General features: G+C 69.9%; 187 protein-coding genes, 13 pseudogenes and 1 riboswitch (2 of these 201 cut by a window edge). Of the genes and pseudogenes, 91 read left to right on the top strand and 109 right to left on the bottom strand.

All coding sequences use genetic code 11. The annotated features are described in order from the left end of the window. From OG504_RS13770 to OG504_RS13740, 7 genes are all read right to left on the bottom strand, one after another. A protein-coding gene (locus OG504_RS13770) for a GAF domain-containing protein (RefSeq protein WP_405990089.1) crosses the window boundary here: on the bottom strand, window positions 1-458 show its 5' portion. It extends 829 nt beyond the left edge of the window; 458 of the gene's 1,287 nt are visible here — the first part of the coding sequence; it begins with the start codon at window positions 456-458; the stop codon falls past the left edge of the window. Between the two features lie 242 nt (window positions 459-700). Beyond that, window positions 701-2,335 carry an acyl-CoA dehydrogenase family protein gene (locus OG504_RS13765; protein WP_405990088.1) on the bottom strand — a complete coding sequence of 545 codons (1,635 nt, stop codon included), beginning with the start codon at window positions 2,333-2,335 and terminating at the stop codon, window positions 701-703. A gap of 91 nt (window positions 2,336-2,426) precedes the next feature. Beyond that, window positions 2,427-3,401 carry a 2,3-diaminopropionate biosynthesis protein SbnA gene (gene sbnA / locus OG504_RS13760; protein WP_405990087.1) on the bottom strand — a complete coding sequence of 325 codons (975 nt, stop codon included), beginning with the start codon at window positions 3,399-3,401 and terminating at the stop codon, window positions 2,427-2,429. Window positions 3,402-3,433: 32 nt separating this feature from the next. Beyond that, window positions 3,434-4,462, bottom strand: coding sequence for a 2,3-diaminopropionate biosynthesis protein SbnB (gene sbnB, locus OG504_RS13755; RefSeq protein WP_405990086.1), 1,029 nt, complete (start codon window positions 4,460-4,462; stop codon window positions 3,434-3,436). Next, complete coding sequence (locus OG504_RS13750) at window positions 4,459-5,463, bottom strand: TauD/TfdA family dioxygenase (protein WP_405990085.1); 1,005 nt, start codon at window positions 5,461-5,463, stop codon at window positions 4,459-4,461. Before OG504_RS13750 ends, sbnB begins: the two co-directional genes overlap by 4 nt. A 55-nt stretch (window positions 5,464-5,518) precedes the next feature. Next, window positions 5,519-7,606, bottom strand: a complete 2,088-nt coding sequence (locus OG504_RS13745; RefSeq protein WP_405990084.1) for a non-ribosomal peptide synthetase — start codon at window positions 7,604-7,606, stop codon at window positions 5,519-5,521. 43 nt (window positions 7,607-7,649) lie between these two features. Beyond that, the gene (locus OG504_RS13740) at window positions 7,650-10,103 is read right to left on the bottom strand and encodes a Pls/PosA family non-ribosomal peptide synthetase (RefSeq protein ID WP_405990083.1); all 2,454 of its coding nucleotides are present in this window, start codon (window positions 10,101-10,103) and stop codon (window positions 7,650-7,652) included. 526 nt (window positions 10,104-10,629) lie between these two features. Between OG504_RS13740 and OG504_RS13735 the strand changes: the two genes are divergently transcribed. Beyond that, a complete protein-coding gene (locus OG504_RS13735; RefSeq protein ID WP_405990082.1) occupies window positions 10,630-11,802 on the top strand; it encodes a YihY/virulence factor BrkB family protein in 1,173 nt (390 codons plus the stop codon). An 83-nt stretch (window positions 11,803-11,885) separates the two neighbouring features. On the opposite strand, the gene OG504_RS13730 is transcribed toward OG504_RS13735, so the two are convergent. Continuing rightward, the gene (locus OG504_RS13730) at window positions 11,886-12,728 is read right to left on the bottom strand and encodes an NmrA family transcriptional regulator (RefSeq protein WP_405990081.1); all 843 of its coding nucleotides are present in this window, start codon (window positions 12,726-12,728) and stop codon (window positions 11,886-11,888) included. A gap of 81 nt (window positions 12,729-12,809) precedes the next feature. Here OG504_RS13730 and OG504_RS13725 point away from each other — a divergent pair, with 81 nt between their 5' ends. After that, entirely contained in the window at window positions 12,810-13,763 is a 954-nt protein-coding gene (locus OG504_RS13725) for an AraC family transcriptional regulator (RefSeq protein ID WP_405990080.1), read from the top strand. Between the two features lie 10 nt (window positions 13,764-13,773). Next, entirely contained in the window at window positions 13,774-14,601 is an 828-nt protein-coding gene (locus tag OG504_RS13720; protein ID WP_405990079.1) for a helix-turn-helix domain-containing protein, read from the top strand. On the opposite strand, the pseudogene OG504_RS13715 reads toward OG504_RS13720, so the two are convergent. Continuing rightward, window positions 14,496-14,891, bottom strand: a pseudogene (locus OG504_RS13715) (VOC family protein); the annotation flags it as partial. The gene OG504_RS13720 and the pseudogene OG504_RS13715 sit on opposite strands and share 106 nt — an antisense overlap. Window positions 14,892-14,982: 91 nt before the next feature. Continuing rightward, window positions 14,983-15,618 carry a VOC family protein gene (locus OG504_RS13710; RefSeq protein ID WP_405990078.1) on the bottom strand — a complete coding sequence of 212 codons (636 nt, stop codon included), beginning with the start codon at window positions 15,616-15,618 and terminating at the stop codon, window positions 14,983-14,985. Window positions 15,619-15,703: 85 nt separating this feature from the next. On the opposite strand from OG504_RS13710, the gene OG504_RS13705 reads away from it, so the two are divergent. The 6 genes and pseudogenes from OG504_RS13705 to OG504_RS13680 all read left to right on the top strand — a co-directional run bounded on the left by OG504_RS13705 (window position 15,704) and on the right by OG504_RS13680 (window position 21,529). After that, window positions 15,704-16,339: a hypothetical protein gene (locus OG504_RS13705; RefSeq protein ID WP_405990077.1), complete on the top strand. Its 636-nt coding sequence runs from the start codon at window positions 15,704-15,706 to the stop codon at window positions 16,337-16,339. A gap of 88 nt (window positions 16,340-16,427) precedes the next feature. Continuing rightward, on the top strand, window positions 16,428-17,081 hold the full coding sequence (locus tag OG504_RS13700; protein ID WP_405990076.1) for a ThuA domain-containing protein: 654 nt from the start codon (window positions 16,428-16,430) through the stop codon (window positions 17,079-17,081). 183 nt (window positions 17,082-17,264) lie between these two features. Then, window positions 17,265-18,122: a 2-amino-3,7-dideoxy-D-threo-hept-6-ulosonate synthase gene (locus OG504_RS13695; RefSeq protein ID WP_405990075.1), complete on the top strand. Its 858-nt coding sequence runs from the start codon at window positions 17,265-17,267 to the stop codon at window positions 18,120-18,122. Then, window positions 18,103-19,210: pseudogene (locus tag OG504_RS13690) on the top strand (3-dehydroquinate synthase II family protein). The gene OG504_RS13695 and the pseudogene OG504_RS13690 overlap by 20 nt, the downstream one beginning before the upstream one ends. 7 nt (window positions 19,211-19,217) lie before the next feature. Beyond that, window positions 19,218-20,033 carry an arylamine N-acetyltransferase gene (locus OG504_RS13685; RefSeq protein ID WP_405990074.1) on the top strand — a complete coding sequence of 272 codons (816 nt, stop codon included), beginning with the start codon at window positions 19,218-19,220 and terminating at the stop codon, window positions 20,031-20,033. A 2-nt stretch (window positions 20,034-20,035) separates the two neighbouring features. Continuing rightward, the gene (locus tag OG504_RS13680) at window positions 20,036-21,529 is read left to right on the top strand and encodes a class I adenylate-forming enzyme family protein (protein WP_405990073.1); all 1,494 of its coding nucleotides are present in this window, start codon (window positions 20,036-20,038) and stop codon (window positions 21,527-21,529) included. 74 nt (window positions 21,530-21,603) lie between these two features. Here the strand turns inward: OG504_RS13680 and OG504_RS13675 are convergent, their stop codons facing one another. The 8 genes from OG504_RS13675 to OG504_RS13640 form a co-directional block, all read right to left on the bottom strand. Beyond that, a complete protein-coding gene (locus OG504_RS13675; protein WP_405990072.1) occupies window positions 21,604-22,047 on the bottom strand; it encodes a hypothetical protein in 444 nt (147 codons plus the stop codon). A gap of 38 nt (window positions 22,048-22,085) precedes the next feature. Beyond that, a complete protein-coding gene (locus OG504_RS13670) occupies window positions 22,086-23,150 on the bottom strand; it encodes a LacI family DNA-binding transcriptional regulator (protein ID WP_405990071.1) in 1,065 nt (354 codons plus the stop codon). A 180-nt stretch (window positions 23,151-23,330) separates the two neighbouring features. Continuing rightward, window positions 23,331-24,926 (bottom strand): family 43 glycosylhydrolase, encoded by a 1,596-nt coding sequence (locus OG504_RS13665; protein WP_405990070.1) that lies wholly within the window; start codon window positions 24,924-24,926, stop codon window positions 23,331-23,333. Then, the gene (locus OG504_RS13660; protein WP_033281546.1) at window positions 24,923-25,828 is read right to left on the bottom strand and encodes a carbohydrate ABC transporter permease; all 906 of its coding nucleotides are present in this window, start codon (window positions 25,826-25,828) and stop codon (window positions 24,923-24,925) included. Before OG504_RS13660 ends, OG504_RS13665 begins: the two co-directional genes overlap by 4 nt. Next, window positions 25,828-26,712, bottom strand: coding sequence for a carbohydrate ABC transporter permease (locus tag OG504_RS13655; RefSeq protein ID WP_405990069.1), 885 nt, complete (start codon window positions 26,710-26,712; stop codon window positions 25,828-25,830). The genes OG504_RS13660 and OG504_RS13655 overlap by 1 nt, the downstream gene beginning before the upstream one ends. Window positions 26,713-26,722: 10 nt before the next feature. After that, window positions 26,723-28,054, bottom strand: coding sequence for an ABC transporter substrate-binding protein (locus OG504_RS13650; RefSeq protein WP_405990068.1), 1,332 nt, complete (start codon window positions 28,052-28,054; stop codon window positions 26,723-26,725). Window positions 28,055-28,231: 177 nt separating this feature from the next. Next, window positions 28,232-29,323 (bottom strand): LacI family DNA-binding transcriptional regulator, encoded by a 1,092-nt coding sequence (locus OG504_RS13645; RefSeq protein ID WP_405990067.1) that lies wholly within the window; start codon window positions 29,321-29,323, stop codon window positions 28,232-28,234. 120 nt (window positions 29,324-29,443) lie between these two features. Next, on the bottom strand, window positions 29,444-30,457 hold the full coding sequence (locus OG504_RS13640; protein ID WP_405990066.1) for a hydroxyacid dehydrogenase: 1,014 nt from the start codon (window positions 30,455-30,457) through the stop codon (window positions 29,444-29,446). Window positions 30,458-30,729: 272 nt separating this feature from the next. Here OG504_RS13640 and OG504_RS13635 point away from each other — a divergent pair, with 272 nt between their 5' ends. Both OG504_RS13635 and OG504_RS13630 read left to right on the top strand, forming a co-directional pair. Then, complete coding sequence (locus OG504_RS13635; protein WP_405990065.1) at window positions 30,730-32,340, top strand: carboxylesterase/lipase family protein; 1,611 nt, start codon at window positions 30,730-30,732, stop codon at window positions 32,338-32,340. Window positions 32,341-32,528: 188 nt separating this feature from the next. Next, window positions 32,529-33,584 carry a LacI family DNA-binding transcriptional regulator gene (locus OG504_RS13630; protein WP_405990064.1) on the top strand — a complete coding sequence of 352 codons (1,056 nt, stop codon included), beginning with the start codon at window positions 32,529-32,531 and terminating at the stop codon, window positions 33,582-33,584. Here the strand turns inward: OG504_RS13630 and mmuM are convergent. Beyond that, window positions 33,574-34,497 (bottom strand): homocysteine S-methyltransferase, encoded by a 924-nt coding sequence (gene mmuM, locus OG504_RS13625; RefSeq protein ID WP_405990063.1) that lies wholly within the window; start codon window positions 34,495-34,497, stop codon window positions 33,574-33,576. The genes OG504_RS13630 and mmuM overlap by 11 nt on opposite strands. 113 nt (window positions 34,498-34,610) lie before the next feature. Between mmuM and OG504_RS13620 the strand changes: the two genes are divergently transcribed. Further along, window positions 34,611-35,726, top strand: a complete 1,116-nt coding sequence (locus tag OG504_RS13620; RefSeq protein WP_405990062.1) for an aminoglycoside phosphotransferase — start codon at window positions 34,611-34,613, stop codon at window positions 35,724-35,726. A gap of 102 nt (window positions 35,727-35,828) precedes the next feature. Here the strand turns inward: OG504_RS13620 and OG504_RS13615 are convergent, their stop codons facing one another. Beyond that, window positions 35,829-37,937: an autotransporter gene (locus tag OG504_RS13615; protein ID WP_405990061.1), complete on the bottom strand. Its 2,109-nt coding sequence runs from the start codon at window positions 37,935-37,937 to the stop codon at window positions 35,829-35,831. A 189-nt stretch (window positions 37,938-38,126) separates the two neighbouring features. Here OG504_RS13615 and OG504_RS13610 point away from each other — a divergent pair, with 189 nt between their 5' ends. Beyond that, complete coding sequence (locus tag OG504_RS13610; RefSeq protein ID WP_405990060.1) at window positions 38,127-39,539, top strand: RICIN domain-containing protein; 1,413 nt, start codon at window positions 38,127-38,129, stop codon at window positions 39,537-39,539. An 8-nt stretch (window positions 39,540-39,547) separates the two neighbouring features. On the opposite strand, the gene OG504_RS13605 is transcribed toward OG504_RS13610, so the two are convergent. Both OG504_RS13605 and OG504_RS13600 read right to left on the bottom strand, forming a co-directional pair. Further along, complete coding sequence (locus OG504_RS13605; RefSeq protein ID WP_405990059.1) at window positions 39,548-40,621, bottom strand: pectinesterase family protein; 1,074 nt, start codon at window positions 40,619-40,621, stop codon at window positions 39,548-39,550. Window positions 40,622-40,660: 39 nt separating this feature from the next. After that, window positions 40,661-42,340 carry a rhamnogalacturonan lyase B N-terminal domain-containing protein gene (locus tag OG504_RS13600; protein WP_405990058.1) on the bottom strand — a complete coding sequence of 560 codons (1,680 nt, stop codon included), beginning with the start codon at window positions 42,338-42,340 and terminating at the stop codon, window positions 40,661-40,663. A gap of 186 nt (window positions 42,341-42,526) precedes the next feature. On the opposite strand from OG504_RS13600, the gene OG504_RS13595 reads away from it, so the two are divergent. Beyond that, window positions 42,527-43,570: a rhamnogalacturonan acetylesterase gene (locus OG504_RS13595; RefSeq protein WP_405990057.1), complete on the top strand. Its 1,044-nt coding sequence runs from the start codon at window positions 42,527-42,529 to the stop codon at window positions 43,568-43,570. A gap of 84 nt (window positions 43,571-43,654) precedes the next feature. Continuing rightward, window positions 43,655-45,361 (top strand): DUF2264 domain-containing protein, encoded by a 1,707-nt coding sequence (locus tag OG504_RS13590; protein WP_405990056.1) that lies wholly within the window; start codon window positions 43,655-43,657, stop codon window positions 45,359-45,361. Here OG504_RS13590 and OG504_RS13585 read toward each other — a convergent pair. Next, the gene (locus OG504_RS13585; protein WP_405990055.1) at window positions 45,306-46,865 is read right to left on the bottom strand and encodes a hypothetical protein; all 1,560 of its coding nucleotides are present in this window, start codon (window positions 46,863-46,865) and stop codon (window positions 45,306-45,308) included. The genes OG504_RS13590 and OG504_RS13585 overlap by 56 nt on opposite strands. 215 nt (window positions 46,866-47,080) lie before the next feature. On the opposite strand from OG504_RS13585, the gene OG504_RS13580 reads away from it, so the two are divergent. Continuing rightward, entirely contained in the window at window positions 47,081-47,503 is a 423-nt protein-coding gene (locus OG504_RS13580; protein ID WP_405996328.1) for an NUDIX hydrolase, read from the top strand. Here OG504_RS13580 and OG504_RS13575 read toward each other — a convergent pair. From OG504_RS13575 to OG504_RS13565, 3 genes and pseudogenes are all read right to left on the bottom strand, one after another. Next, window positions 47,490-48,216 (bottom strand): annotated as a pseudogene (locus OG504_RS13575) (hypothetical protein). The gene OG504_RS13580 and the pseudogene OG504_RS13575 overlap by 14 nt on opposite strands. A 22-nt stretch (window positions 48,217-48,238) precedes the next feature. After that, window positions 48,239-49,576 carry a hypothetical protein gene (locus OG504_RS13570; RefSeq protein WP_405990054.1) on the bottom strand — a complete coding sequence of 446 codons (1,338 nt, stop codon included), beginning with the start codon at window positions 49,574-49,576 and terminating at the stop codon, window positions 48,239-48,241. Window positions 49,577-49,767: 191 nt separating this feature from the next. After that, entirely contained in the window at window positions 49,768-50,349 is a 582-nt protein-coding gene (locus OG504_RS13565; protein WP_405990053.1) for a TetR-like C-terminal domain-containing protein, read from the bottom strand. Between the two features lie 123 nt (window positions 50,350-50,472). Here OG504_RS13565 and OG504_RS13560 point away from each other — a divergent pair, with 123 nt between their 5' ends. From OG504_RS13560 to OG504_RS13545, 4 genes are all read left to right on the top strand, one after another. Further along, the gene (locus OG504_RS13560) at window positions 50,473-51,768 is read left to right on the top strand and encodes a YhgE/Pip domain-containing protein (RefSeq protein ID WP_405990052.1); all 1,296 of its coding nucleotides are present in this window, start codon (window positions 50,473-50,475) and stop codon (window positions 51,766-51,768) included. A 74-nt stretch (window positions 51,769-51,842) separates the two neighbouring features. Next, window positions 51,843-52,454, top strand: a complete 612-nt coding sequence (locus OG504_RS13555) for an ArsR/SmtB family transcription factor (RefSeq protein ID WP_405990051.1) — start codon at window positions 51,843-51,845, stop codon at window positions 52,452-52,454. Next, window positions 52,451-53,755 carry an MFS transporter gene (locus tag OG504_RS13550; protein ID WP_405990050.1) on the top strand — a complete coding sequence of 435 codons (1,305 nt, stop codon included), beginning with the start codon at window positions 52,451-52,453 and terminating at the stop codon, window positions 53,753-53,755. The genes OG504_RS13555 and OG504_RS13550 overlap by 4 nt, the downstream gene beginning before the upstream one ends. 12 nt (window positions 53,756-53,767) lie before the next feature. Next, the gene (locus OG504_RS13545) at window positions 53,768-54,115 is read left to right on the top strand and encodes a hypothetical protein (RefSeq protein WP_405990049.1); all 348 of its coding nucleotides are present in this window, start codon (window positions 53,768-53,770) and stop codon (window positions 54,113-54,115) included. 90 nt (window positions 54,116-54,205) lie between these two features. Here the strand turns inward: OG504_RS13545 and OG504_RS13540 are convergent, their stop codons facing one another. The 13 genes from OG504_RS13540 to OG504_RS13480 all read right to left on the bottom strand — a co-directional run bounded on the left by OG504_RS13540 (window position 54,206) and on the right by OG504_RS13480 (window position 69,821). Then, window positions 54,206-55,006: an ABC transporter permease gene (locus tag OG504_RS13540; protein ID WP_405990048.1), complete on the bottom strand. Its 801-nt coding sequence runs from the start codon at window positions 55,004-55,006 to the stop codon at window positions 54,206-54,208. A 5-nt stretch (window positions 55,007-55,011) separates the two neighbouring features. Further along, on the bottom strand, window positions 55,012-55,815 hold the full coding sequence (locus OG504_RS13535; RefSeq protein WP_405990047.1) for an ABC transporter permease: 804 nt from the start codon (window positions 55,813-55,815) through the stop codon (window positions 55,012-55,014). A 1-nt stretch (window position 55,816) separates the two neighbouring features. Beyond that, window positions 55,817-56,827, bottom strand: a complete 1,011-nt coding sequence (locus tag OG504_RS13530) for an ATP-binding cassette domain-containing protein (RefSeq protein ID WP_405990046.1) — start codon at window positions 56,825-56,827, stop codon at window positions 55,817-55,819. 34 nt (window positions 56,828-56,861) lie between these two features. Beyond that, window positions 56,862-58,046: an MFS transporter gene (locus tag OG504_RS13525; RefSeq protein WP_405990045.1), complete on the bottom strand. Its 1,185-nt coding sequence runs from the start codon at window positions 58,044-58,046 to the stop codon at window positions 56,862-56,864. After that, window positions 58,043-60,934: a glycoside hydrolase family 2 TIM barrel-domain containing protein gene (locus OG504_RS13520; RefSeq protein WP_405990044.1), complete on the bottom strand. Its 2,892-nt coding sequence runs from the start codon at window positions 60,932-60,934 to the stop codon at window positions 58,043-58,045. The genes OG504_RS13525 and OG504_RS13520 overlap by 4 nt, the downstream gene beginning before the upstream one ends. 27 nt (window positions 60,935-60,961) lie before the next feature. Beyond that, a complete protein-coding gene (locus tag OG504_RS13515; RefSeq protein WP_405990043.1) occupies window positions 60,962-61,834 on the bottom strand; it encodes a carbohydrate ABC transporter permease in 873 nt (290 codons plus the stop codon). Next, entirely contained in the window at window positions 61,831-62,796 is a 966-nt protein-coding gene (locus OG504_RS13510) for a carbohydrate ABC transporter permease (protein ID WP_405990042.1), read from the bottom strand. Before OG504_RS13510 ends, OG504_RS13515 begins: the two co-directional genes overlap by 4 nt. A gap of 17 nt (window positions 62,797-62,813) precedes the next feature. Beyond that, window positions 62,814-64,079 (bottom strand): ABC transporter substrate-binding protein, encoded by a 1,266-nt coding sequence (locus OG504_RS13505; protein ID WP_405990041.1) that lies wholly within the window; start codon window positions 64,077-64,079, stop codon window positions 62,814-62,816. Between the two features lie 225 nt (window positions 64,080-64,304). Then, window positions 64,305-66,176 carry a glycoside hydrolase gene (locus OG504_RS13500; protein WP_405990040.1) on the bottom strand — a complete coding sequence of 624 codons (1,872 nt, stop codon included), beginning with the start codon at window positions 66,174-66,176 and terminating at the stop codon, window positions 64,305-64,307. 105 nt (window positions 66,177-66,281) lie between these two features. After that, window positions 66,282-67,538: an ROK family transcriptional regulator gene (locus tag OG504_RS13495; RefSeq protein WP_405990039.1), complete on the bottom strand. Its 1,257-nt coding sequence runs from the start codon at window positions 67,536-67,538 to the stop codon at window positions 66,282-66,284. Between the two features lie 128 nt (window positions 67,539-67,666). After that, window positions 67,667-68,911, bottom strand: coding sequence for an FAD-binding protein (locus tag OG504_RS13490; RefSeq protein WP_405990038.1), 1,245 nt, complete (start codon window positions 68,909-68,911; stop codon window positions 67,667-67,669). After that, window positions 68,908-69,234, bottom strand: coding sequence for a hypothetical protein (locus OG504_RS13485; protein ID WP_405990037.1), 327 nt, complete (start codon window positions 69,232-69,234; stop codon window positions 68,908-68,910). Before OG504_RS13485 ends, OG504_RS13490 begins: the two co-directional genes overlap by 4 nt. Window positions 69,235-69,239: 5 nt before the next feature. Beyond that, on the bottom strand, window positions 69,240-69,821 hold the full coding sequence (locus OG504_RS13480) for a TetR/AcrR family transcriptional regulator (RefSeq protein WP_405990036.1): 582 nt from the start codon (window positions 69,819-69,821) through the stop codon (window positions 69,240-69,242). A 127-nt stretch (window positions 69,822-69,948) separates the two neighbouring features. Between OG504_RS13480 and OG504_RS13475 the strand changes: the two genes are divergently transcribed. The 3 genes from OG504_RS13475 (at window position 69,949) to OG504_RS13465 (ending at window position 74,236) form a co-directional block, all read left to right on the top strand. Continuing rightward, window positions 69,949-70,608: a pyridoxamine 5'-phosphate oxidase family protein gene (locus OG504_RS13475; protein WP_405990035.1), complete on the top strand. Its 660-nt coding sequence runs from the start codon at window positions 69,949-69,951 to the stop codon at window positions 70,606-70,608. A 567-nt stretch (window positions 70,609-71,175) separates the two neighbouring features. Next, window positions 71,176-72,504, top strand: a complete 1,329-nt coding sequence (locus OG504_RS13470) for a radical SAM protein (RefSeq protein ID WP_405990034.1) — start codon at window positions 71,176-71,178, stop codon at window positions 72,502-72,504. Between the two features lie 214 nt (window positions 72,505-72,718). Beyond that, window positions 72,719-74,236 carry a cellulose-binding domain-containing protein gene (locus tag OG504_RS13465; protein ID WP_405990033.1) on the top strand — a complete coding sequence of 506 codons (1,518 nt, stop codon included), beginning with the start codon at window positions 72,719-72,721 and terminating at the stop codon, window positions 74,234-74,236. Window positions 74,237-74,320: 84 nt separating this feature from the next. Here OG504_RS13465 and OG504_RS13460 read toward each other — a convergent pair whose 3' ends face one another. The 3 genes from OG504_RS13460 to OG504_RS13450 form a co-directional block, all read right to left on the bottom strand. After that, complete coding sequence (locus OG504_RS13460; RefSeq protein ID WP_405990032.1) at window positions 74,321-76,456, bottom strand: DUF4157 domain-containing protein; 2,136 nt, start codon at window positions 76,454-76,456, stop codon at window positions 74,321-74,323. Window positions 76,457-76,667: 211 nt separating this feature from the next. Further along, the gene (locus OG504_RS13455; RefSeq protein WP_405990031.1) at window positions 76,668-77,891 is read right to left on the bottom strand and encodes a hypothetical protein; all 1,224 of its coding nucleotides are present in this window, start codon (window positions 77,889-77,891) and stop codon (window positions 76,668-76,670) included. Between the two features lie 236 nt (window positions 77,892-78,127). Continuing rightward, a complete protein-coding gene (locus OG504_RS13450; RefSeq protein WP_405990030.1) occupies window positions 78,128-78,667 on the bottom strand; it encodes a winged helix-turn-helix transcriptional regulator in 540 nt (179 codons plus the stop codon). Window positions 78,668-78,778: 111 nt separating this feature from the next. Between OG504_RS13450 and OG504_RS13445 the strand changes: the two genes are divergently transcribed. The 3 genes from OG504_RS13445 (at window position 78,779) to OG504_RS13435 (ending at window position 81,705) form a co-directional block, all read left to right on the top strand. After that, window positions 78,779-79,084: a putative quinol monooxygenase gene (locus OG504_RS13445; RefSeq protein WP_405990029.1), complete on the top strand. Its 306-nt coding sequence runs from the start codon at window positions 78,779-78,781 to the stop codon at window positions 79,082-79,084. A gap of 50 nt (window positions 79,085-79,134) precedes the next feature. Continuing rightward, window positions 79,135-79,902 carry an SDR family oxidoreductase gene (locus OG504_RS13440; protein ID WP_405990028.1) on the top strand — a complete coding sequence of 256 codons (768 nt, stop codon included), beginning with the start codon at window positions 79,135-79,137 and terminating at the stop codon, window positions 79,900-79,902. Between the two features lie 171 nt (window positions 79,903-80,073). Further along, window positions 80,074-81,705 carry a hypothetical protein gene (locus OG504_RS13435; protein ID WP_405990027.1) on the top strand — a complete coding sequence of 544 codons (1,632 nt, stop codon included), beginning with the start codon at window positions 80,074-80,076 and terminating at the stop codon, window positions 81,703-81,705. 128 nt (window positions 81,706-81,833) lie between these two features. On the opposite strand, the gene OG504_RS13430 is transcribed toward OG504_RS13435, so the two are convergent. The 6 genes from OG504_RS13430 to OG504_RS13405 all read right to left on the bottom strand — a co-directional run bounded on the left by OG504_RS13430 (window position 81,834) and on the right by OG504_RS13405 (window position 91,462). Next, entirely contained in the window at window positions 81,834-83,204 is a 1,371-nt protein-coding gene (locus OG504_RS13430; RefSeq protein ID WP_405990026.1) for a hypothetical protein, read from the bottom strand. A gap of 113 nt (window positions 83,205-83,317) precedes the next feature. Beyond that, window positions 83,318-84,331 carry a hypothetical protein gene (locus OG504_RS13425; RefSeq protein ID WP_405990025.1) on the bottom strand — a complete coding sequence of 338 codons (1,014 nt, stop codon included), beginning with the start codon at window positions 84,329-84,331 and terminating at the stop codon, window positions 83,318-83,320. A gap of 63 nt (window positions 84,332-84,394) precedes the next feature. Further along, the gene (locus OG504_RS13420) at window positions 84,395-85,327 is read right to left on the bottom strand and encodes a MinD/ParA family protein (protein WP_405990024.1); all 933 of its coding nucleotides are present in this window, start codon (window positions 85,325-85,327) and stop codon (window positions 84,395-84,397) included. Window positions 85,328-85,381: 54 nt separating this feature from the next. Continuing rightward, on the bottom strand, window positions 85,382-89,371 hold the full coding sequence (fxsT, locus tag OG504_RS13415) for an FxSxx-COOH system tetratricopeptide repeat protein (protein ID WP_405990023.1): 3,990 nt from the start codon (window positions 89,369-89,371) through the stop codon (window positions 85,382-85,384). Between the two features lie 22 nt (window positions 89,372-89,393). Next, window positions 89,394-90,164, bottom strand: coding sequence for a hypothetical protein (locus tag OG504_RS13410; RefSeq protein ID WP_405990022.1), 771 nt, complete (start codon window positions 90,162-90,164; stop codon window positions 89,394-89,396). 50 nt (window positions 90,165-90,214) lie between these two features. Then, a complete protein-coding gene (locus OG504_RS13405) occupies window positions 90,215-91,462 on the bottom strand; it encodes an FxsB family cyclophane-forming radical SAM/SPASM peptide maturase (RefSeq protein WP_405990021.1) in 1,248 nt (415 codons plus the stop codon). Between the two features lie 518 nt (window positions 91,463-91,980). Here OG504_RS13405 and OG504_RS13400 point away from each other — a divergent pair. Genes OG504_RS13400 through OG504_RS13390 form a run of 3 tightly spaced genes read left to right on the top strand, consistent with a single transcriptional unit; the run spans window position 91,981 to window position 95,186 of the window. Next, window positions 91,981-93,105 (top strand): TIR domain-containing protein, encoded by a 1,125-nt coding sequence (locus OG504_RS13400; protein ID WP_405990020.1) that lies wholly within the window; start codon window positions 91,981-91,983, stop codon window positions 93,103-93,105. Beyond that, window positions 93,102-94,181, top strand: a complete 1,080-nt coding sequence (locus OG504_RS13395) for a hypothetical protein (protein WP_405990019.1) — start codon at window positions 93,102-93,104, stop codon at window positions 94,179-94,181. Before OG504_RS13400 ends, OG504_RS13395 begins: the two co-directional genes overlap by 4 nt. Window positions 94,182-94,211: 30 nt before the next feature. Continuing rightward, window positions 94,212-95,186: a TIR domain-containing protein gene (locus tag OG504_RS13390; protein ID WP_405990018.1), complete on the top strand. Its 975-nt coding sequence runs from the start codon at window positions 94,212-94,214 to the stop codon at window positions 95,184-95,186. A gap of 246 nt (window positions 95,187-95,432) precedes the next feature. On the opposite strand, the gene OG504_RS13385 is transcribed toward OG504_RS13390, so the two are convergent. Then, the gene (locus OG504_RS13385) at window positions 95,433-95,792 is read right to left on the bottom strand and encodes a hypothetical protein (protein WP_405990017.1); all 360 of its coding nucleotides are present in this window, start codon (window positions 95,790-95,792) and stop codon (window positions 95,433-95,435) included. Between the two features lie 573 nt (window positions 95,793-96,365). On the opposite strand from OG504_RS13385, the gene OG504_RS13380 reads away from it, so the two are divergent. Then, on the top strand, window positions 96,366-99,467 hold the full coding sequence (locus OG504_RS13380) for an NACHT domain-containing protein (RefSeq protein WP_405990016.1): 3,102 nt from the start codon (window positions 96,366-96,368) through the stop codon (window positions 99,465-99,467). Between the two features lie 129 nt (window positions 99,468-99,596). Here OG504_RS13380 and OG504_RS13375 read toward each other — a convergent pair. Further along, a pseudogene (locus OG504_RS13375) lies at window positions 99,597-100,831 on the bottom strand (IS256 family transposase); the annotation flags it as partial. A 493-nt stretch (window positions 100,832-101,324) separates the two neighbouring features. Here OG504_RS13375 and OG504_RS13370 point away from each other — a divergent pair. The 3 genes from OG504_RS13370 (at window position 101,325) to OG504_RS13360 (ending at window position 112,023) form a co-directional block, all read left to right on the top strand. Next, a complete protein-coding gene (locus tag OG504_RS13370; RefSeq protein WP_405996327.1) occupies window positions 101,325-104,921 on the top strand; it encodes a LamG-like jellyroll fold domain-containing protein in 3,597 nt (1,198 codons plus the stop codon). 291 nt (window positions 104,922-105,212) lie between these two features. Then, on the top strand, window positions 105,213-111,704 hold the full coding sequence (locus tag OG504_RS13365) for an RHS repeat-associated core domain-containing protein (RefSeq protein WP_405990015.1): 6,492 nt from the start codon (window positions 105,213-105,215) through the stop codon (window positions 111,702-111,704). Window positions 111,705-111,723: 19 nt separating this feature from the next. Then, the gene (locus tag OG504_RS13360; RefSeq protein ID WP_405990014.1) at window positions 111,724-112,023 is read left to right on the top strand and encodes a hypothetical protein; all 300 of its coding nucleotides are present in this window, start codon (window positions 111,724-111,726) and stop codon (window positions 112,021-112,023) included. An 84-nt stretch (window positions 112,024-112,107) separates the two neighbouring features. Here OG504_RS13360 and OG504_RS13355 read toward each other — a convergent pair. After that, window positions 112,108-112,203 (bottom strand): annotated as a pseudogene (locus OG504_RS13355) (IS5/IS1182 family transposase); the annotation flags it as partial. Window positions 112,204-112,865: 662 nt separating this feature from the next. Here OG504_RS13355 and rsgA point away from each other — a divergent pair. The 3 genes from rsgA to OG504_RS13340 all read left to right on the top strand — a co-directional run bounded on the left by rsgA (window position 112,866) and on the right by OG504_RS13340 (window position 116,119). Beyond that, window positions 112,866-113,957 (top strand): ribosome small subunit-dependent GTPase A, encoded by a 1,092-nt coding sequence (rsgA, locus tag OG504_RS13350; RefSeq protein WP_405990013.1) that lies wholly within the window; start codon window positions 112,866-112,868, stop codon window positions 113,955-113,957. A 264-nt stretch (window positions 113,958-114,221) separates the two neighbouring features. Beyond that, window positions 114,222-115,637, top strand: coding sequence for a DNA-3-methyladenine glycosylase 2 family protein (locus OG504_RS13345; protein WP_405996326.1), 1,416 nt, complete (start codon window positions 114,222-114,224; stop codon window positions 115,635-115,637). After that, a complete protein-coding gene (locus OG504_RS13340) occupies window positions 115,634-116,119 on the top strand; it encodes a methylated-DNA--[protein]-cysteine S-methyltransferase (protein ID WP_405990012.1) in 486 nt (161 codons plus the stop codon). Before OG504_RS13345 ends, OG504_RS13340 begins: the two co-directional genes overlap by 4 nt. 1 nt (window position 116,120) lies before the next feature. Here OG504_RS13340 and OG504_RS13335 read toward each other — a convergent pair whose 3' ends face one another. Continuing rightward, window positions 116,121-116,495, bottom strand: coding sequence for a PPOX class F420-dependent oxidoreductase (locus tag OG504_RS13335; protein ID WP_405990011.1), 375 nt, complete (start codon window positions 116,493-116,495; stop codon window positions 116,121-116,123). A gap of 178 nt (window positions 116,496-116,673) precedes the next feature. Between OG504_RS13335 and OG504_RS13330 the strand changes: the two genes are divergently transcribed. Continuing rightward, window positions 116,674-117,882 (top strand): SGNH/GDSL hydrolase family protein, encoded by a 1,209-nt coding sequence (locus OG504_RS13330; protein WP_405990010.1) that lies wholly within the window; start codon window positions 116,674-116,676, stop codon window positions 117,880-117,882. Between the two features lie 3 nt (window positions 117,883-117,885). Here OG504_RS13330 and OG504_RS13325 read toward each other — a convergent pair whose 3' ends face one another. Further along, window positions 117,886-118,368 carry a DUF456 domain-containing protein gene (locus OG504_RS13325; RefSeq protein ID WP_405990009.1) on the bottom strand — a complete coding sequence of 161 codons (483 nt, stop codon included), beginning with the start codon at window positions 118,366-118,368 and terminating at the stop codon, window positions 117,886-117,888. 36 nt (window positions 118,369-118,404) lie between these two features. Beyond that, window positions 118,405-119,385: a helix-turn-helix domain-containing protein gene (locus tag OG504_RS13320; protein WP_405990008.1), complete on the bottom strand. Its 981-nt coding sequence runs from the start codon at window positions 119,383-119,385 to the stop codon at window positions 118,405-118,407. Window positions 119,386-121,833: 2,448 nt separating this feature from the next. On the opposite strand from OG504_RS13320, the gene OG504_RS13315 reads away from it, so the two are divergent. Beyond that, the gene (locus OG504_RS13315) at window positions 121,834-122,646 is read left to right on the top strand and encodes a protein phosphatase 2C domain-containing protein (protein ID WP_405990007.1); all 813 of its coding nucleotides are present in this window, start codon (window positions 121,834-121,836) and stop codon (window positions 122,644-122,646) included. Window positions 122,647-122,719: 73 nt separating this feature from the next. Beyond that, window positions 122,720-124,462, top strand: coding sequence for a pyruvate dehydrogenase (locus OG504_RS13310; RefSeq protein WP_327400389.1), 1,743 nt, complete (start codon window positions 122,720-122,722; stop codon window positions 124,460-124,462). On the opposite strand, the gene OG504_RS13305 is transcribed toward OG504_RS13310, so the two are convergent. After that, window positions 124,459-125,634 carry a helix-turn-helix domain-containing protein gene (locus OG504_RS13305; protein WP_405990006.1) on the bottom strand — a complete coding sequence of 392 codons (1,176 nt, stop codon included), beginning with the start codon at window positions 125,632-125,634 and terminating at the stop codon, window positions 124,459-124,461. The genes OG504_RS13310 and OG504_RS13305 overlap by 4 nt on opposite strands. A 147-nt stretch (window positions 125,635-125,781) precedes the next feature. Here OG504_RS13305 and OG504_RS13300 point away from each other — a divergent pair, with 147 nt between their 5' ends. Further along, complete coding sequence (locus tag OG504_RS13300; RefSeq protein ID WP_405990005.1) at window positions 125,782-126,252, top strand: hypothetical protein; 471 nt, start codon at window positions 125,782-125,784, stop codon at window positions 126,250-126,252. Between the two features lie 475 nt (window positions 126,253-126,727). Next, entirely contained in the window at window positions 126,728-127,180 is a 453-nt protein-coding gene (locus OG504_RS13295) for an ATP-binding protein (protein WP_405990004.1), read from the top strand. An 85-nt stretch (window positions 127,181-127,265) separates the two neighbouring features. Here the strand turns inward: OG504_RS13295 and OG504_RS13290 are convergent, their stop codons facing one another. After that, entirely contained in the window at window positions 127,266-128,306 is a 1,041-nt protein-coding gene (locus OG504_RS13290; RefSeq protein ID WP_329260319.1) for a DUF2637 domain-containing protein, read from the bottom strand. Between the two features lie 303 nt (window positions 128,307-128,609). Beyond that, window positions 128,610-129,458 carry a (2Fe-2S)-binding protein gene (locus tag OG504_RS13285; RefSeq protein ID WP_405990003.1) on the bottom strand — a complete coding sequence of 283 codons (849 nt, stop codon included), beginning with the start codon at window positions 129,456-129,458 and terminating at the stop codon, window positions 128,610-128,612. Between the two features lie 157 nt (window positions 129,459-129,615). Between OG504_RS13285 and OG504_RS13280 the strand changes: the two genes are divergently transcribed. Both OG504_RS13280 and OG504_RS13275 read left to right on the top strand, forming a co-directional pair. Beyond that, window positions 129,616-130,422 carry a GntR family transcriptional regulator gene (locus tag OG504_RS13280; RefSeq protein WP_405990002.1) on the top strand — a complete coding sequence of 269 codons (807 nt, stop codon included), beginning with the start codon at window positions 129,616-129,618 and terminating at the stop codon, window positions 130,420-130,422. Window positions 130,423-130,550: 128 nt separating this feature from the next. After that, on the top strand, window positions 130,551-130,808 hold the full coding sequence (locus OG504_RS13275; protein WP_405990001.1) for a hypothetical protein: 258 nt from the start codon (window positions 130,551-130,553) through the stop codon (window positions 130,806-130,808). 1 nt (window position 130,809) lies between these two features. Here OG504_RS13275 and OG504_RS13270 read toward each other — a convergent pair whose 3' ends face one another. Together OG504_RS13270 and OG504_RS13265 are read right to left on the bottom strand one after the other, a co-directional pair. Further along, the gene (locus tag OG504_RS13270; protein ID WP_405990000.1) at window positions 130,810-131,592 is read right to left on the bottom strand and encodes a hypothetical protein; all 783 of its coding nucleotides are present in this window, start codon (window positions 131,590-131,592) and stop codon (window positions 130,810-130,812) included. Between the two features lie 114 nt (window positions 131,593-131,706). Next, window positions 131,707-133,380, bottom strand: a complete 1,674-nt coding sequence (locus OG504_RS13265) for a PucR family transcriptional regulator (protein WP_405989999.1) — start codon at window positions 133,378-133,380, stop codon at window positions 131,707-131,709. 302 nt (window positions 133,381-133,682) lie between these two features. Here OG504_RS13265 and OG504_RS13260 point away from each other — a divergent pair, with 302 nt between their 5' ends. The 5 genes from OG504_RS13260 (at window position 133,683) to OG504_RS13240 (ending at window position 140,379) form a co-directional block, all read left to right on the top strand. Further along, window positions 133,683-134,573, top strand: coding sequence for an FAD binding domain-containing protein (locus OG504_RS13260; protein WP_405989998.1), 891 nt, complete (start codon window positions 133,683-133,685; stop codon window positions 134,571-134,573). Next, entirely contained in the window at window positions 134,573-135,166 is a 594-nt protein-coding gene (locus OG504_RS13255; RefSeq protein ID WP_405989997.1) for a (2Fe-2S)-binding protein, read from the top strand. The genes OG504_RS13260 and OG504_RS13255 overlap by 1 nt, the downstream gene beginning before the upstream one ends. 1 nt (window position 135,167) lies before the next feature. Further along, window positions 135,168-137,564 (top strand): xanthine dehydrogenase family protein molybdopterin-binding subunit, encoded by a 2,397-nt coding sequence (locus OG504_RS13250; RefSeq protein ID WP_405989996.1) that lies wholly within the window; start codon window positions 135,168-135,170, stop codon window positions 137,562-137,564. 155 nt (window positions 137,565-137,719) lie between these two features. Then, a complete protein-coding gene (locus OG504_RS13245; protein WP_405989995.1) occupies window positions 137,720-139,180 on the top strand; it encodes an NCS2 family permease in 1,461 nt (486 codons plus the stop codon). Window positions 139,181-139,227: 47 nt separating this feature from the next. Further along, window positions 139,228-140,379, top strand: coding sequence for an XdhC family protein (locus OG504_RS13240; protein WP_405989994.1), 1,152 nt, complete (start codon window positions 139,228-139,230; stop codon window positions 140,377-140,379). A 10-nt stretch (window positions 140,380-140,389) separates the two neighbouring features. Here OG504_RS13240 and OG504_RS13235 read toward each other — a convergent pair whose 3' ends face one another. Further along, on the bottom strand, window positions 140,390-142,552 hold the full coding sequence (locus OG504_RS13235) for a protein kinase domain-containing protein (protein WP_405989993.1): 2,163 nt from the start codon (window positions 142,550-142,552) through the stop codon (window positions 140,390-140,392). A 162-nt stretch (window positions 142,553-142,714) separates the two neighbouring features. Here OG504_RS13235 and OG504_RS13230 point away from each other — a divergent pair, with 162 nt between their 5' ends. Next, a complete protein-coding gene (locus OG504_RS13230; RefSeq protein ID WP_405989992.1) occupies window positions 142,715-143,356 on the top strand; it encodes a LysE family translocator in 642 nt (213 codons plus the stop codon). Window positions 143,357-143,550: 194 nt separating this feature from the next. On the opposite strand, the gene OG504_RS13225 is transcribed toward OG504_RS13230, so the two are convergent. After that, the gene (locus OG504_RS13225; RefSeq protein ID WP_405989991.1) at window positions 143,551-143,991 is read right to left on the bottom strand and encodes an SRPBCC family protein; all 441 of its coding nucleotides are present in this window, start codon (window positions 143,989-143,991) and stop codon (window positions 143,551-143,553) included. Window positions 143,992-144,193: 202 nt separating this feature from the next. On the opposite strand from OG504_RS13225, the gene OG504_RS13220 reads away from it, so the two are divergent. Both OG504_RS13220 and OG504_RS13215 read left to right on the top strand, forming a co-directional pair. Further along, on the top strand, window positions 144,194-145,204 hold the full coding sequence (locus OG504_RS13220; RefSeq protein ID WP_405996325.1) for a DUF2278 family protein: 1,011 nt from the start codon (window positions 144,194-144,196) through the stop codon (window positions 145,202-145,204). Window positions 145,205-145,304: 100 nt separating this feature from the next. Next, window positions 145,305-146,537: a cytochrome P450 gene (locus tag OG504_RS13215; protein ID WP_405989990.1), complete on the top strand. Its 1,233-nt coding sequence runs from the start codon at window positions 145,305-145,307 to the stop codon at window positions 146,535-146,537. A gap of 1 nt (window position 146,538) precedes the next feature. On the opposite strand, the gene OG504_RS13210 is transcribed toward OG504_RS13215, so the two are convergent. The 9 genes from OG504_RS13210 to OG504_RS13170 all read right to left on the bottom strand — a co-directional run bounded on the left by OG504_RS13210 (window position 146,539) and on the right by OG504_RS13170 (window position 158,471). Next, complete coding sequence (locus OG504_RS13210) at window positions 146,539-147,273, bottom strand: polysaccharide deacetylase family protein (RefSeq protein WP_405989989.1); 735 nt, start codon at window positions 147,271-147,273, stop codon at window positions 146,539-146,541. Window positions 147,274-147,432: 159 nt separating this feature from the next. Continuing rightward, window positions 147,433-148,017 carry a histidine phosphatase family protein gene (locus OG504_RS13205; RefSeq protein WP_405996324.1) on the bottom strand — a complete coding sequence of 195 codons (585 nt, stop codon included), beginning with the start codon at window positions 148,015-148,017 and terminating at the stop codon, window positions 147,433-147,435. Between the two features lie 105 nt (window positions 148,018-148,122). Further along, window positions 148,123-150,441, bottom strand: coding sequence for a 5-methyltetrahydropteroyltriglutamate--homocysteine S-methyltransferase (gene metE, locus OG504_RS13200; RefSeq protein ID WP_405989988.1), 2,319 nt, complete (start codon window positions 150,439-150,441; stop codon window positions 148,123-148,125). Window positions 150,442-150,578: 137 nt separating this feature from the next. After that, window positions 150,579-150,804, bottom strand: a riboswitch (cobalamin riboswitch). A gap of 74 nt (window positions 150,805-150,878) precedes the next feature. Then, window positions 150,879-151,871, bottom strand: coding sequence for a methylmalonyl Co-A mutase-associated GTPase MeaB (gene meaB, locus OG504_RS13195; protein ID WP_405989987.1), 993 nt, complete (start codon window positions 151,869-151,871; stop codon window positions 150,879-150,881). After that, on the bottom strand, window positions 151,868-154,057 hold the full coding sequence (gene scpA, locus OG504_RS13190; protein WP_405989986.1) for a methylmalonyl-CoA mutase: 2,190 nt from the start codon (window positions 154,055-154,057) through the stop codon (window positions 151,868-151,870). Before scpA ends, meaB begins: the two co-directional genes overlap by 4 nt. Next, window positions 154,057-155,862, bottom strand: coding sequence for a methylmalonyl-CoA mutase family protein (locus OG504_RS13185; RefSeq protein ID WP_405989985.1), 1,806 nt, complete (start codon window positions 155,860-155,862; stop codon window positions 154,057-154,059). The genes scpA and OG504_RS13185 overlap by 1 nt, the downstream gene beginning before the upstream one ends. A 115-nt stretch (window positions 155,863-155,977) precedes the next feature. Then, entirely contained in the window at window positions 155,978-157,315 is a 1,338-nt protein-coding gene (lysA, locus tag OG504_RS13180) for a diaminopimelate decarboxylase (RefSeq protein ID WP_405989984.1), read from the bottom strand. A gap of 12 nt (window positions 157,316-157,327) precedes the next feature. Then, window positions 157,328-157,774, bottom strand: coding sequence for an SAV_915 family protein (locus OG504_RS13175; protein ID WP_405989983.1), 447 nt, complete (start codon window positions 157,772-157,774; stop codon window positions 157,328-157,330). A 163-nt stretch (window positions 157,775-157,937) separates the two neighbouring features. Continuing rightward, window positions 157,938-158,471 (bottom strand): universal stress protein, encoded by a 534-nt coding sequence (locus OG504_RS13170; protein ID WP_405989982.1) that lies wholly within the window; start codon window positions 158,469-158,471, stop codon window positions 157,938-157,940. 346 nt (window positions 158,472-158,817) lie between these two features. On the opposite strand from OG504_RS13170, the gene OG504_RS13165 reads away from it, so the two are divergent. Next, window positions 158,818-160,425, top strand: coding sequence for a purple acid phosphatase family protein (locus OG504_RS13165; RefSeq protein ID WP_405989981.1), 1,608 nt, complete (start codon window positions 158,818-158,820; stop codon window positions 160,423-160,425). Here the strand turns inward: OG504_RS13165 and OG504_RS13160 are convergent. Continuing rightward, window positions 160,388-162,010: a PucR family transcriptional regulator gene (locus OG504_RS13160; RefSeq protein WP_405989980.1), complete on the bottom strand. Its 1,623-nt coding sequence runs from the start codon at window positions 162,008-162,010 to the stop codon at window positions 160,388-160,390. The two genes, OG504_RS13165 and OG504_RS13160, sit on opposite strands and share 38 nt — an antisense overlap. Before the next feature lie 208 nt (window positions 162,011-162,218). On the opposite strand from OG504_RS13160, the gene OG504_RS13155 reads away from it, so the two are divergent. After that, window positions 162,219-163,670, top strand: a complete 1,452-nt coding sequence (locus tag OG504_RS13155; RefSeq protein WP_405989979.1) for a sodium:solute symporter — start codon at window positions 162,219-162,221, stop codon at window positions 163,668-163,670. 61 nt (window positions 163,671-163,731) lie between these two features. Beyond that, a complete protein-coding gene (locus OG504_RS13150; RefSeq protein ID WP_405989978.1) occupies window positions 163,732-164,496 on the top strand; it encodes a class II aldolase/adducin family protein in 765 nt (254 codons plus the stop codon). A gap of 22 nt (window positions 164,497-164,518) precedes the next feature. Here OG504_RS13150 and OG504_RS13145 read toward each other — a convergent pair whose 3' ends face one another. Continuing rightward, window positions 164,519-165,061 (bottom strand): hypothetical protein, encoded by a 543-nt coding sequence (locus OG504_RS13145; RefSeq protein WP_405989977.1) that lies wholly within the window; start codon window positions 165,059-165,061, stop codon window positions 164,519-164,521. A 227-nt stretch (window positions 165,062-165,288) separates the two neighbouring features. On the opposite strand from OG504_RS13145, the gene OG504_RS13140 reads away from it, so the two are divergent. The 4 genes from OG504_RS13140 (at window position 165,289) to OG504_RS13125 (ending at window position 169,045) form a co-directional block, all read left to right on the top strand. Continuing rightward, a complete protein-coding gene (locus OG504_RS13140; RefSeq protein WP_405989976.1) occupies window positions 165,289-165,795 on the top strand; it encodes a SigE family RNA polymerase sigma factor in 507 nt (168 codons plus the stop codon). Window positions 165,796-165,805: 10 nt separating this feature from the next. Beyond that, window positions 165,806-166,429, top strand: a complete 624-nt coding sequence (locus OG504_RS13135) for a hypothetical protein (protein ID WP_405989975.1) — start codon at window positions 165,806-165,808, stop codon at window positions 166,427-166,429. Between the two features lie 103 nt (window positions 166,430-166,532). Then, window positions 166,533-167,789 (top strand): glycosyltransferase, encoded by a 1,257-nt coding sequence (locus OG504_RS13130; RefSeq protein ID WP_405989974.1) that lies wholly within the window; start codon window positions 166,533-166,535, stop codon window positions 167,787-167,789. Further along, window positions 167,786-169,045, top strand: a complete 1,260-nt coding sequence (locus OG504_RS13125) for a hypothetical protein (protein WP_405989973.1) — start codon at window positions 167,786-167,788, stop codon at window positions 169,043-169,045. Before OG504_RS13130 ends, OG504_RS13125 begins: the two co-directional genes overlap by 4 nt. Window positions 169,046-169,053: 8 nt before the next feature. On the opposite strand, the gene OG504_RS13120 is transcribed toward OG504_RS13125, so the two are convergent. After that, the gene (locus OG504_RS13120) at window positions 169,054-170,268 is read right to left on the bottom strand and encodes an FAD-dependent monooxygenase (protein WP_405989972.1); all 1,215 of its coding nucleotides are present in this window, start codon (window positions 170,266-170,268) and stop codon (window positions 169,054-169,056) included. Between the two features lie 81 nt (window positions 170,269-170,349). On the opposite strand from OG504_RS13120, the gene OG504_RS13115 reads away from it, so the two are divergent. Further along, complete coding sequence (locus OG504_RS13115) at window positions 170,350-170,829, top strand: MarR family transcriptional regulator (protein WP_405989971.1); 480 nt, start codon at window positions 170,350-170,352, stop codon at window positions 170,827-170,829. Between the two features lie 380 nt (window positions 170,830-171,209). Here the strand turns inward: OG504_RS13115 and OG504_RS13110 are convergent, their stop codons facing one another. The 5 genes and pseudogenes from OG504_RS13110 to OG504_RS13090 form a co-directional block, all read right to left on the bottom strand. Beyond that, a complete protein-coding gene (locus OG504_RS13110) occupies window positions 171,210-171,968 on the bottom strand; it encodes an SDR family NAD(P)-dependent oxidoreductase (RefSeq protein ID WP_405996323.1) in 759 nt (252 codons plus the stop codon). A 317-nt stretch (window positions 171,969-172,285) separates the two neighbouring features. Beyond that, window positions 172,286-173,251, bottom strand: a complete 966-nt coding sequence (locus OG504_RS13105) for a hypothetical protein (RefSeq protein ID WP_405989970.1) — start codon at window positions 173,249-173,251, stop codon at window positions 172,286-172,288. A gap of 257 nt (window positions 173,252-173,508) precedes the next feature. Then, on the bottom strand, window positions 173,509-173,667 hold the full coding sequence (locus OG504_RS13100) for a hypothetical protein (RefSeq protein WP_405989969.1): 159 nt from the start codon (window positions 173,665-173,667) through the stop codon (window positions 173,509-173,511). Window positions 173,668-173,819: 152 nt separating this feature from the next. Next, window positions 173,820-174,251 (bottom strand): annotated as a pseudogene (locus OG504_RS13095) (LuxR C-terminal-related transcriptional regulator); the annotation flags it as partial. Next, on the bottom strand, window positions 174,236-174,538 hold the full coding sequence (locus OG504_RS13090; RefSeq protein ID WP_405996640.1) for a hypothetical protein: 303 nt from the start codon (window positions 174,536-174,538) through the stop codon (window positions 174,236-174,238). The gene OG504_RS13090 and the pseudogene OG504_RS13095, both read right to left, overlap by 16 nt. Window positions 174,539-174,719: 181 nt before the next feature. On the opposite strand from OG504_RS13090, the gene OG504_RS13085 reads away from it, so the two are divergent. After that, complete coding sequence (locus tag OG504_RS13085) at window positions 174,720-175,205, top strand: hypothetical protein (RefSeq protein WP_405989968.1); 486 nt, start codon at window positions 174,720-174,722, stop codon at window positions 175,203-175,205. A gap of 242 nt (window positions 175,206-175,447) precedes the next feature. On the opposite strand, the gene OG504_RS13080 is transcribed toward OG504_RS13085, so the two are convergent. Together OG504_RS13080 and OG504_RS13075 are read right to left on the bottom strand one after the other, a co-directional pair. Beyond that, entirely contained in the window at window positions 175,448-176,275 is an 828-nt protein-coding gene (locus OG504_RS13080) for an alpha/beta fold hydrolase (RefSeq protein WP_405989967.1), read from the bottom strand. Window positions 176,276-176,379: 104 nt separating this feature from the next. Then, entirely contained in the window at window positions 176,380-177,045 is a 666-nt protein-coding gene (locus tag OG504_RS13075) for a DUF4097 family beta strand repeat-containing protein (RefSeq protein ID WP_405989966.1), read from the bottom strand. Between the two features lie 238 nt (window positions 177,046-177,283). Here OG504_RS13075 and OG504_RS13070 point away from each other — a divergent pair, with 238 nt between their 5' ends. After that, window positions 177,284-178,039 (top strand): helix-turn-helix domain-containing protein, encoded by a 756-nt coding sequence (locus OG504_RS13070; protein WP_405989965.1) that lies wholly within the window; start codon window positions 177,284-177,286, stop codon window positions 178,037-178,039. A 22-nt stretch (window positions 178,040-178,061) separates the two neighbouring features. Here OG504_RS13070 and OG504_RS13065 read toward each other — a convergent pair whose 3' ends face one another. Both OG504_RS13065 and OG504_RS13060 read right to left on the bottom strand, forming a co-directional pair. Then, a complete protein-coding gene (locus OG504_RS13065; RefSeq protein WP_405996322.1) occupies window positions 178,062-178,496 on the bottom strand; it encodes an alpha/beta hydrolase fold domain-containing protein in 435 nt (144 codons plus the stop codon). Between the two features lie 396 nt (window positions 178,497-178,892). After that, a complete protein-coding gene (locus tag OG504_RS13060) occupies window positions 178,893-179,687 on the bottom strand; it encodes an SDR family NAD(P)-dependent oxidoreductase (RefSeq protein WP_405989964.1) in 795 nt (264 codons plus the stop codon). Window positions 179,688-179,772: 85 nt separating this feature from the next. On the opposite strand from OG504_RS13060, the pseudogene OG504_RS13055 reads away from it, so the two are divergent. Continuing rightward, window positions 179,773-180,623, top strand: a pseudogene (locus OG504_RS13055) (helix-turn-helix transcriptional regulator). Here OG504_RS13055 and OG504_RS13050 read toward each other — a convergent pair. The 8 genes and pseudogenes from OG504_RS13050 to OG504_RS13015 form a co-directional block, all read right to left on the bottom strand. Beyond that, on the bottom strand, window positions 180,583-180,915 hold the full coding sequence (locus OG504_RS13050; RefSeq protein WP_405989963.1) for a hypothetical protein: 333 nt from the start codon (window positions 180,913-180,915) through the stop codon (window positions 180,583-180,585). The pseudogene OG504_RS13055 and the gene OG504_RS13050 sit on opposite strands and share 41 nt — an antisense overlap. Before the next feature lie 243 nt (window positions 180,916-181,158). After that, a pseudogene (locus OG504_RS13045) lies at window positions 181,159-181,404 on the bottom strand (extradiol ring-cleavage dioxygenase); the annotation flags it as partial. Window positions 181,405-181,529: 125 nt separating this feature from the next. Continuing rightward, window positions 181,530-181,721: pseudogene (locus OG504_RS13040) on the bottom strand (CorA family divalent cation transporter); the annotation flags it as partial. Between the two features lie 265 nt (window positions 181,722-181,986). Beyond that, window positions 181,987-182,922, bottom strand: a complete 936-nt coding sequence (locus OG504_RS13035; protein WP_405854175.1) for an NADP-dependent oxidoreductase — start codon at window positions 182,920-182,922, stop codon at window positions 181,987-181,989. Between the two features lie 24 nt (window positions 182,923-182,946). Continuing rightward, window positions 182,947-183,615: a cation:proton antiporter gene (locus tag OG504_RS13030; RefSeq protein WP_405989962.1), complete on the bottom strand. Its 669-nt coding sequence runs from the start codon at window positions 183,613-183,615 to the stop codon at window positions 182,947-182,949. A 127-nt stretch (window positions 183,616-183,742) separates the two neighbouring features. Then, a pseudogene (locus tag OG504_RS13025) lies at window positions 183,743-184,474 on the bottom strand (cation:proton antiporter); the annotation flags it as partial. Window positions 184,475-184,565: 91 nt separating this feature from the next. Next, entirely contained in the window at window positions 184,566-184,937 is a 372-nt protein-coding gene (locus OG504_RS13020) for a DUF2255 family protein (protein ID WP_405989961.1), read from the bottom strand. 90 nt (window positions 184,938-185,027) lie between these two features. Further along, on the bottom strand, window positions 185,028-186,044 hold the full coding sequence (locus OG504_RS13015; protein ID WP_405845684.1) for a zinc-dependent alcohol dehydrogenase family protein: 1,017 nt from the start codon (window positions 186,042-186,044) through the stop codon (window positions 185,028-185,030). A 424-nt stretch (window positions 186,045-186,468) separates the two neighbouring features. Here OG504_RS13015 and OG504_RS13010 point away from each other — a divergent pair, with 424 nt between their 5' ends. The 12 genes from OG504_RS13010 (at window position 186,469) to moaA (ending at window position 198,020) form a co-directional block, all read left to right on the top strand. Beyond that, window positions 186,469-186,732: a hypothetical protein gene (locus OG504_RS13010; protein ID WP_405989960.1), complete on the top strand. Its 264-nt coding sequence runs from the start codon at window positions 186,469-186,471 to the stop codon at window positions 186,730-186,732. 120 nt (window positions 186,733-186,852) lie between these two features. After that, window positions 186,853-187,452 (top strand): NAD(P)H-dependent oxidoreductase, encoded by a 600-nt coding sequence (locus OG504_RS13005; RefSeq protein ID WP_405989959.1) that lies wholly within the window; start codon window positions 186,853-186,855, stop codon window positions 187,450-187,452. 36 nt (window positions 187,453-187,488) lie between these two features. Then, entirely contained in the window at window positions 187,489-187,878 is a 390-nt protein-coding gene (locus OG504_RS13000) for a nuclear transport factor 2 family protein (protein ID WP_405845686.1), read from the top strand. A 29-nt stretch (window positions 187,879-187,907) separates the two neighbouring features. After that, on the top strand, window positions 187,908-188,609 hold the full coding sequence (locus OG504_RS12995) for a type 1 glutamine amidotransferase domain-containing protein (RefSeq protein WP_405989958.1): 702 nt from the start codon (window positions 187,908-187,910) through the stop codon (window positions 188,607-188,609). 48 nt (window positions 188,610-188,657) lie between these two features. Then, window positions 188,658-188,996 carry a MoaF-related domain-containing protein gene (locus OG504_RS12990; RefSeq protein WP_405989957.1) on the top strand — a complete coding sequence of 113 codons (339 nt, stop codon included), beginning with the start codon at window positions 188,658-188,660 and terminating at the stop codon, window positions 188,994-188,996. A 102-nt stretch (window positions 188,997-189,098) separates the two neighbouring features. Then, on the top strand, window positions 189,099-189,968 hold the full coding sequence (locus OG504_RS12985) for a helix-turn-helix transcriptional regulator (RefSeq protein WP_405989956.1): 870 nt from the start codon (window positions 189,099-189,101) through the stop codon (window positions 189,966-189,968). Window positions 189,969-190,192: 224 nt separating this feature from the next. Then, window positions 190,193-191,614, top strand: a complete 1,422-nt coding sequence (locus tag OG504_RS12980) for an MFS transporter (protein ID WP_405989955.1) — start codon at window positions 190,193-190,195, stop codon at window positions 191,612-191,614. A 289-nt stretch (window positions 191,615-191,903) separates the two neighbouring features. Continuing rightward, window positions 191,904-192,542: a (2Fe-2S)-binding protein gene (locus OG504_RS12975; RefSeq protein ID WP_405989954.1), complete on the top strand. Its 639-nt coding sequence runs from the start codon at window positions 191,904-191,906 to the stop codon at window positions 192,540-192,542. A gap of 15 nt (window positions 192,543-192,557) precedes the next feature. Next, the gene (locus tag OG504_RS12970; RefSeq protein ID WP_405989953.1) at window positions 192,558-193,538 is read left to right on the top strand and encodes an FAD binding domain-containing protein; all 981 of its coding nucleotides are present in this window, start codon (window positions 192,558-192,560) and stop codon (window positions 193,536-193,538) included. Continuing rightward, complete coding sequence (locus tag OG504_RS12965) at window positions 193,535-195,727, top strand: xanthine dehydrogenase family protein molybdopterin-binding subunit (protein WP_405989952.1); 2,193 nt, start codon at window positions 193,535-193,537, stop codon at window positions 195,725-195,727. The genes OG504_RS12970 and OG504_RS12965 overlap by 4 nt, the downstream gene beginning before the upstream one ends. Window positions 195,728-195,876: 149 nt before the next feature. Further along, on the top strand, window positions 195,877-197,037 hold the full coding sequence (locus OG504_RS12960; RefSeq protein WP_405989951.1) for an XdhC family protein: 1,161 nt from the start codon (window positions 195,877-195,879) through the stop codon (window positions 197,035-197,037). Then, window positions 197,031-198,020: a GTP 3',8-cyclase MoaA gene (moaA, locus tag OG504_RS12955; protein ID WP_405989950.1), complete on the top strand. Its 990-nt coding sequence runs from the start codon at window positions 197,031-197,033 to the stop codon at window positions 198,018-198,020. The genes OG504_RS12960 and moaA overlap by 7 nt, the downstream gene beginning before the upstream one ends. 67 nt (window positions 198,021-198,087) lie before the next feature. Here moaA and OG504_RS12950 read toward each other — a convergent pair whose 3' ends face one another. Both OG504_RS12950 and OG504_RS12945 read right to left on the bottom strand, forming a co-directional pair. Beyond that, window positions 198,088-198,750: an N-acetylmuramoyl-L-alanine amidase gene (locus OG504_RS12950; RefSeq protein ID WP_405996321.1), complete on the bottom strand. Its 663-nt coding sequence runs from the start codon at window positions 198,748-198,750 to the stop codon at window positions 198,088-198,090. A 48-nt stretch (window positions 198,751-198,798) separates the two neighbouring features. Beyond that, window positions 198,799-199,680 (bottom strand): helix-turn-helix domain-containing protein, encoded by an 882-nt coding sequence (locus OG504_RS12945; RefSeq protein WP_405989949.1) that lies wholly within the window; start codon window positions 199,678-199,680, stop codon window positions 198,799-198,801. Between the two features lie 196 nt (window positions 199,681-199,876). On the opposite strand from OG504_RS12945, the gene OG504_RS12940 reads away from it, so the two are divergent. From OG504_RS12940 to OG504_RS12930, 3 genes are all read left to right on the top strand, one after another. Then, window positions 199,877-200,542, top strand: a complete 666-nt coding sequence (locus tag OG504_RS12940; protein ID WP_405989948.1) for an SDR family NAD(P)-dependent oxidoreductase — start codon at window positions 199,877-199,879, stop codon at window positions 200,540-200,542. A 208-nt stretch (window positions 200,543-200,750) separates the two neighbouring features. Beyond that, window positions 200,751-201,098, top strand: coding sequence for a cyclophilin-like fold protein (locus OG504_RS12935; RefSeq protein ID WP_405989947.1), 348 nt, complete (start codon window positions 200,751-200,753; stop codon window positions 201,096-201,098). Between the two features lie 30 nt (window positions 201,099-201,128). Next, window positions 201,129-201,896 (top strand): glucose 1-dehydrogenase, encoded by a 768-nt coding sequence (locus OG504_RS12930; RefSeq protein ID WP_405989946.1) that lies wholly within the window; start codon window positions 201,129-201,131, stop codon window positions 201,894-201,896. Between the two features lie 356 nt (window positions 201,897-202,252). On the opposite strand, the pseudogene OG504_RS12925 reads toward OG504_RS12930, so the two are convergent. After that, window positions 202,253-202,450: pseudogene (locus tag OG504_RS12925) on the bottom strand (CorA family divalent cation transporter); the annotation flags it as partial. Between the two features lie 526 nt (window positions 202,451-202,976). Here OG504_RS12925 and OG504_RS12920 point away from each other — a divergent pair. Next, entirely contained in the window at window positions 202,977-203,549 is a 573-nt protein-coding gene (locus OG504_RS12920; RefSeq protein ID WP_405951465.1) for a TerD family protein, read from the top strand. 402 nt (window positions 203,550-203,951) lie between these two features. Here the strand turns inward: OG504_RS12920 and OG504_RS12915 are convergent, their stop codons facing one another. From OG504_RS12915 to OG504_RS12905, 3 genes are all read right to left on the bottom strand, one after another. Beyond that, the gene (locus tag OG504_RS12915) at window positions 203,952-204,878 is read right to left on the bottom strand and encodes an alpha/beta fold hydrolase (protein ID WP_405951466.1); all 927 of its coding nucleotides are present in this window, start codon (window positions 204,876-204,878) and stop codon (window positions 203,952-203,954) included. After that, on the bottom strand, window positions 204,875-205,063 hold the full coding sequence (locus tag OG504_RS12910) for a hypothetical protein (protein WP_405951467.1): 189 nt from the start codon (window positions 205,061-205,063) through the stop codon (window positions 204,875-204,877). Before OG504_RS12910 ends, OG504_RS12915 begins: the two co-directional genes overlap by 4 nt. Before the next feature lie 260 nt (window positions 205,064-205,323). Then, a complete protein-coding gene (locus OG504_RS12905; RefSeq protein ID WP_405989945.1) occupies window positions 205,324-205,905 on the bottom strand; it encodes a hypothetical protein in 582 nt (193 codons plus the stop codon). 136 nt (window positions 205,906-206,041) lie between these two features. Between OG504_RS12905 and OG504_RS12900 the strand changes: the two are divergent. Then, window positions 206,042-206,907 (top strand): annotated as a pseudogene (locus OG504_RS12900) (galactose oxidase-like domain-containing protein); the annotation flags it as partial. Window positions 206,908-206,940: 33 nt separating this feature from the next. Here OG504_RS12900 and OG504_RS12895 read toward each other — a convergent pair. Further along, the gene (locus OG504_RS12895) at window positions 206,941-207,999 is read right to left on the bottom strand and encodes a PucR family transcriptional regulator (protein ID WP_405989944.1); all 1,059 of its coding nucleotides are present in this window, start codon (window positions 207,997-207,999) and stop codon (window positions 206,941-206,943) included. 238 nt (window positions 208,000-208,237) lie between these two features. Here OG504_RS12895 and OG504_RS12890 point away from each other — a divergent pair, with 238 nt between their 5' ends. Beyond that, a complete protein-coding gene (locus tag OG504_RS12890) occupies window positions 208,238-208,642 on the top strand; it encodes a hypothetical protein (protein ID WP_405989943.1) in 405 nt (134 codons plus the stop codon). A 347-nt stretch (window positions 208,643-208,989) separates the two neighbouring features. Then, a complete protein-coding gene (locus OG504_RS12885; RefSeq protein WP_405989942.1) occupies window positions 208,990-209,454 on the top strand; it encodes a CBS domain-containing protein in 465 nt (154 codons plus the stop codon). Window positions 209,455-209,463: 9 nt separating this feature from the next. On the opposite strand, the gene OG504_RS12880 is transcribed toward OG504_RS12885, so the two are convergent. Beyond that, entirely contained in the window at window positions 209,464-209,877 is a 414-nt protein-coding gene (locus OG504_RS12880; RefSeq protein WP_405989941.1) for an STAS domain-containing protein, read from the bottom strand. Window positions 209,878-210,175: 298 nt separating this feature from the next. Between OG504_RS12880 and OG504_RS12875 the strand changes: the two genes are divergently transcribed. From OG504_RS12875 to OG504_RS12860, 4 genes are read left to right on the top strand one after another with little or no spacing between them, the layout of a single operon-like run. After that, the gene (locus tag OG504_RS12875; protein ID WP_405989940.1) at window positions 210,176-211,429 is read left to right on the top strand and encodes a cation:proton antiporter; all 1,254 of its coding nucleotides are present in this window, start codon (window positions 210,176-210,178) and stop codon (window positions 211,427-211,429) included. Continuing rightward, a complete protein-coding gene (locus OG504_RS12870; RefSeq protein ID WP_405989939.1) occupies window positions 211,426-212,724 on the top strand; it encodes an SLC13 family permease in 1,299 nt (432 codons plus the stop codon). The genes OG504_RS12875 and OG504_RS12870 overlap by 4 nt, the downstream gene beginning before the upstream one ends. Window positions 212,725-212,784: 60 nt before the next feature. Beyond that, window positions 212,785-213,270, top strand: a complete 486-nt coding sequence (locus tag OG504_RS12865; protein ID WP_405989938.1) for a cation:proton antiporter regulatory subunit — start codon at window positions 212,785-212,787, stop codon at window positions 213,268-213,270. 5 nt (window positions 213,271-213,275) lie between these two features. Continuing rightward, window positions 213,276-214,508 carry a cation:proton antiporter gene (locus OG504_RS12860; RefSeq protein WP_405989937.1) on the top strand — a complete coding sequence of 411 codons (1,233 nt, stop codon included), beginning with the start codon at window positions 213,276-213,278 and terminating at the stop codon, window positions 214,506-214,508. Window positions 214,509-214,783: 275 nt separating this feature from the next. On the opposite strand, the gene OG504_RS12855 is transcribed toward OG504_RS12860, so the two are convergent. After that, the gene (locus OG504_RS12855; protein ID WP_405989936.1) at window positions 214,784-215,473 is read right to left on the bottom strand and encodes an ANTAR domain-containing protein; all 690 of its coding nucleotides are present in this window, start codon (window positions 215,471-215,473) and stop codon (window positions 214,784-214,786) included. A gap of 413 nt (window positions 215,474-215,886) precedes the next feature. Between OG504_RS12855 and OG504_RS12850 the strand changes: the two genes are divergently transcribed. Beyond that, window positions 215,887-216,639, top strand: coding sequence for a DUF4118 domain-containing protein (locus OG504_RS12850; protein ID WP_405989935.1), 753 nt, complete (start codon window positions 215,887-215,889; stop codon window positions 216,637-216,639). A 314-nt stretch (window positions 216,640-216,953) separates the two neighbouring features. Here the strand turns inward: OG504_RS12850 and OG504_RS12845 are convergent, their stop codons facing one another. After that, window positions 216,954-218,372, bottom strand: coding sequence for a hypothetical protein (locus tag OG504_RS12845; RefSeq protein ID WP_405989934.1), 1,419 nt, complete (start codon window positions 218,370-218,372; stop codon window positions 216,954-216,956). 113 nt (window positions 218,373-218,485) lie between these two features. On the opposite strand from OG504_RS12845, the gene OG504_RS12840 reads away from it, so the two are divergent. Continuing rightward, complete coding sequence (locus tag OG504_RS12840; protein ID WP_405989933.1) at window positions 218,486-219,721, top strand: molybdopterin-dependent oxidoreductase; 1,236 nt, start codon at window positions 218,486-218,488, stop codon at window positions 219,719-219,721. A gap of 322 nt (window positions 219,722-220,043) precedes the next feature. Here the strand turns inward: OG504_RS12840 and OG504_RS12835 are convergent, their stop codons facing one another. Genes OG504_RS12835 through OG504_RS12825 form a run of 3 tightly spaced genes read right to left on the bottom strand, consistent with a single transcriptional unit; the run spans window position 220,044 to window position 222,309 of the window. After that, window positions 220,044-220,880, bottom strand: coding sequence for a class I SAM-dependent methyltransferase (locus OG504_RS12835; RefSeq protein WP_405996320.1), 837 nt, complete (start codon window positions 220,878-220,880; stop codon window positions 220,044-220,046). 56 nt (window positions 220,881-220,936) lie between these two features. Continuing rightward, window positions 220,937-221,554, bottom strand: a complete 618-nt coding sequence (locus OG504_RS12830) for a DUF2064 domain-containing protein (RefSeq protein WP_405989932.1) — start codon at window positions 221,552-221,554, stop codon at window positions 220,937-220,939. Further along, a complete protein-coding gene (locus tag OG504_RS12825) occupies window positions 221,551-222,309 on the bottom strand; it encodes a glycosyltransferase family 2 protein (protein WP_405989931.1) in 759 nt (252 codons plus the stop codon). Before OG504_RS12825 ends, OG504_RS12830 begins: the two co-directional genes overlap by 4 nt. Before the next feature lie 104 nt (window positions 222,310-222,413). Between OG504_RS12825 and OG504_RS12820 the strand changes: the two genes are divergently transcribed. Both OG504_RS12820 and OG504_RS12815 read left to right on the top strand, forming a co-directional pair. Further along, window positions 222,414-223,169, top strand: coding sequence for a response regulator transcription factor (locus OG504_RS12820; protein WP_405989930.1), 756 nt, complete (start codon window positions 222,414-222,416; stop codon window positions 223,167-223,169). A 2-nt stretch (window positions 223,170-223,171) separates the two neighbouring features. Beyond that, complete coding sequence (locus OG504_RS12815) at window positions 223,172-224,284, top strand: sensor histidine kinase (RefSeq protein ID WP_405989929.1); 1,113 nt, start codon at window positions 223,172-223,174, stop codon at window positions 224,282-224,284. Window positions 224,285-224,307: 23 nt separating this feature from the next. Here the strand turns inward: OG504_RS12815 and OG504_RS12810 are convergent, their stop codons facing one another. The 4 genes and pseudogenes from OG504_RS12810 to OG504_RS12795 all read right to left on the bottom strand — a co-directional run bounded on the left by OG504_RS12810 (window position 224,308) and on the right by OG504_RS12795 (window position 226,803). Beyond that, window positions 224,308-225,306 carry an NAD-dependent epimerase/dehydratase family protein gene (locus OG504_RS12810; protein ID WP_405989928.1) on the bottom strand — a complete coding sequence of 333 codons (999 nt, stop codon included), beginning with the start codon at window positions 225,304-225,306 and terminating at the stop codon, window positions 224,308-224,310. A 144-nt stretch (window positions 225,307-225,450) separates the two neighbouring features. After that, complete coding sequence (locus tag OG504_RS12805) at window positions 225,451-225,573, bottom strand: hypothetical protein (protein ID WP_405989927.1); 123 nt, start codon at window positions 225,571-225,573, stop codon at window positions 225,451-225,453. A 335-nt stretch (window positions 225,574-225,908) separates the two neighbouring features. Beyond that, window positions 225,909-226,115: pseudogene (locus OG504_RS12800) on the bottom strand (restriction endonuclease); the annotation flags it as partial. A gap of 52 nt (window positions 226,116-226,167) precedes the next feature. Continuing rightward, window positions 226,168-226,803, bottom strand: a complete 636-nt coding sequence (locus OG504_RS12795; protein ID WP_405989926.1) for a LuxR C-terminal-related transcriptional regulator — start codon at window positions 226,801-226,803, stop codon at window positions 226,168-226,170. A gap of 225 nt (window positions 226,804-227,028) precedes the next feature. Between OG504_RS12795 and OG504_RS12790 the strand changes: the two genes are divergently transcribed. Both OG504_RS12790 and OG504_RS12785 read left to right on the top strand, forming a co-directional pair. Then, on the top strand, window positions 227,029-228,393 hold the full coding sequence (locus OG504_RS12790; protein ID WP_405989925.1) for an NAD(P)/FAD-dependent oxidoreductase: 1,365 nt from the start codon (window positions 227,029-227,031) through the stop codon (window positions 228,391-228,393). A 31-nt stretch (window positions 228,394-228,424) separates the two neighbouring features. Next, on the top strand, window positions 228,425-228,721 hold the full coding sequence (locus OG504_RS12785; RefSeq protein ID WP_366099736.1) for a WhiB family transcriptional regulator: 297 nt from the start codon (window positions 228,425-228,427) through the stop codon (window positions 228,719-228,721). Between the two features lie 174 nt (window positions 228,722-228,895). Here the strand turns inward: OG504_RS12785 and OG504_RS12780 are convergent, their stop codons facing one another. Beyond that, window positions 228,896-230,362 carry an aldehyde dehydrogenase family protein gene (locus OG504_RS12780; RefSeq protein WP_405989924.1) on the bottom strand — a complete coding sequence of 489 codons (1,467 nt, stop codon included), beginning with the start codon at window positions 230,360-230,362 and terminating at the stop codon, window positions 228,896-228,898. 56 nt (window positions 230,363-230,418) lie between these two features. Continuing rightward, window positions 230,419-230,686: the 3' portion of an ester cyclase gene (locus OG504_RS12775; protein WP_405989923.1), read on the bottom strand. 194 nt of this gene lie beyond the right edge of the window; 268 of the gene's 462 nt are visible here — the last part of the coding sequence; the start codon falls outside the window, past its right edge; its stop codon occupies window positions 230,419-230,421.

Here is a 230,686-nt window from a genome sequence, read left to right as displayed (position 1 = left end):
CGTACGACCGCCGGGGTGCCCACGCCGTTGGTGCCGATGACGTCCTCGCGCCAGTCGGTGCCGATCTCGATGCCGACCTCGTCGGCCTTGCGCAGCACTGCGGCGCTGCCCTCCCGCCACAGCGCGCGGCCCTCGTCGTCGGCGACCAGCACGATGTGGTGGGCGGCGTCCGCGACCGACACCAGGCCCTCCCGCAGCACCGGCAGGACGTGCCTCAACGGGCTTGTGCCGCGCCGCCGTTCGATCTCTTCACGGGAGAGCAGCCCGGTGCGCAGATCGTGGTCGGGGTGGGTCCCGCCGCGTAACGCGCGCTCCCAGGACTCCTCGATCACCGGGCGCGGAGCGGTGCGGGCGCGCTGTCCGAAGGGCGTGGCGTACCGGGCGTCGCTCAGCATCCGGGCCGTCCGCGCCGCGTCGACGGTGGTGCGCCGCGGCAGTCCGGCCGGCGGGTTCGCCATGGGTCCTTCTCTCCGGTCCCGTATCGACGGCTGTTCTCGTATCGACTGTTCGTCTCGTATCGACTGTTGGTCTCATAGTGCCGCTCCGCGGTGACGGAGGGAGACAGTCCGGACACAGAAGCGGCCAAGTTGCAACCCTCTGCAACCCTGGTGAACAGCCGTACGGTGTCTGAAACTTGTCCCAGCTGCGAGGGTGGTGCCGTGTCGGCGCAGCACCACCCTCGCGTTGTGCCGGTGCCGGTTCAGACCGTCGGGCGGGCCCGTTCCGCGATCGACGTGAGGTCCAGGCTCGGCGGCAGGGTGCCGAAGGCGGAGCCCCAGTCGCCGCCCAGCCGGGAGGCGCAGAACGCGTCGGCGACCTCCGGTGGCGCGTGCTGCACGAGCAGCGCCCCCTGCAGCACGAGCGCCATCCGCTCGACCACGCGCCGGGCGCGGCCCTCGATGCCGTCCAGATCCGCGAACTCGGCGAGCAGGTTCTTCATCGCCCCGTCCAACCGGTGATCGGCGCCGCGCACCCGGCCGACCTCGACGAGGAAGGCGTTCAGTGCCTGCGGTTCGCGCTGCAACGCCCGCAGGACGTCGAGGGCCTGGATGTTTCCGGCGCCCTCCCAGATCGAGTTGAGCGGCGATTCCCGTACCAGGCGCGGCAGCCCGGACTCCTCGACGTATCCGTTGCCGCCCAGGCACTCGGCCGCCTCGACCGCGACCGGCGAACAGCGTTTGGTCACCCAGTACTTGGCGGCGGGCACCGCCAACCGCAGGAACGCCAGCTCCTGTTCGCCACCGTCGTCGTAGGCCGCCGCGAGCCGCAGCGCGAGGGTGGTTGCCGCCTCCGACTCCAGGGCGAGATCGGCCAGCACGTTGCGCATCAGCGGCTTGTCGAAGAGCTTGCCGCCGAACGCCTCGCGGTGGGCGGCGTGATGGACGGCCTGCGCGACGGCCTGCCGCATCAGACCGGCCGAGCCGAGCACACAGTCGAGCCGGGTCGCCGCGACCATCCCGATGATCGTCCGCACCCCGGCGCCCTCGTCGCCGACCCGGCGCGCCCAGGTGCCGTCGAACTCGACCTCGGCGGAGGCGTTCGACCGGTTGCCCAGCTTGTCCTTGAGGCGCTGGAGGAGGAACACGTTGCGGGTCCCGTCCGCCAGCACCCTCGGCACCAGGAAACAGGTGAGCCCGCCCGGTGCCTGGGCCAGCACGAGGAAACCGTCGGACATGGGCGCCGAGCAGAACCACTTGTGGCCGGTCAGCTCGTAGGTCCCGTCCTCCGCGAGCGGGCGTGCCTCCGTGGTGTTGGCGCGGACGTCGCTGCCGCCCTGCTTCTCCGTCATGCCCATCCCGAAGACCACCCCGGCCTTGAGGTGGGCGGGCCGCAGCTCACGGTCGTAGACCATGGAGGTGAGCCGGGGCTCCCACTCGGCGGCGAGCGCGGGGTCGGCGCGCAGGGCGGGGACCGCCGCGTGAGTCATCGACAGGGGGCAGCAGTTGCCCGCCTCGACCTGCGTCCAGACCAGGAACCCGGCGGCTCGGCGGACATGTCCGGCGGGGCGGTTCCAGGCGGCGGTCAGCCCGGCGGAGACGCCCTTGCCGAGCAGCCGGTGCCAGGCCGGATGGAACTCGACCTCGTCGATCCGGTGGCCGTGACGGTCGTGGGTGCGCAGGCCCGGGGGGTTGTCGTTGGCCTGCGCACCCCACTCCTGGAGCTGGGCCGAACCGGCGGCGCGGCCCAGCGCGGAGAGATCGTCCCGGACCTCGTCCAGCAGTCCGGGCGGGGTGTGCCGTTCGACCGCTTCCGTGAGGACGCGGTCGGCGGTGAAGACGTCGTAGCCGACCAGTGGGGGAGTCTGGTTCGTCACGGTGTGGGTGGTGCGTGCCATGGCTGGAACCTACCCGTGGGGACGGCGGTGGCCGGGATCTCCACCTGCGGTGCTCTGGATCTCCACCCTGACACAGCCGCCGCCCCGGATGTCAGGCCGAGCGGGACATGGCCGCCAGCATCGCGGTCTCGGGCACCTCCTCTTCCAGCCAGCCCGTGCGGTACACGGTGTCCAGATAGCGTTCCCCCAGGTCAGGGGCTATCGCCACCGCTGTTGTGCCGTGCCGGCCGTTGCGGGCGAGCCACTGCTCGGCTCCCCTGACGACCGTGCCGGTGGACCCGCCGAACAGGAAGCCCCGCGCGGCCAGCCGACGGCAGGTCGCCACGGTGTCCGGCTCCTCGACGTGGATCACGTCGTCGATGTACGACGTGTCGAGGAAGGGCGGTGCCACGCTGGTGCCGAGGCCAGGGATCATCCGGGGCCCGGACTCCCCGCCGAACGTGACCGAACCGGCCGCGTCCACGGCGACGATCCGCACCCGGCGCCGCCACTGCCAGAACCAGCGCGCGCAGCCCATCAGCGTCCCCGTGGTGCCGGCGCCGACGAACAGCACGTCCAGCTGCGGGAACCGGCGGGCGATGGCCGGTGCGGTGGTGCGGTAGTGCGCCCGCCAATTCCCTTGGTTGGAGTACTGGTTGAGCCACACGTACCGCTCGTCGGAGGCGCACAGCGCCCGCACGTACGCGATCCTGGCGCCCAGGAAACCGCCGTGCACATCGGGTTGGTCGATGACGTGGACCCGGCTGCCGAGCGCCTCCATCAGCTGCACCGTGGGTACGTTGCACCGTCTGTCGGTGATGCAGAGGAACCCGTAACCGCGGCTCGCCGCGAGGACGCTGAGTGCCACCCCCAGGTTCCCGGACGACGACTCGACCAGTACCGAGCCGGGCCGCAGGATGCCGGCCCGCTCGGCGGCGTTCACCATCTCGGTGGCGGCCTTGAGTTTGACCGAGCCGGCGAAGTTGAACCCCTCGCACTTCAGATAGAGCGGCAGTTCCAGTGCTGCCCGCAGGTCGACGTAGAGGTCGTCCTCGTTGAACTCCGCGGGATCGGAAATAACAGCCATGTTTTCCCCCTAGTGGTGCGCCACGATCGCCGTCAGCCGTACCGGCGCAGCTCGTGGAAGAACCCGTCGACGACGTGGAGTTCGCCCCGTCGGACCACTTCGTCATGGACGAACCTGCCGACCGCGAGGTCGAGCACCCCCAGCCCGAAGGGCGAGAACACCACGGTCCGGTCGGTCGGCACGCTCACCCGGCCAGTCAGTACGTCGTCCAGCGTGCCGTCGATGAACTCCCGCCCCCCGGTGGCCTGTTCGGCCAGGTGCGGTGACGTGTCGGCCTTCAGGCAGTGCTCGACGTCGTCCACGAAGTTCGCGGACGCGAGCAGGATCGCCGGGTCGAGATCCCGCAACGACACGTGCAGGACCAGCGGATGATGGTCGAACCAGGCCGGATCGTGCACATGCGGCGAACCGGCGATCGTCGCGAACACCAGCAGGTCACTTGAGCGGACCAGGCTTTCGGCCTTGTCGTGCACGGTGACCCGGCCCGGCGCCCCCGACCGCTCCAGATACCCCCGGAACCCCTCCGCGCTCTCCGCGGACAGGTCGTACACACCGGTCTCCTCGAACTCCCAGCCGGTGGCCCGGAGATGGGTGTGGATGTAGCGGGCGATCAGCCCCGTCCCCACGAACCCGACCCGCAACGGCCGTTCGCGCCCCTGGCTGAGCTGGTCGGCCGCGAGCGCCGCCGAACTCGCCGTACGGGTCGCGCTGATCACCGAACTCTCCAGGCAGGCATACGGATAGCCGGTGTCCGGGTCGTTGAGGATCAGCACCGCCGAGGCCCTGGGCAGCCCCGACCCGGTGTTCCCCGGGAAGCTGGAGATCCACTTCAGTCCGTCCACCCGCAACGGCCCCCCGAGCGAGGCGGGCAGCGCGATGATCCGGGACGACGGACGGTCCGGGAAGCGCAGGAAGTACGACGGCGGGTTCACCGAGTCGCCCGCGCCGTGCAGCCGGTAGGTGGCCTCCACGAGGGCGCCGATCTCCGACTCCCGCCCGGCCAGGGCCTGTTGGACCTGCTCGCCGCTGATGACCGAGAAGGAAGGCGTGTCGATGCTCATGCCGCCCTCCCGCCGGCCGACGGGGCGAGGTCCGCGGGCCGCACCGGATCGCCGAGCCCGGCGAGCACCTCGCGCGGCCCCTCGAACGGCTCCCGGCCGTGCGCGGTACGGATGTTGTCCACCAGCAGCAGATCCCCGGAGCGCCACGGCTCGCGCCGGACGTGCCGGTCGTAGGCCTCGGTGATGGCCGTCACGATGCCCGCGTCGATCGGATCGCCGTTCCCGAAGCGGGTGTTGAAGGGCAGCGCGTCGGCGCCGTAGACGTCGACGAGGTACTCGCGGACCTCGGGTTCCATCGTCCACTCGTTCAGGAACGCGATCTGGTTGAACCAGCAGCGGCGGCCGGTGACCGGGTGGCGGAGGACGGCGGCGCGGTGCTGGCGGGTGCGCAGCGAACCGTCGGGCTGCCAGGCGAACTCGATGCCCTGGTTGCGGCAGTAGCGCTCCACGACGGTCCGGTCGTCGGTGCCGAAGGCCTCGGCGACCGACGCCCCGATCTCCTCGTGGTACGTCCGCGTCAGCATCCAGCCCTCCCGCTCGAACCGCTCCACCAGCGGCGCGGGCAGCGACTGGAGGACGGCCTCGGCGTCGGCGACCGGGGTCGCGCCGCCCTGCGTCGGTGCCTCCAGGCAGGCGAAGAGCAGCAGGCCGGGGAACTCCAGGGCGTAGCTCAACTCGTGGTGCTGGCACATCGGTTGGTCGGTCGGCCACTTGGTGGCGGAGTACACGCCCTCCGCGTAGGTGCGGCGGGGCGCGAACGGCTCCCGGTCCGCCATCAGGGAGTTCGTGAGCCGTCGGAAGACGGTCTCGGCGCCGGCCGGGTCGGCGAGGCCGAGCCCGCGGACCAGGACGCAGCCGTGTTCGGCGACGACGGACCGCAGCGCGTCACGGTGCCCGGCGGCCCAGCCGACCGGGTCGCCGCCGGCGTCGGCGCGCAGCAGCGGTGGGCTGTTCGGGCTGAGAGCAACGGAGTTGAGCAGAGTCGCGGAAGAGAGCGACATCTCGGTGTTCCTTTCGGTGGTGCTGTCGATCATTCGGCCGGGGGTGCGGCGGGTCTCAGGAGGAGACGGGCGGGTCCAGCAGTCCGGCCAGGTCCGCGAGGACCGGGTGACGGGTGACGTCCTTGAGGCTGATCGCCCGGTCGAGGGCGACCGCCAGCTTCACCGCGGCCAGCGAGGTGCCCCCGCGGTCGAAGAAGTGGTCCTGGCGGCCGATCCGTTCGGCCGGGATCCCAAGGACCACCGCCCAGGCCGCGGCCAGCCGGCGCTCGGCGGGCGTGTCGGGCCCGTCCCCTACGGCGTCCAGGTCACCGGCGAGCGCGGTGAGCGTCCGGCGGTCGGTCTTGCCGTTGGCGGTCAGCGGCAGCGACGCCCGCCAGTGCACGACCGACGGCACCATGTACGCGGGCAGTGACTCGGCCAGCGTGGACCGCACCGCGCCGGCCTCGACAGGCAGCGGGCCGGTGCAGAACGCCACCAGCTGCGTACCGCGCACCACGACCACCGCGCCGTCGCGCACCCCGTCCACCCGCAGCAGCGTGTTCTCGATCTCGCCCATCTCGATGCGGAAGCCGCGGATCTTCACCTGGCTGTCCCGGCGCCCCAGGAACTCCAGCTTGCCGTCAGGACGCCAGCGCCCGTGGTCACCGCTGCGGTACAGCCGCTCACCGGGCCGGTACGGGTCCTCGGTGAACGCCGCCCTCGTCCGCTCGGGATCGTTGACGTACCCCCGGCCGACGCACACACCGGAGAACACGATCTCGCCGGGTGCTCCCAGCGGCACGGGCACCAGATCCTCGTCCACCACGTACACGCGGACGTTGGAGACGGGCCGGCCGAGCGGGACGCGGTCGCCGTCCGGTGCCCGGTCCATGACCTCGTGGTTGGTGTCGTCCGAAGTCTCCGTCAGGCCATAGGCGTTGACGAGCCGCACCCCGGGCCGCGCCGCGAACCAGCGCTCCACCAGCTCCTTCTTCACGGCCTCCCCGGTGACCGACACACAGCGCAGGTCGGGGAGTTGGCGCGGCTGCCGCTCCAACTCGGCGAGCACGGCCTCCAGATACGACGGCACGACCTGGAGCACGTTGACGCGCCCCGCCTCGATCGTGTCGACGAACCGGGCGACGTCCAGGATCACGTCCTGCTCCACCAGCAGCGTCCGCCCGCCCACGAGCGGCGCGCAGACCAGCTGCCACAGCGAGATGTCGAAGCACTGCGGCGCGGTCTGCGCCACCACCTGCCCGGCGCCGATCCCCAGGTCGTCGAGCTTGGCGAACGCGTGGTTGAGGAACCCCGCGTGCTCGCACATCGCGCCCTTGGGCTCACCCGTGGAGCCCGACGTGAAGTAGATGTAGGCCAGTTGACCCGGTGAGACCGCGATCCCGAGGTCGCCGTCCGAATGCCCCTCGGCGTACGCCTCGTCGACGTAGAGCGTGCGGTCGGTCGGGTCGCCCAGGGCGCCGTCGCTGCCGCGCTCGGTCAACACCAGTTCGCACCCGGCGCGTTCGAGCACTCTCGCGACCCGGTCGGCCGGGAAGTGCGGCTCGACGGGCAGGTACACGCCGCCCGCCTTGAACACGGCGAGGACGGCGGCCATCCAGTCCAGGTTCCGCTCCAGCACCACGGCGACGACACCCTCGCGGGTCAGTCCCCGGGAGAGCAGCGCCCGACTGAGCTGATTCGCCCGGGAGTTGAGCTCCCGGTACGTCCACTGCCGGTCCCCCTGGACGGCGGCGACCGCGTCCGGGCACACCGACACCATGTCCTCGAACAGCTCGTGCACCCGCCGGTCCGGCAGCTCACGCCGCGGGCCCGCCAACTCGTCGAGCTGGAAGCGAAGTTCGGCGTCCGACAGCAGCACCGGGCGGTCCGGCTCGGTCAGCGCCGTGACGTGATAGCCCGCGATGCGGGCGGCGGCCTCGGCGTCCAGGACGTCGGTGCGGTACCGCAGCCGCAGCGTGCGGCCGGTGACACTCACCCGCACCGCCGGGTCCTCCTCTGCGGGTTCGCCGGACAGTGCCCCGAGGACCTTGGCGTGGGCGACTTTCAGTGCGGCGGGCTCGATCAACAGCCCGTCGGGCAGGGACACTTCGTGCTCCGCCACACCGGGCACCGGAGCGAGCGTCCACCGCGGAATGATCTCCATCGTTCTCTTTCCCCCTGTTTCCTTCCCCCTGCGGCACGAACCGTCAGGGAGTCCTGTGCTGTCCGGCGTGTCGTGGCGCCACCGCCGGATTCCCGCCCCACCGGGACCGCGCCGGCATCTCCTCGCCCTTCATCAGGAAGGAGTCGGCGGCCAGTTCGGCCCCGTCACCCATCGACACGCCGTAGTGGACGAGCGCACCCACCCCGAGGGTGCAGCCGGCGCCGATGGTGATCATTTCGGACTTGAAGGTGCCGTCCTCCTGCGAGTGCGACTGCACCTTCGTGTGCGCCGACAGCGTGCAGTCGTCGCCGATCGCGGTCAGCGTGCGCTCGGTGATGTACGCGCCGTCGTCGAAGACCCGGCGTCCCATCCGCACACCCAGCAGCCGCCAGATCAGGTTCTTGAACGGCGTGCCGTTGAACACCTGGATGTAGGTGTCCGGCACCTTCCACAGCCGCTCGTGCCACCAGAAGTACGGGTCGTAGATCGAGCACAACTTCGGCTCCAGCGGCCGGAATCCACCGACCAGGCGCTCCACCAGCACGTAGTACCCGGCGGTGAAACCGAGCCCGAGCATCAGGGACGCGCCGATCAGCAGCCCGCCGCCGATGCCCTCACCCCCGTACAGGTCGACCGCGGCGAAGCCGAGCACCGTGAGCACGAACCAGTGCAGCCAGCGCACGAACAGATACAGGCCCATCGAGCGCAGGTTGGACCGGTTCTTCGCGGCCAGCCGGCGCTTCAGCTCGTCGCCCTCGCGCAGATGGTCGAAGCGGCTGTCGCGCTCCACCGAGCGTGGGATCTCGAAGCACGGCGAGCCCAACAGGCCCACGCCCTCACGGAGTTCGCCGTCGATCGGCACCATCACCTTGGTGGCGAGCAGACAGTTGTCGCCGGTGCGGCCGCCCGAGGGGTACGCGATGTTGTTGCCCAGGAAGTTGCGCGGCCCGATCGTGGCGCGCGACAGCCGGAACGACGTACTGGAGAAGTCCGCGTTGACGATCGACAGCCCGTCCGCGACCATCGTGCCGCTTCCCACGGTGGCCAGATACGGCGTCTCGTGCTGCACCTCGGTACCGAAGTTGGAGCCGGTCTGCTCCACCACACCGAGGTCGTAGCCGATCGCCTTCAGATAGCCGACGATGAACGAGCTGTCGCCGCACAACCACTTGAAGAACTTCAGGTTGGTCATGCGGGCCACCGCGCGCTGCACCGAGTAGTGGAAGCCGTACAGCGGATACACCTTGTCGGGGCGCAGCAGCGGACGCAGCAGCCTCGGCAGCAGCGACACGGCGGCGAAGCCGAGGACGACGAAGCCGACGAACGCCACGAGCGACAGGCCCAGCGCCTCGCCGTAGAACCGGGCGGAGTTGAGGTCCTGGGTGTTCGGATCCAGCAGGTGGTCGAGGGCCGGGATCACGGTCAGCAGCATGTAGGTGCCGCCGATCGCGAGCGGGACGTAGACCAGGAGCATCTGCAGGAACGCGCCCAGGCCGTAGCCGAAGCGGCGCCATGTCGAGCAGCCCGCGTGCGGGACGCGGACGTAGTCGACGTCCGTGGGCTGTGCCGGGGAGCCGTGCACGCGCTGCCCCGCCGGGACCTGTGCGGCGTCGTACAGGGCGGAGGAGTGGCCGAGTTGGGACCCGTCGCCCATGACCGTGCCGATGTCGAGGACGGTCTTCTCACCGACGTACACCTCGCTGCCGAGGGTGACCCGGCCCGTGCGGATGCGGCCGGCCCGTGCCTGGTAGCAGAGGAAGAAGGTGTCCTTGCGGATGACCGTTCCGTCTCCGATGGTCAGCAGGTCGGTGCAGACCGGTACGGAGTGGGACAGGATCGTGACGCCCTTGCCGATCCGGGCGCCGAGGGCGCGCAGATACAGGACGTAGATCGGGTTGCCGGCGAACAGGATCATCGGGTTGGCGTGCAGGAGCGCCTTGACCGTCCAGAACCGGACGTAGCCGAGGCTCCAGACCGGGAAATCGGTCTCCTTCCAGCGGCCCACGAGAATCCACTTGGCCACCACCGGCACCGTGCACACACCGACGAACACCGCGCCGCCGAATATCGCGGACCGCAGATATACCTGGACCACTCCGGCACCGGAGGAGACCCATTCGTAGCCCTGTCCCGTGACCGTCCCGGCGAGCACGCAATACATGGCGAAAATGATGAACTGGAGCGCCCCGCACAACAGATAGCGGGTCGTGCTCCCGGCTGGCGGCGCCTCCGCCTCGACCGGCGCGGTGGGCTTCGGAGTGTCGGCGAGCGCCGCCGCCAGACTGCGGATCGTCGGATATCCGTAGACGTCCCGCATCGACACCGACGGCAGATCCTCGCGTTTCCTGACCCGGGCGCAGAAATGTGCCATCACCAACGAGTTGGCGCCCAGGTCGTCGAAGAAGTGACTGTCGAGGGGTATGACTTCCTTGCGTACGACACCGGCCAGGACCTCCGCGAGGACGGTCTCGGTGACGGTGCCGGGTTTTACACCCACGTGGCTCCTTGGTGCTGATCGTCGTCTTTGAATTGTCAAAGACGAATACGGTGGAGTCGCGCCCGTTGTTCACGGCAGGGGCAAATTAAATAACACGCGAAACGGGTGGGGTAAATGGGAATTCGTGAGATTTGAGTTCCCTGTTGTGTGCTGAGTTTCCAAATGGACTGGGCCCTGGTCCTGGGCCAATTGATTCCCCCGAGTCGTGTGCGCTGACGTCGTCCCAACGCGCGCAACGAATGCAGTCCGGATTATTTCTGGACATTCCGGAACGGGTCAAGGCTGTTTCGGTCAATGGCGCTTTTTCGTCTTCGCCGGCCAGGGGGCGGGTCAACATGAATTGACGCCCGAAGTCCTCACCGGGACACTCTCCGAAACGGCCGTCAAAGTATCGAATGCGGCTTCGATTCTCGGGGCGATTATTTTCGGCCACCGCGAGCATGACACGACCGTCCCCCAGGGCGTGCATCCCAGCCGACGCCCCCGCGGGACGAGTGCATCCCGGCGCGCCGGATACCTTTAGGGCGTGCAGTCAGCAAGTGAACCCACCGAGCGGCCCACCAGCCGGTTCCACCGGGCGCGTGCCCTCTACCGGAACGTCTCCAAGCGCAGGACCGCCTGGCTGCTGGTCAAGGACACCGTCAACTCCTGCATGGAGTACCGCATCCTGGGCCTCGCGGCCGAGGCCGCGTTCTTCACGCTGCTGTCCGTGCCGCCGCTTCTGCTGAGCCTCATCGGCCTGCTCGGCTACGTCGACAGCTGGACCGGCGCCCACAGCATCGCCGGCCTGGAGAACAACATCCTGGAGGCGTCGCGCACGGTCCTGTCCGACAAGGGCGTGCACGAGATCGCCCAGCCGATCCTGCACGACGTGATGAAGGGCGGCCGGCCCGACGTCATCTCCATCGGCTTCCTGTTCGCCCTGTGGTCGGGCTCCCGCGCGGTCAACGTCTTCATCGACACCATCACCGTCATGTACGGCCTCGACGGCGTGCGCGGCATCGTCAAGACCCGGATCGTGTCCTTCGCCCTGTTCATCGCGGCCCTGCTGATCGGCTCGATCGCGCTGCCGCTGATGGTGGCCGGACCGGACGCCGTGGTGAACGTGGTGCCGTGGTCGGAGACGGTCGTCCAGGTCCTCTACTGGCCGGTTGTCATCGTCCTGTCCGTCGTCTTCCTGACGACCCTCTACCACGTGTCGGTCCCCGTCCGCTCCCCGTGGATCGAGGACGTCCCCGGCGCCCTGGTCGCCCTCGCGATGTGGGTCCTCGGCAGCTACCTGCTGCGCATCTACCTCACCAGCACGGTCGAGGGCCCCACCATCTACGGCTCCCTCGCCGCCCCTGTCGCCGTCCTCCTGTGGATCGGCGTCTCCGCGTTCGCCGTCCTCGTAGGAGCCGCCGTCAACGCGGCCATCGACCGCGTCTGGCCCGCCGCCGCGACCGCCGCCGCCCGCGCCGCCAACGAACGCCGCCAGGACGAGCAGGTCGCCGAGTACGTCGCCCGCATGGCCGCGGTCCGCGCCCGAGACGGCGAGGACGACGACGACCCCGACGACTCCTACATGCCCTCGGAGTTCCCGGAACGCTGGTCCCGCTTCCTCCCTCCGGAGGACGTGACGTCGCGACTCCGCACCCACGCGAAGAGCACCCACACCCACAAGGGATCCGGGGACAACTCCCCATCACCGGAGAAGTGAAGCGCGCCCCAAAGGGGCGCGGGGAACTGCGCGACCAGCCACAACGGACCCGCGGCCGACGCACCGGCCTCCCCGCGGGGGAACTACGCGCCGACCCTCCAAACACCCGCCGCAGCAGCCTCCCGCACGAACTCCGAGAAGTCCCGCGGCTCCCGCCCCAGCACCTCCTGAACCCCCTCGGAGAGATACGCGTTCCGCCCGTCCAGCAGCGACTCGAACAACTCCACCAGGAACTCGACCTCCTCACCCGGCACCCCGAACCCCGCGAGAACGTCCCCGTACTGACGGGCAGACACCGCCCGATACGTCAGCTCACGCCCCGTCACCGCACCGATCTCCGCGACCGCCTCCCCGAACGTCAACAACCGAGGCCCGGACACGGTGACCGCCTGCCCGACATACCGGTCCCCGCCGGTCACCGCCGCGACGACCACATCCGCGATGTCCCGCACATCAACGAACGGCTCCCGCACCGAACCCCCGGGGAACACCAGTTCCCCACTCTCCCGAAACCCCTCCACCAACGGCCCCTCACTGAAGTTCTGCGCGAACCACGAGGCCCGCACAACCGTCCAGTCCGCCCCCGACCCCCGCAACGCCTCCTCGGTGGGCCGAGCCCGCTCCTCACCCCGGGACGACAGCAGCACGAGCCGCCGTACACCCAACCCCACCGCCTCCTGCGCGAGCAGCCCCACCGCACGGCCCGCCTCCGGCGCCCCCACGTCCGACGGATACACGAGATACGCCGCATCAGCGCCCCGCAACGTGTCCGCCCACGTGGACCGATCCGCCCAGTCGAACCCCCGCGCCCGCGAGGCCTCCCGCACGGTCAGCCCCGCCACCCGCGCCGCCTCGGCCACCCGGCGCCCGGTACGCCCCGAAGCGCCGGTCACCACAATCGTCATGTTCCGCGCATTCTGTGTCATGCCGTCCAGTCAACGCCTGCGCGCGAGCATCGACCATCGCTGAACGGCTCATTCCCATAATCGCCCGTCTACGCCGGCCACATGGACGCCCTGGCAGGCCTTCTGGAGGGTCCACGCGCGCGTGGCGCCTTCATGATCCGCGCGTGCTTCGACCCGCCCTGGGCGGTACGCATCGAGGACCGCGCCCCGCTCACCGTCATGCTCATGGTCCGCGGCGACGCCTGGATCACCCCGGACACGGGGGAGCGGATCCGGCTGCGGGCCGGCGACCTCGCCATCGCCCGCGGCCCCGCCCCGTACACCTGCGGCGACGCCCCCGACACCGCCCCGCAGGCCGTGATCCTCCCCGGCGCCGAGTGCCACTACCCCGACGGGACCCCGCTCAACGGCTCCATGGACCTCGGCGTCCGTACCTGGGGCGACCGCCTCGACGGCTCCTCGGTCATGCTCATCGGCACCTACCTCATGCGCGGCGAGATCAACGGCCGCCTCCTGGACGCCCTCCCGCCGCTGCTCTCCCTCCCCTCGGAGGTGTGGGAGTGCCCGCTGACCCCGCTCCTCATGGACGAGGTCGTCCGCGACGAACCCGCCCAGGAGGTCGTCCTTGACCGCCTCCTCGACCTCCTCGTCATCGCCGCCCTGAGGGCCTGGTTCTCCCGCCCGGAGGCCGAGGCCCCGGCCTGGTACCGCGCACTGGCGGACCCCGTCGTCGGCAGGGTCCTGCGCCTCCTCCAGGACGACCCCGCCCACCCCTGGACGGTCGCCTCCCTCGCCGCCAAGGCGAGCGTCTCCCGCGCGGCCCTGGCCCGCCGCTTCACCGACCTCGTCGGCGAACCCCCGATGTCCTACCTCACCGCCTGGCGTCTCGCCCTCACCGCGGACCGCCTCCGCGACACCGAGGACACCATCGGCGCGATCGCCGGGCAGGTCGGCTACGGCAGCGCGTTCGCCCTGTCCAGCGCCTTCAAACGGGTCTACGGCGTGAGCCCGCAGGAGCACCGGACGCGGGCGGGGCGGTGGCGCCGGTGGGCGTAGCCTTTCGACCGTGTACGTGGAGAGGGCGTCCCGGCTGCCGGGCGCGGTGGTCTGGAGCCGCACGATCGAGGCCTCCACCGCCGGCCCGGTCCACCCCGTCCTGCCCGACGGCTGCATGGACCTCCTCTGGAACGAGGGCCGCCTCCTGGTCGCGGGCCCCGACACCCGCGCGTACGTCCCCGGGACCGCGCCCGCCCATTGGGCAGGCATCCGCTTCGGCCCCGGCACCGCCCCCACCTACCTGGGCGTCCCCGCACACGAACTCCGCGACCGCCGGGTCGACCTCACCGACCTCTGGCCCGCCGCGACGGTACGCCGCCTCACCGCCCGCGTCTCCACGGCCCCCGACCCCGCGACCGCACTGGAGGAAACGGCACTGGAACGCGCGGCGGACGTGCCCCCACCCGATCCGCTCCTACGACACCTCGTGGCGGCCCTCGACACCGGCCACCCCGTCGCCGCCACCGCCGACGAACTCGGCCTCGGCGCCCGCCAGTTGCACCGCCGCTCCCTCGCCGCGTTCGGCTACGGCCCCAAGACGCTCGCCCGGGTGCTGCGCCTGCAACGCGCCCTCGCGCTCGCCCGCGCCGGAGTCCCGTTCGCGGAGACGGCGGCCCGGTCCGGTTACGCGGACCAGGCCCATCTCGCCCGGGACGTCAAGGAGTTGGCGGGGATACCGCTGCGGCAGCTGCTCGGCCGCGCCGGTCAGGCAGGATCCGGCGCGGGACTCTGCGCAGGACTCAGCGGGGCGAAGAGATCCACGCCGTTGCCGTCGGGGTCGTGCACGACGGCGTACCGCTGGCCCCAGAAGGCGTCCCACGGCTTGAGCTCGCCGTGATGCCCGGCGCCGGTCAACTCGTCGTAGACCCGGTCGACTTCGGCGGGGTCGTCACAGAGCAGGGCGAGCGCGGCCCGCCCGCTGCCGCTGGGTGACCGCCAACCCGGGTGGAACGAAAGGACGGTGTCCTCGGTGTCCAGCAACAGCCGCAGCCCACCGGGCAGTTGAGCCTCGGCGTGCGGCTGGCTCTCGGCGCCCTCGGGGAACCCGAACCCGAGCCGACGGTAGAAGGCGACAGAGGCGGCCATGTCGGAGACGACCAGGCCGATCGCGTCGAATCGTGGAGTCATGGGGCAACGGTAGGCGGGGTCGGGCCGGCCGGTCTTGAAGGAATCGGACACCGCGCTCGGTGGATCGTTCAGCAGAAGGCCACCGGTCTGCTCAGCCGAAGGTCACCGGTCCGCGCGGCGTGTCCACCGTGAAGGAGAGACCCACCGGGCCCTCGGCCACCGCCAGTTCCGCCCCCACGGCCGACAACAACGGGCGGATCTCGTCCGGAACCGGTGCCGTCGCGGTCAGCTCCAGCAGAGGTGCGACGGGCAGGCCCGAGGCGGTCGTCGGGTGGGGCGAGGAGCTCCAGTCGATGAGGAACGGCACCAGGCCGGAGGGATGCGCCGTGTCCCCGTCGGTGAGCCGCCACTCCAGCAGGGTGCCGTCGGGCCGGCGGCGGCTCATCGCCCGCACGGGCCCGGGGTCGTACCCCTGGGCCCGGGCCGCCGCGACCGCCGCGTCCAGGTCGGGCGGGGAGACCGCCCAGGTGACCGTCCGGGCAACGGTCAGCCCGTCGACACCGAAGGGCCGGGGACCCGACGGCTCGGCCTGCTCCGGGTCCGGACCGATGATCTCCAAGTAACGGGAATCGCCCAGCGAGACAAGGTAGTTGCGGGTACCGAGCCCGACATGGGCACCGCCCGCGACCGGCGTGATACCCGTGCGCTCGGTGAAGTCGGCGACTGTCACCGCCAGTTCGGGGGTCGCGAGGACGAGATGGTCGAGGCGTGCGGGAAGAGCGTTCATCGCCACCGAGGCTACGCGGCGGGGCCGTACCGGAGGAGGGGAAAAGTCCCTCAACTGTGGAACGCCTGTGCGGCAGGATGGGCACATGATCCGTGCCGTGCGCGCCCTGCCGCTGCTGTTGCTCCCCGCGCTGTCCCTGCTGCTCGCAGGTTGCGGCACCGAGAAGGCGGACGCGGGTGCCGGAACCCCCAGTGCCTCGACCGCCCTTGCCACGACCTCCGAAATCGCGTCCCGCGCAAGGTCGTTGGGCTTCGACCCCGACCTCGTCCACGTCATCGACCCGCCGGGATTCACTCTCGCCGAGCAGTCGGTCGGCGTGTCGGACGTAGGCCTCTCCATCGCGTACACGGACCTGAAGACCGGTGCGGTGATCACCCTGCGCGTGGAGCCGGGCACGATGACCGACGCGAACTGCACGACGCAGGCGGCGTTCAGCGACCACATGACCTGCGTACGCGACGGGAACGCCTGGTACCGCACCGGCGGCGGAACGATCGAGTACGTCATGGCGCAGAAGGGCCACCTCGTGCACGTCGACGCCGAACAGGGCAAGGTGACCCGCGCGGTCCTGCGCAAGTCGGCCCAGTCGCTCCGCCGCCCGTACAGGAGCGAACTCCCGGTCGTCCTCCCGCCCGCCCGCACGGCCGTCCCCGTGGAACGCGGCGACCTGCCCACGAACGGGGACGGGGCGCCCAACAACGAGGTGGGGAAGGGCGGTTGAGCACGCGGCGCGAAGGAGGCCCAGTCCGTGAAGCCCGGCCCGTGAGGCCCAGCCCCTGAAGCCCGGTCCGTGAAATAGGCTGCGCCGCATGGCTGCCGCGCCCCGCCTCCTCGTCTGCACCCGCACCACCGACTACCGCCACGACTCCATCCCGGCCGCGGTGACCGCCGTACGCACCCTCGGCCCCTTCGAGGTGGACGCCACCGAGGACCCGGCAGCCTTCGAACGCCCCTTGCACGGCTACGCGGCCGTCGTCTTCCTCTCCACCAGCGGCGAGGTACTGACACCGGCGGGACGCCAACACCTCGCCGCCTACGTCGAGTCGGGCGGCGGCTTCGTCGGAGTCCACGCGGCCGCCTGCACGGAGTACGACTGGCCGTACTACGGCGACCTCCTGGGCGCCCGCTTCGACCGGCACCCCGCCTACCAGCCCGGCAACGCGCTGATCGAGGACCGCACCCACCCGGCCACCCGACACCTGCCCGCGGTATGGCAGTTCACGGACGAGTGGTACGACTTCCGCACCAGTCCCCGGAGTTCGGTCCACGTCCTCGTCTCGGCCGACGAATCCTCCTACGAGGGCGGCCGGATGGGCCCCGACCACCCCCTCGCGTGGTGCCACGAGAAGGGCGCCGGCCGGGTCTTCTACACGGCCCTCGGCCACGCCTCGGAGGCCTACGAGGACCCGGACTTCCGGGCGCATCTGCTGGGCGGGATCACCTGGGCGGCGGGGCTGAACTAGCGGCCCCGTCCGCACCGTTCGCAGGAGGGAACCGGGCTCGTCCCATGGCCCGGGCGGCCGTGTCTCCATTGCCGTGATCTCCGAGTGAACCTCTCCCGGGTGGCAGCCGTAGCCGACCACAGCGGGTGGCCTGATGAGCCTCCCTTCTGGAGGCCGGACAGCCGGCCGGGCACGGGAATGGGAATGGACTGGATGCAGATGTTCGACGGCGCTTCGGGCGCCCGCAAAATGAGGCTGCTGCGGCTCTGTCGGCGCAATCCGCGACGCATGCTGGTCGTTCCCCTCGACCATCCTTTGACGGACGGGCCGATCGCCGGGGGTGGTTCGGGCCTCAATCGACTGGTCGGCCGGTTGGCGACGAACGGCGCGGACGCCGTGGTCCTGCACAAGGGAAGCGTCCGCCGCGTGGATCCGGCCTGGTTCACTCAGATGTCGCTCATCGTGCATTTGAGCGCGAGCACCGCGCACGCTCCCGACCCCGATGCCAAATGCCTCGTCGCGACCGTCGAAGAGGCGCTGCGGCTCGGTGCCGACGCGGTGAGTGTGCACGTGAACGTCGGTTCTCGGGAAGAGGCCCGGCAGATAGCCGATATGGCGGTGGTGGCGGAAGCCTGCGACCGCTGGAACATTCCGCTGATGGCGATGATGTATCCGCGAGGACCGCGCGTCACCGACCCTCGTGACCCGGCGCTGGTATCCGCCGCCGTGACGGTCGCGGCCGAGATCGGGGCCGACCTGATCAAGACCTACGCCCTCGCATCCGATGCGGACATGCTGCGCCTGACGGCGTCCTGTCCGGTACCGATTCTGGTGGCCGGCGGCCCGCGCGTCGGCAATGGGAAAGCGCTGCTGGAATTCGTCGATTCGGCGCTCCGGGGCGGTGCGGCCGGTGTCGCCATGGGCCGGAACATCTTCGAATCCGACAACCCGGCCGCCACGACACGTGAACTGGCCCGCCTCGTGCACGGCGATGTTCCGCCGCCCGCTCCGATCGAGTTCTACACGAAAGAGACAAGGAACCATGAAGCTCACGTGGCTTGATATTCGCGGTACCGCCCATAAGCAGGCGGTACTTGAAGAAGCGCTGCACCAGCGGCTGGACGGCATTGTCTCGGACAGCCTGGTGGATCTGGGCGACCTGCCCCCTACGGTGAAGAAGGTCTTCTTCCCGCACGGCACGGAACTCAAGGAGCTTCCCGACGATCTCGGCGCGGCCGATGTGGTGATCGTCGATCCGCGCGTGCACGGGACGCCCGCGGAACTCTCGTCGGTGTATCCGGGAGTCGAGTTCGGACGGTTCGTGGAGATCGTCGACGCGGAGACCCTGGAGGACGCCTGTCAGTCGGCTCGCACGGAGGAGTGGAGCCTGCTGCTGTTCCGCGATCCCACGAAGATCCCGCTGGAGATCGTCATCGCCGCTGCGGCCGGTGCCGAGGGCAGTCTGATCACCGTCGCCGGGGACGTGGCGGAGGCGGAGATCATCTTCGGGGTGCTCGAACACGGCTCCGACGGCGTGATGATGGCGCCGGACGCCGTGGGTGACGCCACCGCGCTCAAGCAGGCGTCCGCTGTGGTGACCGAGCCCCTCGATCGTCGAGCTCACGATCGTCGCCACCGAGCATGTGGGCATGGGGGAGCGGGCCTGCGTCGACACGTGCAGCCATTTCCGTGAGGACGAGGGAATCCTGGTCGGCTCGCATTCCAAGGGAATGATTCTCTGCGTGAGCGAGACGCATCCCCTTCCCTATATGCCCACCCGGCCGTTCCGGGTGAACGCGGGGGCCATTCACTCCTACACGCTCTCCCGTGACGGGCGTACCCATTACCTCAGCGAGCTGAAGTCCGGCAGCAAGGTCATGGCCGTCGACGTCAAGGGGCAGACCCGAATCGTCACCGTCGGGCGGGTCAAGATCGAGAGCCGGCCTCTCATCTCCATCGACGCGAAGTCCGAGGACGGGCGTGCCGTCAATCTGATTCTTCAGGACGACTGGCATGTGCGCGTACTGGGCCCCGGCGGGGCGGTGTTGAACAGCACCGAACTCAAGCCCGGCGACCGCGTGTTGGGTTATCTGCCCGCCGAGGACCGCCATGTCGGCTATCCCATCAACGAGTTCTGCCTGGAGAAGTGAGAGCGCCATGGACGACGAACTCATCGATGCCTATCTGGAACGCATAGGAGCCAAGCGGCCGGAGCGGGTGGACGCGGACGCCCTGCGGTGTCTTCACGAGCGCCATGTGCTGTCCGTTCCGTTCGAGAACCTTTTCTTCCTCCTCGGAGAACCGATCCCGTACTCCCTGGACGCGGTCAAGAAAATCGTGGAAGAACGGCGCGGCGGCGGGTGTTTCGAGCTGAACTCGGCTTTCGCGATGCTGCTGGAAGCTCTCGGATTCCATGTCACCCTGCTGGCCGGGTGCATCTATCGCGGTGAGGTACTGGACAGTCCCATCGGTCATCTTGCGCTTCGGGTGGAGACGGATGAGCCGGACGGACATTCCTGGCTGGTGGACGTCGGCCAGGGAAGTCACAGCCGTTGGCCCTTGCGGCTGGATCTGCGCACACCGCAGAACGACCCGCACGGTGCATACCTGGTCACCGAGACCTCCGACGGGGACATCGACGTGTTCCGTGACGGCTCGCCGCTGTACCGGATGGAATTGAAGCCCCGGAAAATCGAATTCGGCCTTCCCTCCATGTGGTGGTACCAGACCGCCCCCGAATCGCCCTTCAGGAACCGGCTGATCTGTGTCCAGCCCCGCGAGGACGGAAGGGTCACTCTCGCGAACAGGGTCCTGATCAGGGAACAGGGCGGGGAGCGGACCAGGAAGCGGATCGTGACCGAGGAGGGGCTGAAGGAGGCGCTCGGGACCTGGTTCGGGATCCATCTCGACGAGGTGCCGAAGATCCCGGACCGGACCGCGGCGCCGTCCGCCGCCGGAGAGGGGCGTCCGTAGTCATGCCCGGGAACGTAACCCAGGATCTGTCCCAACTCGCCTATGCCAGAGGGTGGTCGGAGCAGATCGCGTTCCTCGCCGACGACCGCGCCTGGACGTACGCCGAGGTCTTCGACGGCGCGGCACGGGCCGCGAGGGGATACCGGGCCGCGGGACTGCGCCGCGGCGACCGCGTCCTGCTGGCGCTCCCCGACAGCGTGGAGCTGGTCCGGTCCGTGCTCGGCGCCTGGCAGGCCGGACTCGTCGCTGTCCCGGTCAACGTCCAGATGAGCGGGGAGGATCTGACGCGGGCCGTCGAGACGGTGGAACCCGCGCTGGCCGTCATCGACCCCGACACCACAGGGCAGTTGGAGCTGCCGGCCTTCGCCCCCGCGATGAAGGTCGCGACCCTGGTCGCGGGCGAACCGGACCCGGAGTTCGCCGAGGGCGGGGACGCCCCGGCGCTGGCGGTCTTCACGTCCGGCACGACGGGCGCCCCGAAACTCTGCTTCTTCCTGCACAGCAACTTCGCCGCCCCTCCCGGGCCGCCCGGCCCAAACGGCACTGCCCGTACGACAGTTGGGCTGTCGGTGTCCCGCATGTACTTCCTGGGCGGACTGCACTTCTCGGTGCTCACGACCCTCGCCACCGGGCAGACCGCCGTCCTGTCACGCACCCGGGCGACCCCGGCCGCCGCGATCGACCTCATCGAACGCCACCAGGTCACGAACCTCTTCGCACAGCCGAGTTTCCTGGCCCGCATGCTCCTTGAGCCCGGCCACGCGGAGGCGTTCGCCCGCCTCCGGGAGGTGTCGAGCGCCGGGGAGGTCCTCTCGCCACGGCTGCGCGAGCGACTCGTACCGATCCTGGGGGACCGGCTGGTCAACAACTACGGCGCCACCGAGATCGGCGTGATCTCCATGGGGCGGCCCGCCGCGTACCGGGCTCCTTCCGCGGTCGGCCCCGCCGTCCCCGGCCGGCCGGTGCGCATCGTCGACGCGGACGGCCGGCCGATGCCCGCGGGCCGGCAGGGCGAGCTGCACGTCTACGCCGACTTCGCGTCCCGGGGTGTCGCGCGGGGGAGTCTGGGCCCCGATCAGGTGACGGACGCCTGGTGGCCGACCGGGGACCTGGCGTCGCTCGACGACGACGGTGTCCTCCACGTGCACGGCCGGCTGGACGACGTGGAGGTGATCGGCGGCCAGAACGTGGTGCCGGGCGAGGTCGAACGGCTCCTTGAGCGCCATCCGCGCGTGCTCGAAGCGGCGGTCAGTTCCGTCCGCCGTCCGGCCGGGGACACGAGTCTGCGCGCCTACGTGGTGACCGTCCCCGACGGCGAGGCGGCCGGCGGAGCCCAGGACGCCACCCTGGACGCCGAGTTGATCGCCCTGGCCCGGTCCCGGCTGTCCTGGTACAAGGTCCCGCAGGACGTCGTCCGGCTGAACACGCTGCCCCGCAACGCGAACGGCAAGATCCTGCGCAGACAACTCCGTGCGGCGGGCGGCCAGTTCGTCTGACACCGGGACGGCACACCGTGACGGGGCAGCGGACGACCGAGCCGCTGCCCCTTACGTCTGGACGGCGGCCCGCTTCACCTGACCGGGCGCCACCGGAACCAGTGGTCGACCCCGTCGAACCGGTAGCGGTCGTCCCCGTCGTCGAACCGAATCTCACCCACGAGCCGACGAGCACCGTCGGGCTCCTGACGGTGCGGCTCCAGGAGCAACTGCAGTTCGTCGTAACGGGCGTTGACCCCTCCGTGCCCCGGATGCTCCTCCAGCCCGGCATCGGAGATCTCGTACCTGACGTAGATCGCCCACTGCTCGCGCTCCATCGCCACCGCCGCCTCGCTCGCGGGCCACACGGCGTACTCGTCGGGCTCGTCGGAGTGGTCGTACTCCCAACCCTCGTAGTAGTGCGGCACTCCATCGACGAGCGCGAGTCCCTTGCGCGGCCCGTCGTACCACTCCAGGTCCACGTACGTGGGCTCGAAGCCGTCCGCGATCAACTGCTGCTTGTCCGATGACCTGGCCATACCGGCAGGCTACCGACCGCCGGTCCCCGCAGCCACGGTCACGCTCTGCGGTCGGCGTACCGGCCGCCCGGCGCCCCCGTACTCGCCCGCTCCACCAACCGCGTCGACAACTCCGTCCGCGTCCCCTCCGGCCGGTCCCCGTCCATCAGCCGGACCAGCAACCGCAGCGCCGTGGCCGCCATCTCCGACAGCGGCTGCCGGATCGTGGTGAGCGCCGGAGTCACCCAGCGGGACTCGGGAAGGTCGTCGAAACCGACCACGCTGATGTCCTCCGGGATGCCCAACTCCCGTTCCGCCAGGGCCTCGTAGACACCGAGCGCCATCCGGTCGGAACAGACGAAGACAGCCGTGGGCGGCTCGGGCAGGTCGAGGAGTTCGCGCATACGGGTGCGGGCCATGGCCTGGTCGAAGCCGCCGTGGCGGATGTACTCGGGGCGCGCGGGTACGCCTGCGGCGGCGAGCGCGGAGCGGTAGCCGGCGACCCGGGCGCTGCTGCACATCTTGTGCCGGTGGCCGGCGACGACGGCGATGCGTTCGTGGCCCAGGGCGAGCAGATGCTCGGTCGCGGTCACCCCGCCCTGCCAGTTGGCCGCACCGACCGACACCACGCCCGGCGGCGGCTCGTGCACGGGATCGATCATCACGAACGGGATGCGGTGCTGGTCGAGCCAGGAGTACTGGGACGGCGTCAACTCCGCCAGATTGAAGAGGACTCCGGACGAACCCCGGCCAACCAGCTTGTCCAGCCAGCCCCGTTCGGGCCGGTCGGCCCGCGTCCGGGTCAGCCCGGCCGAGACCACCACCTCGAGCCCGGCCTCGTACGCCGCCTCCTCCACCCCGTGCAGCACCGCCCCCGACCACGAACTCTCCAGCGAGTGCACCACCAGGTCGACCATCCCCGGCGCCTTGCCCGCGTCGAACCGGGGCCTGCGCACATACCCGAGCCGCTCCAGCGCCTCCGTCACCCGCCGCCGTGTCTCCGGCGCCACGTCCTCCCGGCCGTTGACCACCTTGGACGCCGTCGGCACGGACACCCCCGCCTCCCGGGCCACGACCGCCAGCGTCGGCCCTGCCGTCACGCTCGCGCTCCCCGTACGGACCATCGGGTACCGCCTCTCCAGCCCGCCCGAGGGCCATCGAAAGTTTCCGACCAGCGCTGCTTCCCCGGCCCGGCCACCAGCCGTCCAGAAAGCGCTTCCTACGATAGGTGCGCGTCAACACGGCGGGAAGACCAGGGAATTCACGTGATGACGCCGACCCGGACTTTCGAAACCCCGAACAGGTCAGCCGGGCGGGCAGTCGAGGCGGAAGCGGGTGAAATCGGCGGTGAACTCGGCGTCGACGAGGTCCCAGGCATGGATGCCGGCCATCGCGCCGGTGAACCGCAGCCGCGACCCGTGGTCGTCGGAGAGCCGACTGAAGTCCAGCACCGGCCCGACCGGCGTCCGCGCGCCCTCCCGCACGTACCAGAACCGGGCATCCGCACCCTCGACCGTCGCCCCCAACGTCACCGGAGCACGCACATCCACCTCGACGACGGCCACTTGACGGGTGCCGCCCTCGTCCCGTTCCACGAGGCTCAGCACCGTACGCCCGCCGCCGTCCTGCCACTGTTGCCCGCGCTGCCCCTCGCCCTCGGGCTCCGACCACGTCAGATGCAGGCTCAGATACGCCTCGGCGCCGTACCAGAGCACCAGCCCCGCCGCCTGCGTGAACGTCAACGGCCGTGCGTCGACGGTGACTTCGGCCTCCGCGCGGTGCTCCGTGATCCGCTGGGCCAGCAGACTGTGCGCCCACCGCGACTCCGGCCCGTGCCGCCCGCGCAACCGGGTCCAACCGGGGCGAGCGGTGGTGTCCGCCCAGGACGAGTCCGGGTACGCACGCGGACTGCTCCACGGCCGGCCCAACGGGCCCTCTGGATTCGGAACTTGGGTGAGTGGGGCGGGACGCGTCGGTACGTCCACCTCGACCGCCGGATGCCGGCCGCCCTGCCGTAGTCTCGGCCAGCCGTCCTCATCCCACGTCACGGCTTGGATCGCCGTCTCTCGGCCCAGCGTGCAGCGCGGCCCCTCCGGTGTCTGTACCGGCCGCGCCGCCAGATGGCTCAACACCCAGTCCCCGCCCGGCAGTTCGACCAGCTCGCCGTGGCCCGCCTTCTGTAGCGGCACCGATGGATCGTCCCGGGACGTCAACAGGGGCCGGTCGTCGACCTCGTACGGACCAGTGATCGTACGGCTGCGCGCCACCAGCACCCCGTGCTCGAACCCCGTGCCGCCCTCCGCGAGCAGCAGGTAGTACCAGCCGCCCCGCCGCACCAACTTCGGCCCCTCGACGAGCCGTTCGTGCTGGAGCAGCAGATGGGTCGGGCCGATCGGGGTGAGCGTGTCGCGGTCCAGTTCGGTCGCGACGATGCCCGCGAAGCGTCGGCCGCCGGGGCGGCAGTCGTTCTGGAGGTTGAGCAGCCACAGCCGGCCCTCGTCGTGGAACAGTGCCGGGTCGAAACCGTGGCTCGCGACTCGCCGCGGGGCAGCCCACTTTCCGCTGACGTCCGAGGCCGTAGTGACGTAGGTGTCGGCGTCGAAGTACGGGGTTCCGACCGAGCGGACGATCGCATACGTCAGCCAGAAGCGCTCGCCGTCCCAGCTCAGCGAGGGTGCCCAGATGCCGCCCGAGTCGGGGACCCCGGCCAGGGAGTCGCCGGGGACCGCGCCCCGGACGTGGCCCGCGTACTGCCAGTCGGCCAGGTCGCGGGAGCGGTGGATCGGGATCGTGGGGAACCACTCGAAGGAACTGGTCGCCACGTAGTACCAGTCGCCGACCCTGACCATCGAGGGGTCGGGGGCGAAACCGCGGACAACAGGGTTGTGCAGCAAGGTCACTTGAGGGCTCCCAGGGTGACCCCGGTGCGCCAGTAGCGGCGCATCGCCACCATCATCACGGCCATCGGGACGATCGACAGGAGCGCGCCGGTGAGGACCAGGCTCGTCAGGTCGACGCCCGACTCCATGCGTTTGCCGGACCAGTTGTAGAGGCCGAGGTTGAGCGTCCAGTTCTCCTCGCCGCGCAGCACGGTCAGCGGGAGGAAGAAGGCGTTCCAGGTGTTGACGAAGGCCAGGAGGAAGACCGTCGCGCCGCCCGTCGTCATCATCCGCAGCACGATGCTGAAGAAGATGCGGAGTTCGCCCGCGCCGTCGAGGCGTGCCGCCTCCAGGAGTTCGAAGGGGACCGTGGCCTCCGTGTAGACCTTGGCGAGGTAGACGCTGAAGGGGTTGATCAGGCAGGGGATCAGCATCGCCCAGGGGGTGTCGACCAGGCCGATCTTCGAGAACATCAGGTACAGCGGGAGCGTGAGCAGCGCGATCGGGATCAGGAACGAGCCCACCACGCACGCGAACACCGCGTTGCGGCCCGGGAATTCGAAGCGCGCGAGGCCGTAGCCCGTCGCGAGGGCGATGAGCGTGCCGCCGAGGGAGCCGACTCCCGCGTAGAGGAACGAGTTGGCGGTCCAGCGCAGGAAGATGCCGTTCTCGTAGGTGAAGACCTGACGCACGTTCGCCCACAGGTGCATGCCGGAGAACCACAGGCCGTTGCTCTGGTACAGGCCCGTGCGGTCCTTGGTCGCGGCGACGATCAGCCACCACACCGGGAACAGGCTGTAGGCGCTGGCCAGAACCAGACCGACGAGCAGGAAACGCTGGCCGCCGCGTGAACGGGCCGCCGGATCGGGCTTGTTGAGGCGCCGGACCTGATGGGCGTTCCGGCGTTCTTCGGTGAGGGTCATCAGTCGGCCTCCTTCGCGGTGAGCCGGTAGAAGAGGAAGGAGGCGACGCCGAGGATGAGGGCGAGGAGGACCGAAAGGGCCGCCGCGTAGTGGTAGTTGCCCGCGTTGAACGCCTGGTTGTAGATGATCATGATGGGCGTGAAGCTGTCGTTCACCGTCTGCGGGGTGACGTTCCGGAACAGCGCCGGTTCGTTGAAGATCTGCAGCATCTGGATGATCGAGAGCATCCCGGTCAGCACCAACGCGCCCCGTACGTAAGGGATTTTGATGCTCGTCGCGACCCGGAACTCGGAGGCGCCGTCCAGCCGGGCCGCCTCGAAGAGGTCGCGGGGCACGCCCTGGAGCGCCGCGTAGATGATCACCATGTTGTAGCCGATGCCGTGCCAGGTCAGCAGGTTGCCGATGGACGGCCAGACCATCGAGGGCGCGAAGAAGTTCCAGGACAGCCCGAACACCTTGCCCAGCGGCGTCAACGGGCCGACGTCCGGGCTGTAGAGGTTGATCCACACGATCGCCGCGACCACTCCGGGGATCATGTACGGCACGAGGAGGAAGATCCGGAAGCGGCCCGCGACCTTCGAGGACAGCGCGTCCAGGAACAGTGCCAGCAGCAGGCTGACGAGCAGCATCACCGGGATCTGCACGCACGCGAACAGCACCACGCGCAGCACCGAGTTCATGAACACCGAGTCGGTCAGGCCCTGTTGGTAGTTGTCCAGGCCGGAGAACCTCTGCGTGGAGCCGCCGAGGCCGAGCCCCGACTGGTGCTCCACGAACAGCGACTCGTAGACGGCGTACCCGATCGGTATCAAGTACAGGAAGACGAAACCGAGTTGGAAGGGCACCGTGAACGCGGCACCCTTCCAGCGCTGGGAGCGGATCATCGGCGCTGCCTCAGCCCTTGACGCTGATACCGCGGGACTTCAGGTCCTTGACCGTCCACTCCTGCATGTGCGCCAGCAGATCGGTGACCTCCTCCTGCTTGTTCATCACCTTCGCCCAGCCCGTCTGCAGCTCGGTGAACATCGCGGTCCAGTCCGGGCCGAACACCCAGTCCGAGGTGACCGTGTTCAGGCTGTCGGTGACGACCTGCTTCGCGGGCTCGTAGTTCGTCCCGAGCAGCTTGTCCGAGATCGACTCGGCGACGTACGCGTTGCTGTCGGCCAGCGCCGGCATCACACCGTTGCCGGTGGTCGGGCTCGCCATCGTCTTCACCGCACCCGTGTTGGTCGACATCCACAACGCGGCCTCGGCGGCCTGCTGTTGGTGCCCGCACTGCTTGGTCACCAGCGTGACGCCACCGCTCTGGTTCGTCCCGGCCGGTGTCTTGGCTGCCTCGCCCGTGAACGTCGGCCAGGGCGCCAGCGCCCACTGGCCGTCGGACTTGGTGAAGTTCTGCACCATGCCCGCCATCTGCCAGGTGGAGATCTGCCGGGTCGCGGTGCCACCGTTGTCGTAGTTGCGCTGTACGGCCGCGTAGTCCGCGAAGGAGAGCTTGGAGTTGAGGTCGTTGTCGATGATGTCCTGGATCACCTGAGCCGCCTTGAGGCTGCCCGCGTCCTGGAAGTCGACCTTCCAGGAGTTGCCGTCGATGGCGTACCAGTGCGCCCCCGCCTGCATGGAGAGGACTTCCAGCGTGCTGGGGTCCTCACCGGCGAAGTTGGTGATCTTGACGCCGTGCTTCTTCAGGACCTTGCCCGCGGCGATGAACTCGTCCCAGGTCGTCGGCGCCTTGAGGCCGTACTTCTTGAAGACGTCGGTGCGGTAGATCGTGAACGCGGGGGCCGAACTGGTCGGCACGCCATAGGACTTGCCCTGCACCTGCGCACTGGCCCACGAGCCCGCGTTGAACTTGGCCTTGTCGGCCGAGACGTATTTCGAGATGTCGGCGAGCGCGCCCTGCGAGACCCAGGTGGTCACGTACTCCGCCGTGTTCTGCACCAGGCAGGGCGCGTTGCCGGCCTTGACCGCGTTGGTCAGCTGCTTCTGCATCGTCAACTGGTCGGTGACCTTGGTGTACTTGAGCTTGACGTCCTGGTGAGCGGCGTTGAACGCCTTCACGACCGCGTCCTGCCCGTTGGCCCAGCCCCAGAAGGGGAGGGTGACCGGACCGGAAGACGTCTTGTCTCCCGAGCCGGATCCGCCGCAGGCGGAGAGCAGACCCGTCAGCGCGAGACCCGCGACGGCTGCACGAGCGAACCTTCTCCGGGGGCTGGTGAAGTTCATCAGACCGTGTTCCTTCGGAAGAGAAGAGGTAGAAACCGGTTGCCGTGAAGGTAGGCAGGGTGCACTGTTCGGAGCAAGAGGTGTGCAGCAACTTGTTTCGACGTCCCTGGACAGACCTCATCTGGCCAGGGAGTTTTAAGGGAAACCGGTTACGTAACGAAGGATCTTCTGGAGCGTCTAATCGCGTCGCGTGGGCGGCCGTACCGAGTTCCGTACGACGACATGCGTGCCCAGGACCAGATGGTCGCCGTCGCTGCTTCTGCGCCGGCCCGTGCCGCCGCCCTCGCGCCGGTCCGCCACCGCGCGCAGCGCGACCCGGCCCATCTCCTCGTACGGGACGTGCACGGTGGTGAGTTGGGGGGTGAGCTGGGAGGCCAGCGGGATGTCGTCGTAGCCGACGATCGACACGTCCTCCGGTACCCGCAGACCCGCCGCGCGCAGCGCCTGCATGGCGCCCGCGGCGACCACGTCGGTCCCCGCCAGTACCGCGGTGAAGTCCGCGCCCTCCTTCAGGGTGTCCTCCACCGCCTCGTACCCGTGCTCGTAGTCGTACGGCCCGTGCCGCACCATTCCCGGGTCGAACGGCACGCCGTACGCCTCGAAGGCCCGTTGCGCACCCCTCAACCTGCCCTGGGCGGTGGTGAGTTCGGCGTGCCCGGGCAGCACCAGGACTCGGCGGTGGCCCGCCGAGAGGAGGTGGCTGGCCATGGCGTAGGCGCCGCCCTCGTTGTCGTAGTCGACCGTCGTCGCCGGGACGTCGCCCTCCAGCGGCGGGCGGCCGACGAGCACGAGGTGTGAGCCCGCCGCGTCGAGGGAGCGGGCGAAGCGGGCCATGCGGAGTTGGTATTCGTCGACGTCGTACGCCCCGCCGAGCAACACCACGGCGGCGACGCCCTGTTGGCGCATGAGGTTGACCAGTGCGAGCTCGCGCTCCGGGTCGTCGCCGGTCGTGCCTACCAGGGAGAGCCAGCCGCGCAGTGTGGCCGCGCCCTCAACTCCCTTGGCCACGTGGGCGAACGCCGCGCCGGTGATGTTGTTGATGAGGATGGCCACCGTGGGCGTACCGCCGCCGGCCAGGGAACGGGCGTGCGCGTTGGTGACGTAGTCCAGGTCGCCGACGACCTTCATCACCCGGCGGCGCAGCTCCTCCGACACCGGGTAGTTGCCGGACAGCACGCGCGAGACGCTCGCCACGGAGACCCCGGCGCGCTCCGCCACGTCCCGGATCGTCGCCCGGCCGATGTCGCCCGACGCCTTGCGCTGACTCACCGTAGCGACTCCTTCACCATGACCGCGTTCCCGCCGGGCGCCCCGGGGCCTGCTCCCGCGCCGGTCCGGAAACCGTATCCCAAGGTCGTTCCCGGTGCGGCGGCCTGTGGACGGCGCGGATCAGGCGACACGGGCCAGGTCCGCGTGCCGTACCTCGTGGGCCGGTGGCAGGCCTGCGGCGAGGCGCTCCAGCTCGTCGACGACGATGGAGCCGAGGCGCGCCAGTTCGTTGCCGAGGGAGCCCGCGATGTGCGGGGTGAGGAAGACGTTGGGGAGCTGGTACAGCGGGGACGTGGGAGGCAGCGGCTCGGGTTCGGTGACGTCGAGGATCGCCGTCAGTCGGCCCGACAGCAGCTCGTCGGTGAGGGCCTCGTGGTCGATCAGCGCACCCCGGGAGGTGTTGATCAGCACCCCGCCGTCCCGGATCAGGGCGAGCCGCCCGCGGTCCAGCATGCGCTGTGTCTCGGGGATGTCGGGAGCGTGCAGACTCACGATGTCGCTCCCGCTCAACAGGTGGTCAAGCGGCAGGAGTTCGGCACCCAGCACGGCGGCCTCGGTGACGCTGACGTAGGGGTCGTGCAGCAGGACCTCGAAGTCGTACGGCCGCAGCAGCTCCAGCAGCCGGCGGCCCACCCGGGAGGCGCCGATGACGCCGACGCGGCGGCCGAGGTTGCCGATCGGCGCGGTCTCGGCGGGCGTCGGGTACGTGTGCGTGTCCCGGAAGCGGTCCCGCTGCGCGAAGGTGTCCTTCCCGGCCAGCAGGATCATCGCGAGGGTGTACTCGGCGACCGGGAGCGCGTTGCCGGTGACCGCGCTGGAGACGGTCACCCCGCGTTCCCACAGCGCCTCGCCGACCAGCGAACGGACCGAGCCCGCCGCGTGCAGCACGGTCCGCAGCCGGGGTGCCGCCGCCAGCGCGTCGGCGTCGAGGTGCGGGCAGCCCCACCCGGTGATCAGGACCTCGGCCTCGGCCAGGGCCCGGGCAGCCTCGGGTGCGCCGAAGTCCCGTACGACGAGGCCTGGTTCGATCTCGGCGGTCTGCCGGAGCCGGTCCATCAGGGGTGGGGGGAAGAGCAGGGGCAGGTGCACCGGATCCATGGCGAACACGGCCCTCGGCGGCTGGGCGCTGGGCATGACCCTCCAGTAGTGCGGCGTGAGTACGACGTGGGAACGAGGTCGGAAACGTTTTCTGAAAACGTCTTCTACCGTAGATCTGCTGTGGAGCGGGGGTCAATCGGTGAGGAGGGACCCCGAGCGCGGAAATATTTCGATCGGTTCCGGGACCGGAGGCAGGTGATTTCGCGCGGCGTGACCCGTCCAGCGGAGTTCGTCCGCCGGAATAGCCGGGCGCGGTGTGATGCTCTGATGAGCATGGTTCACGAGCGTGGTGAGGAGCTGGTGGGCAGATGACGGCGACGGTGACGCAGACGGCAGAGCAGACGGGCCCCGTGGTCGGCACCCCCTACGGGGCGGTGCGCGGCCGGCACGAGAACGGGATCGCGGTCTTCCGGGGCATCCCCTACGCGGCGCCCCCCATCGGCCCCCACCGGTTCCGCCCGCCCGTTCCGCCCGAGCCCTGGACCGGGGTCCGCGACGCGCTCGCCTTCGGCCCGACCGCGCCGAAACCGCCGTACTCCGAAGCCTTCGCGAAACTGCTCTCCGACCCGGTCGTGCCCGGCGACGACTGTCTCAACCTCAACGTGTGGACCCCGGACCCCGGCCCGGGCGCCCGGCTCCCGGTCATGGTGTGGCTGCACGGCGGCGCGCTCACCCGGGGTTCGTCGGCCGTCCCCGTCTACGACGGACAGGCCTTCGCGCGCGACGGCGTCGTCATGGTCTCGGTCAACTACCGCCTGGGCGTGGAAGGTTACGGCCTCTTCCCGGACGCCCCCGCCAACCCCGGCCTGCGCGACCAGCTCGCCGCACTGCGCTGGGTGCACGAGTCGATCGCGGCGTTCGGCGGCGACCCCGACCGGATCACCCTGTTCGGCCAGTCCGCCGGCGCGATCAGCATCGGCGCCCTGATCGCCGCCCCGCAGGCCCAGGGGCTGGTGCGCCGGGCCGTCCTGCAGAGCGGACCCCCGGAGGCCTTCGACCGCGACAAGGTACGGCGGATGGTGCGCCGGATGGCGACCCGGCTGAAGATCCCCGCCACCGCCGAGGCCTTCGCCGCCGTCGACCGGGAACTCCTGCTCCGCACCCAGGCCGACGTGGGCAGACTCAGCAGCCCCGTGCTCGGCGGACCCACGTTCGGGATCGTCATCGACGGCGACCTCGTGCCCCGTGATCCGCTGGAGGCGCTCGTCGAGGGCGAGGTGGGCCGGGGCGTCGACCTGATGCTGGGCTGGACCCGCGACGAGTACCGGCTGTGGCTGGTCCCCGGCGGCCTCCACGAGCGCGTCGACCGGCTCGGCGCGGTCGCCCTGGCCGGCGCGATGGCCCGCTGCCACTGCGGTGTCGAGGTCCCGCGCGGCTACCGCGCCCTGCACCCCGGCGCCGGCACCGCCGAGACCGTCGGCCAGCTCGTCACCGACCACCTCCTCCGCTACCCCCTGCACCGCCTCGCCGACGCCCGCCCCGGCACCGCCCACGTCTACGAGTTCGCCTGGCCCTCCAACCGCCCCGACCTCGGCTCCTGCCACGCCCTCGAACTCGGCTTCGTCTTCGACACGGGCGAGATCCCCGAGTCCGCCAAACTCGCCGGTCAGGGCGCACCCCAGGCACTCGCCGACGCCATGCACGGGGCGTGGGTGCGGTTCGCCGCGGACGGTGACCCCGGGTGGCAGGCCTGGGACGACACGCACCCGGTACGCATCTTCGGGGAGGGCGAGCCGTACGTCGCGCACGGACCACGCGACCCCGAGTTCGCCCTGTGGGCGGCCGACGCCGTGGCGAAGGCGAAGGAAGCGGCGGTTCCGGCCGAGGGCGAGGGCGCGCCGCCCGTGCGGAGCGCCACCGAGCTGCGGTCGGTCGTACGGCGGCTGCGGCGGACGGGGGATGTGCGGCGGTCGTCGTGAGGGCGGCCGTACGGGACAGAAACCGGTTGCTCAACGGCGACTGCCGACAGCTCCCGACAACTGCCGTGCTGACGTAGGCGAATTGGCCGACGCACGCCCCTCCTCCCGAGCGCCGCCCGCTGCTACTCTCCGCGCAGGGAACCGGTTGCCGGAGCGTTGCCACAGGCCGGGGAGGGGCGAGGCGGTACATGACCAGGAAGAGCCAGGACGCGAGCGGGAGCACCATCCGGGACGTGGCGGCCCGCGCCGGGGTGTCCGCGTCCACGGTGTCGCGGGTGCTCGGCGGCGAGTACCCGGTGAGCACGGCGACCCGCACGCGCGTGCTGCGGGCGGTCCGCGACCTGGACTACGTCGCCGACGCGCGGGCAAAGGCCGTGGCGGGCGTCGGGACGCCGACCCTCGCCTTCGTCCTGGAGGACATCACGGGACCGTCGTTCGCCCTGATGGCGCACGGCGTGGAGCGCGAGGCGACCCGGCTCGGCCATCTCTGCCTGGTGTGCAGCACCGAGGGCGACGTCCAGCGCGAACTGGACTTCATCGAGACCATGCGCGCCCAGCGCACCGCCGCCGTGATCCTCGTCGGCGGCACCGCGGACACCCCCGAGTACCGCGAGCGCACCCGCCGTATCGCCGACTCGCTCGCGGCGGCGGGATCGCGGCTCGTGCTCTGCGGGCGGCCGCCGCTCGGTCCGGGCGCACCGGTCACGGTCATCGAGTACGACAACGAGGGCGGCGCCTACGCCCTCGTCGCGCACGTCCTGGCCCAGGGCCACCAGCGCGTCCTGTTCCTCGGCGGCAAGCCGGACCACGCGACCGCGCAGGGCCGTGAACGCGGTTACCTCGCCGCGCACCGCGCCCGGGGCCTCGAACCCGACCCGGACCTCCTGCTCCACGGCGACTTCACCCGCGACTCGGGCCGCCGCCTGATGCGCCACGCCCTGAGCCGGAAACTGGAGTTCACGGCCGTGGTCGCCGCCACCGACATGGTCGCCGCGGGCGCGCTCACCGCCTTGCACGAGGCGGGCCTGGACGTCCCCGGCGATGTTTCGCTGGCCGGTTACGACGACATTCCGTTCGCCCGCGACCTGTACCCGGCCCTGACCACGGTGCACGTCCCCTACGAGGAGTTGGGCCGCCTCGCCGTACGCACCGCGCTGGGCCGCACAGCGGAGTCACCGGACGAGCACCTGTTGCTGGGTACGCATGTGGTGGTGCGGGACTCGATCGCGGCGATCACTGGGTGAGCGTCTGCCTGATGGATGTGATCGCCTCGGGCCCCACCCGGCAGCACCCGCCGATCAGCCGCGCGCCGGCCGCCCGCCACCCCTCCACCTGCTCGGCGGTGAAGGTGGAACGGCCCGTCCAGGCACGGGCGTCGGCGTCCCAGGTCTCACCGCTGTTGGGGTAGACGACGACGGGCTTGCCGGTGACACGGGCCGCGATCTCGACCGCGCCCTCGACATCCTCCGGGGCACTGCAGTTGACGCCGACCGCGATGACCTCGTCCGCTTCGGCGGCGAGCACGAACGCATCCTCCAGCGGTTGCCCGGCGCGGGTGCGGTCGCCCGCGATCGAGTACGACAGCCAGGCGGGCGTCCGCAGCCCGCGCGCCGCCCGCAGCAGCGCCTCGGCCTCGACGGTGTCCGGGATCGTCTCGAAAGCCAGCACGTCGGGCCCGACGAGATCCAGCACCTCCAGGCGCGGCCGGTGGAAGGCCTCCAGCTCGGCCACACTCAGCCCGTACCGGCCCCGGTACTCGGAGCCGTCCGCGAGCATCGCGCCGTACGGTCCGACCGAGGCCGCCACGTAGAGGGGCCGCTCGCTGCCCCGCCGCCCCGCCTCCACCGCCGCGTCGATGGCCAACTCCACGCTCAGGGCGATGAGTTCGGCCGCGCGGTCGTGCTTGATCCCGCGCTTCGCGAAGCCCTCGAAGGTGGCCTGGTAGCTGGAGGTGATCGCCACGTCGGCGCCCGCCTCGTAGTACGCGAGGTGCGCCTCGGCGATCGCCTCGGGCTGGTCGGCGAGCAGCCGCGCCGACCACAGCTCGTCGCTCAGGTCGTGCCCGGCCGCCCCGAGCTGGTTGGACAGCCCGCCGTCGAGGACGAGCGTCCCGGCGGCGAGGGCGTCGGCGAGGAGGGGGGCGGTGTCGCTGGTCATGTCTCGACGCTAGTCGATAGGGCCGCGGGGCCGTATATCCGTCCAGCTGGCGAACGGTATGCCCGGAATGTGGAATACCTAGGGGATTTCTGAGGGGCGCTAACCTTGCCCGCATGCTCGACACCGCGGCCACGGTGGCCGAAGCGCGCGACGTTCTGAGTCACTCCACCGGGCCGGTCTTCGCGGCCACGCTCACCCACAACGCCAAGAACGGCGTCACCGCGGGCGTCTGGGTCATCACGGCGGGCGACCGCACGGCCGTCCTCAAGGTCCTCACCCGCACCAAGGACGCCACCGGCCGATGGGCCGCCTCCGACGACCCCCGGCACTGGAACTACTGGCTGCGCGAGGCGCATGTCTACGACTCCGGACTCCCGCAGAGCTGGCAGCCGTACGGCATCCGCGCGCCCCGGCTGCTCGCCCGGGTCGAACGGGCCGACGGGGACGTGGCGTTGTGGCTTGAGCATGTGCGGGGGAAGCCGGGCACCGCCTGGCCGCTGACCCGGCACATCGAACACGCCCGCCGCCTTGGCGCCGCGCAAGGGGCCGCATCCATTCCCGACGAACCCTGGTTCTCGCACCGCTTCCTGCGCCAGTACGTCGGCAGCAACACGCTCGGCGAGGAACTCCTCGACGACGACGCGGCCTGGCAACAGCCCCTGGTCCGCGACCACTTCCCCGCCGGACTGCGCCACGACATGGTCCGGCTGCACCACGACCGCGAGTGGTTCCTGGACGTCATGGAGGCGCTGCCGCGCGCCTTCAGCCACCTCGACCAGTGGCCCGCCAACGTGCGTTCGAAGGGCCCGGACAGCGTCCTGTTCGACTGGGCCTTCGCCGGCGACGGCGCCCTCGGCGAGGACCTCGGCAACTACCTCCCCGACTCCGTCTTCGACCTGTTCGTCCCGGCCGACCGTCTGCCCGGCTACGCGGCGCGGGCCTACGACGCGTATCTGCACGGCCTCCGGGAGTCCGGCAACCAGGTCGACGAACGGCTAGTACGGCTCGGGGTGTGCGCCTCCGTCGTGAAGTACGACTGGCTCACCGCCCTCATGCTCGCCCGCGCGAGCGAGGAGCGCCAACTGGACTACGGCGGTGAGCGCGCCGTCTCCGCCGAACTCCGGTATCGGGAGCGGGGGTTGGCCCTCGTTTTCCTCGCCGGGTGGGCCGCCGAGGCGCGTGTGCTGGCCCCGCAGGTGGGGTTGCCGGAGGCGCCTAGTGGCCGTTAGGTACGACGTTGGTTGTGCCGCGAGGTGTGGTCGTTTTGCTGCGGCGCCGTTGTGGCTGGTCGCGCAGTTCCCCGCGCCCCTGGGGGGTTGTCGAACCGGCATCTAAGCCGCATGTTTTCCGCCCCCGCGCCTGCCGCCGCCCCGGGTGCGCTTGGTCGCCGGGACCAACAGGCCGCCCAGCAGGCCGAGTCCGAGGGCGTACGGCCACCAGCCGAAGCCGTCGCTGCGGGCGGTGTTCGTCGTGCGGGCCTCGGTGATCGTCGTCCCGGAGGACGACTCGGGAGTGGAGTGGGCGGTGGCCGAGGGGCTGCTCGCGGAGGCGGTGGTCAGGACGACGTCGTTGCCGTCGCCGCCCCGGTAGCTGATGCGGTACGTCGTGTCGGCGAGCTTCAACTTGCTGCCCTCGCGAAGTCCTTTGAACGCGCCCGTCGTTGAGCCCTTACCCCTGTGGTCGAGGATCGTGACGGTCCGCGCGGGGTTCGTCCCGGCGGCCGAGAGGTCCAGGTCGCCCGCCAGGCCGACCTTGCCCGCGACCTTCAACGGCTTGGCCCCCAGGACCAGTTCGCCTTTCGCGCTCTGCGTGTAGTTGCCGGTCACGGTGAGCCCGGTTGTCACCACGCTGTCGTTCGTCACCGAACCCTTCACCGCGCCCACACCGGTGAGTTCCGTCGACACACGCAGGCCCGCCGTGCCCACATCCAGCCGCGCACCTGCCGACGTGAGCCGAATCGCCTTGCTGCGGGCGAGAGTTGCCCCCGACCGCAGCGCCAGCGTGCCCTTGGAGACCGTCGTCGTCCCGGTGTACGTCACCGCCGCGCCCGTCAGCGTTGTCGTCGCGGCGCCGGACTGGACCAGGGACCCTCGGCCGCCAAAGTGTGACAGTTTCGTGGAAAGTGACACGTTTTGCAGAACAAGGGTCCCGTCGTCGACGATCCGCCGCCCCTCCGTGCCGGTCAGCACCCCGCCGTCGCCGCCCGGCTTCCCGGACCCCAGCCGCAGCACCGCCCCCTTCTCCACGGTCGTGGAACCGTCGTAGTACTGCGGCGCCGCGAACGTCACGTCGTTCCCGCGCGTCCCCGCGATGACGATGTCCCCGGCACCGGGCGCGGCCAGCGTGTCGTGGTACTTGCCGCCGCCGATCGGCGCGCCCAGGGTGACCGGACCGTCGTAGTCGAAGGTCAGCCGGGACCGGACCCCGCTCGCCGCATGGAGGTTGATGTAGACGGTGTCCTTGGTGCCCGGCATGAAGATCTGGTGGGTGGTGCCGTCGCCCCACTGGACGTTCGCGCCCTCGATGTTGGTGCCCCGCTTGTTCAACTGGTGCGCTATTGCACGCCAGTTGAGGTCGGAGTCGCTGAGCGACGGGTTGGTGTCGCCGCCCTGGTCGCTGTAGCTGTACTGGCCCGTGAGGACGACCTTGCTGCCCGGCCGGGAGTGGACGTTGACGTCGCTGCCGTACTCGCGCTGGTAGAAGTTCTGGCGCAGGGTGATCGTCTGGTAGAGCGGGGTGTCGATGATCCAGGAGCCCTGGTTGAGGATCGCGCGGGCGTCGGGGAGTGCGACCGGGTACTCGGGGCGGCCGGCCGCCGTGCCCGTACCGTTGTCGATCACCCCTGAAAACGGGTGAGTTCCGGCGAGGTCGAGAGTGCCCCACATGTTGCGCGGCTGGGTGACCAGGCCCGAGCCGCTGATGGTGCCGATGTTGAAGGTGCGGGTCAGGGAGAGGCGCAGGGTGCCGTCGACCCGGACGTTGAGCTGGTTCAACTGGTAGCCGGGCGTGCCGTAGGGGAAGTGCCCGATCAGGCCGGTGCCACCACCCGTGCCGTACTGGAGAGTTGTGCCGCGGTCGACCGTGATCGCGGGCGGGTCCGGGTTGCTGACCGTGGTGTACGGATGGTTGCCGCCCTGGGTGGTCACCTTCTGCCGCTGCCGGGACGCCGGGAGCGTGAAGTCGCTGTCCTTGGTGAGGATCAGCGTGCCGCCGCCGCGCACGGTCAGTGTTCCCTGGCCGCGGAACACCCCGTCGTACGTCGTCGTCCCGGACGGCACGGTGACCACCGTGTCGCCGGTGAGCGTCACATCGCGGTCCGCGAGGACGTCGGCGGTCGCGTCATGGGCACCGGCGGCCGAGGCTGGAGGCGCGCCGACCAGGAGGGCGACGGTCGCGAGGGCGCCTAGGGCGGCTGAGGTCTTGTGGGTATGGCTGCGCACGTCACTGGAGACGGGCGTCGGCGGCGGCGATAACAGAAATCTCGCGACCGTCTTTGTCACGCGCGACCCGTTGACCTTCCCGTAACACACCCTTACCTTTTCGGCGTTCGTAATGACAGATGCCGTACGAAATCCCGAACCCCTCACTGTTTTCTGCCTTGTTGTCCCCCCACCTCCGAGAGGCGTCAGATGAGACGTGTGTACGCAATCCTCGTCGCCCTGTGCTGCGTGCTCGCCGCGGCCCTGGTGACCGCCGGACCGGCCCAGGCCGCCGCCCAGACCATCACCAACGGCACGCAGTTCACGGACACTTCGGGCAACGCCGTGCACGCGCACGGCGGCGGGGTGATCAAGGTCGGCAGCTACTACTACTGGTTCGGTGAGGACCGCAACGCCGACAACACCTTCAAGTACGTGGACGCGTACCGCTCCACGGACCTGAAGAACTGGGAGTTCCGCAACCACGTCCTGACCCAGTCCAGCGCCTCCGAGCTGGGCACCGCCTACATCGAGCGGCCGAAGGTCATCTACAACGCGTCCACCGGCAAGTTCGTGATGTGGATGCACAAGGAGAACGGCGTCGACTACAGCGAGGCCAAGGCGGCCGTCGCCGTCTCCTCGACCGTGGACGGGAGTTACACCTACCAGGGCAGCTTCCAGCCGCTCGGCGACAACATGTCCCGGGACATCACGACGTTCGTCGACACCGACGGCACCGCCTACATGGTCTCCGCCGCCAACGAGAACTACGACCTGCACATCTACAGACTCACCGCCGACTACACCGCCATCGACAGCCTGGTCGCCAACCCGTGGGTCGGTGGACACCGCGAGGCACCCGCCCTGTTCAAGCGCAACGGCGTCTACTTCATGCTGACTTCGGCCGCGACCGGCTGGAGCGCCAACCAGCAGCAGTACGCCACCGCCACCAGCGTCGCCGGACCGTGGACGGCCTTCACCAACGTCGGCGACTCGACCGCATACAACTCGCAGACCGCCTACGTCCTCCCGGTCACGGGTACTTCGGGCACCTCGTACCTCTACATGGGCGACCGCTGGGGCAATTCCTTCGGCGGCACCGTCAACGACTCCCGTTATGTATGGCTGCCGTTGACGTTCCCGACCACCACCTCGATGTCCATGGCGTCCTGGTACCCGGAGGTGTCGATCGACACGGCCGCCGGCACGATCAGCGGCACGAGCGCTACGTACAACACGCTCATCGCCAGGAACAGCAGCAAGTGCGCGGACGTGGCCAACCAGTCGCTGTGGCAGGGTGTCGCGATCAGCCAGTACACCTGCAACAGCGGTACGAATCAGAAGTGGTGGTTCAAGGATCTCGGCACCGGTTACTACGAACTCATGGGCCGGGGCAGCTCGTTGTGCCTCCAGGAGAACTCGACCAACGTCACCCAGGAGAACTGCACCGGCGCCACCGCCCAGCAGTGGAGCCTGACCACGTCCGGCAGTTACGTCCTCGTCAAGGCCAGGACGAGCGGCGAGTGCCTGGACGTGTCGGGCGCGTCCACCGCCAACTCCGCTGCGATCATCACCTACACGTGCAGCGGAGCTACCAACCAGCAGTGGACGCGCGGTAGTTGAGCGCACGGTTACCGGACAGGATTCCAGCCGTCCGTGCCCGCCAGGTACTTCTGGGCCGTGTAGCTCGCGGCCTGGGAGTCGGTGAGCTGCGGGCGGTTGGAGTTCACCGTCGCGCCAGCGCCCGTGTTCTTGTACTCGAAGAAGCGGGCGTTCTTCCAGGAGTAGCCGCTCATGTCCGTCCAGGGCCCGGCGACCTTCACGGCGGCGGGCAACGAGGTCTGCCGGACGACCAGTTGGCCCACCGCGTCCGCCGTCGGGTGCCAAGGGCGGCCCAGGTAGTACGTGTTGGCAGCCGCCGAGCTGGTGATCGAGCTGCCGGTGACGAGGATGCCGTAGGTCTTCGCGGAGCTGGTGTTGGGCGCGGAGAGGAAGCCATTGAGGCCGCCCGCCGCCGCGCCCGAGTTGCGCAGCTGGATGTTGACCCGGTCGTAGACGGCGGTGGCGTTGCCGAAGATGAAGTCGACGTCGCCGGAGATGAACGACGAGTAGAAGTACTGCCGGTACTGACCGGTCGACGCCGGCGACCAGTTGAGGACGGTGTCCTGGCGGCTGATGAACCGGTCGTTGGTGAACGTCTGCCGGTCGCCCTGCGCGGTGACCGCGACGGCCTGGGTGTCCGTGATCTCGGGGTGGGCGGACTTGTCGAAGGTGTTCTGGACGGTGATCCCGGTGACGGTCAGGCCGGCCGCCGAGAAGGTCGCGACCGAACTGCCCAGCGTCCCGTACTTGTTGCCGCCGGCGTCGGTGTAACCGGCGGCCCGGTCATAGGTGATGACGATGTCCTCGGCGTTGCCGGTGGCGCCCTGGATGGTCAACCCGGCCTTCGCGACAGGCACGTTGACGATCTCGGTGTACGTGCCCTTCGCGACGGAGATGGTGTCACCGGCCGCGGCCGCGTTCACGGCGGCCTGCACGGTGGTGAAGCGGCCCGAACCGTCCTTGGCGACGGTGATGACGGTGGCGGCCCGCGCCTGGGTCACCAGCGACACCGCGACCAGCCCGAGGGCGGCCGCGGTACCGGTCGCCACGGCGGCGGCTCGGCGCCGGGCGGGGGAGCGGCGGTGCGTGTTCGGCTCAGTCATGCCTACAAGTCGCCGTGCCCCGCCCGGGAGTTGCCGCCTCTACGCCAGCAGATCGATCGCGTCGATCGACGTACCCGCACTCAGGAACGACGTCGTCCCCGAACCGCTCGCCACATAGATCTTCAGCGTGTTGTACGCACTGGCGTCCGTCAGCCAGGCGGACGCGGGCACGCTGTACGTGAACGTGTTGTTGTTGCCACGGTACGAACCCACGGTCAGCGACCGGGTGCTCGGCTGGGTCGGCGGCGATGGGACGGCCGAGGCCCAGGTGTCGTTGACGACGACCTGCGGACGGCCGTTCGCGTACGCCGTCGTCACCCCGATGCGCAGCGTGTGCGCGGCGGCCAACTGGGCGGCCGTCAGCTTGAAGTACACGATGATGCCGCTGTTGACGTCCTTCCACAGATAGCAGGGGAACGCCGAGGTCTCCGTTCCGCTGCCGACGACGACATTGCCGGTCCAGGACGCGGCCCGTACGTCCGAGGGGTGCGCGTACGTCATCAGGTCCGCGTTCTTGAACCCGCTCGGCGAACCGTCCCAGTTGCCGATGCGCCAGATCGCGCTCGCGTTGGACGGGTCGTTCGAGGACGGGATCGCGATGCTGTTCAGCGTCGTCGTCCCGCCCGTCGTGACCGCCACCGACCCGGTGTAGACGGCGAGTTCACCCTTGAAGACGGTCAGCGTGTACGTCCCCGGCAGCACGCCCGGGATCGAGAAGTAGCCGTCCGAGGCCCGTGCCGAACCCCAGTACTGGGCAGCCGAGTTGGCGAGCCCGACCGTGTACGCGTACGCCGTGTCGCGCCCGGTGATGCCCACACCGGCGACCCGGCCCCGCGAACTCGCCGCCGTGTACCCGGAGATGCCGAGCGAATCGGCCCACGCGGTGGTCAGGTTGGCGTGGTAGAGCGAGGAGGATGGCGCGCCGCCGTCGGTGAGGGCGATGACGTACGGGCCCTGGAGACCGAAGCGCTGCGCCTCCGTCTGGTTCTCGCCGTAGTACAGGATCTCGTACAACCCGCCGCCGTCCGCGCTCTGATGGCGCAGCAGCGAGCGGTAGAACGGGCCGCCGGACGCCTTCTCGTGGTTGCTGCGCACGACCCACAGGCCGACGCTGCCGGTGGTCCAGCCGACGTAGTCGTAGTCGATGACCCGGTTCTTCGAGTAGTGCTTGGAGCGGGTCTGGCCGTCGGACTTCTCGAAGACGTCCGCGGACTCGATGGTCGTCGGCGCGTAAGTGTAGGAATCCGGCTGGTCGTTGAGGAACATGCCGGCCTTCACGCGCACGATGTAGCGGGTCGCGCTGACCGAGGTGTCGGCCTTGTTGGTCCACAGGTAGACGTTGTTCTCGCCGCTGCGGGCCGCGTAGTAGTGCTTCAGCGTGCCGTGCGTGACGGAGATCAGGATCGTCGTGCCGGACTGCGCGATCGTCACCGTGGAGGCGCCGAGGCCGGACTCGACATGCGAGTTCATGCCGCCGTAGCCCTGGTACTCGATGCCTTTGTAGAGCAGCGACGTCAGGTCGCCGTTCGTCTTGCTGACCTTGAAGACGAGGCTCGCGCCGGTGTCGACGACGTAGTTCGAGCCGTCGTCGGTGTAGCCGAAGCTCGCGGCGGACGCCGTCCCGGCGAGCGGCCCGGCGAGCGCCGCCGAACCGGCCGTAGCCGCTGCGCCGAGGACGAAGGTGCGGCGGCGAACCGGTCTGTTCACAGAACCGGACATGGGGGTGCCTCCTTCGGGAGGTGGGGGTGCGGGTGCTTGGAGGGTGGCAGTTGAATCGATTTCGCGAAAGGCCTTTCGCAGCCTTGGAGTTGGCGATGACGCGAAATCTGACGCAGGTCTAGAAAGCGCTTGTCCCGAGCGGTACGGTCCTCCGCCAGGCCTTGTCGTCGGACGGAGGAGCCACGCATGAGACGTTTCAACATCGCCCTGCTGGCCGCACTGACCCTGAGCACCGCCCTGTCGACCGCACCCGCCCAGGCGCACGACCGCACACCCCCGCTCGGCCTCGTCGACTGCACCGCCACCGCTTGCCACTTCGACGTCCCGCCCGGCACCTACGACGTGACGGTCCACCTCGGCGCCGCGACGGCCGCGAGTACGGCCATCACGGGCGAGACCCGGCGCTCCCTGCTCCCCGAGACGCCCACGGCGGCCGGCCGCACCGTGACTCGCAGCTTCACGGTCAACGTCCGTACGCCCGAGGGCGAACCGACCGGCCCCGACGGCACCCCCGGCCTCGACCTCACCCTCGGCGGCACCGCACCCGCCCTGGCCGACATCCGCGTCACGCCCGCCCACCACACTCGCCAGATCTTCCTGATCGGTGACTCCACGGTCTGCGACCAACCGGGCGACCCGTACTCGGGTTGGGGTCAACAGCTCCCGCAGTTCCTGCGGAAGGGTGTGTCCGTCGCCAACTACGCGGATTCCGGGGAGAGTACGGTCACCTACCTGGAGAATCCCTTGCTGTGGGGGACAGTTCAGCCGCTGATCCACCCCGGCGACCTCGTCCTCGTCCAGCTCGCCCACAACGACAAGACGACCGACGAGGCCACGTATCGCGCGAATTTGGAAACGCTCGTAGCGGGTATCCGTGACAGAGGAGGACGTCCGGTGCTCGTGACACCGATCGTCCGACGCTGGTTCAATGCCGACGGCACACTGAACAACGACACAGCGCTGCTGGTGAACGGACTCGGCGTCGACCTGCCGGGCGTCGTCCGCTCGGTCGCCGCGACCGAGGGGGTAACGCTGATCGACCTCACGGCGCAGACCAAGGCGCTGGTGGAATCGCTGGGGGTGGAAGGCTCCAAGGCCCTCTACCTCTACAACGAGAAGAAGGACAACACGCATACTTCCGCGCACGGGGCCACCGTGTACGCGGGCCTGGTCCGCGACGCACTCGTCGCCCGGCATCTGCTGCCGGAGGATCGGGTACGAGTGGGGTGAGACCCGAAAGACCCCTGGGGCGTTCCGACCGGAACCGGGGCGCCCCAGGTTCCACTCTCCCGCCGTGCGTGCGAAAGCGAGCCGATGCAACTCCCCGCCGAAGACCGCGCGTTGAGCCCGCGCACCGGCTACACCCGCGCCCACTGGGAGACGGCCGCCGACTCCCTCCTCGCGGCGGTGGAGCCGTACGCGACCGAGGACCGTGCGCTCTACCACCTCCCCGGCAACCGCACCAGCTGGTCCGGCAGGCTCTCCGACGGCCTGGAGGGCTACGCCCGCACCCTGCTGCTGGCCGCCTTCCGCCGCGACGAGACGGCACTGGAGCGCTACGTGGACGGCCTGGCGGCGGGAGTCGCGGGCGTCTGGCCCCGCATCGAGGACCGCAGCCAACCCCTCGTCGAGGCAGCGTCCATCGCCCTCGCCCTGCGCCTCACCCGCCCTCTCCTCTGGGACCGCCTCGACGAACCCGTACGGCAGCGCGCGGCGGCCTGGCTCGCCGACGCCCTCACCGCCGAACCCTGGCCCTGCAACTGGGAGTTGTTCCCCGTCACGGTGGGTGGCTTCCTCCAGGAGATCGGCTACGAGCCCGACGAATCCCGCAAGGCCGTAGACCGGGGCCTGTCGCGCATCGAGGACTGGTACGTCGGCGACGGCTGGTACACGGACGGCGACGGCCGCAAGTTCGACTACTACAACGGCTGGGCCATGCACCTCTACCCCGTGCTGCACGCCTGGCTCGCCGACGACCCCCGACTCCTCGACCTCTACGGTGGCCGCCTGGAACGCCATCTCGCCGACTACGCCCGCCTGTTCGGGGCCGATGGCGCGCCGATGCTCCAGGGCCGGTCGCTCACCTACCGCTTCGCGACTACGGCTCCGCTGTGGCTAGGCGCGCTGACGGGCCGTACGCCACTGCAGCCGGGGGAGACGCGCCGGCTGGCCTCCGGGGCGCTGCGGTACTTCCTCGACCGTGGCGCGGTGAACGACCGGGGGCTGCTGAGTCTGGGCTGGCACGGCCCCAACGAGGCGATACTGCAAGGCTATTCGGGCCCCGCGTCCCCGTACTGGGCCAGCAAGGGTTTCCTCGGCCTGCTCCTCCCACCGGATCACGAGGTGTGGACGGAGCCGGAGGAGCCGGGCCCGGCGGAACGGGAGGACGTGGTCACGCCGATCGCCCCCGCCAACTGGCTGCTCCAGTCGACCAGTTCGGACGGCCTGGTCCGCCTCCACAACCACGGCAGCGAGGACGTCCGCTACGACCCGTACTACACGCGCCTCGCCTACTCCACGGTGACGGCGCCCTCGTCGTCGTACGACAACAGCGTGATCCTCGGCGGGGATCCGAGCCGTACGGAGATCGTGCCGTTGGGGGTGGGGGAGGGCTGGGCGGCCTCCCGGCACACGGCCGCTTCCGGGGCCCGGGTGGTCAGCCTGGTGGTGGCCGAGGGGGCGGTGGAGGTGCGGGCCCATCTGGTGGTGGGCGCGGTGTCCGGTACGTCCGTGCGGGTCACGGGATGGCAGGCAGGGGAGCCGACGGTCGCTGAACTCCATCCCCTGCATGGCCTGTTGGACGGTGAAGGTGTCGTCGGTGACGGGCCCACCCTGTTCGTCGTGTTGGCCCGGCTCACCGGAGAGCCGGACCCCCGTCCCCTCGCGGAACTGGTGTCCGTGGAGGTCGACGGGGAGCACGGCGTCTCCGTTCAGTGGGCCGGCGGCAAGCGGGTGGGCTTCCGGTTCACGGAGTCAGCCGGGCGATCCGGAGGCTCGTCGTGGTCGGTGACGCCCCGTTGAGCGGGGTCGAATAGGTCGGGGTGACCGGGGCGTAGGCCCAGGTCAGGGTGCCGTTCTTCAGGACCGCTATGTCACCGCTGATCCGGGCGGTCACCACCTTGTCCGCACCCTGGGCCTTGCCGTTCCAGTCGATGAGCCGCAGGTGGGTGCCCGTGAAGGTGCCGGTGCAGGTGCCGGCGGCGCACTTGGCACCCTTCAGGGACTCCCAGGAGACGAGGAGGCGGTCCTTGCCGTACGGGGCGATGTGCACGTTGGCGTTCTCGGTACCGGCCGCGCTGGTGAGGTAAATCGCCTTGCCGGGGCCGGAGTTGCGGTTCGCCATGAAGGCGACGGCGACCTGGTGCGTGCTCGTCTTCGGGGTGACAGTCCAGCCGCGTCCGCTGGAGTCGGCGGCGTTCTTCTTGGCCGAGGCGGCACCGCGGGAGGCGAAGGCGGTGGCGTAGCGTCCGCTCGCCGACTTCACCAGGTCACCGGTGCGGCTGGGGAAGGTACCACCGCAGTACCCTGCCCAGCACTGTTCGCGCTGCACGACCGGTGCGACGTCCGGGGCGCCGATCCCGGTGGAGACGAACAGGCCCGAGCGCCAGTCGTCGAAGCACAGCGAGGTGAAGGCGCCGGAGGTCTCCGCGTGCAGCGCGATGCCCTCGTTGTGGCTGCAGCCCCAGCTCCAACCACCGCTCAGCTTCGCGCCCTTGGCGCTGATGTACGCCAACTTGTCGCCGAAATGGCCGTCCGCGAAGCCGCCCGCGCCGTGCACGACGAAGTACGCGCCGTACTTGCTGCCGTTCCAGGTGAGTTGGCCGTCGAGATCCGGCGAGGTGTCGTTGGAGGCGGTGCCGGTGAGCTTGGTCAGGAAGGTCTGCTTGCCGTTGGTGTAGCGGACGATCGCGGCGGCCGTCTCCTTCCACTTGTTGGTGTCGGCGACCCGGGTGAGCAGCGCGAAGCCGTCGTTGTGCGCGATGAGTCCGCCGACCTCCTTGGCGCCCTTGACGACCGTGTCGGCGCCCGAGCGCAGTCCGGCGGCGTTCAGCGGGGTCACGTGCACACCGTCGGCGGCGGGCCAGGCCACCCGCAGGGTTCCGTTCGGGGCCACGGCCGTGGTCGTACGGGTCCACTCGCGGGTGTTGTTGTAACCGGCCGTCAGATAGGGGAACTTGGCGGCTAGCGCGATGGTGGTGCTGGTCGGGGAAAGCGTGCCGGTCGCGGCCTTGGCGGCGGTGACGGCCTTCGGGGTCGCCTTCGCGGAGGCGGAGGTGGACGCTGTCGCCGTTCCGGAGGCGGCCGTAGAGCTGTGGGCGGCGGCCTCGGGGGATGCCGAGGCGCTGGTGGACGGGGAGGCGGACGGGGACGTCCCGGCCGCGGTCGAGCCGTTGCCCGTCGCCGCGGTCGCGTACCACGCACCGCCGAGCAGGGCCGCGACGGCGAGCGAGCCCGCGAGCGGCTTGCGGGCGATGCGGCGGGGGGAACGGCGACGGTGCGTGGTGGTGCGTCTTGCGTTGGTCATGTCCCCAAGTCGCCGCCCGTGCGGGGGAGGTTGCCGTCGCGCCGCGCGAAATATCCGGAGGTCGGCGAGAGGGCGGTGAGAGGTCGGTGTTCGGAGGGATCCGGAGGTGAGACCGGCTCCACAGCCAGGACAGGCCGATCCTGGTACGTTGGAAGGATTCCTGGGTATCAGACCCTTTGGACTCAGCACCGGCGAGGGACCGAGGAACCATGGCCATGGACCCCGGCGACAAGCGACTGGCTGCGGCCGTCGTGATGGACGACGACGGACGCGTACTTCTGGTGCGCCGGAGCGCGACCGAGAGGTTCCTGCCCCGGGTGTGGGGCGTTCCGTGCGGGAAGCTGGAGCCGGGCGAGCGGTCCGAGGACGGTGCGCTGCGGGAGCTGAAGGAAGAGACCGGGCTCCTCGGCGAGATCGTCCGCAAGATCGGCGACTCGTCCTTCGTGAGCGAGTACCGGGGCCGCGAGGTCAAGAACTGGCAGGACAACTTCCTTGTCAGGCCGCTCACTTGGGAGATCACCCTCCCCGAGCCCGACCAGGCGTATCTCTGGCTCCCGCCCTCCGAGCTCGCGAGTGGCGGCATCGACATCGACGCGTACAACCTGGACGTCGTACGACAGGCCCTCACGAACTTCTGAGCGACTCCGCCAGACCGTTCAACGTGCCCAGATAGTCCCGCACTTCGAGCGGCACCTTCGCCACCGCTCCCGGATGCGGGCCCGCCGCCGTGAACACATCCGTGTGGCGCCGCCGTCCGGCCCCCGTCTCCAGGAACAGCGTCACGGTCGGTACGTCCCGTGTCGCACCAGGCCCGGTGCAGGGTGTGCGTGGGGAGGGCGTAGGCGCTGCCCGCCGCGTACTGCCCGGTGTGCGTGAGCCGCAGCCGTGCCGGTCCCGTCGGCCGCAGCCGCCAGTCGGCGCTGCCCTCGGCCAGGGACTCCTCGTACCGGTCCGCCGTGATGCCGCCGTCGCCCCGAGCCTCGTACAACTCCATCGTGAGCCGGCCCCGGACCACGTAAGAGGCAAGCGGGGAACGGTGGTTGTGGATGTCCTCCGTGCCGATCGCCGTCGCGCCGGGATGCCAGAAGTGCGCGCGCAGCATGTGGCGGGGGCCGCCGTCGATCAGCAACAGCTTGTCGAAGCCCAGGACATGACGGTACGACAGCTCGGCACAGGCCTCCGGATCGCCCGCACCGGAGGCGAGTTCGGCGATCAGCTCCAACAGGCGGTCGGGGGAGCCCAGTTCGGCGACGGCCGCACGGGCCGCGGTCACCGTGTCGTGGTCGGACAGGTCGCCGTCCAGCGTCTCCGTCAGCAGCCGTCGCGCCGCCAGGATCTGCCGACCACCCATGCACTCACTCCCCGACTCCGGCTCAGGCCGCCCTCGTTCGAGGGTCCGGCTGGTACATCCATACGGCATGCGCGCGCAGCGCCGAAAGACCTTGATAGGTCATCCAGATCGGCTGGCGCATTTCCTCGGTCGTGGCGAACGCGGCCCCGTCCCGGTTCCAGGACCAGATGCCGTCGGTCTGCGCCGCCCACACCGCGGCCGCCGCGCCGTCCAGCCGCTCCCGCCACGCGTCCTCGATGCCGTCCTCCCGCGCGATCTCCTGGGCGCCCGGGGTCAGCAGCGCCCGCACGATCCAACTCGCGGTGAAATGCCGGACGTTCAGCACCTCGTGGTGCGAGGAGTCGTCCGGGTGCCGTCGGCGCACCTCTTCCCGCAGGTTCGACAGGTCGGCGCAGCTGTCGTGCGCGGTCGCCGGGCAGGCCAGCAGCCAGCGCACCCCGTCCTCGCGCGCCGAACGCTCCACGGGCCCCTCGCCCAGCACGCGGGCCGCCCGGTCCAGGGCGACCACGGCCTGCGCGGTGTGCACGGCGGAGGGCTGAGCGGGGTGCCCGACCCAGGGCAGCGGAGAGAGCCGGTGGCTCCAGCAACGGCGGTGCTGACGCTGGGGGTCGGAGAGCGCGCCGTCGATCAGGGCGCCGCGCAGCACGGGCAGCGTCGGCGCGTCCGGTGCCGCGCGCAGCAGCCCCCGCATCACGGTGGTGACGACATGGGTCAACGCCCGCCCCGTACCGTCGAGTTCACGGGTGAAGCCCGCCTCGCAGCGCGCCACCTCGTCCGCCAGCCGCTCCCGCGAGGCACCCGCCCGGGCCAGGGCGCCCAACACCATCGCGGTGACCTCCGGGCGGGCCACCGACCCCTGCGAACGGGCCGACCAGCCGCCGCCCTGCAGCCGTAGCCGCCAGAGGGTGTCGATGAGATCGGCGGTGTGCAGGCGTCCGTCCGGCACGCCCAGGTCCAGCACGATGTGCAGGCCGTACGCCGTGGCCAGCGAGGTCGGGCGGGCCGGGCCGTCCACTTCCTGGAGGGAGTGCGGCCAGCCGACGAGCCGGCCGCGCACGGGGTCGTCCACCACGGCGACCTGCGCGGCGAGGGTGTCGTAGGCGGACGTGAACACCTGCGGCAGCGGGCCGGGCGCGTTCGGAGCGAGGGGAGCGGGTGCGGTGAGCCGCGCTGGTCCGGCCGTGCGGGCGCGGAGCAGGGCCGCCGCCAGCCAGGTCATCCCGACCGTGGCGAACCCGCTCAGCCCGGAGATCAGGTACTTGGCCGGCTCCCCGTCGATCGAGTCGGGCAGCACTCCGAACAGGAACTGGAACACCGCGTACCCGGCGGCCACGCACCCGAACCGGCCGAGCCAGCTCACGAAGCGGGTCGGAGGGCTCGCTCCGGGGGCCGCCGGACCGGGCGGTCCCGGCGCTCTCAAGGGACCGCGTCCCAGCTGCTGTTGAGACAAGGCGCGCTCCCTCCCCCCTGGGTGGCACGTGACGTTCGCGAAGTTTCCAGTCTAAGTGGTCAGCGATACAGCTGGGGCGCGGACCGGAACCGGCGTCTCCGTCAGCCCGGTTGGGCCTCGCGCGGCCAGTGCGTCAGCGCCACGTGCAGCGCGTCGACCGCACGCTCCCACGACCGCTGCACATCCCGCGGCGCGCCGAACCCGCCGCTCGACTCCAGCGCGCAGTAACCGTGGAACGTACTCCTCAACAGCCGTACGGCGTCGGTGAGATCGGGTTCCTCCAGGCCGTAGGCGCGCAGCATGCCGTAGGTGATCTCGGCGGTGCGGAGCAGGGCGGGGGAGCGGGCGATCAGGGACTGGTCGATGCGGATCTGGGTGGCCGCGTACCGGCCCGGGTGCTCCAGGGCGTACGCGCGGTACGCGTCCGCGAAGGCGCCCAGCGCGTCCCGGCCCGCGCGGCCGGCGACCGCGACGGCGATCCGGTCGACCAGCTCGCCGCCCGCGAGGAACGCGACCCGGGTGCGCAGATCCTGGAGGTTCCGGACGTGCGAGTACAGGCTCGCGTCCTTCACGCCGAAGCCGCGGGCCAGCGCGGACAGGCTGACGTTCTCGAAACCGACCTCGTCGGCGAGGTCGGCGGCGGCCGCCACGACACGGTCGGTGGTCAGTCCCGCGCGCGCCACGGCGCACCACCTCTCCTCTGACCTGCGACGACTGGAGCCCTTAGGACAATAGCCAATAACAAGACGGGTGCCCGGCGCGTTTCACCACCGTTCCCACTGGACTCCGGCAGCAGACTTCCCACCATGGACGACGACTTCGGCACCCCCGCCCCCACCGGCACCCCCGCCCCTACGGGCCTCCGCGCCACCGCACTCCTCGGCCGCCCCAAACTGTGGCTCATCCCCACCGTGCTCACCGGCCTGCTCGCATTCCTGCTGTCCCTCCTCTACATGGGCGGCATCGTCAACCCCAACCGCGAACTGCACGACCTGCCCATCGCCCTCGTCAACAGCGACACGGGCAAGCCGCTCACCGGCCAGCAGCAGAACCTGGGCACCCAGATCACCCACTCCATCGTGACCAACTCCGGTAGCCGAGCGGCCGGTTGGCGCCAGCTCACGAGAGCCCAGGCCCAGGACGAACTCGACGCGGGCCAGGTCTACGGCGCCCTGGTCATCCCCGCCGACTTCACCACCTCCGTCGCCGCACTGACCACCACGAACGCCACCGCCCGCCCGACCATCACGGTGCTGACCAACCCCGGCAAGGGCAGCCTCGGCTCCTCCCTCGCCGGCAAGATCTCCACCACGGCGGCCCAGCAGGCCTCGCTCACCATCGGCAAGCAGCTCAGCGCGGCGGCCACGAAGGCCGACTCCACGCAGAAGCTGCTGCTCGCGGATCCGGTGCGGATCGCCACCCAGGTCGGCCACCCCATCGGCGGCAACAGCGGCATCGGCCTGACCGCCTTCTACTACACCCTGCTGCTGGTCCTGGCCGGATTCATGGGCGGCAACGTCATCAGCAACGGCGTCGACACCGGCCTCGGCTACGCCGACAACGAGATCGGCCCCTGGCACACCCGCCGCCCCACCGTCCCCATCAACCGCACCCAGACGCTGCTCCTGAAGATGGTCATGACGGCCGGAATCACCCTCCTCAGCGTCTCCCTGATCATGCTCGCCAGCGTCAGCATCCTCGGCATGGACGCGACCCACATCCCGCTGCTGTGGATCTACTCCTACTGCGCGGCCCTCGCCGTCGGCCTCGGCGTCCAGGCCATCAACGCCGCGTTCGGCGGGATCGGCCAGCTGGTCTCCATGTTCGTGTTCATCGTCCTCGGCCTCCCCTCTTCCGGCGCGACGGTCCCCCTCCAGGCCGTCCCCGGCTTCTACCGCTTCCTCTCCCACTTCGAGCCCATGCGCCAACTCAGCGACGGCGTAAGGGCGATCCTCTACTTCGACGCCCGCGGCGACGCGGGTCTCACCCGCGCGTGGACCATGATCGGGGTCGGTACGGCGATCGGTCTGCTCTTCGGTTTCGCGATGGTCCAGTACTACGACAGGAAGGGCCACAAGCGCCTGACGCCGCAGCCGGCTTGAGACGCCCCACCCTCAACTGGCGTAGACAATATGAGAGTTGACTCTCAGGCTTTCTGAGAGAACACTCTCAGACCATGGATACCGGCAACCGTTTCGGCGACCTGGAGATATCCGACCCGAAGGCCATGCGCGCGCTGGCGCACCCCGTACGACTCGCGATCCTCGAACGCCTCCAGCGCCACGGCCCCGCCACCGCCTCCCACCTCTCCCCGCACGTGGGCGCCACCCCGTCCGTCACCAGCTGGCATCTGCGCCACCTCGCCGGCTTCGGCCTGGTCCGCGACGCGGAGGGCGGGACGGACCGACGGGAACGGCGGTGGGCGGCGGTGGCGCGGGGCTTCCGGTTCGAGGCGCCGGAGGACGAGGAAGGCCGGTCGGCCGCGCGGGTGCTGTCCGGGGAGTTGTTCGCGCAGGCCGCCGACCTGCCTCTGCGCTGGCTGACCGACACGGAGCCCGAACTGGAGCCGGAGTGGACCCGGCTCGCCGGGGCGAACAACACGCGGATCGTGGTGACGGCGGAGGAACTGGCCGCGCTGCAGGGCGCGTTGGAGGAACTGATCGCCCCGTACGTCGTCCGCAAATCCGACCCGGGACCGCCCGACAGCCGAGGCGTCCGCCTGCTGATGTACGCCCTGCCGGAGGGCCCGGGGAGCGAGGACAGCGAGACGACGGACATACCGGAGTGAGGGGCCGCTGGATCACTCGACCCCCTCGGTCACTTCCCTCCGCGCCGGACTCGCTGTGGCGCGACCGCCGCTTCGTACGGTTCTGGTGCGGCCAGTCCGTCTCCCAGTTCGGCGACCGGATCTCAGAACTGGCCTTGCCCCTCATGGCGGTTGGCGCGCTGCACGCCTCCGCGAACCAGGTCGCCCTGCTGACCGCGCTGGTCTGGACGCCGAACCTCCTGGGCCTGTTCCTGGGCGCCTGGGTGGACCACCGCCCCGCCAAACGCCGGCTCATGCTGCTCGCCGACGTGATCCGGGCCGCCGTACTGCTGTCGCTCCCGATCGCCTACGCCCTCGACACGGTGACGCTGGGCCAGCTGTACACGGTGGCCGTGCTGACCGGCACGGCGGCGGTCGTCTTCAACACGGCGTACTCGTCCTTCTTCGCACACCTCGTACCGCCGGCGTCGTACGTCGAGGCGAACAGCAAGCTCAGCGCGAGCAGATCGGTGTCCTTCATCGCCGGCCCCGCGGTCGGTGGCGTCCTGGTCCAGGCGCTGACGGCCCCGGTCGCGGTGATCGCGGACGCGCTGTCGTTCGTGGCGTCGGCAATCCTGGTCGGCCGTACGAGAGTTGACGAACCAGCAGTTCCTGCGGCGTCGTCCGGCCCCTCGCTGCTACGACGTGCCCGAGAGGGCCTGACCTTCGTGATCCACGAGCCGGTGATGCGAGCGGGCCTCCTCTGCGCTACGACCGTCAACTTCTTCACGTTCCTGTCGGGCACCGGCCTGCTCGTGCTGTTCGCCGACCGGGTCCTCCAACTGTCGCCCGGAGCCATCGGGTTGGCGTTCGGCGTGGGCGCGACGGGCGGTCTCCTCGGCGCGGTGGCGTCCCCCGCGATCGCCCGCCGGCTCGGCATCGGCCGCAGCATCGTCGCCGGGGCAGTCCTGTTCCCGGCCCCCTTCGCCCTCATCGCGGCGGCAACCGGCCCTGCCTGGGCCCGCCTCGGCACCCTCGGCACAGCCGAGTTCCTCTCCGCCTTCGGCGTCATGCTCTTCGACGTCAACCTCAACTCCCTCCAGACCTCGGTGGTCCCGGACGGCCTCCGCAGCCGCGTGGCGGGCGCGTACAGCACGGTCAACTACGGGGTACGTCCGCTCGGGGCGCTGATCGGGGGCGAGTTGGCGACGCTGGCAGGTCTGAGAGTGACGCTGATCGTCGCCGCGGTCGGGGGTGCGATGTCGGCGCTGTGGCTGTTGGCTTCGCCGATACCGGGGGTACGGGAGTTGGGGCGGGCGCCGGTGGCATCAAGGCAGGAGTGATTGAGTTCCGTGATGGATCGAGAGGAACTGGAGCTGGAGCGGTGGCGGGCGGCTTTGATGTCCGAGCTGGGGAGTCCGGAGGTCGGGGTGTCCACCAGAGCGCTGCTGGCGATGACATTCGACGATCCGGACCGCGAGCGGGTCGAGACTGTCCTCCTCAACTGCCTGTCTCCTGAAGCCGATCCGCAGATCAGAGCTCTGGCTGTGACCTGCATGGGCCACGTTGGGAGAATCCACAAGGCTGTAAGTGCCGATGTTGTTCGGCGGCTCGAAGAGCTGCTGGATGACGCCGTACTGGGTGGCGTGGCTGAAGACGCCCTTGGTGACATTGGGGACTTCGCCGGTGGAAGCCTGAAGTGAGGCCGGTCCGGCCGGCCCCGATCAGTTCGACGCGCTGGACACCACGCCCCACCGCGCGGGCCCGTAAGTCGGACGGGACCGCCGTGGTGGTCACCCGTTGACCCCCGTGTAGTGGTCCAGACTCCACCGCCACAGCAACCGCGACCCGAGATACGCCAGTACGCCCACGAGCGGTGAGGCCGCCGCCAGCCAGTACGGGACGCCGGTGTCGTGGCCGTGGCCGGTCAGGACGGCGGCCGGGAGGTAGGCGACGAAGGCGAGCGGAAGGGCGTAGGTGAGGAAGCCGCCGACCGCGCGGGGCAGGACGTTGAGCGGGTAGCTGCCGAAGGTGCCGAGGAGGTCCTCCAGCCAGCGGCTCCAGTAGTCCGCCGACGGGAAGCGCAGGGACGCGCCGGCCACGGCCGTGAAGAGGGCCGCCTCCAGGAGCATGCCGCCGAGGAGCGCGGCGATCAGATACGCGATACGGCCCGGCGTCCAGTCCAGGTGGCTGCGGCCGAGCGCGCCGATCATCAGGCCGGTCGCCACCGTGAGGTCGCCGATCGCGTTGGTGGGGAAGTACTCCAGCTGGACCTGGCGGTGGACCGGCATCGGGCGCACCAAGTAGATGTCGACACGGCCCTCCTGGATGTACCGGCCGATGCCGTGCATGCGGCCCAGGAACAGCACCATCAGGCCGTGCGCCATCATCCGCGTCGCAGGGATCAGCAGTACGTCCGAGCTGTCCCAGCCGCCCATCCCGGCGAACCGGGTGAGCAGCACGGTCGCGAACACGATCACCGACACCTGCCACATCGCGCCGATCGCGATCATCAGCAGGAACTCGGTGCGGTACTCCAGCTGGGCACGGAAGTTGAGGCGCGTGATGCGCCATACGATTCGGACGGCTTTCACTCGACTCAACCCCCTTGGGCTACGACTCGACGGGCGGCGCGCCGCCACAGGAACCGGGTGAACAGGGACAGGACCACCACCCACACGGCCTGCAGGGCGAGTTGGGCCCCCGCGTCGGACAACGGGACACGGCCCACGTAGATCGAGAGCGGCACGCTGAGCGTCGCCTGGAACGGCAGGAACCGGCTCATCGTGATGAACCAGTCCGGGAAGAACCACAGCGGCGCGTACACCCCGGACAGCAGGTTCTGCGCGAAGATCAGGATGAGCATCGCGGCGCCGTTGCGGAGCGTCCAGAAGCACAACTGGTCGATGAGGAGCATGACGTAGTGGAGGACGAGCTGGCCGAGCAGCATGCTCAGCGCGAACACCCCTGCCGCGGCAGGTGACTTGGGTGGCTCCACGACCCCGGCCGCGAGGCAGACGACGTAGCCCGTCAGTGCCCAGGCCAGGCCGTACATCTGCTCGCCGAACGCCCGCAGCGCGTAGTAGCGCTGGGGCGGCAGCGGGCGCAGATACCAGTAGATGATCGTGCCGAAGTGCATGTGCTGCAGGACCGTGTCCCGGCCCGCGTACTGGTCCAACTCCCGCAGCCGGGAGGCGAGTACGGCCAGGACGGCGTACGTCACCGCCTGGTCGCGGGTGAGTCCGGCGGTGGCACCGGTGTGGGAGTACAGGCCGCGCCACAGGGACGCCACCAGGACCACCTGCACGGTGAGGCGGAGCAGGGCGGCCGTGATGCGGGGCGGGGCGAGCAGTTCGCCGAGCGGGGTGACGCGGGCGGCGCGCCAGGCGTGCAGGGCGGCCACGTCAGGCCTCCTCGGCCGGCGGTCCGGCCTGGACGTAGGCGGCTCGCATCACGTCCTCCAACTCGGCCTCGTCCATGGCGACTTCGGTCACCTCGTACCGCTCGATGACCTGCTTCAGCGCCTGATGGACGGTCGGTGCGTCGGACCCGTCCGGACCGAACACCACCTGCGGGCCGTCCCGCCGTACGAGTGCGATGCCGGTCAGCGGTACGACCTCGGCGTGTGCGTCGGCGAGGGTCGCGCGGATCTGCCAGGTCGAGCCGAACCTGCGGCGGATCTCGTCGAGGGTGCCGTCCAGGACCAGCCGGCCGTGGTTGATGAGGACGACCCGCTCGGCGAGCCGGGCGACCTCCGTCATGTCGTGCGTGGTCAGCAGGACCGTACGGCCGCGCTCCTCCACCTGGTGCCGCAGGAACTCCCGTACCTGCTCCTTCACGACCACGTCCATGCCGATGGTCGGCTCGTCGAGGAAGACGACCGGCGGATCGTGCAGCAGGGCGGCGGCCAGGTCGCAGCGGACCCGCTGGCCCAGCGAGAGATGGCGGACTCGGGTGTCCCAGAACGCGGACAGTTCGAGGATGTCGTCGAACTCCCGCAGCCGCGCCGTGTGTTGGGCCTTCGGTACCTCGTAGATGTCCCGCAGGATCGCGAACGACTCGCGCACCGGCAGGTCCCACCACAACTGGGTCCGCTGCCCGAACACCGCCCCGATATTACGGGCGTTGCGCTCCCGCTCCTCGTACGGCACCACACCCGCGACCCGGGCCTCGCCGGAGGTGGGCCGGAGGATGCCCGTGAGGATCTTGATGGTGGTGGACTTGCCGGCGCCGTTCGGGCCCAGCAGGGCGAGGAGTTCACCCGGGGCGACATCGAACGTGACGTCGGACACGGCGTGCTTGGGCACGCGCTCCGGGTTGACTAGGGAGCGCAGACCGCCGACGAGGCCCGGCCGCCGTACGGTCGTGTGGAAGGTGCGGGAAAGCCCCCGGACCTCGATGCTGCTCGCGCTCACTGGATCAGCCTTCGGGTGAGCCGGAACAGAGCGTTCATGATGCGGACCTCCTCGTCAGTCTGATCAGGTGGACGGTCGCCAGCAGCGACGCGCCCGACAACACGGTCAACAGCCAGGGCACCGCGTGGATCCCGGAGGCCTGGATCCCGACACCGAGCAGCGGCGGAGCCGCCACCCCGCCGACGTTCGAGGCCGCGATCACCCACGCCCCGGCGCGCCTGGCCCGGGGGAGCGCCGAGTTGAGCCACGACAGCCCCGTCGGGAAAACCGGCGCGATGAACAAGCCAACACCGGCGTACGCCACCGGTGCCACTCCTTTAACCAGCGTCAACAGCAGACACACCGTCATCCCGGCCGCGCACACCGCGAGAATGCGCTCGGGGGCGTGGCGCATCGTGATCGGTACGACGAGGAAGCGGCCCGCCGTCATCATCAGCCAGTACAGCGAGGTCGCGGACGCGGCCACGGTCGCGGTGTAGCCGACCGTCTCCAGATGCGTGGGCTCCCAGCCGCCGACGCCGGCCTCCACGGCCACGTTGAGGATGTAGAGGACGAGGAAGCCGACGAGGACACGCGACAGGCCCAGGGATCTCGGCTTCCCCGTTGCTCTGCCCATCGCTGGTGGAGCGTCAGATACACGTGTACGTACGCCACTTGAGCCCGCGAACACCAGCACTGCCGCCAGCACCGCGCACGCCCCGAACGCGTACGGGTAGTCGTCCGGGCCGAGCCACGCGATGACCGCAGGACCCAGCACCGCACCGATGCCGAAGTGCGCGTTGAGCACGTTCAGCATGGCGGTGGAACGGCCGCCGAAGCCGACGGCGAAGAGTTGGTTGAGGCCGTAGTCGACCCCGCCGAAGCCGAGGCCGCCGAGGAACCCGGCGGCCAGCGCGAGGGGCCAGTTCGGGGCCAGCGCGAAACCCGCGCCGCCCGCCGCCATCAGGCCGTAACCCCACGCCAGCAGTGCCTTGTTGCTGATCCGGGAGTGGATCGCGTTGAAGGCGAGGACACCGGCGACCCCGCCCGTGAAATGCAGGCTCAGGCCGAGACCGGCACCGGCGGGGGAGAGCCCGAACTCGTGGCGCAGGCCAGGGATCGCCGGGCCGTAGAGGGCCTGGAGCATGCCGATGAGGATGAAGCCGACGCAGGACGCGACCGCGGCCGACCGGGTGAAGAGCCGGTCGGCCGCGGGCGAGTTCGTGACTATGCCAGTCAACTGGTCTCCGGGGTTTCCGAGAACACGAAGGAGAACTCGGTGGGTCGGGCGTTCAGGAAGTACTGCGGGAGCGGGCCCGGGCCGCAGGACTGCGAGCCGATGCCGTGCTGGCCGTGGTCGAGGTTCACCCACACGCCCGCGGCGGAGCCGCTGTTGGACGCAGTACCGGGGGTGAGGTCGGTGCGGTGGGTGGCCGCGTCGAGTTGTTCCGTGGTCCAGCGGCGGGCGGTCAACCAGAACTCCGGGTCGCCGTCGATCCGGAGGCCGCCCAGTTCGGCCCAACGGACGTCCGGGCGGGCGCCGTTCTCCTGCGGGCGGAGGTAGGGGGTCTGGAGGTCGTCGACCGTGGACTCCCAACGGCCGAGTATCGAGGCCGACTTGGTGTCGGGGTACCCCTCGCCCGGACCGCCGCCGAACCACCGCACCCGGTCGGCGCTCGCGTCGAGGCCGAACCGGATGCCCAACCTCGGCAGCGGGAAGGTCCAGTTGCCTTCGGGTCCCACGGACACCGTCAGCCGCAACCGTGAACCGTCCGAGGTCCAGCGGTACACCGTGGCGAGCCCGATCTCCCAGGCGGCGGGCGCCACCCGGGTGCGGACGGTCAGCGCGTCCTCGCTCAACTCCACCCCGTCCAGGCGGTGTCGCATCCGGTGCAGGCCGAACTTCCGCCAGAGCAGGCCGAATCGGGTGTCCGGCTGCCAGGGCGCGCCGTCGTCGTTGTCGGTGGGCGCCCGCCATACGTCGAGACGGAGACCGGTGACGTCGACCGCGCCGATCGTCTTCAACTCACCGGTAAGGGCGTCGAAGGAGGCCGGGCCGAGGGTGATCCGCCGCTCCCCGAGCACGGGCCCGGCGACGGCCGAGAGGGACGGCAACGGGCGGGCCGCGACCGGGAATTGGCCCCAGCCGACGACGTGTCCGGCGGGACCCCATGCGGTGTCGGCCACGAGCGACGCCCGTACGGTCCACTGGGATTCGGCGCCGTTGGACTCCCCGGGTGGCGTGGGCAGTTTGACGTCGGCCGACTCGCCGGGCGCGAGTGACGGCACGGCGAGGGTGCCCGACTCGACCGTCTCGCCGTCCACTTGGTACGACCAGGTGAAGGCCAGCGCGGACAGGTCGGCGAAGTCGTACGTGTTGGTGACGCGTACGGTGCCGTCCGCGCCGTCACCGGTGATCCGGACCGGCTCGATCACCTTCTTGTACTCGATCAGGCCGGGGGAGGGCGTGCGGTCCGGGAAGATCAGGCCGTCGCAGACGAAGTTCCCGTCGTGCAGCTCCTCGCCGAAGTCACCGCCGTACGCGAAGCCGAACCGTTCGTCCTTGATGCCGTGGTCGATCCACTCCCAGACGAAACCGCCCTGGAGCCGGTCGTACGACTCGAAGAGGCGCTGGTAGTCGGCCAGTCCGCCGGGGCCGTTGCCCATGGCGTGGGCGTACTCGCAGAGGATGACGGGGAGTTGGCGGCGGCGGTGGGTGCCGCCGTCCAAGCCCCTGCCGATGCGCTCGGCCTCGGCGTGGTCGGCGTACATCCGTGAATAGACGTCCGTGTCACGGCAGTTGATGTCGCCCTCGTAGTGCACGAGGCGTGAGCTGTCGCGGCCGCGGATCCACTCGGACATGGCCGTGAGTCCGCGGCCGGTGCCGGCCTCGTTGCCCAGCGACCAGATGACGATCGACGGGTGGTTCTTGTCGCGCTCCACCATGCGGGCCGCGCGGTCCAGCAGGGCCGGGGTCCAGCGGTCGTCGTCAACGGGGTTGTCGCGCCAGGCCTGTTCGGTGAAACCGTGGGTCTCCAGGTCGCACTCGTCGATGACCCACAGGCCGTACTCGTCGCACAGGCCGAGGAAGTCGGGGTGCGGCGGATAGTGCGAGGTGCGGACGGCGTTGATGTTGTGCCGCTTCATCAGCAGCACGTCCTCCCTCATGGTCTCCAGGTCGAGGGCGCGGCCCTTCTCCGGGTGCCATTCGTGGCGGTTGACGCCCTTGAAGAGGATCGCCTTTCCGTTGACCTTGATCAGGCCGTCGGAGAGTTCGACGGTCCGGAAGCCGATGCGGAGGGGGACGCGTTCGCCCTCGGTGGTGAGCAACCCCTCGTACAGGTACGGGAGTTCTGCCGTCCACGGCTGCACCGGCACGGTGACCGGCTCGCCGGTCGCGACATCGATGTCCAGGGCCGGCACGGTGACCCGTCCGTCGATGTCGGAGTCGACGCGGAGCGTGCCCTGGCCGCCGACGTGGTCGTAGGAGGCGTGCACGAAGAAGTCGAGGGCGCTGCCCGGCGGGCGGTGCAGCAACGTGACGTCACGGAAGATGCCCGGCAGCCACCACTGGTCCTGGTCCTCCAGGTACGAGCCCGCCGACCACTGGTGGACGCGGACGGCGAGGACGTTGCCGCTCGGCTTCAACAGGTGCCCGACCGCGAACTCGTGCGGCAGCCTCGACCCCTTGAACTCGCCGATGTCCGTGCCGTTCAGCCAGACCCGGGCGCAGGACTCGACCCCGTCGAAGCGCAGCACAGCCCCGCCGTCCGAGGGCCACTCGGACGGCAGGTCGAAGACGCGGAGGTGGTCGCCGGTCGGGTTCTCGGTCGGGACGCGCGGCGGGTCGACCGGGAAAGGGTAGAGGTGGTTGGTGTAGATGGGGGAGCCGTACCCCTGCAGGACCCAGTGGCCGGGGACCGTGACCTCGGCCCAGTCCCCGGCGTCGTAGCCCTCCCCGGCGAACGAGTCGTCCTCGGCGTCGGCCGTCGCCGACACACGGAGACGCCAACTGCCGTTCAGTGACAGTGACTTGGCGTCCGAGGACGCATAACGGGCGCGGGGTGGGAGGGCTCCGCTGCCCGGCGAGACGTCTTCGAGGTATTCGGCGGCGGTGCTGGAAGTCATCGGTCTCCAGGTTTTGAGAAGCGGGTGTCAGCCCTTGATGCCGGTCTGCGCGATCCCCTGGACCAGCCAGCGCTGGAGGAAGAGGAACACGAAGACGAGGGGCAGGATGGAAATCGCGGTGGCCATGAAGATCTGGTGGAACACGACGGTCTGGTTGGTCATGTACGAGGACAGCGCGACCTGGACGGTCCATGCCCCCGGGTCCTGGCCGATGACCAGCGGCCACAGGAAGGCGTTCCAGCCGCTGATGAAGGTGATCGTGGCGATCGCGGCGAAGAAGTTCAGCGAGTTGGGCACCACGACCTTCCAGTACGCGCCCCAGTAGCCGAGTCCGTCCACGCGCGCCGCCTCCTCCAACTCCTTGGGGAACCCCAGGAAGTACTGCCGGAAGAGGAAGCAGGTGAAACCACTGAACAGGCCCGGGATGATGAGCCCCCGGTAGGTGTCGACCCAGCCGAGGGACGAGACGAGAACGAAGCTGGGCACGAAGGTGACGGCCGTCGGAACCATCAGGGTGCCAAGGACGAAGTAGAAGATCTTGTTGGAGTGCTTGTACGGGATGCGGGCCAGGGCGTAGCCGGCCAGCGAGCAGATCAGCAGGATGCCCACGGTCATGGAGACGGCGACGACCAGTGAGTTCCACATCGACCGGGCGAAGTCCACCGAGGTGTCGTCGAAGAGGTCGCTGACGTTGCCCCACTGGAGGTGCGTGGGGAAGAACTTCCAGTGCTCCCCGGTGATCTCGGCGTCCGTGGAGAGCGCGTTGCGGACCAGCAGGTAGAACGGGACGAGGAAGAGGAAGGCGGCGACGCCGGTCGCGAGATACAGACCCGTGTTGCCGAGGACGCCGCCGCGCTTCTTGCCGCGCGGCTTCCTCAACTGCGGTGCGGTGGTGGTCACTTGGCCTCCTCCCCTCGGCCGAAGCCCATGAGCTTGCCCTGGAACAGGGTGACGATGACGATCAGCAGGGTCAGGATCACGGCGCCCGCGCTGCCGGCGCCGTAGTCCTGGTTCTCGCCGAGGGCGGTGTAGTACAGCTCGACGAGGGGCGGGCGGCCCCAGGTGGTCTTGGACAGGAGGTTGAAGAACTCGTCGAAGGCCTGGTAGGCGGCGATGAGCAGCAGCAGGACCACCGCGGTGGAGGTCGCCCGCAACTGCGGCAGCGTGATGTACCGGAAGGTCTGCCAGCCGGGCTTGGCGCCGTCGATCGCGGCCGCCTCGTACAGCTCGGCCGGGATGTTCTGCAGTGCCGCCAGGAAGAGGATCATGTAGAAACCGGACTGCAGCCACAGGCGGGCGGTGACGATGACGAACCAGTACCAGGGCGGGCTGGGGTTGGACAGCCAGGCGATGTTCTCGGCCCCGAACCAGCCGATGACCGTGTTCATCAGACCGAAGCGGACGCCGCTGAAGATGGACATCTTCCAGATCAGCGCGGCCGCGACATAGCTGCACGCGGTCGGCAGGAAGAACACCGACCGGAAGAACGCCCGCATGAACCGGAGCCGGTTCACCAGCAGGGCCAGGCCCAGTGACAGCGCCCAGGTGGTGGGCACGATGAACGCGGCGAAGACGGTGAACGTGCCGAGCGAGCCGACGAAGTCGGGGTTCGTCAGCATGTAGGTGTAGTTGTCGAAGCCGACGAACTTGCTCGGTGTGACGGTGAAGCGCGCCTCGAAGAAGCTGAGGTAGATGCTCCAGCCGATGGGGACGTAGACGAAGATCATCAGCCCGGCGAGGAACGGGCCGATGAAGAGCCAGAAGTTGAAGGTGCGGTTGCCCCGCAGACCCCGCCGCGGCTTGGCCGGAGTGGCCTTCGCCGGGGCGGGGCTCGCGAGGTCGCGTGTCGTGGTCGTCGACATGTCCGGTCCGTCCCGGCCTATCCGAAGAGCTTCTTGAGCTCGCGGTTCACGGCCGTGTCGGCCTTGTCGAGCGAGGCCTCCGGGTCACCGCCCTTGCGGACGGAGTTGGCGAAGACGTCCTCCAGCGCGGTGATCATCGCCTGGGTCCAGCCGATGTTGTCGAAGTGGCCGAACTCGTTGAAGAGCTTGACGCCCTCGGCGGGCAGACCGGTCTTGAGCTTGGTGGCCCCGGCGGCGATCGAGGCGCGCGGCGGGATGTGGAAGCCGTAGGAGGTGGCCCAGTCCTCCTGGTCCTTCTTCTGGTCGATCCACAGCCACTTCACGTACTCCTTGGCCGCGTCGACGTTCGCGCCCTTGGCGTTGACGAACATCGACCAACCGCCGTTGTAGACCGACTGCTTGCCGGAGTCGATGGTCTTCGGGAACGGGAAGATCCCGATGTCGTCGCCGAGCGCCTTCTGGAACTGCGGCATCGCCCACATGCCGCAGAACTGGATCGCGCACAGACCCTGGTTGAGGGCGGACGGGTCCCAGTAGTCCGTCGGGGCGTCGAGCAGCAGGTCGCCGCTGGTGAACAGCTTGCGCATCTTCTTGATGCCCTCGATGACGCCCGGCGTGTGGTACGCGATCTCGTTCTTGTCGTTGAGGGTGTCGGCGCCGGCCGACCAGATCATGGGGTTGATGACCGCGTGCAGGTCGTTGCCGATGTAGAGGCCCTTGACCTTGCCGGTGGTGAGCTTCGCGGCGGCCTCGATCAGTTCGTCGAGGGTCTCCGGCACCTTCACGCCGGCCTTCTCGAGGAGGGAGGGCCGGTAGAAGAAGAACTGCGGGTCGTCGATCATCCGGACGCCGTAGATCTTCCCGTCCACCGTGTGCGAGGCGATGTCGGCCGGATTGAAGTCGGACTTGACCGGGTCGATGATGTCGCTCAGGTCGGCCACCTGACCGCTCTTCACCATCTGGATCTGCGGGTGGAACTCGAAGAGGTCGGGAGCGTTCTTGGTGAGCAGCGTGGCGAACAGCTTGCTCTCGTAGTCGCTGCTGGTGATCCACTGCGTGGTCACGTTCGCCTCGGAGTACGCCTTCGCGTAGCGCTTGATGGCCTGTTCCGTCCCGGCCTCGCCGTACGCGTGGAACATCTGGGTGAGCTGCTTGCCCGAACCACCGCTCGCGCCCCGCCCGTTGTTGCCGCCGCAGGCGGCCAGCGTCCCCGCGGCCGCCATCCCTGCGGCCGCCCGGAATATCGATCGGCGGGACCAGTTGCTGTTGCTCATTGCCGACATGGTGACGTCCTTGTCTCTCGCGCGGCTACGGCTCCACGGCTCCACGACTGAGTGGCGGCCAGTGGCTCAATTCGAGGTGCGGTGCGGGACGTTAACCTTCGCCTAAGCCTTCGGCAAGGGGTTGGACGAAGTCTGTTCGAAGCGTTGTGCAGCGTTCGGAATACCGGACGTGACGAAGGCGCGGGCCGCCGTTGAGGCGACCCGCACCCTGCGCTCAGGTGGTCATTACACCTTTGACCAGGCCTCGTTGGCCCCGCCGTTGCAGCTGTAGAGGATCACCTTGCTGCCGTCCGTGGTCGCCTGCCCGCTCACGTCGAGGCACTTCCCGGACGCCTCGCTGAGGATCTGGCCGTTGGCGTTCAGGAGCCATCGTTGGCCCGGGTCGCCGGTGAAATCGGTGGTGGTCGTCAACCCCGAACTCCCCGCCGTCAGATACCCGTTGGCGGTTTTCAGGCCGCCCTTCGCGTCGTACGACCACGTCTGCTCGGCCCCGCCGGTGCAGGTGGCGAGCGCGGCTCCCGAGGTGTCGGCGGTCAGGCACTTGCCGGACTGGTTGCCCTGGAGGGCGCCGGTCACGGCCGAACTCCCGTGTCCCTTATGGCCCTTGCTGCTCTTGCCGGCCTTCTGGTCGAGGACGTACGTCGTGATCGAGCGGGCCGCGAGCGACGCGGACACCGTCGAGCCGCTCACGTCCGGCGCGGCGACCTTCGCCCAGTTCTCCGTGGCCGAGGTGCGGACCGCCTGCGTCGCGCGCACCGGCACCTTGCTGTTGAAGTGCAGATTCAGCGAAGTGGCCGTCGCGTTCTGGTTGTTGACCACGACGACCCACTTGCCGTCCCGGTCGTACGAGCTGACCTCGACACCGCTCGGCGCGCCCGTCACGTTGTGCGCGACGGAGCCCGGAGTGACGAACTTGCTGTACTGGCCGAGCGCGTAGTACCGCTTGGTGAAGTACAGGGTCTGGTTGCCGTTCGTCGCGTAGTCGGGGTCGTAGTAGATCAGCCCGTCGTTCCAGCCGACGTCGTTGCGCGCGGTCGGGTCCGTGCCGTAGCCGCTGGCCAGGGCCACCCACCACTGGAACGCCGAGTCGTGCGAACTGGCGAAGTCCTTGTAGATGATCCGGGACATCAGCAGGGCGTTGTCGATGGTCGGGTCGTACTCCTGGTTCCAGCCCGTGGTGCCCTTGCCGAAGCAGCAGATCTCGGTGGCCCAGGAGGGCTTGCCGACCGTCTTCGCCGTCTCGTAGACGTTGCCCAACTGGCCGTCGTTCGGGTTGTTGTACGTGTGGTGCGCCAGCTTCGACACGTACTGCGCGGTGTCCGGCTGCGCGATCCACTGCGGGACCTCGGTGGAGAAGCTGACGGTGCTGCTCGACTCGTCGGCGATGATCGACGTCTTCTGGTGCCGGGCCCGCTGCTCGGCGCCCAACGCCCGCACGATGTCGTCGCGTTGGTCGACGGTGACCTGCATGCCCTCCTGGCCGCAGTCGCCGAAGTTGTTGTTCGGCTCGTTGAAGGGACTGATGTAGTCGAACTTCGCGCCCTGCTTGGCGAAGTGCGCGGTGACGTCGGCGATGTACTTCGCGTAGTCGCTCTCGTTCTCCGGCTTCAACTGGCCGCCGCAACTCTGCCCGTTGGTCGTCCACTGCGCGGGCGCGCTGTTGACGAAGCCGATCAGGTCCTGCACGCCGTACTGCGCGGCGTACTTCAGGAACGTCTGCCCGCCCTTGTCCTTGCTCCAGTCGTACGTGCCGTCGACGTTGAGGAAGTCCTGCGCCGCGCGGGCCGGAGTGGTGACCGCGGTGCCGCCTCCGCCGATGTTGTAGCGGTACGAGGAGAGGTCCAACCCCTTGGAGGAGAACAGGAGTTGGGCCACCCGGGCCTGGACCGCGGGCGTGAAGTGCTGGAGGTCGTTGACCCACCAGGCGCCGGACGCGCCGATGTTGTCGATGGTCTGGGCCGCGTGCGGGGAGACTTCGGCCGGTGCGACGCCGTCGGCGGTCGCGGACGGCGCGGAGAGCAGGGCCCCGGTGACAGCGAGCGCGGCTGCCGCTGTCGCGAGGATCGTTCTCCTGGGGTGGGGGTGAGTCACGGGCATCCCTTCCGTCGTCATGAAGGTGGTGCGGTACGGCTCCTTGCGATTTTCTTGCCGGGCTGTGCCTTTTTCTGCGAGGGCGCGTCGGTGTCGAGGGCACGACCGTGCTCAGCGCTTCGGGCCTCCGCGCGCTCGTGCCCTCGACACCGACGCGCCCCGCTGCCCGGCCGACTGAAGTGCCCCTTCCAGCGCGAACGTTGCCGCGCCCAGGCACGCCGGGTCGGTGAGAATGGGGGAGAGGACGATCCGGGTGGCGGCGAACGGCCGCCTGAGCGCGTGCCGTTGGACGGCCTCGCGCACCTCGTGCAACAGGGGTTCACCGAGCCTGCGGGCGACCCAGCTGCTGAGCACGACGACTTCGGGGTTGAGGATGTTGACCAGGTTGGCGATGCCGGCGCCGATGTAACGGGCCGTCTCCCGCACGACTTTGAGAGCCACGGGGTCGTTCGCGTCCACGGCGCGGGCCAGGGCGTCGATGGTGGCCGTCTGGTCGTCGGGGTGCAGCAGCGGGCTGCGCGGGCTCAACTCCCGTAGGTTCAGCATGATTCCGGGTGCGCCGACGTACGCCTCCACGCAGCCGTGGTTGCCGCAGCGGCACAGCCGGCCGTCCAGGACGAGCGTCGTATGGCCCCACTCGCCCGCGCTGTTGCTCACCCCCCGGTACAGCGCCCCGCCGAGCGCGAGCCCCGCGCCGACGCCGGTCCCGAGGTTGACCACCACCGCGTCCCCGCGTCCGCGCGCCGCCCCGAACCACATCTCGGCGACCGCGCAGGCGCGCAGCGGATTGTCCAAGTACAGGGGGTAGGCGATGACTTCGGACAGCAGGTCGAGCAACGGCACGTCGTGCCAGTCCCAGTTGGGCGCGTACTCCGAGATGCCGGTGTCGCGGTCGACCTGCCCCGGCACGCTCACCCCGACGCCCAGTACCCGCGCACCCTCGATGCCGGCCTGCGCGACCACCGAGCCGACGGCGGCGGCCACATGGCTCACCACCTGCTCGGGCAGGCTCTCGCCGGGGCGCATGTCCTCGTCGGCGCGGGCCAGCACGTTCAGTCCCAGGTCGAAGAGTTCGACGTGGACGTACGTCTCCGCGATGTCGACGCCGATCAGCGCGCCCCCCGACGCGTTGACCGCCACAAGACCCCGCGGGCGACCCCCCGCCGAGTCCTCGAAACCGACCTCGGTGATCATGCGGAGGTCGAGCAGTTCACCGACGAGCGTGGCCACCGTGGCCAGGCTCAGCCCGGTCGCGGCGGCCAACTCCTGCCGGGAGGTGGGCGATTCGGCGATGATCTGGCGCAGTACCTCGTAGCGGTTCGCGGTTCGGATGTCGCGTGATGTGCGCTTCGGCGGAGTGGCCGCCATCCCTTCCCCCTCGCGTCATGCCGAGGCACGACGGCACCGGCGCGCGGCAAGGCTATGGGCAGCGGGTGACGTTCGACAAGGGGTTAGGAAAGGGGCCATACAAAGTCGCGGCCCAGCCGGTCGCACGGTCAGTCGCCGAGGACGTCCCGGACGAAGGAGTTGGCGAACTTGCCCTCCGGGTCGAGGTCCCGCGCCAGTGCCCCGAAGTCGCCGAGCCGTGGATAGCGCCCGCGCAGCACCGCCGCCGGGGTGGTGAACACCTTGCCCCAGTGCGGCCGCGCGTCGAAGGCATCCAGTGCCTCCTCCAGCCGCCGCACCACGGGCAGCACGCGCTCCGTGTCCTCGATCCAGGTGAAGTGCAGGGCGACCGTGTCCCGCCCGAACGAGGGGCTCATCCACTGAGCGTCGGCGGCGACCGTCCGCACCTCGCAGATCTGCAGTACACCGGCGACCGTCTCCCGGATGCCGTCGACCGCATACAGCGCGTCGAGTGCGGCCGACCGCGGCAACAGGTACTCCGACTGCAGCTCCGCCCCGCTGCTCGGCGTGAACTCAGCCCGGAAATGCGGCAGTCGCTCGTGCCAGGGCCCCGCCACCCCGAGCTGCTCGGTGGTGTTGACCGCGGGCATCCCCGGCACCGGGTGCAGCGCCTCGGTCGCGGGCGCGGCCCACGGGAAGTCGGGTGCCGGCTGGTCGGTGCGCCGCTTCAGCCACACCTGCCCGAAGCGCGGCTCCCGCCAGTCGGTGAACAGACTCACGCTGTACGCCGACGCCGCCACCGTCTCGAAGTCCAGCCCGGCGAGGGGGAGTTCGGTGAAGACGTACTGCTCGACCTCGAAGGCCGGCTCCAGGTCGAGGGTGAGCGAGGTGACGACACCGAGTGCGCCGAGGGAGGTCACGGCACCGTCGAAGCGGTCGTCGCCGCGCGCGATCGTGACCGTGGAACCGTCCGCCGTCACGATCTCGACCTCGCGGACGGCCGACGCGAGCGAACCGTTGCCGACGCCCGAACCGTGCGTGCCGGTCGCCACCGAACCGGCCACCGAGATGTGCGGCAGGGACGCCATGTTGGGCAGCGCGAGCCCGTACCCGTCCACCCGGCGGGCCAGCTCCGCGTACCGGACGCCGCCCGACACCCGTACCGTCCGGGCCGCCGTGTCCACGTCGAACTCGGGCGGCAGCACGGCGATCGACAGCAGGGTGCCGTCGGGGCCCGGCTCGGCGATCTCGTTGAAGGAGTGGCCGCTGCCCAGCACCCGTACCCGCGCGCTCTCGGCCACGAGGGTCCTGAGCGCGTCGAGTGTGCGCGGGCGGTGGAGTTCCTTCGCCGCGTAGGTGATGTTGCCGGCCCAGTTGGTGACCGTCTCCGTCATCCCTGCCGTCCCTCCGGGTTCGTGCGTTCGCGTGTTCTGCCCCAGGGGTCGGTGCGCCACAGCCGGGCGTGGATCAGCCCGACGAGGAGGACTCCTGCTGCTGCCGCAGCATAAGTCGGCAGCGGTTGTGCCTGCGTATCGGTGTAGTGCCAGCAGACGGCGGCGGCGACGATCAGCACCCAGCCGGAGAGGACGTTGGCGGTGGCGGAGGGCCGGAACGGGCCCGGGCTGATCGCCTCGCCGGTGCTGCCCATGACGTAGTACGGGAGGCCGTCCCCCGCGCAGAAACCGGCGGCGAGACCGAGGGCGATGGTACCGATCATGGTGCTCAACTCCTTTGTGGCGGTGGAGTGTTCCTTAGGTCCGGCGCGGTGTTCTTTCGGTTCGGCTCGCCGTCGAGGCCGCTCATGACGAGGTCGACGAGTCGGCGCAGACGGCCGCGGAGGACCTCCGGTGTGCCGTCGGACTGACCGATACCGACGGTCGCGGCGAGCAGGAGCGCGGCGGTCTCGCGGGGTTCGGGAATTCCGGCGAGCAGTTCCACCAGTGCGTCGACCAGCCCGTTCTCGACCGGGGTCAGCCCCATCCCGGCGGCCTCCGAGACCAGTTCCTGCCGGAATCGCGCCTCGGTGACGCCGATCGCCGTCTCCAGCTTCACCGCGAGCACGCCGTAGACCTGGTCGGCCGGTGTCCCCTCGGCGTCGCGGGCGCGGTGGGCGGCGGCCGTCATGAGGTCGGTGACCCGGGCGGCGACGGCTGCGAAGACGTCCTGTTTGTTCGCGAAGTGCAGGTACAGCGCGGGCCGGGACACGCCCGCAGCCTGCGCGAGGAGTTCCATCGAGGTCTGCCGGAAACCGTACCGGCTGAACACGTCGACGGCCGCTGTCACCATGTCGTCCCGCTTGCTCATGCTGACAATTCTGACGAGAAATGTCAGAGGCGTCAATGCTTCGGATTTCGTTGCAGCGATGCCGTGCATGTGCTGTATTCGATAGAGGTATGGCGGTTTATGTACGGCATCGGTAGCCTCCGTGGGTATGACCGATCGCCTCCCGCAGACCGACCTGACCCGGCACCGCCGCCTTGCCGACCAGGGCAGCCTCGACCGTGCCGACCTGGACGCGATCCTCGACGCCGGTTTCGTGTGTCACCTGGGGGTCGTGATCGAGGGGCGTCCGGTCGTAGTCCCCACGGTGTACGGGAGGTACGGGCGGGAGCTGTACTTCCACGGGTCCGTCGCGAGTCGTAGCCTCGCGGGCGGACACCCCGTGTGTGTCACCGTGACGCATGTCGACGGGCTGGTGCTGGCCCGGTCGGTCTTCGAGCACGGGGTGAACTACCGCAGCGCGATGATCCACGGGGTGCCCCGCAAGGTCACCGACCCGGAGGAGAAACTGGCCGGCCTGCGCCGCCTCACCGAACACGCGACGCCCGGCCAGTGGGCGTACGCCCGGCAGCCGAACCGCAAGGAACTCGCGGCCACGACCCTGCTCGCCCTCTCCCTCGAGGAGGCCTCCGTCAAGATCCGCACCGGCGGCCCCGACGACGGCGACGGCCCGGACGCGGACCTGGACGTATGGGCGGGCACCCTTCCACTGACCTCGACCTGGGGCACACCCGTACCGGACCCCGCACTGCCCCCGGGCATCCCGCTACCGGACCACATCGCAAGCCGCGAGGGAACGGGACAGGGCTGACCTGATGGCCCCAACCCCGCCCACCCCCACCCCCTCAGGGGCGCGGGGAACTGCGCGCCCAGCCCCAACGCACCCTCACCCGGCAACCAACCCGAGCCCCCACCTCCGGCCCGCCCGCCCCGACTCCGCCCACCCCCATGCCTTTTAGGGGCGCGGGGAACTGCGCGCCCAGCCCCAACGCACCCTCACCCGGCAACCAACCCGAGCCCCCACCTCCGGCCCGCCCGCCCCGACTCCGCCCACCCCCATGCCCTTAGGGGCGCGGGGAACTGCGCGCCCAGCCCCAACGCACCCTCACCCGGCAACCAACCCGAGCCCCCACCTCCGGCCCGCCCGCCCCGACTCCGCCCACCCCCATGCCTTTTAGGGGCGCGGGGAACTGCGCGCCCAGCCCCAACGCACCCGCACCCCGCAACCAACCCGAGCCCCCACCCCACCCCGCCCGCCCAGCCAAACCCACCCGAACCGCACCACACCGACCCCCCGCTACCTCCGGCCAACCGCCGGAGGCATACCGTGAGGAGTCGTACGCCTGAGCAGGGCGCCTGAGCCGGGAGGAGATACGGGATGGGCAGCCGCACCGCGCTGGTCGAGGATCTGATGGAGCGCTTTCCGCATGTGCCGCGGGAGGCCGTCTTCAAGGAGGACCTGCTGCGCGGAGGTGTCGCCTTCGACCCGTCCGCGCTCAGCGACAACGAGGGCGGTGAGGTGAAGCCGAAGTCGTACTTCATCTTCTCCTTCGACCACGGCACCCTCCCGGAGCTGGGCGAGGCCGCGCTCCGCCGCCCGCCGGAGGAGATCATCCTCACGGGTGGCCCGTACGACCTGCGGCGGACCGTCGTCTCCGTGCGCGTGAACCCGACCTCGCCGTACCGCGTGGCCTCCGACGACGACGGTGTCCTCGGGCTGTATCTCGACGGGAAGCGGATCGCGGACGTCGGGGTGCCGCCGATGCCGGAGTACTACCGGCACAAGCTCGCCAACGGGAAGTCGGTCATGGAGGTGGCCCCGACCATCCAGTGGGGCTACCTGATCTACCTGACCGTCTTCCGGGTGTGCCAGTACTTCGGCGCCAAGGAGGAGTGCCAGTACTGCGACATCAACCACAACTGGCGCCAGCACAAGGCTGCCGGGCGGCCGTACACGGGCGTCAAGGATGTCGAAGAGGTCCTCGAAGCGCTGGAGATCATCGACCGGTACGACACGGCGAAGGTGTCCACCGCCTACACGCTCACCGGCGGCGCGATCACCAAGACCGTCGCCGGGCGCGACGAGGCCGACTTCTACGGCCACTACGCCAAGGCCATCGAGGAGCGTTTCCCGGGGCGGTGGATCGGCAAGGTCGTAGCCCAGGCACTGCCCAAGGACGACGTGCAGCGGTTCAAGGACTACGGGGTGCAGATCTACCACCCCAACTACGAGGTGTGGGACGAGTATCTGTTCAAGCTGCACTGCCCGGGCAAGGAGCGCTACGTCGGCCGCGCCGAGTGGCACAAGCGCATCCTCGACTCCGCGGAGATCTTCGGCGCACGCAACGTGATCCCCAACTTCGTTGCGGGGGTGGAGATGGCGGAGCCGTTCGGTTTCAAGACCGTCGACGAAGCGATCGCGTCCACCACCGAGGGGCTGCGCTTCTTCATGTCGCAGGGCATCACGCCCCGCTTCACGACCTGGTGCCCGGAGCCCACCACCCCGCTGGGCAAGGCCAATCCGCAGGGCGCTCCGCTGGAGTACCACATCCGTCTGCTGGAGGCCTATCGCGCGACGATGGAGGACTTCGGCCTCAAGTCCCCGCCCGGATACGGCGAGCCGGGTCCCGGCCGCGCGGTCTTCTCCGTCAGCTCCTTCATGGACAGTCTCCCCGCCGAGCCCGCCGAGGAGCCCGCGCCTTTGTAAGGTAACGGTGTGGCCAACTCCTGCGACGGGTGAGCCGGGAGAGGCTCGGACACGTACAACTGCACAGAGGCGACTGACAGTCACCGTAATTGAATACGCGGCTTGTCAGTTGTGTGGGATGCGTGAAAGGCTCTGGCCCTGTCACGAGGCAGCCCCCCTCCAACTTGCTTACTGTCAGAGCTAGTTGGCCGTCATTCGTGGATGCAGGAGACCCATGCCCGACCTGCCGACTCCCCAGGACGCCGCTGAGGCAGCGCTGTTCACCGAGAGCTGGGACGCCGTGCTGTCCTACGCCGACCTGTGCACGTCCGGAGCCGCCTCGGCCACCGAACTGGCCGGCGAGGCCTTCGCACTTGGCATCCAGGAGGCCCGTTCCGCCGGGTCCGGTCCGATGCGCGGCCCGGCCCGCCGGGTGCTGCCGGTGATACCGCTGCTGCTCACCGCCGTACGCACCACGGCGGCCACCTGGGAGCTCGCCGGGCGGGGGCACCGGCTCGACCCGGACCTGCGACTGTGGCTCAACTCGGAGAAGGCGGCCCGCTATCACGGCATGCCGTTGCAGCGCCCGATCGCGCTGCGCGGGCTGCGGGATCTCCAGGAGGCGGACGCGGCGCTGCTGTGGCTGGCCGAGGTGGAGGCGCTGCCGCTGACCGTCGTGGCCCGCCGGCTCAGCCTCGACCCGGCGGTCGTCTCCAGTGAACTCGCCCAGGTGCGGGCCCTGTTCAGGGACCGCTGCCACCGCAACCACCTCGACTCACCGATGGACGCGGAGTGCCGCAGCTACGCCCGGCTGCTGGACGCGGTGACCCGTTCACCGGCCGCCGACACACCCGAGGACCTCTCACGGCACCTCGCCACCTGTGTGCAGTGCGCGGAAGCGGCCGCCTGTCTGCGCCTCGCGGGCGGCGGACTGCCCGCGGCCCTCGCGGGCGGGGTGATCGGCTGGGGCGGGCTCGCCTATCTGGAGCGCCGCCGCCGGGCCGCCGAGGTCCGGCTGGGCGCGGGGCGTCCCGTGGCCGAACTCGAGGCCGGGGAGCCGAAGGAGGGCGCGAGCAAGGCGCGCCTCGTACGCAACAGTCTGCTCGCCGCGGCCGTCCTGCTGTCCCTGGTGGCACTCGGGGTGTCGATGATGCCGATGGGCGGCTCCGGGCACGACAACGCGGCCAGCGACGACGCCGACAGTCAGCCGGTGGGGGATCCCGCCCCCACCCTGTCGTCCATCGGCGCCCACCCGCCGGGCACGGCCTCGTCGTCGGCCCGGCCCAGGGCGAGCGGTACGGCGACCGAATCCGGGGACAAGAACCCCGACACGGAACCCCAGGGCACCGCCTCTGCCACGGCGAGCAACTCACCTGACCCCACGAGGAGTTCGGGCTCGGGTACGGGCTCCGGGTCGGGTTCGGGTACGACCACGCCGGCGAGCTGCGACGTCACCTACGACCTCGTCAACCAGTGGCCCGACGGCTTCCAGGCCGCCGTCACCGTCACCACCACCAAGGCCCTCGACACCTGGCGGGTCGCCTGGTCCTACCGCGACGGCCAGCAGGTCACCCAGATGTGGGACGCGAGCGTCGCCCAGGACGGCTCCCGGGTCACCGCCACCGCCGCCGACTACAACAAGAACGTCGCCGCGGACGGCAGCTTCACCTTCGGCTTCCTCGGCACGTGGAACAACAGCAAGAACTCGGCGCCGTACGGCTTCACGCTCAACGGCGCGGCCTGCAGCAACTAGCCCTGCCCGTACGGCTGTCACCCGCCCCGGCGCGATCTCTGCGCGCTCCGGGCGGGTGACGGCCGTAGAAGACGAACTACGCGCTCACGAACCGGTGTTGCTGCGTTTGCCGATCAAGTCCCGGTACAGGGCGGCGCGTTCCTCATCCGTCTTGGCCTTGGCGAGCTCGGCCTTCCAGTCCTTCTCCAGGTCCTTCAGCTTCTGCACCCAGTCGCCGAACTTCTCCAGGTCGACATGACGCTGGCTCGCACTGAGGGGGGCGTTGCCGCCCGGCTTGTCGTCCTTGTGTCCGCCGAACTGGCTCACCGGGTTGCTGTTCTTCTCGCTGCTCGTGATGCCGTGCTTGTAGCCGTCGGGGGTCCTGCCCCCGGGCCCGGCGGTCTCCAGGCCGACCTGAAGTCCGCCATCGCGCTCGTCCGTCGGGTGCTTGTACCCCATGAACATGTGCCCGTACGACTCGTTCGGGAGGATGGTGTCGCCGTGGTAGTCGGTGTTTCCCATGCCTCCCGCCGCCATGGGCAGGCCGTAGAGGTGGGTGCTGGGATCCAACCAGTTCTGGACGGTGGCCCCGATCTCCCCCTTCTCCACGAACGCGCCCTGCGTTCCGTCGGCCGGGTTGTTGTCGCCGATCTTCAGGTGATGCGTGCCGAACCTGCGCCGGTACACCGGTTCCTCGGGCGTGGACTTGGATTCCCAGGGCCTCCGGTTCTCCTTGGTGATGTGGAGCCACTGGGGCAGCTCGTATCCGTGCTGGCCGTCGGCCAGTTGGGGGATACGGATGTTGACGCGTCCGCCGTAGGCCAGCGCGTGGGCGACGTCGTCCTTGAAGTCCTCGTGCATGCCGGTCTCCGGGTTGAAGACCTTCAGACCCTCCTTCAGGATCAGGAAGATCTTGGTCAACACCTCGGTGCCGCGCTCGACCCGCTGGCGGTGCTTGGCGGCGTCCGGTACGCGGTCGTTGATTCCGGGAGGGACCATGGTCGTCACGAAGGTCTGGAAGATCTGCTCGTTCCGTTCCCCCGTGAGCTGTTCCTTCTCGGTCTCCGGGGTGTCCTTGTCGTGCATGGCATGGTGGCGGGCGAGTTGGTAGTCCGAGCGGGTGGGTTTGTCCGTCGACTTCCCCTGAGCGCGGTCCGCGACCTCCTGCCGCCAGCGCAGGGTGGCGACGAGGAGGCGCTTGCCCTCCGGCTGCTGGAGCCAGTTGTGGAAATCGCCGGCCGTGAGGTACGCGTCGGCCTCGATGGTGCTGCACATCCCCACGGTCTTCAGCCACTTGGGGTCCTCGGACTCCACGGCCCTGATCGCGTCGAGCTCCTCGTCCGTGAAACTCGGGCCGCTGCGCACCCGCGTGTGGATGACCGCCCGCACGTCCTTGTTCCTGATCGCTTCCTTGCCCCTGACGAGCAGCCCGGCCAGCCGGGCGATGGCCGGCTGCGAGTCCTGGATCGGAGGTGAGGGCGAGGCCGGGGGCGGAGTCGTGGTCTGGGCCGGAGGCGTGGTCGACGGTCCGGGCCGGTCCGCCCGCTGGACGGAGACGTCCACGCTGCGCTGCACCGCGCCACCGGGTAAGTCGGCCCCGGGGAGCGACAGTTCGGGGGCGGCACCCCGGGCCAGCTTCCGGCCGTTGGCGCCGGCGCTCCGCTCGAACGGGTCGTCCGGGTGGGAGACCTTCTCGCCCCGGCCGTTGTCCTTGCCGGGCACGGGCCCCAGGGCCTGCTGGCGTACGTGGTCGACCTCTTCGTACATCACCTCGTCCTCGACGCGACGGTCGCCGAGCACGATGTGCGAACCGGTGGTGTAGGCCAGGGCGCCGAGTTCCTCGGCGGAGCGCTGGGCGACGGGGTTGTCGTGCACGTGCACGTGGCCGAAGTCCATGTCGTAGGCCTGCTCGGCCCGTTGAAGGATGCGGGGTTCCAGGGGGCGTCCCGGGGAGCCGACGGCATCGACCACGGATGCCCGCCGCTGCACGGGGACGGCTCCCTCGGCGGTGCGTGCCTCGGGCCCGCCGTGCTGCTCGTCGCCGTGCTGCCCTTCGCCGTGCTGCTCGTCCCAGGCCCGCTGGATCGCGCGGGTCACCGCGGCGTTTCCGGCGGACTGTTGGAGGGCGGAGAGCGGGGGGAGGGCGGCGGCGGGACGGGCCGCGGGCCGAGCCGGTGTCCGAGCCGCGGGGCGTCCGCCGGTGCGGTCACCGTCTGGGCGGTTCTCTCCCTGGATGCGCATGTGCGGTTCCCCTTTGGTCGGCGGGTGCCCTGGCCTGTTGCGGGTGCTCTTCCCTCTTACCTGATGGGGGGCTGGAGTTGGGGAGTCCGTGGGGGCAGAGTTGGGGGCAGAGCCGCCCTTGACCGAAGAGGGCCCTGGCCGGCGCACCGGCGCCTGCGTAGGCAGGTCGTTGCGGTGCGTGCGGCCAGGGCCCCGGTGTCAGGCGCGGGTGTCAGGCGCGGGTGCGGCGGCGGCGCAGGGCGATGAGGCCCAGGGTGCCCGCTCCGGCCGTGATGAGGCCCGACGCGGTCATGGTGGTCGCCGAGATTCCGCTGCTCCCGGTCTTGGCCAGCTGCGTGGTCGTTCCGGAGGTGGTCCCGGAGATCGTTCCGGAGGACGTCGTGTTGGTTGCCGTGGGCGAGGTGGAGGGCGTGGTCGGGGTGGCCGACGTGGAAGGCGTCGCCGAGGTGGTCGGGGTGGAGGTGCCGGAGGTGGCCGCCTTCACCGTGATCGACGCCGACGCCCCGCAGAACGTGGTGCCGGTGAACGGCGTCGAGCCCTCGTTGACGAACGCGCAGGGGTGCACGGTGGTCTTCCCGGCCGGCGTGTTCTTGAGGTAGGTCACACGGAACTTGGCGGCCGCGTCGCTGTGTGCCGCCAGGGCGGAGTCCTTGCCGGTGATGGCGAAGCCGTACACGTCCGGTTCGTTGCCGGCGGTGATCGGCTTGAGCGTCTTCCAGGTGCCGGCGCTCAGCACCTGCACGGTGGCGTAGCGGCTGGTGAACAGGACGCCCGTCACGTTCTCGTACGCGGAGGCCGTGGGGTTGGACACCGTGGCGCCGAAGGTCACCCCGGGGCCGCCCGCGGTGGTGGTGGGTACGCCGGACAGGCCGGCGGTGAGTCCGTCGACCTTGACGGTGTCCTCGTCGGTGTCGTTGGCGGCGCCCGAAGTGCCGTAGGAGATAAGGGTGTTGAGCTTCAGGTGGTCGGCGCCGCCGTTGCTGTCGCCGTGGTGCGGGGTGCCCATGGGCAGCCCCAGGCGCAGTTGCACGGTCCGCGACTGGGCGGCGGCCAGCGCGAAGGACTCGGGCAGTTCGCCGGAGAACTGCGTGCCGGTCAGGGTCAGCGGCACGGTCTTCCACGCCGTTCCGCTGAGCCGGTACTGCAGGCTGACGGCGTTCGGCGGCAGGCCGGCGCCGCCGTCGATGTGGTAGATCAACCGCGCCGAAGTGGTGTCCTCCGTACCGACGTTGGACGCCGTGGTGGTGAACTCGACGGGCTGGCCCGCCAGTCCGATCTCCGCGGGTGCCGCGGTGGAGACGGCCAGGGCCGGCGGCTGCGAGTCCGTCGTCGCGGCCGTGGCCGACGGCGCCAGGACGGCTCCGGTGGCGGCCAGCAGCAGGCCGGCCCCCGTGACCGTCACGGACGAACGCAGCGTGCGTGCAGTGCTGTTCAACGTTTCCCCCAGGATGCGTGTGCGGCGCGGTGGACTGCCACGCCGGAGACGGCGAGCCGAACCGCCTGCCGTTCACGCCCAGTTGGACCTGCCGCCCCGGCATCCAGTTGTGGCGTCCTGTGCGACGGTTCTGTCACCGGACGGTTGTGGTTTCGTGCGGCAGACGGTGCCGGTGTCAGTCCTTTCGTGCTCCGCAGGCCGCGCCCACCGACGCGGCTCACGGCGCCGGTGCCGTCCTATCGGCCGGGTGCGGGGGCTGCCACGATCGGGTCGAGGAGCCGTCGGGGAGTGTTGATCGCGCTGGAGACGGGGTCGCCTTCGTGGTCCGGTGCCCGGAAGCCGGGGCCGGGTTCGATCCGGATCTCCGGGACCGGGACGGCCGAGCCGCAGTCCCGGCACCGTCCGTCGGGGTCGAGGAGACCTCCGTCCAGGTCGTGACGGAGGACGCGCTTGGCTCCGTGGGGGGAGTAGAAGGCCTCGCCCCAGTTCATCAGGGCGTGCACGGCCGGCCACAGGGCGAGGCCCTTGTCCGTCAGCCGGTACTCGACACGGCCGGCTCCGGCGTCCTCGCGGGTGAGCACGCCCTCCTGGGTCAGCGACTTCAGCCGGTTGGTCAACACGGCCCGCGGGACCCCGAGTTGGGCCGCGAAGTCACCGAACCTCCGGACGCCGTAGAACGCGTCGCGGAGGATCAGCAGCGTCCAGCGTTCGCCCACGACCTCTAGCGTTCGCGCGAGGGGGCAGTTCCCGTCCGCGTAGGTGTTGGGGAGGGTCATGCCACCGATTCTACCAGCGGCGGTTCACTCACTGAACTGACGGTGCTACGGTGTTCACCATGGCCGGTTCGGTCACTGAACCGACCCTGTCGACCTTGAGGAGAGCGCCGTATGTACCAGTTCCTGGTTTCCTTCACCGTCCAGCCTGAGCACCGCGACGACTTCGTCCGGGCGGCCCACCGGACCGCTCGTGACTCCCTCGCGAACGAGCCCGGCTCCCATCGGTTCGAGGTCGTCGCGGACGAGAAGAACCCGGACGTCCTCTACCTGAACGAGGTCTACGCGGACGTCGACGCGTTCGACGCGCACGCCGCGGGCCCGTACTTCGCCGCGTTCTTCGCCGAGGCCGGCGCCTGCGCCGAAGGTCCGACACGGCTCATGCGGGGCGAGCTGGTCGGCGCCGAAGCCGCCGCCTGAGCCGCGTACGTACCCCGCGAAGCCGACACCCACGAAAGACGAGGTCCACCATGTCGTCCGTGCTCATCACCGGCGCGTCCCAGGGCATCGGCCGAGCCATCGCCGTAGCGCTGGCGGGCCGGGGCCACCGGGTGATCGCCACCGCACGCCGCCCCGAAACGCTGGCCGGCCTCCCCGTCGACCGGCGCCTCCGCCTCGATGTCACCGACCAGGAGAGCGTCGACCGGGCCGTCCGGGACGCCGGCGAGATCGACGTCCTGGTCAGCAACGCCGGGGAAACCGTGCGCGCACCCCTGGAGAGCGTCCCGCTCGCTGAGGTCGAACGGCTCTTCCAGGTCAACACCCTGGGCGCGCTGCGGGTGGCGCAGGCCGTGCTGCCCGCCATGCGCGCACGGGGCGCGGGCCGTCTCGTCTTCGTCTCCAGCATCCAGGGACGCATGGTGCTGCCCATGATCGGCCCCTACGGCGCCAGCAAATGGGCGTTGGAGGCACTCGCCGAGACACTCGCCATCGAGACGGGCCACTTCGGTGTCGAGGTCAGCGTCGTCCAGCCCGGCGCGGTCTCCTCGGGCGGCGGCGAGCGGGCCAGGGTGTACCTCGGCGAGAACGACCCCTACACCCCGCTCTACGAGTCACTCCCCGCACTCCGCGGCGAACTCGTCACCCCGCAGGACGTGGCCGCCGTGGTGGCCGCGACGATCGAACACCCCGAACCTCCGCTGCGCGTACCGGCCGGCGCACCCGCCGAACGGGCGTTGCGGGCGCGCAAGGCGGCTCCCGAGGACGAGCCCTTCCTGCTGGCCGAGATCGATTGGTAGACGTCCCGTAGGGGACGGGTTCGTGCCGGACGCGTGCTGGGTCGTACGGGAACCGCGATGAGCGCGGGGGAGGACCGGCGGATCCGCCCGCCAGGGGTCGGCGAACCTGCTGTGGGCCCGTCACCGCCTGGGTAACGTACGGGGCGACGCGGCTCGGGGGCGGGGAGAAGTGTGCGGGCAGAGGATCTGACTCCGGTCGAGCGACGGGTTCGGGACGCGTTCTCGCGCGGCGAGAAGCTGGACCTGCGGGTTGACGATCAGGCAGACGGGGAGCCGGCGAACAGTGACGGCTGGGGGCCCGAGCGCGTGGTCAGGGGCGCCGCGCTCACGTGGCTGCTGCTCGACGGGGCTGTCGCCGAGCCGGGCCATGTGCCCGCCCTGCGTCTCGACGGCGCGCGCATAGACGGATCGCTGGAACTCGACTACGCCGAGATCCCGTACCGCGTCACCATGGACGGCTGCGACTTCCGGGACAGGGTCACCCTCTACAGCGCGCGCACCAGACAGTTCAGCCTGAAGCGCTGCCGCCTCGTCCGGTTCTACGCCGCCAACGCGTCGGTGGACGGCAATCTGCGCGTGCACCACTGCCGGTTGGACGGCCTGCTGAACCTGGACGGCGCGCACATCACCGGCATCCTCGACCTCGACAGGACCCGGCTGGCCAACTCCGACGGTCCCGCCCTGACCGCCAACCGGGTCCAGGTGGACGACCACATCCGGATGCGGCACGGATTCACCGCCCAGGGCGAGGTGATCCTGCGGGGCGCTCATGTCGGCGGTGACATCGACATGAGCGATGCCCGGCTGTCGAACCCCGACGGCGTGGCGCTGGGAGCCGCACGGATGTCCGTCGGGGGCGACCTCCTGTCCGACCGTCTGAGCGTGACGGGTGAACTCGCCTTACCGGGCAGCAGAGTTGACGGATTCGTCCACTTCCGGGGTGCGCGACTGCGCAACCCGGACCGCAGAGCGCTGGACGGGAACCACCTGCAGGTCGGCACGAGCCTGCACCTGGACAACGACAACGATGACAACGACTTCACCGCGGAAGGGACCGTCGAGCTGGCCGGAGCCAGGGTCAAGGGACGCATCACCCTGCTGAACGCACTGCTCACGGCGCCCGAAAGCGCCGCGCTGACCATGGCACATGCCCAGGCGGGAGAAGCGGACCTGCGGATGGCGGGGCGGCCGCAGGGCCTGGTCGACCTCCGTCACGCGGTGCTGGGCGTTATCCGGGACGACCGGCGGAGCTGGCCCGACGAGCTGAGGCTCGACGGTCTGCGCTACGACCGCTTCGAGACCCCGCTGCCGCCGAGACAGCGCGTACGGTGGCTGCTGCGCGACGGTTCCGGCTACGCACCGCAGCCCTTCGAGCAACTGACTCTCGCCTACCGCGCGTTGGGCCACGAGGACGACGCACGCACCGTATCGCTGCTCAAGGAGCGCCGCCGCCGAACGGTCCTGCCGTGGTACGCCCGGATCTGGGGAAGGGTCCAGGACGTCACGGTCGGCTACGGCTATCGGCCCATGCGCGCCGGCCTCTGGTTGCTGGGCCTGCTGGCGCTCGGCTCCGCCGTCTTCACGGTCCGGCGGCCGACCCGCACGGCGGCCGGCAGCACGGAGGTCTTCAACCCGGTGATCTTCACCCTCGACCATCTCCTCCCCGTCATCGGCCTCGGACAAGGGGCGGCGTTCACGCCCACGCCCGGCACACAGTGGATCGGCTACCTGCTCACCGCGTCGGGGTGGATCCTCGCGACGACCATCGTCACCGGCGTGACACGTTCTCTCAATCGGCGGTAGGCGGCGGTCAGTTGGCGCGGGCGCAGGGGGTCCAGTGCGCGACGTGGTGATCGTCCTCGCCATGAGTGCGCGTCAAATCGGTTTGGTGACTGGGCCGGAACACTCGGTCCGGACGCTCGTGAGCGGACCTACTCGCCCTCATGTACGACATCGCGCCGGATGTAACCGCGGGGCCCGGTCGGACGCCGCCCGGGATCCGGGTGATCGGCGGCCGGCCGATGCGTCGTGCCGAGTCTCCCGAAGTTGAAGGGGGCGGCCTCGGCCTTGGATTCCTTCCAACTCGGGTTGCCGGCGTCGTGTTGGCGTTTCCAGGGCAGGGCTGAGGGAAGAGCGGACAGCTCCTGTGCAGACAGTCCGGTGCAGTGGCTCAGGGGGACGGCGTGAGGGGCGGGGGTATCGACCTGGGTCCGCTCCCACAAGGAGTTCGCGACGAAGTGCAGGCAGTTGACGGTCACAATGGCCGGAGCGATGATCGCAACCGCCCGCGGAAACATCGGCTGGAGCGACAGGGCCAGGATGACGGCGGTCACTCCGTTCTGCTGGCCAAGGGCCAGCGAGACCCGGTCCACTCGGTCCAGCTTCCGGGCCAGCACCGAACCGACGACGATCTGGGCACCGTAGGCCGCCGCGCCCAGCACCAGACCGTGGACGAGGTCGATGCCCTCGACCAGAAGCAGTCCCAGAGTGAAGGCTGCCGCCCCGTAGGCGCCGCGTGTGATGGTACCGAGGTGGCGCTGGAGCGCCGTGGGGCGGAAGAACAGCCCGACGACGGCCATACCGAGCATCAGAGTGAATCCGGCGGCCACCACGACGAGGACGAGCAGCAGGAACACGGCGAGGACCTGCGCCGTACGGGACCACTGCGACGGGTCCTTGCCCCACCTGCGACGCAGCAGTAGCCACACCGTCGCGGCCGCGGCCGCCAGGGCGGCGTTCCAGCCCAACTGGGCGGCGTAGTCCAGCAGATCGCCGCCCGAGGTGGCCGCCACGCCTTCCTTGGCAGGGTTGCCGTGCAGGGCGCGCAAGGCGATGGGCGCGGTGTAGGCGGTGAGCAGCACCGTGACGGGGTCGTCGAAGGAGGCCCAGACGGACAGGACCGTCTTGCCGCGGGGGGACATCCGGGAGGAGTCGCGCAGTGCGGCGACGGAGAGGGGGTCGATCTGCGCGACCGCGACCGCGAGGATGAGGTAGGCCGGTTCGTTCAGTACGAACCAGAGCACCAGGGCGATCAGCACTGCCTTGGCGACGACTCCCACGGTGACGGCGAGGGACAGGAGCCTCAGGTCCTCCCTCGCCTCGCGGAGCGAGATCTCGGAGGTGCTGCCATACAGCCCGACGGCCAGCAGCAGTGTGGTGAAGAAGAGGTAGAGCGAGGAACCGCTGAGTCCTCCGGTGTCGGCACCAGCCCCCGTTGCCCAGCCGATGCCGATGATCCCGCACAGGATCCAGAGGTGTTTCGTGGCACCGAGGAAGCCTTTCCGGGCCGTACTCGAGGCCATGCGGATCACCCCCCTTCCGACACTCTGGCCATCGGAGTACCGATGATTTTAGAGTTCTCGTATCCGCCAGGCCCCGAGAACCGTCAATTGTGTCGTTCGGCGAGGGAAAACCCTCAATGACCGCTCGACTTTCCTTCCTTGATGACACGTTCGACTGAATTGTTCAGCATATTCATGCGGATATCCGCATGAAATACCCGATCTTGGTGCAGGGTGACGCCGAGCAGGAATGGGCCGCTTCCCGCAGCGAAGTAATAGAGAGCCCCTTCGTCCACGTCGAACACTGTCCGCGTCAGCCGTCCCGGCAGAACCGCCTGGAGCGAGTGGTTCAGCCGGGCCACGACGAAGGGCAGTCGTCGCGCGATGTCCTGGTAGCGGTCCCGGCGCTCCTGTCGGCTGATGTTGCGGAAGTAGGGAGCCAGCACGGCGAGTTCGAGCACGTCCGCGGAGAGGAAGCCGGCGGCGGGGTCGAAGTACGCCGCGTAGTGAAGGTCCTCGGCCGACAGGGCCGCGACGCACAGCGCGCGGATCTCGTCCTGGTCCGGCCCGAGGATCCCGGACCGGTCGGTGTGCAGTGCTTCCTCTTCCGTGGTCGGCCCGGACGCCACCGCGAGGTCGGATCTCCGGAGCGGATCCTTCGGGCCTTCCTCCTCGAAACCGCCGTAGTTCAGGCCTCGCTGACGGAGCGTCAGTGCGAACTGGGTAGCCAAGCGGGCCATGGCCCGGTCGCCCGACTCGTCGTTGCCCTGTCCCAGCGAGACGCCGGTCAGGTACTCGCCCGGCCGGACGTAGTAGTGGAAGACGGACGCCTCGCCCAGGCGCAGTACGGTACGGATCAGGCGACCGCTTTCCACCGGGCGCAGCGCCCGGTCCATGCGTCCCAGCAGGAAGTTCAGCTGACGGCCCACACGAATGTAGAGCTCACGGCTCGATCCGGTGCTCAGGCCGCCGGGAAGCAGGCCGTCCGTGCCGAGCCCGTCCAGCACGTCCACCGAGTAGTTGTAGACCCCGCGGTGATACGCGGCCACATGGTGGAGTCCGTCGCGGGCCAGGGCCTCGGCGCACAGGTCGATGAACTCCTGGCTGTCGGCGGTGACATGGGCGGCGCTGTGGCGTGCCGGGTCCATCACCGAGGTGTCCTGGGCCGGAGCGTCCAAGTCGTTGCGATCCACGGTTTCCACCACGCCCCCTCAGCCGATGTCGAAGCCCGTGCGGAACAGATCTGGTTCAAGCGCCTCCATGCCGGTGCAGAGGGCATTCTCGAAGGGGCTCTGCGGGCCGGACAGTTTGCCATGTCCGAGTGTCTGCGCGGCCCGCGGGTCGTACGGAAGATCGATGATGGTCCTTACAGGGAGTGTGCCCTCGGAATGGCTTCCTCCAACAGCGGATTTTGGACTATGCCCGGCGAGTTGCGGACTTCGTCGAGTGAATTCCGGCTTCTGCTCGGGTGTGTTCGCGACATATCCGATGGTCTTGGAAAGAAGTCCGGACTCCGTCAGGTGCTCTGCCAGCCGAAGGGTGTCCGGGTGGGCACGCGCGCCCTCCCGGCCCACCATGAAGACGTACTCGACGGTCTCGCAGATCCGCCGGGTCCGCGGATTCCAACCCGGTCCACAGTCGACCAGCAGGCATCCGGCCAGTTCGGCGAGCAACTCCACCGCCCTGCCCATGATCCTCGGCAGATCGGACAGCTCCGCCAGCGCCGCGCTGCCCGGTGCGCGTACCGCCAGGAGTGACATGTCACCGCTGCGCCCGTCGGGGGAACGGAGTTCCTGGAGCCGTCCCTGCACCGAGCGGTCGCACAGCGCGATGTCCCGCTCCAGGGCGAAGCCGGTCAGCCCTCTGCCGTCATCGCCGCTCGGTCCGGTCCCGTACCCGTCCTCGGTCCCCACGGCGTGCCAGGCGCCGAGCAACGCAGTGAGCCCCGCGGTGTGCAGATCCGCGTCCATGAGGATCACGTTCTGCCCCTGGGGCCCGGTTACCGCATCGATCAGTGCTCCCGCGGCGGCGGTGACCAGGGTCGCGCCATCCCCCGCGCGCGGCGAGACGATCGCCGCCGACCAGGGCCTGCCGAGTTCCCGCTCGCCATGGCTGTTCCGATCCCTGCTCCGTCTTCCGGTCACCGCCGGCCTCCCTACCACGACCACCACACCTGTCCGCCGTACCCGCGGCGCCGGTCAGATGTACGGCATGTCGATGTCGATCTCGATGCGCTCGGCTCCCGGCGCCGGCCCGGTGTCCCGCACTCGGGCCTCGCTGTCCTGGAGGTTCGTCGCGGCGAAGCCCGTCAGCGGGTGCTCGGTCCCACAGCGGATTCGCAGCAGCTCGTACGTACGGCGGTCCATTTCCAGGGCGGCCGCCGACTCACCTACGAATACCAAGGCGTTGGCGTGGTCGAGCGCCGCGATGAGGGTCAGCGGATGGTCCGGGCCAAGCGTGTCGCACAGGCCTTCCCAACCCTCCTTGCTGAGCTCCGCCACGTCGTCGACGAGCCCCGCGGAGCGTCGGCACAGGGACAGGTTCACCTGACTGATTCGCCGGAAGGGGTGCGACTCCCCCCAACTCCCGTACCGGGTCAGGGCATCCTCCGCGAGCCGGCAGGCCTCCCGGTGCTCTTCCAACAACCGCAGGTCCGCGGCGAGGGCCAGCTGCGCCGCCAGCTGCTCGTGGTGCGCGAGACCCGCGTACGCCACCCAGCCCTGTACCGCGTCCGAGTCGCACTTGCGAGCCGTCCGGATCCGGTCCGGGTCCCCGCTCCCCATCCGCCGCAGGGTCGCCGCGAGACCACGGGACGCGAGCAACGTCGTCGGATCGGACTGGCCGAAGCGCTCCTCGGCTTCGTTGAACGCCTGACGCAGCAGCCGCAGCGAGGTCGTGTAGTCCCCGGACTCCCGGTAGCGGTTGCCGAGTTGGGATGCCGCGCTCCACGTCATCCGGTGCTCCACACCGAGGACGCTGCGGCAGCGCTCGTACGTCTCCCGGTGCAGATCCAAGGCCTCCGCCGTCATGCCGACCATGGCCAGCGACAACGCGAGATTTCCCATGGCCATCAGCGTGAACGGATTGTCGGGGCCGAACACCTCGGCGAGGATCTCCGCGGTCGACTGGTCCTCGGCAAAGGCCTCCTGGACATGGCCGAGCGCGCGCAGTTCGGCACCCCGGCCGGTCGCGCTGCGCAGCGTGTACGGATGGTCGAGCCCCAGTGTGGCGCGCAGCCGCTGAAGCGCCTTGCGGTTGATCTCCTCGGACTCGGTGAACCGGCCCGCGTCGCGGTGGACGTTGCCGAGTTCCACCGTCAGCCGCAGGAGAAGCACGTCGTCGGTGCTCTCCACAGGGCCGTACCGCGCGCACCACTTCTCCAGAAGCCGTTCGGCGAGGTCGTGGGCCCATTCGAGGCGCCGCGCGAGGCGCCGGTAGCGCACCTGGTTGACCAGCCAGCGCCGTACCTCGTCGTGGTCGCTGTCCACGGCCCCGGACGGGTCGACGTGCTGGTCGAGTTCCGCGAAGACGGGAGCGTGTCGCGGATCGTCGACCTCCGTGTCGGGCGGCGCCAGGGAGGCCAGGATCCGCTGGACCGACGCGCGGGACTCGGTGTACTCCTCGTCCGACAACTCGGCCCGCAGGAAGGCCAGCCCCATGGGGTCGCCCACCACGCGTTTGATGCCGTAGTCGAGACGGGCCAGCGCGCGGTCGGACAGGGCGTGGAAGGCGTACCCCGCCGACGCCGCCGTAAGCGGGCTCCCGTCCGGCGGACTCAGCCAGGCCAGCGCGGCCGGGCAGCGCAGCACGTCGGTGGACGCGTCGATCGACACGCCGTTCGGAGACATGTGGACCAGCAGCCGCAGGAAGTTCTCCGCGAGCGGGTAGGCCTCCCGCAGCGAGTCCATCGACACCGACCAGGTGTTGTGCGCCTGCGTGGGATAGCCACTGGCACGGACCGCTTCCGCACGCGCGACCGCGTCGTGCCCGGTGGAGCGGCCGCTCACCGTGTCGCGGTAGAGGACGACCGCCTCCTGCAAGGGCAGCCCGGTGGTCACGAGATAGGCCGCCGCCTGGGCGACGGCCTGCGGGAGGCAGCCGGACGCGGCGAGGATCTCGGCAGCCTGCTCGGCCGGGAGTCCTGGGAAGTGGCGGCGCAGTTGCTCACGGGCCTCGTCCCCGGTCGGCATGTCGATCTCCTGCTGCCGCCCCGTGGCGCTCCAGTCCCCGGTCTCCGACGTGATCAGCACGTGGGTGCTGCCGCCGCCGGGCAGCAGGCCCTCCAGGTCCGAGGAGCGGCGCACGTTGTCGTAGACGAGCAGGAACCTGCGGTACTTGCCGTGGCCACCGGCCAGCGCGCCCAGCGTCTCGCGCACGGCGCCCGGTGCGGTGCTCCTCGTGACCTTCAACTGCTCGCCGAGATCGGCCAGTTGCTCGCGGACACTCTCGGCGCTGTCTGCGGTGATCCACCAGATGGCGTCGTAGTCCGCCGCGAAGCGGTACGCGAACTCCAGGGCGATCTGGGACTTTCCGACACCGAGGAGACCGGTGAGGATCGCCGGCGTCGCCGACTGGCCCGGGAGGAACCCGTCGCGCAACTGCCCGATGTACGTCTCCCGGCCCAGGAAGTTCGCGTTGCGCGGCGGGCTGTTCCACATCCGGGGGATCCGGCCGGGGAAGCGTGCCCCGCCGGACGAGTGCTCACCGCGCCGGTCCCGCGGTTCGGCCTGGCGCCCGTTCTGGTTGAAGTGGTCGAGGAGCAGTTCCCGGGCGTCCGCCTCGTCCAGCCCCTGGAGATGCGGCCCTCGCAGGTCCGCGATGGGCACCGGGACACGTGCCTCTTCGACCCGCACCGGAACGATGGACGCGTTGCGGTCGCCCGAGCGGAGCCGGCCGACGGCCTTCAGGTGCTCCTGGATGACGTCGTCGAGGGCAGGGTCGGACTGCAGCGCGGGCGACACCACGAGGATCGTGTACGTCGGTTTCGCCGCCGCGTTCCCGGGCTCCGCCTGCCACTCGCCCAGGGTTTCGCAGCTGATGCCGATGCCCGCGAGGACCGTACGGATCCAGTCGGCCCACTGGCGATCGCGCGCCGCGTGCACGATCCGTGCCGTGCGCTGGCCCGACGGCCTGACCTCCGCGAAGCGGGCCTCGTACTGAAGCCGCAGTGGCTCCTTCACCGGGCGGGACTGGGACACCTTTCCACGGCTGATCTCCTGGGCGATCCGTACATAGGCGGCGAGCTGGGACGAGTGCGTGCCGGGCAGCAGCGTGAAGGGGACGAGTACTTCCTCGTACGAGAAGGAGCTGTCGTGGCGGACTTCGACCTGGCCCCAGTACTCCTCCAGAGACCCGGTGGTCAGCGGGCCGACCAGCCCGGTGAAACGGCGCTCCATGTAGGACCGCCGCAGACTTGCCTTCTCCCGGTCGACGGCTTCGACCCGCATCGGCACGGGGAGGATGCGAATGTCCCGCTGAGTCTCCCGGGCCTGCTTGTACACCTGGCGAGCGACGCCCGCGGTGCCCTCCACCGACTGGTTGCTGAGGTTGAAGCCCGCGACGACGACGTCGGGAAGCCAGAGGGTGCAGACGCTCGCATTGTCAGAGTGACCGGTACGGCTGTCGATGAGGACATAGTCGTACGGCCCCTGCCGCAGCCGCTCGCGCAGGGCCTGGACGTACCGCTTGCCCTGGTACTGCCCGTAGAACTCGGCCCAGTTGAACAGGGCCACGTTGCTGCTGTACTCGTCGTTCTGGAGGCCCGGTCCGAGGAATTCCACGGAACCCGGGGCCTTGAAGTGGTTCCAGCGCAGGGTGTCCCGGTGCAGCCGGACATCGGTGTGGTCCTCAAGCAGTTCCGCCAGCCGCCGCTCGTACTCCTCTTCCGACAGCTCCAGCTCGTCCAGGGCCTCGACGTCCCGTCCGTAGTCCCGCACCATGTCGACCACACCGGTGGAGTCGGCCAGTTCGGGGTCGTTGAGGAACGGGCGTAGGAAGCGGTGCAGGCCCGGGGACTCCAGATCCCAGTCGACCACGAGGACGCGGTAGCCCTCGCCGGCCAGGATCCAGGCCACGTTGGCGAGGGCCATGGTGCGGCCTACTCCGCCCTTGTACGAGTAGAAGGTGACGATGGTCGCCGGTTCATGGGCGGCCTCGGCGCCGGGGGGTTCCGGCTCCACGCTGCTCATTGATGCTGCTCCACGTGTTCACTCAGCCATGCGGGCCGCGGAGGATCGGGCGTTCGCCTTCCCCCGGGGATGAGAACCACGATCTGGTGCGGGGAGGCGAGTCCGGCCGTCCGGGAGCGGCTCCGATCGGAGCCGTGTCCTGTGGCGAACCGGTGCGCCTGCTGTGCCACGGTACCGGCACCGGAGCAAGGTGCATATCCCACGAGACAAGCGACGTACGCGACATAGCACCGAATGGACCGAGGTAACCGATGTCGCGTGTGGTCATGGTGGGAGGTGAGCTTTCAGCGGCGGCCAGCACCCGGTCCGCGACCCCGCGCAGCGCATTTATGTATCCGCCCCGGGCGGCAGGATCACGGATCAACTGGCTGATACTGTGCCGCGGGTAGTCGTTGCCCGTCGATCCCGACTGCCGGGCCGTCTCCTCGGCCAGTGTTGCCGGCAGGCCCACCGTGTTCCACACGACCTCCACCGGGGTCACCGAGGCATCACCCGTGCGGTGCAGCCGCCAGCTCATCCGCTCGTCGAACACGGCCAGGTCGTAGGAGCAGGACGAAGAACGGAAGTACTCCTGCGAGTAGAGGACCACGAGAGCGCGACAGTTCATGGCCGGTGTGTGGGGCGGTGGTCCGCCTCTGACGTCCAGTCCCCGGTAGTCGGCGATCACTCCGTCGAATCTGCGGTCGCGGCCCAGCCTGCCGCGGATCTCGGCCTGTAAATCGAAACGGAAGCACTCGACGTCCGCTCTGCCAGTGCCTCTCACAGCATGGCTGATGAAGAAGTACGGGACCATGCCTCGCCCCCCCCGTTCCCGCCCCTGGGTCCCCCGGATCATTCCTCTGATCAGTGCAACGGTTCTACATCGGCAGGCATCCCCATGATAGGGATAATCGCCTCTCCTGTAACCGCCTTGTGACAGTCCTTCGCAAGAGCGAGGAGGCTGCCGGTGACACGATCGCGCACGTGCTCGATCAGTGCACGTAGATCCGCGCAGTAGCACGACGGATTGTCGAAGCCGTTCTCCGGTCGGTATCGGTTCACGCGCAGCCCTCCGCCGCAGACATCCACGACGGCACAGTCACGGCACTGCCCGCAGAGACCCGCGACCCCGACCCGCTCGGCGGTGAAGCCGGGATGGGTACCAGCCTCGTCGAACCCGTGCGCGTCGATGTGATAGCCGGTGTGGGCGGCCCCCTCGTGCACCGCCTTGAGGATGTCGTTCTGCTCGATGCTCCCGTCCGGCTGCACCACCACCACGTCGGAACCGAGCGCACCCCACACCTCGCTGGTGCTGGCCCCGCCCAGATGCAGATCGACGAGCGAGTCGAAGAGTCGTACCGGGACCTCCCGCACCGGAGCGTCGTACCAGCGGTCGAACGCGGCGGCGAACCAGCGCGCGTACGGTACCTCCCGCCCCGCAGGCAGACCGGGTGGCGGGAACTGCCAGGTGCCCAGCGGCATCAACAAGTCCAGTGCGGGGGGTTCGTGCGCCAGCAGGGCCTCGTAGGTGTCCACCGGATCGTCGGTGAGGTCCACCGTGCACAGCAGACCGCCGTACAGCGAGCGGTACTCGGAACTGCGCAGCAACTCCAGGGCTTGTACGACATCCGCATGGGTGCCCCGGCCCGAATGGTGCCTACGTCTGCGGTCGTGGGCCTCCCGGGTGCCGTCCAGGCTGACCCCGACTCGGATGTCCCAGCGCGCGAACAGGTCCAGGAAACGCCGGTTCAGGAGTGCTCCGTTGGTTTGCACGACCAGATCGAGTGGAATGTCCAGACCGCGCCACGCGGCGTGCAGCGCTTCGGCGAAGCGGCCGATCCCGTGTGGTCCGGCGAGCAGCGGTTCACCGCCGTGCAGCATCACCCGCGCCTCGGGGGGCCGGTGGCGCTCCACATGCTCGGCGATCCGCCACGCCGTCCGGTCCATGACCGCGTGCGGCATCATCCGGGGCTGGGCCGACCAGCTGCTGTCGCGCAGCGCGTACACGTAGCAGTTGGGGCAGGCGAAGTTGCATCTGCTGTGGAGCTTGACGACGAACTGGGAGAACGCGGAGGAAGCGCGCGGCACACCTGATGCCGGTTCAGATTGCACTTTCCCACCTCGGAGCGACGGTCCCGCCCGAAGTCGCCCTCGTTGCCTCCCCTGACGTTCCGCGCCCCTCGGCCCGCCGCCTCAGCAGGGCCTCGACCACCGCTGAACGCGGCATCCGCTCCAAGTGTTCGACGGACACCAGGCCCGCCAGAACCTGTAACTCGCCTAACTCACCCGGGTTTTGGGAGGTACGACTCCCCGTCCCGCTCTTCATGGCGCTCAGGCCCCCATTCCCCCGCGTCTCCCGTCCACGAAGCGATCGGACGGGCCACAGACCCTGCTAAAGTCCGGGACTCGTGAGCCGTCGGCGAATACTCCCCGTACGCCTGACGTGTGCCCGTACGCCTGACGTGTGCGCCCGTCAGGCTCTCTTCACTGTACCCAGCACGGTCAAGTAAGCCTATCCTCGGTAAACGGGGTCCACCGGACCGACTGGAGCTACGACGTCGCGAAGCCCATGTCCGAGCCAGTGAGAGTTTCGCCCTGCCGGACTACCGGCGGCAGTCTGCGAGGGGCGCGTGGATCGATCCGTCAACTACTTCTACACCAGCTGCACCCGAAGCGACGGCTGGCCGTCCATCAGCCGCTTCCACGCCGACCTCGAATACCGGCTCAGGGCCCAGGAAGGCTTGTGGGTGAGCGGTGTCCTGGGGCCGCAGACGGGCTCGGGGCCAGTGCTCGAGAGCACCATCACCCAGGTCGGGGTGATGCTCGCGCTCTATTCGCGGGAGTACTTCGCCGACCAGAACTGCGGTCTTGAGTGGGCGGTCTTCCAACGCCGAATGCGCCGCCATTCCGAGCTCAGCAACTCGGATGTCTCCGAGTGCTTGGTCCCGATCGTCTGGGAGCCCGTTCCGCGGGATCTGAGGCCTCGTGACACGCCCGACCCCGAGTGGCCGTGCGGAGCGGAGTGGGACGACGGACACGGAATCCGACAGTACGACAGCCAGGGGCTGTCGGGGTTGATGCGGTCGGACAGCCCGGAGGCGAACGAGACGTATTTCTCGTTGATAGGGGAGTTGGCCAAACGGATCGCGGAGGCCCAGCGCTGCGGCCTCACTGTCATCGAGAGCGCCGAACTCCGTGACACCCAGCCCGCGTTTGGCTACAAGTCGCACGCACGCCAGGCCACCCCCACACGCAAGCCGGTTGCAGCGGGCCCCGGACCGATCGGCAGGGACACCACCGCCCGGACGCCGTGTCCCGCCGTCCCTTCCGTTCCCGTCGCCATCAGCTATGTGGGGGCGGACCAGCCCTGGGCGGACTGGATGGAGGAAGTCCTGGAGCAGGGCGGCCACTACGAGGTCCGCCAGGTGCGCTGGGAGACCGAGCGCGAGTCGCTGGCGGAGACCGTGCAACGGGCGAGGCTCCTGGCCGGCCGGGTGGTCGTCGTCTTCTCCCGCAGCTACTTCACCGCCGGTGCGACCCAACTCCTCGACTGGGAGACCGTGTTCGTCGGCCCGGGCAAGGAATGGCTGATCCCTGTCCAGATCGACCAGGGGGCCCGCCCGTTGCTGGTGCGTAGTGGCGTACCGGTCACCTTGCTCAACGGATCGGACGAACGCGAGGCGCAGCGCTTGCGTGAGCTGGTGCGCGAACCGGGACCACCCGTGCCGGGACAGCGCGAGGGGGACACCCCGTGACCTCCCGCCTCCTTCGTACCTCGGCCACCGCACCGCCCCCCATATCGAACATTCCCCGGCAGGACCGTCCCTTCCGGGGCCGCGACGAGGAGATCGCCGCGTTGCTCAAGCTCTTCACGCAACACCGCACCGTGCTGCTGCACGACAAGGAAGCGCCGGTAAAGGGCTTCGGCAAGACTCAGATGGCCATCGCCTACTGCCTTGCCTACACCCGCCGTTACGACGTGGCGTGGTGGTTCTTCTGCGAGGGCGAGACCGATGACGACCGGCTGTGCGGACTGATCGACGATCAGTCCCGGAAGCTGCGCGAGCAGTGCTCACAGGCCTTTGACGCGTGCCCCGAACGCAGACCCGACAAGCACTGGCTGTTCATCTACGACGACGTGCCGAACCCCGACCAGATGTACGACCACTTCGTCCCCGGCACGGGCCATCGGCTCGTCATCTCCCGTTCCCGGGGCAAGGCTTGGGGGGAGAATCGGCTGGAACTCGGTGGTCTCAGTTCCGGGCAGGCTGAGGCACTGCTCCTGGACCAGGCCGACGAGAAACTCGACTCCAAGCAGGCGGAGAACTTGGCGAACCTCAGCAAAGGGCATCCCCGGCTGGTGCTGGAGTTCGCCGACAAGGTGCTCCAGACCGACTACGAGCGCTGCCTCCGCGACCTGGTACCGATACCGGTGCAGGGCACGGACACACCGCCCAGCGGCATCATGGTGCTGCCGCACACCCGCGATGGAGACTCGCCAGGGACGCCGCTCACCCAGGCGGACAAGCGGACCCTCATACAGGCGCTGCTCAACTCTCCCGTGAACGGCTCCCGGGAGACGTACGAGGTATGGCTGGAGTCCGCCCGTCTCACGATCAAACCGCTGCCTCTCCTGCCGACGAGTGACGGCGGCTCGCTCAAGATCCGGATCATCTCCGTCGTCAACTTCGCTCTGTCCCAGCCGACTTCGGTTGTCCTGTCTGCCCTCGCGGACGCTCTGGAGGAGCACGGGGACGAGCCTGTGATCGCCGAGGTGCGGCGACTGGTCGACAAGGCCGTGGACTCCTGGAACGGCGATCGGCGACGATAGGACCCCGCAGGGCAGCCGCCGGGAGGGGCCATGACACCGCCGCCGTTCTTCTTCACGAGCTACGCGGTACGACGGGCTGACAGCTCGCTCGTCGCCCAGTTCCATGCGCGGCTTCAGGAGGAAGTGGAGATCAAACGTGGCCGGTCGGCGACCCACGCGGGGTTCCTCGACGCGGGAACCTTGGAACTCGGCGTCGGGTGGCGAGGAAAGCTCGCCTGGGCGTTGGGGAGCACCCGGTTCCTGATTGCGCTGCTCTCCGACGACTACTTCGACCGCGAGTGGTGCGGACGCGAGTGGGCGGTCATGACGGAGCGGGTGCGCCGTGCCGGTGAGCCGGAACCGGTCGCTGTACTGCCGCTGTTCTGGGTACCGGTCGCCCGGGAACTGCCCGCCGAGGTCGCCATGCTGCAGTACCGCATGCCGCGGCTCGGGGCCGCATACGCGGACAGCTGTCTGGTCGACATAATGCGGGGCGACCGGCAGGCGTACGAGAAATTCGTTATTGAACTGACCGACTACATGGTCGAGTCGGCTACCCCGCCCCTGCCGGAGCTGGATGCCGAGACCGCCGAACGGTTCTCTCCCGCGTTCGGGTTGTCCGCCGCCTCCCCGGCCGCCAAGCCGCGTACGCTCCAGGCGCCGGCACCCGACGCGGTGGCGCCCTGTGGTCGGCGTCATGAGGGCCCTGCCCCCATGAGTCCCCGCGAGCGACGTGAACTCATCGAGCTGATCCTGGAATCCGTGGTCTGCCGCAGCCGCGAAGCGTGGGACGTGTACATGGACTCCATCCGCGCACTGGTCCACCCCGAGCCGGTGAACGTGCTGAGCGACGGCGGCCAGTACAGGACACGGGTGGTCGCCCTGGTCACCGCCGCTTTGAAGCGACCGACTCCCGCCATTCTGCTGGCCATGGGCGATGCCCTGGCGGACCAGGTGGGCGAGACCGAGGCGGAGCCGGTGCTGAACCGGGTGCGGAGCGCCGCGGTCGAGTGGCCCGGGGCCTGACGGATCATCGGACCTTGGGGAGACCCGACTGCGCCCTCTGCACAATCGCCGGGGCGCCACGTTCGCCCGCGTCACCCCTGAGGACCATGAAACCCGAACCCGTGAAGCCTGGTCGACACTACGGCCATTGCGCTGACGCGGACCGTACTTCGGGTCGCGCGGGCGGCGGACCGCCTTCCGGGCCGCCGGCCTGAACGTCGTGAACTCAGGGGGCGTGCGGCCGCGAAAGCCCGGAGGGAGTGGGCGTCAGCCGATCAGTACGGCGGTGAGGAAGACGACATGGGCGACGCAGAGACCGCCGTAGAAGAGCAGGAGCGTTGGGGATAAGACCGACTGCCGCAACGCCACTTGACCCGCGTAGGGGCGAGGGTCCATGGAGAAGGGATCCACGGTGCTCCCAGGCCGCCTGACGTCGTCGTAGAGCATGCGGAACAGCCGTTCCTGGTACAGGAAGTAACCGTCCAGGAACCAGAACGCGACCAAGACGGCCAGCGCAGTCGCAGCGATGGACCCGCTGGCGCTGCTTGCCGCGAAGGCGAGGAGACCGGCGGTCAGAGTCAGTGCCCAGCCCTTCACCAGGAAGGAGTTGTTGCCAAGGCGCGACACAACCCCCTGGAGAAACTCAAGATGCTTGACTTGATCCGGGTCGAGAACCTGACGGCGACTGCTGGCGGGGTTCCCCACATCCCTGCTGCTCATCATGGGAGATTACCGCTCGCCGATGACCGCATTCGACCAATCGCCCAACACGTGGGAAGCAGGTCCGCCTCCTTGCCGATGAGGGATTGGCGTCTCGGAACCTCGGTGAGGTGCGCGGTCGGCCCCGATGGACGGAAGCCCGGCGGAAGTTGATGCCGCACACGGCCTGTCGTAGCCACAAGCATGATGACCGTTGGCACCTGTCGATCCCATGCTGCTTCTACTGCGTCGATCGCCCCCGTGACGCCATACCGGAGCGGCTGACACCACCCGCTGAAACATCTCCCACAGCTCGTCCGGTACCGGGCGCTCCACCATCGAGATCACGGGAGCCGACCTAATTGTTACATATTGTGAAATTTGTTCCTTGAGGTCAGCCGAGCTGACGAAGTCAACCGTCGTGACCCTTGGCCACCTCGAATTGGTTTTGGTTCGGCACGAGAGCTTGGCGGGCATTCTGGCTTCTAGGGGGTGCGGTAGATGCCCGGACCGTTGCGTTACATCGATGCTGTGCGACTGCTTGGGGGGAACGGACCAGCCTTTGACGTGTTGGACCGCGTTGTAGGCGGAGCTTTGACAACCACCGTCGGGGCCGCGCCCGAGCTAGTGCTCGCGCTCCTGGGCGCTGACGCCCAACTCGCCCAGCTCAGCCGTTCGCTGGTGTCGAGCGCGACCGAGCGGATCCATAGCCTGGGCCGGTTCGAGCGCACCGAGCGCCTGGCCGCCGCGCACGCAATCATAGTGGTGGCCGCCTACAGTGACGCGCTCGCGCGCGTGCGCCTGCCCTTCGATGAGCGGGAACTCACCCTGACGCGAACCGATTCCCTGAGGCTGGCTACCGGTGATGCTCCGGAGTCCCACCGGCTCGTCGCCGCCGCCGAACACCTTTTGCAATCTCGGTTGCCGTTGCCTTCCCCACACGAGCCTTATGAGATGACTCTCGCCGCTCTGTACGGTTTCTACGTCTCCATGTCCCGGCACGCGGAGACGTATGTGTCCGGCCTGGCGGTCTGGGACGGGTTGACACCCGAAGCGCGGCAGGAGGTGCATGCGGCTCTGCGCGAGCGCATCCCTCACACTGCGCTGACGTGTTACGAGGAGATGTTCCGCCAACTGGCCGCGGATTTTCCGGATGTGGGGATCTGGGCCGATCGCGTAGACCACCGAGCGACTCGAGCTGTAGTGCGCCACCTGGAGGAAGCCGTCACGCGGCTGGCCGACGGGCATCTTCCCGCTGATCGCCTAGCCGCGCTCCGGCGTGCTGGGAGTCTGCTGTACGACGCCCCGGTTCTAGGGGCGGAGAACACTGCTGCGGGTTTGATGATCCCCAGCCTGCGTGAGGCGTATATAAGCCCGGACTTTCGGGTGGCGGGGTTCGGCGCGGCAGACCGGCTGACCAGCCAGTCGTGGTGGCAGCAGCAGGACGTGCGTCCTGGTCTGGAAACGTTCTTCGAGGCTCTACTGACCGCACCCACGGCGGTTGAGGTGCCAATCGTGTTGCTGGGTCTTCCAGGTTCCGGAAAGTCGGTTCTGACCAACGTGCTTGCGGCGCGGCTTCCCGCCGAGGACTTTCTTGTGGTGCGGGTCCCCCTGAGGGACGTGCCCGCAGACTCGGGGGTGCAGCATCAGATCGAGGCGGCGATAGGCCAGGCCACCGGCGAACGGGCCATGGGATGGGCCGATGTCGTCCGCGCGGCTGGCACCGCCCTGCCGGTTGTCCTCCTGGACGGGTTCGACGAATTGCTTCAGGCCACAGGAGTTCATCAGTCCGACTACCTGGAGAAGGTGGCGAACTTCCAGCAGCGTGAGGCCGCGCTCGGCCGGCCGCTCGCGATCGTGGTCACAAGCCGAACTGTCGTCGCTGACCGGGCAAGGCTGACGACTGGTGGGATCGTGATCCGACTCGAGTCCTTCAATGCTGCACAAACTCAGCAGTGGCTAGAGGTGTGGAACCGCAAGAACGCGGACTATTTCAACAGTCATGGCCTACGCCCGCTCGCGGCCTCGCAGGCTCTCTCCCAAGCCGCTTTCGCAAGTCAGCCCCTCCTGCTGCTCATGCTGGCGCTGTACGACGCCGAGGACAACGCCTTCCAGCAAGACGTGGGCAAGTTGGTGAGCTATGAGTTGTACGAGCGTCTGCTGACCCGATTCGCGCGGCGTGAGGTCCTCAAACACGAGATCCAGTTGACCGACGACGACCTGGCTCGGGCAGTGGAATATGAGTTGTTGAGGCTCTCGGTGGCTGCTTTCGGGATGTTCAACCGCGGTCGGCAATGGATCACTGAGGAGGAGTTAGAGGATGATCTGCGGGCACTGTTGCCGCAGCAGGCGCCCCAGTCAGCCGGATTGAGGGCTGCCTTGACCAGTGCACAGACGCTCCTCGGGCGCTTCTTCTTCATCCATTGTGCTGAGGCCATCCGTGACGACGTGCGGCTGCGGTCCTACGAATTTCTGCACGCGACGTTCGGCGAGTTCCTGGTCGCGCGGTTCATCTCGCACGAGCTGCAGGACCTGAGGACAAGCGAGACGACTGGGACTCGGAGATCCCGACGTTCCCGCGTTGATGACTCGTTCCTGTATGCGCTCCTGTCGTTTGCCGCATGCACGGGGCGTGGACCGGTCGTGGCTTTTCTGATGGAGGCATTGCGACCACTGCCGCTATCCGACCGGGAGGACCTGAGCCGACTGCTCTTGCCGGTGTTCCATGAGTCCCTGAGTGCCCGACTGGCTGTCTCGTATGCTTCCTACCGGCCCAGCATGCCTTCTGCCGCCGCTGCTCCGGCCTTCTACCACGTCAATGTGCTGACGCTGCTGCTGATAGTGAGGGGCGATATGTCGGCGCGAGAGCTGTTCCCCGCTTCCGAGGATCCGGTCCGCGCGTGGCGAGATTCGGTACTGCTCTTGGAGTCGCAGCTGCGCGAGTTCGAATGGCGTGCGCTGGCCAATCGCCTGCGTCTGGAGCGCACGTGGGAGGGGTGCGAACGCAGCTTCACCGTCCGGTTGGGTGAAGACGTCGATGCTGAGGAGGAATGGGGACTGATGGGCGCAGCTCGGGATTCACGCTCGGTTGACCCATTCTGGATCTACAACTATGGGCCTGGCACCGGAAGGCGCCAAAGAATGAGTGGTAATGGTTGGCGGCACACCAGTCAGCATGAGGTGAAACGGGACGCCTACCTTCGCTGCGACCCGGGAACTGACGCCTTGTTGGACATGGCTCAGGCCCTGGATGAAGTCGACCTCGGCCTGACCCTGACCAGCTATGCCGATCTGCCCGGCGGCGACACACTCTCCTGCGCTCGGCTCCTGCTGCGGTTATGGAGTACAGGTGCCACGTTCTCTGCCGCGCACCGGGATGCACTATGGGCCACAGGGCATGCCTACAATCCAGACAGGACTGACTTCCTCAAGCACTACCTGGCGGTAGTGCTGCGCCAGTGGGACCTGGCCGGGCACCAGGTACCCCAGGACTGGGTTGCCCGGGCCCACAACCTGATCGATACACACACCTCCGCCGAATCGCACGCACTCGCCGAAGCATTCGACCTTCTGCTCGACGAAATGCCGCACCCGCCCCCCTAGCCCCAGCGTTGGGCTTGATCCGCTTGACGGATCTGAGATCAGGAGTTCTGCCCCGGGAGTATGTCCATCATGGTCACGTCCGTGGGAGTGGTGTATTGACGGCCACTCGGTGATCTCGTTTTGAGGCTGTGCGGTGAGTTCGGTGGGCAGGACGGTCTCGTCGTTTTCTGACTCGATCGGGTGGAGACGGGCCTTGGCAAGGAGTTCGACGCCCATGTAGCGACGGGCCTCGGTCCACTCGTCGTTCTGCTCGGCCAGGATCGCGCCGACCAGGCGGATCAGGGCGGTGCGGTCGGGGAGGATCCCGACCACGTCGGTGCGACGCCGGATTTCCTTGTTCAGGCGCTCCTGCGGATTGTTCGACCAGATCTGCCGCCAGATCTCGCGCGGGAAGGCGGTGAATGCCAGCAGATCGTGCTGTGCGGTGTCCAAGTGGGCTGCGGCCTTGGGGAACTTGGCCTCCAGGGCGTCCAGGACGTGCCGCATCTGGGCCTGGACAGCCGTCGTGTCGGGTTGTTCGAAGACGGTCCGCAGCAGCGTGGCCATCCACGGTTGGGCAGATTTCGGAACCCGGCTGAGCAGATTTCGGGCGTAGTGGGTTCGACAGCGCTGCCACGATGAACCGGGCAGGACCGCGCCGATCGCGGCGACGAGGCCGGTGTGGGCGTCGGGAACGACCAGCTGGAGGCCGGACAGGGCGCGAGCGGTCAGGGAGCGGAGGAAGGCGGGCCGGCCGGCGCCGTCCTCGCTGAGGCGACGTCGATGCCGAGGCTCTCGCGGTGGCCGTCGGCGTTGACGTCGACCGCGATCAGTGCGTGGACGTTGATGATGCGGCTGCCCTCGCGGACCTTCTGGGTCAGTGCGTCGACCCGGACGAACGCGTAAGGGCCTTGGTCCAGAGGCCGGTTGCGGAACGCGGCAACCTGTTCGTCCAGATGCTTCGCCATCGCACTGAACTGGGACTTCGACAGCTGGGTGACGCCGAGGGAGGCGGCGAGTTTCTCGACCCGGCGCGTGCTGACGCCGAGCAGGTAGGCGGTGGCGACCACCGAGATGAGGGCCTGTTCGGCCCGGCGGCGGCGTTCGAGGAGCCAGTGCGGGAAGTAACTCCCGGACCTGAGCTTGGGGATGGCCAGTTCCACGGTCCCGGCCCTCGTGTCCCACTCGCGCGGGCGGTAGCCGTTGCGGTAGTTGACGCGTTCGTCGCTGACCTGCCCGTACTCTGCGTTGCGGAGGGCGTCCGCCTCCGCGGACATGAGCGCGTCGGCGAACGTCTTGACCGTCGAACGCAGCAGATCGGCACTCGCCGCGGCCAGGTTGTCTTCCGCGAGGGCGTGCAGGGGCAGACTGTCTGGCGCGGTCATCGTGCTGATCTCCTTCGAGGTTTAGACACTTCGAAGATCAGCCGGTGGCCGTTCAGCTATGCGGGCACCATCCCGATGCCGGAGCAAACCCCCGGATCGGGTCGAACCCGTACACCATCTCCATGGACGCAACCAGTCTCCCAAGATCGCATGCCGAGAGGGCTGCACTGGATCCGCAATCATCGCCATGTCGCACGGCGGTTGAGGAGTGTGGGAGGGGAACCCACTGATGGCCGGCGTCTTTCGTAGAGGTGAACGAACGAGATTCTTTGCTCCTGCCTAGTTGACCGATTGCCCGATCTTGGAAAGTTCCTTGAGCTTCGATTGAAGTGCCCCTGCCATGCATGCTTCTTGATCGCCGGTGTTTGTGATTGGTGTGTCAAAAACCTAGGGGTGGGTTGTGGGGGAGTCCGGGGGAAGACGTGTGCGGTCGTCGCGCACGGCATGGCTGGCTGCAGTTGTTCTGTTGATTCAGCCAGTCGTGGCGGCTGCCATGTATCCGGCAGCAGCTGACGTTCGGGATGGCGGTTCCACCACCGCAACGTCTCTTTCTCCGGAGGCGGCTGCCTCGCAGAAGGCGGCGGCGGACGGTTCTCCGGTGGAGGTCACCGACGACCGCACGGAGTACGCGACGACGTACGCCAATCCGGACGGCACGACGTTCACGCAGGATCAGTCGACCGTGCCGGTGCGGGTGCGGCAGGGCGACGGATCGTGGACGGCCCCTGATCCGACCCTCGAGGTTCGGGCAGACGGAACGGTCGGCCCGAAGGCGGCGGTGGTGGACCTGGCGTTCTCCGACGGCGGCGACGGCTCGGGGCTGGTGGACATCACCCGGGGCGGCAAGTCGTTGCGGCTGGGCTGGCCGGAGACGCTGCCGAAGCCGACGCTGGACGGGGCAAGCGCGGTCTATGCCGATGTGCTTCCCGGCGTGGACCTGCGGATGACGGCGACGACGGAGGGCTTCCGTGAGCTGCTCGTCGTGAAGACTCCGGAGGCGGCCGCGGACCCGGGGCTGACGAAGGTCGCTTTCTCGCTTCAATCCGACGGGTTGACGGTCGCGCCGACCAGTGGCGGCGGTATGACCGCCGTAGACGGCAACGCGCGCCCGGTCTTCACGGCTCCTCCCGCGCTGATGTGGGACTCGCAAGGAGATGCGACCACCACCGGGACGGCTGCCCAGTTGGAGCGGACGGACGCGGCCACATCGACCGCCGACCCGTCCCCGTCGGCCACCACCACGGAGCCTTCCACCGGCACGCAGGACGACGGAACGGCTGGGCCGGGTGACGGCGACGCGTCGGCGGTGCTGCCGGTACAGGTGAGTTCGGACTCGCTGGCCGTGGTGCCGGACGCGACTCTGCTCGGGAACACCGACAGCAGCGCGTTCCCGGTCTACATCGACCCCAGTGTCGGCCTGGACCAGACGGCGCACACGTATCTGCGTTCGGACGGTGTCTCCGACTTCAACTGGAGCAACGGCAGCGACAACGAGGGAAAGGGCACGGGCCACTGCTCCTCGTGGGAGGGGTACTACTGCGGTCCCGGCTACACCGAGCGACTGTACTTCCAGTTCTCGCCGAGCGGTCTGGCGGGCAAGAAGGTGCTGTCCGCGACGTTCAGGGCCACCGAGAGCTGGTCGTTCACGTGCGATGCACGCTGGGTCGACCTGGAGCGGACCGGCAACATTTCGTCGTCCACCACTTGGTCCACCCGTCCCTCGAATCTGGGGACGATGGCAAGCCGTGACGTCGCGGCGGGCCGCAGCTCACTGTGTGATCCTTCTCAGCCGCCGGCTCCCATCGAGTTCAGCGGTTCGAGCCTGACGACTGCGGTCGGGAACTTCGCGGCGGGGAAGTTCTCCCGGTTGACGCTGTTGGTGAAGGCCCGGGATGAGACGGACACCAGTGCTTGGAAGCGGTTCCGGGACGACGCGGTGCTGTCGGTGACCTATGTGGGGCTGCCTGGAGTGCCGACGAAGGCGGGCATTGTCGAGGGCAGCGGTATCAGCTGCGAGACGGATTCCACCGATCCAGACGTGATAGCCGACCCCACTCCCAGCCTGAGCGCGACGGCGTGGACGGCGACGGGCGGCGGCAGCGGGGCGAGCCTGCGGGCGCACTACTACATTCAGCAGAAGAACAGCGATGGCACTTGGTCGGTGGCGACCGAGCCGGTTCGGCCCACCAGCGGTTACGTCGGCAACGGCGTCGTGCTGACCTATCCGTCGCCGATCACGTTGTCTGAAGGTCCCTTGTACCGGCTGGCGGTATTCAGCCGCTCGTACTACGACAGCGGTGACAGCTATCTGGAGTCACACAGCACGGTGACCACCAAGGGCTGGTGCTACTTCAAGGTGGACACCACCGCGCCCAAAGCGCCCACGGTGACCTTCGGCAACCCGTACTCCGAGTGCACGGCCAACACGTGCGACGCAGCCGGGGGCCCCGGAGTCGTGGGCCAATTCACCTTCTTGCCTGCCACCGGGGACAGCAACACCGCCTACGAATACAAGCTGGCGACCGCGACCACCTGGTCCCAGCCGATCTCCGGAAGCACCGTCACCAAAGGGATCACACCCCAACTGGCGGGCACGCAACAGCTTCAGGTGCGGGCGCAGGACAGTGCCGGGCGCTGGGGTGCGAAAACGATCGTGAAGTTCAACGTCGCCGAAGGCCAGACGGCGATCGGCCGCTGGCACTTCGACGACGCGGCTCCAGGCTCCGCTGTGTCCACGGCCGCGGACACGGCAACGGAAGGGACGCGGCACGCGGCCACCCTGTATACGAGTGGCTCCGGCTGGTCGTCGCTCGCCCGCCGGGGTGACGGAGACCGGTCCCTGTGGTTGAACGACACCTCCGACGCCACGCGCCAGTCCGGGTACGCGGCCACAGCTGCTCCGGTTGTCAACACGCAGTCGTCGTTCACCGTCTCGGCCTGGGCCTACCTGGCGGACGGGTCCGACTTCCGCACGGTCTTGTCGGAGACGGGCAGCGACGGTTCCGGGTTCACCCTCTACTACTCGTCGAGCGTCCAACGCTGGGTGTTCCTGTGGAGCTGGTACGAGGGCGGTGTCCGCAAGTACCTGGGCACGAACGCCGACTCGGCTGGTGTGCCGCTGAAGACGTGGACGCACTTGACCGGCGTCTACAACTCCGATGCGCGCACCATCTCCCTGTACGTCAACGGTCGGATGCAGGGTTCGCCGGTGGCGCTGCCCATCACCTCGGACGCCACGGCCACCGACGGCACCCTGCAGTTCGGCCGGGCCAGTTTCACCCCGGGCACCTACCTGAATTACTGGCGGGGCCGGGTCGACGAGGTAGCTGTCTGGCAACGGGCCCTGACCGACGACGAGATCGCCACCGAGGACGGCCTGCTCGACTCCAATGGCGCGTCGAGCGTGGAACTGATGGGCGCCTGGAACCCGGACGGTGCGAGTGGCACCACGCTGGCGGACACCACATCCGGATATGGCCGCACGCTCACGCTGTCCGGCGGCGCCTCGCTCGACGGTCAGAGCATCGTTTTGAACGGTACGGACGGCGCGGCCACCAGCCCCGCCCCGGTGCTCGACGACACGGCCTCGTTCACTGCCACCACCTTGGTCGACGTGGACAGCGATGCCCTGCTGACCAAATCCGTTGGCTACACGGCCCAGGTCATCGGCCAACGCGATGCGGACGGTTCTTCCTGGGGCTTCTGGTACCAGTTGACCGGGACCGACCTCGACCCGGACACCGACACGACCATCCCGGTCGGTAAGTGGTACTTCGGCAGGCTGAACACCGATGGCAGTTTCGACGGAGTGGTCTCCGACGAGGCGGCGGTACTGGGAAGCCCGGTGCGGATGACCGGCGCCTACGACGCTCCGTCCGGCACGATCCACTTTTACCTCGGGCCCGATGAGAACGGCTTCGACGTCACCCATCCCTACACGGCTGCAGCGGGATCCGGTGAATTCGCGGCCGGTGAGGGATACACGGGCGGAGCCTGGGGCCACTACCTGCCCGGCAAGATCAGTGACATCCGGCTGTGGGCAGGTGCCATGGCCGGTCCGCAGCAGATCATCGACACCATCGGGGACTGACCCCGAGACGGACACGTGGTGGGGCGGCAGACAGTCGCCCCACCAGACCCCACCCCCAAGTCCCTTTGTTTCTCTCCTTTTTGGCGTCCACAGGTGGCCGACGGCGGTCCCGGGACGTGTACGCGGCAGACGTCCCACAGCTTGATCGCATGGAGGCCAGTCATGAGTTCCGGCATGAAAGCCCAGTGGATCCGCAGCGCTTTCACGCGCGGTGTGCTGTTGCCACGGCGCGCAACGGCACCGGAGCGGGACATACGCCGACGTCGGGCACCTGTCGTCATGGCACTGTCCATGGCCCTCGCAATTCCCGCGGGGCTCGGGGCGCCGACGGCTCACGCTGCGGGGGGCGGCCTGGGCAAGCCCGCGCTGCCCAAGCAGCGGGTCGACACCGTACAGTCCAATACCGGCCTGGGCGCGAAGAAGGCCCGGGCGCAGGTCGCGAGAACCAAGGCCGCCAACGCGGCCCAGGCCAAACGGGCACTGGCCCAGCAGCACGCCACCTGGCCCGCCGCCGCCACGGCGACCGGGCGGATAGCCGGGCAGGGCGCGGCAAAGCTGACGGCGGGAGGACTGCCGGTCACGATCGCACCTGTCCAGGAGACCAAGTCCGCAGCAGGCCAGGTGCAGATCCAGGTCCTTGGACAGCAGCAGGCCAGGGCAGCCGGCATCAAGGGTGTACTGCTGACGGCATCCGCCACGGAGCCGGGCTCCGCCCAGGTGAGTGTCGACTACGCGGCGTTCGCCTCCGCCTACGGTGGCGACTGGTCGGGCCGCCTGCGGCTGGTCCAGCTCCCCGCCTGCGTCCTGACCACCCCGCAGCGGGCCGCCTGCCGGACGCAGACCCCACTCGCCTCGCACAACAACTTCGGCGACCAGACACTGTCGGCCAAGGTCGGTCTTGCAGAGGCGGGTCGCGGTACCGAGGCGAGTCGGGCCTCGCGCTCGGCGCTGCGCACCTCCTTGATGTCCGCCGACACGACCACCACGGCCACGGTGCTGGCCGCCACCGCCACATCCGGGGAATCGGCCTCGGGCGCCGGCAACTACGCGGCCAGCGAGCTCTCGGCGTCGTCCAGTTGGGAGGCCGGAGGTTCCTCGGGCGCGTTCACCTGGTCGTACCCCATGACCACCCCGCCGGCCGCCGCGGGCCCGTCCCCCCAGCTGTCGCTGTCGTACGACTCGGGGAGTGTGGACGGCAGGACGGCTTCGACGAACAACCAGGGAACGCTCGTCGGTGAGGGCTTCGGCGACGTGGCGTCCTCCTACGTCGAACGGTCCTACGCCTCGTGCGACGACGACGGCGAGAGCGGCAAGTACGACCAGTGCTGGAAGTACGACAACGCTTCGCTCGTGCTGAACGGCAAGTCCACGGAGCTGGTCAAGGACGACACCACCGGCGTCTGGCACCTGAAGGACGACGACGCGTCCACAGTCACGCACTCCACCGGCGCCGACAACGGTGACAACGACGGCGAATACTGGACGGTCACCACCGGCGACGGCACCAAGTACGTCTTCGGCCTGAACAAGCTGCCCGGAGCGGACACCCAGCGCACCAACTCCGCTTGGACGGTGCCGGTGTTCGGCAACAACGTCGGCGAGCCCGGCTATGACCAGGGCTCCGTCTTCGCCGACCGTGCCGTCACCCAGGCCTGGCGCTGGAATCTGGACTACGTCGTGGACCTGCACGGCAATGCGATGTCGTACTGGTACACCGCCGAGACCAACTACTACGGCAGGAACGGCGCGACCACCGGCACTGCCCAGTACACAAGGGGCGGCTATCTCACCAAGATCCTTTACGGGCAGAACAAGGACACTCTGTTCACCGGCACGGCCTCGGACGAGGTCACCTTCAGCTATGACGAGCGGTGCACCGCCTCTGACTGCTCCTCGCTGACCTCCTCCACTGCCTCCAGTTGGCCCGACGTCCCGTACGACTCCATCTGTACCTCCGGCGCGGACTGCAAGGCCTCCAGCCCGGCGTTCTTCACCCGTAAGCGACTGACCGGCATCGACACCCACGCCTGGTCGGCCGCCTCCAGTGCCTACACGGATGTTGACTCCTGGGCGCTGATCCAGCAGTTCCTGGACCCGGGCGACATCGGCAACAGCACCGACCAGACCCTCGTCCTCAAGAGCATTCAGCACACGGGCAAGAACGGCACTGCCATCTCCCTGAACCCGGTCGCGTTCACCTACCAGATGCGGGAAAACCGGGTCGATTCCTCCACGGACGACGTCCTGCCGCTGAACCGGCCCCGCATTCAGACCGTCACCTCCGAGGCCGGGGCCATCACCACGGTGACGCTGTCCAATCCGGAGTGTGCGCGCGGTTCGAACATGCCGTCGTCCGAGGACAACGACACGATGAGCTGCTACCCGGTCTACTGGCACATCAACGGCGCTACCGAGGCACTGCTGGACTGGTTCAACAAATACCGGGTCACCGACGTAGTCACCTCCGACCCCACCGGTCTGGGCGAGACGATGGAGAACCACTACAGCTACTCCGGGCCGGCCTGGCACTACAACAACGACCCGTTCACCCCGGCCAAGGAGCGCACCTGGTCCGACTGGCGCGGCTACCGCACCGTCACCACGCTGAAGGGCGCCTCCAGCGAAACCCAGTCCAAGAGCGTGTCCCTGTATCTGCAGGGCATGGACGGTGACAAGCAGAAGGACGGCACGACCCGCTCGGTCTCCGTCCCGGGCATTGCTTTCACTGGTCTGAGCGTGGCTGACCAGACGGACAGCGACCGTTTCTCGGGCTTTACCCGCGAGCAGATCACCTACAACGGGTCCACCCCGGTCACCGTCACTGTCACCGACCCTTGGTCCAGCCGCACGGCCAGCCAGCAGAAGTCGTACGCCAACATCGAGGCCTACTTCGTCCGCACTTACAAGACTCAGACCTCGACCTACCTGACCGCCGCCTCCAAGTGGCGCACCCGCAGCGTGACTACCAGCTTCGACAGCTACGGCATGCCCCTCACCGTCTACGACGCCGGCGACGCGGCCGTCACCGGCGACGAGACCTGCACCCGCACCTGGTACGCCCGCAACGACAGCCTGGGCATCAACTCCCTGGTCTCCCGCACCCGCGTCGTCGGCCGCGCCTGCGCCACCGCCGAGACCGACCTGAGCCTGCCGGCATCGTCGAGCACTCGTGGGGACGTGTTGTCCGATGCGGCCACGGTCTACGACACCGCCACCACCACCTGGACCGCCTCGCAGATCCCGACCCTGGGGGACGCGAACTGGACCGGACGTGCCTCCGCCTATCCCGCGACGGCCACCGATGGCGAGCGGTACCCGACCTCCTGGCAGACCGTCGAAAAGACCACGTACGACACCCTGGGCAGGCCCTTGAGCGTGACCGACGCGCTGGGCAACCCGACGACCACCGTCTACACCCCGGCCACGACGGGGCCGCTGACCAAGATCACGGTCACCAACGCGAAGACTCAGAAGTCATATACCTACTTCGACTACGCTCGTGGCACTCCCGTCAAGGTCTACGACGTCAACACGAAGCTGACCGAGTCGACGTACGACGCGTTGGGCCGGGTGTCCGCCGTCTGGCTGCCCAACCATCTGCGCGCCGCCGGATACGGAGCCAACTACACCTACGCCTACTCGGTCACCAACAACGCCCCGTCCTGGGTGTCCACCTCCAGCATCCTCGGCGAAGGCGTCTACAACACCAGCTACACGATCTACGACTCGCTGCTGAGGCCGCTGCAGACCCAGTCCCCGACCGCGAACGGCGGTCGGCTGTTGACCGACGCCCGCTACGACAGCCGCGGCCTGGCCTACGAGACCTACGCCGACGTCTTCGACTCCACCGCCACCCCGTCCGGCAGCTACGCCCGTGCCGAATACGGCGGCGCACCGAAGCAGACCGACACCGTCTTCGACGGAGCCGAACGCCCAACCAGCAGCGCCTTCTACGTCTACGGCGTCAAGAAGCAGTCCACATCGACGACGTACACCGGAGATTCCACCGCCACCACGGCCCCGGCCGGTGGGTCCGCGGCCCGCACCATCACCGACGCCTTGGGCCGCACCACCGAGCAGCGTGAGTACTCCGGTACCGACCCGGCCGACACCGCCTATGGTTCGGGCGTCGGCACCGCCTACACCTCCACGAAGTACACCTACACCCGCGACTCCAAACCGGACATGGTCACGGGCCCCGACGGCACCCAGTGGTCCTACACGTACGACCTGTTCGGCCGTCAGGCCTCGGCGACAGACCCGGACAAGGGCACGAGTACCACGTCGTACACCGATCTGGACCAGGTCGCCAGCACCACCGACTCCCGCAACACCACCCTCCTGTACGGATACGACGAGCTCGGCCGCAGGACCGACCAGTGGCAGACGTCCAAGACGGACGCCAACAAGCTCGACCACTGGGCCTACGACACCTTGGCCAAGGGGCAGTTGGACTCGTCCACGAGCTATGTCGGAGGGGTGACCGGCGCCGCCTACACCCGCAAGGTCACCGCCTACGACAGCCTGTACCGGCCGACCACCACCCAGTTGGTCCTGCCCTCGACCGACGCTCTGGTCACCTCGGGCGCCGTCACCTCCACGCTGACCCTCTCGACGTACTACAACCTCGACGGAACCCAGCAGTACATATCCGAACCCGCCGCCGCAGGCCTGGCCGCCGAGCAGGTCGTCACCCACTACAACAGTGCTGGTCTGCCCACCGACGTCGCCGGCCTCAGCGACTATCTGCTCGGCGCCGCCTACTCCGAAATCGGCCAGCCCCAGCAGCTCACTCTGGGCACTTCGGCAGCGGCGGGCACCAAGAAGGCCTACATCACCAACACTTGGGAGGAAGGCACCGACCGGCTCCAGCAGTCGGCGGTCACCGACCAGACCCACAACTACGAGCTGCAGGAACTGAACTACGGCTACGACGACGCGGGCAACGTCACCTCCGTCATCGACCCCACAACTCTCGGAGGCACCGGCAAGGCCGACGACCAGTGCTTCACCTACGACGGTCACCAACGCCTGATCGAGGCCTGGACGCCGTCCACCGCCGACTGCTCCGCCTCCGGCCGTACCGCCTCGAACCTCGGCGGCGCCGCCCCGTACTGGACCTCGTACAGTTACACCGACGGCGGCCTGCGCAGCACGGAGACCAGCCACACCTCCGCCGGTGACACCACCAAGACGTACTGCTACGGCGACACCGCCCACCCGCACGCCCTGACCGCCACCACCACGGCCACTTCGTGTACGGGTGTGACCGCCTCGTACGCCTACGATACGACCGGCAACACCATCGGCCGCCCCAACGGCACCGATACCCAGAGCCTCACCTGGAGCCCCGAGGGCCAACTCGGCACCGTCACCGAGAAGTCCGGCTCCGGCACCACGAAGAGCACCACGAGCCACGTCTACGACGCCGACGGCACCCTCCTGATCCGCCGCAACACCGGCGGAGAGACCGTCCTCTACCTCGACGACGGCACAGAAGTCCACCTCGACACCTCCACCTCGACCGCCAAGTACTGGGCCCAGCGGTACTACAACGCCGGCGGTCAGGTCATCGCTCTGCGCACCAACGAGACCGGCACCGAGACCCTCTCCTGGCTCGCAGCCGACCAGCACGGCACCAGCAGTTTGGCCATCGAAGCCACCAGCCAGGCGGTCACGAAGCGATACACCACGCCCTTCGGCGCCTCCCGTACCGGGGTCACGGGCACTTGGCCCGACGACAAGGCCTTCCTCGGCAAGTCCGCCGATTCCTCCACCGGCCTCACCTACGTCGGTGCCCGCGAATACGACCCGGCCACCGGCCGTTTCCTCAGTGTCGACCCAGTCCTCGACACAAGCGACACTCAATCCCTCAACGGCTATACCTACGCCGACAACAGCCCGGTTACCCAGAGCGACCCCACGGGCATGGAAAGCTGTGGGCCGGTTCACTATTGCTCCGGCAGTAACGGCACGTACGGCACCTATCACGAGGAAAATGACCCGGGGGCGGGGAAGAAGTACAAGGGCTCCAGCCACTACTGCGACACGCACAAGTGCAGCAGCGGCAGCGGCACCGGCAGTGCCCCGGTAAGCGATCCGGTCACGATAGCGCCGGTCCCGCCGCGCCAGTTCGACGCAGAGGCAAAACGCGCATGGCTCGATGCGCTCCACATGGTCGACAAGCAGAACCGGATGACGGACTCCGGCGACATGTGGGATGCCCGTAACGGAATCCAGTTGGCGAGTGAGACGTTCTGGGAGGTCTTCTGCAAAGAGGCTCCCGGCGCCTGCCCCAAGAGCCGGCCCGACGCGAACAACTCCACAGACTTCGGATATTTCCCGATGACTACGTCAGATTCGTCGGGAGAGTCACTCAAAGACGTTCTGCGTGGTGGCCCATCGGCGGCAGCTGCCGGAATCTGGTACAGAAATCTGCGCCCCGACGAGGATCCGGCAGAGGGGCTGTTCGCAAAGAACGTCGACGGCGACTACACCATCAACGTGCAGATCGGTCAGGGGAGTCGGGTACGAACCCAGTGGATTTCGGTGACGAAGAGCTGGGATGTGATCAAGAAGTGGCGTCAGCCCGGTCAACGGGTTGCTATCATCGATGGCGACAAAGTCGAGGCGCGGCTGGTCGACCTCACCTCGGCGGAAAACAGGGCAAGGTACCTGCGAGGATGGTCTGCGAATACAAACGCGCAATCATCGCAAGAGGCTCTGGTCGAGAGATATATAAACCCGAACGCCATACTCGGGTTGGTCGAAGATGAGGAATGAACCAGTGCGTGAGGAACTCGTGTCACAACTAAGTGACGCCGCTGACGGATTCATCGTTCCCCTGCGTCTGAACGACGGGTTCGATCAGCTCGCGCTGGACGAGTTGTGCAAGCAGATCGACCGGCTCGGGCAGCAGTGGCGTACGGCCGAGGTCATTCCGAAATCCGCCGCCCTCATCCTCTCGGAGCTGTACCCGGCGATCAGCGCCTGCGCCGACCTCTACGCGGGAGACGAACGCCAGAGAATGATCGAGGCCGCGGTGCGGGTCGGAGAAAGAGTCACCTACGCCCTGGACCCCGCGGGCGAACCCGAGATGTGAGGCCTTGCGCCGCACCGTCACCGCACACGACGAGCCCCGGACCACCCGTCCGGGGCTCGCACGCTCGAGCTGCACGGAGATTCTTCAGCGGTGCCGCTCCAGAGTGAGTACGGCTTTGGCGATTGACGTCATGCGGTTCGGGGTGCAGCCGGCGTGACGGAAGATCCGCCAGGACTTGAGGTGCGGCGAGCTAGGCGTAAGTGTCGCCGCGCCACAGGTGTGCCAGGGCGGGCAGGGACTGACGTTCGGCAGGAAGACGCCGCCACTGGGTTCCGATCTCCTGCCGCCGGGCTGCCAGTTGCCCGGTCAGGAACCGCACGCAAGATGCGGCTGGACAGGTCAATCGAGGACGGGTGGACAAGCACGCGAAGTTCCTGGCGGACACGGGCGGTCCTGGTCGAGAACCCGTCCACCAGGAGCTTCATCGTTGCGCAGGACAGTCCAACTCGCGGTCAGCGCCGCCGGCTTGAAAAGGGCTCACGGGCTCGACCCCGGCATCGGAGTCAGCTATCGGAAGCCTGTGATCGATGTTGTCGGACGGGCGGCGGAAGGAGACAAGGACAGCGTCCACCTCGCGGCTTGAGGTGCTCTCGGGATCCTCGCCGGATAATGGTTGGCGCTCCATGGGACTCGGAGGCTAGGTTTCTTTTCGTCCCAGCGGTGGCCGGTAGGTCACCGCTGTCGGTTGAGTGCGCATGGGAGGTGTGACCGATGGCTGTCTCTGTGATGGGCGCTGCCCGCAGTCAGAAGTGCATCAAGTCCACCTCCGTGGCCACCGGCTGACCTTTCTCTTCCATCGCGCCCGAGTGCGCGCGCCGGGGCCACCCTGTGAAGGGTCTCCCTTGACTTCCAGCTCTGCTTTTCTCGCGCTCGCCCGCTACGGCTGGGACGACGCGTGGGCGGATGAATTCGCCCGTCACGACGCCGAAGGACTGCTGGCCGGCCGGGTCGTCCGGGTCGACCGGGGGCAGTGCGACGTCGTCACCGCCGACGGCACGGTGCGCGCCGACACCGCGTTCGTCACCCCGAACGACCCGCTGCGCGTCGTGTGCACCGGGGACTGGGTCGCCGTCGAACCCGCCGGCAACCCGCGGTACGTACGCACGTATCTGCCGCGCCGTACCGCCTTCGTGCGCTCCACCTCCTCCAAGCGGTCCGAGGGGCAGATCCTCGCGGCCAACGTCGACCACGCGATCGTGGCCGTACCGCTGACAGGGGATCTCGACCTCGGCCGTATCGAACGGTTTCTCGCGCTCGCGTGGGAGTCCGGTGCCCGGCCCGTGGTCGTGCTGACCAAGGCCGATCTCGTGCCGGACGCGGTGACGTTGTCGTATCTCGTCCAGGACGTGGAGACGACGGCGCCCGGCGTGCCGGTGCTGGCCGTCAGTGCCGCCACCGGGGACGGGATCGACGTGCTGGCCGCGGTCGCCGCCGGCGGTACCTCCGTGCTGCTCGGGCAGTCCGGTGCCGGCAAGTCGACGCTCGCGAACGCGTTGATCGGCGAGGACGTGATGGTCGTCCAGGCGACGCGTGACGTGGACGGCAAAGGCCGTCATACGACCACCACGCGCAATCTGCTCGCCCTCCCGGGTGGTGGGGTGCTGATCGACACGCCGGGGCTGCGTGGTGTCGGGTTGTGGGACGCGCAGACCGGGGTCGGGCAGGTCTTCGCCGAGATCGAGGAACTGGCGGGGCAGTGCCGCTTCCACGACTGTGCCCACACCGGCGAACCCGGTTGCGCGGTGCTCGCCGCCCTCGACTCCGGTGAGCTTCCCGAACGCCGGCTCGACAGTTACCGCAAGCTCATGCGCGAGAACCAGTGGATCGTCGCCAAGACCGACGCCCGCGCCCGCACCGAACTGCGCCGCGACTGGAAGCGGAAGGGGGCGGAGGGGAAGGCGGCGATGGAGGCGAAGCGGGGGCGCTGGGCGTAGCCGGGGGCAGGCGGTTCCGGCCGGGGCTGATTTCGGGGCCGGTGGGTCGGCGGCCCGTGTCGACCCACCGGCGGGTGGGAGGCTCGGGCGCCTGGTCCGGATTCGCCCGCCCGTTCAGACGCGCTCGGGGCGTCCCGGTGTCCGGCCGCCCCCACCCCCCTCGGGGCGGCCCCGCCGGAAAACCGACCTTCACTCCCGCGCCCCAACACCCCGTCCGATTTCCGCCAGCCCCGCCCTCGGGGATGGCGGAGACTGGACACCGTGATGGACGAAGACACCAGGTACGAAGCCGTGCGGAGCCGGGATGCCCGGTTCGACGGGGAGTTCTTCTTCGGGGTCGCCACGACCGGGATCTACTGCCGGCCCAGTTGCCCGGCGGTGACGCCGAAGCGGCGCAACGTGCGGTTCTTCGCGACGGCCGCCGCCGCGCAGGGCTCGGGGTTCCGGGCCTGCCGGCGGTGCCGGCCGGATGCCGTGCCGGGGTCGGCCGAGTGGAACGCGCGCGCCGATGTCGTGGGTCGCGCCATGCGGCTGATCGGCGACGGCGTGGTGGACCGCGAGGGCGTCGCCGGGCTCGCCGTACGGCTGGGATACAGCGCGCGGCAGGTCCAGCGGCAGCTCACCGCCGAACTCGGCGCCGGGCCGGTCGCCCTCGCCCGGGCCCAACGGGCGCACACAGCACGGGTGTTGGTGCAGACCACCGACCTGCCGATCACGGAGATCGCGTTCGCCGCCGGGTTCGCCAGTGTCCGCCAGTTCAACGACACGATCCGTGCCGTGTACGCCTCGACCCCGAGCGAGCTGCGGACGGCCAGGACGCCCCACGCGCCCAAGGCGCCGGCGAAGGGGACCGGTCCCTCCGCCGGAATCCCGTTGCGGCTCGCCCACCGGGGCCCGTACCAGTCCGCCGCCGTCTTCGACCTGCTCGCACGCGAGGCCGTCCCCGGCATCGAGGAGATCACCGGCACCCCCGGCCGCCGCACCTACCGCCGCACCCTCCGCCTCCCCTACGGCACCGGAATCGTCGCCGTGGACGAGCGCCCCGGTGCCCTCAGGACCGCGCCCCCGGCCCACCCCGGCGGCTGGCTCGACGCCCGTCTGCATCTCACCGACCACCGCGACCTGACCACCGCCGTCCAGCGGCTGCGGCGGCTCTTCGACCTCGACGCCGACCCGTACGCCGTCGACGAACGGCTCGGCGCCGACCCCCGGCTCGCCCCGCTCGTCGCCGCCCGCCCCGGCCTGCGCTCGCCGGGCACGGCAGACCCGGAGGAACTCGCCGTACGGGCCCTGGTCGGGCGGGCGGAGGCCGAGCGGCTGGTGCGGCGCTACGGCAAGACGCTGGACGCCCCGTCCGGCGGCCTCACCCACCTCTTCCCCGAGCCGTCCGCGCTGGTGGACGCCGCGCCCGGCGAACCCCTGACCGCCCTCGCCACCGCCCTGACCGACGGCACCGTACGACTCGACGCCGGCGTCGACCGGGACGACGCGGAGGAGGCCCTGCTCGCGCTGCCCGGCATGGACGCCGCGACCGTCGCCGTCATCCGCACCCGCGCCCTCGGCGACCCCGACGTGGCACCGCCCGGCATCGACGTTCCGGATGCGTGGCGCCCCTGGCGTTCCTACGCCGCACAGCACCTACAACACCTGCGCACGGCAGGGGAGTCGGAGTCCCGATGAGCACCCGCTGGACGAGTTTCGACAGCCCTCTGGGTCAACTCCTCCTCACCGCCGACGAGTTCGGAGCCCTCACCTCCCTCTCCGTGCCCGGCCAGAAAGGCGGCCGTACCGTCCAGCCGGAGTGGCGGCAGGACCCCGGCCCCTTCCGCGCCGCCGGCGAACAGCTCGCCGCCTACTTCGCCGGTGAACTCAAGGAGTTCCAGCTGGAGTTCCGCACCTCCGGCACCGACTTCCGCGAGCGCGTGTGGATCGCCCTCGACTCCGTCCCGTACGGCGCGACGACGACGTACGGCGAGATCGCCGCGCGGATCGGCGCGCCCCGGGCGGCCGTTCGGGCGGTGGGAGGGGCGATCGGCGCCAATCCGTTGCTGGTTGTCCGGCCCTGCCATCGGGTGATCGGCGCCGACGGATCGCTTACCGGCTATGCGGGCGGGCTCGACCGCAAGGTCCAACTGCTCACCCTGGAGGACGCGTTGGGCTGAGTCAGCTGCCGGTCTCCAGACCCCAGCTGTGGATCCGCCGCGGATGGATGCGGATCACCTCTTCGCTCATGTGCGGGCCCAACTCGTGTGGGCCGACGAGGAGTTCGGCCTCGCCTCGGATGTCGATGCCGCGCACCTTCCAGGGGGTGACGCTGACGATGTCGTCCACGACCAGCGCGACCTTCGGGTTCTTCCCCAGGTTGCGCCACTTTTTCGTCGTGCCCATGGCGTAGCCGCCGACCAGGATCGTGCCGTCGGCCTGTGGGAAGAAGCCGACGGGGTTGGCCTGGGGCTGGCCCTGGGGGTCGACGGTGGCGAGGCGGCCCAGTCGCTGTGAGGTGAGGTAGGCGCGCTCGGCCTCGGTGAATTCGGTCATGACCGCAGCCAAACACGCCTGCCCGCCGTGCGCATCGGCCTCCGGTCCCAGGCCTTAGGCCTTATGCCCCACACCGGAGGGGGACGCGGGGCCCGGCGCCGGTGATGCTCCGCCGTCCGCCCGTTCCGGCGTGCCACGTTCGCCTTCCTCGTGGCTGGTGGGAAGAGGCGGAGCGCTCATGGTCGGGGCCGGACGGGTCGTCGTAGCACTGCTGGTGTGCGTGCTGGGAGCGGGAGTTGGGGAGGGTACGGCGACAGCCGAGGGGCCGGTCGGCCGGGCGTCGGACACCTGGACCGGCACCTGGGAGGCCGCCCCCTCCGGAACCACCCCGGCCCTGCCCGGCGCCTCGTTCCGCAACGTCGTCCATCTCAGCGTCGGCGGCAGCGCCACCCGGGTCCGGCTCACCAACCGGCTCGGTACCGCGCCCCTCCGCCTCGACGCGGTGACCGTCGCCCTGCGCGAGGCGGGTCCGGACGCCGTGCCCGGTTCGATGCGGGTCGCCACCTTCACGGGTGCCCGGACGGTCACCATTCCGGCGGGCCAGGACCTCGTGAGTGATCCGGTTCCGCTCGCCGTGCCCGACGCGGCGGATCTGCTCGTCACCGTCCACACGCCCGACAACTCCGGTCCGGCGACCTACCACCGTGCCGCCGGGCAGACCAACTACCTTGCGCCGCAGGGGAATCGGACCGCCGACATCGACGGTTCCGCGTACACGGCGACCACCACCTCCTGGTACTACGTCACCGGTGTCGACGTCCTCGACGCCCCGGCAGCCGGCAGTGTCGTCGCCCTCGGCGACTCCCTCACCGACGGCAACGGCTCCACCCGTGACGCCAACCACCGCTGGCCCGACCGGCTCGCCGACCGTCTCGGCGCCCTGCCGTCGTATCGCCGCCTCGGTGTCCTCAACGCCGGGATCTCCGGGAACCGGCTGCTGCGGGACGACGTAGGACCGAGTGCCTTGTCACGTCTCGACGCCGATGCCCTGTCGCGGTCGGGGGTGCGGGTGCTGATCGTCCTCGAAGGCATCAACGACGTCAAAGGCACCCCGGCGGCCACCGACCCCGGCGCCTTCGAGGACGCGTACCGCACCCTGGTGAGCCGGGCCCACGCGCGCGGCATCCGGGTCATCGGGGCGACCCTCACACCGTACGGCGGCAACAGCGCGTACACGGCGGCCCGCGAAGCCGTGCGGCAGGAGGTCAACGGCTTCATTCGTGGGGGCGGGCCCTTCGACGCGGTGGTCGACTTCGACGCGGCCGTCCGTGATCCGGCGCAGCCGCAGCGGATCCTGCCCGGTTACGACTGCGGCGACCATCTGCATTTCAACGACGCGGGCATGCGGGCGCTCGCCGACACGGTCGACCTGACCATGCTCGGCTGAGGGTCAGCCCCAGATCACCGCGCCCACCCACGCCCCCATGATCAGCAGGCAGGTGAACAGTTCGGTCAGCACGCTGGAGCCGCCCGAGCGCATCGCCGTACGGAGTGAGGCCATGGCCTCGCCGTGGCGGCCCAGGCGGAGGCGTTCGTGGAGGTAGATGCCGGCCATGAAGCCGGGGATCGCGCCGAGCACGGGGATCAGGACGAAGCCGAGCAGTGCGCCGGCTCCGGCGTACACGCCCATCCGGGGGGTCGCGCCGCTCGCGCGCAGGCGGCGGGGCGGGAGGGCCCAGCGGACCACCTGGGAGAGGAAGAGGACGACCGTGGCACCCACCAGGACGCCCCAGGACACCGGCTGCGGGTCCTTCAGCGCCCACCACAGGACCGCGGCCCACACCAGCCACGACCCCGGCACTCCGGGCACCAAGACTCCGCACAGGCCGAGCAGGATGACGACGCCGACCAGGAGGAGTTCACCCACTCCCATCTGTCCAGCGTGCGGGACGGACGGTGAAACCGCAGGTCAGCCGCGGGCCACCCAGCCCCGTTCGTAGGCGTGCCAGCCCAGTTGCAGGCGGGTCGTCACGCCGGTCAGCTCCATCAGGCGCTTCACCCGGCGCTGGACCGTCCGCAGGCCCAGGTCGAGCTGTTTCGCGACGCTGGCGTCGGTCAGCCCGGCCAGCAGCAGGGACAGCACCTCCAGGTCGGTGGCGTCGGGGCCGTCCGGGTTCTGCTCGGTGGGGCCGGACGCGCCGAGGCGCAGGGGGAGGGCGTCCCGCCAGATCGACTCGAAGAGGCCGGAGAGCAGTTCCAGGAGGCCGCTCGCGTGCACGACGAGTGCGGCGGGCTCCGCGGTGTGCGAGGTCAGCGGGACCAAGGCCAGGGTCCGGTCGGCTACCACCAGCTTGGTCGGGACCTTGTCGACGACCCGTACCTGTTCGTCGCGGTTGAGGGCGGCGGTGAGTTCGGTGATGCCGTCCGGCTGGTCGAGGACCGCGCGTTCCAGGACCACCCGGTAGCGGACCCCGCGGTCGGCGGCCTGTTCCTCCGCGTCGTTCTCCATGCCGGTGACGGCGACCGGGGTCCCGGTGACCAGCGCACAGACCTCCTCCGTCGCGCCGAGCTGGAGCTGGAGGAAGCGCTGGGTGACGGCCGCGGCGCCGATCACCACCTCCACCAGGTCGTGTACGGAGGGTTCGGCGGCGGTGGCGCGGTACTCCTCGGCGAGCAGCGCGGCGGCGAGTTCCGCCTTCTCCAGTTCGTGGCGTTGCTGGGTGAGCAGCGCGCCCAGGGCGACCCCGGGCGGGGCGGCGACCCAGCGGCCGGGGCGGGCCGAGGACTGGGCCGCGAGTCCGTGCCGTTCCAGGCGGCGCAGGGCGCGCTCGGTGTCGTACTCCCCGATGGTCAGCCGTCGGGCGAGATCGGGCACGTCCGCGGCGCCGACGGACACCAGTGCCCGGTACGCCGACTCGTGTGCCTCGTCCAGGCCTATCGCTCCCAGCACCAGGTGCCGCCTCTCCCCGAAGTCCCCGTCGCGTTCCGCGCGCCGTGGCGGAAAACAGCCACGGCGCAAAACCGCCTCGGCACATCATCGCCGTACCACCCGTCACTCTGCCAAGGTTGCGCCACGGGGGCATCAACTGTCGCCCGTAATGCCGGTATTGGGCCTTTGTGGCCTGCGGGTTCGCGCGCGGTGCGTCATGGGGGACACCGGCGCGAATCACAGGGGAGCTTCAGGGAAGCCGGTCACACTCGGGACCGGGTGGGCCGAACCGGCAACGGGATTCGGTCACTTGGGACGTGACCCGGGCCCATGACGTGCGCCGGCACGCAGGGGAGTTGGGGCCGGGTCACTCAGTCGTCGCCGGGCGGTTCTCCCGTGGGGGGTGGGACCGTCCGGCGGCCCTGTGTCGCCGTGTGGCGGACGGGTGTTCGGTACGTCCTCCGACACGCCGTTCGAGGAGGGGCTCGCGTCCGATTTTCCGGACGCCCCGTTTCCAACTGGCCCGCGCGGTGGACAATTAGGGGCATGAGCCAGCAGGGGGGAACGCCGACCGGTCACGAGGACGACTGGTGGAGCCAACTGTACGACGACACGGCGGAGGACACGGGGCCCACGGGCACCGGGGACTCCGTCGACGAACGGTTCGCCTCGGCGGCGGGGACGGTGAGGCGGCCTCCGGCGGACGAGCGGGATCATCCAGCGGGCCCGGGTGTTCCGGGGCCCCGCGCGGGAGCCCGGCCCGACTCCGATCCGCCTGCTGGTACGGGTTCCGCTTCCCCGGGGGGCGGGTGGGAGCCAACGGCTGCGGCACCTCCGGGGGCTGCGGCGGTCCCGCCAGGGCCCCCGCGGCAGGGGCCGACGGAGACACCGGGAACCTCTGCTCCCACGTCACAGGTGCCGGTCGATGGGCCGACGCCGGGTGTGGACGGTGGTGGTTCGGCTGGAGCTTCGGGGGTGGGCGGGGCTGGGGGTGCCGGTGGGTTCGGTTCCCTCCGGGGTGACGCGGCGCGCGTCGCTGCTCCGGGTGACCGCCCGACTGCGGCTACCGGCGACGGCGCCTCGTCGTCTGCGGTTCCGGGAGGTGGCGGCTCGGATCAGTACGGCGGCCCTCCGGTGTTCAGGCCCCTGGGCCCTGCCGCTCCCGGTGACGGCCCTTCGACGACTTCGACGCCGGGAGGCGACGGCGCGGATCAGTACGGTGCGCCTCCGGTGTTCACACCTGCGGTGCCGGCCGCGCCCGGTGCGGACCCGAGTGCCGAGCCTCCGGCGTTCACACCCTTTGCCCCGGCCGCTCCCGACGCGGACCCGGATGCCGAGCCTCCGGTGTTCACGCCCGCGACCCCCGACGCTTCGCCCGTGCCACCCCGGCAGGGCCTGCACGCGGGCACACAGCCCGGCCTCCGGCCGGCCGACCCTCAGCGGCCCGCCGGTGCGGAGCCTCCGCCCGCGCATCCGCAGCGACCGGCGGCTCCCGTATCTCCTACCGACAACCCCGGCGCCGCTCCGGGGGACCTCCGTCCGGACGGACTTTCCGCCCCGTCGTCGTCGGCGGCTCCCGCACGCCCTGCCGAGGATCCCGCTGGCGCTGCGCAGGCTCTCCGTTCGGATGGTCCGTCCTCACCGCGTCCCTACCCGCCGTCTTCGGCCGTTCCAGCGCCCCCTGTCGGCAGTCCCGGCGTCGCTCCGGGGGACCTCTACCCGGACGGGCCGTCGGCCTCGCAGCCGTCGGTGGCTCCCGTGCGCCCTGCTGAGGATCCCGCTGGCGCTGCGCAGGCTCTCCGTTCGGATGGTCCGGCCTCACCGCGTCCCTACCCGCCGTCTTCGGGCGTTCCCGCGCCCCCTGCCGGTAGTCCCGGCGTCGCTCCGGAGGATCTCCGCCCGGCCTCACCGCGCCCCTACTCGCAGTCGTCGGCAGTTCCGCCGCCCCCTGCCGACAGTCCCGTCGGCGCTCCGCGGGGCCCGCGTCCAGACGGGCCGTCCAGCCCGCGCGCTTATCCGCAGTCGTCGGCCGCGCCCGAACCCCCTGCCGACAGGCCCGCCGCAGCTCCGGAGGACCTCCGTTCCGACGGGCAGGCCGCCCCGAACCCCACTCTCCATCTGCAGCCCCCTTCCACTCCCGCACCCCCCACCCTCGCCCCCCAATCCCCCCGCCCCTACCCCCAGCCACCGGCCGAGCCCGCGCCCTTCGGCGACAACCTTGGCCCCGCCCCGCAGGCACCCCGCCCGTACCCGCACCCCCCAGCCGCGCTCGCCCCGCCTCCCGACCTCCCCGCCCTCGCGCCGCCCCCGCCCCCTCCCACCCTCGACTACGTAGGCTCCGGACCCCCCACCTACGACCCCGAGCCCACCGCCCTCCCCCTCGCCGACCCGGATGAGCTAGACGATCTGGTCGCGGACACCGTGTTGGACGGGGCGCGGTACGGGGCGAGCACGATCAGGGCTGCTTCCGTGCGGGGGGACTCCGCGCGGTTCAGGGGGGAGCCCCGGCGGGATTCCCTGCTCACCGCGCGGTTCGGGGTGGGGGAGCAGGCGTTGGTCCTGGTGGCGATGGCGACCGGAGCCCGGGCCACGCCGGGGGCGCATCGGGCCGCCGCCGAGGCCTGTGACTGGATCGCGCGGGCCGTGGGGCGCAGTCACGCACGGCTCTCCGAGGACATAAGGGCCGCGCGGCGCGGGGACCTGAAGTCCGGGCTGCACCGGCTCACCGACCGCAGCCTCGGCAAGCTCCGTGCCAGCGCCGCCGAACAGGGCATCGACCCCGAGGAGTACTCGGCCGGTCTGCGGTGCCTCCTCCTCCCCGCCCACCCGGAGTGCCGTACGCGCGTGTTCTTCGGGGTCGGGGCCGGCGGGCTGTTCCGGCTGCGGGACGGGGAGTGGCAGGACATCGAGCCCACCGTCGGGGACCTGACCGGCGAGGCGGTCGTCGGGTTCGGGTCGCAGCCCGCCGAGACGCCCGAGGGGGACCGGCTCACCATGGATCTCGGGATTCCGACGCCCCCGAGCCCGTACGAACCCGCCCCCGAGCCGCCCCGCGAACCCTTCCGCTTCCGGGCCTCCGTGGCCCGCCCGGGCGACACGCTGCTGATGTGCACCGGCGGGCTGGCCGAGCCCCTCCGCGGCGAGCCCGAGCTGTCCGCGCATCTGGCGGGGCGGTGGTCCGGCACCACTCCGCCCGGCCTCGCCGCGTTCCTCGCCGACACCCAAGTGCGGGTCAAGGGTTATGCCGACGACCGCACGGCAGCCGCTGTTTGGGAGGCGTGAGTGCCCGGGCTGTGAATTCATGGAACCCAGAGGGATCCGTAGGACACAGGAAACCGAAGGGCACGCGAGAACCATGGCCAAGCAGAACGTTGCCGAACAGTTCGTCGACATCCTCGTCCGCGCCGGCGTCAAGCGCCTCTACGGCGTCGTCGGCGACAGCCTCAACCCCGTCGTCGACGCCATCCGCCGCAACTCCGCCATCGACTGGATCCACGTACGGCACGAGGAGACCGCCGCTTTCGCCGCCGGCGCCGAAGCCCAGATAACCGGGAAGCTCGCGGCCTGCGCCGGCTCCTGCGGCCCGGGGAACCTTCACCTCATCAACGGCCTCTACGACGCCCACCGCTCCATGGCCCCGGTCCTCGCCCTCGCCTCGCAGATCCCGTCGAGCGAGATCGGCCTCGGGTACTTCCAGGAGACCCACCCCGACCGGCTCTTCCAGGAGTGCAGTCACTACAGCGAACTCATCTCCAACCCGAAGCAGATGCCCCGGCTCCTCCAGACCGCCATCCAGCACGCGGTGGGGCAGAGCGGCGTCAGCGTCGTCTCGCTCCCGGGCGACATCGCCTCCGAGCCCGCCCCGGACAAGGCCGCCGAGACCGCCCTCGTCACCTCCCGGCCCTCCGTCCGCCCGGGCGACGCCGAGATCGAGAAGCTCGTCGAGATGATCGATGCGGCGGAGAAGGTCACCCTGTTCTGCGGCAGCGGCACCGCCGGAGCGCACGCCGAGGTCATGGAGTTCGCCGGGAAGATCAAGTCGCCGATCGGACACGCCCTGCGCGGCAAGGAGTGGATTCAGTACGACAACCCTTACGACGTGGGGATGAGCGGGCTGCTCGGTTACGGCGCCGCCTACGAGGCCACCCACGAGTGCGACCTGCTGATCCTCATCGGCACCGACTTTCCGTACAACGCGTTCCTGCCCGACGACGTGAAGATCGCCCAGATCGACGTACGGCCCGAACACCTCGGCCGGCGCTCGAAGTTGGACCTCGCGGTGTGGGGCGACGCGAAGGAGACGCTGCGCTGTCTCACCCCGCGGGTGAAGCCGAAGGGGGACCGGAAGTTCCTCGACCGGATGCTCAAGAAGCACGCCGACGCGCTGGAAGGTGTCGTCAAGGCGTACACGCGGAAGGTCGAGAAGCACGTACCGATCCACCCCGAGTACGTGGCCGCCGTGGTCGACGAACTCGCCGACGAGGACGCCGTGTTCACCGTCGACACGGGCATGTGCAACGTCTGGGCCGCGCGCTACATCACGCCCAACGGCCGTCGCCGCATCATCGGTTCGTTCTCCCACGGCTCGATGGCGAACGCGCTGCCGATGGCGATCGGCGCCCAGTTCACCGACACGGAGCGGCAGGTCGTTTCGATGTCCGGTGACGGCGGATTCTCCATGCTGATGGGCGACTTCCTCACCCTCGTCCAGTACGACCTGCCGGTGAAGGTCGTCCTGTTCAACAACTCCTCCCTGGGCATGGTCGAGTTGGAGATGCTGGTCGCCGGACTCCCGTCGTACGGCACCACCAACAAGAACCCCGACTTCGCCGCCGTGGCGCGCGCGTGCGGTGCCTACGGTGTGCGGGTCGAGAAGCCCAAGGACCTCGAAGGCGCCCTGAAGGCAGCCTTCAAGCACAACGGCCCGGCCCTCGTCGACGTCGTCACCGATCCCAACGCCCTGTCCATCCCGCCGAAGATCAGCGCCGAGATGGTCACCGGGTTCGCGCTGTCGGCCTCAAAGATCGTGCTGGACGGGGGAGTTGGGCGGATGCTGCAGATGGCCCGCTCCAACATCCGCAACATGCCCCGGCCCTAACTGTCGTACGGGGCCCAACCTTTCGACGAGTACCAGAGGTGCCGCAGGCCCTTGATGCCGCTCGTGCGGAACGGCTTGCCGTGGTCGTCGACGCGGAGCGTTCCGGTGCGGCCCTGGGAGGACCAGTCGAGTTCCAGGTACCAGCGGCAGTCGCAGGTCCCGGTGCGGGCCTTGACCAGCAGGACCTCGGGGTCCGTGGCCGAGACCCGGTAGGGCAGGTGGGCCACCGGGACCGTCCTGCCCGTGTCACGGCCCGGCTCCGGGTGGACGAGCGGGCGGTGGGCGTCCAGGTTCACGCCGAAGTAGCGCGGGGTGATGTCCCCGCCGCAGCCCTGGGCCATCGAGTACGCGGTGCCCGGGGCTGGAGCGGTGCGGCCGATGACCCGGACCCGAAGTGCCTTCAGGACCACGGCCGTTGAGCTCCGGCCCTGCACCGAGATCTCCACGTTCGTCTGCCCGCCGTGCACCGCGTGCTGGGTCGCCGCCCAGGCCGCGGCGTCCTGCTGGACCGGGGGCGGCGGCACGTCCTTCGGTGCCTTGTCGATGACGTAGTCGTGGTCGCAGCCGATCTCCCAGACCTGGGAGTCGGCGGTCCAGGTGAGGGGTGCGGGGAGGACGGACGGTGAACTCTCGGTCGTAGCGCCGGTGTTGGTCCTGGAGGTGTTGTGAGTGGACACCGCCGACAGGGTTCCCCACACCGCGAGCACCGTGCACACCACGGCGGCGGTGAGTGTGAGCCGTCGCCGGTACCAGGGCGAGCGGACGGCGGCCACCGGCGGTTCGTCGGCACCGGGCGCCGGCTCCTTCGACAGCCCCTCGACCGCCGAGGCCCCTGCCGCCCCCTGAGCCCCTGCCGCCCCCGCCTCCCGTCGCCGCTGTCGCGCCGCCACCGCCAGGATCCAGTACCGGTGCAGCTCCAGCCGCTCCTCCGGTGTCGCCCCGCACAGGGCCGCGAACCGTTCGACGGGGGCGAAGTCGAGGGGGACCGCCTCGCCGGCGCAGTAGCGGTGCAGGGTCGAGGCGTTCATGTTCAGGCGGCGGGCCAGTTGGCTGTAGCTGCGGTCCGTGCGTGCCTTCAGGCGCCGTAGCAGCGCCGCGAACTCCTCGACGTCCCTGTCGTTGGCCTCGCCCGACACCCTTGCTCCCGTGCGTGTCGCGTCCCAGGACGGCATCCCAGGGACTCCATATACCAGGAGGTCAGACGGGGTGGGACGGTTCCACCGTCGCGGGATCGGTGTCGGTCATTGCGGTCGCCGCCGCCGTACGCCGAAGCTCGGTGCGACCACAGCACGGCACCGAACCGAAACGGGGAAACACACGTGAACAGCAAGAAGGCCACGCGCCGCACCGCACTCGCCGCCGGTCTCGCCCTCGCCCTCGGGCTGGGTGTGGCGGCCCAGGCCTCCGCCGGCGCCCCGCGCAGCGTGAGCGGTTCGCCGGACGACAACATCACCCGCATCGCGGACTTCTACGGCGCCTACATCGACGCCGAGAGCGACCTGGACAACGGCGGCGGCAAGCTGGCGACGGACCTGCGCAGCTACTACCTCACCCCGGCCTACCTGAAGGAGCTGAAGGCCTGGGAGGCGAAGAACCACGCGGACGGTGTCCTCCAGGCGCAGAACACGCCCATGAGCTGGAAGGTCACGGACAACGGCACCGCCGACCACACCGAGGCCACGATCACTCTGACATGGGGCGGCGGGGACACCACCAGGCTGATCGTCGACATGACCCGCACGACCCACAAGATCATCCACATCGGTACGAAGGGGATCGGCGGCAAGTAGGCCCCGTAGAGGGGGCGTTCGCGGTTCCTGAGCGGCTGATTCCGGCCAGTTTCGCGGAGTGTGGGCCTCGGGGGAGGTCCGGGGGGACCAATGGCCCCACGCCTTCGCGGACTACGGCCGGATCGGCAGCCGCGCATCGGCAGTCGGTTCGATCGCCGGTGGTCAGGACGTCACGGGGTGTCTGGTCCCGCCGCCGGGAGCCACGGCACCCCGGAGGGGAACGCCCCGGCCGCCCCACCCGGGCCGCATGCTCCGTACCGTGGCCGTTCGACGCTTCGGACGGCACTCCCCCCGATTCCTCCGCCCCGCTGGTCACGCAGCGTTTATGGCCGAACACCCGGTCGTTGACGATTCGACATGACTGCCCTGTTCCCGACGAGGGCATGGATCCCCGTGAACGTGTTCGAGCAGGAGGGAACCGGAAACCGGCGTGCAGGCGGGGGTCATGAAGAGGCAAGCACGAGGGGGCGGTCCCATGGCGATCGGGGCCTCCTCGGCGAAAGCGGCGGAGGACAAGGCCGACAGCGCCACGGAACCGGCGCAGCCGCCTCAACTGAGGCGCAGACTCGGACGCGCGGACCTGCGGGCGGTGCCCGAGGCGCGCAGAGCGTTGCGTGAACTGCTACGGCACTGGGGGAGGCCGGGACGATCGGAGATAGCGGAGCTGCTCACGAGTGAACTCGTCACCAATGCGCTGATCCACACCGACCACGACGCCGTGCTCACGGCGACCGTCGGACCCCGTGGACTGCGCGTGGAGGTACGGGACTTCGTGGCCCGCAGGCCCCGACTGCACGTACCGGACGCCGACGACGGTACGCACGGGCGGGGCCTGGTCCTGGTGCAGTCCCTCGCGGACGCCTGGGGAGTGTCGGCCCACGGGGTCGGCAAGTCCGTCTGGTTCGAGCTGGATTCGGACGCGGCATGAGCAACGGGACGGGGGCGGCGTCCAGTTGGACTCCGCCCCCGTCCCGTTGTCGCCCGGTCCCGGCTTCAGGTTCTCAGCCCTCGGCTCAGCCGAACTGCTGCTCCAGGTCCTTGAGCTTGCGCTCCAGGGAGTCGAGCCGCGGCAGTGCCATAGTGTCGTCCTCGGCGGTGAGGTCGACGGTTATCGGGTCAGATGCCCCGCGGACTGGCTGGAGTGAGGGACGCGTGCGAACCGGCAGCTGTTCCGGCGTCGATAGAGCAGGCTCCGCGGATGCTTGACCGGAGCCGCGCTCCAGGGCCTGCGGTTCCGGCGAACGGCCGCCGCCCCGTCCCATGAGGCCGCGCTGGCCCCGGCTTATGGCCTTGAGCTGGGCCCGCTCGATCCGCTGCTGGTCGCGCCGGCGCAGTCGGGTCTCCTCCTTCTTCGCCTTGTCCTCGCGCACCTCGTCGACCGCCTCGTCCAGGCTGCGCACGTTCTCCAGGAGCATCAGCGACCAGGCGCTGTAGGTCTCACGGGGGGCCCGCAGCCAGCGGACGATACGGATCTGCGGCAGCGGACGCGGCACCAGACCCTGCTCGCGCAGCGCGGCCCGACGGGTCTGCTTCAGCGCGCGGTCGAACAGGACCGCGGCCGACAGCGACATGCCGGAGAAGAACTGCGGAGCGCCCGCGTGGTCGACACCCCTGGGCGCGTGCACCCAGTTGAACCAGGCGGCCGCGGCCGCGAACGTCCACACGAGTATCCGGGAGCCGAGGGCCGCGTCACCGTGGCTGGCCTCGCGGACCGCGAGGACGGAGCAGAACATGGCCGCGCCGTCGAGGCCGAACGGGACCAGGTACTCCCAGCCGTCGGTCAGGCCGAGGTTCTCCTGGCCGAAGCCGACCAGTCCGTGGAAGGAGAGTGCGGCGGCGACCGCCGCACAGCAGAACAGAAGGACGTAGGAGGCGATGCCGTATATGGCCTCCTTGCGCCTGCGGCGCTCCTCCGTGCGCTCCCACGAGTCGTCTTTCGCGTGCTCCCCGCCGGACCGCTTGCTCCGCGCGAGCACCGCAACCGCCGCCAGCATGCCCAGGAGCAGTACGGCGCCGGGAAGCAGCCAGTTAAGCGATATGTCGGTCAGTCTCATCTGGGGTCCCTTGCATTGGGATAGGGCGTAACGCCCGCCATAGTGGCCCAATCCCAACGGCCCTCAGGCGTTTTCGGGGCAAGAGGCCGCCAAGGAGGTGCAAGGGGATGCCCAGGACGGCTTTCTGCTCGAACTGCCGCTTGAGGGGCGGGAGTTGAGTTCGAATAAGACTACCCGTACGGGTGGTTCCACGGAAAGTTCCTGCGGCAAGTGAGGAAGTTGTGAATCCCCTGTAACCGGGTGGGCGCCTCGTTCGGGGCTGATCCTAGCGGGCCTTGAGAGGCGCCCGTGACTGAGGGTCCCTCAACTCGCGGCGGCAGCCAGGAGCTTGGTGACCCGCTCGGTCTCGCAGGTGCGCGGACAGGTCGGGCAGGCGTCCAAGGCGTCGAGCGTGTAGTACATGCAGCAACTCGCCCGGTCCCGCGTGGACAGCGCCTCGCCGTTGGGTCCTGTCACCTCGCGGAACGCGGCCGATCCGACGTACGGCCTGGTCGCGCCCGGCAGCAGCCGCTCCAACTCCCGTACCGCCCGCGGCTGTTCGCCGAACAGATCGGCGACGTACCAGATGCCCTCGACGACCTCGTCGGTCGCCATGCCCCACAGGGCGCGGCCCCGCCGGCGCATCCGCGGGCCGAAGCCGGCCAGCACGGGTTCCATGTGCTCGGCGACCGCGGCCCGCACCTCGGCCCGCAGTGCCTCCTCGTCCGGGACCACCCGGGCGCCGGGGAGAGTCGCGGCCGGGTCGCCGGGCAGACAGGCGAAGGAGTCGGTACGGACGGCCAGCCGGCCCATGTCGAAGCCCTCGGCCGTACGGTCGTAGGAGACGTGGGTCACAGGGAGACGGGGGACGCGGCGGTGCAGGAACCACGGGACGGTGAACAGGAGGACGACCGGCCAGGCGTAGCGGTGCAGGCCGAAGGTGGCTATCACGTCCGGGCGGCCCCGGCGGCCGTGGTCGCGCAGGACCTGGGCGTCGTCCCTGGCCAGGAACGCCTCCAAGCCCTCGCCGCCCTCCGCGAGCGCGGCTGCCGAGATCCAGCCGCCGCCGGTGGGAGTCGGCTGGTCCGGGGTGAGTTCGGTGATCGCGAGCCCGGGGATGACCTCGGTGAGGCGGGCGTACGAGTCCGCTACGGCCGAAGAGGGCAGGGGCATGCCGGGACCACCGATTCGCCGTTGGTTTAGAGGTAAGGCTTACCTTACCCAGCCCTCCCGATATTTGAACTAGTCCGATCTGCGCCTAAGGTGCTTGACGGACGAGTAACAAGCAGCCGTAATGACCCCAAGTACCGACACGTCCGGAGGAGGACCCGTGAAGCAGGGCACGCAGGGCTCCGCCGGGACGGGTGTTCCGGACGCGCCCGCCCGGGGCTCCCGGGTGCCGCCGCAGCAGCGTGCCGCCGATGTGGACCGGGACCGGGGTCTCGCGGACGGCGCCGGTGCGGTGCGCGGTGAGCACACGCACAGCGAGACGCCGATCCCGCGGCCCCGGCAGGTTCTCCAGCGGCCCTCCGTGCGCGGTCAGATACTGGACGCGCTGCGCACCGCGCTCGTCGGCGGGGAGTTGACCCCCGGCGAGGTGTACTCCGCGCCCGCGCTCGGCGACCGGTTCGGCGTCTCCGCCACGCCCGTGCGTGAGGCCATGCAGCAGCTCGCCACCGAGGGCGCCGTGGAGGTCGTACCGAACCGGGGCTTCCGGGTGATCGAGCGGGGCGCCCGCGAACTCGCCGAACTGGCCGAGATCCGCGCCCTGATCGAGGTGCCGGTGATGCTTCGGCTCGCCCGTACCGTGCCCGCCGCCCGCTGGGCCGACCTGCGTCCGCTGGCCGAGGGGACCGTCCGCGCCGCGGCCTCCGGGTGCCGGGCGACGTACGCCGAGTCCGACCGGGCCTTCCACCGCGCGGTGCTCGCCCTCGCCGGCAACGAACAGCTCGTCCAGATCGCCGAGGACCTGCACCGGCGCGCCCAGTGGCCGCTGGTCGGCGGTCCGGTCACGCGCGGGCGGGCCGACCTCGTCGCGGACGCGGCCGAACACCTCGCGCTCCTCGACGCGTTGGCCGCGGGGGAGTGGGACGTGGTGCGGTCCCTGGTGCAGGAGCACTTCGCGGGATCGGCGTGACTTCGAATATGTGACTCCGGTCACGAGCGGGTCCGGGTCCGGCGACCGCCGGCCGCACCGGGAACCCGCCCGGCCGGCGGTGACGTGCCCCACGGAGAGAAGCGACCGATCCGCGGGGGAGAACGCCGATGTTTCCGAATCCGGGCCAGCAGGCCGCACGGCGGGGCGCCGAGCAGTCGGCCCGACAGGCGGCACAGGACGGCATGCGCGCCGCCCGGACGGGCGCCCGCCGCACCCACTCCGGCCGCGGCGGCAGCCTCCTGTCCTTCCTTCTGCTCGTCGCCGTAGGGGTGTTGGTCGCCCGCGACCCCGAACTCCGGTCATCCGTCCTGCACTTCGTCCACCACATCGTGAACGTCGTCCAGAGCCGAACCGACGGCTCCTGACCTAGGCGGTCGCCGCCCCCGGCGCGGGCATCGCCAACTGCCGTGCCAGCCACGTCGGTACGCCGCCGAGCAGCCGGAACAGCCGTCGCGCTTCCTCGCGCAGCCGGGACGCCTCCGGCTCGGCCTCGGCGTCGGCGAGGGACGCGAGGGCCGGGGCCGTGCCGACGAGGTAGCCCAACTCCTCGCGGATGCGCAGGGATTCGGCGAAGCCGTGGCGGGCCTCCGCCAACTCGCCGTCGCGCAGGGCCAGTCCGGCCAGGTGGCGGTGGGTGAAGGAGAGGAGCAGGGGGTCGGCCCGGTCGGCGGCGGCCGCGTGCGCACGCCGGTACGCGGCCCGCGCGGCCTGCGGTGAGCGCGCCAGGTTCTCCGCCACCAGCCCCCGCCGGAAGTCCAGCAGTGCCCGCCCCGCGCCGTCCGGCGGGATCAGCGCCGCCGCCCGCCCGAGCGCGGCCCGCGCCTCGTCCGCCCGGTCGCGCACCGAGTGCAGCGTGGCGGCGTAGGCGAGGTACCCGCGTTCACAGGCCGCCGCGCCCCGCTCGTCGTCGCTGTGGGCCAGCGCCTCGGCCGTGCGCAGCGCGTCGTCGGCGTCCTCCCAGCCCTGCTCGGTGTAGAGACACCGCTCCACGAGCAGCGCGGTCCGCTGGAGGGCCGGTGCCGCGGTGTCGGGCCGCAGCAGCGCCGCCGCGTCGACCCAGCAGGCCCGCGAGCGCAGCCGCCACACCGCGGTCTGGAGGGGATCGTCACCTTCGGTCGTTCCGTGTCCAGACATGGCGGAATGCGCCACGTTGCCCTCCCCGAGCACACCATTGAGCTGTTGAGTGGTGGCATCTCAGCACGGATCGTAGGGCCTGGCCAAGAGGGTGGGTGAAAGAATTCACAAAGTCGTGGGATCTTCGGGTCAGCTCATCCGCAGTGCCAGGAAGAAATCCAGCTTGTCCTCAAGGCGCGAGAGGTCACGACTCGTCAACTGCTCGATCCTGCCGACCCGGTAGCGCAACGTGTTGACGTGCAGGTGCAGCCGGGTCGCACAGCGCGTCCAGGAACCGTCGCACTCCAGGAACGCCTCCAGCGTCGGAATCAGCTCCGCGCGGTGCCGGCGGTCGTAGTCGCGCAGCGGGTCGAGGAGGCGCGCGGTGAAGGCCCGCCGTACGTCGTCCGGCACGAAGGGGAGCAGGAGGACGTGCGAGGCCAGCTCCTGATGGCCCGCCGCGCACACCCGCCCGGGGCGTGCCGCCGCCACCCGGCGCGCGTGCCGCGCCTCCTCCAGCGCCCCGCGCAGCCCCTCCGCCGAGTGCACCGCCGCGCTCACCCCGAGCGTGACCCGCCCGTCGTCGTCGAGCCCCGCCGACAGCGGATCTCGTACGGCCGCCAGGAGCACGTCCGCGTGGAGCCCGGACTCGGAGCCGTCGTGCTCCGCCGACACCGCGGGCAGCGGTACGAGTGCGATGGCCTCGTCGCCCGAGTGGGCCACGGCGATCCGGTCGGAGGGCTCGGGTCCCGTCGTCAGCGGGTCGACCAGGATCTCCTCCAGGAGGGACTGGGCGACCGGGCCGGCCTCGATGTCGGCGCCGTCCCACTCGACCCGGGCGACGACGACCTGCCAGTGCGGGGCCGCGCCGAGCCCGGGCAGCAGGACGGGGGCGGCGACCCGTAGCCGCGCGGCGATCTCGGCCGGCGCGGCACCCGTCTGCACCAGCTCCAGGACCTCCTGCGCGAGCCGTCTGCGGACCGTACGCGCCGCGTCCCGCCGGTCCCGTTCGACCGCGATCAGCTGCGTGACCCCCTGCAACAGGTCGAGTCGCTCGTCCGGCCAGTCCCCGGCATCCGCCTCGACCGCGAGCAGCCAGTCCGACAGCACCGTCTCGCGCACGTCCCGCGAGCCCTGCGTGGACCGCCCGCCGCCACGGATCGGGAAGAGGGAGTACGTCGAGCCGCCCAGTGCCAGCCGGTGCGGCCCCCGGCGGCCCGTGCGGGCGGCGGCCAGGTGCTCGGCGGCCAGCTTCGCGCACACGTCGACGGGCAGCGCGGGCCCCGACACCTTCGAACCCGCGATGAGTCGCCCGGTCGGCGACAGCACCCACGCCCGCAGATCCAGGTCCGAGCCGAGCAGGTCCAGCACCACGTCCGGGCCGCCGCCCGCCGGACCCGAGGTCATCATCCGGCGGTGCCGGTCCACCACGGCCGCGAGATCACCGGCCCGCTCGCCGGACACCTGCCGTACGACATGCTCGGTGATCGTCGCGAACGCCACCGACTCGTTGACCGCGAACAGCGGCAGCCGGTGCCGGGCGCAGGCGGCTATCAGGTCGTCCGGGATGGCGCCCAGCTCGGCCTCGCCGGCGGCCAGCGCGGCCACCCCGGCGGACACCAGGAGCCGTACGAACGGCTCGGTGTCGGAGGCGTTCCTGCGCCAGGCCAGACCGGTCAGGACCAGCTCGCCGCCCGAGAGGTAGCGGCTGGGGTCGCGCAGGTCGGTGGTCATCACCCCGCGGACCGTGCGGTCCAGCTCGTCCTCGCCGCCGAGCAGCCGCAGCCCCAGCGCATCGGTGTCCAGAAGTGCGCGCAGCCGCATCGCCGTCGCCGCCGTTCTTTGTCTAGAAAACTACGATGAACCAAGAGGTGCTGTGGGTGCGGGGCTGTTTCCCACGTTTCCACAGGGAATCGGAGGGGTTACTGATGACCTCTGTTCATATGAATCTACAAGATGCCCGCGCTGGCCAGCCAACTCCTTCATGGTTTCCGTGACTGACCCACTCCGCGCACGGCGCTGTGTACTGACCTCACGCTGCATTAACAGCGCATGAACGAGCCGGACCCGCCGCACACGAACTGGCTTGATCCGTACGACCCACGAGACGAAGAAGAGAGCCGGTCATGGACTTCCTTCGCCCCGCCAGCTGGGAGGAGGCGCTCGCCGCCAAGGCAGAGCACCCCACCGCAGTACCGATCGCGGGCGGCACCGATGTGATGGTCGAGATCAACTTCGACCACCGCAGGCCCGAGTACCTGCTCGACCTGAACCGCATCGGCGACCTCTACGAGTGGGAGGTCGGCGCCGACAGCGTGCGGCTCGGGGCCTCGGTCCCGTACACCCGGATCATGGAGAACCTGCGCGCCGAACTGCCGGGCCTCTCCCTCGCCTCGCACACGGTCGCCTCCCCGCAGATCCGCAACCGCGGCGGCGTCGGCGGCAACCTCGGTACCGCCTCCCCGGCCGGCGACGCCCACCCCGCGCTCCTCGCGGCCGGCGCCGAGGTCGAGGCCGAGTCGGTGCGCGGCAGCCGCCGTATCCCGATCGACGAGTTCTACACCGGCGTGAAGCGCAACGCGCTCGCGCCCGACGAACTGATCAGGGCCGTGCACATCAAGAAGGCGGACGGCCCGCAGCAGTACTCCAAGGTCGGCACCCGCAACGCGATGGTGATTGCCGTGTGCGCCTTCGGGCTCGCTCTGCACCCGTCCACCCGCACCGTCCGCACCGGCATCGGATCGGCCGCGCCGACCCCCGTCCGGGCGAAGGCCGCCGAGGAATTCCTGAACGCCGCGCTCGACGAGGGCGGCTTCTGGGAGAACGGCAAGATCATCACCCCGTCGGTCGCCAAGCAGTTCGCGGACCTGTGCTCCGCCGCCTGCAACCCGATCGACGACGTCCGGGGCACGGCCAGCTACCGCCGCCACGCGGTCGGCATCATGGCCCGCCGCACCCTGACGTGGACGTGGGAGTCCTATCGCGGCACCGCCGCCCGCACGGAGGGAGTCGCCTGATGCGCGTCAATTTCACGGTCAACGGCCGCCCGCAGGAAGCGGACGACGTGTGGGAGGGCGAGTCCCTGCTGTACGTGCTGCGCGAGCGGATGGGCCTCCCGGGTTCGAAGAACGCCTGCGAGCAGGGCGAGTGCGGTTCCTGCACCGTCCGCCTCGACGGCATCCCGGTGTGTTCCTGTCTCGTCGCCGCCGGGCAGGTCGAGGGCCGCGAGGTCGTCACGGTGGAGGGGCTCGCGGACTACGCGCGGCAGAGGGGAGGTGGGTCGGAAAAGTGTGACACTTCTGCGAAAAGTGACACACTTTCCGAGGGTGGGTCCCCTGCCTGGCACCCCAAGCCGCTCGACTCGCAGACCGGCGAGGGCGCCCAACTCGCCCCCATCCAGCAGGCGTTCATCGACGCCGGCGCCGTCCAGTGCGGCTTCTGCACCCCCGGACTCCTCGTCGCCGCCGACGAGATGCTGGAGCACAACCCGACCCCGACCGACGCGGACATCCGCGAGGCGCTCTCGGGCAACCTGTGCCGCTGCACCGGCTACGAGAAGATCATGGACGCGGTCCGCCTGGCGGCGGCCCGGCAGGGAGAGGCGGTCTGACATGCCCGTCAAAGGCACCCCCATCGGCACTCCCACCCAGGTCACCCAGGGTTCGAAGACCAAAGGCGGCATCGGCGAGTCCACGCTCCGCCCGGACGGCACCCTCAAGGTCACCGGCGAGTTCGCGTACTCGTCCGACATGTGGCACGAGGACATGCTCTGGGGCCAGATCCTGCGCTCCACGGTCGCGCACGCCGAGATCGTCTCCATCGACACCGTCGAGGCACTGAAGACCCCGGGCGTCTACGCCGTCATGACCTACGACGACCTGCCCACCGACGTGAAGAACTACGGCCTGGAGATCCAGGACACCCCGGTCCTCGCGCACGGCAAGGTCCGCCACCACGGCGAGCCGGTCGCGATCGTCGCCGCCGACCACCCGGAGACGGCCCGCCGCGCCGCCGCGAAGATCAAGGTCGAGTACCGCGAACTCCCGGTCATCACCGACGAGTTGTCCGCGACCGCGCCGGACGCGATCCTCATCCACGAGGGCCGCGACGACCACCACATCGGCCATGTACCGCACCCGAACATCGTGCACCGCCAGCCGATCGTCCGCGGAGACGTGGCCGCCGCCCGGGAGCGCGCCGACTTCATCGTCGAGGGTGAGTACACCTTCGGCATGCAGGACCAGGCCTTCCTCGGTCCGGAGTCCGGACTCGCGGTCCCCTCCGAGGACGGCGGCGTCGACCTCTACATCGCCACCCAGTGGCTGCACTCCGACCTCAAGCAGATCGCCCCCGTGCTCGGCCTGCCAGAGGACAAGGTCCGCATGACGCTCTCCGGCGTCGGCGGCGCGTTCGGTGGTCGCGAGGACCTGTCGATGCAGATCCACGCCTGCCTGCTGGCCCTGCGCACCGGCAAGCCCGTGAAGATCGTCTACAACCGCTTCGAGTCCTTCTTCGGGCACGTCCACCGCCACCCCGCCAAGCTCTACTACGAGCACGGCGCGACGAAGGACGGCAAGCTCACCCACCTCAAGGCCCGGATCGTCCTGGACGGCGGCGCCTACGCGTCGGCTTCCCCGGCGGTCGTGGGAAACGCCTCCTCGCTCGGTGCCGGCCCGTACGTGATCGACGACGTCGACATCGAGGCCATCGCGCTCTACACCAACAACCCGCCCTGCGGGGCGATGCGCGGCTTCGGCGCGGTCCAGGCGTGCTTCGCCTACGAGGCCCAGATGGACAAGCTCGCCGACAAGGTGGGCATGGACCGGGTCGCGTTCCGACAGCTCAACGCGATGGAGCAGGGGACGATCATGCCGACCGGGCAGCCGGTCGACTCCCCGGCCCCGGTCGCCGAACTCCTGCGCCGCGTCAAGGCGATGCCCATGCCGCCCGAGCAGCAGTGGCTCGCGGCCGGAGAGGCCGCCGACGTACGGCAGTTGCCGGGCGGTCTGTCCAACACCACGCACGGCGAAGGCGTCGTACGAGGCGTCGGTTACGCGGTCGGCATCAAGAACGTCGGCTTCTCCGAGGGCTTCGACGACTACTCAACCGCCAAGGTCCGCCTGGAAGTTGTCGGCGGCGAGCCCGTCGCCGTCGTGCACACCGCGATGGCGGAGGTCGGCCAGGGCGGTGTCACCGTCCACGCGCAGATCGCCCGCACCGAGCTGGGCGTCACCCAGGTGACGATCCACCCGGCGGACACGCAGGTGGGCTCGGCGGGTTCGACCTCCGCGTCCCGGCAGACGTACGTCACCGGTGGCGCCGTCAAGAACTCCTGCGAGCTGGTCCGCGAGAAGGTCCTGGAGATGGGCCGCCGCAAGCTCGGCACCTACCACCCGGCCTGGGCCACCGCCGAACTCCTCCTGGAGGGCGGCAAGGTGGTCACCGACGCCGGCGAGGTCCTCGCCGATCTGGCCGACGTCCTCGAAGGCCAGGCCGTCGAGATCGAGGCCGAGTGGCGCCACCGCGCGACCGAGCCCTTCGACCTCCGCACCGGGCAGGGCTTCGGGCACGTCCAGTACACGTTCGCCGCGCACCGCGCCGTCGTCGAGGTCGACACCGAACTCGGCCTGGTCAAGGTCATCGAGCTGGCCTGCGCGCAGGACGTCGGCAAGGCGCTCAACCCGCTGTCCGTGATCGGCCAGATCCAGGGCGGTACGACCCAGGGTCTCGGCGTCGCGGTCATGGAGGAGATCATCGTCGACCCGAAGACCGCGAAGGTCAGGAACCCGTCCTTCACGGACTACCTCATCCCCACGATCCTCGACACCCCGACCATTCCGGTCGATGTGCTCGAACTCGCCGACGAGCACGCCCCGTACGGGCTGCGCGGTATCGGCGAGGCCCCCACCCTGTCGTCGACTCCGGCCGTCCTGGCGGCCATTCGGAACGCGACCGGACTGGAACTGAACAGGACACCGGTACGCCCGGAGCACCTCACGGGCACATGACCTTTCGGGGTCCCAACCGGTGACGCCCTGGGGGGAGTTGGTTCCCCCAGGTCCCCATTGTTCGTCTCGGGCCGTCCCCCGGGTCGTCCATCCCAAATCCCGCGCGCCGCCGAGGCGGCCGACGGGTGCCCCTGTGAACCTTGGGAGATGGCCCCATGACCCAGCAGTCAGTGGAACCCAGGACCGCCGCCGAGGACTCGGGTGAAGGAACCCGCGTCCCGGCCGGCCGGTCCTGGCTCGACCGGTACTTCCACATATCCCGGCGGGGATCGACCGTCGCGCGCGAGGTGCGCGGCGGAGTCACCACCTTCATGGCGATGGCGTACATCCTGCTGCTCAACCCCCTGATCCTGTCCGGCAAGGACGTCGCGGGGGACACGCTCGGCCAGAAGGGGCTGATCACCGCGACGGCGTTCGCGGCGGCCTTCACCACGCTCCTGATGGGCTTCGTCGGCAAGGTGCCACTCGCCCTCGCCGCCGGCCTCTCCGTCTCCGGAGTGCTCTCCTCGCAGGTCGCCCCGCAGATGACCTGGCCGCAGGCGATGGGCATGTGCGTGCTGTACGGCGTGGTCATCATGCTGCTGGTCGTCACCGGCCTGCGCGAGATGATCATGAACGCGATCCCGCTCGCGCTGAAACACGGCATCACGATGGGCATCGGCCTGTTCATCGCGCTCATCGGTTTCTACAAGTCCGGCTTCGTGCACCAGGGCAAGGCGACCCCGCTGACCCTGGGCCCGGCGGGTGAACTCGCGGGCTGGCCCGTCCTGTTGTTCGCCGGCACCCTGCTCCTGATCTTCATGCTCCAGGCCCGCAACATGCCCGGCGCCATCCTCATCGGCATCATCACCGGCACGGTCGTCGCCTCGATCCTGAACGCCGCCGGGGTCATCGACCCCAAGCAGTGGGCCAGCGGTGCCGCCCCCGAACTGCACGGCAGCGCGGTCTCGATGCCGGACTTCTCGCTCTTCGGCCATGTGGAGTTCGGGGGTTGGGGCAAGGTCGGCGCGATGACGGTCGGGATGATCGTGTTCACGCTCGTGCTGGCCGGTTTCTTCGACGCGATGGCCACCATCATCGGAGTCGGCACCGAGGCCAAGCTCGCCGACGACAAGGGCCGCATGCCGGGCCTGTCGAAGGCGCTGTTCATCGACGGCGCCGGCGGCGCGATCGGCGGTGTGGCGGGCGGCTCCGGCCAGACCGTCTTCATCGAGTCGGCCACGGGGGTCGGCGAGGGCGCCCGCACAGGCCTCGCCTCCGTCGTCACCGGCCTGTTCTTCGCGGCCTGTCTCTTCTTCACCCCGGTCACCGCGATCGTCCCGCAGGAGGTCGCGTCCGCCGCCCTGGTCGTCATCGGCTCGATGATGCTGATGAACGCCCGGCACGTGGACTGGGCCGACCGCGCCACCGCGATTCCCGTGTTCCTGACGGTGGTTGTGATGCCGTTCACGTACAGCATCACGGCGGGCGTCTCCGCCGGAGTCATCTCGTACGTCGCCATCAAGGCCGCCCAGGGCAAGGCACGGGAGATCGGCGCCTTCATGTGGGGGCTGACGGTCATCTTCCTCGTGTACTTCGCCCTCAACCCCCTCGAGAGCTGGCTGGGCGTGCACTGACAGATCTTGGAAAGCCTTTCCCCACCACCCCGTTAGGAGACCGAGAGATGCTGGACATCGCCGAAGAGCTGCACCGGTGGGTCGAGCAGGGCCGCGACTTCGCCGTCGCCACCGTGGTGGCCGTCGGCGGCAGCGCACCCCGCCAGCCCGGCGCCGCCCTCGCGGTGGACACCGAGGGCACGGCGATCGGCTCGGTCTCCGGGGGCTGTGTGGAAGGCGCGGTCTACGAACTGTGCCAACAGGCCCTCGCGGACGGCGAAACCGTCCTGGAGCGCTTCGGCTACAGCGACGAGGACGCCTTCGCCGTCGGCCTGACCTGCGGCGGAGTCATCGACATCCTCGTCACACCGGTACGGGCAGGCGACCCCGCCCGCCCGGTGATCACCGCCGCTCTCTCGACCGCGACAAGCGGCGGAGCGGCGGCCCTGGCCCGCATCGTCTCGGGCCCAACTCCCTTGCAAGGCAGGGCGATCGTCGTCCACCCCGACGGCTCCTACGACGGTGGGTTCGGCGCCCACCCCGAACTGGACCGCACGGTCGCCGCCGAGGCCGGCGCCTATCTCGACGCGGGCCGCACCGGCACCGTGGAGATCGGCGAGCAGGGCTCCCGCTGCGGCGCCCCGCTCACCGTCCTCGTCGAGTCCTCGGTCCCGCCGCCCAGGATGATCGTGTTCGGCGCGATCGACTTCGCCTCCGCGCTGGTCCGCGTCGGCAAGTTCCTCGGCTACCACGTGACGGTGTGCGACGCCCGCCCCGTCTTCGCCACCCGGACCCGCTTCCCCGACGCCGACGAGATCGTCGTCGAATGGCCCCACAAGTACCTCGCCCGCACGGACGTCGACGCCCGCACCGTCCTGTGCGTCCTCACCCACGACGCCAAGTTCGACGTACCGCTGCTCCACCTCGCGCTGCGCCTCCCGGTGGCCTACGTCGGCGCGATGGGTTCCCGCCGCACCCACCTCGACCGCAACGACCGCCTGCGTCAAGTCGGCGTCACTGAAATGGAGTTGGCCCGCCTGCGATCCCCGATCGGCCTCGACCTCGGCGCCCGGACGCCCGAGGAGACGGCCCTGTCGATCGCCGCGGAGATCGTCGCCAACCGGCGCGGCGGCAGCGGGATCTCCCTCACCGGCGCGCACACCCCGATCCACCACGACGCGACCTCGCTGCCCGCCGGACGGATCGGCTCGGTGGCCTGAGCGGCGCCGCTCAGCGCTTCGCGGGCGGCCGTACCGAGAACGCGGTGTCGCCCGCCACGGCCACGAGCGCGTCCTTGACGAGCAGGATGTACGGCGTGGTGTCGGCCGCCGAGTCACCGGCGTTCGCCAGCGCGGACGTACTCCACTCGACGGCTCCCGTGCTCCGGTTCAGGGCGAGCAGTCGGCCGAACTGGTTGGAGAAGTAGAGCCTGTTGAACTTCGCGGAGTACACCGGCGTCGACAGGTTCTCGGTGTTCGTCTCGCGCTGCCACAGCCGCTTGCCGTCGGCCGCGCGTACGGCGGTGACCGTGCCGTTCGGGCGGACGAGGTAGACGACGTCCTTGACGAGGGTGGCAGTGCCGCGAGTGCCGGCCGGCAGGGCGATCCGCTCGATCGCGCCGGTGCTCGGGTTCACCCGGTCCAGGGCGGTGTACAGCTGGTCCGGGGAGCTGCCGAAGACCTCCGGCGCCAGCTTCGGAGCCAGGAACAGCACTCGGCCCTTGTCGACGCCCAACGGCCAAGCCCCTGTGGGGAGTTCGGCGATCTTCCGCTGTGCACCGGTAGCCGGGTCGAGGCGTACCAGGATGAAATCGCCCTGGGAGGGATCACCCTCGACCGTGCAGAGGGCGTACGGGGCGCCGCCCAGGACCGTCGGAGTGCAGGAGTTCCCGAGGTTCGACCAGATGGGCGCGCTCCACAGCTGACGGCCCGACGCGTCGTAGGCCACGAACTTCGTCGCGTCCACGTCCATCGCCAGGATCCCGCCGTCGAACAGGACGGGGTCCGTGTCGTCCCTGATCGGGTGGATCCACAGCCGGGTGCCGGTCTTCGCGTCCAGGGCGACCAGACGCCGGGTGATGAAGGTGTCGTTCGAGTCGGGCTTGACGTAGGTGTAGACGCGCCCGTCCCGGACACCGACGGGGAGCGCGGTCTCGGGGCTGCTGCCCGACCGCCAGCGGACCCGGCCCGAGGCGGTGTCCAGCGCGGTGACCGTGGCGCCCGTACCGGCGCAGTACACGGTGGTGCTGCCGTCCGCCAGACAGCCGGACTGGGTGTAGTCGAGGGGATCGCCGGTCTGGGAGGTGAGCAGACTCGTCCGCCAGGTCTTCCAGCCGGCGGGCAGCGCCACGGCGGCGGTGGAGGCGGACGGTGTGGGCGAGAGCGCGTCGTACTGGCCCGGGGACGTGCCGTCCGACGACCAATGCATGGCCGTGAGGCTGAGTCCCGCGACGACGGTCACCGTGCCGAGAGCGACGAGGAGTCGCCGTCTTCGACGCGGGCGTTTGGTGTTCCGGACGGCCGTAGAATCCGCCAGGCGCGGGCGGGGGACCGCCCCTCGCGGGAGATCCGCCACGGTGGTGGCGGCGGAATCAGGCAGGGCGAGCAACAGGCCGTGCAGTTCGGCCAGTTGGGGACGGGCCGCCGCGTCCTTGTCCAGACAGCGCTCGGCGATGCTCCGCAGCGGCTCGGACACACCGTCCAACCTCGGCTGCTCATGCATGACTTGATAGCCCGTCAGGTACGGGCTTGCGCCGTCGAAGGGGCGGTTGCCGGTGGCCGCGTAGACGAGGAGCGAGCCGAGCGAGAAGACGTCGGAGGCGGCCGTGACGTCCCGCGGCGCGGCGAACTGCTCGGGTGACATGAAGGGCGGGGTGCCGATCAACCGGCCGGTCACGGTGAGGGTCTGGTTGTCGGCGGCGCGGGAGATGCCGAAGTCGATGACGCGGGGGCCGTCCCCGGCGAGCAGGACGTTGCTCGGCTTCAAGTCCCGGTGTACGACGCCCGCTTGATGGATGTCCCGCAGCGCCTCGACGAGACCCAGCGCGAGTGTGCGCAAGGCCCGGCCGCCCAACGGGCCGTCCTTCTCGATGGCCTCGGCCAGGGTGCGGCCGGGCACGTAGAGCGTGGCCATCCAGGGGAGTTCGGCGTCCGGGTCGGCGTCCACGACGGGGGCGGTGAAGGCTCCGCTCACCCGGCGGGCGGCGGCGATCTCCTGCCGGAACCGGGCGCGGAACTCCTCGTCCAGCGCGTACTGGGCGTGTACGACCTTGACGGCGACCTGTCGTCCCGAGGCCGAGCGCGCGAGATACACGACGCCCATCCCGCCGCTGCCGAGCCGGTCGACCAGCGTGTAACCGCCGATCGACTCCGTGTCCCCGGGGCGAAGCGACATGTCGCCGGTCACCTTTCCTGATTCCCGTGCCCGGATGGGCCGTTCAGAGGCATCACACTAGGGCCCATCACACTAGGGCGTTCGTTCCCCTCACCGGGCATCGGGCTCGGGGGCATCCGGAAATGGGTTGCGGGCCCCGCGCGCCCCGTCTTCCATGGCCCCATGGTGTCCACCGACCGACTTGTCGCCTTCGCGGCGCTGTCCTTCCTGCTGATCATCGTCCCCGGCCCCAGCGTGCTGTTCGTGATCGGGCGGGCGCTGGCCCACGGCCGCCGGGCCGCGCTGACCACCGTCGTCGGCAACACCCTCGGCGCCTACCTGCTCGTCGTGGCGGTCGCCCTCGGCGTCGGTTCGCTGGTGGAACGCTCGGTGCTCGTCTTCACGGCACTGAAACTCGTCGGCGCCGCCTACCTGGTGTACCTCGGGGTGAAGGCGTGGCGCCGACGCGGGTCGCTGCGGGCCGCGTTCGCGGGGGAGGAGGCGGCCCCGCACAGCGGGCTGCGCACGCTGTGGGAGGGGTTCGCCGTCGGGGTGGCCAACCCCAAGACGATCGTGTTCTTCGCCGCCGTACTGCCCCAGTTCGTGGACCGCGAACAGGGCCACGTCACCAGCCAGATGCTGCTGCTCGGCCTTGTCTTCAACCTCATCGCCGTGGCCTCGGACAGCGTGTGGGGGCTGGTCGCGTCCACGGCCAGGGACTGGTTCGCGCGCTCACCGCGCCGACTGTCCGCGGTGGGCGGGGTCGGCGGGCTCACGATGATCGGGCTGGGCGTGACGGTCGCGGTGACAGGCCGGAAGGACTGAGGGCGTTGACCGGCCGGAAGGACTGAGGGCGTTGACCGGCCGGGAGGGCTGAGGGTGTTGACCGGCCGGAAGGACTGAGGGCGTTGACCGGCCGGGAGGGCTGAGGGTGTTGACCGGCCGGGAGGGCTGAGGCCGACGGCCGGGTGGAGGCGCGTAGGACCGGGGCCGCCGGCCGGCCGTGGACACGGCGACCCTCACGCCCGTCTCAACAGCCCGTTCACCGCCCGCCCGAACATCGACCGCGCAGCCCACAGCAGCGGCCGGTCGAAGAAACCCGGCAGGAAGCGGACCGCCAACTCCTCCTCCCACACCACGCGGCTACGGCCCCCCGGCCCCGGCCGCACCTCGATCTCCGCCCAGCCGGTGACGACCCGCCCCCGCTTCTCCAGCCGGACCAGACCCGGCTCGTCCTCCGTCGGCGGACGCCACACCGTGACCTCCATCCGGTCGTCGAAACCGAGCGGGCCGAGCCCGGTGCGGGCCACGAAGACCGTGCCCTCGGCGGTCGGCGGGGGAGTGACCACGGTGACCCGGGTCAGCGGGACGACGTCGGCGTGGCGTGGCCACTCCGTCAACCGGCGCCACGCCTCCTCGAGGGGCAGCGGGGCCGTGCGTTCGAGACGGAAGTTGACCATGTGTGGATCGTAGAGAACGCTTCTTGATCGGCGGTACTTTCACCGAGGGCTCACACCCTTGGCCTAGCGGTTCATAGGTTCGGATACGTACACCGGACAGCCGCCCCGAGTTTCCCCGCGTCCCGGCCGGAGCGGGCGCCTCCCCCCTACGCTTTCCCTCATGGGCGGGCATCCCGCCTGCCCGCAGGGGGAGTTGGTCGTCATGCCACTGAAGGCCTACGGCGTTCTGATCACACGCGCGGTGGACACGAGGCGCGAGGGCGCCGCCGGTACACCGCACTACCAGATCCATCTCACGGACGACTCGGGTACGCATTTCCGAGCCGCGGTCAACGTCCTGTCGGCCGAGCAGCCCTCCGAGCTGCTCTACCTCGTCAACGAGGACTTCCAACACCCGGTCACCGCACGCCTGGAGGGCCTGCCGAGCGGCTGGAACACCCTGCTGCCCGGACCCGGCGGACCGAACCTCGACTTCGTACGCGGCAACCTCTTCGACCCGGCGCAACTCCGCACCCTCCCGCCGGACGCGAGCGGCCCCGACAACGACCTCGCCGACCTCCTCGACCACTACGTCCGACGCGCGGTGGACGACCCGGACGCCCGGCTCTACGTCTTCGGCGAGCGCTTCGGCCCCGAACCGACCGTCAAGGACAAGGTGTTCGGCTTCCTGCCGGGCAACGGCGTCCACGACATCCACATGAACCAGGGCAACAGCCGCCGCTTCAGCGGTGACGACGGGGTCTGGCAGGACGGCGGCCTCCTCATCCACTTCCCGGCACAGTCCCGCTGGGTCGGCATCTTCCTCGCCTTCCAGAGCCAGTCCTGGCACACCGACGACACCACCGGCCACACCCTGGAGGGCACCGACGGCTCGCGCCCCGACCCCGGCAGCCAGCCCGTCCGCGTCGTGGCGGCCCTGGTCAACCCGCGCGGCCCGGCACCCGAGACGGAGAGCGTCACGCTCCTCAACGCCTCGCCCGATCCCCTCGATCCCGCCGGCTGGCGAGTCCGGGACCGCCTCGGCCACTCCTGCGCGGTACCGCCCGGCACCCTCGCCGCCGGTGCCACCCTGCTCGTCCCGCTCACCGACGGAGTCCAACTCGGCAACCAGGGCGGCGAGATCACCCTCCTCGACGCGAACGGCCTCAAGGTCCACGGCGTCTCGTACACCGCCGACCAGGCCGCACGGGAGGGCTGGACGGTCGTGTTCTGACCAACTGGTCCTAACTGCCCGGAAGTTCCCTACCGCAACGGGACACCCGTCCGGCACGATGAGCCCGACCCGCACCGCAGCACCGGCCGGAGGGTGTCCCGTGGACCGCGAACTGCACGCCAGGCTCGACGACTTGCAGCGCGACCCGTACCCGGCCTACACCCGGGCACGGCAGGCCGAGGGCCTCACACACCTCGCCGAACTCGACGCCTGGCTCGTCTCCCGGGACGCCGACGTACGCGAAGTCCTGCGCAACCCCGAGGACTTCTCCTCGGCGATGGCCCTACGACCCGACGTGCTGCCCGCGCCCGCCGCGCTCGCGGTCCTCGGTGGCGGATTCGGCGGGCGCCCCGTCGTAGTCACCGCGGACGGCACGCGGCACCAGCAGTTGCGCGCACCCATCGTCCGCGGCCTCTCGCCGTCCCGGGTCGCGGCGGTCCTGCCGTACGCCGCCGAGCGCGCCGCGGCTCTGGTGGACACGTTCGCGGACGAGCAACGCAAGCACGGACACGTCGAGTTGATGTCGGCGTACGCCAGACGGCTCCCCGGTGAGGTCGTCGGCAGGATCGTCGGCCTCGACCCAGCCGACGTACCCGGAGTCGTCCACGGCGGCCACCGCGCCGAGGAGTTGCTCTTCCGCCCGCTGGAGGAAGACGAGCAGATCGCCGCGGCCGAGGATGTCGTCGCGATGCAGCGCACCCTCGACCGCTACGTGCAGGAGCGGCACGCAGACCCTCGCCAGGACCTCTGTACCGAACTGATCGCCTCGGTGACGGACGAGGGGGACGGTGACCTGACCCTGGAGCACAGGCACCAACTCGTCGCCCATCTCCAGAACTTGCTCATCGCCGGTCACCTCACCACCACCGCGCTCATCGGCACGACCGTCCTGCATCTCCTCCGGCACCCGGACCAGTGGGAGCTGCTCTGCGCCGAACCCGATCGCATCCCCGCCGCGATCGAGGAGGCGGCCCGCTACGACACCGCGCTCCAGGGCTTCCGCAGGGTCACCACCCGGCCGGTCGTCCTCGCCGGTACCGAACTCCCCGCCGGGGCAGGGCTGTTCGTCGCCTTCGGCGCGGCCAACCGCGACGAGAAACGCCATGCACACGCCGACACGTTCGACATCACCCGCACCCCTAGCCGCCACCTCGCCTTCGGCTTCGGCGTGCACAGCTGCCCCGGCTCCCAACTCGCCCGCGAACAACTCCGCCTCACCCTGGAGGAGTTGACGACCCGCCTACCTGGTCTACGGCTGGCACCGGACCGTCCGGTCACCATGCGCCCGACGATGATCCACCGCTCCCCGTACGCCCTGCACCTGGCTTGGTGACTCAGGGCCGGTACACCTTCCCCGGCTCCGCCTTCCCGGGCGCGAGGAGCTGCGGCACGGTCACGAACACGTACCCGCGCTCCTTCAGCGCGTCGATGATCCCGGGTACGGCGGGCACGGTGCCCTGGTACAGGTCGTGCAGCAGGATGATGCCGTCGCGGGAGGCCTGGGCGAGGACGCGCTTGGTGATGAGGGCGGAGTCGGTGGTGGCGTAGTCCTTGGCGGTGACGCTCCACAGGACCTCCGAGAGACCCAACTCCCTGCAGATCTTGTGCACTTCGTCGTCGGTGCGGCCCTGCGGCGGGCGCATCAGCGTGGGCCGTTTGCCGGTGATCCGCTCTATCGCGTCGTCCGTGCGGACCAGTTCGTCGCGTATCTGCGCGGGGGTTATTCGGGTCAGGATCTTGTGGTCCCAGGTGTGGCTGGCCACCTCGTGCCCCTCGGCCGCCATGCGCTCGACCAGCTCCGGGTACTTCTCGACGTGCCGCTTGCCGAGCAGGAAGAAGGTCGCCGGAACCTGCTTCTCCTTCAGGATGTCGAGCAACCGCGCCGAGTTCTCACTGGGCCCGGCATCAAAGGTCAGCGCGATGCACTTCACCTCACGACAGTCGACCGTCCCGAAACCGACCCGCGCGGTGGCGGAGGCGGCCTCGGCCCGGGCAGCGGCCGGCGCGGTCGTATCGAGCCTGGTACACCCGCTCGACCCCAGTCCCAGCACGGCAACCGCCACAAACATGCCGACGGCACGCAACCCGGCCCGGGGTCTTTCCCTCTTCTTACACAGAGCACTCAGTGATGGCATGCCGGGACTATACACAACGATTATACTCTGAGTGTATAGCGGGGCGGGGGTGGCCGGCCCAAGGGTCACTGCGGATTCGTGAGCCCTACTGCGTCACCGGTCCGCGGCCTCCGGGCTCAACACCCGCCCGAGTTGAAGATTCCATCGTCCGGCATGCCCGCTGAGTTCGGTCGCGGTCAACGGCCGTACGTCGAGCCGCCAGAAGGCGGGCCCGGGCGCGTCGAGGATCGTGACCGCCAGCGCCCGTACGAACTCCTGCTCGACCACGGCGATGGTCCTGCCCTCGAACTCCGCGGCTGCCTCCAGCCATCGGGCCGCCCGCTCGCACAACGCCCGCACCGACTCCCCGCCATGGGACATCGCGTCCGGGTCCGTCAGCCAGGACATCATCGCGTCCGGCTCCCGGATCATCACCTCGTCGAGCGTCAGGCCGCGCCAACGCCCCATGTCCAGCCCCGCCAACTCGGGCTCCTCCACGGCCGCCAGGCCGAGGGCGGACGCCGTCTCCCGGCAGCGCGTGGTGGGAGAGACCAGCACCCGGTCGGCCGCCCGGAGCGAACCGGCGAGGGACTCGGCACGGGCCGTACCGCGCCGGTCGAGTGAGGCGCCGTCGTCGAACCGGGTCTCCCGCAGGGACCGGTTCACCGCCGGCGAGATCAAGGTGATGCGGCTGGTCACTTCGGCGCTCCAGTTCTGCGGGCTGTGCGGGTCATCGTCTCCCATGCACCTCCAGGCGGGGGCGGCGGGGAGGACGTCCTCCCCGCCGCCCCCGCCACCATCGGGTCAGGAACCAGCCAGCTCCTCACGGACCGTGCGGGCCGCACCGACCAGGTTCTCCAGGGACGCACGGGTCTCGGGCCAGCCGCGGGTCTTCAGGCCGCAGTCCGGGTTGACCCACAGCCGCTCCGCCGGGATCGCCTCAAGTCCCTTGCGCAGCAGGGCCGCTGCTTCAGCCGTACTCGGGACGCGCGGGGAGTGGATGTCGTAGACACCCGGTCCCGCCTCGCGCGGATAACCGTGCTCGGCCAGCTCGCGGGCGACCTGCATGTGCGAGCGGGCCGCCTCCAGGCTGATGACGTCCGCGTCGAGGTCGTCGATGGCCCGCACGATGTCGCCGAACTCGGCGTAGCACATGTGCGTGTGGACCTGGGTCTCCGGACGGACACCGGCGGTGGTCAGCCGGAACGCCTCGGTGGCCCAGGCGAGATACGCCTCCCGGTCCGCCGCGCGCAGCGGGAGGGTCTCGCGCAGGGCGGGTTCGTCGACCTGGATGACCGAAGTCCCGGCCGCCTCAAGGTCGTTGACCTCGTCGCGCAGGGCGAGGGCGACCTGCCGGGCGGTGTCGCCGAGCGGCTGGTCGTCGCGGACGAAGGACCAGGCGAGCATGGTGACCGGCCCGGTGAGCATGCCCTTGACCGGGCGTGAGGTGAGGGACTGGGCGTACGTCGTCCAGCGGACCGTCATCGGTTCGGGGCGGGAGATGTCGCCGGCCAGGATCGGCGGGCGGACGTAACGGGTGCCGTAGGACTGGACCCAGCCGTGCTGCGTGGCGAGATAGCCCGTCAGCTGCTCGGCGAAGTACTGGACCATGTCGTTGCGTTCGGGCTCGCCGTGCACGAGGACGTCCAGGCCGGTCTTCTCCTGGAAGGAGATGACCTCGCCGATCTCCGCCTTGATCCGCTCCTCGTAACCGGCCCTGTCGATCCGCCGCGCTCTCAAGTCGGCCCGCGCGGTGCGCAGTTCGGCGGTCTGCGGGAACGAACCGATCGTGGTCGTCGGCAGCGGCGGCAGCCCGAGGTGCGCGCGCTGGGCGACGGTCCGCTCGTCGTACGGCTGGGAGCGGCGGGCGGCGGCGTCCGTGACCGCGGCGGCCCGGGCCCGTACGGCGGGATCGCTGGTGAGGGCCGAACCGGCGCGGGAGGCCAAGTCGGCGCGGTTGGCGGCGAGTTCGGCGGCGATCGTGTCGGTGCCCTGGGCCAGGCCCTTGGCGAGGGTGACGATCTCGGCCGTCTTCTGCCGCGCGAACGCGAGCCAGCGCAGGATCTGCGGCTCGATGTCCCGTTCGGCGGCGGCGTCGAGCGGCACATGGAGCAGCGAGCAGGACGCGGCCACGTCGACCCGGTCGGCAAGACCGAGCAACGTGCCCAGTGTGGCAAGGGACTTGGTGAGGTCGTTGCCCCAGACGTTACGGCCGTCGACGACACCCGCGATCAGCCGCTTGCCGGGCAGTCCGCCCACGGTGGCGAGGGCGTCCAGGTTGGCTGCGGCGGCCTCGGTGAAGTCCAGGGCGAGGCCCTCCACGGGCGCCTTCGCGAGGACCGGCAACGCGTCGCCGAGCCGGTCGAAGTACGAGGCCACCAGGAGCTTCGGCCGGTCCGTCAGGGCGCCGAGGTCGCGGTAGGCGCGGGTGGTGGCGTTCAGTTCGGCCGGGGTGCGGTCCTGGACCAGGGCGGGTTCGTCGAGTTGCACCCACTCCGCGCCCGCCGCGCGGAGGTCGGCGAGGACCTCGGCGTAGACGGGGAGCAGGCGGTCCAGGAGGGTCAGCGGTTCGAAGTCCGCGGACACCCCGGGTGCGGGCTTGGCGAGCAGGAGGTAGGTGACCGGGCCGACGAGCACCGGGCGGGCGGTCAGGCCCAGGGCGAGGGCCTCCTTCAACTCCGCCACCTGCTTGGTGGAGTCGGTGGCGAAGACGGTGTCCGGGCCCAACTCGGGCACGAGGTAGTGGTAGTTGGTGTCGAACCACTTCGTCATCTCCAGCGGCGCCACGTCCTGCGTGCCGCGTGCCATCGCGAAGTAGCCGTCCAGCGCGTCGAGTTCGACGGCGGTGCGGTGGCGTTCGGGGATCGCGCCGACCATGACGGTGGTGTCCAGGACGTGGTCGTAGTACGAGAAGTCGCCGGTCGGTACTTCGTGGATGCCTGCGTCGGCCAGTTGCTGCCAGTTGGTGCGGCGCAGGTCGGCGGCTGTGGTCCGGAGCGCGTCTGCGTCGACGCGGCCCTTCCAGTAGCCCTCGATGGCCTTCTTGAGCTCCCGGCTCTTGCCCTGGCGGGGGTAGCCGTAGACGGTTGCCCGTGCTGCCGCGGCTGCGGACTTCGGTGTCACGGAAATCTCCTTCGCGAGATATCTCCCTGGATCCCGGTGGCGGGACGTGGGTGCGAAGGTTCGTAGACCGGGGGATGGTGACCGCCCGTGTGTACGCCGACCCGCCCACGAGGTCACCGGGATTCCGCACGCGAATGCTTCGCGTGCGGGCAGGTGGCAGGTCTTCGGACTTGCGGGCACGTCCTCTTTTCGAACCGGAGGACACCTACTGGCCGTCGCTTCCCAGGTCCTGTGTGGGCCCAGTGCGTATGACGGCGGTCGTTCCTGCTTACCGCTGCGGGGCAGTCCCGGAGTTTCACCGGGTTCCCTCTTGCGACGCGTTCCGTCTGGCTGACGGGGCGAACCAGCTGCGTGGCCAGCCTAAAGGGTCTGGGGTGGGTGCGTCGATTTTTTGTCTGCGGGCCGGTGGGGGCTGGTCGCGCAGTTCCCCGCGCCCCTTAGGGCAAGTCGGTTGGCCGGGATTCGAAAGTTCGCAGGATTTCCTCTGCCGCCAGAGTCGCTGTCAACTCGCCGTCCCTGACCTGCTGTTCGAGCAAAGGCCCGAGCGCACGTACTGCCGGATCCGCGTGCAGGCGGCCCAACAGCTCTTCGCGGACCATCGTCCACGTCCAGTCCACCTGCTGCTCACTGCGCTTCGTCGCCAGGCGGCCCGTCGACTCCAGCAGTGAACGGTGTTGTTCGAGGCGCTCCCAGACCGCGTCCAGGCCGGTGCCCTCGCGTGCGCTGCAGCTCAGTACCGGCGGGGTCCAGGCCGCGTCGGCCGGATGCATCAGGCGTAGCGCGCCCGCCAACTCCCGTGCTGCGCTCTTCGCGTCGCGCTCGTGCGGGCCGTCCGCCTTGTTGACGGCGATGACGTCCGCCAGTTCCAGGACGCCCTTCTTGATGCCCTGTAGTTGGTCGCCGGTGCGGGCCAACGTCAACAGGAGGAAGGAGTCGACCATGTTGGCGACCGCTGTCTCCGACTGGCCTACGCCTACCGTCTCGACCAGCACGACGTCGTGGCCCGCCGCTTCCATCACCACGATGGACTCGCGGGTCGCTTTCGCCACGCCGCCCAGCGTGCCGGCGGTGGGGGAAGGGCGGACGAAGGCCGCCGGGTCCACGGCCAGGCGTTCCATGCGGGTCTTGTCGCCGAGGATCGAGCCGCCCGTGCGGGTCGACGACGGGTCCACGGCCAGCACCGCGACCCGGAAGCCTTGCGAGGTGAGGAGGGTGCCGAAGGCGTCGATGAAGGTCGACTTGCCTACGCCGGGTACGCCGCTGATACCGATCCGGCGGGCCTGGCCGCTGTGCGGGAGGAGTTCGGTCAGCAACTCCTGCGCCATGACCCGGTGTTGGGGCTTGGTCGACTCGACGAGGGTGATGGCGCGGGCGACCAGGGCGCGCTTGCCGTCGAGCACGCCCTTCACATAGGTGTCGAGCTCGATCACAGGGTGTGCCCGAGGTCGGCGGCCAGTCGCTGCACCAGGTCGTAGGCCGCGTCCGGGATCACCGTCCCGGGCGGGAACACGGCCGCCGCGCCCATCTCCAGGAGGGTGGGTACGTCCTGGGGTGGGATGACTCCGCCGACCACGATCATGATGTCCTCGCGGCCCTCCTCGGCGAGCGATTCCTTCAACGCCGGTACGAGGGTGAGGTGTCCGGCGGCGAGGGACGACACTCCGACGATGTGCACGTCCGCCTCCACGGCCTGGCGGGCCACCTCGCCGGGGGTCTGGAACAGCGGGCCGACGTCGACGTCGAAGCCGAGGTCGGCGAAGGCGGTGGCGATGACCTTCTGGCCGCGGTCGTGGCCGTCCTGGCCCATCTTGGCGACCAGGATGCGGGGGCGGCGGCCCTCGGACTCCTCGAACTCGGCCACGAGGGTGCGGGTGCGTTCCACGGACGGGGAGTCGCCGGCTTCGGTGCGGTACACACCGGCGATCGTACGGATCTGGCTCGCGTGCCGCCCGTACACCTTCTCCAGCGCGTCGGAGATCTCGCCGACCGTCGCCTTCGCGCGGGCCGCGTTGACCGCCAGCTCCAGCAGGTTGCCCTCACCGCCCGCCGCCCGGGTCAGGGCGTGCAGCGCGTCCTGGGTGGCCTGTTCGTCGCGCTCGGCGCGCAACCGCCGTAGTTTCTCGATCTGTTGGGTGCGGACGGAGGAGTTGTCGACCTTGAGGACGTCGATCTGCTCGTCGGTCTCCACGCGGTACTTGTTGACGCCGATGACCGGCTGGCGGCCGGAGTCGATGCGGGCCTGGGTGCGGGCCGCGGCCTCCTCGATGCGCAGCTTGGGGATGCCCGCGTCGATGGCCTTGGCCATGCCGCCCGCCGCCTCGACCTCCTCGATGTGCTGCCAGGCCCGGCGGGCCAGGTCGTACGTCAGCTTCTCCACGTACGCGCTGCCGCCCCACGGGTCGATCACCCGGGTGGTGCCGGACTCCTGCTGGATGAGGAGTTGGGTGTTGCGGGCGATGCGTGCCGAGAAGTCGGTGGGCAGCGCGAGGGCCTCGTCGAGGGCGTTGGTGTGGAGTGACTGGGTGTGGCCCTGGGTCGCCGCCATCGCCTCTACGCAGGTGCGCGTGACGTTGTTGAAGACGTCCTGCGCGGTCAGCGACCAGCCCGAGGTCTGTGAATGGGTGCGCAGGGAGAGGGACTTGGCGTTCTGCGGGTCGAACTGCTTGACCAGCTTGGCCCAGAGGAGACGGGCCGCGCGCATCTTCGCGATCTCCATGAAGAAGTTCATGCCGATCGCCCAGAAGAAGGAGAGCCGGGGTGCGAACGCGTCCACGTCCATCCCCGCCTCCCGGCCCGCCCGGATGTACTCGACCCCGTCCGCGAGGGTGTACGCCAGCTCCAAGTCGGCCGTCGCGCCCGCCTCTTGGATGTGGTAGCCGGAGATGGAGATGGAGTTGTAGCGGGGCATCCGCTGCGAGGTGTACGCGAAGATGTCGGAGATGATCCGCATCGACGGCTTCGGCGGATAGATGTAGGTGTTGCGGACCATGAACTCCTTGAGGATGTCGTTCTGGATGGTCCCGGCCAACTTCTCGGGCGGTACGCCCTGTTCCTCCGCCGCCACGATGTAGAGGGCCAGTACGGGCAGCACCGCGCCGTTCATCGTCATCGACACGGTCATCTTGTCCAGCGGGATGCCGTCGAAGAGCTGGCGCATGTCGTAGATCGAGTCGATCGCCACGCCCGCCATGCCGACGTCACCGGTCACGCGCGGGTGGTCGCTGTCGTAACCCCGGTGGGTGGGCAGGTCGAAGGCGACGGAGAGGCCCTTCTGGCCGGCCGCCAGGTTGCGGCGGTAGAAGGCGTTGGACTCCTCGGCCGTGGAGAAACCCGCGTACTGACGGATCGTCCAGGGCTGGTTGACGTACATCGTCGGGTACGGGCCGCGCAGATACGGCGCGATGCCCGGGTAGGTGGCCAGGAAGTCCAGGCCCTCCAAGTCCTGCCCCGTGTACAGGGGTTTGACGGCGATGCCCTCCGGGGTCTCCCAGAGGAGGTCGTCGCCGCCCGCCGCCTTCTTCACGGCGTCACGCCACTCGTCGGGGCCGGCCTCCGTGGCCGCCGGGGTCCCCAGCTCGATCCCGGAGAAGTCGGGGATGCGCCCCATCGCTGCCATCAGGACACTCCCATGCGGTCGAGGGTGGCGGAGAGTACAGCTACGGCGTCACAGCCCGCGAAGACGTAGGCGTCGACACCGGAGTACTGCCCGGGGCGGCCCGCGAGGAACACGTGCCCGGCACCGGCCGACCTCAACTCCCCGGCGACCTGGGCCGCTTGCTCCTCGTACAGCGCGTCGCTGGAGCACAGGCAGGCCTCGGAGGCCCCACTGTCCGCGAACTCGCCTGTGGTGACGGGCTCGATGCCGCCGGCCTGGAACAGGTTCGACGCGAAGGAGAGCCGGGCGGTGTGCGCGGCGGCCGGGCCGAGCGCCGCCAGGAAGATCCGCGGCCGGGAGCCGGTCGCCGCGAGGTGTGCGTCGGAGCGGGCGCGGAGGGCTTCGTACGCCTCGTCGCGCCGTACGCGCGGCAGGCCGCCGGACGGGGCCGTGAGGGCGGGGGCGCGCTCCGGGAGACGCTCCGCGAGATTCGGGAACTCGCTTACGCCCGTGATCGGTTCGCGGCGCTTGGCGAGCTTCGCGCTGCGGGCCGCCCAGGTCGTGGCGAGGTCCTCGCGGAGGCTGCCGGAGCGCAACGCGGCTGCCTGGCCGCCCTGTTGCTCGATGTGCTGGAAGAACTCCCAGCCCGCGTGGGCGAGTTCGTCCGTGAGTCGCTCCACGTACCAGGAGCCGCCCGCCGGGTCGATCACCCGGGACAGATGCGACTCCTCGACCAGGATCGTCGAGGTGTTCCGGGCGATCCGGCGCGCGAACGCGTCCGGCAGCCCGAGCGCGTGGTCGAACGGCAGCACGGTGACGGACTCGGCGCCGCCCACCCCGGCAGCCAGCGTCGCGACCGTCGTGCGCAGCATGTTCACCCACGGGTCACGGCGGGACATCATCACCGGCGAGGTCACGGCGTGCTGCACCTGCCCGCCCGGCGCACCGCACACCTCGGCCACGCGTGCCCACAGCCTGCGCGCGGCACGCAGCTTGGCGATCGTCAGGAACTGGTCGGCCGTGGCCGCGTACCTGAACTCCAGCTGTCCTACGGCTTGTTCGGTGCTCAGGCCCGCCTCGGCCAGCTCGCGCAGATAGGCGACACCGGTCGCCAGTGAGGCACCCAGCTCCTGCGCCGCCGAACCGCCGGCCTCGTGGTACGGCAGCACGTCCACGGTCAGCGCGCGCAGCCCCGGGTACGCCTCGGCGCAGCGCCGGGCGAGCGCGGCGACGGGCGCGAGGGGGAAGGCCTCGTACCCGGTGCGGGCCGCGAAGTTCAGCGGGTCGGCGCCGAGGGTGCCGCGGGCGGCTTCGGGCGCGACGCCCCGCTCCTCGTACAGCCGGAGCAACTCGGCCGCCGCGGGCTCGACTTCGCTGCCCGCGTCGAGGGCGACGGGCGCCAGGTCGAGATAGACGCCGTCGAGGGTGTCGCCGAGCGACGCGACCGGGATGCCGCGCTCGCCCGTGACCAGCCACAGCGAGGTGACGCCGTTCTCCAGGTCGCCGAGGACCGCGGCGTTGTCGCCGGTCGTGTGCTGCTGGCGTACGTCCCAGCCGCCGAGGGTGTTGCCCTCGGCGCGGCCGCCCCGGACGAAGGGAGTGAAACCGGGGAGGCCGGGCTCGGGGGCGGAGTCGTCGGCGGTGTAGAGGGGACGGGCACGGAGTCCGTCCTCCAGCGAGGTGGACAGGGCGTCTTCCGCTGCGGCGCCCGAGACTTCCTTGCCCGACTTGCGCAGTACGCCTTCCACCAGGCGTTGCCACTGCTCATGCGTCGCGTCAGGGAACTCGGCGGCCAGCGAGAGCCCGTCGTCGGGCAGGACCGTCATGCTCGGATGCTAGGCCAAATCTGCAGGTGAGCAGCAGAGGACGTGGCTGTGACCTTAACCTCTCCAGGCGGTCTAGACCAGTTCTCCAGTGCCGTCCCGCCCTCCCTGCCAGGGACTACAGCCCGATGTCCCTGCGGTTCATGTCGTCCAGCGACTCGCGGCGGACCAGGACGCGCGCGATGCCGTCGGCCACCGCGACGACCGGCGGGCGGCCGACGAGGTTGTAGCCGGATGCCATGGACAGGTGGTAGGCGCCGGCCGCCGGTACGGCGAGGAGGTCGCCGGGGCGTACGTCGCCGGGGAGCGCCACCTCGTCCGCGAGGATGTCGCCCGCCTCGCAGTGCCGGCCCACGACGGTGACCAGGCGGGGCGGCGCGGTCGCGGGGCGGCCGATGAGCCGGGGTGCGTAGCGCACGCCGTAGAGCGCGGGCCTCGGGTTGTCGCTCATGCCGCCGTCGACCGCGACGAACGTGCGGTCGCCGGTGCGCTTCACGGCGAGGACGCGGTACACGGCGACCCCGGCGGGGCCGACGATCGCCCGGCCCGGTTCGAGGGTGAGCCGGGGTACGGGCAGCCCCGTGCGGGCGCAGCCGTCCTCCAGCTCCGCGCGGACCCGGCCCGCGAGGACCGGGATGTCGAGGCGTTCCTCGCCGGGGCGGTAGGCGATGGCGTGCCCGCCGCCGATGTCCAACTGCCGGAGGGTGACGCCGTGTTGGTCGCGGACGCGGGCCAACAGCCCCACCATGCGCCGGACCGCGGCGACGTACGGCTTCGTCGTCGCGATCTGCGAGCCGATGTGGCAGTGCAGGCCCACGAGTTCGAGGTGCGGCTGGTCGAGGATGCGGGTCACCGCGTGCTGCGCGGAGCCGTCGGTGATCGACAGGCCGAACTTCTGGTCGTCGGTGCCGGTGCGCACCTTGACGTGGGCGCCGGCGGCCACGCCGGGCACCACCCGCACCATCACCTTCTGGCGGCTGTCGGCGGGGGTGATCGCGGCCAGCCGGGCGATCTCCGAAGTGCTGTCGACGACGATCCGGCCGACCCCGAGGCGCAGCGCGGTGCGCAGGTCCTCCGGGCTCTTGGCGTTGCCGTGCAGCACGATCCGCTCCGGCGGGAAACCGGTGGTGACGGCCAGCGCGAGCTCACCGGCCGAGCAGACGTCGAGGCCGAGCCCCTCCTCCTGCACCCAGTGGGCCATCGCCCGGCACAGGAACGCCTTCGCCGCGTAGACGACATCGGCGTCCGGGAACGCCGTGCGGTACGTACGGCAGCGGTCGCGGATCTCCTGCTCGTCGAGGACGTAGACGGGAGTGCCGAACCGGTCGGCGGCCTCGGCGAGCGAGACACCGCCGACGGTGAGGTCGCCGGTGGGGGAGGGACGGGTGGAGCCGGGCCACACGGACAGGTCGTGGGTGTCGGCGACCGGGACAACGGGGGCGTCCAGGATGGACATGGATGTGTCTCCTCAGCCGATCAGCAGGTTCAGGCACGCGACGACGGCGACGGCGCCGGTCGCACGCAGAGCACCGACGTGCTGGGGGTGCCAGCGGCGCCAGGAGTTCGCCCGCTCCCGCTCGGCGGCCGTCGTACGGTCGGCGGCGGGGGCGGAGAACTGCGGGTCGACGGTGAGCGCGGTGACGCCGAGCGGCGCGGCGAGGGCGCGCAGCGCGGGTTCGGAGAGCCTGATGCAGGCCTGCTCGCCGCCGAGGGTCGCGGCGAGCCGCGCCGCCGAGGTGAAACCGACCACCGTGCGGCCGCCCAGCGGGGTGCGGAAGAACCGGGCCGTGCAGCCCGCGGGTCCCGACCGGACGGGGACGAACAGCAGCCCGGCCGGGACGGGTTCGGCGGGCTCGGGGTCCTCGGCGGCGGCGGGGTCCGCGGGGGTCTTCTCGGCAGATTCGACTGGAGACATCGTGCGGCTCCTTGTACAAGGCGTTGTGCGTGGCCGGATCGGTCTGACCTGGCGCTTCCTCGAAGCTATGCCCGCCGGGCGGGGGTACGGGTGCCTTGCTGACGGATGCTTGACGGGGAGCGGCACAGCCATAACGCGGTGCTGACGGGGCACGGGTGGCCGGTCAGGCCCCGCCCTCCGTCAGCTCCCGCGCGTCCACCGCCCGCCCCAAGGAGATACGGCGGTGCAGCGAGGCCAGCTCGCTCTCCAGGGGCGACGGCGGCACGGTCAGGACCGGGCACGCGGCGTGGGCGACGCAGTAGCGGGAGACGGACGGGAACAAGCCGCGGAGCGGCCCGCGCGGGCCCGCGCCGACGACCAGGAGATCGTCGGGCCGGTCGGCGGTCTCCACCAGGGCGCGGCCCGCCGTACCCCGGACGACGAGACCTTGGAAGGGGACCCCGGGGCCCGGCTCGCCGAAGGCCGCGTCGAGCACGGCGAGGAGCCGGTCGGCGGCGTCGCGCCGGAGGTGGGACGCCGGAGCGGCCAACATCGAGCGCCCGTGCGCGAGTTCACCGCCGGGCGGCTCCCAGGCCAGCACGGCCAGCAGCTCGGCGCCGGTGCGGCGGGCCTCCCGCACCGCCCGGTGCAGCGCCGCCAGGCTGCCCGGCGAACCGCTCACTCCGACCACGGCACGTGCCCGTCCGTCACTGCTCATCGTCGCTCACTCCTCGGCGTACACAGACGTCTGCGTGTCCCATCGAAGGGCCGAAGAGAGCGGACGTATCGCCCTGTTGGCGCGCGTCTGACGCGGAAGCGTCGATTCTTGACGCGCCCGTGACGCGGTGCCGGCGGTGGCCGGAAATGGCTCCCCGACTTCCGCTCGGCCGACCGTCCGTGTCAACGAAGGGGCGGTCCCTGGCAAAGCGCGGGGCAAGAATCCGTCCCGACGCCGACGCCCCGTGCCGCAATGACCGTCTGGCAACGCACTGTTCACTCGGGGGCCGCCGGGAAGCGCCAATGTGCGGACGTTGTCAGCTCAACTGCTCGCCAGGGAGGGCATCATGACCGCACAGACAGAGACACCGGACGAGTCGACGCAGTCGTCCGAAGGGTTCAGCCGACGCCACGCGCTGGGACTCCTCGGTACGGCCGGCGCCGGCGCGGCCGTCACCCCCTTGCTGGGAGCAGGCACGGCGCAGGCCGCACCGCTCGCCGCCCCGGCCCTTCACCTCACCGCGGACTCCTCCGGCGCAACTCCGGTCCAGGGCCTGCACCTCACCTTCGGCGCGGACCCGCGCACCCAGATGAACGTCTCCTGGATCACCGACAAACCGGTGAACAGACCTGTCGTGCGCTACGGCACGCTGGAGCACGGCTTCGGCTCCAGCGCCAAGGCCCGCACCGTCACCTACGTCGACGGCACCTCCAGCCGCACCGTCTACGTCCACCACGCCGCGCTGAACCGGCTCACCCCGGACACCGACTACCTCTACCTCGCCACCCACGACGGGGCGACGCCCGACAGCGGCACGTTCCGCACCGCTCCCCGCGGACGCAAGCCGCTCACCTTCACCAGCTTCGGCGACCAGTCCGCCCCGCAGGTCACCTGGGCGGCCAACGGCACGGTGGCGCTGGACGCGAACTCCACTCCCGCGACCAAGGACATCGTCACCGGCATCGAGCAGGTCGCCCCGCTCTTCCACCTCCTCAACGGCGACCTCTGCTACGCCAACCTGGACGTCGACCGGGTGCGCACCTGGAACAACTTCTTCACCAACAACACCCGTTCGGCCCGCTTCCGCCCCTGGATGCCGGCGGCCGGCAACCACGAGATCGAGAAGGCCAACGGCCCGATCGGACTCGGCGCCTACCAGACCTACTTCGCGCTCCCGTCCACCGAGACCGACGCCGAACTCGCGGGCCTCTACTACGCGTTCACGGCCGGCTCGGTCCGCGTGATCGTGCTGCAGAACGACGACAACTGCCTCCAGGACGGCGGCGACGTCTACATCAGCGGCTACTCCGGCGGACGCCAACTTGCCTTCCTGGAGAAGGAGTTGAAGGCGGCCCGGGCCTCGCGCGACACCGACTGGATCGTTGTCGCCATGCACCAGGTCATGGTCAGCTCCACCGACGCGAACGGCGCCGACCTCGGCCTGCGCCAGAAGTACGGCCCCCTCTTCGACCGCTACGGCGTGGACCTGGTGCTGTGCGGTCACGAGCACAACTACGAGCGCTCGCTGGCCGTCCGCGGAGTCGTCAGCGGCACGGAGACGCTGACCCCCAACCCGGTCTCCACGGCCACCGACAACATCGACACCGGCCTCGGCACCGTGCACATGATCCTCGGCGGCGGCGGAGTCTCGGGCACCACGAACCAGAGCTTCTTCAAGGACGGCACCGGCAAGGTCATCACGTCCGTCTCGGCGACACCCGGCTCCAACGGCAAGCGCACCTCCACGTACACGCAGGAGGAGGCGGTCTGGATCGGCGTCCGTGACACCGAACACCCCTACGGCTTCGCCGCGTTCACCGTCGACCCGGGCAGCCACGCCGGCGACACCACCCGCATGCACGTGACCTACTACAACGTGAACAAGCCGAACGGCGACCTGTCGGTGTTCGAGAACTTCACCCTCCACCGCAAGCGCTCCGACGGCCATCGCTAGATCCTAAGGAGCGGTCCGCGTCCGGCAACCAGTGCAGGGCGAACCAGAGTTCCATCCGCACGCCGGGGTCCTGCAGGTCCACATCGAGCAGTTCGGCGACCCGTGCCAGACGGTGCCGCACGGTGTTCCGGTGGACGTGCAGGGCCGCCGCCGTGCGGTCCCAACTCCCGTGCAGGGTCAGCCACGTCCGCAGGGTGTCGAGGAGGATCGCGGCACCCGGGGACGCGGCCCCGTCCAGCGGGGCGAAACGGGTGCGGGCCAACTCCCGGGCGTCGGCGGACGGGACGATCCCGTGGACGGTGAGCGGGTCCCTGGTGTGGACGACGGCGGGCACCTGCGCCGCGATCGCGCGTTGCAGGGCCCGCCCGGCCTGCACATCGGCATGCGCCAGGTCCGAGGCCGGCGCGGGTGTGCTGAACCCGAGGACCCAGCCCAAGTCGGCGGCCTGGGCGGGCACTTCGGGGCGGGAGTCCGGCGCGCCGGCGACCAGGGCCTTCAGCTCGGAGCCGTCGATGTAGAGGTAAGGCGTGCCCAACGCCGTTCCCAGGGTGGCGAGTTGGGCCGGATCGTCGCTCTGGGCGGAGCGCGGGGACGGGTGCCGACCGTGGACCACGACCCAGTGTCCGGTGGCCTCCGTCGTGTCGGCGGGCGCGAGTGAGTCCGCCACGTCGGCCGGGGTGGCCCCCAGCATCAGCCGTACCAACGCCCCCGCGCTGTGCGTGTCCGTGCCCAGGGCGTGCCGTGGACTGGTGAGCAGGGCCAGCAACACCGCCGCCGTACTGGTGACCTGGCGGTGGACCAGGGTCGGGGGAGTGGTGGCGGCCTGGCCGAGGGCGAGTGCCGTCGCGGTGCCGTCCGCGCCGGGCAGGGTGTGCACGGTCAGGTGGGTGCCGCCCTGGTGATCGGCGGCCGCGGTCGGAACGGGCCGTCCGGCAGCGCCTGTTCGGACCCGGGCGATCGTGCGCTGCGCGAGCTCGCGCACCCGTTCCGGTGTCGGCGGCGCGGGCCGGGGACCGGCGCTGAACAGTTCATGGCCCCGGGCGTCGTGGAGGACCGCCCAAGCACCGGTGTGCCCGCTGAGCTGCGTGAGCACCGCCCGGAGCGCGTCCGGCCGGGCGGCGGCCGTGGCCAGTGCCGACTGGGCCCGGGAGATCTCGCGCAGCTCACGGTTGCGGACCTCGGCGATCGCCGCGTAGGTGGCCTGCCCGACCGCCACGAACGGGGTGGCCGGCGGCAGCCGTAGCAACGGCAGTCCATGGCGGTCGCAGGCGGCGACCAGTTCGGGCGGCACCTCGTCGTGCACGGGGACGACACCGAAGCCGAGCGCGGTCACCCCGGCGCCGACGACGCCCCGCACATACGTGTCGATGCCCTCCGCGTCGGCAGGGAGGCGCACGCCTGCCGTGAGCAGCAGTTCGCCGCCCACCAGGTACGGCGACGGGTCCTCGATCTCCGTGGTGCCGACCGTGCTGACCCGGTGGTCCCCGGCGGCGGGCCCCGCGATCTGGCACAGGTCCAGGGCGGGGTCGGTGAGCAGCACGCTCAGGGGTACGGAGGGCTGTTCGGCGTCGGTGGGCTCGGTCATGAGGGGGGCATCCTCCCGGCCGGGGGTGGCGGTCGTGACTGCGGGATTCATCCAACAGTCGCCTTCACATTGGACCATTCCGCCACTGCGTCGTCGGCGCGTGCGTCGATATCGTCATGCCACTCGCAGGGCACTGTCCCGGCCCGGCCCGCACCCGGTCGCCGACTCTCTCCGAACTCTCCGCTCCGTCCGCTTCCGGAGGACTCTGATGACCGTCGACTACTTCGTCATGGCCGCATACCTGCTGGGCATCATCGGCGTGGGCTGGTGGGGCAGGAAACGCGCCGCGTCCAAGAGCGACTTCCTGGTCGCCGGACGGCGGCTGGGCCCGCTCATGTACACCGGCACGATGGCCGCCGTCGTCCTCGGCGGCGCCTCCACCATCGGTGGCGTACGCCTCGGCTACACCTACGGCATCTCCGGCGCCGCGATGGTCTTCGCGATCGGCCTCGGACTGCTGGCCCTGTCGGTCTTCTTCTCCGCCCGCATCGCCCGCCTCAAGGTCTACACCGTCGCCGAGATGCTCTCCCTGCGCTACGGCGACACCGCCGCCGTGATCTCCGGCATCGTGATGTGGATCTACACGCTGATGCTGGTCGTGACCTCGACGATCGCGTACGCCAGTGTCTTCGACGTCCTGTTCGACGTGCCCCGCTGGGTCGCGGTGGTCATCGGCGGCACGATCGTCGTCGGCTACTCGGCGCTCGGCGGCATGTGGTCCATCACCCTCACCGACATGGTGCAGTTCGTGGTCAAGAGCCTGGGAGTGCTGGTCCTGCTGCTGCCCATCGCCGTGGTCAGGGCGGGCGGCTTCGCCGAGATGGCGGACAAACTCCCGGACGGCTACTTCTCCCCGACCTCCATCGGCGGCCGGACCATCGTCACCTTCGTGCTGATCTACACCTTCGGCATGCTCATCGGCCAGGACATCTGGCAGCGGGTGTTCACCGCCCGCTCCGACAGAGTCGCCTCCTGGGGCGGCACGGTCGCCGGCGTCTACTGCCTGGTCTACGCCCTGGCAGGCGCCGTCATCGGCATGGCGACCAAGTCCCTCTACCCCCAACTCGCCAGCGCCGACGACGCGTTCGCGACGATCGTCCGGCACGCCCTGCCCACCGGCGTCCGGGGCCTCGTCCTGGCCGCCGCGCTCTCCGCGATGATGTCCACCGCGAGCGGCGCGCTGATCGCCTCGGCCACCGTCGCCAACAACGACATCTGGGCGCGGCTGCGCCGCCGTACGACCACGGGTCCGAAGGACGACGAGATCGGCTCGAACCGGCTCGCGATCGTCGTCCTCGGCGTCGCGGCGATGGGCATCGCCTGCGCCCTCGGCGACGTCATCGAAGCCCTCACCGTCGCCTACAACCTGCTCGTCGGCGGCCTGTTGGTGCCCATCCTCGGCGGCCTCGTCTGGAAGCGCGGCAACCTCCCCGGCGCCATGGCCTCGATGATCGCGGGCGGCACCACGGTGATCGTCTTCATGGTGACCGACGGCCTCCTCGCCAACGAGCCCATCTACTACGGCCTGTCGGCCGGCCTGGTCGCCCATGTCGCCGTCAGCCTCCTCACCAGGCCGACGGAGGAAGCCGTGGTTCAGGCCTGGCACCGCCGCCTGGCAGGCGAACAGGCCGTCGCCGCAACGGAGTTGAGCGTGGTCTGACCCGCTGTTCCGGTAGCGCCCACCCGCACCCGCACGTGCCGTATCTCATCGGAAGGTCCCCATGTACGCCACCACCCTCTCCACAGAAGAACTCCGGCTGCGCCGCGAACTCGCCGCGGTCTACCGGCTCGTGGCGCACTTCCGGATGACCGACCTGATCTTCACGCACATCTCGGTCCGCCTCCCGGGCCCCGAACGCCACTTCCTGATCAACCCGTACGGCCTCCTCTTCGAGGAGATCACCGCGTCCAGCCTCGTCAAGATCGACCTGTCCGGCCGCGCCGTCGAGGACTCCCGACACCCGGTCAACCCGGCCGGCTTCGTCATCCACAGCGCCGTCCACGCCGCCCGCCCCGACGCCCACTGCGTCCTGCACACCCACACCAGGGCGGGCTGCGCGGTCGCCGCCCAGCAGCACGGCCTGCTCCCGCTCAACCAGATCTCCATGGAGTTCTACGGCAGGCTCGGCTACCACGACTACGAAGGCGTCGCCCTCAACCTCGCCGAACAGCGGCGCCTGGTCGCCGACTTGGGCCGCCACCCCGCGATGATCCTGCGCAACCACGGCCTGCTCACCGTAGGGGAGACCCCCGCGCAGGCGTTCCTGCGCATGTACTACCTGGACAAGGCCTGCGAGATCCAGACCACGGCCACCGCGGCGGGCACCCCGCTGGTCGTCCCCAGCCCGGACGTCTGCGAACTGACTGCTCGTCAACTCACCGGCGAGGACGACAGTTCGGACCTCCAGGACGACAAGGCGTACGAGTTCGCGTGGGGGGCGCTGCTCCGGCTCGTGGAGCGGATCGCCCCCGACTACAAGGACTGAGGGTCACCCACAAGGACTGAGGTCAGCCCGTCGCCGCCGACTTCTGTCCGGACGGGGCGACGGCGTACCACTGGTTGTCCTTGCCCTGGCCGTTCGCCTGTCCGGCCGCCGTGTCGCCGACGTACCGGTACAACGGCCAGCCGGCGAGGGTGAGTTGCGGCCGGCCGTCGCGATGGACCGTGCCGATGAGGCTCTTCTCCACTCCCGAGGTCTGCACGGACTCCGGCACGATCACCGGTATCCACGTCTGGACGCACGCGCCCTTGCACGTCCACTTGGACGGGTTCGGCTCGTCCTTGTCGTAGCGGTAGAGGGTCATCCCGTTCGTGTCGGTGACCACCGTGCCCACGCCGTCGACCGCCCTGGCCGTCACGGTGTACGCCGTGGTCGTGGCGCCGGCGGCCGGCGTCGAGGCGGCCGGCGCCGGGGTGGTGGGAGCCGACGCGGCCGGGTCCACCGCGGCCGTGCTGTCGGAACCGGCGCTGTTCGAGGAACCGCACGCCCCCAGCAGCAGCGTGGAGGCGAGGCCTGCGACGAGGCTCAGGACAATGCGTCGCGGGATCAAGGAAGTGCCCTTCGTCGGGGATCGTGCGTACTGCCTGCTCGCTCTCCCCATACGTCCGCCGACCCCGCGCCTCTCAGCCGGGAACGCACATGACGCACTCTTGACCACCGCACCCCGGAACGGGATGTAACCCGGATCACAGCCCCGAAGTGCAGCGCGGTACGGGGTCAACGGCCTTTCTCTCTGTGTAAGGGGCTTGCCCGAAACGGGGACGGTGGACGGTACGGATGGAACAGAGTCGGGCCGACGGGTTCGACGGGTTCGTGGCAGCCCGCTGGTCGGCGTTGTTCCATCTGGCCTGTCTGCTCGTGGGAGGCGATCGGCACCGCGCCGAGGACCTGCTCCAGGAGGCCATGGTCAAGCTCTGGTTCGCCTGGCCGAGAATCGCGGAGGAGGCACCGGAGCCGTACGTCCGCAAGATCCTGGCGCGGGCGGCGGCCCGTTCGGCGCGGCGGCGCTGGTGGGGTGAGCGCCCGGTCGAGCAGCTGCCAGATCGCGCCGAGGCCGGGGACGTGTCCGCCGTAGTGGCTGAGCGCTCGCGGCTGGAGGCGGCGCTGGCCCAACTGCCGTCCGCGCAACGGGCCGCCGTGGTCCTGCGCTACTACCAGGACCTGCCCGACCGGCAGGTCGCCGAAGTGCTGGGGTGTCCGGTCGGCACCGCCCGGTCCCATGCGTCACGGGGCGTGGCGCGGCTGCGCCGGATCCTCGGCGATGTCATCGAACCGGTGGGATGAGGAGGAGTTGATGAACCACTTCGACCACGGCGATCAGTTCGACGACAGTGATCAGTTCGACGACAGTGATCAGTTCGGCCACGGCGATCACTTCGATCGTTTCGAGCGGGAGCTCGCGCGGATGATGCGCGACACCCAGGAGACGACCCTCTTCGAACCCAGGCACCAGACCCGGCTCCACTCCGGCGTGCGGGCCAGGCGCCGGGTCCGCGTGGCCCAGAAGGCGGTCGGCTCCGCCCTCGCCGTCGCCGGAATCGGCCTCGGCTTCTTCCTGCTGCCCCACGACCGTGTGGACGACAGACCGCAGGCCCCGCTGCCCGGACCGGTCGTGACCCCGACGCTCCCGACCGCCACCCCGACCCGCACACCGAACACGCCCCCGAGCGCCACCACGAGCCCGACACCCACCCGGACCACCCTGCCGCCCACCACCCCGACCTCGACCCCGACCGGGAGTTCGGCCACCTCGTCCTCGGACCCGAACACGACCGACACGGCCCCGCCGCCCTCCAGCACGGGGACGGCCAACACGTCCACGGGGCACAGCACTTCGACGAGTACGACCCCGACACCGCCGGCGACGGGGGCGGCGACGGAGTCGTCCGCGACCGTGGGCCCGACCGGCTCCGGCTGACCCGTCCCGCCTGGGACCACCCCAACCCGTAAGCCCCAGCTGCGGCATGGCGCCCGCAGGCGATCCCGCACGCCCTGCGGCAGCCCACAGACCAGGACAGAACATGACGATACTGACGAGCCAGACGGGTCCGACGGGCCAACTACCGTTGCGCACACCGGTGTCGGCACACCACCGCGAGCCGGTCCTCGACGTGGTCGTCCCCGTGTTCAACGAGGAGAAGGACCTCGAACCGAGCGTACGGCGGTTGCACGCGCACCTGTCGGAGACGTTCCCGTACCCGTTCCGCATCACGATCGCGGACAACGCCAGCACGGACGGAACCCCGCGCATCGCGGCCCAACTAGCCACTGAAATACCAGAGTTGGAGTGGCTACGGCTCGCCGAGAAGGGCCGGGGCCGGGCCCTGCACGCGGCCTGGTCCGGGTCCCGGGCACCCGTGCTCGCCTACGTCGACGTCGACCTGTCGACCGACCTCGCGGCGCTCCTCCCGCTGGTCGCCCCGCTGATCTCCGGCCACTCCGACATCGCGATCGGCACCCGCCTGGCCCGCGGCTCCCGGGTGGTGCGCGGCCCCAAGCGGGAGGCCATCTCCCGTTGCTACAACGCGCTGTTGAGGTCCACTCTCGCCGTCGGCTTCTCCGACGCGCAGTGCGGTTTCAAGGCGGTACGGCGTGATGTCGCCGAGCGGCTGCTGCCCCTGGTGAAGGACTCGGGGTGGTTCTTCGACACCGAGTTGCTGGTGATCGCCGAACGGGCCGGACTGCGTATCCACGAAGTGCCGGTCGACTGGGTGGACGACCCCGACAGCCGCGTCGACATCCTCTCCACGGCACTGGCCGACCTGCGCGGAATCGCCCGCATAGGACGGGAGTTGGCGCGCGGCACGCTCCCGACGGCGGGTCTGCGCCGGGCCGCCGTCGACGGCTCGCACTCGGCCGGCCTGGCCGCCCAGCTCCTGCGCTTCGCCGCCGTAGGAGCGGTGAGTTCGGCCGGATACGTCCTGCTGTACGTCGTGTTGCGCCCGGCGGCGGGCGGCCAGGCCGCCAACGCGCTGGCGTTGCTGCTCTGCGCCCTCGCCAACACGGCCGCGAACCGCCGCCTGACGTTCGGACTGCGCGGCCGAGTCGGCGCCCTCCGCCACCAGGCCCAGGGCCTCCTGGTCTTCACGGTCGGCCTCGCCCTCACCAGCGGCTCCCTGGCCCTCCTCCACCGCACGTCCCCAACACCCGCACGCACCACGGAGGTCGGGGTCCTGGTCGCGGCCAACCTGGCGGCAACCCTCGTACGGTTCCTGCTCTTTCGGGCCTGGGTGTTCCCGGTCGGGCGTCGCGGCGAGGCGGAGGAGACGTCGATATGAGCGATACGACGACGTTGACCCCGCCCGTCGCCGCAGAGACCACAACCGACCTGCCTCACAGGGATGTTGGTGAATTTCTGCGCCGCGCGGTCCGCCACTACGGCCCGGTGCTCGCGCTGTACGGCGTCCTGAAGCTCATCGGCTTCTCCGTGTTCATGTACCTGCTGGACTCCGACGGCGGCTTCCGGACGAGGAACCCGCGCTTCGGCGGCGGCGCCCACGCCTGGGACGTACTCGCCACCTGGGACGGCTGGTGGTACCAGCAGATCGCCGCGCACGGCTACCACCCCGCGCTCGTCCAAGTCCCCGACGCCACCGGCCTGATCACCCTCGAAGGCAACTCGGCGGCCTTCTTCCCGCTCTACCCGGCGACGATGCGACTGGTCTCCGACGTCACGGGCCTGGGTCTGTACGGCTCGGGGATGCTGGTGTCGGTCGTGGCGTCGTTCGCGGCGGCGCTCGGCATCTACGCCGTCACGGCGAGGTTCGGAGGCAGGCGAGCCGGATTGGCTGCTGCCGGGCTGTGGGCGGTCTGGCCCGGCTCCGGCATGGAGTGGTCGGCGTACTCGGAGTCCCTCTACATCGCCCTCGCCGTCTGGGCCTGCCACGCCGTCATGACCGACCGCTGGCTCACCGCGGGCGTCCTCACCTTCGCCGCCGGCCTCAACCGCCCGACGGCCGCAGCACTGATAGCCGCCCTCACCGTCGCCGCGCTGCAGGCGCTCCACCGCCGCCGGGAGAACGTCGCGGGCCCATGGATCGCGATGGCGATCGCACCCCTCGGCCTGATCGGCTACCTCCTCTGGGTCGGCAACCGCATGGGCAACCTGGCCGGCTATTTCGCGCTCCAGAAGGGCGCCTGGGGACACACCTTCGACTACGGCAAGCAGACCGCCGACGTCTTCAGCTCGATGGCGGTCGGCCGCTTCGACTACCTGTTCGCGTACCCCTTCGAGGACATCATCGGCGTGGCCGTCGTGCTGCTGGCCGCACTTCTGATCCCGCTCCTGATCCGCCTGCGCCCACCGGTAGTCCTGACCGTGTACACCCTGCTCACCCTCGCGCTGGTCCTGGGCAGCCAGCAGATCTTCGGCAACGTCTCCCGCTATCTCCTCCCGTGCTTCCCCCTCTTCATCCCGTTGGCCGTCAAGCTCCGCACCCTCCAACTGCCCATGCTGTGCCTGCTGTTGGGGATCGCGGCCGTCGCGTCGGGGTCGTACGCCGGGTATGTGCTGTTCGAGGTGGGGGTGCCGTAGGCGGGCGCTCAGTTCCGTGCTGTTCCGACGCCCCCGGCCGCTGCCGCCGGAGCGGTCCAGTCGATGTGGTAGCCATACGTCCGCCGCGACTGCTCGCCGTTCGCCAGCCGGGGCAGGAGCACCGGCATGACCAGGTCGCGGAGGATCCGTCCGACCGGGCCCGCGGCCTTGTTGTTGTTCACGCGGGCGGCCTGCTTCACGATCCGTTCGACGCGGGGGCGGCGCAGCGCGTCGTACGCGGTGAAGGCGTCCTCGATCGTGGGCAGATCGCGCAGTGCCTTGGCCAGCTCCACGGCGTCCTCGACGGACAGGGAGGCGCCCTGCCCGGATGTCGGCGAGGGGGCGTGGGCGGCGTCGCCGATGACGATCATCCGGCCGCGGTGCCAGGCCGGGAGGTCGACCATGGCGTGCATGGGGCCGGCCGGCGTGATCTCCTGGCTCGCGCGGATCAACTCGGCGGCGGGGCCCGTGTCTTCGGCGAAGAGGTCGACGAGCCGGTGTCGCCACTCCTCGGAACCGATGCCTTCGAGCTCGCCTCGGGCCGGCTCGTCACGGCGCGGGAGGTTGGCGAACCACCAGACCTCGCCGTCGGGGGCGGGGACGTAGCCGAAGAAGGCGCGCTTGCCGAACACCATCCGGTAGCTGCCCACTTGGGAGTTCACCGGCACCCCGCGGGTGTAGCCGCCGAGCCCGATGAGGCCCGAGTACGCGGGGGCGGCGGCCGCGGGGTCGATGAGGTTGCGGACCGTCGAGTGCAGCCCGTCGCAGCCGATCAGCAGATCGCCGAACTCCTCGCTGCCGTCGGCGAACACTGCGCGCACGCCGTCGCCGGTGTCCTGCGCGTCGACCAGGCGCTTGCCCTGCTCGATGCGGATACCCCGGCGCAACGCCTCGTCGCGTACGGCGCGGTAGAGGTCGGCGCGCTTGAGCGTGCGGCTGGTGATGTCTCCGTCCGGGCGGCTGGTGTGGACCGTGCCCAGTGCCTTGCCGGTGGTGGAGACCATGTCGATCGCCGGGGTGGGGAAGCCCGCGGCGACGGCCGGGGCGTCGGCGCCGATGACGCGCAGGGCGTCGATGCCGTTGGAGCCGAGCGTCAGGAAGACGCCGACGCCGTCGGCCCCGGAGGCGTGGGCTTCGTGGACGACCGAGTCGATGCCGGCCTGCTGGAGCGCCATGGCGGCGGAGGGTCCGGCTATGCCGCTGCCGATGATCAATGCCTTCATGTCGGTGACCTTTCGAGGTGGCTCTGGCTACTTCTAGTTATTTAGATGGATCTAACTAAATAGTAGAGCTAGGATGCCGAGGTGACAAATCGCGAGGAATCCACAGGTCGGGGCGGCCGGGCGGAAGTGGTGGACGAGGTTCTGCTCGCCGGGCGCGAGCTCTCGACGGCGGCGGTGCTCTTCCACTCGGCGCTCGCCGCTCGTCAGGGCCTGAACGCCAGCGACACGAAGGCGCTGGACCTGGTGGCCCGGCTCGGCCCGTTGACGGCAGGGGAACTCGCCCGTCACCTCGCCCTCAAGCCCGCGTCGGTGACCGCCCTGGTCGGCCGCCTGGAGGAGAAGGGGGCCTTGCACAAGGCTCCGCATCCTGAGGACGGCCGGAAGGTGGTGCTGCACTTCAACGAGGAGTTCGCGGCGCGCAATATGCACTACTTCGCTGAACTCGTCGGATCACTGCGGGAGTTGTGCGAGCGGTACACGGACGAGGAGTTGGAAGTGGTCGTGTCGTTCATGAGGGAGGCGGCGCGGCGGCAGGGGGAGGCTACGCGGCGGTTGGGGTGAGGGGCGGGTTCGCGAATGTGGAGGGTGTCTGTCGGGGCGGGTGAACGTCCCTTTCCCCTACGGGTGTTGAGGAGAGGGGAGACTCCGGGGCGGCCGGGCCGCTGCGCACTCCGCGAGGTCCGACGTGAAGTCCATGGCGGGGATCGGCGCGCCGTCGGTGAGAACCGAATCGCTGAACTAGCCCTCTCCCTGGGGGTGTTCGGGGCCGCGGGGGAGAGGGCGGCGCGTGGAGGCGCACTTCGATGCCGGGTCGGTCGCCGGGTTCGACGCGGGGTCCGATCGGCGGCTCGGTCGGCCGTGGTGATTCCCGGGAGCGCGTCGGCGGTGTTCCTGCCCTGTCCGGCGTTGATGTCCGGACGGGAAGTCGGCCTTGGGGAGCGTCAGTTGGCGATGACCGCGGTGGTGGTGCGGCCGCCGTCGACGTCGAGCACGATGCCGTGCACGAACGAGGAATCGTCGCCGGCCAGGTACCCGGCGGCCTTCGCGACCTCGTCCGGCGTGCCCATCCGGCCGGCGGGGGTGCCCTTCATCATGATCTCGGCCGGGTGGCTCTCACCTGGCGCCGGCGCCAGCACCACACCCGGGGAGATCGCGTTCACGCGTACGCCCTGCGGCCCGAACTCCGCCACCCAGGCCCGGGTCAGCGTCTCCACGGCTCCCTTGGTGGAGCTGTAGAGGGCGCTGGGGATGCTCAGCCGCGCGATCCAGGAACCGAGGTTGACGATCACGCCGCCTGCCTCCACCATGGCGGGGGCGACGGCCGCGGTCAGGAAGAACGGGGCCTTAACGTTCACGGCGTAGACCTGGTCGAAGGTCTTCTCGTCGGTGGACGCCGTGGTGGCCTGGGGGTAGATGCCGGCGTTGTTGACCAGGACGTCGATACGGCCGCCGAGGACCCGCGTCGCCTCCTGGGCCAGCGTCCGCGAGGCGGCGGCGCTGCCGTCCAGGTCGGCCCGCACGAACTCGGCACGGCCGCCGCGTGCGCGGATCCCGGCGACGACCTCCTGGCCCCGCTCGGCACTGCGCCCGGAGACGGCGACATACGCCCCCTCGCGGGCGAAGGCCTCCGCGATCGCCCGCCCGATGTTGCTGGTCGCTCCTGTGACCAGGGCGGTCTTGCCCTGAAGGCGCATCGACATGATCCACTCCGGTGCTTGGTGCTTGGTGCTTGGTGCTTGGTGTTTTGTGTTTGGCGCTTCGCGGTGAACCCGCAGGGCCGCCGTGGCGCAGGTTGCCTTCGGCGGGGCGGGGCGGGGGCTGGCCTGGTCGTTGGGGCGCGGAGTGAACTCGTCGTCGGAGGGGGAGTCGAGCGGGGTCAGCCGACCGCTGGCCGCACAGCAGATGACGGCGTCCACCGCGCCGACAGTCTCGAACAGGGCGTCGATGGAACCTGGTGTCTCAAGGTCGACCCGTGTGGTGGTGCTGTTGCGTGAAGCCCGGATCACCTCGTGCTCGGTCAGCCGGTCACCGGCTGCCACCGGGTTTCCTGTGCAGGGTCGATGCCGCTGAGCCACACCAACGTCCCGCCGATCAAACCCGGTTTGTCCCGGGTGGCGAGGGTGGGGGCTTCGAGCATGTCGGCGGTCTCCTCCAAGTAGGTGACCAGTGTGTCGAGTTCGTCGCCGGGGGGTTCGTTGTAGCGGGACCAGGAGCCCAAGTAGCCGGTCGCGGCGTCCAGATACAACCCCGTGGTGCTGTCGGCCGGACCCAGGGCGACCACCGGAATCCGGGTCGCCTTCCACACGGTGATCTGCTTCTCTTCGGGGCGGTTGGCGTTGAGGGCATCCTGGTGAGCCTGGGCATCTGTCTTCAGCCGATGGCAGGCGGCCACGGCGTCCGGATTCATCAGAGCCATGTTGCCCGGAAGGCAACCCCGGCCATCGGCCCCGTCGTCACCTGCGCTCAGCATCCACAGGACGCGCAGTTCGAGGGGTATCGGGATGCCGAGTTCGTCTTCCAGCGCGGTGATGGCGGCCGAGCCGGCGCCGGTGCGGAGCGCGACGTAGGAGTCGGGGGCGTTGGCCTGGAGCCAGGCGATGATGCGATACCAGGCATCGGCGACCTCCCTTACGGTGAGCGCGGCGGCAGCAGGATCGGCAGGCTGTTCCTGTGTCTGTTCCTGTTTCTGTCCCTGCTTTTGCTTCTGCTCGTGGGCGTCGGTGGAGGGCTCGTTGGAGGGAGCCGCCCTCAGAAACCGGATCTCTATACGGTCCGGCTCGCGTATGTAGCCGACAGACAGGTCGGGGCAGTCCTCGAACATGTCCCCGTCGACCGTCACGGTCAGGATGCCGGGCAGCCCCGAGGGCCGGCCCCTGTCCGGGTCGTCGGCCAACTGGCCGGCCACAGTCTTCAGCGCGTAGGGAACACCTGCCCCTAGCTGGGCGGCGATATCGCGTACGTCCGGCTGGATTTCGACCTTCACGGCCCGGTGCTCCTTGCTGCTCCTTGGCGGTCGGATGGAGGGCGATGCCCCTCAACACACTAGGCCTGCACCTGAGTTGAGCGGCGGTCGGTGGCGGGCGGTGGTGGACGTCGCAGCGGATTCGCCGCCGCCGATCCCTGCTGTTCTGCACCGGGGACGCCGGACCGTGCCGTCGTCGCGGGCAAGCGGAGTGCTCGGGCTGAGGCGGGCGCGTGGCATCTCGGACGTGAGTCGGATGCCCCGGTGGGCGACCGCCGTCACCAAGTGACCACGCGGGCGCGGTACTTCGAGCGACCGCTCGACGGTGTCGCCGCGATCGTGTCGAGCGTGGCGTCGATGTCGCGGACCGCCTCCGTGTGGTCGACGGCCGTGTAGTCGATCACCTCGTCGGCACCGAACCCCTCGACGAAACGCACGCTTGCTGCCCCTGCCCCGGGGTACGACGTGAACCGCCGTACCGGGATCACCGACTCGAACGGAACCCGGGACGCGGGACGCGATGGGAATCCGACAGCCTCGCCGTCGGAGGCATGTCCGGTCGGCCAGGGTCTGACGGGCGGCGCCGCGGTCACAGCCAGCCGTTGGCCTCCGCGAGGCGGGCCGCCTCGGCGCGGGTGCGGGCCTGGGTCTTGCCGATCGCCGACGACAGGTGGTTGCGGACGGTGCCCTGGGACAGCCGGAGCGCCCTGGCGATGTCGGCCACGGTGCCACCCTCGGCCGCGGCGCGCAGCACGTCCGCCGCACGCCCGGTCAGCGGACTCGTGCCGGCGGCCAGTGCTTCCGCGGCGAGGGCCGGATCGACGAAGCGCAGGCCGGCGTGGACGCGGCGGATCGCGTCGACGAGTTGCTCGGGCGGGGAGTCCTTCACGACGAATCCGGCCGCGCCCGCGGACATGGCCCGCGCGAGGTAACCGGGCCGGCTGAAGGTCGTACAGATGATGGTGCGGCAGCCGGGCAGCGCCTGCCGGAGGTCCGCGGCGACGGTCAGGCCGTCCCGGCCACGATCGCGATCCGCCCCCGGCGCAACGCCGTCGGTCCGTACCGGGCCGCCGCCGCGCAGCCGATGCCGTAGCAGACGATGGAGCCGATCGTGAGTGAGCTGAGCAGGGCGGATCCAGTGCCGTGCGCGATGTCCTCGACCCGTGCGACCAAGGCGAGCGAGGCCAGCGCCGTGGCCGTGGCGACGGCCACGCGACCCCGGATCCTGCGGCCGTCCGGCGGGTTCTTCCAGAAACTCCAGTCCGGCCACTGGCCGACGGAGAACTCGTCGGGATCACGTGCGCCCACGTCGGCCATGCTACGGCCGGCTGCCGCCGGGGCGGACAAACGGAGGCCGGCCCGGCAGTGATGCGTGGATCATGCGGGCAGCCATCAACCACCCATGACCGGCGCCCCCGTTCCGTCTGTCACCCGACACGCATGACAGATGGCATGGGCCCGACCCCTGGGCCGGTGGTGCCACGGAGTCATGTTGCACGCGAGGAGAATCCATCCGCCGAGCCAGGAGTACGAACTCACCGAGGACGACGGCCGGGCGCCGACGACGTTCTCGCTGCACAGAGGCCGCGTCGGCACGAGGTTCACCCTGCGTGGGGTCGACTACCTCGTCCGCACGCACCGCCTCAGCGGTGTGTACGAACTGCTCGACGCCGACGGGACACCCGTCGCGACCACGGACCGGGTGTGCCGAAGCCGGCACATGACGTGCTCAGAGCGGGTCATCCCGTTCCAGCGGACCGCGATGGCAGGCCGCGAGTACACGATGATCGGCGGCGACGACGGCGAGCCCGCCGGCACGATCCGGCGCACCGGAACCGTCCACTCCGAGGCGACCGCCGACCTGCCCGGCGTGGCACTCGTGCCGCAGGTCTTCGCGCTAGTCGTCCTCCTGCTCCGCGCCCGGCGCAAGCGGACAGCGGCGGCCGCCCGCCCGGCCTCCCTCGCGGGCGGCTGACGCCGGTCGGAGGGGACCGGTGCGGCGGACATGCGGTGGCCGCACACCTCGCACCGGCCGTCCGTTTCGGACTGGTGACCGTTCGGGCAGTTCGACATCTCGCTCTTTCCCTCTGTGCCCCTCTACGCGCGGCGCTGCGGGGCACGAGGACAAGGTCGACAGCCCCCTGCTCCGACCACGGCGTGTCGGCCGGGACGAGTGCCGTACGGCTTGACGGTCTCCCTCGGGGCCGCCCCGGCGGCTCATCGAAGCGGCGGGCGGTCGCGGTCGAGGCCGGCGATCTCGCGTACGGCGTCGGCGACGGCCGGGGCGTCCTTCTTGAGGATCGCGTCGTGATTGCTGGCGACCTTCGCGCTGATTTTGATGTTCGCGTTGCGGGCGACCACTCCGTCGAGGCTGGCGCGGATCTGTTCCTGCTCGTCGCCCTTGCTTCCGAGGGAGGTCCCCGAAGCGACCACGTATCGCGCCGGGACGGTGATGTTGTCCAGGACGGGGCCCAACTCGCTCTCGCGGGCGATCCTGCCGAGCTCGATGTTGCTGTCCGCCATCTGTTCGGCGTGCATCCGCGGGGTCAGGCCCGTCGGTCGCAGCAGCGGCATGAAGAGGTTCAACCGCCGGAACGTCTTGCGGATCCGCTGCTCCATGGCCTCGTCCAGCCAGTCGTGCGGCTGCGCGCCGTCGACCAGGACCGCGCCCAGGGCGCGCTCCGGGTTGCGGCCGGCCCAGTGCGCCGCGACGAACGCCCCGTAGGACCAGCCCACCACCAGCGCCCGGTCCACACCCCGGGCCGCGAGGACGGCGTCGACATCCCGGACCGCGGCCTCGAAGGAGTAGTCCGCGGAACGCTTCGATTTCCTGCCACGGGCCCGCTCGTCGTAGGTGATGTGGCGCCAGTCCGCCCCCAGTTCGGCGATGACCTGCCGCCAGTACCCCTGGGTGGCGAACTGGCCGTTGAGATAGACCACGGGGATACCGGGACCGCCGGTGTCGGTGACGGCCAGGGCGGTGTCGTCGACCGGCACCATGCCGGTCCACTTCGAACCGGTCGAGGAAGTACTGTTCTTCGTCATGTTCTGTTCCTCCTGGTCACGTGGGAGCGTCTGCTACAGCGGCTTCTCGCCGGCCCTGCGGGTGGATCGCGGCGGGCTCGGCGGACGGTGCTGCTCGTGTTCCTTCAGAGGCTGCGTGCGGTGATGTCACCGCGGGAGGTCGTGGCGCGGATGCCGAGCTCGGTGGTGCCGTCGTTCTTGAGGGAGTTGCTGACGCGGCCGTAGCCGGTGTCGGCGTCCAGGGCGGCCGAGACGCCGGCGGCGGCGCCGACCGTGATGTCGCCGGACTCGGTGCGGAGCACGACCGTGCCGCGCACCGCCTCGGCGATCCGGATGTCGCCCCTCGCGGTGCTGATCTCGGCGGGGCCGCCCAGCCGGCCGACCTCGACGTCGCCGTCGACCGCGGTGAGCCGGACGCTCGCGGCCTCGTCGATCTTGATCCGGCGGTACGCGCCTTCGAAGGCGACGTCGCCGAGGCGTCCGACGCCACGGAGTTCGGCACCGGCGGACGTGGCCTCGACACGGGAGCCGGCGGGCAGCCGGACGGTGACCTCCAGGGATCCGGAGGAGCCGAGGAGCTTGTTGTCGGGGGCCTGGGTCGTGATGCGCAGGACACCGTCGGCGTAGACGACCTCCGTCCGCTCGGCGGTCCTGGTGTCGCGGTTCTTGGACGAGTCGGCCGGCCGGACCTCGACGGTGGTGTCGGCGCGGTCCGCGGCGATGAACTGGATGCGTCCGGCGGGGATGTCCAGGACGGCGGAGATCGGGGCGGGGGTGTCGAACTTCTGCATCGTGTTCTCCAGTGTCGGCTCGTTGTTTCTGACACCGGAAACGCTACGTTGCCTTTCTGTATTCAGCAACATTCTTGTTGCGGCAGATTCATATATGAGCAGGTCAAAACCTATGTATCGTTGCAACGGGCTTAGGGATAATGCAACGGAAGCGCTCGGTTCGTTGCAATGACTGAAGGGTGCACGCTATGGTGAGGGGGATCAGGGACCGTCACGAAGGATCACCGAGGAGACCGCGATGCCGGGAGGCAGGCTCACCCAGCAGGAACGTCGGCAGATCTCGCTGGGGCTGGCCGACAGCCTCCCCTACGCCGAGATCGCCCGCCGCCTCGACCGTCCGACCTCGACGATCACGCGTGAGGTGATGCGCAACGGCGGCCCCACCGCCTACCGCGCCGACCTGGCCCACCGTGCCACCGAACGCCGCGCCCACCGGCGCAAGCACACCCCGCCCCCAGGGCAGGGGGCGCCGGCTCGGAGCAACGGGCGCGACGACGAAGCCGTACGCGAGTACGAGGAGGCGTTCACCACCCTCCTGATGCAACAGGGCCTGCCCAAGATGACGGCTCGGGTGCTGACCTGCCTCTTCGTCGCCGACGCGGGGAGCCTCACCGCGTCCGAACTCGTCCAGCGACTCCAGGTCAGCGCGGCGTCCGTGTCCAAGGCGATCGCATTCCTCGAAGAACAGGGCCTCGTCAGCCGGTCACGCGACGAACGCCGCCGCGAGCGCTACTACGTCGACGACGACGTCTGGTACCAGTCGACGATCGCCAGCGCCCGCGGCACCGCCCAGGTCGCCGAGATCGCACGGCGGGGCGTCGGTGTCCTCGGCCGCGACAGCCCGGCCGCCGCCCGCCTGGAGAACATCGCCCGCTTCAGCGACTTCATCAGTGAGAGCATCCTCCGTGCCGCGGAGCAGGTCCGCGAAGTCCTCTACACGAAGCCCGAAACGGCACCAGGTGACACCACCGCACCAGGTTCGGATCGCGGGTAGGCACCCCCTGCCTGACGAGTCGTCAGCGGGAGTGGCCGAGCATGTCGGTGACGTCCGCGAAGACCCTCTCTCCCGCTGCCGCGGCGGCCGGCGAGAGGGTGTCGAGGGTGAGGAAACCGTGGACCATCCCGGCCTCGCATCGATGTCTGACGGCAACGTTCGCGGCGGCCGGCCGAGCGGCATAGGCGTCGCCCTCGTCCCGAAGCGGATCGTGCTCGGCAGTGACGACGACGGTGGGCGGCAGCCCGCCGAGATCGCCGGCGTGCAGCGGGCTGACCTCGGGATCGGCGCGCCGGGACGGGTCGGGGACCCATTGCTCGGCGCCCCATGCGACGTCGTCGGTCGCCAGGCCCCAGCCCGTGGCCTTCGACCGCGTGCTGGGACAGGAGAGAGTCAGATCGGTGTTGGGATACAGCAGGATCTGGGCGGCCGGCAGCGGCCCGCCCTCATCACACAGTCACAGGCAGCGACGCCGCCGCGATCACCCGATTCAGAACCCAGTTCGACCGACCACGCTCATCGACCCATCGACCGGTATGCGGAAGCCTTCTCACGGTGAGTCACTACGCGGGCTCGACACCTTCATTGGGAATCCTCGCGAGCCTGGTGAACTCCGCCTCCGTGGTCAACCAATGCTTCGAGCATGTGCGTAGGCGGACCGTCGCAGCTACGCAGCGACAGTCAGGCCGACAGTCATGACCGACCCCCACTCTTTCTCTTTTCTCTTTTCGGCGTCTCGCAGCTTCCGTACGGGTCCGGGACCGATACCGAGCGCGTCGCCGGTGATCGAGATGCTGCCGCGTTTCATGTACGGGGTCGTGAAGGAGCGGCCCGGAGCGCGGGCCGTTCTTTTTCAGGCGCCGGCGCCACCGTCGACCGGGACGATCGCGCCGGTCACGTACGAGGCGCGGTCGCTGAGCAGCCACGCGGCCGCCTCGGCGACCTCGCGGGGCTCGGCCATGCGGCCGAGCGGTGTCCCCGCGGTACTGGCCTCGATGATGCCGGGAGTCGCCGCCTCCCACTCCTCCATCATCTCCGTGGCCGTGCCGCCGGGAGTGATGCCATTGACCCGGATTCCCTCCGGGGCCCACGTCACCGCAGCGGTCTCGGTGAGGCTGTTGAGCGCGCGCTTCATGGCGCCGTACGCGGGCAGGGGCGGTACCGCGCGGCGGCTGCCGATGCTGGAGGTGTTGACGATCGCCCCGCCGCCGTTCTGCCGCATGAGCGCGGCCTCGGCGGTCATCGCGGTCCAGTGCGAGCGGAAGTTCACCGCGAACTGCCCGTCGATGTCCGCGTCGCTCGTGGTGTCGAGCGGGCCGGGCTGCTGCTGGACGATCGCACCGTTGTTGAAAGCGCCGTCGAGCCGTCCGTGCAGTTCCTCGACGCGGTCGACGGCGGCGCGGATGCTCGCGGGGTCGGCGAGGTCCAGGGTGACGGCGTCGGCGACGCCGCCGTCGGTACGGATCTCCTTCACGATGCGGTTCAGGGCGTCGGTGCTGCGGGCGGCGAGCACGACGGTGGCGCCCTCCGAGGCGAAGAGCCGGGCTGCGGCCGCCCCGATGCCACGGCTGGCGCCGGTGATGAAGATGACCTTGCCCGTGAGCAGGCCGATGGGCGCGCTGTCGGTGGTGTTCGTGGTGTTCGTCATGGCAACAGCGTCCGGCCGGCTGCCGGTCGGATACAGGCACAGGCTGTACCAGGATCCGCCGCCGCGCCGTACGCACACTGGGCGTATGGACAAACAGGAACTCGGGGCGTTCCTCCGCAGCCGCCGCGAGCGACTCCGCCCGCAGGATGTCGCCCTCCCCTCCGGCCCGCGACGCCGCACACCAGGTCTGCGCCGCGAGGAAGTGGCGGTCCTCGCGCACATCTCCACGGAGTACTGCATCCGCCTTGAGCAGGGCAGGGCGCCACGCCCCTCGGGTGACGTCCTGGCCGCGATCGCGGGAGCGCTGCGGCTCACCGACGCCGAGTCCGACCACCTCCACGTCCTCGCGGGTACCGCGCCGAACCGGACCGGACGGCACCGGCGCGACGTCCGCCCCAGCATCCTCGCCCTCATCGAGCGGCTGCCGCAGACGGCCGGCTTCGTCATGTCCGCCGCGTGCGAAATCCTCGCCTGGAACGATCTCGCGGCCGCTCTCATGGAGGACTTCGCTCCGCTCGCCCCCGAGGACCGCAACCTCGCCCGCCGGGCCTTCCCCGGACCGCAGCCCGCCGATACGACGCTCTACGGGATCTCCGACGCCGCCGAGTTCCGCCTCGGCGTCGTGATGCAACTCCACACCACCCTCGCCCGCTACCCCACCGATCCCGCGGTGACCGGCCTCGTCGACGAACTCCGCGACACCAGCCCCGACTTCGCCCGGCTCTGGGAACGACACGACGTACAGGCCGCGCCGATGCTCACCAGACCTTCCGCCCCCCGACCGTCGGGGAGGTCACCGTCGACTGCGACACCCTCACCCTCACCGACCGCGACCAGCACCTCGTGCTCTACAGCGCGCCGCCGGGATCCCCCGACGCCGAAGCCCTCGCTCTGCTCAACGTCCTGGGAGCAGAGGCCAGTCACTATCCGCGGTAGCGCCACGGCCAGCCGCTCTGAGCACCAACGCCGGCAGGGATGACGTACCGAGGCTGCCGCCGGCGCGCGCCAGGTCGACCCAGTCCCGCAGTCCGGCCTTCTTGTCGTCGTCGATGCCGACCTGACGTCCCGCGGACTTGGACCGCGGTGAGACGTAGAGGTCGCCCGTCACGATGAGCGGGATCCCGGCCCGCACCATGGGTTCGCAGAACTCGAGCAGTTCGTCCGTCATGTACCCGTCGTCGGTGGAACGGGTCTCGCTGGTCGCCGACTTGAAGAGTCGCCCCGGCACGGTGAGCGTGCCGATCCGCAGGGGACGCAGGAGCGGGCTGGTCGGGGGGTGGGCATCGGTTCTCCTCTACCTCATGGATGTTGCGACGTTCGGGCGCGGTGATGCGCTGCTAGGAAGGTCCTGCGGTCCGGACGAAGACGTCGAGGACCTTCGCGTCGACCGACGAGTACGCGTGCCTTGCCCCTGCGGACACCGCGCAGGGTCGTCCGTGCCGGGTCGTCGGGGGAGATGCGGGCCCGGCGGTCAGTCGTCGGGGACACCTGCGCCGCCGAGGGCGGGAACGGTGACCTCCGGGCGGGCCAGGCAACGGGCACCGAGCCGGAACTGGTCGAGCTTGTCGACGATCGTCCGGCCGACGCGGGTGTGGCCCCAGCTGCTGATGCCCTGGCGGGTGCTGGGCAGCCAGGTGGTCTCGTCGATGACGACGGGGTTCCAGCCGACCTCCCACTCGAACCCCGAGGGGGTGCGGACGTAGTAGGAGAGTTCCTTGCAGCCACTGTCTGTTCTGTTTCTCCCGAGATTCTCCCCAAGGGCTCCCCAGAGCCCGACACGGCTCTGTTTTCGAGAGGTGCGAGAGCCAACCACGCGCGGGGCTTGAAAGGACGCTGCCTGGCCTAGAGCCAGTCCCGCCGTTTGAAGATCAGGTACAGGCTGACGCAGACAATCGCCATCAGACCGATCGCGAACGGGTATCCGAAGCCCCAGTGCAGCTCCGGCATGTGTGTGAAGTTCATGCCGTAGATCGTGCCGACGAGGGTCGGAGCGAAGAGGATGGCAGCCCAGCTGGAGATCTTCTTGAAGTTGTCCACCAGGTGGCTCTGACCTGCAGCGATGCCACTGAACAAGTCTCTGGCCTGGGCTGATCCGTCTTTCTGGGTCTTTCTGGGCGGCGCCCGGTCATGCAGTCGATTCTCCCCAGGCGCTCCCCAGAGCTGCTCGTACTCCCCAGATTCTCCCCAGAGAACGGCTTTGCACGCGGTTGGTTGGGCGCGGTGCGGAAAGCTCCTTCGATTCGTCCGGCGGGCACAAGCAGTCACTGCGCGCAGTTCGCTGCCGTTCTCGATCGGAAGCTCAGAAAGTGAGCACCACTCGCCCTCGGAGGCCGCCTGCCTCCAACAGTCGGTGTGCTTCGGGGGCTTGCTCGGCCGGCAGGGTCCGCGCCACCCGAGGGGTGAGGCTGCCCTTCTCCGCCAGTTCGCGCAGGCGGTCGAGCTTGGCGTACTCGCGGGCGTACTGCGGGACGAAGGTGTTGCGGGTCTCGATGCCGCGTTCAACGCGGACCTGGATGCCGCCGACCGATGTCGCCACTCGGCCTCCGTCGCGTACCGCGCGGATGGCGAGGGCGGCGATGCCCGCGGTGTCGACGAGGCCGTCGACTCCGTCAGGTATCTCCTTGCGCACCAGCTCGGGGAACTCGGTACCGCGAGGCAGGATCACGTCAGCGCCGAGTTCCTTCACCAGTGGCTCGTCCTTCGGTGCCGCGTCGGAGATCACCCGGAACCCGTCCGCCTTGGCCAGTTGGACGGCGTAGCCGCCGACCGCGCCGGCCGCTCCGGTGACCGCCACGGTGGCGCCCGCGGGAAGTTCCAGCAGGTCCAGGGCCATACGGGCCGTCAGCCCGTTCATCGGGAGCGTGGCGGCCTCGATGTCGATTGCGCCCGCCGGGACGCGGACGACCGACTCGGCGGGCACGACGACGTGGTCCGCGTACGCTCCGTGCGTTCCGGAGACGACGACGACGGCCATGACGTGGTCGCCGACGGCGAGATCGGTGTCGACTCCCTTGCCGATCTGCTCGACCACGCCCGCCGCATCCATCCCGGGAACATAGGGCGGCTCGGCGTCGGAGACGAACGCGATTCCCCGGCGCACCAACATGTCGACGGCGTTGACCGTCGCCGCGTGTACACGGATCCGGATCTCGCCCGGCCCGGCCTCGGGGACCGGAAGGTCCAGGACGCGCAGTACGTCGGGTCCGCCGAATGCAGTCAGTCCTATGGCCTTCATGGAAAGTCCTTCCTCAGGGATGAGTCACTCGACTGCCGCGCCTCCCGACAGACGCACCTCTTCGCTGTCAAGGGCGGCCTGCAGGCGGCGCAGTACGGTGTCGTCGATCCGGCGCTCGTCTCGCAGCCGGACGACGGTGGCGCGTTTGTTGGTGATGAGGGCCAGGCGCAGCGCGAGGTAGTCCTGGTGCTGGAGCACCGCGGGGTCGTCGTGGGCGCCTGCGCTCTGGGCTCGGACGGACGCCAGGTGGGCCTCGTACTCCTGTCGCAGCCACTCGACGATCTTCGGTTCCGACCGCAGGTCGGCGGCGAGCCGGGGTAGCGCCTTGATCGCCTCTTCGATGGCGGTGGTCTCGGCGAGGTCGTGTTCTTCGTCGACGGACGTGTCGGGCGGCAGTTTCGCCCAGCGCACCGCCACCGGCAGCAGAAGTCCTTGCACCACCAGGGTCGCGAGGATGACGCCGGAGGTGACGAAGACGATGAAGCTGCGGTCGGGGAACGGCTCGCCCGAGTCGAGGGTCTGCGGCACCGAGAGCACCATGGCGAGCGAGACCGCACCCCGGAATCCGGCCAGCCCGTTGACCACCCGGGTCCGGTGACCGACGCGAAGCATGCGTTGCTGGGGACGGCGGTCGAACGCCCGGACCAGGTAGGTGGAGGCGTAGAGGAACGCGAAGCGCACGGCGACCAACACCACGCAGATGACACCGACCGCGATCAGCGCGTCCTGGAGATCCGCGTCCCAGGTCGCGGACGGCGTACTGAAGTTCCACCCCCACCAGGACGAACAGTGCCCCGTTGATGATGAAGGTGGCCAGCGGCCAGAACGCCAGTGCCTGCGTGCGGTGTTCGGCCTGGATGATGCGCGGGGCGACCTGGGACATGATCAGGCCGCTGACGACCACCGCGAGGACGCCGGACGCCTCGACGAGTTCGGCCAGCAGGTATGCGGTGAAGGGTGCCAGGATCATGACCAGGTTGCCCAGCAGAGGATCGGTCAGGCGGCGCCGCAGGTTCATGTTGACCCGTGCGACCGCGACGCCTACGGCCGCCCCGCCCCCGTAGGCGAGCAGGAACAGCCCGCCGACGTGCGGAATGCTCAGGTGCTCCTCGCCGATCGTGATGCCGACGGCCAGACCGTAGACGACCAGCGCGGTGCCGTCGTTGACCAGGCTCTCCGCGCGCAGGATGGTGACCTGACGGCGCGGCAGGGCGCGGGCGAGGACGCCGACCGCCGTCGCGTCCGTGGGCGCCATGGCCGCACCGAGCACCCACGCCGGCCCCCACGGCAGCCCGAGGGCGTGCCCCGTCGCGGCGACGGCCCAGGCGGTGAGGATGACGAGTACGGTGCTCAGCTGCAGGATGCCACGCAGGTTGGTGCGGATTTCCCGCAGGGAGGTGGTCAGGCTCTCCCAGTGCAGCAGCACCGGCAGGAAGAGCAACAGCACGACGTCCGGGGGCAGTTGCGCGTTCCGCAAGGCCGGGATGAACCCCAGGAACACACCCGTCACGAGCAGGACTACGGGCGGGGCGATGCCGAGGCGTTGTCCCACGACGTTGCCCACCAGCACGGCCACGCCCAGGACCACGACGAGTTCGAGACCGAGCAAGGTGCTTCTCCTGGAGGGGTGAAAGAGCCGATGTTCAGCGCGGTACGAGCTTCAGGGTCGTGTCCCGCGAAGCCACCATGGGATCGACGTAACTCGCGCCGTACCGGCCGTACTTGATGCGGTAGGCGGTGTCGATGCGGTCGTTGGTGCCGGGGTCGGTGACCTCGACGAGGGTGACGTCCTTGCCGACGCCGCCGGAGCGGATACGGCCCTCGTGGCCGGCCCGGGCCGCGCGGTACCAGGCGCCGGCGTTGCCACGGAAGGAGCGGACGTAGAGGTCGTCGCCGTCGCGGACGACCCAGATCGGCACGGGTGCGCGCGGCGTTCCGTCGCTGCGCGTGGGGGCCATCTGAAGTTCCTCGGCGTGCTCGATCCGGGTCAGTTCGTCGTTCGTCCAGGTCGTCATGGGTCTGCCTCCTTTACGACCGTGCAGCGGGGTGTGCCCTCGTGGGCGTGGGCGCGGCCGGCGCAGCTCCACGCCCACGAGGCGACCGGGTCAGGGCTTGAGGAGGGCCTTGATGGCGCGGCGTTCGTCCATCGCCTTGTAGCCCTCGGCGACCTGCTCCAGGGGCAGGGTGAGGTCGAAGACCTTGCCCGGGTCGATGTGGCCGGACAGCACGCGGTCGATCAGGTCGGGCAGGTAGCGGCGCACGGGAGCCGGGCCGCCACGTAGGCCGACCTGGGAGAAGAACAGCTCCTGGCCGTCGACGGCCACCTCGTGCGGGACGCCGACGAAGCCGACGTTGCCGCCCGGCCGCGCGGAGTGCAGGGCCTGGCTCATGGACTGGGCGGTGCCGACGCACTCCAGAACAGAGTCGGCACCGATGCCGCCGGTGAGGTCCTTGATGCGGGCGATGCCCTCCTCGCCGCGCTCGCTGACGATGTCGGTGGCTCCGAACTCCAGAGCGAGCTTCTGCCGGGACTCGTGCCGGGACATGGCGATGATCCGCTCCGCTCCCAGCTCCTTCGCGGCGATGACACCGCACAGGCCGACCGCTCCGTCACCGACCACGACGGCCGTCGAGCCCGGCTTGACCTCAGCGGCGAGGGCCGCGAACCAGCCGGTGCCCATCACGTCGGACACGGCCAGCAGACTCGGCACCACATCGCCGGAAGGGTGCTCGTCAGTGGCCACGAGGGTGCCGTGGGCGTTGGGAATGCGCACGTACTCGGCCTGGCAGGTGCCCATGAACTCGCGGTTCAGACAGGAGGACTGCCAGCCCCTCTGGCAGTTCGCGCAGGTGTTGTCCGACGTGGCGAAGGAGCCGACCACGAACTGGCCCGGCTTGACGTTGCCGACCTCGTTGCCGACTTCCTCGACGATGCCGACGTACTCGTGCCCCATCGGGTGCGGGTCGCCGACCGCCTCCAGACCGCGGTACGGCCACAGGTCCGAGCCGCACACACAGGTGGCGACCGTGCGGATGATCGCGTCGGTCGGCTTGACGATCTTGGGCTCGGGGACGTCCTCCACCCGGATGTCACCTGGGGCGTGGATCACGGTTGCGCGCATGTCTTTTCTCCTGATGTGTTTCTCGGGCAGCGGTGTCACCCGGGCGTACCGGATTCTTCGGCGATGGCCGATGGGGAATGAAGAAGCGTTGACGGCCTGTGAAGGACAATTGCCGGTCTCTGACTCTTTCACCACCCGCAGGGCCCGTACAGAGGAGAATTTCACCCCAGGGAAGACTTATCCAGGGATAAAACCTTCCTACCCAGCCGAGTGGCGGACAGCTCGGACTGGCCCGTATGAACAGCAGCACGCACCGTAAGGAGTTGGGTCAATTCCTGAGGGCTCGCAGGGCCGAGCTCAGCCCCCGTACAGCCGGTCTGCCCGAAACCGACCGGCGGGTGGCCGGCCTGCGCCGGGACGAGGTGGCCGTGCCGGCCGCGATCAGCACGGACTGCCGCACCCGCAGCTCTTCACCGACCCGGCCATGAGAACGCTGTACGCCGACTGGGAGGACTCGGCTCGCAACACGTGGCCGTGTGTTGCGGCAGCGGGCCGCTCCCGCGCTGGTGGCACCAAGGTGTTCAGCCACCCGGTCGCCGGTGAACTCACCCTCGCCCGGGACGCCCTCACGTGCGCGGCCGACCCCGATCAACAGCTGATCGTCCGGAGCGCCGAACCCGACTCGCGTACGTACGAGCACCTGCGCCTCCATTCGTTCAGGGCGGCGATCCTCGCCATGAATTCGTAAAATCAGCAGGTGATTCCCGGCGTAAAGCCAGGGATGAATCCTTCCTACCTTCGCTGTTGAATTCCATGCCATGCTTTCAGGACACGATTCACGCAATCCTTTTCGAGGAGCAATACCCCCATGTCATCCACCTCCCGCCCCACGGTCGCCGTCGCTTTCCATTCCGGCTACGGCCACACCGCCGTCATGGCCGAGGCCGTGGCGCGCGGTGCCGCGGAAGCCGGTGCCGAGGTGATCTCCATATCCGTGGACACGATCACAGATGAGCAGTGGGCGAAGCTGGACGCCGCCGACGCGATCATCTTCGGTGCCCCCACCTACATGGGCACCGCCTCCGCCGCCTTCCACACCTTCGCCGAGGCCAGCAGCAAGCGCTGGTACACCCAGACCTGGGCCGACAAGATCGCCGCCGGCTTCACCAACTCCGGTGCCAAGAACGGCGACAAGTCCTCGACCTTGGGCTACTTCTTCACCATGGCGGCCCAGCACGGCATGCACTGGGTCAGCCTCGGTGTCCAGCCGGGCTGGGCCTCCACCGAGGGCAGCGAGGACGACATCAACCGTCTGGGCTATTTCGTCGGTGCGGGTGCCCAGACTCCTGTCGACGCCGGCCCGGAGGCCGTCCACAAGTCCGACATCGCCACCGCCGAGGGCCTCGGCGTCCGCGTCGCACAGCAGACCGCGTTCTTCCGCGCGGGCCGTGCCGCTCTCGCCGCCTGAGACAAGTCCCCCCGCAGATCCCCAAGGAGCACTCTCATGTCCGATTCCCCGAACGTCGCCCTCGTCCGCCGGCTCTACGACTCCGGCATGGCCCCGGACGTGGTCGCCGAGGTCATCGACCCCGACATCCTCTGGGACATCACTCCCGGCTTCCCCTACGGCGGCGTCTACAAGACCTGGGCCAGCGCCGGCGGCGACTTCTTCGCCCGGCTCGCGCCGCGCTTCGCCTCCTTCGGCCCGGTGGCCGAGGACTTCTACGACGCCGGTGAGCACGTCTTCGTGCGCGGCCACTACCACGCCGTGTCCAAGTCCGGCGAGGAGTCGGACGCGCGCTTCATCCACCTGTGGACGGTCGGCGGCGGCAAGCTCACCCACCTGATCCAGGCCGCCGACAGTCACGTCGTCCAGCAGGCCGCGAACAACTGACCGCCCGCACTCACCCCAGGGAGCACCCCATGGCGAAGATCCTCTTCCTCATCACCGCCGCCGACCACTGGACCCTGGCCGACGGGTTCGAGCAGCCGTCCGGCTTCTGGGCCGAGGAAGCTATCGGTCCGTACGGCGTCTTCAAGGAGGCCGGCTACGAGATCGCCGCGGCCACCCCGGGCGGCGTCCCGCCGACGGCAGACCCACTCAGCCTCACACCGGACTTCAACGGCGGTGAGGAGGGCGCCGAGCAGATGAGGACCGCCCTGCGCGAGGCCACCGAACTGGCGAGCCCGATCCGTATCGAGGACGTGAACATCGACGACTACGACGCGGTGTTCGTCCCCGGCGGCTGGGGCCCGATGGAGGACCTCTCCGACGACCCCGCGGCCGGCAGGCTGCTCAGCGACTGGCTCGCCTCCGGCAAGATCGTTTCGCTGGTGTGCCACGGCCCCGCCGCGCTGCTGTCCACCGTGGACGCCGACGGCAAGTCCCCGTTCTCCGACTACCGCCTCACTGGTCTCTCCAACTCCGAAGAGATCCAGAACGGCCTCGCCGACCGGGCGAAGTGGCTGCTGCAGGACCGTCTCGTCTCGGACGTGGGCGTGGACTACCGCAAGGGCGAGGAGAACTTCGCCCCTCACCTTGAGGTGGACCGCACTCTCATCACCGGCCAGAACCCCGCCTCGGCCGTCCCGCTCGCCCAGGAAGTCGTCAAGACCCTCGGCTGACGACACCCCGCACCACCGCTCAATGGTTGAAAGAAAGAGGTAGTACCGATGGACGACAACGCGACTCTCCCCAGCGTCGGCCAGACCTGGCTGGCGGACCTCGGCCCGGACACCCCGCTCGGCCACTTCACGGTGGAGATCACCTTCGACTCGGCGACCCAGGTCGGCTTCGAGGTCACCGGCGGTGCCATCAAGGGCCGGAAGCAGACCATGGAGTACACCACCACCCAGCTCCGCGACGGCTTGTACGTCGTCCGCTGGACCGAGCCCGACTCAGGCGACCACGTCACTCACATCGAGGACTACACCGAGGGCACCTGTATGGCCAGCTCCGTCATCGGAGGCGAGTTCGTCCAGCTTCACGGGAAGTGGACCCGCGTTCGCTGATCCCGCGGGCCGGCACGTCTGCTCCACGGTGAGGACTTCCAGGGCTTCCAGGGACAGATCTCTCCCCCTGACAACGCCGTTTTCCGATGCCAAGGTGATGGCATGAACCGCGATCCTCACCGCCACGATCTGGGGGAATTCCTCAAGGCGCGCCGCGCCGAGCTCGACCCGGCCGCCGTCGGCCTGCCCGACGGCGGCTCGCGTCGCGTCGCGGGCCTGCGCCGTGAGGAGGTCGCCGTACTGGCGGCCATTAGTACCGACTACTACGCCCGCCTCGAACAGGGCCGTATCCAGCCGTCGCCGTCCGTGCTGGACTCCCTGGCCCGGGTGCTGCACCTGGATGACGACCAGCGCGCCTACCTGTACGAGCTCGCGGCCAAGGACGAATTCCGCCCGCCCCGCCGACAGCCGCGCCTCAAGGCGCAGCCGCAGCTGCAGCGCATGCTCGACGACATGGCGCACACCCCCGCCTTCGTGATCGGTCCGCGAACCGAGATCGTCGCCTGGAACGCCATGGGTGCGGCCCTGATCACCGACTTCGGGAAGATCCCCGAGAAGCAGCGCTACTACATAAGGCTGCTCATCACCGACCCCACGATGCGTGAGCTGTACGCGGACTGGGAGGGCGTCACCCGGCTGGCCATCGCGCAGATGAGGATGCACAACACGAACAACCCCGGGGACGCGCAGCTCACCGCCCTGGTGGGCGAGCTCTCGGTCCGGGACGAGCAGTTCCGCCAGTGGTGGGGTGCCCACAACGTCGCCGTCCGGGACACAGGGACCAAGCACCTGCGCCACCCCGTGGTCGGGGACCTGCATCTCGACTGGAGCGCCGTCACCTGGGCCGCCGACCCCGACCTGCAGATCATCGTGTGGACCGCCGAATCCGGCACACCCAGCCACGACAGCCTGCGCATGCTGGCGTCCTGGGCGGCGGACCCCAGCCATTCGACCAGCGACAGCTCTGCCTGACCGTAGCTCAGGTAATCCCTTCAGAGGGGGAGCCTTTTCTCCTACGCGGCCCACGCCTAGGAAGGGGCTCTCCCTTCTTCGTGTACGGCACTCCTGGCACGCTCGTCACGAGGCCGACCGCGCCGCGCGTCCCCGCCCCCGGTCCGGCCCTCTTCCTACCGGTTCCTCAGCGCCGAGGCGTCCGACCTGCCTGCTCATCCGCCAGGAAAGAGATCCACCTCCCCATGTCCCTGACCCAGTCCCGCCCCGGAACCCTGCCCCCGGCCGCCCCGGAACCGCGCTGGACCGCCCGCCTCTGGGCCGTCCTCGCCGTGCTGTGCCTCGTGCTGTTCCTCGACGGTCTCGACGTCTCCATGGTCGGCGTCGCCCTGCCCTCCATCGGCCACGACCTCGGCATGGCCACCGGCTCACTGCAGTGGATCATCAACGGCTACGTCCTCGGCTACGGCGGCCTGATGCTGCTCGGCGGTCGCACCGCCGACCTGCTCGGACGCCGCCGGGTCTTCCTCGTCGCGCTGGCCGTCTTCGCCGCCGCCTCGCTGCTCGGCGGCCTCGTCGACAGCGGTTCGCTGCTGATCGCCACCCGCTTCGTCAAGGGCGTGGCCGCCGCCTTCACCGCGCCCGCCGGCCTGTCGATCCTCGCCACGACGTTCCCGGAGGGCCCGCAGCGCAACCGGGCGCTGTCGGTCTTCAGCCTCTTCGGCGCCCTGGGCTACTCCTCGGGCCTGATCCTGGGCGGTCTGCTCACCGGGATCGGGTGGCGCTGGACCTTCCTCATGCCGGTCCCGCTCGCCCTGCTCGCGCTGGTCGTCGGCCTGGTCCTGATCCCGCGCGACCGCCGTGCCGACACCGGCGGCCAGGACCCGGCCGGAGCCGTCACCCTCACCGCAGGCATGCTGCTCGCCGTCTACGCCGTGGTCACCGCCCCTCGGACGGGCTGGACCTCCGGGACGACGCTCGCCGGCTTCGGCGTCGCCGCCCTGCTGCTGCTCGCCTTCGTCCTGATCGAGAAGCGGGTCCGGCACCCGCTGGTCCGCTTCGGCATCCTGCGCAAGGCCACCACGGTCCGGGCCAACCTCAGCATCGTCGCGCTGATGGGCTCCTACCTCAGCTTCCAGTTCATGATGACCCTGTACCTGCAGGACGGGCTCGGCTGGTCGCCTCTGCGCATGGCCTTCGCGCTATTGCCGGTCGGCCTGATCGTCGCCGTCGGCTCACCCCTCACCGGCCGACTCGTCAACCGCTTCGGCACCGCCCCGCTGATCGTCACCTCGATGACCTCGCTGACCCTCGGCTACGTCTGGTTCCTGGCCACGGCCGGCTCCTCGCCCGACTACCTGCTCGCCATGCTCCCGTCCCTCCTGCTCCTCGGCGGCGGCTTCGCGTTCGGCTACAGCGCCATCATGGCCCAGGCCACCGAAGGCATCGACGACTCCGAACAGGGCCTCGCCTCCGGCCTGGTGCAGACCTCGGGCCAGGTCGGCGCCGCCCTCGTCCTCGCCGTACTCACCGCCGTGATCGCCCACGCGGGCGACAGCAGCGGCGACTTCACCGCCTACCGACCCGGCCTGAACCTGGTCACCGGCGTCGCGGCGATCGGACTGCTCCTGAACCTGGTCCCCGTGCTGCGCCTCCGGCGAGGCTGAGCCCTGACAGACGCAAACCCGACCCGGGGCCCCCGAGTCGGGTTTCCGCGAGCAGCGGTCACGCCAGGTTCCGAAATACCGCGCCGCTACCGCCTACTTGCGGACAGGGAAACCAAGGGGGGATAAAAGTCTCCCTGCCATGGGTGGTGCCGGTGGTGCGAGACTTCCGGCGTGATCAGCCGCCTTGCCGAGGCAAGCGGTCACCCTGATTCCCGCGGTGACGTCGATCCCGTGCCTTGTCTGCCGCTGGTGTACACGACTGATCCGTCCGTGACGCAAAGGCGTACGCATGTCCTCTGAACTCTCTGAATCTGTTGTTCCTCCCCCCACTGGAGCCAGTGAGTCCACCTCGGGGCCCAGCCGGCGCACCTTCATCGCCACCAGCGCCGCGGTGGGCGGTGTCGTGGTGGCCGGCGGAACGCTCCTGGCCGGCTCCGAGGAAGCGGCCGCCGCCGGGGCCGCACCCTCCAGCCGTGTCTCCCTGACGGTCAACGGAATCCGCCGGACGGTGACCGTGGACAACCGGACCTCGCTGCTGGACCTGCTACGCGAGCACCTCGGCCTGACGGGCTCGAAGAAGGGCTGCAACGCCGGCGCCTGCGGAGCGTGCACGGTGCTGGTCGACGGACAGCGGGTCAACTCCTGCTTGACGCTGGCCGTGCGGCTTGAAGACGCCGAGGTCACCACCATCGAGGGCCTGGCCGAGGGCGCCGAACTGCACCCGCTGCAGCAGGCGTTCATCGACGAGGACGCCTTCCAGTGCGGCTACTGCACCCCGGGGCAGATCCTCTCCGGCGTCGGCTGCATCCAGGAGGGCCACACCGGTTCGCCGGAGGAGATCCGGGAGTGGATGAGCGGCAACATCTGCCGCTGTGGCTGCTACGTCAAGATCGTGCGCGCGGTCGAACAGACCGCGGGCCGTAAGTAAGGAGCGGCCCACCCCATGCACCCCTTCTCCTACACCCGTGTCTCCGACACTCGGGAAGCCCTCAAGGCCGGTCGCACCGGCGGTCGTTACATCGCCGGGGGCACCACGCTGGTCGACCTGATGCGGGAGACCGTCGAACGCCCCGAGACGCTGGTCGACATCTCCCGCCTGCCGTTGCGCGAGGTCACCGTCACCGAGCGCGGGGGCTTGCGCATCGGTGCGCTGGTGCGGATGGCCGAGGCTGCCGCGCACCCCAAGGTACGCACCCTGCATCCCGTCATTTCCCAGGCCCTGGAACTGAGCGCGTCCGCCCAGCTGCGGAACATGGCCACCATCGGCGGCAACATCATGCAGCGCACCCGTTGCACCTACTTCCGGGATGTGACCGCTGCCTGCAACAAGCGCGAGCCCGGCTCCGGTTGCGCGGCCAGGGAGGGCTTCAACCGGATGCACGCGATCCTCGGCACCTCCGACGCCTGCGTGGCCACCCACCCTTCCGACGTGGCCGTGGCCTTCGCCGCCCTGGAGGCAACCGTGCGTCTCCTCGGGCCGGAGGGCGCGCGCACCCTGCCGTTCGCCGACTTCCTGCTACGGCCCGGCACTACCCCGAACCGTGAACAGGCCCTTGGAAAAGGCGAGTTGATCACGGCGGTGGAGATCCCGGCGCTTCCGCGTCCGCTCAGGTCCGGCTACCTGAAGGTGCGCGACCGGCAGTCCTACGAGTTCGCCCTGACCTCGGCGGCCGTCGCGCTGCACATCCGGGGCGGGGTCATCCAGGAGGCGAAGGTCGCAGCCGGCGGCGTGGGGACCGTGCCGTGGAAACTGCCCGCCGTCGAGCAGCACCTCGTCGGTGAGCGTCCCTCGGCGTCCCTGTGGACGTCCGCTGCCACGAAGGCGGCGGTCGGTGCCCGGCCCCTTCAGCAGAACGGCTTCAAGGTCGAGCTGCTGAGGCGGACCGTCGAACGCCAGCTGCGCATCGTAGGAGGTACGAAGTGAGCCCCCAGCCGCAGGCAGCCGTCGGCGCGCCGCTGTCCCGGGTGGACGGCCGGCTCAAGGTCACCGGCAAGGCGTTGTACTCCGCCGAACACGACGTCGACGGAGCCGTGCACGCCGTCATCGTCGACGCGAGCATCGGACGAGGCCGCATCACCTCCATCGACACCGGCGCCGCCGAAGCCCACCCGGGCGTACTGCGGGTGATCAGCCACCGCAACGCCCCGAACCTGCCGTACCGCGACAACCCCGGCTCCAACAACCCGCCCGGCCGACGACTGCGGGTCTTCCAGGACGACCGGGTGGTCTTCCACGGCCAGCCCGTCGCTGTGGTGATCGCCTCGACCCTGGAGGCCGCGCAGCACGGTGCGAGCCTGGTCGAGGTCCGCTACGAGGCCGAAACGCCGTCGACCGACCTGCACGAGGCCGATCCCGGGGCGCCGACGGAGTACGCGCGCGGCGACGCGGAAGCAGGCTTGAGCAACGCCGCCGTACGACTGGACCTGGCCTACGAGCTGGCGCGCAACCACCACAACCCGATGGAGCCGCACGCCACCATCGCCCGCTGGGACGGCGACAAGCTGACCGTGTGGGACAAGACCCAGTGGGTGATGGGTACGCACGACGAGCTCGCAGCCGTGTTCGACCTGCCCGCGGACGCGGTACGCGTGATCTCGCCGTTCGTCGGCGGCGGTTTCGGCAGCGGACTGCGCTGCTGGCCGCACACGATCGTCGCCGCGCTGGCCGCGCGGGTGACGCGTCGTCCGGTCAAGCTGGTGCTCAGCCGCAAGCAGATGTACTTCGGCACCGGCTTCCGGCCGTCGTACGAGTACCGGCTGCGACTCGGCAGCGACCGGCGAGGCCGGCTGAACGCCGCGATCCACGACATAGACGCCGAGACCTCCTCGTTCGAGACGTTCACCGAGGCGGTCATGTCGGCCGGGCAGATGCTCTACAGCATGCCGAACGTGCGCCAGTCGTACCGGACAGTGCCGCTGGATGTGAACACGCCGATCTGGATGCGCGGGCCGGGTTTCGCCTCGGCGTCGTTCGTGATCGAGTCCGCGATGGACGAGCTCGCGCACGAACTCGGCGTCGACCCGATCGAGTTGCGCCGACGCAACGAGCCGCGTGAGGACGAGTCGACGAACGAGCCGTTCTCCACCCGGCGGCTCAGTGAGTGCTACACGGTCGGTGCCCGTGCGTTCGGCTGGGACCGCCGTGACCCGAGGCCGCGTTCGACGCGGGACGGGGACCAGCTGATCGGTCTCGGCATGGCCGCCGGTGTGTACGACCCGGGGCGGTTTCCCGCGCAGGCGCGGGCCCGGCTGGATGCCGACGGCACCGCGGTGGTCGAGGCGGCCACCAGTGACATGGGGCCGGGCACCTACACCTCGCAGACACAGGTGGCCGCGGACGCGCTCGGGCTGACCATGCGCACGGTGACCTTCCGCCTCGGTGACTCCCGCTATCCGCCGACCTCGCCGCACGGCGGCTCGGCGACCATGGCCAGTGTCGGCTCGGCCGTCGTCGACGCCTGCAACCAGGTGCGACAGCAGGCGATCAAGCTGGCCGTCAAGGACCGGGAGTCGCCGCTGTACGGCGTGACCGCGGACCACGTGGTCGTACGCAACGGCCGCCTGCACGTGCAGAACAATCCGGCCAGCGGGGAGACGTACCAGAGTCTGCTGGCCCGCAACGACCGCTCCCACCTGGAAGCCAACGGCACCTACGACGGGCCGGGCAGCGAACGATCCGCCTACTTCGCCTACAACGCAACCTTCGCCGAGGTCGCAGTGGACGCGAATCTCGGTCTGGTGCGGGTGCGGCGGATGCTCGGCGTGTACGACGCGGGACGGATCATCAGCCCCAAGCTGGCCCAGAGTCAGGCGTTCGGCGGCATCGTGGGCGGCATCGGTACGGCGCTGCTTGAACACACGGTCACCGACCACCGGGACGGGCGAATCGTGAACGCCGGCCTGGCCGACTACCTCGTACCCGTGAACGCCGACGTCCCGGAGATCAAGGCGATCTACCTCGACGGCGAGGACAACGCCGGCAACCTCCTCGGCGTCAAGGGACTCGGTGAGGTCGTCCAGGTGGGTGTGGCGGCCGCGATCGGCAACGCGGTCTTCAACGCCACCGGCCGACGGATCCGCCAACTGCCCATCACCGCCGAGGCGTTGCTCTGACGACACCGCCTCCATGGACGGGTCCGGCAGCCGAACCCCCCGTACGGCTGCCGGACCTCCCCGGGCCGCCGCCGCGCATGCGCCCCCGTCGCCGCGGCGGCGGCCCGCCCACCTTCTGCGACAGCGACCGTCTGTTCTGGAGCCCCCCCATGCTGAACATCGCGGACGCACTGCACCGCTGGTGCCGCGAGGAACGCCCCTTCGCGCTCGCCACCGTCGTCGACGTCACCGGCAGCGCACCCCTGCCCATCGGCACGTCAGTGGCGGTGGACGAGGACGGCAACGCCGTCGGCAGCATCTCCGGCGGCTGTGTCGAAGGCGCGGTGTACGAACTGTGCCGGCAGGTCCTCCACGACCGCGGCACCCCCCAGCGTGCGTGGTTCGGCTACTCCGACGACGACGCCTTCGCCGTGGGTCTGACCTGCGGTGGGGAACTCGACGTGCTCGTGCAGCATGTCGACCCGGCCACCCAGCCGCATCTCGGCGCGGCGCTCGCCGAGGCGGTCCAGGGCCGGCCCGCCGCCGTCGCCCAGGTCGTGGACGGCTCCCTCGGTGGCGCCATGGTGAGCGTGCTCGGCGACAGCTGGATCGCCGACAGCATGCTCGGCGACGGGCCGACCGGCCGGGCAGTGGCGGACCGGGCCGGCGCCCAACTGCGCACCGGACGCACCGCACTCCTCGCCCTCGGTGGAGACGCAGACACCTGCCCCGAGAAGCTCTCCGTCCTCGTCCACGCAGCCGCCACCCGCCCCCGCCTGCTGATCTTCGGCGCGATCGACTTCGCTGCCGCCCTCGCCCAGGCCGGCCGCTTCCTCGGCCATCACGTCACCGTGTGCGACGCCCGACCCGTCTTCGCCACCGAAGCCCGCTTCCCGCACGCCGACGAAGTGGTCGTCGACTGGCCCCACCGCTACCTGGCACAGACGGCCGTGGACGCCCGAACCGCCGTCTGCGTGCTGACCCACGAAGCCAAGTTCGACATCCCCCTGCTCCAACTCGCCCTCGACCTGCCCGTCGGCTACGTCGGCGCCATGGGCTCCCGCCGCACCCACGGCGAGCGTCTGCGTCGCCTGCGTGAAGTCGGCGTCACCGAAAGACAGTTGGCCCGGCTGCGGTCCCCGATCGGCCTCGATCTCGGCGCCCGCACCCCGGAAGAGACGGCCATCTCCATCACCGCCGAGATCATCGCCCACGCCAACCAGGGCACCGGCCTACCCCTGACCCGGGTCGGCGGCCCGATCCACCGTGTTTCCGGGGCGGTGTCGGAGACGGTGCGGCAGGGGAGAGGAACGGTCTCGGGAACGTGCTGATCGACACCTACGGCCGAGTGGCCACCGACCTGCGGGTTTCACTGACCGACCGGTGCAACCTCCGGTGTACGTACTGCATGCCCGAGGAGGGCCTGCAGTGGCTGGCGAAGCCCGACCTGCTCACGGACGATGAGATCGTCCGCCTGATAGACATCGCGGTCACTTCCTTGGGCATCGAGGAGGTCCGCTTCACCGGCGGCGAGCCCCTGCTGCGCCCCGGCCTGGTCGGCATCGTCGAGCGGGTCGCGGCCCTGGAGCCCCGCCCCCAGATGTCCCTGACCACGAACGGCATCGGCCTCAAGCGCACGGCGGCCGCCCTGAAGACGGCGGGCCTGGACCGGGTCAACGTCTCCCTGGACACTCTGCGCCAAGACGTCTTCAAGACCCTCACCCGCCGCGACCGACTCAAGGACGTCCTCGCGGGCCTGGAAGCCGCCCATGACGCGGGCCTGACCCCGGTGAAGATCAACTCGGTGCTGATGCCGGGCCTCAACGCCGACGAGGCCCCGGACCTGCTGTCCTGGGCCGTCGCGCACGACTACGAACTGCGCTTCATCGAGCAGATGCCCCTGGACGCCCAGCACGGCTGGAAGCGCGAGGGCATGGTCACCGCCGGCGACATCCTCGCCTCCCTCCGCACCCGCTTCGAGCTGACCCCCGAAGGCACTGACGAGCGCGGCTCGGCTCCCGCCGAACGCTGGATCGTGGACGGCGGCCCGCACCGCGTGGGCGTCATCGCCTCGGTCACCCGCCCGTTCTGCGCGGCCTGCGACCGCACCCGGCTCACCGCGGACGGCCAGATACGCAACTGCCTGTTCGCCCGAGAGGAGACCGACCTCCGCGCCGCCCTGCGCTCCGGCGCCGGCGACGAGGTGATCGCGCGCATATGGCGCGAGGCGATGCGGGACAAGAAGGCCGGCGCGGGGCTGGACGCCCCGTCCTTCGTCCAGCCGGACCGACCCATGTCCGCGATCGGAGGCTAGCCAATTTTCTTCTACGGGATACGGGAGTCCCCTCCGAAGACCTGGAGCCGCCAGGCGAGAGGGTGTGTTACCTGGCGGCGCGCACCAGGCGCAGGTAGCGGTCCCAGTCCCAGTACGGGCCGGGGTCGGTGTGCGTGGCGCCGGGGACTTCGTTGTGGCCGACGATGTGCTCGCGGTCGACGGGGATGTCGTAGCGGGCACCGATGTCGGCCGCCAACTCGGCGGAGGCGCGGTAGGCGGTATCGGTGAACCAGCGGTCTGGCGCGTCGACGAAGCCCTCGTGCTCGATGCCGATGCTGCGCTCGTTCCCTTCACGGTTGCCCGCGTGGTACGCCACGTCTGCCTCCCGGACCAGCTGGGCGATGTGTCCGTCGGAGGCGCGGACCAGGTAGTGGGCCGCGGCACGGTGGCGCGGGTCCTGGAAGGCCCGGGCGGCCGCGGTGAAGCGGGACTGGGTGACGTGGATGACGATGCGGTCGATGGTGTAGTCGTCGGGCCGGTCGGCGTAGCGGTAGTTGGCGGCCGACGCGGCGATCCACTGGGCGGAGGACTGGTCGACCGTTCCGTCCCGCAGCGCGCCACGCTGCCCCGGAAGGTCGTCGCCGAGGCCGGCCGCCGCGCTGCCGAGGCCGACGACGAGCGCGGCGCCCGCACCGAACAGCAGGGTCCGGCGGGTCGTGGTGGGGCGGGAGGGCTCACGCCGGGCCGGCGGCAGTCGGCCGTCGGGCATGTCGTTCATGGTGAGATGCCTGCTCGGCGAGTAAGGGCCCGACCGTGGTCAGGCGAGCGGGGGAGAAGCCAGCAGATCGTGGTCGGCGGCCCAGGAGGCGAGGATGCGCAGCCGCTCGTGGGTGGACGAGCCGGGTGCGGCCGTCCAGACGGTGAGGTGCTGGTCGGGGTCGGTGTTGGCGGTCAGGGTGTCCCAGTCCAGGACCAGTTCGCCGACCACCGGGTGGTTGAGGGTCTTCGTGCCCACCGTGCGGGCCGCGACGCGGTGGTCACCCCACCACTGGGCGAACTGCTTGTCGCACAGGGACAGTTCACCGACCAGCTCGATGAGGCGGGAGTTCTCGGGATACTGCGCGGCTTCCATCCGCAGCTGCGCCACAGCGAGCCGCGCGGAGGTCTCCCAGTCCGCGTACAGGGTGCGCATGGCCGGATCCGTGAAGATGAGCCGCGGGTAGTTGCGGTGCTTCTCCGGGATTCGGGAGAAGTCGGTGACCAGCGCGGCCGCCAGCGCGTTCCAGGCCAGGATGTCCCCGCGTCGGCCCTGCACGATGGCGGGGGTGGCGGTCAGATCGTCCAGCACGCGTTGCAGCTGCGGCTGGACCCTCTGTCGGCCCCGGCTGCGGGCGCGGGTGGTGGTCTTGCCGGCGAGCTGGAAGAGATATCCGCGTTCGTCGTCGTCGAGGTGGAGCACCCGGGCGAGCGTGTCCAGCACGGGCGCGGACGCCTGCATACGGCCCTGTTCGAGACGTGTGTAGTAGTCGATGCTGATGCTGGCGAGCTGGGCGACCTCTTCGCGGCGCAGCCCGGCGACCCGGCGGAGGCCGCCGTTGTCGGGCAGCCCGACGGTGCGAGGACTCAGCTCGGCGCGGCGCTTCTTGAGGAATTCTCCCAGCTCGTTGAGGGGAACGTTGCCGGTCATGCCGATCAGCATGACACCGAACGGACCAGAGGAAGGAGGGAGAGTTTCCTCCCCGGATGTCTCCCTCCCCGGATGTCTTTCTCCGCTTATGGCCCTTGCCTCGGCGTGTGAGGCTCGACATAGAGCAGCCTGCCCGGCGATCCCGAGCGCCGTGCCCGCAAGATCCTCCCCACCCTGAGCGAAGCCCCTCCACCCACAAGGACTCACCATGACGACCTTCGCCCTCGTCGGCGCCGGCCCCGGCCTGGGGCTCGCCACCGCCCGCCGCTTCGGAACCGCCGGCCATACCGTCGCCCTCATCTCCCGCAGCGCCGAGAAGCTGGACGGACTGACCGCCGAGCTGGCCCGCGACGGCATCCAGGCGCGGGGCTTCACCGCCGACGTCCTCGACATCCAGTCACTGGACGCGGCCATGTACGCGGCGGCAGCCGCCATGGGTCCCATCGAGATCCTGCAGTACAGCCCCGTCCCTCGCGCCGACTTCATGAAGCCGGCCCTCGACACGACTGCCGACGACCTCGACGCGCCGCTCGCCTTCTCCGTCAAGAGCCCGGTCACCGCGGTCAACGCCGTCCTTCCCGGCATGCGCGAACTCGGCCGCGGCACCCTGCTGTTCGTCAACGGCGGCAGCGCCGTACGCCCCAACCCGAAGGTCGCCGGAACCTCCATGGCCTTCGCGGCCGAGAGCGCCTACGCACGCATGCTGTACGACGCCCTCGCCCCGGAGAACATCCACGTCGCCCAGTTGATCATCCCGGGAGCCATCCGCCCCGACGCCGAGCACAGCAGCCCTGAGGTGCTGGCCCACCGCCTGTACGACATCCACCTCAAGCGCGACGGCTTCCGCCACTACTCCGAGCCCCTGCCCGACTGACGCCCCGGAGGATGCCGTGAGCCCGACCACCCGTTCCAGTCTTGCCCGCGCTGTCCCGACCGTCTTGCTGCTTGCGGTGACCGCCTGTACCGATGAGGCGGCCCCGTCCCCTTCTTCCCCGTCCTCGCCCTCCGTCTCTGCCTCCGCGTCACAGCGAACGCCGACGGCCACGGCACCAGCCGCACCGTCCGATGACAAGGACACCGCCATGAACATCCGCCTCACCATCGACGGCCACCGGCTCGACGCCACCCTGAACGACAGCGCCACGGCCCGCGACTTCGCCGCCTTGCTCCCGCTCACGCTGAACCTGAGCGACTTCCACGAGACCGAGAAGATCGCTGACCTGCCCCGTCGGCTGTCCACCTCTGGTGCCCCGGACGCCGCCGAAGCCAAGCCGGGAGACCTGGCGTACTACGCGCCCTGGGGCAACCTGGCCCTCTACTACCGAGGCAGCGGCTCCAGCGATGCCGGCCTGATCATCCTCGGCCGCGTGCACGGCGACACCGAACGCCTCGCCACCGCCACCGAGGTCACCATCGAAACCGCCTCCTGACCAGGCCCACTCTCAACGGCAGGGAAACACGTGAACCCCACCTACGACTTCACCGGCCAGGTCGCCCTCGTCACCGGCGCCGGCTCCGGCATGGGCCTGGCGACCGCCCGCGCCTTCGCCGCATCCGGGGCCGCCGTCGCCCTCACCGACATCGACGAAGCCGCCCTCAACGCAGCCGTCAAGGAACTCACCGACTCCGGCCACCGAGCACTCGCCCTCACCTGCGACGTCAGCGAGGAGGACCAGGTGGCGGCCGCGGTCGACCGGACCGTCGAGACCTTCGGACGCCTCGACATGGCCTACAACAACGCCGGCATCCAGATCCCACCCAGCGACGCCGCCGACGAACCCGCCGAACGGTTCGACCGCGTCAATGCCATCAACCTCCGCGGCGTGTGGGCCTGCATGAAACACGAGCTGCGACACATGCGCGCCCAGGGCGGCGGCGCCATCGTCAACTGCTCCTCCCTCGGCGGCCTGGTCGGCCTCCCCGGCCGTGCCTCCTACCACGCCTCCAAGCACGGCGTGATCGGTCTGACCACCAGCGCGGCCCTGGAGTACGCCCCGCGCGGCATCCGCATCAACGCCGTCTGCCCCGGCACCATCGACACCCCGATGGTCAGCGACATGATCGCCAAGGGAGAGCTGGACCGAGCCGAGGCCGAGGCCAACCAGCCCATCAACCGCCTCGGTACGGCCGAGGAGATCGCCCAAGCGGTCCTGTGGCTGTGCAGCCCGGGAGCCGGTTTCGTCGTAGGCGTTGCCCTTCCCGTCGACGGCGGCTACGTCGCCCGATAACAGAGTGGGAGCCGCCGTTACGCCACGGACGGAGGCTCCCACGGCAGCGTCATCAGGTGTCAGCAGACTGCCAAGGGGGCGCCCCCGTCCCACGCCTCGCGCCGCGCGTCGGCGAGCAGGAAGCCATGCGGGTCGCTTGTCGAAAGCCCGAAGCGCGGGCTGCCATTCGTTTCTCCCCGGATTCTCCCCAGCGGCCGCCAACGCGCAAAAGACCTGTTCAGGGGCTCGTCGGAGGCAGGGTGAGGAGATCACCCGCATCACTTCTCCCCAGCGGCTCCCCAAAGCCGGTTACGGCGCCATCTTCGAGAGATGCGAGAGCAAACAGGGTCAGCGGCTGGAGGCGCGATTGCCTGACCCTAGAGCCAGTCCCGCCGCTTGAAAATCAGGTACAAGCTTACGCAAACTACCCCCATCAAGCCGATCGCGAAGGGGTATCCGAAGCGCCAGCCCAGCTCCGGCATGTTCTCAAAGTTCATGCCGTAGATAGTTCCTACGAGTGTAGGAGCAAAGAGAATGGCCGCCCAGCTCGAGATCTTCTTGAAGTTGTCTACCTGGGGGTGCTGACCTGCTGTGATGCTCCCGTCCTCATCTCTGACCTGCGCAGATGGGCCTTTCGGAGTCTTTCGGAATGGTGCTGCGTGACGCAGTCGATTCTCCCCAAGCGCTCCCCAGCGCCGCTCATACTCCCCAGATTCTCCCCACAGGAAGCCCCATTTCGCCGCCCCGGGAGAAGTGGGTGGGCGTCTACCCGGACAGTTTCGGTGCGTACGCCGAGTGACCGTATGGACGGGTCTGTCGGAGGTCGTCGGGCGCATGCAGTGGCTACGTTGCACCGAGACTGTCCGGGAGATCGAAAACAGGAGAAGCGATGAGTCGGTTGTGCGCCGACCACCGTTTCACCGTCCCGCTTTCGTTCTATCTCTTGGGCATCCAGGACAGAGGTGGTCTCGCGTGCCGCCATTGCTGTCGGCTCGGCCCGGAGGTCATCAAGGAAGCATCAAGTGGCTGGTCACAGGCCATACTTGACGAGTAGGGGCCGACCCGTCGTGGGATGGTTCGATGAGGGAAAGGTGGCGTCCGGTGAGCAGCGCGGGCAAGGGGCTGGGGAAGGTCGAGGTGCGACTCAAGTGGGACCCGAGTCCCCTGGGGGAACCGCCTCGGCATCTCGACATCATCGCCACGACCTACTCCGCGGACGACCTCTACGGGCGGCCGGTCTATGTCGTCCACTACGACAGCCGGTCACCCGACGGCACCATCAACATGTCCCGGCATAGCCGGACCGGGCTGGGCTTGGGCTACGTCGAGGTCATGAGTCTGGAGTTCGACAGGTTGGCCTCCGCCTACGGCCGGGTCGTGGTGGGGGTGGCCATCCATCAGGACGGCGGGCGCCGGACGTTCGGCGACATGGCCAATGCCGGTGTGCTGGTTGTCGAGGGATACAGGGAACTACTGGCAGACAACTTCGCCCGGGTCGCCGACGCGACCGCCACGACGGTCGCGGAGTTCACGAGGGACGGCTCCGGTGCCTGGGAGTTCCACGACATGATCCGTGGTTTCGACAGCGACCCGTTGGTCTTCACCATGGAAATGGGTGCCGAGGAGTGCGGACCGGACGACACTCCGGGCACGCGTCCGGCAGGGACGATGTGAGCCCGTGCGCGAGACGCGCGACCTTGTCGCTCGGCATGTGGTGGGCGCTGCTCGCCTTGGTCCTCTGGCTCCTGGGCAAGGACTCGCACAGCCCGCCTCGCCGGCCCGATGAGCGGCTTCGGCGGTCGTTCTCGTCGCTCTCGGGGAAGCCCGCGACTGGCTTCTGGGGTTCGGCTTCCGGCAGAGCGGTACATGCGTCGAGGGCCGTGGGAGTGCTCGGTGGTGGACGCCGTTCACGCGCTGTACCCCACAGCCGAACATGTCGTAGACGATGGCGTGACCTTTGGGGAAGACGACGCTGAGGCGGTACTCCCCGGCGGTGTCCGAGCACAGGTCGTTGAGGATGGCGGAAGTGGATCCCCGCTGCCTTCCGGACGAGACCGGCTGCTGAACGATCCGGTCCTAACGGGCGTGTCGACCGGGCTCGGCAATCGCCTCCGGAGGTGTGAGGAAAGTGCGGATCCTCTCGGAGATCGAGGGCCAGTCCTGGCCGAACCACACAAGGTGTCCGTCGGCCTGGCTTTCCACCAGCTCCGCGCCGGGGATCGTCGATGTGAGGGCCTGGGCATGGGTGAACGGCACCGCCGCATCCTTGCGGGAGGCGATCACCAGCGTGGGCCTGCGGACCTGCGCAGCCAGGCGGGTCAGGGTGGCCGGGGTCCGCAGTGCCTTGAGGTCGTGCACGAAGCCGCGTCCCGATCGCATGCGGGAGAAGAGACCGACGAGTCTGGCCCGGTCCTCCGGTCGCAGAGCCGCCAGCATGTCCCGGACGGGAACGATCGTGAGGTCGCGCAGCAGCAGTCGTAGGCCCGCGTCGGGTGCGCGCCGTAGCAGGGTGTGGAGGGCTGCCCAGGTCACGGCCTCCGCTCCGGCCGCGAAGACGAGGCGGGCGCCGATGCGTGTTCGACGGTCTGGCCAGGGCAGCGGTCCGACCGCGCTCTGCAGGATCAACCGTTCCACCAGCGTCGGGTGACGCGCCGTCATGGCCACCGCAGTTGGGCCGCCGGCCGAGACACCGACCGCCGCGGCGACGGCGCTGATTCCGAGATGAGCGCACAACTCGGCTGTGACATCGGCGAATCCGGTCACCGAGTCCCCGGTGGTGAGCGGCGTGCGGCCGTATCCGGGCCGCGACACCACCAGCAACGAACAGCCGCCGTCGGTGAACACCTCTTCGCCCAGGGAGAGTCCGGCGCGCAGGTGACCGCCGTAGAAGATCACGACGGTGGCCGGGCCGCGGGGTTCGTAGCGGAACTCGACCGGTCCGCGGCTCAACTGCGCTATCCCAGTGGGGAGTTCGTCACGAAGGAGGTCGGCGGTCTTCCTCATGGCAGATCCTTGATTCGGCGCAACTCCTTGCGGATCGCTTCCAGTTCTGTAGCGCCGCGGTCCAGGACGGTGCAGAGGGCGAGTCCCTCGGGGGCTCGGCGGATCGGAGGGCGGATGAGGTGGTATGCCGGGTCCAGGGTGATCAGGTCGAGTCCCTTAGGATTGCCGAGGGCGCTGAGCGTCATACGACCGACCCCCGTTGAGCGGCACGATGTAAGTGGCCGGGCGGACACGTCCCGGTGTCCCGCCTTCGGTGCGCGTTTCTCGCTGGGGACGCGTTTTCCCGCCCACCTTCGCATCCTGCCACTATTCGGAGTCGTTGGTCCCGGCAGCGGTCGGCCAGTCGCATCGCACCGCACTCTCCGGCTCCGGGGGTGCGTTTCGCCCAACGGGCTCCACCCAAGTGGCGTTGAAGAGCTGAGGAGTTGAGGGGTTCTGCGTTGCGTCATCCGGTCCTCCCGCCTCGGCGGGTGTCGACGCGCATCCATTCCTCCTCCCATTCCCTCAGACGTCGCCGCTCCAGCCCGGCGCGGGCGAGCTGAGCGCTGCCGAACACAACACCGGCCGTGCCCGCCGCGGCCAGCGCGCCCGTCCAGTCCGCCTGGAACTCCGCGTCCCCGGGTGTGAGCGGCTTCGACACGAGTTGCCCCTGCCGGTCGGTCCAGATCGTGACCAGGGTGCCCTTCGGCGTGCTGGGACGTACCTCCGTACGGCCGGTGTGCGATGAACCGTCTGGAGCGGTCCAGCGCACACCGGCCCATACGCGGCTGTCGTCCACGGCCTGTGCCGACGTGCTGCCGTCTGCCTTCTCGGTCAGGACCGCCGTGATCGGGCGGCGTTCCGTTCGCTGCTGGTCGAGCCCTCGTTTCACCGCGTCCGCTGTCGTCAGCCCCGCGAGGAGGCTCCCGGCCAGCGCGATCAGCCACGCCGCGAGCACGATCCAGGCTTCGACGAGGTCACTGCCGCGCCTGAGTGGACTCCGGCGCCAGCGCCAGGTCCAGAGCCTGCCGACTCGGGTTCCTGCCATGGTCGACACCCCCTCGTGCGTACCGCCGCTCCCGCCCCCGTTTCCCATCCCAGTGTCCTCCCGCGGACGTCCTGGAGCACTTCACGTCTGGGGTGGGCGGTGTGCCAATGCTCCGGCGATCGCATCTGTCACCTGCTTCCAGGGCATCCGTCAGGTGTACGAGTTCAACCCGTACACCGAGAAGTTCACCAAGGTCGCCCCGATGAACGAGGCGCGCTGGTACCCGACCCTGACCCGGCTCGCCGCCGGGCGGGTGCCGGCCCTGTCCGGCAGGAGTAGTTCATGGTGGTCGGTGGAGGCGGCATCGGTGAGTCCACGAAGTCGTCGCACAAGACCCGGATCACCGACCTAACGGCGATCAGCCCGCACTTCGTGGACGGGCCCGAGCTGGAGAAGGGCATCCGCTACCCGGAGCTGTTGGTCCTTCCGGACGACACCGTCCTGATCACCGGCGGTTCCCAGGACTACGGGGACCCGTCCTCGCAGAACTTCCTCCAGGCCCGCATCTACGACGCGAAGACCGGCACGATGCGCCGGGTCGCCGACCCCGAGGTGGGCCGCAACTACCCATCCGGATCGATCCTGCCGTCCGAAGGACGGGTGATCACGTTCGGCGGCGACTCGCTCTTCGCCGACAAGGTCAAGACCAGGCCGGGGGTCTTCGAGCAGCGGCTGGAGATCTACACGCCGCCCTACCTCTACCGGGATGCGCGGCCGTCACTCACGAGCGGGCCGAGCACCGTCAAGCTCGGCGCAAACGCCACCTTCACCAAGTACGCGTCGGTGATCAAGACGGCGCGGCTAATCCACCCCAGCTCCACCACCCACGTCACCGGCGTCGAACAGCGCTCCATCGCCCTCGCCCTGAAGAAGACCAAGGACGGCACGGGAATCCAGGTCACCGTTCCCGACAACCGCAACCGCGTCCCGGCCAGCTGGTACATGCTCTTCGTGGCCGACGACCAGGCCACGCCGGCCAAGGCACTGGGGGTGCGGGTGCCGCGAGAACGCCGGTGCCGCCTGCCCGAATCGCCCTCAGAGCTCCTGAGCGGGCCAGTCCAGCAGACGGGCGCCGATCACCGCGGTCTGGAGCATGTAGCGGTGGGCGGGGTCGGCTGGGTCGGCACCGGTGAGCTTGTGGATGCGTTCCAGGCGGTATGTCAGGGCGCGCACGCTCAGCGTCAGGCGGCGGGCGGCCTCGGCGGCCACACAGCCGGAATCGAAGTAGGTGGTGAGGGTGCCGAGGAGCGGCTCGGCGCCGCCGCGGGCCGTGGTGAGTGGTCCGAGGGTGTCGAGGACGAGGTCGGCCATCGCCTGCCGGTCGCGGGTCAGCACAGGGTAGACGAGCAGGTCGGCGGCGCGCAGCACCGGCCCTTCGAGGCCGAGACGCTCGGCCAGGTCGAGGGCGTTCAGTGCCTCCTCGTACGACTGCACGATCCCGCCGGCGCCTGGCTGTGGACGCCCGACGGCGACGCGACAGCCGTCGGTGGCGGCGTACACCTGCTTGGCGAAGTGGGCGAGGACCTCGTCCTGGTGGCCGGGGGCGACACACAGCAGGCGGCCGTCCTTGGTGGTGAGCAGGATGCTGCGGTCGCCGAAGCGGGCCATGAGCGCGCGCTCCACCTGCCGGGGCACATGGTCGCCCTCGTCGTAGGCGGCCGGGCCCTGTGCGACGGCCACCGCATGGGCGTGGGACAGACGCAGGCCGAAGCGCTCGGCACGTTCGGCGAGGCGGCCCAGGTCGCTGCGGCCGTAGAGGAGGTCGTCGATGAACTCCCGCCGGGCCGCCTCCTCCTGTCGTACGGCGAGTCGCTGGGCGCGTTCGTAGCCCTCGGCGAAGGCGTCTATCGCCTGCTCCACGGCGGCGAGTGCGATGTCGGTCGAGCCGGAGGCGCGGGGCCAGGCGAGGCGAGCAGCGACCAGGTGTGCGCTGACGAGGTCGCGCAGCCCGTGGCCGGCGTCGGCGGCCTGTTCCCCCAGGGTGCGCCGGGACTCGATCTCCTCCCGGGTGAGGCGCCGGCCGGTGGCCGAGACCCCGGTGAGGATCTCGGCGTAGCCGTCCAGGTAGTGGTCGGGAATCCTTCGGTTCGTCATGTGGCCCCCGCGATCTTGACGCATCGGTGATGGTTTCTTAGCGGCTCACCGGCATGCAGACCCTAGTGAATGCTGCCGGGAACCGGCAATGCGGGGGCGGGGCTCGGCCGTGCAGCATGGCGTGCGGGGAGCACTGCGGATGGTTCCGGTGCCGGACACCGGCAGACGGTGCCGGGCCGAAACCCGGAGGGGAGCGGTGCCCCGTCGGAGTACGAGGCGAGCGGGGGAGGGGCCGGCGATGCGGATCTTCGTGGAAGCCGCCACGGGCCTGCCCATGATCCTGTGCACCGCCGCCCTGCTGGTGGCCGTGTGCTTCTGGCTGCTTCTCGCCGTCGGACTCGTGGCCCTGGACAGTTTCGACGCGGACGCCGATCTGGACGCCTCGGGCATGGGCGGAGTGCCGGTGGCGGTCGCGGTCACTCTGCTCACGGTGCTCGCGTGGGTCCTCGGCGTCGGTGCGACCGCTCTCCTGGCCGTCCTCGCGCCGCCGTGGGCGATCGGCTGGGGGCTGCGTCTGGTGGTGGCAGTCGGTGCGCCGCTCGTTGCCTGGCGGCTGACCCGCCGGTGCGTGCGGCGGCTGAGCCGTCATTTCCCTGACGAACGCGGGCTGTCCCGGCCGACTGCGCACCACGACGCCGCTTGAGCCAGAGCCCACCTGCACCGGGGCCACGTCCTCATGCCTCGCACGTCAACTCTCCTCATGCCTAAGGACGTATGCCGTGAACGCCACTGACCTGGACGCCTGGGATGCAGCGGGATGGGAGGAGCGGTGATGGCCTACTACCTCGCGCCGCTTGCCGCCGCCCTGGTGATTGTGGCGTTCGGTACGGCCGTGCTGGTTCGCGGGGACCGACGGCGGATGCGGGCTAGTCCGCAGGACGTACGTCCTGAGCCGTCGGTTGTATCGTGCTCGTACGACCAGCCTGCCGTTGCGGTGTACGACCGGACAGGCCGGCAGTCGGTGCATCGAGCGTGAGACAGGAGCCGAGCGTGCGCGCGCGTGACCTGGCGGTGGAGTACGAAACGGTCGGCCTTGACAGCGACGCTCTGGACGCCGCGCGGCTGATGGCCGAACAGCGGCTCCCCGCGCTGCTGGTGGTCGACGAACGGGGAGCGCCGAAGGCGATCCTGCCCGCCTCCCAGATGGTCAAGATCCTGGTGCCGGCCTATGTCGTCGAGGACCCGACCCTCGCGGCGGTGGTCGACGAGCGCCATGCCGACCGGCTGTGCGAGGCGCTCGCGGGCCGCAAGGTGCGCGACTGCCTGTCGAAGAGCACGCCACGGCCCGCCGTCGCCGCGCCGGACGACACCGCGCTGGAGGTCGCCGCTCAGATGGCGCAGGTGCGCAGCCCGCTGGTGGCCGTCGTGGAGAAGAACGGGGCGAGCGTGCGTCTGCTCGGCGTGATCACCGCTTCCCATCTGCTGGAACGGCTGCTCGCCGCCGCTTCCTGCTGACTTCCGGGGTCAGAGCTCGTCCCGGTCCGAATCGGTACGGATGTCGATGAGGCGAGCCAGGCCCAATTGGGTGAGCGTGGTCCGGGCGCGGGCACTCGCGTGCGTCACGGTCACCAGGGTGCCGTGTGGGCGTGGCGCCCGCAGTGCCCGGAAGAACGCCGAGCCCCCGTCGTTGCTGAGGTAGGTCACCCGGCCGAGATCGACTTCGAGGACACCGGGACGGGCATCGAGGGCCTCCCGCAGACGTTCGCCGACCTTCTTCGCGTTGCGTGAGGTGATTTCCCCCGCGAGGCGTAGAACGACGTGGTCCCCGTCGGAGATCACGCTGACGGTCGGGTGCCGCAGGGCGTTCCGTAGGCGGTGTCCGACCTCCCGGAGACGATGGTGCTCGTGAGGTCCGTGACCTGCGGGGGAGTGCGGCATGCGGGGCTCCGAGGGCAGAGGAGGACCGATCGCCGACCAGATTTCCCGGCACACCTGATCGTCAGCCTAGGCGTACGTTCCGTGGGCAGCCACGCGGGTGGACGGTGTCCGACACGAAGGGGGGCACCGTCCGGCGCGGCTTGCTCCTTGCCGGAAACCGGCAAGACCGTGCATCCCGCGGTGCCTGGCAACGGCCTGTTAAAGACGCGTCAAGAACCGGTAAGGTTTCCAGCGGTGTGCCGGGAAGCCTGGTCGGCGAGCAGGGGATCGCTCTCTCTTCCGATCGGGGGTACTCGGCATGGTGCTGGTGGCGGTGTTCGGTGTCGCGTTGCTGGTGGCGGTGCTGTTGTCGGGCCTGGCGGCCCGCACGGTGTTGTCCACGTCCTTCCTCTTCCTGGCCGGGGGCGCGCTTGTCAGCGACGGTTTTCTCGGCCTGATCCACATCACCCCCGACAGTCAGATCGTCTCCGTGACGGCGGATCTTGCCCTGTTCGCGGTGCTGTTCACCGACGGCATGCACGTCTCGCTGCCGAAGCTGCGCGCCCACTGGAGGAACCCGGCGCGGGCCCTCGGGCTGGGCATGCCCCTCGCCTTCGTCTTCATGGCACTGGTCACCCACTTCCTGGTGGGCCTGGACTGGACGACATCGTTCCTGGTGGGCGCCGTGCTGGCGCCGACCGACCCGGTGTTCGCCTCGGCGATCGTCGGGCGCACCGAAGTCCCTGCCAAGCTGCGGCAGTTGCTGAACGTGGAAAGCGGCGTCAACGACGGACTCGCCCTCCCCGTCGTCCTGCTCCTGATCGCCGCCGCCGGTCCCACCGCGGGCAGCGCCGAGGCGTCACCCGGGAAGATCGCGGTCGAGCTGCTGCTCGGCCTGACCTTCGGTGTCGTACTGCCCCTGCTGGTCAATGTGTTGGTGCGGTTCCGGCTGCTGGGCGCGGAGGCGAAACTCCAGCCGCTGCTGCCGCTGGCGAGCGGCATCACCCTGTACGCGGCCTGCCACCTCACCCACGCCAACCCCTACCTGGCGGCGTTCTCCGCGGGCGCGGTCCTCGCCCACGTCTCACCGGAGGCGAAGACGTCCTTCGAACCGCTCGGCGAGGCCCTCGCGGAACTGGCGAAGTTCGCGGCGCTTCTCGTGTTCGGCGCGCTCCTGACTCCGAAGCTGTTCGGTGCCCTGTCGCTCGGCGGGTACGCGGCGGTGGTCCTGGCGATCTTCCTGATCCGCCCGTCCTCGCTGCTGCTGTCCCTGCTCGGCACGGGCATCTCCCGGCGGGAGAAGCTGGTGGCGGCCTGGTTCGGCCCGAAGGGCTTCGCCTCGGTCGTCTACGGCCTGCTGGTCCTGCAGTCCGGAATCCCGCAGGCGGAGCAGGCGTTCACGCTGGTCGCGGTGTGCATCGCCTTCTCGATCGTCGCCCACAGCTCCACGGACGTGCCCATCGCCCGAGCCTTCGACGTCGAGGACCTGGCAGGCATCCCGGACGGAAGTGGCGACACGGACGCCCCCACAAGCACCTCACCACAAGCACTCTCGGCAACCGGAGGACCGTGAACGACTGGCACAGCTGGGCGGCGATTGTCGTATTCGTCGGCGCGTACGCCCTGATCATCAGCGAGAAGATCCACCGCGTCGCTGTCGCCCTGGGCGGCGCGGGCCTGATGCTGGCGATCGGGGCGACCGACGACGTCTCGGCGTTCTACTCCGAGGACTCCGGCATCGACTGGAACGTCATCTTCCTGCTCATGGGCATGATGATGATCGTCGGCGTGCTGAAGAAGACCGGCATGTTCGAGTACTTGGCCATCTGGTCCGTGAAGAAGGCCCGCGCCCAACCCTTCCGGGTGATGGCCATGCTCGTCGTCATCACGGCGGTAGCCTCCGCTCTGCTCGACAACGTGACCACGGTGCTGCTGATCGCCCCGGTGACGCTGCTGGTCTGCGAACGCCTCGCCCTGCCCGCGGCCCCGTTCCTGATCGCCGAAGTGTTCGCCTCGAACATCGGCGGCACCGCGACCCTGGTCGGCGACCCGCCCAACATCATCATCGCCAGCCGGGCCGGGATCACCTTCAACGACTTCCTGGTCCACCTCGCCCCGCTGTCCGCGGTCCTGGTGGTGGTCCTCGTCCTGTTGTGCCGGGTGATGTTCCGCAAGACCTTCGTCTACGACGAGGACCGCGCCGCCGAGATCATGGCCCTGGAGGAGCGCGAGGCCATCAAGGACCCGCGGCTGCTGGTCCAGGGCCTGATCGTCCTGGCCCTGGTGGTCGCCGGCTTCGTGCTGCACCCAGTACTGCACTACGAGCCCAGCATCGTCGCGCTCCTCGGCGCCGGGCTGCTCGTCGCCGTCTCCACGGCCGAGACGAGCGAGGTCCTGTCCGAGGTCGAGTGGCCCACGCTCGCTTTCTTCGCGGGCCTGTTCATCATGATCGGCGGACTGATCGACACCGGTGTGATCGACGAGGTCTCCAAGGCGCTCGCCGACGCGATCGGCACGAACGAACTCGGCGGCTCCCTGACCATGCTGGGTGCCTCCGCGGTCCTGTCCGGGGTGGTCGACAACATCCCGTACGTCGCCACCATGGCGCCCATCACCAGTGACCTGGTCCACAACATGGGCGGCGCCGGCGACCACGTCATGTGGTGGGCCCTCGCCCTCGGCGCGGACCTGGGCGGCAACGCCACCGCCATCGGCGCCTCCGCGAACGTCGTCGTCCTCGGTATCGCCGAACGCAACCGACAGCCCATCACCTTCTGGCAGTTCACCAAGTACGGCCTGATCGTCACCGCCGTCACCGTGGCCATCTCGCTCGGCTATGTGTGGCTGCGCTACTTCGCACTGGCCTGAACAGGACCACCGCACCGACATCGGACAGAGATGACAGAGACAGAGGACAGGGAGACACACATGGGTACTCCACGCGTGAGCAGTACGCCGTTGCCAGGGATCGGTGTCCGCTACGACCTGACGACGCGTGAGCGGCGCCGTGTGTCGGTGGTCGCGCACCGGGACGGCGAGCGCACGCTGAACGCATACCGTGCGGACGATCCTGACGCCTGCGCCCTGTCGGTACGGCTGACCGCGGGGGAGACGACGGCGCTCATCGACGCCCTGCTGCCCTCGCACCACAGCCCGAACCTGCTGTCCACCACCGAACTCGGACTGGTCGCGGAGCGCGTCCAGTTGTCGGCGCTCTCGTACTGGAACGGCCGGGTGCTGGGCGAGACCCGGATGCGCACCGAGACCGGCGTCTCGATCGTGGCCGTACTGCGCCGGGCCGAGGCCGTCCCGTCTCCCACGCCGGACTTCCGGCTGGCCGGCGGGGACACCCTGATCGTGATCGGCACGCGCGAGGGCGTCGAGGCGGCCGCGGCGATACTCGGGCGGGAGTGACCGCGATGCATTCGTCCGCGAGGTTCCTGATCGAGTTCGGCGCGATCATCCTGGCCCTGGGACTGCTGGGCCGGTTCGCCGCGCGCTTCCAGTTCTCCCCGATACCGCTCTATCTGCTGGCCGGGCTGGCCTTCGGCGAGGGTGGGCTGCTCCCGTTGGGCACGAGCGAGGAGTTCGTCGCCATCGGCGCCGAGATCGGTGTCGTCCTGCTGCTGTTGATGCTCGGCCTGGAGTACTCGGCCAGCGATCTCGTCTCCAACCTCAAGACCCAGTACACCGCCGGTCTCGTCGACGCCGCCCTCAACGCGCTGCCCGGTGCCGCCATGGCGCTGCTGCTCGGCTGGGGACCGGTCGCCGCGGTGGTGCTGGCCGGGGTCACCTGGATCTCCTCGTCGGGTGTCATCGCCAAGGTCCTCGGCGACCTGGGCCGCCTCGGCAACCGCGAGACCCCCGTCATCCTCAGCGTCCTGGTCCTGGAAGACCTCTCCATGGCCGTCTACCTGCCGATCATCACCGCCCTGCTGGCCGGCACGGGCCTCGCGGCGGGCAGCCTCACCCTGGCCGTCGCCCTCGGCGCCGCGGCACTGGTCCTGCTCGTCGCGGTCCGCTACGGCCGCCACATCTCCCGCTTCGTCTCCAGCGACGACCCGGAGAAGCTGCTGCTGGTCGTCCTGGGCCTGACCCTGCTGGTCGCCGGCCTCGCCCAGCAGCTCCAAGTCTCGGCCGCCGTGGGCGCGTTCCTGGTCGGCATCGCCCTGTCCGGAGAGGCCGCGGAGGGCGCGCACAACCTGCTCTCCCCGCTGCGGGACCTGTTCGCCGCCGTGTTCTTCGTCTTTTTCGGCCTGCACACCGACCCGGCGAGCATCCCGCCCGTCCTGCTGCCCGCGCTGGCCCTGGCGGTCGTCACCGCCGGCACGAAGATCGCCACGGGGTACTGGGCCGCCCGACGCGCGGGGATCTCGGCGAAGGGCCGCTGGCGGGCGGGCGGCACGCTGGTCGCCCGGGGCGAGTTCTCCATCGTCATCGCCGGACTCGCCGTCACCTCCGGCATCGAACCCTCCCTCGGCCCCCTGGCCACGGCGTACGTCCTGATCCTGGTCATCGTCGGCCCGCTCACCGCCCGCTACACCGAGCCCCTGGCCACCCGCCTGACCGGGCGCCGGCACAAGCCCGCACCTGCGGCTGACACGGCAGGCGAACTGGAGAGCGTGGCTGAAGAGCCGCACGAGGTGGCCTAGGCTCGTCGACGGTTCAGCCCCTTTGGTACCCCGGCCGGGGCCCGGACCATCATCCGGAGCGATGAGCACGGCGGCCCGGCCGGACAGCCGTTGTCCTGTGTCGCAGCCTTCCACGCAGTGACGGTGGGTGGGCTGGTCGCGTTGGGCACCCTCAGGACAGTGTGAGGTTGGGCCGGATCGGGTCCGCGCGTGTTCTGCCCGGAAGCGCCTGGGGCAGAACTGATTCCATCGGGTCGAGAAGCCGACGCGCTCGACCGGACGCTGCCTACTGCCGGTCAGGCGCCGTCCAGGCTGAGCCGATGGTCCACCACGTCCTGGCAGACGTCGGTGACAGAGCGTCCGCTGCTGTAGGCGAAGGTGCGCAGTCGAAGCAGAGCCTGGGGTGCGGGAATATCGAGTTGGGCACTGACCACGCCGCTCGCCTGATGGATCAGGCGACGGCGCAGCAGCACCCTGCCCAGGGCTAGGTACGTCAGCTGTGCTTCGCCACTATTGAGGTATTGAGCGGTCAGCGCGGCAGCGAGTATTGAGGCGTTGTAGACCTGCCGCCCGGTCAAGGGACCAGGGGTTCGGCGCACAGCGGTCAGGACGCCGAGATGGACGGCGCCGATCGCCAGCGGGAAACAGAAGACAGCGCGGGCCTTCAGCCCCATGACCTCCGTCGTGAGTCCGGGCCAGCGGCCCGGGTGGACCTGGGCCCAGTCGGGCACCGATTCCATCCTCCCGGTGCGCACGGTGTCGGGTCCTGGCCCCTGCCCGAGAGTGAACTGCAGGTCCTCGAATTGGCGCGTCGTCTCATCGGTACACCACAGAAGTTCGATGTCGACGCCGCCGGAGATCAGGGAGACCGCCAGGCCCTCCATCTCCAGGGCGTCGGTGCACGCCACGGTGACTTCGGGGACCTCGTCGAACGGGTCATGGAGTTGGAGCAGACGCAGGGCCTTGCCCAGGCGGTTGCCGGTCATCGGGCGCCCCCGCGCGGCTGAGGCATCGGAGCAGGGCTGACGTGAGCGGTTCCCCCACGTCCAGCCAGGCGCGCCACCCACGAGGCAGGAGGAAGCGCCCGCGTGCGGACAAGATGCCTGTCTGGTTCCAGTCTCGAATACATCGTCCGCTCCCTGTGGATCCGCACGCTGCGACAGCGATGGCCACGCCAAGGTCTGGGACGTCCCACCCAGCCTAGGCCACACCCGGCCCGTCACTTACGAGGCCACCTGACGGGCGCGCTGTCAGGAATGCATCAAGACCGCTGCCTTCCCGGTAGTCGGGCGAGGGCGGCAGCGGGATGCTGACCTTGCCGACGCCGTACCGCGTCGATCGCTGTGTGGGCGGCCTCTTGGACAAGGGGCTGTCCCGCGCTCTCGTGAGGTGGTGGAGCATGCGGATGCCTCTGCGTGACCGGATCGCCCTGGCGGTTGCCCTGCCCGCTCCGCTCGTCGTCGCCCTCGCCCTGGTGCCTTTCCGTACGCACATGACGTCCGCGAACCTCGCGCTGATCCTGGTCGTGATCATCGTGGCGGTCGCCGCCCTCGGCAGCCGGGCCGCCGGCGTGCTGGCCGCGCTCTCGGCGGCGGCATGGTTCGACTTCTTCCTCACCCGCCCCTACCAGCGGTTCACCATCTCCCACGGTGACGACATCACCACCACGCTCCTGCTACTGGCGGTGGGCGTGGCCGTCTCCCAACTGGCCGCCCACGCCCGCACCCTGAAGCTGGTCACCGTCACCGACGCGGCCCATCTGGCGCGGATCCACGAGACGGCGAGCATGGTCCAGGCGGGAGCCTCGCCGTATGCCGTGGTGGACCAGGTACGACAGCAGCTCGTCGAGATCCTGGGGCTGCGTGGCTGCCGCTTCGAACACGGGATGCTGCTGGGCAGGCACCCCCGTCTGGAACAGGACGGCATGCTGACCGCCGCCGCCCGTGCCCACTGGGACCTGGACAAGGACGGCTGGCCCGGTGAGGAGATCGAACTGCGTGCCTCGGTCGGAGGCCGTTACCTCGGCCGGTTCATGATGCGGCCGGAGCCCGGTACGCCACCGCCGCCGCTGCAGGCGCGTCTCGTGGCCGTGAGCCTGGCCGACCGTGTCGGCGCCGCGCTGGACACCGCGGGACCGGTGCTCGACCGCTGACCATCTCCGCGGCCCGGCCGCCGGCAGGGCACGTCCGACGCGGGCCCGATGTCACCACCCGGGTGCTTCGTCCTGGATCCTTCGGGCAACGTTCGCGTCGTGCTGCGGCGTGACGATCACGAACCGGGAAGCCGGTGACTCGGCTGCGGCGGTGTCAGCGGCGGCGGGCCGGCTCACAGATGCTCGGGACTGCTCGACTCCGAGGGCCAGGATGCCTGGCAGGGGCAGTCGGCTGAGTCGCCGGTGACGAGGATGCCGTGATGGAGCGCGGCGCGGGACTTCTCCGCAACCTCCCGAGCTTGCCCGGTTCAGTGTTACCAGCCCGTCAGCAGCAGGTGGTTGATGAGCAGGGCCAGCACGGCCTGTGCGGCGAGCCAGGCGCGGGGCCGGGGAAGGAACGCGCAGGCGGGGAGCAGCCACATCGCGAACGGCAGCCAGATGCGTTCCGTCTCCGCCTTGCTCATGCCGGAGAGATCGGCGACGAGGAGGGCGAGCAGAGCGGCGAACACGAGCAGGGAGAGGCGGTGTTCGGGTGCGGCGGTACGGAGACCGCTCCGGAGGTCCCGGAGTTCGGGACGTGCGGAAGCGGTGCCCGCGCGTCGCAGCCCCGCCGCTGTCGCCGGGCCGACGAGCAGCGCGGTGCAGGCCAGGTTCGCCCACACCCAGTAGCTGTACGGCCGGGTCCCGCCGACGCCTTCGTAGTAGCGGGTGATCAACAGGTGGTACGCCTCCCACCAGTTGAAGCCCAGCAGCGTGAACACCAGTGGTACGACGGTAAGTCCGGCGACGACGTACGGGAGAGGGGCGAGCCGCCGGTGCCCGAGCAGCAGTGCGGCGCCCGCGATCACTGCGAACAGCGTCAAGCCGTAGGAGAGATACGCGGTGAGGCCGAAGAGGAGACCGGCGGCGAGGCCGGCCGTGCGTGGCCGGTGTCCGGTGACCGCGAGGGCGAGGAACGCGACGGACCAGGCGGCGACCGCCGCGAAGTAGCCGTCGGCCGAGGTGCCCATCCAGACGGCGGCCGGGGCCAGGACCATGAACGGCGCGGCACGGCGGGCGAGTTGCTCACCGGCGAGCACGCGCACGGTGACGAGGACCGCGGTGGCGGCGGTCGCCCCGACGGTGATGCACCAGACGCCCGCCCAGGCTCCGCCGCCGAGGCCGATCCGGTCGAGGAGGACGAAGGTGACGGTGGCCGCCGGGGGATGCCCGGCGATGTGCGCGGGCCAGGGGGCGGGGGAGTGGCTGAGGATGTGGTGGGTGAAGTCGCGCAGGGTGGCGGGGATGTCGTGGAAGCGGTCGATGACCGTGAGGTATTCGTTCGTGGTCGTCAGCCGACTGGCGATGCCGCGCTGCCAGCCGTCGACCAGGGCCAGGGAGAACGTCCAGGCCATTGCGGTGCCCCAGGCGGTGAGCAGCAGCGCTCGCCAGGGCAGTCGGGCGGCGAGGCCGGGACCGTAGGCGACGACGGCGACCGCGACGGCGAGCGCCGCCGGGGTGCCGGGGCCGACGTGCGGCTCCCACTGGGCGAAGACGGGGGGCCAGGCGACGAAGAGCGAATGGTCACGGCGCTGGATGGCGGTGCCGACCAGGACGGCGACCAGGACGAGCAGGGCTGCGGCGAGGGCGGCGGCCAGGTCGCGGACGAGGTCGCGTCGGCGGTCGCCCGGAACGTCACGGGGACGGTCGTCGGGACGGGTACGGGGACGGTCGCGGAGAAGATCGCGGTTCACACCGACACGCTAGGCCGGGGTGTGCCCGCTGGAGCCGCCGCCGGAGTGGACGTCAGGGTTTCGTCATGGTTTGCGAACCCGTTCGGGGGGTGTCCTCGGCCTACGGTCGGGTCATGCCACGTTCCCCCTCCTCACCCGCGTTCTGGCGCAGCCCGTTGCGCGGGCCCTGGTTCACCTCCGTGCTGGGTGTCGTGCTGCTCGTCGGGATCACCGTGCTGTTCGTGACGGGTCTGGTGTCGTACGCCGCCTACAACCCGGACCTGTCGCCGGTGAACGACCAGACCCCGGACAAGGGCCTGCTCGGCTTCTATCTCTTCTCCTGGCCGACGCACCCGTCCTGGCTGTACCGCCTCACGCAGGGCGTCCATGTCACCCTTGGCATCGCGCTGATCCCCGTGCTGCTCGCCAAGCTGTGGTCGGTCGTGCCGAAGCTGTTCGCCCTGCCGCCCGCCCGCTCCCTCGCCCATGCCCTGGAACGGCTCTCGCTGCTGCTCCTCGTGGGCGGCGGCCTGTTCGAGTTCACCACAGGCGTCCTCAACGTCCAGCTGGACTACATCTTTCCCGGCTCCTTCTACCCCCTGCACTTCTACGGCGCCTGGGTCTTCTTCGCCGCCTTCCTCGCGCACGCCGTCCTGAAGACACCCCTGGCCCTGCGCAACCTGCGCCACCTCCGGGACGAACCCTCCGTCGAGGAAAGGGAGTTGGTGTCCCCGAACCCCGCCGAACCCACCGTCTCACGGCGTGGTGCCCTGGGTGTGGTGGGCGGCGGTTCGTTGCTCCTGCTCGGCACGACGGCGGGCCGCAGCTTCGACGGGCCGCTGCGGGAGACGGCGGTCCTCGCACCGCACGGCGGGCCCGAACCGGGCGGCGGTCCAGGCGGGTTCCAGATCAACAAGACGGCCGCCTACGCGGGCATCATCCCGACGGAGACCGGAGAGGAAGCGTGGCGGCTGGTCGTGACCGGGCGCGAGGGCCGCAGCGTACGGCTCGCCCGCCCCCAGCTCCTCCAACTGGCGCTCCACAGCTCGGCGTTGCCCATCGCCTGCGTGGAGGGCTGGTCGACATCGGACCAGTGGTGGCGGGGTGTACGACTGCGGGATCTGGCCGCGCTTGTCGGACACGACGATCCCGTCGACGTCCTCGTGGAGTCGCTGCAACGCCACGGGGCGTTCCGGCGCGCGGCCCTGCGTGCCAACCAGGTCCGCGATCCGCGGTCCCTGCTCGCCCTGTTCGTCAACGGCGAGGACCTCACCCCCGACCACGGCTACCCGGCGCGCGTCATCGTCCCCGCGGCGCCCGGCGTGCTCAACACCAAATGGGTGGCCCGGATGACGTTCGGAGATCTGTGATGCGCATTCCGTTCAGGCGGCCGTCCCTGGGCAGCCCGCTGCAGATCCTTCTCCTCGCCTGCTCGTTCGCGCTCGCCGGGTATGCGGGGGTGCGGCTGTTCGCGGACGACTGGTTCGGGGTGGCGCTGTGGTTCGTGGGCGCGGCGCTGGTGCACGATCTGGTGCTGGTGCCGTTGTACGCGGGGGCGGACCGGGCCCTGGCGGGAGCGCTGGGTGCGGTCGGCCGCCGGACGTGGACGGCGTACGTCCGGGTCCCGGCCATGCTGTCCGGCCTTCTGCTGCTGGTGTGGTTCCCGTTGATCAGCGGGCAGGTGGCGGACCACTACCGGTCGGCCACCGGCCTGTCCGGCGACGGGTTCCTGTCCCGCTGGCTGCTGGTCACGGCGGTGCTGTTCGGGGGCTCGGCCGCGCTGCTCGTCCTGCGGTTGCGCAGGGCGAGGAAGGAGCGGCCGTCGGCCGTCCACTGACCGTCCGGGCGCCACCCCGCCCGGCGGGCGTGGCGCAGCAGGGCAGGGGTGCCCAGGCGGGCCCACGGGAAGTCCGTGCCGGAGGCGCCACGCCCGTCGGCGACGTGCACCTGTACGCGCTCGTCGACGTCGACCGGCGCGGTCTCGGCGATCAACAGCCCGTCCCAGGTGAGGAGTTGGGACATCCGGAGCAGCAGGGCGTGCGGGTTGCCACCGATGCCGACGTTGCCGTCGATGAGAAGGGCGGATTCCCAGCGGCCCTCGCCCGGGACGGGCTCGAAGACGGACCGGCGCAGCGCCTGCCCGCCCAGCCGTACGGTGTGCGCGACGGCGGCCTCGCTGACGTCGATACCCAGCGCTCGCCTCCCCTGCGCGGCGAGCGCCGCCACCAGCCGCCCGGGCCCGCAGCCCACGTCGAGCACGGCCCCCTCGCACCGCCCCAGCACCTCCCGGTCCGCCGCGTCGGCCTCGGCGCACCACCGTTCGACCTCCAGGGGCAGCAGCCAGCCGTCGCTGCGGCGGAGGTAGAGGGGACCGCGACCGGTGCGCAGCGCATCGGTGTACGGATCGGCTGACCAGGGGCGTGCCGTGACGTCGAGCGACGCGGAGGACAGCCGACCGGCGGCCGGCGCCGACCACTCGCCGAGGTCGCCCTTCGGGTGACTCGCGAGGCTCGGCGGGGGGTGGTTCATGAGGGCGGTTGCCGGACTCCCCTTCGCCGTCGGCTGCTCCGTCTCGTGTCCGGCGTTCACCGGGCAACTGCCGTTTGCAGCCTGGCCAGTTCGCGGGCGAACCGCCCCTCCGGTGCCACGGCGGCGACGAGTTCGGCGTCGTACGCCGTGTCGACGTCGCGCAGACTCGGCAGGTCACGGACGCGCAGTCCCGCGGTGGTCAGCCGGGCGCGCTGAACGGCGCCGGTGGTGGGCGTCGACATCGGTACACCACGCAGGAGTTCGGGGTCGGGGTCGGCGAGGCCCAGGGCCCAGAAGCCGCCGTCCTCGGCCGGCCCGAAGTACGCGTCGCAGTCGGCGAAGTCGACGGTGAGGAGGTCGGGTGTCACCTGCGGGGTGTCCATGCCGATGAGCAGCGCGGGCCCGTCGCAGCCGGCGAAGGCGGCGGCCAGCCGCTCGTCTAGCCCGCCGCCGCACTGCGGTACGACATCGAAGCCCGGCGGCAGCCAGGGACCGGGTGTTCCGGCGAGCACCAGCACCCGTCGCCGCGCGGGCGTCGCCAGCACCACGTGCAGGGTGTCGACGAGCGACGCCTCGGCGAGCGCGGCGGCCTCCTCGGGCGTGAACGGCGGAGTCAGCCGGGTCTTCACCCGTCCCGGCAGCGGTTCCTTGGCGATGACGAGAAGGGTGGTCACAGGGAGTTCGCTCCTTGCAGTGCGGAGAAGGAGCCGGTGGCCGACACGCCTGCGGGCGCCGGGGGTTCGGCAAGGACACGGCGCATGTCCCGCACCGCCTGCCAGGTTCCGCGCCAGGTCCCGGTGACCTTGGAGGCGCCGGTGCGCGGCAGATACGGCACGTCGTGCTCGGCGACGCGCAGACCGGCGTCCGCGGCGCGGACGACCATCTGGAGCGGGTAGCCGCTGCGACGGTCCGTCAGGCCGAGGGCGAGCAGATCCGCGCGGCGGGCGGCACGGAGCGGGCCGAGGTCGTGCAGGCGCAGTCCGGTGCGGCGGCGCAGCATCCCGGCGAGCGCGAGATTGCCCACCCGGGCGTGCGCGGGCCAGGCTCCTCGCCCCTGCGGCCGGCGCCGCCCGAGCACCAGGTCGGCCTCGCCGTCCCGTACCTCGCGCACGAAGGGCACCAGCAGGGACGGGTCGAGCGAGGCGTCGCAGTCGCAGAAACACACGATGTCCGCGGTGGCGGCCAGCAGCCCGGCGTGGCAGGCGGCACCGAAACCGCGCCGCTCCTCGCGCACGACGGTGGCGCCGAGGCTCCGGGCCAGTTCCGCCGAACCGTCCGTGGATCCGTTGTCCACGACGAGCGCACGCCAGCCGGCCGGGATGCGGGCCAGGACCCAGGGCAGGGCCTCGGCCTCGTTCAGACAGGGGAGGACCACGTCGACAGGCGCCGTGTCCGGTTCCGTTGCGGGGGAGGTCGTCACGGCTTTCACCCTACGGGCGAGAATCGGGCATATCGGGCTTCGGGTCCTTACGAAACGCGGACGTCGAGGCGCGAAATCGGGTGGCGAGCGCGGCCGGTGGGACGCTGGACGACATGCAGCAGCCGTACGCATCCCCAGCCGCCGTACCCGTCCTGAGCAGGCCCCGGGACACGATGCGCGTCCTCGTCGTGGACGACGACCCGACCGTCGCCGAGGTCGTCTCCGGGTATCTCGACCGTGCCGGATACGTCGTGGACCGCGCCGAGGACGGGCCGGAGGCTCTCGCCCGGGCCGCCGCACACTGGCCCGACCTGGTGGTGCTCGACCTCATGCTGCCGGGTATCGACGGCCTTGAAGTATGCCGCCGGCTACGCGGCCGCGGGCCCGTGCCGGTCATCATGCTCACCGCGCGCGACGACGAGGACGACCGGATCCTGGGCCTGGAGGTCGGCGCCGACGACTACGTCACCAAGCCCTTCAGCCCCCGTGAACTGGTCCTGCGCGTCGAGTCGGTGCTACGGCGCACTCGGCCCGCAACCGCCTCACACACCCTGCGATCGGCCGGACTCACCGCCGACTCAGCCGGCCGCCGCGCCACCAAGAATGGAGCCGAACTCGCCCTCACAGTAAGGGAGTTCGACCTCCTCACCTTCTTCTTGCGCCACCCCGGGCGGGTGTTCAGCCGGGAGGACCTCATGCGGGAGGTGTGGGGGTGGGACTTCGGTGATCTGTCGACCGTCACCGTGCATGTGCGGCGGCTGCGCGCCAAGGTCGAGGACGATCCCGGGCGGCCCCGGCTCATCCAGACGGTGTGGGGCGTCGGATACCGCTTCGAGTCCACCGGCACGGTCGGCACCGGGGAGGGCTGATCATGCGCGACATGCTGCTCATAGCCCTGTTCGCCCTCCTCGGGGCCGCCGCGGCCGGGGTACTGGGTGTGGGTGCGCTGTGGTTGCTGCGCCGGCGTTCGCTCACCACCTCCGTCGCCGTGGTCGCGGCCGTTGCGGTGACCGCGATGCTCGCCGGCACGTTGGCCGTGGCCCAGGCGATGTTCCTCTCCTCGCACGACCTGACCGTCGTCACCACCGTCGTCGCCATGGCGGCCGTGGTCTCCCTGGCCACGGCCCTGCTGCTCGGCCGCTGGGTCGTCGCCCGCAGCCGTGAACTCGCCCTCGCCGCACGTGACTTCGGCGACGACGGCGACTTCTTCGCCCCGGACCGTCCGACCACCGCCGAACTGGCCGACCTGAGCCGGGAGTTGGCCGCGACCAGCGCCAAGCTCGCCGAATCCCGCAACCGTGAACGCGCGTTGGAGTCGTCGCGCCGTGAACTCGTCGCCTGGATCTCCCACGACCTGCGCACCCCGCTGGCCGGTCTCCGCGCGATGTCCGAGGCCCTGGAGGACGGCGTCGCCGCCGACCCCGCCCGCTACCTCCGCCAGATCCGCACCGAGGTCGAACGCCTCAACGGCATGGTCGGCGACCTCTTCGAACTCTCCCGCATACACGCCGGGACGCTCACTCTCTCCCCATCGCGGATGTCCCTGTACGACCTGATCGGCGACGCCCTCGCGGGAGCCGATCCGCTCGCCCGGGAGCACGGTGTACGGCTGGTCGGCGACTGGATCGAGCCGGTGCCGGTCGAGGTGGACGGCAAGGAGATGAGCCGGGTACTGGGGAACCTGCTGGTCAACGCGATCCGGCGGACACCGGCCGACGGCACGGTCGCCGTCGCCGCCGAGCGGTCCGCCGAGGGTGTCGTCCTGTCCGTGACCGACGGCTGCGGCGGTATCCCGGAGGAGGATCTGCCGCGCGTCTTCGACACCGGGTGGCGCGGCACGCACGCGCGGACCCCGCCGGCCGGGGCCGGGCTGGGGCTCGCGATCGTGCGCGGCATCGTCGAGGCGCACCAGGGGCGGGCCGCCGTACGGAACGTGTCGGGTGGCTGCCGCTTCGAGGTGACCCTGCCCATGACCGAGGCGTGAACGCCGCAGGCGTCCTCGGCCGGCTACTGCTCCCCGCGCAGCTTCGACGTCGCGAACTCGCGCATCCCCTCCGCGAATTCCACCTCGGCCTTCCACCCCAGCTCGGCCCGTAGCCGGGACGAGTCCGCCGTGATGTGACGGACGTCGCCGAGCCGGTACTCCCCGGTCACCACGGGCTCGGGCCCGCCGTACGCGGCGGCCAGCGCCCGCGCCATCTCGCCCACCGTGTGCGGGTCCCCGCTGCCGGTGTTGTACGCGGTCAGTGCCCCCTCCCCGGGCTCGGACTCCAGCGCCGCCACGTTGGCCGCCGCCACATCCCGTACGTGCACGAAGTCCCGCCGCTGGCCGCCGTCTTCGAAGACGCGGGGCGATTCACCACGGGCGAGCGCGGAGCGGAAGAAGGAGGCGACCCCCGCGTACGGGGTGTCGCGCGGCATCCGCGGGCCGTACACGTTGTGGTAGCGCAGCGACACCGCCGAACCACCCGTCGACCGCGCCCACGCCGCCGCCAGATGCTCCTGGGCCAGCTTGGTCGTCGCGTACACGTTCCGGGGGTCGACCGGAGCGTCCTCGCCCACCAGCCCCGGCGCCAACTCCGCACCGCAGTCCGGACACCGGGGCTCGAAACGCCCCGCGTCCAGATCGGCCACGGCCCGAGGCCCCGGCCGCACCGGTCCGTGCCGCTCACAGGCGTACGAGCCCTCGCCGTAGACGACCATCGACCCGGCCAGCACCAGCCGGCGCACCCCCGCGTCGGCCATGGCGGACAGCAGCACCGCCGTACCGAGGTCGTTGTGCGAGACATAGTCGGCCGCGTCGCCGAACCCCGTCCCCAGCCCCACCATCGCCGCCTGATGACACACGGCGTCCACGCCCGGCAGCACGGACGCGACCGCCTGGGGACTGCGCACGTCGTGGCCGTCGCGCAGATCGAACACGACCGCCTCGTGCCCCCGCGCGGTCAGTGCCTCGACGACATGGGACCCGATGAACCCGGCACCGCCGGTGACCAGTACTCGCATACGCCCGACGCTAGGACCGCGACCCCGCCGCTCGGCAGCACCACGCCCGTTATGTCACCGGTCCGTAAGACCTGCTCATAGCCTCGGCATCGCTGCCCGAGGCGGGATGGTCCGTCGCCGGGCACGGGTGCGGTCCGGTTCAGCTCACTTGGGTGGCAGGCTCGCGGCGAAGGCGTGCCCCTCGTCGATCCACCGGCCGAGCGCCTCGTCCTCGGCCAAAACAGAGGAGTCGACCAGGATCCAGCCGCGCATCGGGCGGCCCGTCATGTCGAAGACGCGGGTGGCGAGAGAGCGCCGCTTGGACCAGTGCCTTGAGGCGGTGGAAATGAACGCGATCAGGCCAGGTGCGACCAGTGCACGCCATAGGTCCGAGTTGCCTCCGTCCCCTTGACGCGGGCGGTCATCGCAAGAGATCAGGTGCTTAGAAGGCGCCTGTCGGGGCCATGCCTGTCATACCTCTGACCTGCCCTTACGTGTTGCCCTGAGCGGGCGCCAGTGAATCTTCCGCCGTTTTCGGGAAGAGGTGCCTCTGGCTGCGACTGCTGCTGGCTGCACAGCTGACTTACGGATTTGGAACCGACGCTGGCCGATCACGCGCGCGGAGGGCAAGCGGGCGACGTCTTGTTGGGCGGCCCGTACTCGGTCAGCAGGCGTTGTAGGTCCTCCTCCACCGCGCTGTACCGCAGCTCGCTGTCGGCGTTCTCCTGGAACCGGCCGAGGGCGTACAGGAGAAGGAGCGGCTTGTGTGGCGCGCGTGTTCCGTTTCACGTCCACTGCCTCAGTTTCGTGGTGCGCTCCAGGCAGTCCATGGCCGGTGATCGTAGCGACGGTTCGGACCTCGGTGGGCTGTCCGCGTCACCGCTACGCGGCCCGGGCGGCCCATGTGCGATGGCCCAGGCTCAGGCGGGTGCAGGACCGGTGGATCACGTGCTGGACCTTCCGCTCGGGGCAGTTCAGGGCCAGGGCGATGTCCTCGGAGCTGAGCCCGTCGGCGAGCAGCCGCAGCATCTCGGCCTCGCCCGCGTCCAGGGCGAGGCCGGACAGGCCCGACGTGGACCGGTTGCGCAGTGCGCGCAGGTCGGCTCGTAGCGCTCGGACCATCGACTCGGGTGGATCGAGAGGGGTTCGGCCGTCACGCGTACGCAGCAGGGCGAGGACGATGCGGTCGAGCCCGGCGCGTGAACGTGGCAGTACGCAAACCAGTCCGTGGTCGACCGCCCGCAGCAGTTGCCGCTCGGTTCCGAACCGCTCGGCGACGAGGACCACCTGCGGCCCGCTTCCTCGCGGCGGACGGTCCGCGTCGTGCATCACCTTGAGCGTCTGTTCGCCGAGTTCGTGAGCCATTATCAGCATCGCCTCCGCCCGGGCCGCCTGCTCCTGGCCGAGCACCCGCAGGCGAGGCTGGGCCCGCAGAGCAGTCGCGACGGGGGCTGCGGCCATCTCCCCGGAGGAGGTGACGGCAACTGTCATCGGAGGTGTTCCGCGTCCAGGTCTCATGGCCTGTCTCCTTCGCCTTTGTCGGACGCGCCGACTTCGAACCGAAGGTAGGTGTGGTGAGGGCGGTGTGACTTCAGTCAGCCGACTGTCCCGGAGGGACGTGACCGTGGCCCGTCAGCCGCCCTCATCCGCCCGTCAGTCGTCCGACTGAAGTCAGGGCCGCCGTCGGCGGATCACGATGGTGACGAATCGGACCAGCCCCTATCGGCCTGGGAGGACGACATCGTGACTCGGCCCCGCATCCTGATCGTCGGCGGTGGCTTCGCGGGTATCGCCTGCGCGCGCCGCCTGGAAAGGCTTCTCAAACCCGGAGAAGCAGAGCTCGCCCTGGTGGCGCCGCTCGGCTACGAGCTCTATCTGCCTCTGCTGCCACAGGTGGCGGCGGGCGTGCTGACCCCGCAGTCGATCGCCGTCTCGCTGCGCAGAGTGCTCCGCCGCACCCGGATCGTGCCCGGTGCCGCGCTCGGTGTCGACCCCGTGGCCAAGGTGTGCGTGGTGCGGCTGATCACCGACGAGGTGGTGCGGGAGCGCTACGACCTCGTGGTGCTGGCCAGCGGCAGCGTGACCCGCTCGTTCGACATCCCGGGTGTGCCCGAGCACGCCCACGGCATGAAGAACCTCGCGGAGGCGGTCGCCATGCGCGACCACGTCATCTCCCAACTCGACCTGGCCGACGCCACCGATGACCCGCTTGAGCGGGCGGCCCGGTTGCGCTTCGTCGTCGTGGGCGGTGGCTACGCCGGTACCGAGGCCGCCGCCTATCTGCAACGGCTCACCCTCGCCGCCGCACGCCGCTACCCGGCGCTGCGCCCGGAGCTGATCGAGTGGCACCTCGTCGACGTCGCTCCGCGGCTGATGCCGGAGCTGGGCGAGAAACTCGGCGACAAGGCGCTGAAGTTGCTGCGACGCCGCGGGATCGAGGTCGCCCTCGGGGTGAGTGTCGCCTCGGCCGGGCCCGGCGAAGTCGTCCTCACCGACGGGCGGCGGATGCCCACTCACACCCTGTTGTGGACCGCGGGGATCGCGCCGAGCCCGTTGATCGCCTCCATGGAGGCGCAGACCGTACGCGGACGGCTCGCCGTCACAACTGAGCTGACCGTGCCGGGACTTGACGGAGTGTTCGCCGTCGGTGACGCCGCCGCCGTGCCCGACCTGGTCACCGGCGGGGACGCGATCTGCCCGCCCACCGCGCAGCACGCGCTGCGCCAGGGCAGGACAGCGGGTACCAACGTCGCCGCGCGGGTACGCGGACAGCGGCTGCGTCCGTACCGGCACCGCGATCTGGGCCTGGTCGTGGACCTGGGCGGCTTCGGGTCGGTGTCCCGGCCGCTCGGGATCCCGCTCAGCGGGTTCGCCGCGCAGGTGGTGGCGCGCGGCTACCACCTCCTGGCGCTGCCCACGCTCGTGGCCAGGACCCGGGTCGTGACCAACTGGGTTCTGCACGCGGTCGCGGGCGACGACTTCGTCCGTACGGGATTCCTCGCCCGCCGGCCGACCACGATCCGCGACATGGAGGGGACCGGGGGCTATCTGACTCCGGACGAGGTCCGTGCCGTCTCCGCGACCCCGCACCCGGCCCCAGGGCCGTGACCGCCGAGTCCGGAAGGAAGGAGCATGCAGCGTGATTCCTCGATACCGCCCGCTCGTCGACCACTGGGACTGGCAGCGCTACGCCCTCTGCCGGGGCATGGACACCTCGCTCTTCTTCTCGCCCGCGGGTGAGCGGGGCCGGGCGAGACAGGTCCGGGAGGAGAAGGCGCGGGCCATCTGCGCGGCCTGCGCCGTCAGGGAGATCTGTGCCCGTACGGCCCTCAACAGCGGAGAGCAATACGGATTCTGGGGAGGGCTGACCGAGGGGGAGCGCGAGGCGATCCGGCTCCGGCTCCACCGTCGGAACTTACCGCCGCGAGCCGCTTGATGCGTCGCCTGACGGATCGCCTGACGGCGTCGAAGTGCCGGCCGGAAACCCCGAACCCCGGGGTTTCCGGCCGGCACTTCGACGCCGGGGTGAGGGGCTCTTTCAGAACATCGATCCACCTCAGAACGCTCATGGACCTCAGAACGCTCATGGACCTCAGAACGCTCATGGACCTCAGAACACCAGCGGACGCGGCTTGTGCTGGATGCTGATCCAGTGGTGTGTGGTGAAGTCGTCGGCGACCCACCTGCCGCCGAAGCGGCCGATGCCGGATGCCTTCTCGCCCCCGAAGGCGGCGTGGACGTCGTCGTGGACGGTCGTGTCGTTGATGTGGGTCATTCCTGCCTCCACCCGCTGGGCGAAGCGCAGGCCGCGTTCCACGTCCCGGGTGAAGACGCCGCTGGAGAGGCCGTACTGGGTGTCGTTGGCGATCCGTAGCGCGTGCTCCTCGCCGTCGGCGCGGACGAGGGTGGCGACCGGGCCGAAGACCTCCTCGGCGGCCGTGGTCACGTGGTTGTCGCCGAGCAGTACGTGGGGTGCCAGGACGCGGCCGGCCGGGCCGGTCGGTTCGCCGGAGAGCAGCAGTTTCGCTCCGTCGGCCACCGCGCGGGAGATCTTGTCCCGGATGCCGTTCAGTTGCTTGTCGTTGATGACGGGGCCGATCTGCGTGGCCGACGCACGGGGGTCGCCGGTGCGCAGCAGCCGGGTGAGTTCGACGAAGCGGTCCACGAACTCGTCGTAGACCGAGGTGTCGACGACGACCCGGTTCGTCGCCATGCAGATCTGGCCCTGGTGGTAGTAGCTGCCGAACACGGCGCATTCGGCGGCCCGTTGGAGGTCGGCGTCGTCCAGGACGACCAGTGGGCCGTTGCCGCCCAGCTCCAGTGCGAGCTTCTTCAGGCCCGCCTTGGCGGCGATGCCCCGGCCGACCGGGGTGGATCCGGTGAACGAGACGACTCGGGGGATCTCGTGCTGCACCAGGTGGTCGCCGATGTCCCGGCCCCGGCCGACGACGACGCTGAGCAGGCCCGGGGGCAGTCCCGCCTCCTCGTACACCTTGGCGAGCAGCAGGCCGCCGGTTACGGGCGAGTCCTCGGCCGGTTTGAGGACGACGGCGTTGCCCAGGGCCAGCGCCGGGGCGACGGATCGGTTGGACAGGTACATCGGGAAGTTCCACGGGCTGATGACGGTGACCACACCGGCGGGTTTGCGGTAGACCCGGTTCTCCTTGTCGGGGACGTCCGTGCCGACCGTGTCGACGACGTCCGCGGTGTGGCCCGCCCCGGCGGCGGTGACCGCGGCGGTGATGGCGATCTCCACGGCGGCCCGGGCGCGGGTGGCGCCCACCTCACGCGTCAGCCAGTCGCCGAGTTCGCCCGCTCGTCGCATGACGATGCCGGACGCCCGCTCGAAGACCGCCGCCCGCTGCTCCGGGGCGGTCCGCGCCCAGGCGTGCTGTGCCTCGCGTGCCGCACGGCAGGCGCGATCCACGTCCTCGGTACCGGCCAACGGGATTTCGGCGAGTACGGCGTCGTCGTAGGGGTTGGTGTCGGTGAGGACGGAACCGGAGCCGCCGGAGCGCCACTCGCCGGCCAGGGGCATCCGGTCGAATCCGGTGTAGGGGGTGGGAGTCTCGGGCATGGCCTTCCTCCTTGTAGAGGTCGTGCTGTGTTGCGAGGTGTGCGTCGCGGTGGGCCTCAGTGGCCGACGGCCGGGATCTGGGCGGCGAGCAGGTGCGGCGGCAGGGCCCCGAGCTGCTGGAACAGGCCGAACTGGTCGATCACCGTCCAGTTTTCGAACACCTTGCCGTCGTGGAAGTGGAAGACCGTCAGGGCGCGGACCTCGACCCGCCGTCCCGTCGCGGGGAGCCCGCTGTAGTCGCCGGTGTGCGTGCCACGCCAGGTCAGTCGGGTCACGACCTTGTCGGCCACGGCGATCTGGTCCTCGATCATCACGTCGAGGTCG

Source organism: Streptomyces sp. NBC_00986, from assembly GCF_045162565.1.
Classification (GTDB): domain Bacteria; phylum Actinomycetota; class Actinomycetes; order Streptomycetales; family Streptomycetaceae; genus Streptomyces.
This window is presented reverse-complemented; position numbering and strand designations above follow the sequence as displayed.

Coding starts and splice junctions, on each gene's coding strand:
- OG504_RS13070 (WP_405989965.1), top strand. CDS start 177,284: ATGCCGGGAGGCAGGCTCACCCAGCAGGAACGTCGGCAGATCTCGCTG.
- OG504_RS12990 (WP_405989957.1), top strand. CDS start 188,658: ATGGACGACAACGCGACTCTCCCCAGCGTCGGCCAGACCTGGCTGGCG.
- OG504_RS13710 (WP_405990078.1), bottom strand. CDS start 15,618: ATGAACGCTCTTCCCGCACGCCTCGACCATCTCGTCCTCGCGACCCCC.
- OG504_RS13640 (WP_405990066.1), bottom strand. CDS start 30,457: ATGCCCAGCGCCCAGCCGCCGAGGGCCGTGTTCGCCATGGATCCGGTG.
- OG504_RS12970 (WP_405989953.1), top strand. CDS start 192,558: ATGCACCCCTTCTCCTACACCCGTGTCTCCGACACTCGGGAAGCCCTC.
- sbnB (WP_405990086.1), bottom strand. CDS start 4,462: ATGAGCATCGACACGCCTTCCTTCTCGGTCATCAGCGGCGAGCAGGTC.
- OG504_RS13075 (WP_405989966.1), bottom strand. CDS start 177,045: ATGCAGAAGTTCGACACCCCCGCCCCGATCTCCGCCGTCCTGGACATC.
- OG504_RS13135 (WP_405989975.1), top strand. CDS start 165,806: ATGAACCACTTCGACCACGGCGATCAGTTCGACGACAGTGATCAGTTC.
- OG504_RS13670 (WP_405990071.1), bottom strand. CDS start 23,150: ATGGTCCGTACGGGGAGCGCGAGCGTGACGGCAGGGCCGACGCTGGCG.
- OG504_RS13450 (WP_405990030.1), bottom strand. CDS start 78,667: ATGACCCTCCCCAACACCTACGCGGACGGGAACTGCCCCCTCGCGCGA.
- OG504_RS13730 (WP_405990081.1), bottom strand. CDS start 12,728: ATGACACAGAATGCGCGGAACATGACGATTGTGGTGACCGGCGCTTCG.
- OG504_RS12945 (WP_405989949.1), bottom strand. CDS start 199,680: ATGCTGATCGGCATGACCGGCAACGTTCCCCTCAACGAGCTGGGAGAA.
- OG504_RS13285 (WP_405990003.1), bottom strand. CDS start 129,458: ATGCCCCTGCCCTCTTCGGCCGTAGCGGACTCGTACGCCCGCCTCACC.
- OG504_RS13445 (WP_405990029.1), top strand. CDS start 78,779: ATGTACCAGTTCCTGGTTTCCTTCACCGTCCAGCCTGAGCACCGCGAC.
- OG504_RS12980 (WP_405989955.1), top strand. CDS start 190,193: ATGTCCCTGACCCAGTCCCGCCCCGGAACCCTGCCCCCGGCCGCCCCG.
- OG504_RS12815 (WP_405989929.1), top strand. CDS start 223,172: ATGCGCGACATGCTGCTCATAGCCCTGTTCGCCCTCCTCGGGGCCGCC.
- OG504_RS13275 (WP_405990001.1), top strand. CDS start 130,551: ATGTTTCCGAATCCGGGCCAGCAGGCCGCACGGCGGGGCGCCGAGCAG.
- OG504_RS13220 (WP_405996325.1), top strand. CDS start 144,194: ATGCCACTGAAGGCCTACGGCGTTCTGATCACACGCGCGGTGGACACG.
- OG504_RS13750 (WP_405990085.1), bottom strand. CDS start 5,463: ATGTCGCTCTCTTCCGCGACTCTGCTCAACTCCGTTGCTCTCAGCCCG.
- OG504_RS13225 (WP_405989991.1), bottom strand. CDS start 143,991: ATGGTCAACTTCCGTCTCGAACGCACGGCCCCGCTGCCCCTCGAGGAG.
- OG504_RS13765 (WP_405990088.1), bottom strand. CDS start 2,335: ATGGCACGCACCACCCACACCGTGACGAACCAGACTCCCCCACTGGTC.
- OG504_RS13725 (WP_405990080.1), top strand. CDS start 12,810: ATGGACGCCCTGGCAGGCCTTCTGGAGGGTCCACGCGCGCGTGGCGCC.
- OG504_RS13110 (WP_405996323.1), bottom strand. CDS start 171,968: ATGTCGATGCGCCTTCAGGGCAAGACCGCCCTGGTCACAGGAGCGACC.
- OG504_RS13080 (WP_405989967.1), bottom strand. CDS start 176,275: ATGACGAAGAACAGTACTTCCTCGACCGGTTCGAAGTGGACCGGCATG.
- OG504_RS13580 (WP_405996328.1), top strand. CDS start 47,081: ATGGACCCCGGCGACAAGCGACTGGCTGCGGCCGTCGTGATGGACGAC.
- scpA (WP_405989986.1), bottom strand. CDS start 154,057: ATGGCAGCGATGGGGCGCATCCCCGACTTCTCCGGGATCGAGCTGGGG.
- OG504_RS13590 (WP_405990056.1), top strand. CDS start 43,655: ATGCAACTCCCCGCCGAAGACCGCGCGTTGAGCCCGCGCACCGGCTAC.
- OG504_RS13255 (WP_405989997.1), top strand. CDS start 134,573: ATGCGCGTCAATTTCACGGTCAACGGCCGCCCGCAGGAAGCGGACGAC.
- OG504_RS13005 (WP_405989959.1), top strand. CDS start 186,853: ATGTCATCCACCTCCCGCCCCACGGTCGCCGTCGCTTTCCATTCCGGC.
- OG504_RS13605 (WP_405990059.1), bottom strand. CDS start 40,621: ATGACTGAGCCGAACACGCACCGCCGCTCCCCCGCCCGGCGCCGAGCC.
- OG504_RS13475 (WP_405990035.1), top strand. CDS start 69,949: ATGACCGATCGCCTCCCGCAGACCGACCTGACCCGGCACCGCCGCCTT.
- OG504_RS13390 (WP_405990018.1), top strand. CDS start 94,212: ATGACACCGCCGCCGTTCTTCTTCACGAGCTACGCGGTACGACGGGCT.
- sbnA (WP_405990087.1), bottom strand. CDS start 3,401: ATGGCTGTTATTTCCGATCCCGCGGAGTTCAACGAGGACGACCTCTAC.
- OG504_RS12855 (WP_405989936.1), bottom strand. CDS start 215,473: ATGACCGGCAACCGCCTGGGCAAGGCCCTGCGTCTGCTCCAACTCCAT.
- OG504_RS13160 (WP_405989980.1), bottom strand. CDS start 162,010: ATGACCGAGCCCACCGACGCCGAACAGCCCTCCGTACCCCTGAGCGTG.
- OG504_RS13345 (WP_405996326.1), top strand. CDS start 114,222: ATGGACGAAGACACCAGGTACGAAGCCGTGCGGAGCCGGGATGCCCGG.
- OG504_RS13600 (WP_405990058.1), bottom strand. CDS start 42,340: ATGTCCGGTTCTGTGAACAGACCGGTTCGCCGCCGCACCTTCGTCCTC.
- OG504_RS12975 (WP_405989954.1), top strand. CDS start 191,904: ATGTCCTCTGAACTCTCTGAATCTGTTGTTCCTCCCCCCACTGGAGCC.
- OG504_RS12835 (WP_405996320.1), bottom strand. CDS start 220,880: ATGAACCACCCCCCGCCGAGCCTCGCGAGTCACCCGAAGGGCGACCTC.
- OG504_RS12905 (WP_405989945.1), bottom strand. CDS start 205,905: ATGGCAGGAACCCGAGTCGGCAGGCTCTGGACCTGGCGCTGGCGCCGG.
- OG504_RS13430 (WP_405990026.1), bottom strand. CDS start 83,204: ATGGCCTCGAGTACGGCCCGGAAAGGCTTCCTCGGTGCCACGAAACAC.
- OG504_RS13680 (WP_405990073.1), top strand. CDS start 20,036: ATGCCCGGGAACGTAACCCAGGATCTGTCCCAACTCGCCTATGCCAGA.
- OG504_RS12960 (WP_405989951.1), top strand. CDS start 195,877: ATGCTGAACATCGCGGACGCACTGCACCGCTGGTGCCGCGAGGAACGC.
- OG504_RS13495 (WP_405990039.1), bottom strand. CDS start 67,538: ATGGCGGCCACTCCGCCGAAGCGCACATCACGCGACATCCGAACCGCG.
- OG504_RS12985 (WP_405989956.1), top strand. CDS start 189,099: ATGAACCGCGATCCTCACCGCCACGATCTGGGGGAATTCCTCAAGGCG.
- OG504_RS12795 (WP_405989926.1), bottom strand. CDS start 226,803: ATGAGACCTGGACGCGGAACACCTCCGATGACAGTTGCCGTCACCTCC.
- OG504_RS13460 (WP_405990032.1), bottom strand. CDS start 76,456: ATGCGCATCCAGGGAGAGAACCGCCCAGACGGTGACCGCACCGGCGGA.
- OG504_RS13700 (WP_405990076.1), top strand. CDS start 16,428: ATGGCTGCCGCGCCCCGCCTCCTCGTCTGCACCCGCACCACCGACTAC.
- OG504_RS13490 (WP_405990038.1), bottom strand. CDS start 68,911: ATGACGGAGACGGTCACCAACTGGGCCGGCAACATCACCTACGCGGCG.
- OG504_RS13410 (WP_405990022.1), bottom strand. CDS start 90,164: ATGGTCCCGTACTTCTTCATCAGCCATGCTGTGAGAGGCACTGGCAGA.
- OG504_RS13655 (WP_405990069.1), bottom strand. CDS start 26,712: ATGATCCGCTCCCAGCGCTGGAAGGGTGCCGCGTTCACGGTGCCCTTC.
- OG504_RS13510 (WP_405990042.1), bottom strand. CDS start 62,796: ATGTCGACGACCACGACACGCGACCTCGCGAGCCCCGCCCCGGCGAAG.
- OG504_RS12995 (WP_405989958.1), top strand. CDS start 187,908: ATGGCGAAGATCCTCTTCCTCATCACCGCCGCCGACCACTGGACCCTG.
- OG504_RS13035 (WP_405854175.1), bottom strand. CDS start 182,922: ATGAAGGCCATAGGACTGACTGCATTCGGCGGACCCGACGTACTGCGC.
- OG504_RS13440 (WP_405990028.1), top strand. CDS start 79,135: ATGTCGTCCGTGCTCATCACCGGCGCGTCCCAGGGCATCGGCCGAGCC.
- OG504_RS13585 (WP_405990055.1), bottom strand. CDS start 46,865: ATGACCAACGCAAGACGCACCACCACGCACCGTCGCCGTTCCCCCCGC.
- OG504_RS12875 (WP_405989940.1), top strand. CDS start 210,176: ATGGTGCTGGTGGCGGTGTTCGGTGTCGCGTTGCTGGTGGCGGTGCTG.
- OG504_RS12840 (WP_405989933.1), top strand. CDS start 218,486: ATGCCACGTTCCCCCTCCTCACCCGCGTTCTGGCGCAGCCCGTTGCGC.
- OG504_RS13010 (WP_405989960.1), top strand. CDS start 186,469: ATGAGAACGCTGTACGCCGACTGGGAGGACTCGGCTCGCAACACGTGG.
- OG504_RS13485 (WP_405990037.1), bottom strand. CDS start 69,234: ATGATCGGTACCATCGCCCTCGGTCTCGCCGCCGGTTTCTGCGCGGGG.
- OG504_RS13330 (WP_405990010.1), top strand. CDS start 116,674: ATGGTCGGGGCCGGACGGGTCGTCGTAGCACTGCTGGTGTGCGTGCTG.
- OG504_RS13610 (WP_405990060.1), top strand. CDS start 38,127: ATGAGACGTGTGTACGCAATCCTCGTCGCCCTGTGCTGCGTGCTCGCC.
- OG504_RS12940 (WP_405989948.1), top strand. CDS start 199,877: ATGACGACCTTCGCCCTCGTCGGCGCCGGCCCCGGCCTGGGGCTCGCC.
- OG504_RS13380 (WP_405990016.1), top strand. CDS start 96,366: ATGCCCGGACCGTTGCGTTACATCGATGCTGTGCGACTGCTTGGGGGG.
- OG504_RS13520 (WP_405990044.1), bottom strand. CDS start 60,934: ATGACTTCCAGCACCGCCGCCGAATACCTCGAAGACGTCTCGCCGGGC.
- OG504_RS13140 (WP_405989976.1), top strand. CDS start 165,289: ATGGAACAGAGTCGGGCCGACGGGTTCGACGGGTTCGTGGCAGCCCGC.
- OG504_RS13235 (WP_405989993.1), bottom strand. CDS start 142,552: ATGTCGCTTCGCCCCGGGGACACGGAGTCGATCGGCGGTTACACGCTG.
- OG504_RS13505 (WP_405990041.1), bottom strand. CDS start 64,079: ATGTCGGCAATGAGCAACAGCAACTGGTCCCGCCGATCGATATTCCGG.
- OG504_RS12780 (WP_405989924.1), bottom strand. CDS start 230,362: ATGCCCGAGACTCCCACCCCCTACACCGGATTCGACCGGATGCCCCTG.
- OG504_RS13250 (WP_405989996.1), top strand. CDS start 135,168: ATGCCCGTCAAAGGCACCCCCATCGGCACTCCCACCCAGGTCACCCAG.
- OG504_RS13650 (WP_405990068.1), bottom strand. CDS start 28,054: ATGAACTTCACCAGCCCCCGGAGAAGGTTCGCTCGTGCAGCCGTCGCG.
- OG504_RS13425 (WP_405990025.1), bottom strand. CDS start 84,331: ATGGACCCGGCACGCCACAGCGCCGCCCATGTCACCGCCGACAGCCAG.
- OG504_RS13210 (WP_405989989.1), bottom strand. CDS start 147,273: ATGTTTGTGGCGGTTGCCGTGCTGGGACTGGGGTCGAGCGGGTGTACC.
- OG504_RS13290 (WP_329260319.1), bottom strand. CDS start 128,306: ATGAGACTGACCGACATATCGCTTAACTGGCTGCTTCCCGGCGCCGTA.
- OG504_RS13020 (WP_405989961.1), bottom strand. CDS start 184,937: ATGACGACCTGGACGAACGACGAACTGACCCGGATCGAGCACGCCGAG.
- OG504_RS13705 (WP_405990077.1), top strand. CDS start 15,704: ATGATCCGTGCCGTGCGCGCCCTGCCGCTGCTGTTGCTCCCCGCGCTG.
- OG504_RS13470 (WP_405990034.1), top strand. CDS start 71,176: ATGGGCAGCCGCACCGCGCTGGTCGAGGATCTGATGGAGCGCTTTCCG.
- OG504_RS13370 (WP_405996327.1), top strand. CDS start 101,325: ATGTATCCGGCAGCAGCTGACGTTCGGGATGGCGGTTCCACCACCGCA.
- OG504_RS12935 (WP_405989947.1), top strand. CDS start 200,751: ATGAACATCCGCCTCACCATCGACGGCCACCGGCTCGACGCCACCCTG.
- OG504_RS13305 (WP_405990006.1), bottom strand. CDS start 125,634: ATGCCGTCCTGGGACGCGACACGCACGGGAGCAAGGGTGTCGGGCGAG.
- OG504_RS12810 (WP_405989928.1), bottom strand. CDS start 225,306: ATGCGAGTACTGGTCACCGGCGGTGCCGGGTTCATCGGGTCCCATGTC.
- lysA (WP_405989984.1), bottom strand. CDS start 157,315: ATGTCCATCCTGGACGCCCCCGTTGTCCCGGTCGCCGACACCCACGAC.
- OG504_RS13685 (WP_405990074.1), top strand. CDS start 19,218: ATGGACGACGAACTCATCGATGCCTATCTGGAACGCATAGGAGCCAAG.
- OG504_RS13465 (WP_405990033.1), top strand. CDS start 72,719: ATGCCCGACCTGCCGACTCCCCAGGACGCCGCTGAGGCAGCGCTGTTC.
- OG504_RS13060 (WP_405989964.1), bottom strand. CDS start 179,687: ATGACGAACACCACGAACACCACCGACAGCGCGCCCATCGGCCTGCTC.
- OG504_RS13230 (WP_405989992.1), top strand. CDS start 142,715: ATGGTGTCCACCGACCGACTTGTCGCCTTCGCGGCGCTGTCCTTCCTG.
- OG504_RS12950 (WP_405996321.1), bottom strand. CDS start 198,750: ATGCCCGACGGCCGACTGCCGCCGGCCCGGCGTGAGCCCTCCCGCCCC.
- OG504_RS13335 (WP_405990011.1), bottom strand. CDS start 116,495: ATGACCGAATTCACCGAGGCCGAGCGCGCCTACCTCACCTCACAGCGA.
- fxsT (WP_405990023.1), bottom strand. CDS start 89,371: ATGAGCAGCGTGGAGCCGGAACCCCCCGGCGCCGAGGCCGCCCATGAA.
- OG504_RS13620 (WP_405990062.1), top strand. CDS start 34,611: ATGCTCGACACCGCGGCCACGGTGGCCGAAGCGCGCGACGTTCTGAGT.
- OG504_RS13365 (WP_405990015.1), top strand. CDS start 105,213: ATGGCCCTCGCAATTCCCGCGGGGCTCGGGGCGCCGACGGCTCACGCT.
- OG504_RS13085 (WP_405989968.1), top strand. CDS start 174,720: ATGTTGCACGCGAGGAGAATCCATCCGCCGAGCCAGGAGTACGAACTC.
- OG504_RS13170 (WP_405989982.1), bottom strand. CDS start 158,471: ATGAGCAGTGACGGACGGGCACGTGCCGTGGTCGGAGTGAGCGGTTCG.
- OG504_RS13240 (WP_405989994.1), top strand. CDS start 139,228: ATGCTGGACATCGCCGAAGAGCTGCACCGGTGGGTCGAGCAGGGCCGC.
- OG504_RS12880 (WP_405989941.1), bottom strand. CDS start 209,877: ATGCCGCACTCCCCCGCAGGTCACGGACCTCACGAGCACCATCGTCTC.
- OG504_RS12915 (WP_405951466.1), bottom strand. CDS start 204,878: ATGAGGAAGACCGCCGACCTCCTTCGTGACGAACTCCCCACTGGGATA.
- OG504_RS12850 (WP_405989935.1), top strand. CDS start 215,887: ATGCGGATGCCTCTGCGTGACCGGATCGCCCTGGCGGTTGCCCTGCCC.
- OG504_RS13545 (WP_405990049.1), top strand. CDS start 53,768: ATGGATCGAGAGGAACTGGAGCTGGAGCGGTGGCGGGCGGCTTTGATG.
- OG504_RS13015 (WP_405845684.1), bottom strand. CDS start 186,044: ATGCGCGCAACCGTGATCCACGCCCCAGGTGACATCCGGGTGGAGGAC.
- OG504_RS13125 (WP_405989973.1), top strand. CDS start 167,786: ATGAGCGATACGACGACGTTGACCCCGCCCGTCGCCGCAGAGACCACA.
- OG504_RS12895 (WP_405989944.1), bottom strand. CDS start 207,999: ATGACGAACCGAAGGATTCCCGACCACTACCTGGACGGCTACGCCGAG.
- OG504_RS13340 (WP_405990012.1), top strand. CDS start 115,634: ATGAGCACCCGCTGGACGAGTTTCGACAGCCCTCTGGGTCAACTCCTC.
- OG504_RS13120 (WP_405989972.1), bottom strand. CDS start 170,268: ATGAAGGCATTGATCATCGGCAGCGGCATAGCCGGACCCTCCGCCGCC.
- OG504_RS12865 (WP_405989938.1), top strand. CDS start 212,785: ATGGGTACTCCACGCGTGAGCAGTACGCCGTTGCCAGGGATCGGTGTC.
- OG504_RS13245 (WP_405989995.1), top strand. CDS start 137,720: ATGACCCAGCAGTCAGTGGAACCCAGGACCGCCGCCGAGGACTCGGGT.
- OG504_RS13695 (WP_405990075.1), top strand. CDS start 17,265: ATGGACTGGATGCAGATGTTCGACGGCGCTTCGGGCGCCCGCAAAATG.
- OG504_RS13130 (WP_405989974.1), top strand. CDS start 166,533: ATGACGATACTGACGAGCCAGACGGGTCCGACGGGCCAACTACCGTTG.
- OG504_RS13745 (WP_405990084.1), bottom strand. CDS start 7,606: ATGGAGATCATTCCGCGGTGGACGCTCGCTCCGGTGCCCGGTGTGGCG.
- OG504_RS12820 (WP_405989930.1), top strand. CDS start 222,414: ATGCAGCAGCCGTACGCATCCCCAGCCGCCGTACCCGTCCTGAGCAGG.
- OG504_RS13310 (WP_327400389.1), top strand. CDS start 122,720: ATGGCCAAGCAGAACGTTGCCGAACAGTTCGTCGACATCCTCGTCCGC.
- OG504_RS13635 (WP_405990065.1), top strand. CDS start 30,730: ATGACGGCGACGGTGACGCAGACGGCAGAGCAGACGGGCCCCGTGGTC.
- OG504_RS13480 (WP_405990036.1), bottom strand. CDS start 69,821: ATGAGCAAGCGGGACGACATGGTGACAGCGGCCGTCGACGTGTTCAGC.
- OG504_RS13185 (WP_405989985.1), bottom strand. CDS start 155,862: ATGACGGTCCTGCCCGACGACGGGCTCTCGCTGGCCGCCGAGTTCCCT.
- OG504_RS13630 (WP_405990064.1), top strand. CDS start 32,529: ATGACCAGGAAGAGCCAGGACGCGAGCGGGAGCACCATCCGGGACGTG.
- OG504_RS13175 (WP_405989983.1), bottom strand. CDS start 157,774: ATGTCTCCAGTCGAATCTGCCGAGAAGACCCCCGCGGACCCCGCCGCC.
- OG504_RS13155 (WP_405989979.1), top strand. CDS start 162,219: ATGACCGTCGACTACTTCGTCATGGCCGCATACCTGCTGGGCATCATC.
- OG504_RS12860 (WP_405989937.1), top strand. CDS start 213,276: ATGCATTCGTCCGCGAGGTTCCTGATCGAGTTCGGCGCGATCATCCTG.
- OG504_RS13555 (WP_405990051.1), top strand. CDS start 51,843: ATGGATACCGGCAACCGTTTCGGCGACCTGGAGATATCCGACCCGAAG.
- OG504_RS13000 (WP_405845686.1), top strand. CDS start 187,489: ATGTCCGATTCCCCGAACGTCGCCCTCGTCCGCCGGCTCTACGACTCC.
- OG504_RS13595 (WP_405990057.1), top strand. CDS start 42,527: ATGAGACGTTTCAACATCGCCCTGCTGGCCGCACTGACCCTGAGCACC.
- OG504_RS13150 (WP_405989978.1), top strand. CDS start 163,732: ATGTACGCCACCACCCTCTCCACAGAAGAACTCCGGCTGCGCCGCGAA.
- mmuM (WP_405990063.1), bottom strand. CDS start 34,497: ATGACCAGCGACACCGCCCCCCTCCTCGCCGACGCCCTCGCCGCCGGG.
- OG504_RS12805 (WP_405989927.1), bottom strand. CDS start 225,573: ATGACGGGCCGCCCGATGCGCGGCTGGATCCTGGTCGACTCCTCTGTT.
- OG504_RS13500 (WP_405990040.1), bottom strand. CDS start 66,176: ATGCCCGTGACTCACCCCCACCCCAGGAGAACGATCCTCGCGACAGCG.
- OG504_RS13325 (WP_405990009.1), bottom strand. CDS start 118,368: ATGGGAGTGGGTGAACTCCTCCTGGTCGGCGTCGTCATCCTGCTCGGC.
- OG504_RS13165 (WP_405989981.1), top strand. CDS start 158,818: ATGACCGCACAGACAGAGACACCGGACGAGTCGACGCAGTCGTCCGAA.
- OG504_RS13295 (WP_405990004.1), top strand. CDS start 126,728: ATGGCGATCGGGGCCTCCTCGGCGAAAGCGGCGGAGGACAAGGCCGAC.
- OG504_RS13660 (WP_033281546.1), bottom strand. CDS start 25,828: ATGACCCTCACCGAAGAACGCCGGAACGCCCATCAGGTCCGGCGCCTC.
- OG504_RS13675 (WP_405990072.1), bottom strand. CDS start 22,047: ATGGCCAGGTCATCGGACAAGCAGCAGTTGATCGCGGACGGCTTCGAG.
- OG504_RS12890 (WP_405989943.1), top strand. CDS start 208,238: ATGCGGATCTTCGTGGAAGCCGCCACGGGCCTGCCCATGATCCTGTGC.
- OG504_RS13260 (WP_405989998.1), top strand. CDS start 133,683: ATGGACTTCCTTCGCCCCGCCAGCTGGGAGGAGGCGCTCGCCGCCAAG.
- OG504_RS12910 (WP_405951467.1), bottom strand. CDS start 205,063: ATGACGCTCAGCGCCCTCGGCAATCCTAAGGGACTCGACCTGATCACC.
- OG504_RS13265 (WP_405989999.1), bottom strand. CDS start 133,380: ATGCGGCTGCGCGCACTTCTGGACACCGATGCGCTGGGGCTGCGGCTG.
- OG504_RS13560 (WP_405990052.1), top strand. CDS start 50,473: ATGGACGACGACTTCGGCACCCCCGCCCCCACCGGCACCCCCGCCCCT.